Annotated in this window: 201 protein-coding genes, 1 tRNA gene, 3 pseudogenes and 3 riboswitches (1 of these 208 running past the window's edge); of the genes and pseudogenes, 132 read left to right on the top strand and 73 right to left on the bottom strand. The window is 73.0% G+C overall.

What is annotated here, in order from left to right; genetic code table 11:
• Positions 1 to 448 precede the first annotated feature (448 nt).
• The 4 genes from CK485_RS14270 (at position 449) to CK485_RS14285 (ending at position 5,687) form a co-directional block, all read left to right on the top strand.
• Positions 449 to 835: a winged helix-turn-helix domain-containing protein gene (locus CK485_RS14270; RefSeq protein WP_146214544.1), complete on the top strand. Its 387-nt coding sequence runs from the start codon at positions 449 to 451 to the stop codon at positions 833 to 835.
• A 158-nt stretch (positions 836 to 993) separates the two neighbouring features.
• Positions 994 to 2,241, top strand: a complete 1,248-nt coding sequence (locus CK485_RS14275) for a hypothetical protein (protein ID WP_109450501.1) — start codon at positions 994 to 996, stop codon at positions 2,239 to 2,241.
• A 124-nt stretch (positions 2,242 to 2,365) separates the two neighbouring features.
• Entirely contained in the window at positions 2,366 to 2,473 is a 108-nt protein-coding gene (locus tag CK485_RS14280) for a glutamine synthetase (RefSeq protein ID WP_109450503.1), read from the top strand.
• A gap of 187 nt (positions 2,474 to 2,660) precedes the next feature.
• Positions 2,661 to 5,687: a bifunctional [glutamine synthetase] adenylyltransferase/[glutamine synthetase]-adenylyl-L-tyrosine phosphorylase gene (locus CK485_RS14285; protein WP_109450508.1), complete on the top strand. Its 3,027-nt coding sequence runs from the start codon at positions 2,661 to 2,663 to the stop codon at positions 5,685 to 5,687.
• A gap of 19 nt (positions 5,688 to 5,706) precedes the next feature.
• On the opposite strand, the gene CK485_RS14290 is transcribed toward CK485_RS14285, so the two are convergent.
• The 3 genes from CK485_RS14290 to CK485_RS14300 form a co-directional block, all read right to left on the bottom strand.
• Entirely contained in the window at positions 5,707 to 6,618 is a 912-nt protein-coding gene (locus CK485_RS14290; protein ID WP_109450510.1) for a phosphatase PAP2 family protein, read from the bottom strand.
• 219 nt (positions 6,619 to 6,837) lie between these two features.
• Positions 6,838 to 8,535: a glycoside hydrolase family 13 protein gene (locus tag CK485_RS14295; RefSeq protein WP_109450512.1), complete on the bottom strand. Its 1,698-nt coding sequence runs from the start codon at positions 8,533 to 8,535 to the stop codon at positions 6,838 to 6,840.
• 167 nt (positions 8,536 to 8,702) lie between these two features.
• The gene (locus tag CK485_RS14300; protein ID WP_241968349.1) at positions 8,703 to 10,619 is read right to left on the bottom strand and encodes a hypothetical protein; all 1,917 of its coding nucleotides are present in this window, start codon (positions 10,617 to 10,619) and stop codon (positions 8,703 to 8,705) included.
• A 211-nt stretch (positions 10,620 to 10,830) separates the two neighbouring features.
• Between CK485_RS14300 and CK485_RS14305 the strand changes: the two genes are divergently transcribed.
• On the top strand, positions 10,831 to 11,931 hold the full coding sequence (locus CK485_RS14305) for a hypothetical protein (RefSeq protein ID WP_109450516.1): 1,101 nt from the start codon (positions 10,831 to 10,833) through the stop codon (positions 11,929 to 11,931).
• Positions 11,932 to 11,959: 28 nt separating this feature from the next.
• Positions 11,960 to 12,136, top strand: coding sequence for a hypothetical protein (locus CK485_RS28780; RefSeq protein ID WP_158288214.1), 177 nt, complete (start codon positions 11,960 to 11,962; stop codon positions 12,134 to 12,136).
• 50 nt (positions 12,137 to 12,186) lie between these two features.
• Here the strand turns inward: CK485_RS28780 and CK485_RS14310 are convergent, their stop codons facing one another.
• Positions 12,187 to 12,501: an antibiotic biosynthesis monooxygenase family protein gene (locus CK485_RS14310; protein WP_109450518.1), complete on the bottom strand. Its 315-nt coding sequence runs from the start codon at positions 12,499 to 12,501 to the stop codon at positions 12,187 to 12,189.
• Between the two features lie 268 nt (positions 12,502 to 12,769).
• On the opposite strand from CK485_RS14310, the gene CK485_RS14315 reads away from it, so the two are divergent.
• The 8 genes from CK485_RS14315 (at position 12,770) to CK485_RS14350 (ending at position 21,727) form a co-directional block, all read left to right on the top strand.
• Complete coding sequence (locus tag CK485_RS14315) at positions 12,770 to 13,219, top strand: SPW repeat protein (RefSeq protein ID WP_109450520.1); 450 nt, start codon at positions 12,770 to 12,772, stop codon at positions 13,217 to 13,219.
• Between the two features lie 418 nt (positions 13,220 to 13,637).
• Positions 13,638 to 14,060 carry a hydroxyphenylacetyl-CoA thioesterase PaaI gene (gene paaI, locus CK485_RS14320; protein ID WP_109450522.1) on the top strand — a complete coding sequence of 141 codons (423 nt, stop codon included), beginning with the start codon at positions 13,638 to 13,640 and terminating at the stop codon, positions 14,058 to 14,060.
• Positions 14,057 to 15,421 (top strand): phenylacetate--CoA ligase PaaK, encoded by a 1,365-nt coding sequence (gene paaK, locus CK485_RS14325; RefSeq protein ID WP_109450524.1) that lies wholly within the window; start codon positions 14,057 to 14,059, stop codon positions 15,419 to 15,421. Before paaI ends, paaK begins: the two co-directional genes overlap by 4 nt.
• A 309-nt stretch (positions 15,422 to 15,730) precedes the next feature.
• Entirely contained in the window at positions 15,731 to 17,206 is a 1,476-nt protein-coding gene (locus CK485_RS14330) for a sugar ABC transporter permease (protein ID WP_109450526.1), read from the top strand.
• A gap of 121 nt (positions 17,207 to 17,327) precedes the next feature.
• Positions 17,328 to 18,641 carry an extracellular solute-binding protein gene (locus CK485_RS14335; RefSeq protein WP_158288215.1) on the top strand — a complete coding sequence of 438 codons (1,314 nt, stop codon included), beginning with the start codon at positions 17,328 to 17,330 and terminating at the stop codon, positions 18,639 to 18,641.
• On the top strand, positions 18,638 to 19,591 hold the full coding sequence (locus tag CK485_RS14340) for a carbohydrate ABC transporter permease (protein WP_109450529.1): 954 nt from the start codon (positions 18,638 to 18,640) through the stop codon (positions 19,589 to 19,591). Before CK485_RS14335 ends, CK485_RS14340 begins: the two co-directional genes overlap by 4 nt.
• Positions 19,584 to 20,486 carry a haloacid dehalogenase-like hydrolase gene (locus tag CK485_RS14345; RefSeq protein WP_146214545.1) on the top strand — a complete coding sequence of 301 codons (903 nt, stop codon included), beginning with the start codon at positions 19,584 to 19,586 and terminating at the stop codon, positions 20,484 to 20,486. The genes CK485_RS14340 and CK485_RS14345 overlap by 8 nt, the downstream gene beginning before the upstream one ends.
• The gene (locus CK485_RS14350; protein ID WP_109450532.1) at positions 20,477 to 21,727 is read left to right on the top strand and encodes an MBL fold metallo-hydrolase; all 1,251 of its coding nucleotides are present in this window, start codon (positions 20,477 to 20,479) and stop codon (positions 21,725 to 21,727) included. Before CK485_RS14345 ends, CK485_RS14350 begins: the two co-directional genes overlap by 10 nt.
• Before the next feature lie 133 nt (positions 21,728 to 21,860).
• Here the strand turns inward: CK485_RS14350 and CK485_RS14355 are convergent, their stop codons facing one another.
• Positions 21,861 to 22,181 carry a type II toxin-antitoxin system prevent-host-death family antitoxin gene (locus CK485_RS14355; RefSeq protein ID WP_109450534.1) on the bottom strand — a complete coding sequence of 107 codons (321 nt, stop codon included), beginning with the start codon at positions 22,179 to 22,181 and terminating at the stop codon, positions 21,861 to 21,863.
• Between the two features lie 274 nt (positions 22,182 to 22,455).
• On the opposite strand from CK485_RS14355, the pseudogene CK485_RS14360 reads away from it, so the two are divergent.
• Positions 22,456 to 22,975, top strand: a pseudogene (locus CK485_RS14360) (DUF1062 domain-containing protein).
• A gap of 97 nt (positions 22,976 to 23,072) precedes the next feature.
• On the opposite strand, the gene glnA reads toward CK485_RS14360, so the two are convergent.
• A complete protein-coding gene (glnA, locus tag CK485_RS14365) occupies positions 23,073 to 24,482 on the bottom strand; it encodes a type I glutamate--ammonia ligase (protein ID WP_109450536.1) in 1,410 nt (469 codons plus the stop codon).
• Between the two features lie 212 nt (positions 24,483 to 24,694).
• Here glnA and CK485_RS14370 point away from each other — a divergent pair, with 212 nt between their 5' ends.
• On the top strand, positions 24,695 to 25,162 hold the full coding sequence (locus tag CK485_RS14370; protein ID WP_109450538.1) for an RDD family protein: 468 nt from the start codon (positions 24,695 to 24,697) through the stop codon (positions 25,160 to 25,162).
• A gap of 88 nt (positions 25,163 to 25,250) precedes the next feature.
• Here CK485_RS14370 and CK485_RS14375 read toward each other — a convergent pair whose 3' ends face one another.
• The 4 genes from CK485_RS14375 to lipB form a co-directional block, all read right to left on the bottom strand.
• Positions 25,251 to 25,937 (bottom strand): DUF4191 domain-containing protein, encoded by a 687-nt coding sequence (locus CK485_RS14375; RefSeq protein ID WP_109450540.1) that lies wholly within the window; start codon positions 25,935 to 25,937, stop codon positions 25,251 to 25,253.
• A 117-nt stretch (positions 25,938 to 26,054) separates the two neighbouring features.
• Positions 26,055 to 26,315: a hypothetical protein gene (locus CK485_RS14380; protein WP_109450542.1), complete on the bottom strand. Its 261-nt coding sequence runs from the start codon at positions 26,313 to 26,315 to the stop codon at positions 26,055 to 26,057.
• Positions 26,316 to 26,465: 150 nt separating this feature from the next.
• On the bottom strand, positions 26,466 to 27,434 hold the full coding sequence (lipA, locus tag CK485_RS14385; RefSeq protein ID WP_109450544.1) for a lipoyl synthase: 969 nt from the start codon (positions 27,432 to 27,434) through the stop codon (positions 26,466 to 26,468).
• 143 nt (positions 27,435 to 27,577) lie between these two features.
• A complete protein-coding gene (lipB, locus tag CK485_RS14390; RefSeq protein WP_109450546.1) occupies positions 27,578 to 28,390 on the bottom strand; it encodes a lipoyl(octanoyl) transferase LipB in 813 nt (270 codons plus the stop codon).
• Between the two features lie 344 nt (positions 28,391 to 28,734).
• Between lipB and CK485_RS14395 the strand changes: the two genes are divergently transcribed.
• The gene (locus tag CK485_RS14395) at positions 28,735 to 30,198 is read left to right on the top strand and encodes a regulator (protein WP_109450547.1); all 1,464 of its coding nucleotides are present in this window, start codon (positions 28,735 to 28,737) and stop codon (positions 30,196 to 30,198) included.
• Positions 30,199 to 30,205: 7 nt separating this feature from the next.
• Here the strand turns inward: CK485_RS14395 and CK485_RS14400 are convergent, their stop codons facing one another.
• From CK485_RS14400 to CK485_RS14450, 11 genes are all read right to left on the bottom strand, one after another.
• On the bottom strand, positions 30,206 to 31,507 hold the full coding sequence (locus tag CK485_RS14400; RefSeq protein ID WP_241968350.1) for an NAD(P)/FAD-dependent oxidoreductase: 1,302 nt from the start codon (positions 31,505 to 31,507) through the stop codon (positions 30,206 to 30,208).
• 183 nt (positions 31,508 to 31,690) lie between these two features.
• Positions 31,691 to 32,575, bottom strand: a complete 885-nt coding sequence (locus CK485_RS14405) for a TIGR01777 family oxidoreductase (RefSeq protein ID WP_109450549.1) — start codon at positions 32,573 to 32,575, stop codon at positions 31,691 to 31,693.
• A 66-nt stretch (positions 32,576 to 32,641) separates the two neighbouring features.
• Entirely contained in the window at positions 32,642 to 33,151 is a 510-nt protein-coding gene (locus tag CK485_RS14410) for a DUF4240 domain-containing protein (protein WP_109450551.1), read from the bottom strand.
• A 195-nt stretch (positions 33,152 to 33,346) separates the two neighbouring features.
• Positions 33,347 to 35,107, bottom strand: a complete 1,761-nt coding sequence (gene sucB / locus CK485_RS14415) for a 2-oxoglutarate dehydrogenase, E2 component, dihydrolipoamide succinyltransferase (RefSeq protein WP_109450553.1) — start codon at positions 35,105 to 35,107, stop codon at positions 33,347 to 33,349.
• Positions 35,108 to 35,158: 51 nt separating this feature from the next.
• On the bottom strand, positions 35,159 to 36,547 hold the full coding sequence (gene lpdA, locus CK485_RS14420) for a dihydrolipoyl dehydrogenase (RefSeq protein WP_109450555.1): 1,389 nt from the start codon (positions 36,545 to 36,547) through the stop codon (positions 35,159 to 35,161).
• A gap of 332 nt (positions 36,548 to 36,879) precedes the next feature.
• Positions 36,880 to 38,403 carry a leucyl aminopeptidase gene (locus CK485_RS14425; RefSeq protein ID WP_109450557.1) on the bottom strand — a complete coding sequence of 508 codons (1,524 nt, stop codon included), beginning with the start codon at positions 38,401 to 38,403 and terminating at the stop codon, positions 36,880 to 36,882.
• 187 nt (positions 38,404 to 38,590) lie between these two features.
• Positions 38,591 to 39,403, bottom strand: coding sequence for an adenosylcobinamide-GDP ribazoletransferase (locus CK485_RS14430; RefSeq protein WP_109450559.1), 813 nt, complete (start codon positions 39,401 to 39,403; stop codon positions 38,591 to 38,593).
• Between the two features lie 125 nt (positions 39,404 to 39,528).
• On the bottom strand, positions 39,529 to 40,251 hold the full coding sequence (locus tag CK485_RS14435) for a hypothetical protein (RefSeq protein WP_199239344.1): 723 nt from the start codon (positions 40,249 to 40,251) through the stop codon (positions 39,529 to 39,531).
• A complete protein-coding gene (locus CK485_RS14440; protein ID WP_109450561.1) occupies positions 40,248 to 42,140 on the bottom strand; it encodes a phosphatidylglycerol lysyltransferase domain-containing protein in 1,893 nt (630 codons plus the stop codon). The genes CK485_RS14435 and CK485_RS14440 overlap by 4 nt, the downstream gene beginning before the upstream one ends.
• Positions 42,141 to 42,239: 99 nt before the next feature.
• Positions 42,240 to 43,301 carry a nicotinate-nucleotide--dimethylbenzimidazole phosphoribosyltransferase gene (cobT, locus tag CK485_RS14445; RefSeq protein WP_109450563.1) on the bottom strand — a complete coding sequence of 354 codons (1,062 nt, stop codon included), beginning with the start codon at positions 43,299 to 43,301 and terminating at the stop codon, positions 42,240 to 42,242.
• Between the two features lie 78 nt (positions 43,302 to 43,379).
• Entirely contained in the window at positions 43,380 to 44,585 is a 1,206-nt protein-coding gene (locus tag CK485_RS14450; protein WP_109450565.1) for a bifunctional adenosylcobinamide kinase/adenosylcobinamide-phosphate guanylyltransferase, read from the bottom strand.
• Positions 44,586 to 44,778: 193 nt separating this feature from the next.
• Between CK485_RS14450 and CK485_RS14455 the strand changes: the two genes are divergently transcribed.
• Complete coding sequence (locus tag CK485_RS14455; protein ID WP_109450566.1) at positions 44,779 to 44,985, top strand: hypothetical protein; 207 nt, start codon at positions 44,779 to 44,781, stop codon at positions 44,983 to 44,985.
• Between the two features lie 76 nt (positions 44,986 to 45,061).
• Here the strand turns inward: CK485_RS14455 and CK485_RS14460 are convergent, their stop codons facing one another.
• The 3 genes from CK485_RS14460 to CK485_RS14470 form a co-directional block, all read right to left on the bottom strand.
• Complete coding sequence (locus tag CK485_RS14460; RefSeq protein ID WP_109450568.1) at positions 45,062 to 46,165, bottom strand: trypsin-like peptidase domain-containing protein; 1,104 nt, start codon at positions 46,163 to 46,165, stop codon at positions 45,062 to 45,064.
• Positions 46,166 to 46,260: 95 nt separating this feature from the next.
• Complete coding sequence (locus CK485_RS14465) at positions 46,261 to 47,013, bottom strand: methyltransferase domain-containing protein (RefSeq protein WP_109453008.1); 753 nt, start codon at positions 47,011 to 47,013, stop codon at positions 46,261 to 46,263.
• Positions 47,014 to 47,108: 95 nt separating this feature from the next.
• On the bottom strand, positions 47,109 to 47,702 hold the full coding sequence (locus CK485_RS14470) for a DUF3043 domain-containing protein (protein ID WP_109450570.1): 594 nt from the start codon (positions 47,700 to 47,702) through the stop codon (positions 47,109 to 47,111).
• A gap of 313 nt (positions 47,703 to 48,015) precedes the next feature.
• On the opposite strand from CK485_RS14470, the gene CK485_RS14475 reads away from it, so the two are divergent.
• From CK485_RS14475 to CK485_RS14490, 4 genes are all read left to right on the top strand, one after another.
• A complete protein-coding gene (locus CK485_RS14475; RefSeq protein ID WP_109450572.1) occupies positions 48,016 to 48,819 on the top strand; it encodes a PspA/IM30 family protein in 804 nt (267 codons plus the stop codon).
• Positions 48,820 to 48,881: 62 nt separating this feature from the next.
• On the top strand, positions 48,882 to 49,160 hold the full coding sequence (locus CK485_RS14480) for a hypothetical protein (protein WP_109450574.1): 279 nt from the start codon (positions 48,882 to 48,884) through the stop codon (positions 49,158 to 49,160).
• A gap of 147 nt (positions 49,161 to 49,307) precedes the next feature.
• Entirely contained in the window at positions 49,308 to 50,531 is a 1,224-nt protein-coding gene (locus CK485_RS14485) for a histidine kinase (protein ID WP_241968351.1), read from the top strand.
• A complete protein-coding gene (locus tag CK485_RS14490; RefSeq protein ID WP_241968352.1) occupies positions 50,528 to 51,232 on the top strand; it encodes a response regulator transcription factor in 705 nt (234 codons plus the stop codon). The genes CK485_RS14485 and CK485_RS14490 overlap by 4 nt, the downstream gene beginning before the upstream one ends.
• A gap of 15 nt (positions 51,233 to 51,247) precedes the next feature.
• Here the strand turns inward: CK485_RS14490 and CK485_RS14495 are convergent, their stop codons facing one another.
• Both CK485_RS14495 and nadA read right to left on the bottom strand, forming a co-directional pair.
• Entirely contained in the window at positions 51,248 to 52,126 is an 879-nt protein-coding gene (locus tag CK485_RS14495; RefSeq protein WP_109450578.1) for a GNAT family N-acetyltransferase, read from the bottom strand.
• 109 nt (positions 52,127 to 52,235) lie between these two features.
• Positions 52,236 to 53,408: a quinolinate synthase NadA gene (gene nadA, locus CK485_RS14500; RefSeq protein ID WP_109450579.1), complete on the bottom strand. Its 1,173-nt coding sequence runs from the start codon at positions 53,406 to 53,408 to the stop codon at positions 52,236 to 52,238.
• Between the two features lie 316 nt (positions 53,409 to 53,724).
• On the opposite strand from nadA, the gene CK485_RS14505 reads away from it, so the two are divergent.
• Complete coding sequence (locus CK485_RS14505; protein WP_109453012.1) at positions 53,725 to 54,090, top strand: iron-sulfur cluster assembly accessory protein; 366 nt, start codon at positions 53,725 to 53,727, stop codon at positions 54,088 to 54,090.
• Between the two features lie 101 nt (positions 54,091 to 54,191).
• On the opposite strand, the gene CK485_RS14510 is transcribed toward CK485_RS14505, so the two are convergent.
• On the bottom strand, positions 54,192 to 55,790 hold the full coding sequence (locus CK485_RS14510; protein ID WP_109450581.1) for a hypothetical protein: 1,599 nt from the start codon (positions 55,788 to 55,790) through the stop codon (positions 54,192 to 54,194).
• A gap of 168 nt (positions 55,791 to 55,958) precedes the next feature.
• Complete coding sequence (locus tag CK485_RS14515; protein ID WP_109450583.1) at positions 55,959 to 56,240, bottom strand: hypothetical protein; 282 nt, start codon at positions 56,238 to 56,240, stop codon at positions 55,959 to 55,961.
• 278 nt (positions 56,241 to 56,518) lie between these two features.
• On the opposite strand from CK485_RS14515, the gene CK485_RS14520 reads away from it, so the two are divergent.
• Positions 56,519 to 57,493: a carbohydrate kinase family protein gene (locus CK485_RS14520; RefSeq protein WP_109450585.1), complete on the top strand. Its 975-nt coding sequence runs from the start codon at positions 56,519 to 56,521 to the stop codon at positions 57,491 to 57,493.
• 71 nt (positions 57,494 to 57,564) lie between these two features.
• Here CK485_RS14520 and CK485_RS14525 read toward each other — a convergent pair whose 3' ends face one another.
• Positions 57,565 to 58,953, bottom strand: a complete 1,389-nt coding sequence (locus CK485_RS14525; protein WP_109450587.1) for a cysteine desulfurase/sulfurtransferase TusA family protein — start codon at positions 58,951 to 58,953, stop codon at positions 57,565 to 57,567.
• Between the two features lie 245 nt (positions 58,954 to 59,198).
• Between CK485_RS14525 and coxB the strand changes: the two genes are divergently transcribed.
• The 4 genes from coxB (at position 59,199) to CK485_RS14545 (ending at position 63,784) form a co-directional block, all read left to right on the top strand.
• Positions 59,199 to 60,197: a cytochrome c oxidase subunit II gene (coxB, locus tag CK485_RS14530; RefSeq protein ID WP_109450588.1), complete on the top strand. Its 999-nt coding sequence runs from the start codon at positions 59,199 to 59,201 to the stop codon at positions 60,195 to 60,197.
• Positions 60,194 to 61,924, top strand: a complete 1,731-nt coding sequence (gene ctaD / locus CK485_RS14535) for a cytochrome c oxidase subunit I (RefSeq protein WP_109450590.1) — start codon at positions 60,194 to 60,196, stop codon at positions 61,922 to 61,924. The genes coxB and ctaD overlap by 4 nt, the downstream gene beginning before the upstream one ends.
• A complete protein-coding gene (locus CK485_RS14540; protein WP_109450591.1) occupies positions 61,921 to 62,319 on the top strand; it encodes a cytochrome c oxidase subunit 4 in 399 nt (132 codons plus the stop codon). Before ctaD ends, CK485_RS14540 begins: the two co-directional genes overlap by 4 nt.
• A gap of 202 nt (positions 62,320 to 62,521) precedes the next feature.
• The gene (locus CK485_RS14545; RefSeq protein ID WP_109453014.1) at positions 62,522 to 63,784 is read left to right on the top strand and encodes an Ig-like domain-containing protein; all 1,263 of its coding nucleotides are present in this window, start codon (positions 62,522 to 62,524) and stop codon (positions 63,782 to 63,784) included.
• Positions 63,785 to 63,863: 79 nt separating this feature from the next.
• On the opposite strand, the gene CK485_RS14550 is transcribed toward CK485_RS14545, so the two are convergent.
• Entirely contained in the window at positions 63,864 to 64,271 is a 408-nt protein-coding gene (locus CK485_RS14550) for a hypothetical protein (RefSeq protein ID WP_109450593.1), read from the bottom strand.
• 304 nt (positions 64,272 to 64,575) lie between these two features.
• On the opposite strand from CK485_RS14550, the gene CK485_RS14555 reads away from it, so the two are divergent.
• The 6 genes from CK485_RS14555 (at position 64,576) to CK485_RS14580 (ending at position 71,882) form a co-directional block, all read left to right on the top strand.
• Positions 64,576 to 65,196: a heme-copper oxidase subunit III gene (locus CK485_RS14555; RefSeq protein WP_109450595.1), complete on the top strand. Its 621-nt coding sequence runs from the start codon at positions 64,576 to 64,578 to the stop codon at positions 65,194 to 65,196.
• Between the two features lie 80 nt (positions 65,197 to 65,276).
• Positions 65,277 to 66,083 carry a c-type cytochrome gene (locus tag CK485_RS14560; protein ID WP_109450597.1) on the top strand — a complete coding sequence of 269 codons (807 nt, stop codon included), beginning with the start codon at positions 65,277 to 65,279 and terminating at the stop codon, positions 66,081 to 66,083.
• Complete coding sequence (locus tag CK485_RS14565; protein WP_109450599.1) at positions 66,080 to 67,150, top strand: Rieske 2Fe-2S domain-containing protein; 1,071 nt, start codon at positions 66,080 to 66,082, stop codon at positions 67,148 to 67,150. Before CK485_RS14560 ends, CK485_RS14565 begins: the two co-directional genes overlap by 4 nt.
• Entirely contained in the window at positions 67,147 to 68,793 is a 1,647-nt protein-coding gene (locus CK485_RS14570) for a ubiquinol-cytochrome c reductase cytochrome b subunit (protein ID WP_109450601.1), read from the top strand. The genes CK485_RS14565 and CK485_RS14570 overlap by 4 nt, the downstream gene beginning before the upstream one ends.
• A gap of 162 nt (positions 68,794 to 68,955) precedes the next feature.
• Entirely contained in the window at positions 68,956 to 70,020 is a 1,065-nt protein-coding gene (trpD, locus tag CK485_RS14575; RefSeq protein WP_109450603.1) for an anthranilate phosphoribosyltransferase, read from the top strand.
• A 49-nt stretch (positions 70,021 to 70,069) separates the two neighbouring features.
• Positions 70,070 to 70,186, top strand: a riboswitch (SAM riboswitch).
• A gap of 298 nt (positions 70,187 to 70,484) precedes the next feature.
• Positions 70,485 to 71,882: an aminotransferase class V-fold PLP-dependent enzyme gene (locus CK485_RS14580; protein WP_109450604.1), complete on the top strand. Its 1,398-nt coding sequence runs from the start codon at positions 70,485 to 70,487 to the stop codon at positions 71,880 to 71,882.
• Between the two features lie 24 nt (positions 71,883 to 71,906).
• Here the strand turns inward: CK485_RS14580 and CK485_RS14585 are convergent, their stop codons facing one another.
• Together CK485_RS14585 and CK485_RS14590 are read right to left on the bottom strand one after the other, a co-directional pair.
• Positions 71,907 to 72,188, bottom strand: a complete 282-nt coding sequence (locus CK485_RS14585; RefSeq protein WP_109450606.1) for an Lrp/AsnC ligand binding domain-containing protein — start codon at positions 72,186 to 72,188, stop codon at positions 71,907 to 71,909.
• Positions 72,185 to 73,051: a rhomboid family intramembrane serine protease gene (locus tag CK485_RS14590; protein WP_109450608.1), complete on the bottom strand. Its 867-nt coding sequence runs from the start codon at positions 73,049 to 73,051 to the stop codon at positions 72,185 to 72,187. The genes CK485_RS14585 and CK485_RS14590 overlap by 4 nt, the downstream gene beginning before the upstream one ends.
• A 163-nt stretch (positions 73,052 to 73,214) precedes the next feature.
• Between CK485_RS14590 and CK485_RS14595 the strand changes: the two genes are divergently transcribed.
• From CK485_RS14595 to CK485_RS14620, 6 genes are all read left to right on the top strand, one after another.
• Positions 73,215 to 73,469 (top strand): hypothetical protein, encoded by a 255-nt coding sequence (locus tag CK485_RS14595; protein ID WP_109450609.1) that lies wholly within the window; start codon positions 73,215 to 73,217, stop codon positions 73,467 to 73,469.
• A gap of 242 nt (positions 73,470 to 73,711) precedes the next feature.
• Positions 73,712 to 75,013 carry an NYN domain-containing protein gene (locus CK485_RS14600; protein ID WP_109453016.1) on the top strand — a complete coding sequence of 434 codons (1,302 nt, stop codon included), beginning with the start codon at positions 73,712 to 73,714 and terminating at the stop codon, positions 75,011 to 75,013.
• 367 nt (positions 75,014 to 75,380) lie between these two features.
• A riboswitch (cyclic di-AMP (ydaO/yuaA leader) is annotated at positions 75,381 to 75,555 on the top strand.
• A gap of 11 nt (positions 75,556 to 75,566) precedes the next feature.
• Positions 75,567 to 76,574 carry an NlpC/P60 family protein gene (locus CK485_RS14605; protein ID WP_109450611.1) on the top strand — a complete coding sequence of 336 codons (1,008 nt, stop codon included), beginning with the start codon at positions 75,567 to 75,569 and terminating at the stop codon, positions 76,572 to 76,574.
• Between the two features lie 216 nt (positions 76,575 to 76,790).
• The gene (locus CK485_RS14610; RefSeq protein WP_109450613.1) at positions 76,791 to 77,831 is read left to right on the top strand and encodes an NlpC/P60 family protein; all 1,041 of its coding nucleotides are present in this window, start codon (positions 76,791 to 76,793) and stop codon (positions 77,829 to 77,831) included.
• A gap of 42 nt (positions 77,832 to 77,873) precedes the next feature.
• Positions 77,874 to 79,106: a hypothetical protein gene (locus CK485_RS14615; RefSeq protein ID WP_199239346.1), complete on the top strand. Its 1,233-nt coding sequence runs from the start codon at positions 77,874 to 77,876 to the stop codon at positions 79,104 to 79,106.
• The gene (locus CK485_RS14620) at positions 79,103 to 80,230 is read left to right on the top strand and encodes a M48 family metalloprotease (protein ID WP_109450615.1); all 1,128 of its coding nucleotides are present in this window, start codon (positions 79,103 to 79,105) and stop codon (positions 80,228 to 80,230) included. Before CK485_RS14615 ends, CK485_RS14620 begins: the two co-directional genes overlap by 4 nt.
• 18 nt (positions 80,231 to 80,248) lie before the next feature.
• On the opposite strand, the gene CK485_RS14625 is transcribed toward CK485_RS14620, so the two are convergent.
• Positions 80,249 to 81,307 carry a mannosyltransferase family protein gene (locus tag CK485_RS14625; protein WP_109450617.1) on the bottom strand — a complete coding sequence of 353 codons (1,059 nt, stop codon included), beginning with the start codon at positions 81,305 to 81,307 and terminating at the stop codon, positions 80,249 to 80,251.
• 414 nt (positions 81,308 to 81,721) lie between these two features.
• Here CK485_RS14625 and CK485_RS14630 point away from each other — a divergent pair, with 414 nt between their 5' ends.
• On the top strand, positions 81,722 to 82,852 hold the full coding sequence (locus tag CK485_RS14630) for a glycosyltransferase family 4 protein (protein WP_109450619.1): 1,131 nt from the start codon (positions 81,722 to 81,724) through the stop codon (positions 82,850 to 82,852).
• 58 nt (positions 82,853 to 82,910) lie between these two features.
• Here the strand turns inward: CK485_RS14630 and CK485_RS14635 are convergent, their stop codons facing one another.
• Entirely contained in the window at positions 82,911 to 84,707 is a 1,797-nt protein-coding gene (locus CK485_RS14635; RefSeq protein ID WP_109450621.1) for an AMP-dependent synthetase/ligase, read from the bottom strand.
• Positions 84,708 to 85,082: 375 nt separating this feature from the next.
• Between CK485_RS14635 and CK485_RS14640 the strand changes: the two genes are divergently transcribed.
• From CK485_RS14640 to CK485_RS14665, 6 genes are all read left to right on the top strand, one after another.
• Positions 85,083 to 85,844 (top strand): metallophosphoesterase, encoded by a 762-nt coding sequence (locus CK485_RS14640; protein ID WP_109453020.1) that lies wholly within the window; start codon positions 85,083 to 85,085, stop codon positions 85,842 to 85,844.
• Between the two features lie 151 nt (positions 85,845 to 85,995).
• Positions 85,996 to 86,451, top strand: coding sequence for an SRPBCC family protein (locus CK485_RS14645; RefSeq protein ID WP_109450623.1), 456 nt, complete (start codon positions 85,996 to 85,998; stop codon positions 86,449 to 86,451).
• Between the two features lie 5 nt (positions 86,452 to 86,456).
• Entirely contained in the window at positions 86,457 to 87,620 is a 1,164-nt protein-coding gene (locus CK485_RS14650) for an ArsA-related P-loop ATPase (protein WP_109450625.1), read from the top strand.
• Positions 87,621 to 88,126: 506 nt separating this feature from the next.
• Positions 88,127 to 88,543: a DUF5304 domain-containing protein gene (locus CK485_RS14655; protein ID WP_109450627.1), complete on the top strand. Its 417-nt coding sequence runs from the start codon at positions 88,127 to 88,129 to the stop codon at positions 88,541 to 88,543.
• A gap of 95 nt (positions 88,544 to 88,638) precedes the next feature.
• Positions 88,639 to 89,580 (top strand): ROK family glucokinase, encoded by a 942-nt coding sequence (locus CK485_RS14660; RefSeq protein WP_109450629.1) that lies wholly within the window; start codon positions 88,639 to 88,641, stop codon positions 89,578 to 89,580.
• Between the two features lie 51 nt (positions 89,581 to 89,631).
• Positions 89,632 to 90,393: an endonuclease/exonuclease/phosphatase family protein gene (locus CK485_RS14665; protein WP_109450631.1), complete on the top strand. Its 762-nt coding sequence runs from the start codon at positions 89,632 to 89,634 to the stop codon at positions 90,391 to 90,393.
• A 34-nt stretch (positions 90,394 to 90,427) separates the two neighbouring features.
• Here the strand turns inward: CK485_RS14665 and CK485_RS14670 are convergent, their stop codons facing one another.
• Both CK485_RS14670 and CK485_RS14675 read right to left on the bottom strand, forming a co-directional pair.
• Entirely contained in the window at positions 90,428 to 90,946 is a 519-nt protein-coding gene (locus CK485_RS14670; RefSeq protein ID WP_109450633.1) for a hypothetical protein, read from the bottom strand.
• Positions 90,933 to 91,727 (bottom strand): alpha/beta fold hydrolase, encoded by a 795-nt coding sequence (locus tag CK485_RS14675; protein ID WP_109450634.1) that lies wholly within the window; start codon positions 91,725 to 91,727, stop codon positions 90,933 to 90,935. Before CK485_RS14675 ends, CK485_RS14670 begins: the two co-directional genes overlap by 14 nt.
• Before the next feature lie 214 nt (positions 91,728 to 91,941).
• On the opposite strand from CK485_RS14675, the gene CK485_RS14680 reads away from it, so the two are divergent.
• From CK485_RS14680 to efeB, 6 genes are all read left to right on the top strand, one after another.
• The gene (locus CK485_RS14680; protein WP_199239347.1) at positions 91,942 to 92,679 is read left to right on the top strand and encodes a lysophospholipid acyltransferase family protein; all 738 of its coding nucleotides are present in this window, start codon (positions 91,942 to 91,944) and stop codon (positions 92,677 to 92,679) included.
• Complete coding sequence (locus CK485_RS14685) at positions 92,676 to 93,947, top strand: DUF5931 domain-containing protein (protein ID WP_241968353.1); 1,272 nt, start codon at positions 92,676 to 92,678, stop codon at positions 93,945 to 93,947. The genes CK485_RS14680 and CK485_RS14685 overlap by 4 nt, the downstream gene beginning before the upstream one ends.
• On the top strand, positions 93,944 to 94,627 hold the full coding sequence (locus CK485_RS14690) for a response regulator transcription factor (RefSeq protein WP_109450636.1): 684 nt from the start codon (positions 93,944 to 93,946) through the stop codon (positions 94,625 to 94,627). Before CK485_RS14685 ends, CK485_RS14690 begins: the two co-directional genes overlap by 4 nt.
• Positions 94,628 to 94,826: 199 nt before the next feature.
• Entirely contained in the window at positions 94,827 to 95,855 is a 1,029-nt protein-coding gene (locus CK485_RS14695; RefSeq protein WP_109450638.1) for a 6-phosphofructokinase, read from the top strand.
• A gap of 210 nt (positions 95,856 to 96,065) precedes the next feature.
• A complete protein-coding gene (gene efeU, locus CK485_RS14700) occupies positions 96,066 to 98,177 on the top strand; it encodes an iron uptake transporter permease EfeU (protein WP_241968354.1) in 2,112 nt (703 codons plus the stop codon).
• A gap of 74 nt (positions 98,178 to 98,251) precedes the next feature.
• Complete coding sequence (gene efeB, locus CK485_RS14705) at positions 98,252 to 99,493, top strand: iron uptake transporter deferrochelatase/peroxidase subunit (RefSeq protein WP_109450642.1); 1,242 nt, start codon at positions 98,252 to 98,254, stop codon at positions 99,491 to 99,493.
• A gap of 79 nt (positions 99,494 to 99,572) precedes the next feature.
• Here the strand turns inward: efeB and CK485_RS14710 are convergent, their stop codons facing one another.
• On the bottom strand, positions 99,573 to 101,561 hold the full coding sequence (locus CK485_RS14710) for an anthranilate synthase family protein (RefSeq protein WP_109450644.1): 1,989 nt from the start codon (positions 101,559 to 101,561) through the stop codon (positions 99,573 to 99,575).
• 679 nt (positions 101,562 to 102,240) lie between these two features.
• Here CK485_RS14710 and CK485_RS14720 point away from each other — a divergent pair.
• The 3 genes from CK485_RS14720 to CK485_RS28515 are packed head-to-tail and all read left to right on the top strand — an operon-like array spanning position 102,241 to position 107,927.
• A complete protein-coding gene (locus tag CK485_RS14720; RefSeq protein WP_109450646.1) occupies positions 102,241 to 102,870 on the top strand; it encodes a hypothetical protein in 630 nt (209 codons plus the stop codon).
• Positions 102,867 to 107,528, top strand: a complete 4,662-nt coding sequence (locus CK485_RS14725; RefSeq protein ID WP_109450648.1) for a putative T7SS-secreted protein — start codon at positions 102,867 to 102,869, stop codon at positions 107,526 to 107,528. Before CK485_RS14720 ends, CK485_RS14725 begins: the two co-directional genes overlap by 4 nt.
• A 42-nt stretch (positions 107,529 to 107,570) precedes the next feature.
• Positions 107,571 to 107,927, top strand: a complete 357-nt coding sequence (locus tag CK485_RS28515; protein WP_146214546.1) for a hypothetical protein — start codon at positions 107,571 to 107,573, stop codon at positions 107,925 to 107,927.
• 298 nt (positions 107,928 to 108,225) lie between these two features.
• On the opposite strand, the gene CK485_RS14730 is transcribed toward CK485_RS28515, so the two are convergent.
• The gene (locus CK485_RS14730) at positions 108,226 to 108,585 is read right to left on the bottom strand and encodes a DoxX family protein (protein WP_109450650.1); all 360 of its coding nucleotides are present in this window, start codon (positions 108,583 to 108,585) and stop codon (positions 108,226 to 108,228) included.
• A gap of 67 nt (positions 108,586 to 108,652) precedes the next feature.
• Entirely contained in the window at positions 108,653 to 109,135 is a 483-nt protein-coding gene (locus tag CK485_RS14735) for a cupin domain-containing protein (protein ID WP_109450652.1), read from the bottom strand.
• Positions 109,136 to 109,231: 96 nt separating this feature from the next.
• On the opposite strand from CK485_RS14735, the gene CK485_RS14740 reads away from it, so the two are divergent.
• The gene (locus CK485_RS14740) at positions 109,232 to 110,068 is read left to right on the top strand and encodes a LysR substrate-binding domain-containing protein (RefSeq protein WP_109450654.1); all 837 of its coding nucleotides are present in this window, start codon (positions 109,232 to 109,234) and stop codon (positions 110,066 to 110,068) included.
• A 70-nt stretch (positions 110,069 to 110,138) separates the two neighbouring features.
• Positions 110,139 to 110,606: a hypothetical protein gene (locus CK485_RS14745; protein ID WP_109450656.1), complete on the top strand. Its 468-nt coding sequence runs from the start codon at positions 110,139 to 110,141 to the stop codon at positions 110,604 to 110,606.
• Between the two features lie 223 nt (positions 110,607 to 110,829).
• On the opposite strand, the pseudogene CK485_RS14750 reads toward CK485_RS14745, so the two are convergent.
• Positions 110,830 to 111,637, bottom strand: a pseudogene (locus tag CK485_RS14750) (IS5 family transposase).
• Between the two features lie 182 nt (positions 111,638 to 111,819).
• Here CK485_RS14750 and CK485_RS14755 point away from each other — a divergent pair.
• The 3 genes from CK485_RS14755 (at position 111,820) to CK485_RS14765 (ending at position 113,461) form a co-directional block, all read left to right on the top strand.
• Positions 111,820 to 112,170: a hypothetical protein gene (locus CK485_RS14755; RefSeq protein WP_109450658.1), complete on the top strand. Its 351-nt coding sequence runs from the start codon at positions 111,820 to 111,822 to the stop codon at positions 112,168 to 112,170.
• A 264-nt stretch (positions 112,171 to 112,434) separates the two neighbouring features.
• Positions 112,435 to 112,965 carry a hypothetical protein gene (locus CK485_RS14760; protein WP_146214547.1) on the top strand — a complete coding sequence of 177 codons (531 nt, stop codon included), beginning with the start codon at positions 112,435 to 112,437 and terminating at the stop codon, positions 112,963 to 112,965.
• 100 nt (positions 112,966 to 113,065) lie between these two features.
• Positions 113,066 to 113,461 carry a hypothetical protein gene (locus CK485_RS14765; protein WP_109450662.1) on the top strand — a complete coding sequence of 132 codons (396 nt, stop codon included), beginning with the start codon at positions 113,066 to 113,068 and terminating at the stop codon, positions 113,459 to 113,461.
• On the opposite strand, the gene CK485_RS14770 is transcribed toward CK485_RS14765, so the two are convergent.
• Genes CK485_RS14770 through CK485_RS14780 form a run of 3 tightly spaced genes read right to left on the bottom strand, consistent with a single transcriptional unit; the run spans position 113,453 to position 115,201 of the window.
• Positions 113,453 to 114,064: a hypothetical protein gene (locus CK485_RS14770; RefSeq protein WP_109450664.1), complete on the bottom strand. Its 612-nt coding sequence runs from the start codon at positions 114,062 to 114,064 to the stop codon at positions 113,453 to 113,455. The two genes, CK485_RS14765 and CK485_RS14770, sit on opposite strands and share 9 nt — an antisense overlap.
• A 50-nt stretch (positions 114,065 to 114,114) precedes the next feature.
• Positions 114,115 to 114,396, bottom strand: a complete 282-nt coding sequence (locus CK485_RS14775; protein WP_109450666.1) for a DUF397 domain-containing protein — start codon at positions 114,394 to 114,396, stop codon at positions 114,115 to 114,117.
• Positions 114,356 to 115,201, bottom strand: coding sequence for a helix-turn-helix transcriptional regulator (locus CK485_RS14780; RefSeq protein ID WP_109450668.1), 846 nt, complete (start codon positions 115,199 to 115,201; stop codon positions 114,356 to 114,358). Before CK485_RS14780 ends, CK485_RS14775 begins: the two co-directional genes overlap by 41 nt.
• Positions 115,202 to 115,279: 78 nt before the next feature.
• Between CK485_RS14780 and CK485_RS14785 the strand changes: the two genes are divergently transcribed.
• The 3 genes from CK485_RS14785 to CK485_RS14795 all read left to right on the top strand — a co-directional run bounded on the left by CK485_RS14785 (position 115,280) and on the right by CK485_RS14795 (position 117,698).
• Positions 115,280 to 115,696, top strand: a complete 417-nt coding sequence (locus CK485_RS14785; RefSeq protein WP_241968355.1) for an ATP-binding protein — start codon at positions 115,280 to 115,282, stop codon at positions 115,694 to 115,696.
• A 105-nt stretch (positions 115,697 to 115,801) separates the two neighbouring features.
• Positions 115,802 to 117,151, top strand: coding sequence for a 3-deoxy-7-phosphoheptulonate synthase class II (locus tag CK485_RS14790; protein WP_109450672.1), 1,350 nt, complete (start codon positions 115,802 to 115,804; stop codon positions 117,149 to 117,151).
• Positions 117,152 to 117,335: 184 nt separating this feature from the next.
• A complete protein-coding gene (locus tag CK485_RS14795; protein WP_109450674.1) occupies positions 117,336 to 117,698 on the top strand; it encodes a (2Fe-2S)-binding protein in 363 nt (120 codons plus the stop codon).
• 27 nt (positions 117,699 to 117,725) lie between these two features.
• Here the strand turns inward: CK485_RS14795 and bfr are convergent, their stop codons facing one another.
• Entirely contained in the window at positions 117,726 to 118,208 is a 483-nt protein-coding gene (bfr, locus tag CK485_RS14800) for a bacterioferritin (RefSeq protein WP_109450676.1), read from the bottom strand.
• 174 nt (positions 118,209 to 118,382) lie between these two features.
• On the opposite strand from bfr, the gene CK485_RS14805 reads away from it, so the two are divergent.
• Positions 118,383 to 118,997, top strand: coding sequence for a sulfite oxidase-like oxidoreductase (locus tag CK485_RS14805; protein ID WP_109450678.1), 615 nt, complete (start codon positions 118,383 to 118,385; stop codon positions 118,995 to 118,997).
• Positions 118,998 to 119,055: 58 nt separating this feature from the next.
• On the opposite strand, the gene CK485_RS14810 is transcribed toward CK485_RS14805, so the two are convergent.
• The 6 genes from CK485_RS14810 to thiO form a co-directional block, all read right to left on the bottom strand.
• Positions 119,056 to 119,943 (bottom strand): deoxyribonuclease IV, encoded by an 888-nt coding sequence (locus tag CK485_RS14810; RefSeq protein ID WP_109450680.1) that lies wholly within the window; start codon positions 119,941 to 119,943, stop codon positions 119,056 to 119,058.
• A 12-nt stretch (positions 119,944 to 119,955) separates the two neighbouring features.
• Complete coding sequence (locus tag CK485_RS14815; protein ID WP_109450682.1) at positions 119,956 to 120,405, bottom strand: tautomerase family protein; 450 nt, start codon at positions 120,403 to 120,405, stop codon at positions 119,956 to 119,958.
• A gap of 139 nt (positions 120,406 to 120,544) precedes the next feature.
• Positions 120,545 to 122,521 carry a Stk1 family PASTA domain-containing Ser/Thr kinase gene (pknB, locus tag CK485_RS14820; protein WP_109450684.1) on the bottom strand — a complete coding sequence of 659 codons (1,977 nt, stop codon included), beginning with the start codon at positions 122,519 to 122,521 and terminating at the stop codon, positions 120,545 to 120,547.
• 176 nt (positions 122,522 to 122,697) lie between these two features.
• The gene (locus CK485_RS14825) at positions 122,698 to 123,534 is read right to left on the bottom strand and encodes a thiazole synthase (RefSeq protein WP_109450686.1); all 837 of its coding nucleotides are present in this window, start codon (positions 123,532 to 123,534) and stop codon (positions 122,698 to 122,700) included.
• A 1-nt stretch (position 123,535) separates the two neighbouring features.
• Positions 123,536 to 123,736 carry a sulfur carrier protein ThiS gene (gene thiS / locus CK485_RS14830; protein ID WP_109450688.1) on the bottom strand — a complete coding sequence of 67 codons (201 nt, stop codon included), beginning with the start codon at positions 123,734 to 123,736 and terminating at the stop codon, positions 123,536 to 123,538.
• On the bottom strand, positions 123,733 to 125,070 hold the full coding sequence (gene thiO, locus CK485_RS14835) for a glycine oxidase ThiO (protein WP_109450690.1): 1,338 nt from the start codon (positions 125,068 to 125,070) through the stop codon (positions 123,733 to 123,735). The genes thiS and thiO overlap by 4 nt, the downstream gene beginning before the upstream one ends.
• Positions 125,067 to 125,179, bottom strand: a riboswitch (TPP riboswitch). It overlaps the preceding gene by 4 nt.
• Positions 125,180 to 125,348: 169 nt before the next feature.
• Between thiO and CK485_RS14840 the strand changes: the two genes are divergently transcribed.
• The 5 genes from CK485_RS14840 (at position 125,349) to CK485_RS14860 (ending at position 130,338) form a co-directional block, all read left to right on the top strand.
• On the top strand, positions 125,349 to 126,521 hold the full coding sequence (locus CK485_RS14840; RefSeq protein WP_241968459.1) for an FAD-dependent oxidoreductase: 1,173 nt from the start codon (positions 125,349 to 125,351) through the stop codon (positions 126,519 to 126,521).
• 191 nt (positions 126,522 to 126,712) lie between these two features.
• The gene (locus CK485_RS14845; protein ID WP_109450694.1) at positions 126,713 to 127,078 is read left to right on the top strand and encodes an Rv2175c family DNA-binding protein; all 366 of its coding nucleotides are present in this window, start codon (positions 126,713 to 126,715) and stop codon (positions 127,076 to 127,078) included.
• A 210-nt stretch (positions 127,079 to 127,288) separates the two neighbouring features.
• Positions 127,289 to 128,035, top strand: a complete 747-nt coding sequence (gene thiE, locus CK485_RS14850; RefSeq protein ID WP_109453026.1) for a thiamine phosphate synthase — start codon at positions 127,289 to 127,291, stop codon at positions 128,033 to 128,035.
• A gap of 183 nt (positions 128,036 to 128,218) precedes the next feature.
• Positions 128,219 to 129,136: a methylenetetrahydrofolate reductase [NAD(P)H] gene (gene metF / locus CK485_RS14855; protein ID WP_109450696.1), complete on the top strand. Its 918-nt coding sequence runs from the start codon at positions 128,219 to 128,221 to the stop codon at positions 129,134 to 129,136.
• A gap of 74 nt (positions 129,137 to 129,210) precedes the next feature.
• Positions 129,211 to 130,338 carry a hypothetical protein gene (locus CK485_RS14860; protein WP_109450698.1) on the top strand — a complete coding sequence of 376 codons (1,128 nt, stop codon included), beginning with the start codon at positions 129,211 to 129,213 and terminating at the stop codon, positions 130,336 to 130,338.
• A gap of 109 nt (positions 130,339 to 130,447) precedes the next feature.
• On the opposite strand, the gene CK485_RS14865 is transcribed toward CK485_RS14860, so the two are convergent.
• The 4 genes from CK485_RS14865 to CK485_RS14880 all read right to left on the bottom strand — a co-directional run bounded on the left by CK485_RS14865 (position 130,448) and on the right by CK485_RS14880 (position 135,821).
• Positions 130,448 to 131,872, bottom strand: coding sequence for an NAD(P)/FAD-dependent oxidoreductase (locus CK485_RS14865; protein ID WP_109450700.1), 1,425 nt, complete (start codon positions 131,870 to 131,872; stop codon positions 130,448 to 130,450).
• A 315-nt stretch (positions 131,873 to 132,187) separates the two neighbouring features.
• On the bottom strand, positions 132,188 to 132,796 hold the full coding sequence (locus CK485_RS14870; protein WP_109450702.1) for a TetR/AcrR family transcriptional regulator: 609 nt from the start codon (positions 132,794 to 132,796) through the stop codon (positions 132,188 to 132,190).
• A 36-nt stretch (positions 132,797 to 132,832) separates the two neighbouring features.
• Positions 132,833 to 135,046, bottom strand: coding sequence for a YhgE/Pip domain-containing protein (locus tag CK485_RS14875; RefSeq protein ID WP_109450703.1), 2,214 nt, complete (start codon positions 135,044 to 135,046; stop codon positions 132,833 to 132,835).
• A complete protein-coding gene (locus CK485_RS14880) occupies positions 135,018 to 135,821 on the bottom strand; it encodes an ATP-binding cassette domain-containing protein (RefSeq protein ID WP_109450705.1) in 804 nt (267 codons plus the stop codon). Before CK485_RS14880 ends, CK485_RS14875 begins: the two co-directional genes overlap by 29 nt.
• Before the next feature lie 225 nt (positions 135,822 to 136,046).
• Here CK485_RS14880 and CK485_RS14885 point away from each other — a divergent pair, with 225 nt between their 5' ends.
• The 4 genes from CK485_RS14885 (at position 136,047) to CK485_RS14900 (ending at position 139,456) form a co-directional block, all read left to right on the top strand.
• Positions 136,047 to 136,826: a class I SAM-dependent methyltransferase gene (locus tag CK485_RS14885; RefSeq protein WP_109450707.1), complete on the top strand. Its 780-nt coding sequence runs from the start codon at positions 136,047 to 136,049 to the stop codon at positions 136,824 to 136,826.
• Between the two features lie 391 nt (positions 136,827 to 137,217).
• Entirely contained in the window at positions 137,218 to 137,703 is a 486-nt protein-coding gene (locus tag CK485_RS14890) for an SAV_6107 family HEPN domain-containing protein (RefSeq protein WP_109450709.1), read from the top strand.
• A 323-nt stretch (positions 137,704 to 138,026) separates the two neighbouring features.
• A complete protein-coding gene (locus tag CK485_RS14895; RefSeq protein WP_109450711.1) occupies positions 138,027 to 138,782 on the top strand; it encodes a methyltransferase in 756 nt (251 codons plus the stop codon).
• A 272-nt stretch (positions 138,783 to 139,054) separates the two neighbouring features.
• Positions 139,055 to 139,456: a DUF3040 domain-containing protein gene (locus tag CK485_RS14900; RefSeq protein WP_109450713.1), complete on the top strand. Its 402-nt coding sequence runs from the start codon at positions 139,055 to 139,057 to the stop codon at positions 139,454 to 139,456.
• Positions 139,457 to 139,618: 162 nt separating this feature from the next.
• Here CK485_RS14900 and CK485_RS14905 read toward each other — a convergent pair whose 3' ends face one another.
• From CK485_RS14905 to CK485_RS14920, 4 genes are all read right to left on the bottom strand, one after another.
• Complete coding sequence (locus CK485_RS14905) at positions 139,619 to 142,060, bottom strand: DUF3488 and transglutaminase-like domain-containing protein (protein WP_109450715.1); 2,442 nt, start codon at positions 142,058 to 142,060, stop codon at positions 139,619 to 139,621.
• Positions 142,061 to 142,121: 61 nt separating this feature from the next.
• Entirely contained in the window at positions 142,122 to 143,453 is a 1,332-nt protein-coding gene (locus CK485_RS14910) for a DUF58 domain-containing protein (RefSeq protein WP_109450717.1), read from the bottom strand.
• 11 nt (positions 143,454 to 143,464) lie between these two features.
• A complete protein-coding gene (locus CK485_RS14915; protein ID WP_109450719.1) occupies positions 143,465 to 144,448 on the bottom strand; it encodes a MoxR family ATPase in 984 nt (327 codons plus the stop codon).
• Between the two features lie 169 nt (positions 144,449 to 144,617).
• Positions 144,618 to 145,172 (bottom strand): carbonic anhydrase, encoded by a 555-nt coding sequence (locus CK485_RS14920; protein ID WP_109453028.1) that lies wholly within the window; start codon positions 145,170 to 145,172, stop codon positions 144,618 to 144,620.
• 327 nt (positions 145,173 to 145,499) lie between these two features.
• Here CK485_RS14920 and mraZ point away from each other — a divergent pair, with 327 nt between their 5' ends.
• From mraZ to CK485_RS15005, 17 genes are all read left to right on the top strand, one after another.
• Positions 145,500 to 145,931 carry a division/cell wall cluster transcriptional repressor MraZ gene (gene mraZ, locus CK485_RS14925; protein WP_109450721.1) on the top strand — a complete coding sequence of 144 codons (432 nt, stop codon included), beginning with the start codon at positions 145,500 to 145,502 and terminating at the stop codon, positions 145,929 to 145,931.
• A gap of 330 nt (positions 145,932 to 146,261) precedes the next feature.
• Positions 146,262 to 147,236: a 16S rRNA (cytosine(1402)-N(4))-methyltransferase RsmH gene (rsmH, locus tag CK485_RS14930; RefSeq protein WP_109450722.1), complete on the top strand. Its 975-nt coding sequence runs from the start codon at positions 146,262 to 146,264 to the stop codon at positions 147,234 to 147,236.
• On the top strand, positions 147,233 to 147,895 hold the full coding sequence (locus CK485_RS14935; RefSeq protein ID WP_199239350.1) for a hypothetical protein: 663 nt from the start codon (positions 147,233 to 147,235) through the stop codon (positions 147,893 to 147,895). The genes rsmH and CK485_RS14935 overlap by 4 nt, the downstream gene beginning before the upstream one ends.
• A gap of 4 nt (positions 147,896 to 147,899) precedes the next feature.
• Positions 147,900 to 149,882 (top strand): penicillin-binding protein 2, encoded by a 1,983-nt coding sequence (locus CK485_RS14940; RefSeq protein WP_109450724.1) that lies wholly within the window; start codon positions 147,900 to 147,902, stop codon positions 149,880 to 149,882.
• 6 nt (positions 149,883 to 149,888) lie between these two features.
• Entirely contained in the window at positions 149,889 to 151,607 is a 1,719-nt protein-coding gene (locus CK485_RS14945; RefSeq protein WP_199239351.1) for a UDP-N-acetylmuramoyl-L-alanyl-D-glutamate--2,6-diaminopimelate ligase, read from the top strand.
• A complete protein-coding gene (gene murF, locus CK485_RS14950) occupies positions 151,604 to 153,037 on the top strand; it encodes a UDP-N-acetylmuramoyl-tripeptide--D-alanyl-D-alanine ligase (RefSeq protein ID WP_109450728.1) in 1,434 nt (477 codons plus the stop codon). The genes CK485_RS14945 and murF overlap by 4 nt, the downstream gene beginning before the upstream one ends.
• Before the next feature lie 6 nt (positions 153,038 to 153,043).
• Positions 153,044 to 154,108 carry a phospho-N-acetylmuramoyl-pentapeptide-transferase gene (gene mraY / locus CK485_RS14955; protein WP_109450730.1) on the top strand — a complete coding sequence of 355 codons (1,065 nt, stop codon included), beginning with the start codon at positions 153,044 to 153,046 and terminating at the stop codon, positions 154,106 to 154,108.
• Between the two features lie 11 nt (positions 154,109 to 154,119).
• A complete protein-coding gene (gene murD / locus CK485_RS14960) occupies positions 154,120 to 155,544 on the top strand; it encodes a UDP-N-acetylmuramoyl-L-alanine--D-glutamate ligase (RefSeq protein WP_109450732.1) in 1,425 nt (474 codons plus the stop codon).
• 55 nt (positions 155,545 to 155,599) lie between these two features.
• Entirely contained in the window at positions 155,600 to 156,955 is a 1,356-nt protein-coding gene (ftsW, locus tag CK485_RS14965; protein ID WP_109450733.1) for a putative lipid II flippase FtsW, read from the top strand.
• 6 nt (positions 156,956 to 156,961) lie between these two features.
• The gene (gene murG / locus CK485_RS14970; RefSeq protein ID WP_109450735.1) at positions 156,962 to 158,056 is read left to right on the top strand and encodes an undecaprenyldiphospho-muramoylpentapeptide beta-N-acetylglucosaminyltransferase; all 1,095 of its coding nucleotides are present in this window, start codon (positions 156,962 to 156,964) and stop codon (positions 158,054 to 158,056) included.
• Positions 158,057 to 158,092: 36 nt separating this feature from the next.
• Positions 158,093 to 158,875 (top strand): FtsQ-type POTRA domain-containing protein, encoded by a 783-nt coding sequence (locus CK485_RS14975; protein WP_109450737.1) that lies wholly within the window; start codon positions 158,093 to 158,095, stop codon positions 158,873 to 158,875.
• A gap of 277 nt (positions 158,876 to 159,152) precedes the next feature.
• Positions 159,153 to 160,409 carry a cell division protein FtsZ gene (gene ftsZ / locus CK485_RS14980; RefSeq protein WP_109450739.1) on the top strand — a complete coding sequence of 419 codons (1,257 nt, stop codon included), beginning with the start codon at positions 159,153 to 159,155 and terminating at the stop codon, positions 160,407 to 160,409.
• Positions 160,406 to 161,179: a peptidoglycan editing factor PgeF gene (gene pgeF, locus CK485_RS14985; RefSeq protein WP_109450740.1), complete on the top strand. Its 774-nt coding sequence runs from the start codon at positions 160,406 to 160,408 to the stop codon at positions 161,177 to 161,179. Before ftsZ ends, pgeF begins: the two co-directional genes overlap by 4 nt.
• The gene (locus CK485_RS14990) at positions 161,176 to 161,910 is read left to right on the top strand and encodes a YggS family pyridoxal phosphate-dependent enzyme (RefSeq protein WP_109450742.1); all 735 of its coding nucleotides are present in this window, start codon (positions 161,176 to 161,178) and stop codon (positions 161,908 to 161,910) included. Before pgeF ends, CK485_RS14990 begins: the two co-directional genes overlap by 4 nt.
• A 125-nt stretch (positions 161,911 to 162,035) precedes the next feature.
• Positions 162,036 to 162,599: a cell division protein SepF gene (sepF, locus tag CK485_RS14995; protein WP_109450743.1), complete on the top strand. Its 564-nt coding sequence runs from the start codon at positions 162,036 to 162,038 to the stop codon at positions 162,597 to 162,599.
• Between the two features lie 62 nt (positions 162,600 to 162,661).
• The gene (locus CK485_RS15000) at positions 162,662 to 162,946 is read left to right on the top strand and encodes a YggT family protein (RefSeq protein WP_109450745.1); all 285 of its coding nucleotides are present in this window, start codon (positions 162,662 to 162,664) and stop codon (positions 162,944 to 162,946) included.
• A 46-nt stretch (positions 162,947 to 162,992) separates the two neighbouring features.
• On the top strand, positions 162,993 to 164,108 hold the full coding sequence (locus tag CK485_RS15005) for a DivIVA domain-containing protein (RefSeq protein ID WP_109450747.1): 1,116 nt from the start codon (positions 162,993 to 162,995) through the stop codon (positions 164,106 to 164,108).
• A gap of 648 nt (positions 164,109 to 164,756) precedes the next feature.
• Here the strand turns inward: CK485_RS15005 and ileS are convergent.
• Positions 164,757 to 167,885: an isoleucine--tRNA ligase gene (ileS, locus tag CK485_RS15010; RefSeq protein WP_109450749.1), complete on the bottom strand. Its 3,129-nt coding sequence runs from the start codon at positions 167,883 to 167,885 to the stop codon at positions 164,757 to 164,759.
• Between the two features lie 608 nt (positions 167,886 to 168,493).
• Here ileS and CK485_RS15015 point away from each other — a divergent pair.
• The 6 genes from CK485_RS15015 to CK485_RS15040 all read left to right on the top strand — a co-directional run bounded on the left by CK485_RS15015 (position 168,494) and on the right by CK485_RS15040 (position 174,283).
• Positions 168,494 to 169,633, top strand: coding sequence for a TraR/DksA family transcriptional regulator (locus CK485_RS15015; RefSeq protein WP_109450751.1), 1,140 nt, complete (start codon positions 168,494 to 168,496; stop codon positions 169,631 to 169,633).
• 77 nt (positions 169,634 to 169,710) lie between these two features.
• Positions 169,711 to 170,382 (top strand): signal peptidase II, encoded by a 672-nt coding sequence (gene lspA / locus CK485_RS15020; protein WP_109450753.1) that lies wholly within the window; start codon positions 169,711 to 169,713, stop codon positions 170,380 to 170,382.
• A 99-nt stretch (positions 170,383 to 170,481) separates the two neighbouring features.
• Positions 170,482 to 171,423, top strand: a complete 942-nt coding sequence (locus CK485_RS15025; protein WP_109450755.1) for an RluA family pseudouridine synthase — start codon at positions 170,482 to 170,484, stop codon at positions 171,421 to 171,423.
• A gap of 50 nt (positions 171,424 to 171,473) precedes the next feature.
• The gene (locus CK485_RS15030) at positions 171,474 to 171,917 is read left to right on the top strand and encodes a GNAT family N-acetyltransferase (protein WP_109453030.1); all 444 of its coding nucleotides are present in this window, start codon (positions 171,474 to 171,476) and stop codon (positions 171,915 to 171,917) included.
• Positions 171,918 to 171,988: 71 nt separating this feature from the next.
• The gene (locus CK485_RS15035) at positions 171,989 to 173,584 is read left to right on the top strand and encodes a Na+/H+ antiporter (RefSeq protein ID WP_109450757.1); all 1,596 of its coding nucleotides are present in this window, start codon (positions 171,989 to 171,991) and stop codon (positions 173,582 to 173,584) included.
• A 120-nt stretch (positions 173,585 to 173,704) separates the two neighbouring features.
• A complete protein-coding gene (locus CK485_RS15040) occupies positions 173,705 to 174,283 on the top strand; it encodes a dienelactone hydrolase family protein (protein WP_109450759.1) in 579 nt (192 codons plus the stop codon).
• Between the two features lie 106 nt (positions 174,284 to 174,389).
• Here the strand turns inward: CK485_RS15040 and CK485_RS15045 are convergent, their stop codons facing one another.
• Complete coding sequence (locus CK485_RS15045; RefSeq protein ID WP_109450760.1) at positions 174,390 to 175,196, bottom strand: thioredoxin domain-containing protein; 807 nt, start codon at positions 175,194 to 175,196, stop codon at positions 174,390 to 174,392.
• 77 nt (positions 175,197 to 175,273) lie between these two features.
• On the bottom strand, positions 175,274 to 175,945 hold the full coding sequence (locus CK485_RS15050; protein ID WP_109450762.1) for a hypothetical protein: 672 nt from the start codon (positions 175,943 to 175,945) through the stop codon (positions 175,274 to 175,276).
• A 209-nt stretch (positions 175,946 to 176,154) separates the two neighbouring features.
• Here CK485_RS15050 and dnaE point away from each other — a divergent pair, with 209 nt between their 5' ends.
• Positions 176,155 to 179,706, top strand: a complete 3,552-nt coding sequence (gene dnaE / locus CK485_RS15055; RefSeq protein WP_109450764.1) for a DNA polymerase III subunit alpha — start codon at positions 176,155 to 176,157, stop codon at positions 179,704 to 179,706.
• A 104-nt stretch (positions 179,707 to 179,810) separates the two neighbouring features.
• Here the strand turns inward: dnaE and CK485_RS15060 are convergent, their stop codons facing one another.
• Entirely contained in the window at positions 179,811 to 180,005 is a 195-nt protein-coding gene (locus CK485_RS15060; protein ID WP_109450766.1) for a hypothetical protein, read from the bottom strand.
• 275 nt (positions 180,006 to 180,280) lie between these two features.
• Here CK485_RS15060 and CK485_RS15065 point away from each other — a divergent pair, with 275 nt between their 5' ends.
• The 4 genes from CK485_RS15065 to CK485_RS15080 all read left to right on the top strand — a co-directional run bounded on the left by CK485_RS15065 (position 180,281) and on the right by CK485_RS15080 (position 184,324).
• Positions 180,281 to 181,546 (top strand): NYN domain-containing protein, encoded by a 1,266-nt coding sequence (locus CK485_RS15065; protein ID WP_109450768.1) that lies wholly within the window; start codon positions 180,281 to 180,283, stop codon positions 181,544 to 181,546.
• An 85-nt stretch (positions 181,547 to 181,631) separates the two neighbouring features.
• Positions 181,632 to 182,657 carry an ABC transporter ATP-binding protein gene (locus CK485_RS15070; protein WP_109453034.1) on the top strand — a complete coding sequence of 342 codons (1,026 nt, stop codon included), beginning with the start codon at positions 181,632 to 181,634 and terminating at the stop codon, positions 182,655 to 182,657.
• A gap of 68 nt (positions 182,658 to 182,725) precedes the next feature.
• Positions 182,726 to 183,514 (top strand): ABC transporter permease, encoded by a 789-nt coding sequence (locus CK485_RS15075; RefSeq protein WP_241968461.1) that lies wholly within the window; start codon positions 182,726 to 182,728, stop codon positions 183,512 to 183,514.
• Between the two features lie 111 nt (positions 183,515 to 183,625).
• On the top strand, positions 183,626 to 184,324 hold the full coding sequence (locus tag CK485_RS15080) for a DUF2567 domain-containing protein (protein ID WP_199239353.1): 699 nt from the start codon (positions 183,626 to 183,628) through the stop codon (positions 184,322 to 184,324).
• A 225-nt stretch (positions 184,325 to 184,549) separates the two neighbouring features.
• On the opposite strand, the gene ybaK is transcribed toward CK485_RS15080, so the two are convergent.
• The 3 genes from ybaK to CK485_RS15095 form a co-directional block, all read right to left on the bottom strand.
• The gene (gene ybaK, locus CK485_RS15085; RefSeq protein WP_109450770.1) at positions 184,550 to 185,059 is read right to left on the bottom strand and encodes a Cys-tRNA(Pro) deacylase; all 510 of its coding nucleotides are present in this window, start codon (positions 185,057 to 185,059) and stop codon (positions 184,550 to 184,552) included.
• Between the two features lie 17 nt (positions 185,060 to 185,076).
• Complete coding sequence (locus tag CK485_RS15090) at positions 185,077 to 185,796, bottom strand: LON peptidase substrate-binding domain-containing protein (protein ID WP_109450772.1); 720 nt, start codon at positions 185,794 to 185,796, stop codon at positions 185,077 to 185,079.
• 117 nt (positions 185,797 to 185,913) lie between these two features.
• The gene (locus CK485_RS15095) at positions 185,914 to 187,491 is read right to left on the bottom strand and encodes an oxidoreductase (protein ID WP_109450774.1); all 1,578 of its coding nucleotides are present in this window, start codon (positions 187,489 to 187,491) and stop codon (positions 185,914 to 185,916) included.
• 267 nt (positions 187,492 to 187,758) lie between these two features.
• Here CK485_RS15095 and hisD point away from each other — a divergent pair, with 267 nt between their 5' ends.
• From hisD to hisF, 8 genes are all read left to right on the top strand, one after another.
• Positions 187,759 to 189,090 (top strand): histidinol dehydrogenase, encoded by a 1,332-nt coding sequence (hisD, locus tag CK485_RS15100; RefSeq protein ID WP_109450776.1) that lies wholly within the window; start codon positions 187,759 to 187,761, stop codon positions 189,088 to 189,090.
• On the top strand, positions 189,087 to 190,187 hold the full coding sequence (locus CK485_RS15105; protein ID WP_109450778.1) for a histidinol-phosphate transaminase: 1,101 nt from the start codon (positions 189,087 to 189,089) through the stop codon (positions 190,185 to 190,187). The genes hisD and CK485_RS15105 overlap by 4 nt, the downstream gene beginning before the upstream one ends.
• A 5-nt stretch (positions 190,188 to 190,192) precedes the next feature.
• Positions 190,193 to 190,783: an imidazoleglycerol-phosphate dehydratase HisB gene (gene hisB / locus CK485_RS15110; protein ID WP_109453036.1), complete on the top strand. Its 591-nt coding sequence runs from the start codon at positions 190,193 to 190,195 to the stop codon at positions 190,781 to 190,783.
• Complete coding sequence (locus CK485_RS29070; RefSeq protein ID WP_199239354.1) at positions 190,784 to 190,936, top strand: hypothetical protein; 153 nt, start codon at positions 190,784 to 190,786, stop codon at positions 190,934 to 190,936.
• A 29-nt stretch (positions 190,937 to 190,965) separates the two neighbouring features.
• Positions 190,966 to 191,601, top strand: coding sequence for an imidazole glycerol phosphate synthase subunit HisH (gene hisH / locus CK485_RS15115; RefSeq protein ID WP_109450780.1), 636 nt, complete (start codon positions 190,966 to 190,968; stop codon positions 191,599 to 191,601).
• A 104-nt stretch (positions 191,602 to 191,705) separates the two neighbouring features.
• Complete coding sequence (gene priA, locus CK485_RS15120; protein WP_109450782.1) at positions 191,706 to 192,431, top strand: bifunctional 1-(5-phosphoribosyl)-5-((5-phosphoribosylamino)methylideneamino)imidazole-4-carboxamide isomerase/phosphoribosylanthranilate isomerase PriA; 726 nt, start codon at positions 191,706 to 191,708, stop codon at positions 192,429 to 192,431.
• The gene (locus CK485_RS15125) at positions 192,428 to 192,832 is read left to right on the top strand and encodes a RidA family protein (RefSeq protein WP_109450784.1); all 405 of its coding nucleotides are present in this window, start codon (positions 192,428 to 192,430) and stop codon (positions 192,830 to 192,832) included. The genes priA and CK485_RS15125 overlap by 4 nt, the downstream gene beginning before the upstream one ends.
• Entirely contained in the window at positions 192,829 to 193,593 is a 765-nt protein-coding gene (gene hisF / locus CK485_RS15130; RefSeq protein WP_109450786.1) for an imidazole glycerol phosphate synthase subunit HisF, read from the top strand. Before CK485_RS15125 ends, hisF begins: the two co-directional genes overlap by 4 nt.
• Positions 193,594 to 193,633: 40 nt before the next feature.
• Here the strand turns inward: hisF and CK485_RS15135 are convergent, their stop codons facing one another.
• Together CK485_RS15135 and CK485_RS28785 are read right to left on the bottom strand one after the other, a co-directional pair.
• The gene (locus tag CK485_RS15135; protein WP_109450788.1) at positions 193,634 to 194,269 is read right to left on the bottom strand and encodes a TIGR03085 family metal-binding protein; all 636 of its coding nucleotides are present in this window, start codon (positions 194,267 to 194,269) and stop codon (positions 193,634 to 193,636) included.
• Between the two features lie 51 nt (positions 194,270 to 194,320).
• Positions 194,321 to 195,202, bottom strand: coding sequence for a hypothetical protein (locus tag CK485_RS28785; protein WP_158288216.1), 882 nt, complete (start codon positions 195,200 to 195,202; stop codon positions 194,321 to 194,323).
• A 108-nt stretch (positions 195,203 to 195,310) separates the two neighbouring features.
• Between CK485_RS28785 and hisI the strand changes: the two genes are divergently transcribed.
• The gene (gene hisI / locus CK485_RS15145; RefSeq protein ID WP_109450792.1) at positions 195,311 to 195,664 is read left to right on the top strand and encodes a phosphoribosyl-AMP cyclohydrolase; all 354 of its coding nucleotides are present in this window, start codon (positions 195,311 to 195,313) and stop codon (positions 195,662 to 195,664) included.
• A gap of 77 nt (positions 195,665 to 195,741) precedes the next feature.
• Complete coding sequence (locus tag CK485_RS15150) at positions 195,742 to 197,250, top strand: anthranilate synthase component I (protein ID WP_109450794.1); 1,509 nt, start codon at positions 195,742 to 195,744, stop codon at positions 197,248 to 197,250.
• A gap of 107 nt (positions 197,251 to 197,357) precedes the next feature.
• Here CK485_RS15150 and CK485_RS15155 read toward each other — a convergent pair whose 3' ends face one another.
• A complete protein-coding gene (locus CK485_RS15155; protein ID WP_241968356.1) occupies positions 197,358 to 198,599 on the bottom strand; it encodes a S53 family peptidase in 1,242 nt (413 codons plus the stop codon).
• A 594-nt stretch (positions 198,600 to 199,193) separates the two neighbouring features.
• Between CK485_RS15155 and CK485_RS15160 the strand changes: the two genes are divergently transcribed.
• The 13 genes from CK485_RS15160 (at position 199,194) to CK485_RS15215 (ending at position 215,015) form a co-directional block, all read left to right on the top strand.
• The gene (locus CK485_RS15160; protein ID WP_241968462.1) at positions 199,194 to 199,811 is read left to right on the top strand and encodes a TIGR02234 family membrane protein; all 618 of its coding nucleotides are present in this window, start codon (positions 199,194 to 199,196) and stop codon (positions 199,809 to 199,811) included.
• Positions 199,812 to 199,989: 178 nt separating this feature from the next.
• Positions 199,990 to 200,211 (top strand): HGxxPAAW family protein, encoded by a 222-nt coding sequence (locus CK485_RS15165; protein WP_109450798.1) that lies wholly within the window; start codon positions 199,990 to 199,992, stop codon positions 200,209 to 200,211.
• Positions 200,212 to 200,387: 176 nt separating this feature from the next.
• Positions 200,388 to 200,774, top strand: a complete 387-nt coding sequence (locus tag CK485_RS15170; RefSeq protein ID WP_241968463.1) for a DUF2752 domain-containing protein — start codon at positions 200,388 to 200,390, stop codon at positions 200,772 to 200,774.
• Positions 200,775 to 200,940: 166 nt separating this feature from the next.
• Complete coding sequence (trpC, locus tag CK485_RS15175) at positions 200,941 to 201,750, top strand: indole-3-glycerol phosphate synthase TrpC (RefSeq protein WP_109450802.1); 810 nt, start codon at positions 200,941 to 200,943, stop codon at positions 201,748 to 201,750.
• A gap of 20 nt (positions 201,751 to 201,770) precedes the next feature.
• A complete protein-coding gene (locus CK485_RS29075) occupies positions 201,771 to 201,917 on the top strand; it encodes a hypothetical protein (protein ID WP_199239356.1) in 147 nt (48 codons plus the stop codon).
• Positions 201,918 to 202,172: 255 nt separating this feature from the next.
• On the top strand, positions 202,173 to 203,432 hold the full coding sequence (trpB, locus tag CK485_RS15180; protein WP_109450804.1) for a tryptophan synthase subunit beta: 1,260 nt from the start codon (positions 202,173 to 202,175) through the stop codon (positions 203,430 to 203,432).
• Positions 203,429 to 204,244 (top strand): tryptophan synthase subunit alpha, encoded by an 816-nt coding sequence (trpA, locus tag CK485_RS15185; RefSeq protein ID WP_109450805.1) that lies wholly within the window; start codon positions 203,429 to 203,431, stop codon positions 204,242 to 204,244. Before trpB ends, trpA begins: the two co-directional genes overlap by 4 nt.
• An 88-nt stretch (positions 204,245 to 204,332) precedes the next feature.
• On the top strand, positions 204,333 to 205,481 hold the full coding sequence (locus CK485_RS15190; RefSeq protein WP_109450807.1) for a thioredoxin domain-containing protein: 1,149 nt from the start codon (positions 204,333 to 204,335) through the stop codon (positions 205,479 to 205,481).
• Between the two features lie 75 nt (positions 205,482 to 205,556).
• The gene (gene lgt / locus CK485_RS15195) at positions 205,557 to 206,585 is read left to right on the top strand and encodes a prolipoprotein diacylglyceryl transferase (protein WP_109450809.1); all 1,029 of its coding nucleotides are present in this window, start codon (positions 205,557 to 205,559) and stop codon (positions 206,583 to 206,585) included.
• Between the two features lie 193 nt (positions 206,586 to 206,778).
• On the top strand, positions 206,779 to 207,513 hold the full coding sequence (locus CK485_RS15200; protein WP_109450811.1) for a VIT1/CCC1 transporter family protein: 735 nt from the start codon (positions 206,779 to 206,781) through the stop codon (positions 207,511 to 207,513).
• Between the two features lie 306 nt (positions 207,514 to 207,819).
• Complete coding sequence (gltB, locus tag CK485_RS15205) at positions 207,820 to 212,394, top strand: glutamate synthase large subunit (RefSeq protein ID WP_109450813.1); 4,575 nt, start codon at positions 207,820 to 207,822, stop codon at positions 212,392 to 212,394.
• A complete protein-coding gene (locus CK485_RS15210) occupies positions 212,387 to 213,847 on the top strand; it encodes a glutamate synthase subunit beta (RefSeq protein ID WP_109450815.1) in 1,461 nt (486 codons plus the stop codon). Before gltB ends, CK485_RS15210 begins: the two co-directional genes overlap by 8 nt.
• Before the next feature lie 205 nt (positions 213,848 to 214,052).
• Positions 214,053 to 215,015: an alpha/beta hydrolase gene (locus CK485_RS15215; protein ID WP_109450817.1), complete on the top strand. Its 963-nt coding sequence runs from the start codon at positions 214,053 to 214,055 to the stop codon at positions 215,013 to 215,015.
• A 39-nt stretch (positions 215,016 to 215,054) separates the two neighbouring features.
• Here the strand turns inward: CK485_RS15215 and CK485_RS15220 are convergent, their stop codons facing one another.
• A complete protein-coding gene (locus CK485_RS15220; RefSeq protein ID WP_109450819.1) occupies positions 215,055 to 216,026 on the bottom strand; it encodes a hypothetical protein in 972 nt (323 codons plus the stop codon).
• Between the two features lie 162 nt (positions 216,027 to 216,188).
• Between CK485_RS15220 and CK485_RS15225 the strand changes: the two genes are divergently transcribed.
• The 6 genes from CK485_RS15225 (at position 216,189) to pyk (ending at position 225,112) form a co-directional block, all read left to right on the top strand.
• Positions 216,189 to 216,881, top strand: a complete 693-nt coding sequence (locus CK485_RS15225; protein ID WP_199239357.1) for an MBL fold metallo-hydrolase — start codon at positions 216,189 to 216,191, stop codon at positions 216,879 to 216,881.
• A 170-nt stretch (positions 216,882 to 217,051) separates the two neighbouring features.
• Complete coding sequence (pepN, locus tag CK485_RS15230) at positions 217,052 to 219,547, top strand: aminopeptidase N (protein WP_109450823.1); 2,496 nt, start codon at positions 217,052 to 217,054, stop codon at positions 219,545 to 219,547.
• Positions 219,548 to 219,896: 349 nt separating this feature from the next.
• Positions 219,897 to 221,324, top strand: a complete 1,428-nt coding sequence (locus CK485_RS15235; RefSeq protein WP_109450825.1) for a pyridoxal-dependent decarboxylase — start codon at positions 219,897 to 219,899, stop codon at positions 221,322 to 221,324.
• Complete coding sequence (locus CK485_RS15240) at positions 221,324 to 222,775, top strand: SidA/IucD/PvdA family monooxygenase (RefSeq protein WP_109450827.1); 1,452 nt, start codon at positions 221,324 to 221,326, stop codon at positions 222,773 to 222,775. Before CK485_RS15235 ends, CK485_RS15240 begins: the two co-directional genes overlap by 1 nt.
• Positions 222,776 to 222,812: 37 nt before the next feature.
• Entirely contained in the window at positions 222,813 to 223,526 is a 714-nt protein-coding gene (locus CK485_RS15245) for an SIMPL domain-containing protein (RefSeq protein ID WP_109450843.1), read from the top strand.
• Between the two features lie 152 nt (positions 223,527 to 223,678).
• The gene (gene pyk / locus CK485_RS15250) at positions 223,679 to 225,112 is read left to right on the top strand and encodes a pyruvate kinase (protein WP_109450846.1); all 1,434 of its coding nucleotides are present in this window, start codon (positions 223,679 to 223,681) and stop codon (positions 225,110 to 225,112) included.
• 79 nt (positions 225,113 to 225,191) lie between these two features.
• Here pyk and CK485_RS15255 read toward each other — a convergent pair.
• A pseudogene (locus tag CK485_RS15255) lies at positions 225,192 to 225,946 on the bottom strand (helix-turn-helix domain-containing protein).
• A gap of 109 nt (positions 225,947 to 226,055) precedes the next feature.
• Positions 226,056 to 226,130 (bottom strand) — tRNA-Leu (locus tag CK485_RS15260).
• 64 nt (positions 226,131 to 226,194) lie between these two features.
• Between CK485_RS15260 and CK485_RS15265 the strand changes: the two genes are divergently transcribed.
• On the top strand, positions 226,195 to 226,893 hold the full coding sequence (locus tag CK485_RS15265; RefSeq protein ID WP_199239358.1) for a response regulator: 699 nt from the start codon (positions 226,195 to 226,197) through the stop codon (positions 226,891 to 226,893).
• A 92-nt stretch (positions 226,894 to 226,985) separates the two neighbouring features.
• Here CK485_RS15265 and CK485_RS15270 read toward each other — a convergent pair whose 3' ends face one another.
• Positions 226,986 to 227,459, bottom strand: coding sequence for a hotdog fold thioesterase (locus CK485_RS15270; RefSeq protein ID WP_109450852.1), 474 nt, complete (start codon positions 227,457 to 227,459; stop codon positions 226,986 to 226,988).
• Between the two features lie 176 nt (positions 227,460 to 227,635).
• Positions 227,636 to 229,210: the 3' portion of an FdhF/YdeP family oxidoreductase gene (locus tag CK485_RS15275; protein ID WP_109450855.1), read on the bottom strand. The gene runs 723 nt beyond the window's last position; 1,575 of the gene's 2,298 nt are visible here — the last part of the coding sequence; its start codon lies off the right edge, out of view; its stop codon occupies positions 227,636 to 227,638.

Consider the following 229,210-nt stretch of genomic DNA (forward strand, 5'->3'; position numbering starts at 1 on the left):
GCCGCTGCGATGGCAGGTCGAGAGGTGGACCGATCGGCTCCGGGCGCTGGATCTACCCGCAGGCTCAGGAAGGGGTCGGCGCCGCCGGCCGGTCCGTCCGGCGGCGCCCGTCGATGTCGTCGGTGCAACGCGGTCTCCTTCGTTCGTCGGGATCGGGATCAAGCACTGCAAAGGGGGCCTCGCCCCCACTCTCCGGCCGTTGCTCGCGGTCGCCGGGCCACCTCGCCAGTACGGGCCGAAGCCCTGTTCCACCTGGCCTTTAGCGGGATTGCAGCGTCCCCGCCCTTTGCGTTCTTGCAGGTCAAGCACTTGCGGACACAGTCGGCGAGAGGCCTTCCGGCCTTGCCGTGCTGTTGTGAAACAGCTTGCACTAGTGCGAGCTAGGGCGCAAGGGGCCGGTGCAAGCTCGTGCTAGGTCGTACTAGTGAGGGGTACGCTCGATGGCGTGATGAGCGCTGAAATCTCGAAAGACGACCCCAGGCCGGAGTCCGAGCAGGCGGCCGACATTCTGCGGCAAGAGATCCTTGGCGGGCGTCTCAAGCCCGGCGGCAAGCTGGGCTCCATCCGCGACCTGAGCACGCGCTTCAAGATTTCCGGGATGACCGTGCAGCGAGCCCTTGCGGTCCTGCGTGAAGACGGGCTCATCGTGACCACGTCCCGGGGAAGCTACGTCCGCGATCCGCAGAGTCCCGCCGACAGCGGAACGGTCGCGGGGGCCGATCCCTCCGAAGTCCTGCGCCAACTCGAACATCTCACCTCCCAGGTCTCCGACCTTCGCAGCAGGTTGGAACGGCTCGAAGCGCTCGAAAGCGGCTCCACGCCGAGTGGTGCGTGATCTGCAACCAGCATGCGAGTAACGGAGGGTGAGAAGTAAGTGACAGCACGGGGGCGAAGGAAAGGGGGTGGGGACATGTCCAGTGACACCCCCCTGTCCCCTTCCCTGTCCCCCTGGCTCGCGCGCGAGACTCGGTGTAAGCACTCGGAGGAGGGCGCATGACCGATGACAGGCCCGCATGGGCGCGGCGCATCGCTGCCGAACGAATGGCGCGCGACTGGTCGCAACGTGACGCAGTCAGGGCACTGCGCGCGCACGCCCCTACGGAGCTGCCGGCGGATGACAGCATGATTCGCCAGTGGAAGCGCTGGGAGTCAGGGCAGACACCGAACGACTTCTACCAACCGCTCATCGCGGCCGTCTTCGGCACGGTGACGCACGCCCTCTTCCCGGCGCCCTCGCGTCGGGACGGTGACAAGGAAATCTTGACGGCGAGCGGCATGGAGACCCTGGAGATCGTCAGCCGCCTCAACCGGTCTGATGTCGACGGGGCGACCCTTGATGCCTTGCGGATCACGATTGACCGGCTCTGCTCCGAGTACCCCTACATGCCGAGCGAACAGCTCCTCATCGAAGGGCGGCAGTGGCTACGCCGCGTCGTTGAGCTGCACTCGAAGAGCCTCACGCTCACACAGCACCGTGAGGTACTCGCCATGTCCGGCTGGCTCGCCCTGCTGGTCGGCTGCGTCGAGTACGACACCGGAGCTCGCCATGCTGCCGAGTCGACACGGCGGGCTGCGCTTTCCCTGGCGAACGAATCGGACCATGCGGAGGTGGCCGGGTGGGCTCATGAGATGCGAGCTTGGTTCGCCTTGACGACTGGCGACTACCGCGGCGTCATCGCGGCGGCACGAGCCGGAGCGGAGGTGGCGATGCACCACGGTGTTGCGGTGCAGCTCGCTGGGCAGGAAGCCAAGGCTTGGGCCCGACTCGGTGACCGTCGGCAGGTCGAGGTGGCCCTCGACAAGGGGCGGAGGCTGCTGGAAGGGATGGAGCACCCCGAGAACTTGGACAACCACTTTGTGGTGGATCCCGCGAAGTTCGACTTCTACGCGATGGACTGCTACCGCTTGGTGGGCGAGGACAGACTCGCTCGCACGCTTGCTGAAGAAGTTCTCAGGGCTGGCACTGACTTCGATGGACGCGAGCGCTCACCGATGCGCAACGCGGAAGCTCGCGTCACCTTGGGAGTGACGGCAGCCCGTGAGGGCGACTTGGAAGAAGCGCTGACGATGGGGGAACGCGCCCTCGAAGGTGACCGCCAGTCGGTTCCGTCGCTCATCATGACCAGCCGCGAACTCGCTGCTGAGATGCGGCGCCGGTACAGCTCGGAGCCAGGGGCGCAGGATTACCTGGCTCGGCTCCACGCCCTTGGACAGGAGAAGCCCGGCTTCCTGCCTCAGTGATGTCTTCCCAGGCCCCGAGCCGGGCCGTCTGTGGGCCGTGCGGGGCTGGCCAACGACGAGCAACAACGACAGACGGCGACAGCTCCGCCCCTGTTCACGGCTCGCCTCGGTAGAATTCCCCTGGGTGGCAAGGTGTCCTCATCAGTCCCTGCGCAACAAGAAGCAGGAGTGGGAGGAGTACCGCTCGGAGGTCACCAAGTTCGAGCTGACCAAGATGCTGCCGATCCTCTGAGGCATGGCCGGTCCCTGACAACGGATCACCCGCGGGCGGCGCGCGCCATCCGGCTCGCGCCGCGCGCGGCATACCGGCGCACGCCCGTCGCGGTTAGGCTCGCCGCAGGCGATCACGGGCGCGGCGGGCAGCGGAGGCCGACCGTGGGGGATCGCCCCGCGGCCGGGACCACGAGGAGGGCGGGCCCATGCTCGAAGGGCGGCGCAGCAGTACGTTCAGCAGGCTGCTGCGGCACGGGTTCACCGATCCGGCCGCGGCCGAACGACTGCTGGAGAGCCCGCAGCTGACGGGCGTGCGTAACGACCTCGTGCTGCTGGAGGCGCTCGGCGCCACCGCGGACCCCGACCTCGCCCTGCTCGGCCTGGTCCGGCTCGCGGAGGCGCTGGACGACGCCGAGCGGCACACCCTGCTGGACACCCTGATCACCGCCAAGCCGCTGCGCGACCGGCTGCTGGGCGTGCTGGGGGCCTCGGAGGCCCTCGGCGACCACCTCGCCCGGCACCCGCGCGACTGGCACTCCCTGGTCACCTACGAGTCCACCGACCTGCACCCGGGCGTCGCGGACTTCGAACTCGCGTTGCGCGACGGCATGGCCGCGGTGACGCGGCGCACCGGCGCCACCGCGCAGAACGCGCTGCGCGCCGCCTACCGCCGCTGCCTGCTGGCGATCGCCGCGCGCGACGTGTGCGGCACCAGCGGCCTGGCCGAGACCGCGGGCGAGCTGGCCGACCTGGCCACCGCCACCCTGCGCGCCGCGCTCGCCATCGCCATGGAGGAGGCGCCCGCCGACGCCGCCGCCTGTCGCCTCGCCGTCATCGCCATGGGCAAGGCCGGCGGCCACGAGCTGAACTACGTCTCCGACGTGGACGTCATCTTCGTGGCCGAGACCCCCGACGGCGTGGCCGAGCCCGCCTCGCTCCAGGCCGCCACCCGGCTGGCCGCACGCATGATGCGGGTCTGCTCGGAGACCACCGCCGAGGGCCGGATCTGGGACGTCGACGCCAACCTGCGCCCCGAGGGCAAGAACGGGCCACTGGTACGCACCCTGACCAGCCACCTCGCGTACTACAAGCGCTGGGCCAAGACCTGGGAGTTCCAGGCCCTGCTCAAGGCCCGCCCGGTCGCCGGCGACGACGAACTCGGCGCCGCCTACCTGGACGCGGTCACCCCGATGGTCTGGCAGGCAGCCGACCGCGAGCACTTCGTCACGGACGTGCAGGAGATGCGCCGCCGGGTCGTGGACAACATCCCCGCCGCCCACGTGGAGCGCGAACTGAAGCTGGGCCCCGGAGGCCTGCGCGACGTGGAGTTCGCGGTGCAACTGCTCCAGCTGGTGCACGGCCGCACCGACCCGTCGCTGCGCAGCGGCACCACGCTGACCGCGTTGCGGCAGCTCGCCGAGGGCGGCTACGTGGGACGCGCCGACGCGGCCTCGCTGGACGCCGCCTACCGCTTCCTGCGCTCGATGGAGCACCGCATCCAGCTGCACCGGCTGCGCCGCACCCACCTCGTGCCCGAGGACGAGGCCGACCTGCGGCGGCTCGGCCGCTCGCTGGCCCGGTTGTACGGCTGGGACCGCGCCGTGGACCCGGTCGAGCGGCTGGGCCGGGAGTGGCGCCGGCACGCGGTCGAGGTGAGGCGGCTGCACGAGAAGCTGTTCTACCGCCCCCTGCTGGACGCCGTGGCCCAGCTGGAGCCCGGCGAGGCGCGGCTCAGCCCCGACGCCGCCCGCCAGCGCCTGGAGGCCCTCGGCTACCAGGACCCGGCCGCCGCGCTGCGCCACCTGGAGGCGCTGGCGTCCGGCGTCAGCCGCAAGGCCGCCATCCAGCGCACGCTGCTGCCGGTGATGCTCGGCTGGTTCGCCGACTCCGCCGACCCCGACGCGGGTCTGCTGGGCTTCCGCAAGGTCTCCGACGCCCTCGGCCGCACCCCCTGGTACCTGCGCCTGCTGCGCGACGAGGGCGCCGCCGCGGAGAACCTCGCCCGGGTGCTGTCCGCCGGACGGCTCGCCCCCGACCTGCTGCTGCGCGCCCCGGAGGCGGTCGCTCTGCTCGGCGACCCGGAGGGCCTGCGCCCGCGCGGCCTGACCGCCCTGCTCCAGGAGGTCCGCGCCGCCGTCAGCCGCGCCGGTGACGCGCAGGGCGCGGTGACCGCGGTGCGCGGGGTGCGGCGCCGGGAGCTGTTCCGTACCGCCGCGGCCGACCTGACCGGCGCCTTCCACCCCGGCCAGGACCCCGGGGCGGCCGTGGACGCGGTCGGGACGGCGGTGTCCGACCTGACCACCGCCACCATCGCCGGAGCGCTCCAGGCGGCCGTGCGGGCGGTCGGCGAGGGCGAACCGCTGCCCACCCGGATCGCGGTCATCGGCATGGGCCGCTTCGGCGGGCACGAACTGGGCTACGGCTCCGACGCCGACGTGCTCTTCGTCCACGAACCGCTCGACGGCGTCGACGAGCCGGACGCCTCCCGCATCGCGCTGAAGGTCGTCAACGAACTGCGCAGGCTGTTGCAGATCCCGACCGCCGACCCGCCGCTGATCATCGACGCCGACCTGCGCCCCGAGGGCAAGAGCGGTCCCCTGGTGCGTTCCCTCGCCTCCTACGCGGCGTACTACCGGCGCTGGTCGCTGGGGTGGGAGAGCCAGGCGCTGCTGCGCGCGGAGCCCGCCGCGGGCGACGAGGAGCTGGCGGCGCGCTTCCTCCAGCTGGTCGACCCGCTGCGCTACCCGCGGGACGGCCTCACCGACGAGGCGGTGCGCGAGATCCGCCGCCTGAAGGCCCGCATGGAGGCCGAACGGCTGCCGCGCGGCGCCGACCCGACGACCCACACCAAGCTGGGCCGCGGCGGGCTGTCCGACGTCGAGTGGACGGTGCAGCTGCTCCAGATGCGGCACGGCCACGAGACCCCCGGCCTGCGCACCACCCGCACCCGCCAGGCGCTTGCCGCCGCACGCGAGGCCGAGCTGGTCGACGCCGAGGACGCGGCGACGCTGGACGAGGCGTGGGTGCTGGCCACCAGGGTGCGCAACGCGGTGATGCTGGTGCGCGGCCGCCCCGGCGACACCTTCCCCGGCGACGGCCGCGAACTGGCCGCGGTGGCCCGTCACCTCGGCTACGGCCCCGGCCGGGTCGGCGAGATGCTGGACGACTACCGCCGCACCACCCGCAGGGCGCGCGCGGTCATGGAGCGGCTGTTCTACGAGTACGAGGCTTAAGGCCCGGGCGGGACCCGCCCTACGCGGCCGTCCCGGCCCGTTCCCTGCGCGGGGGCGGGCCGTCCTGCGGCACCCGCTGGGGCAGCCCGTAGGTCAGCTTGCCGTAGACCAGGTAGGAGACCCCGAAGCCGACCGCGAGGCAGACGATGCCGCCGCAGGCGTCCAGCCAGAAGTGGTTGGCCGTGGAGATGATCACGACCAGGGTGGCCACCGGGTACAACAGGCCCAGCACCTTCGCCCACAGCGGCTTCGCCAGCATCGCGATGGTGATGCCGCACCACAGCGACCAGCCGATGTGCATCGACGGCATCGCCGCGTACTGGTTGGACACGTGGGACAAGTCGCCCGACGCCATCGACCCCCACGTGTGGTGGACGGCGACGGTGTCGATGAAGTCGCCGCCGGTCATCAGCCGCGGCGGGGCCAGTGGGAAGAAGTAGAAGCCGACCAGGGCGAATCCGGTGGTGACGAAGATGGTCAGGCGGGCCGACGCGTACCGGCCGGGATGCTTGCGGAACAGCCAGACCAGCACACCTATCGTCATGATGAAGTGCAAGGTGGCGTAGTAGTAGTTCATCCCCACGATCAACCAGGTCACCGAGTTCATCGCGTGGTTGATGCGGTCCTCGACGTTGATGCCGAGGTGGGTCTCCAGGTTCCACACCTGGTGGGCGTGGCGCATCGCGGCGGCGGCCTGCTCGGGGACGGCGTTGCGGACCAGGGAGTAGACCCAGTAGCTGACGCCGATCAGGAGGATCTCGAACCACAGGCGCGGTCTGCGCGGCCTGCGGACCCACGACATGAGGGCGCGTCCCAGCCCGGCGCGGCCGTCCTCGTGCTCGGTCTGATCGGTTCCATCGGCCTCGATGGAACCGGACGAACGAGGAGGGACGGTCGAGCGGCCTTCCAGGATCTTCGTCGGTTCCCCCATGGGAGAACAGTCTGCCAGATGGCCCCGCCGCCCCGATCATCCCCCGGTCGGGTCTTCGCCATCCCGAGTACTCCTCGAGGCCGACTCCAGGTAGGAATCGGCGGGGCCGGGGCACGGCGGTGACGGGCCGCGGGCGCCCGGGCAGCCCCCGGCCGCCCTACGCGGCGCACGGGAGACGAGCGTGACCACGAAGGTGGGCGGTACCGCTGAACGGGTGAATCAGGTCCACGTTTCGGGCGTGACGGACCACCACACCGTGGTGTCCGCCGGGAGCACGAACCCCTCCCCGGCGTCGCCCGCCTCGTCCAGGTAGGCACTGGCCAGCAGCACCTTCCCGTACGACGGCACCCGCAGCGGCGCCCCCGTCACGTTGACCGCGCAGACGAACGAGCCGTCCGCCGCGTCCCTGCGGAAGGCCAGCGCGCCCTGCGGGGCGTCCAGCCAGGTCACCGACGAGCCCGCGCCCAGCGCCGGGTGCGCGCGGCGCTGCGCCAGCGCGGAACGGTAGAACTCCAGGGTGGAGTCCGGGTCGCCGGTCTGCGCGGCCACGGTGAGCTTCGCCCAGCCCTCCGGCTGCGGCAGCCAGCTCGGCCCGCCCGGCCTCGGCCCGAAACCGTACGGCGCCCGCTCACCTGACCACGGCAGCGGCACCCGGCAGCCGTCCCGCAGGCCGTCCTGGCCCGTACCGCGGAAGAACGCCGGGTCCTGCCGTGCCTCGTCCGGCAGCTCGGTGACCTCGGGCAGCCCCAGCTCCTCGCCCTGGTAGAGGTACGCCGACCCCGGCAGCGCCAGCATCAGCAGCGTCGCCGCCCGCGCCCGCCGCAGGCCGAGCACCGGGTCCGCGCCGCCGAGCCGGGTGGTGTGCCGTACGACGTCGTGGTTGGACAGCACCCACGTCGCGGGCGCCCCCACCCCGGCCATCGCCCTGAGCGAGTGGTCGATCACCTCGCGCAGCGCGACGGCGTCCCAACCGGTGGTCAGATAGGCGAAGTTGAACGCCTGGTGCAGCTCGTCCGGGCGCAGGTACAGGGCGCTGCGCTCCACGGTCGGGGTCCAGGCCTCGGCGACCGCGATCCGCTCACCCTCGTAACCGTCGAGGATGCGCCGCCAGTCGCGGTAGATCTCGTGCACCCCGTCCTGGTCGAAGAACGGCAAGGGCTTGGTGCCCAGCAGCTTCAACTGCTCGCTGTGCCCGATGTCGGGCAGGCCCGCCGCCTTCACCAGGCCGTGCGCGACGTCGACGCGGAAGCCGTCCACCCCCAGGTCGAGCCAGAAGCGCAGGATCGCGCGGAACTCCTCGCGCACCGCCTCGTGCTCCCAGTCGAAGTCCGGCTGCTCGGCGGCGAACAGGTGCAGGTACCACTCGCCCGGCGAACCGTCCGGTTCGGTCACCCGGGTCCAGGCCGGGCCGCCGAAGAGCGACTCCCAGTCGTTGGGCGGCAGTTCGCCCCGGGCGCCCTTGCCGGGCCGGAAGTGGAAGCGCTCGCGCATCGGCGACCCCGGGCCCTCGGCGAGCGCCCGCCGGAACCACTCGTGCCGGTCGGAGCAGTGGTTCGGCACCAGGTCCACGATCACCCGCAGCCCCAGCGCGTGCGCCTCGCGGATCAGCTCGTCCGCGTCCGCGAGGGTGCCGAACATCGGGTCCACCGCGCGGTAGTCCGCCACGTCGTACCCCGCGTCGGCCTGCGGTGAGGCGTAGAACGGCGAGAGCCACACCGCGTCCACGCCCAGCCGCCGCAGGTACGGCAGGCGGTCCCGCACACCGGGCAGATCGCCCATGCCGTCGCCGTCGGAGTCGGCGAAGCTGCGCGGGTAGACCTGGTAGATCACCGCGTCGCGCCACCAGTCGGCGCGCTGCGCGGCACCGCGGGCCGGGCCGGCGGGGGAGGGGACGTGGGCGAGGTGGTGACCGGTCATGTCGTCCTGTCCGTCGTGGTCCGTCGTGGCCGCCCGGCTGTCGTGTCCTGGCGGTCAGTGGCGTGGCAGTACGAGGGCGGGCGCGCGTCACCGGGACGTGGCGCCGCCCGTGGGCGTCGTCGCCCGTCGCGTCGGCGGGCGGCGCGTGGACCGCGGCGCGCCGGGCGTCACTTCAGCGCGTCGAGCGTGCCGCCCGTCGCCAGCCGGCCGGTGAGGTCCGCGCGGGTGGTCTGCCCGGCCGGAACGACCAGGGTACGGGTCGGCGAGGTGTAGTGCGGGCCGCCGGTCGCGGTGAGCGAGGCGACCTCGGGGCTGCCGGCGCCCAGCAGGTACCAGCGCCCGTCCCGCGCCTTCCACAGCACGCCCGACAGCACGCCGGGCTCGACCGGGCCGCAGGCGGCGGTTGACCGCGCGCCGGCCGAGACCGCGGCGGGGGCGTTCGGCGCCGAGCCCGGCGGCAGGAACTGCACGAGCACGTGGTCGTCGCCCGACCAGTCGTCGGCCCGGGTGCACAGCCACTGCGCGGTGCCCGCGCCGTCCGGCAGCGGCTGGTCGGCGAACCGCCAGGTGTTCACCGTACGGACGCCCTCGCCGCGCACCGAGGCCAGACGGCACGCGGAGTGCGCCCAGGCGGCCAGCGCCTCGGGGCCGGTCGCCTCGGCCGGAACCGCGCCGGGGCCCGAGGCGTACGTGAGGTGGGCAGGGGCGAGGTCGCCGAGGTCGGTGAGGACGAACGGCGCGAGTCCCGGCACCCCGGCCCTCGGGGTGAGCCGGATCGCGGGCCAGCTCGCGCCCGCCGTACCGCAGTTGGCGTCGTTCGCCGCCTGCGCCGAGGGCACCGGGTCCGTCACCCCGTCCGCGGCGCGGTGGATCGCCTGGGGGGCGGCCGACGGGGACAGCAGATCGCGCAGGGACACCCCGGAGACCCAGGGGGCGGTCAGATAGCTGGCGTTGCCGTCGGAACGGGCGAGCACCACCGCCGCCGCGGAGGCACCCTGCGCGCCGTCCACCCGGGCGAAGTCCAGTGCCGTGCCGCTGCCGCCGTCCAGCGGCTCCGCGTACCGCACCAGCCGCGCCCCGTCGTAGAGCAGCACGATCGCGGCGCCGTCCACGTCGCCCGCGAACAGCAGCCGGGGCGGGCTCGTGGGCGGCGTGCTCGGGGTGCCGGCGGTCACCGAGACGTGCACCGACGCGCCCGGCCGCCCCCACGCGGACAGCGCGCGGCCGAGCAGCGCCCGGTCGCCGGTGCGGTCGCCGCGCGCGGGCCAGGAGGCGAAGTCCAGGCGGTCGGCGCGCTGCCAGGCGGTCGCGTCGGCGCGCAGCAGCGAGGACGGATCCAGCGCCTGCGCCAAGGCGGCCTGCGTGGCACCGGGCGGGCCGAAGGCCCCGGCGTCCCCGCCGCCCTCCGGCACCCCGAGCAGCGCGACCGCGACCACCACCGCCAACGCGGCCCCGGCGCCCACCCGCACGTGCTGCCGCCTGCGCACCAGATCGGTCGGCCGGGCCTGGAGCACGCAGGGGTCGAACTCGCCGGAGACCAGCAGCGAGGCGTTCACCCCGGACGTCGCCGCGGCGCGCACCGCCCTCCTGGGTGCCGCCACCCCGGCCGCCGCCAGCAGCCGCGCGGTGTCCTCCTCGTCCAGCCCCTCCACCCCGCGCAGGGCGAACGCGGCACGGGCGGGCGCGTCCAGCCGGGCCAGCGCGCGATCGAGCGCCAGCTCCTCCGCGCCGCCCGCCCTGGGGAACAGCCGCAGCCCGAGCACCTGCGGCGGCACCGGCGCGGCGCTGCCCGCCGAGCGGACCCACCGGCGCCAGCCGTCGACCCGCCCCGCGCGGGCCAGCGCGCCGCGCAGCGTCGCCAGCCGGACCACCGCGTACGCCGGGTCGGCGCCCGCCTCCACCGTCTCCGGCACGCGCCCCCCGCGGGGCAGGGAACGCTGCGCGACGCGGTGCGCCAGCAGGACACGACGGTGCCGACCGAGCCGCGCGGGCAGCGTCAGGTACGCGATCCGCACCAGCCGCGGATAGTGCTCGACGAGCGCCGCCTCGGCGTCGTCCACCTCCACCCGCGGAAGCGAGGTCACGTCGGCTGCGGGGGCAGGGGTCGCTTGCGTGTCCACACCGCGTCAAACGAGTTGTTCATGCGATGGTCACCCCGCGCCGGACGGCACCCGGGGGCGCGCGGAAGCACTCGAGGACTCGCCCCCCTGAGTCGGGTCCACGGGTCCCGCTGCCATACTCACCGGCGTCCCGGGCGCGACCGCGTCCGGTGCGGTACCACGGGGGAGTTGGCGGATGCCGGGTTCGAAGCACGGGACGGCCGCGGCCGTCATGGCGTCGCGACGGCACCGGCGGCGCCTGCTGCGCGCGCTGCCCAGGATCGTGCTCGTGGTGGCCGGAGCGGCGGTCTTCGCCCCGGGCACCGACGACAGCCTCGACGCCGACGTCGCCAACCTCTGGCTCGCGGCGGCGCTGCCCGTCTGGTGGCTGGCGCTCACCCTGCCGCTGTGGCGGGCGCCGGAACGCGGCCTGCCCGACGTACTGCGCCTCCGGCGCAGGCACCGCAGGGTGTGCTGGCGGCTGTCGGCGCTGATGCTGCTCGGCGCCTGCCTCGCGCTGCCGGCGAACGCGTACTGCACCTGGAAGGCGTACTCCGGCGTCCCGCTCACCGTCTGGGAGCAGTACGGGCGTTACGCCTCCGGTGCCGCGAGCACCGGCGTGTGGCTGCTGTGCCTGTCGCCGCTGCCCGGGCTGCTGGACCCGCTGGTGTGGCGGCTGTGGCCGGCGCCGCTGCGGCACGCGGTGCGCCGCGCCCGCGCCGCCGAGGCCCTGGCGTCCCCCGGCCGCTACCAGTGGCCGATGTCGTTCGACCCCGACCGGGGCGCGGTGGGCCGGCCGGAACCGCTCGGTGAGGACGTCGGCCGCCGAGGCCCGAGCCGCGTCCCGGTCTCGGTGCGGCTGAGTCGCGGCTCCTCCTCCCGGAGCGTCGAACTGCGCTGGGACGGGGCGGCGTTGACGCTCCACCAGAAGGGCCGCGACCCGGTCCGCCTGCCCGTCGCCTCCCGCGACAGCGTGCTGCCGGGCGAGCCGCTGACCCGGCCGGTCGCCGAGATCGTCTGGTACGACGAGCAGCACGACGCGGTCGCCACCCGCGCCCCGACGCCCTACCACTGGCAACGGCGCGACACGGAGGTCCTGTTCCTCGACGCCGACGGCCGCCGTCTGGGCTCGGTGAGCCGCGTCCTGGACGACTGGCAGGCGGTGGCCAGGGTGGCCGCCGCTGCTGCCGTCCCCTTCGCCGCCTACGACCTGGGCTACGCCGCCGAGAACGAACCCCGAGCCGCCCCCCGCCTGTTCCCCAGAGGCGGACGTCAGTTGAGGCTCTGGGCGGAGTGAGGGCCGCAAGGGCCGCGCCTACGGCAAGGTGACCGTCGCGGCGTGCTGCGCGGCGCTCGCGGGGTGGGCTGCGGCTCGGGTCCTGTCCGGCGGCGCCGTCGGCCGGTTGGCCGTCGGCGCCTGCGTGATGGGCGTGCTCTTCCTGCTGGTGGCGCGCGCCTTGCGGGTCGGTGAACTGCGCAGCCTGCGGACGGTTCTGCGCTGACCGCTCACGTTCCGGACGCCGGAAACGGCGATCGCGAGCCGGCCGACGTCTCAGAAACGTCTGCGGGACAGTACGGAGGTGGGCTCGTACTGTCCCACGTCCTCGATGTCGCCGAGGTACGGTCGCAGTTCCGCCAGGTACGCGCGGAAGTACGGGCCGCCCCTGAAGCCCTGTTCGTGGTCCTCCACCGACGCCCACCCGACGCGCAACGTGTAGCGGTCCGGTTCCTCGACGCCGCGCGTCAGCTCGTAGCCGAGGCACTGCGGTGCCAGGTCGAGCTGTTCGGCCGCCGCGTCGCAGGCCTTCTCGAAGGCGATGCGGCGCTCGTGGTCCGGTATGCGGTAGCGGATGTACTCGACGATCATCGAGAGCCCCTCTTCGGCTTCGGCCGTGCGCGGCGCTGGCTGCCTCCCACACCAGGACGTTACGGCCGATCCCGCCCCACGTCGCGGGTGGTGGCGCCCTCTTTCCCCTTCGGCGCGCCAATTGGGCCCGCACGCTCCGGCGTGCGCCGGGCAAAAAGGGGAGGATACATCTATTCCCGTAATGCCCGGATAAGCGCACAATGGGTGGTGCGGCCCCGCGTCCCCGCGACGCGGTCAACGAAGTGTGTATGTGAAGGAGATGAGTCGTATGGCCGGCGACGTCTCGCACCATGCAGGCGACATCACGAGCCATCCCGACGTGTCCGAGATGCGGGCACGGTACGCCCGCGTGGTCAGCAGCCGGGGCGAGGTGGCCGTCGACGGGCTGGTGGTCCTGGCCGGTCTGTACTGCGCCATATCGGCGTGGACGGTCCACTTCTCCAGCACCCGTCCCGACCTCATGATCAACAACCTCGTCATCGGCCTCGCGGTGGCCCTGATCGGCGTCGGCCTGAGCATGGCGCCCGATCGCATGCGGGGGCTGAGCTGGGCGACCGCCGCGATGGGGGTCTGGCTGGTCATCTCGCCGTGGACGGTCACCAGGTTCCCCGACAAGGGGATCATCTGGAACAACGTGGTGATCGGCGCGGTCGTCTGCCTGCTGGGCATGGCCGCCGCGGTGACGGTGATGCGCAACAGCCGCACGACCGGCACCTGACCGCCCCGAACCGCCCGCCCGCGCACATGCAGCCAGGGTGCGCGGGCGGCGCACGTCCGGGGCGGCCGTGCGCCGGTGGTGCGCGCTCACGGCGGCGGGGGCTGTGCAGGACCGACGTTTCCCGCGCGGGGCCGCCGGCCCCTCGGCCGGGGGCGCGTGCCGACGCACGAGGGCGTGAGTGCTCGTTCCGACGGGGGAGGGGCGCGGGTTGGGGGCGCGCGGGGCGGGGGCGTGCGGGGCGCGGTTCGACGGGGCCGGGGCCCGTGGCAAGTGAGCCGCCCCGGGTTCGGGGGCGGCTCACTCGCGTTGTCCACAGGTCTTGACAGCCGCTCGCGGGGCTGGATTACTTGATCTCGCGAAAGGCAGACCGAATGGTCGGTCGGTGTGCCGTGCACGCTGCGCGAGGGTGGTGAGACGCATGACGCGAGCCGTGGAGCCCGAAGCCGGGCCCGCCAGGGCGATGTTCGACGCCGACGAGGCGTCGCGCGGACTGGGGATCGAACTGCTGACCGCGGGGGACGGCGCGGCCACGCTGCGCATGACCGTCGGCCCCGCCATGGTGAACGGGCACGGCATCGCCCACGGTGGCTACCTCTTCCTCTTCGCGGACACCGCCTTCGCCTGCGCCTGCAACAGCCACGGGCCGGTCACCGTGGCCGCCGCGGCGGACATCGACTTCGTCGCCCCCGCGAAACTGGGCGACGAGCTGCTGGCCACCGCCCGGGAGCGCACCCGGTTCGGCCGCAGCGGCATCTACGACGTGAGCGTGACGCGCGGCGACGAGGTGATCGCCGAGTTCCGCGGCCGCAGCCGTGCGATCAGAGGTGGCGAACAACGATGACCAGCACCGGACCGGCGACCACGGCCCCCGAGGACGCGTCCGCTCCCCGGCCGCTCGGCGACCCCCTCCCCGCCGCGCTGCTCGACGAGGGTGAACGCCTCACTCGCGACGAGCTGCGCGCCCTCCAACTGGCGCGCCTGCGGGCCACGTTGCGCCACGCGTACGACAACGTGGAGATGTACCGGCGCAAGTTCGACGACGCCGGCGTCACCCCCGACGACCTGCGGACGACTGAGGACCTGGCCCGCTTCCCGTTCACCACCAAGGCGGACCTGCGCGACCACTACCCGTTCGGGACCTTCGCCGTGCCGATGGCCGACGTCCGCCGCATCCACGCGTCGTCCGGCACCACCGGCCGCCCCACCGTCGTCGGCTACACCGACGGCGACCTGTCGCGCTGGGCCGACCTGGTGGCCCGCAGCATCCGCGCGGCGGGCGGGCGCCCCGGCCACAAGGTCCACGTCGCCTACGGGTACGGCCTGTTCACCGGCGGCCTCGGCGCGCACTACGGCGCGGAGCGCGCGGGCTGCACGGTCATCCCGGCCTCCGGCGGCATGACCGCGCGCCAGGTGCAGCTCATCCGGGACTTCGAGCCCGAGATCATCATGGCCACGCCCTCCTACATGCTCACCCTGCTGGACGAGTTCGAGCGCCAGGGCGTGGACCCGCGCGACAGCTCGCTGCGGGTCGGCATCTTCGGCGCAGAACCGTGGACCGAGCGGATGCGGCGCGAACTGGAGGACCGCGTCGGCCTGCACGCGGTCGACATCTACGGGCTGTCCGAGGTGATGGGCCCGGGTGTCGCCCAGGAGTGCGTGGAGACCAAGGACGGCCTGCACATCTGGGAGGACCACTTCCTGCCCGAGGTGGTCGATCCGGTGACGGACCAGGTGCTGGCGGACGGCGACTCCGGCGAGCTGGTGCTCACCACGCTCACCAAGGAGGCGATGCCGGTCATCCGCTACCGCACTCGTGACCTGACGCGGCTGCTGCCCGGCACGGCGCGGCCCGCGTTCCGCCGGATGGAGAAGGTCACCGGGCGCAGCGACGACATGATCATCCTGCGCGGTGTCAACGTCTTCCCCAGCCAGATCGAGGAGATCGTGCTGCGCACCCCCGGAATCGCCCCGCACTTCCAGCTCCGGCTGACCCGCCACGGCCGGCTGGACCACCTGACCGTACGGGTCGAGGCGCGGCCCGGCTGCGCCGCGGACCGGCGCGCGGACGCGGCACGCGAGATAGCCAGGGCCGTCAAGGACGGCGTCGGGGTGAGCGTGGACGTCGCAGTGGAGGACCCGGAGTCCCTGGAACGCTCGGTCGGCAAGATCCGCCGCATCGTGGACCTGCGGGAGCGGGCCTAGGCGTTCGCCGTCGTACGGGGCCAAGTCCGCCTGCTCGTACGGGGGTTCGCAAGGCCGGATTCGCGCGGGCGTGGGGCTGGTCGTGGACCCTGCGCCGCGCGGCCGGGCCGCCGGCCGGCCCGACAGCCAGCAGAAGGGCGGGAGTTGGGCAGCCTTTCAGGATTTCATACGAGTCCACCGAATTTCCAGCGCGTCATGGAATGTTAGCTGGATGGTTGCCTCGCTGATATCTACGCGCGTTTAGCTACTCGCGACCGCCACGAGGCGCGGTCGTCCGCGAGCGCAGCCCAGCGTGTGGAGTGTCCAGGCATGTCACAGGAAGCGACGACGACCGGAGCCGGAGCGCCAACGCCCCCGGAACGGACGGATACCGGCCACGCGGCCGGACTTCCGGAGAAGACTTCGGCGCAGGCCCGCCAGGAGGCGGCTTCCGGCGAAGGCGGGGCGGCCGACCAGGCCGACGCCCCTGGCAAGGACCCGGCCCCCCGCGCCGGACACGCCGAAGCCGCAGGCCCCGCCGAGGACCCCTTCGGCCCCGACGCCGCGGGGCGTCCCACTTCGGCCGACGACTCCGCCAGCTCCGCCGCCGCGCACCGCCCTGCCTCCGCCGAGGACCCCGTCGGCCCCGACGCCGCGGGGCGTCCCACTTCGGCCGACGACTCCGCCAGCTCCGCCGCCGCGCACCGCCCTGCCTCCGCCGAGGACCCCGCCAGCCTCGACGCCGCGAGGCGTCCCGCTTCCATCGACGCCGGCCCCGCCGCCGCGCACCCCGCTACCCCCGCCGACGACCCCGCCCACCCCGACCGCCCGCGCTCCGGCAGCAACGACCGCCCGCACCCCGCGGGCGCCCACCCCGCGACCCCCCGGGCCCGCGGCAAGCGCGTACGCCGCGTGGGTCGCGTGCGCCGCGTGCGGGAGAGTCCGATGGGGTGGCTCTACACCGCCCCGGCGCTCGCGGTCTTCGCCGTCTTCACGGTCGGCCCCACCGCGTACACCTTCTACATCAGCTTCTTCCACTGGAACACGCTCAACGCGGCGATGTCCCGCTACATCGGCCTGGCCAACTACCGCAGCCTGCTGGGCCACAGCACGCCGAGCTTCCTGACCGGCGCCTGGCACTCGCTCTACTTCACCGCCGGCACGGTCGTCGGCGGCACCGCCCTGTCGCTGGCGCTCGCACTGCTGCTGCAACGCGGCGGGCGGCTGATGAGCGCCTCCCGGGTGGCGATCTTCGCACCCTACGCGACCCCCGTGGTGGCCACCTCGCTCGCCTGGGTCTGGATCTTCAACCCGCAGTTCGGCCTGGCGGACGCCGTGCTCAAGGCCGTACACCTGCCCCAGCCGCTGTGGCTCCAGTCGGCGTCCTGGGCGATGCCCTCGGTGATCGTCTACAGCCTGTGGCACGAAGTCGGCTTCACCGTCGTGCTGTTCCTCGGCGGCCTCGCCGTCATCTCGCCCGAACTCGGCGAGGCGGCCCGCGTCGACGGCGCCGGCGGGTGGCAGGAGTTCTGGCACGTCACCTGGCCCCAACTGCGCCCGGTCACCGCGTTCGTGGTGATCATCACGAGCATCACGTCGTTGCAGGCGTTCACCCAGTTCTACGAGATGAGCCAGGGCGGCCCGGTGTACGCCACGACCACCTTGAGTTACCTCGTCTACCAGGAGGCGTTCGTCTTCTTCGACACCGGGTACGGCGCCGCGCTGGCGCTGGTGCTGTTCGTGCTGATCGCCGGGTTCACGCTGCTGCAACGCCGTACCACCAGCCGCATCGCCGCGGCGGCCTGACCGCGCGGGCGGCCCCCCGTGCCGCCCCCCTGCCGCCCGCGCACCCTCGATGCCCGTACGGCGCCCACCCTTCGCGCCGTACGCCCGTCCCTCCGTACGCCCCCGTGAGAAAGGCCCACCCATGCGCTCCCACGCCTCACGTCGTCGCCGTACCACCACCACGTTGCTCGCCGCGGGGACCGCGCTGGCCGCCACGTTCACCGTGGCCGGCTGCGGTTCCTCCGGCCAGGGCGGCACCTCCGCCGACGGGACGACGACCATCACGTTCATGGAGACGATGGCCGCGAGTACCCAGAAGACCACCCTGGAGCAGCTCACCAGTGCCTTCGAGAAGGCCAACCCCAAGATCAGGGTGAAGCTGGAGGTCGAGCCGGACTACGCGACGCTCTACGCGAAGGAGACCGCCGCCGTCTCCGCCGGGAACGCGCCGACCATCGGGCAGGTCTACCCCGACTGGGCCGCCACGTTCGCCAAGAGCCAGGTCATCCTGCCGGTCAGCTCCTTCGCGGGTACCTCCACCCCGGCCCAGCTGTCCGGCTTCTACGCGGGCGTGAAGAACGAGCTGTACCTGCCGGACGGCAAGCTGTGGCTGTGGCCGTTCAACAAGAGCGTCGAGGTGATGTTCGACAACCCGGCGCTGCTGAAGGCCAAGGGGGTGTCGTACCCGGCGACGTGGGACGAGTTCGCCACCGCCGCGCGGAAGGTCTCCGGCGGGGGCGTCACCGCGATATCCGTCGACCCGGGCACCGCGGCAGGACCCGGCGCCGGCACCACGTGGCTGGAGACGCTCGACTACGCGTACGGCGGCGCGCCGTTCGCCAAGGACGGCTCGCCGCAGTTCACCGCCCCGACCATGGTCAAGGCGCTCGGCTACCTCGCGGGCCTGAAGAAGTCCGGCGCGCTGGCGCTGGGCACCAACTACCCGGGTGAGACCGCGCTCGCGGCGAAGAAGGGCGCGTTCGACGTGTCCACCAGCGCGGGCTACTACTACGAGGGGCAGGCGGTCGGCGGCAAGTTCACCCTCGGCACCCAGGACCTGCCGGCCGGCCCCGCTGGCAAGGCCAACATCCTCACCGGCACCGACCTGACGATGTTCGCGAGCGCGTCCAAGGCGCAGCAGGACGCGGCGTGGAAGTACATGCAGTACCTCACCGAGCCCGCCCAGCAGGCGACGTGGGCCGCGGGCACCGGCTACCTGCCCGTCACCGCGAAGGCCCTGCCGGACATGTCCGCGTACGTGGCCAGGAACCCGTGGGTGACCGGCGCGGTGGGCGCGCTGCAGTACGCCAAGTCCGAGCCGCCGTACGGCTGGATCGAGAAGTCGGAGGGCGCGCTGGCCGTCGCCGTCCAGGACGTGGTGGACAAGGGCGCCGACCCGGCGAGCGCGCTGGCCGACGCGCAGCGCACCGCGCAGGCCGCGAAGGCGGCGGGATGACGGCCCCGGCCGACGGCCGGTCCGGCGGCGCCGCGTCCACCGCGCGCGCCGCCGGGCGCCCCGGCCCGAACGCGGCCCGCGTCGTCCGCGCCGCCACCCGCGCCTCTCGCCTGCCCGTGCGCCCCGGTGACCGCCGAGGCCGTCGGGTCCTGCGGAACGCGCTCGTGGTGGTCGTCTCGCTGGTCTTCCTGCTGCCGTTCTACTACGTGGCCGTCGCCTCGCTGAACCGGGCCGGCGACAACGGCTCGCTCGCCGCGATCCTGCTCCCGCACTGGCACTTCGACAACTACCGCAGGGCCTGGGACGCGGCGCCGTGGGTGCGGCTGTTCCTCAACACGCTGCTGATCGCGAGCGCCACCGCGGCGCTGGCGCTCGCCACCTCGCTGCTGGCCGGCTTCGCCTTCGGGCTGATGCGGTTCCGGGGCAGGAACGTGCTGTTCGGACTGGTCATGGCGGTGCTGATGATCCCCGGTACGGTACTGATCATCCCCGACTACCTGATCGCCAAGGACATCCACTGGCTGGACACCTACTGGATCCAGATCGTCCCGTGGGGCGCGAGCGTCTTCGGGATCTTCCTGGTCCGGCAGTTCTTCGCCGGGCTGCCCGAGGAGATCTTCGACGCCGCCGAGCTGGACGGCGCCTCGCGACTGCGGATGTTCTGGTCGATCGGGGTGCCGCTGGTCCGCCCGGCGGTCGTGATCATCCTCATCAACGTCTTCCTCGCCACCTGGAACTCCTTCCTGTGGCCGTTCCTGATGACCAGCAGTCCCGGTGTGCAGCCGGTGGAGGTCGGCCTCGCGGCGTTCGCCGGGACCGACGGCACCGACTACACCGGTCTGTCGGCGGCCGTGGTCTTCACCACGGTGCCGGTGCTGGCCTTCTTCCTCGTCCTGCAGCGCCAGTTCATCACCGGCGCCATGTCCACCGCCGGAGGCGTCCGTGGCTGAACCCCGCCCAGAACCCGCGTCACGCGTCCTGGTGACCGACTTCGACGGCACCCTCTACCGCGGCGACGCGCCGATCCGCTGCTACGCGTCCCACGCCGCCCGCGCCCTGCCGCCGACCTCCCGCGCCGCCATGCTCGACGCGGTCGACCGCTACCTGGAGCTGGGTGCGCCGACCGCCGCGCTGCGCTCGTCGAACCCCGCCGAGGCGGACGTACTGCGCCGCGCCATCGACGGCTGGGACGTCGTCGCCCAACTCGGGCTGCACGTCAACGCGTTGACGCCGGACACGCTGAACGACGCGTTCGACGCCACCCGAGCCCACATGGCGACGGACGCGTGCGAGCTGGAAGTGCCCAGCGGCTACCGCGACCTGCTGACCGAGCTGCGCGGTGCGGGGGTGCGGGTGGTGCTGGCGACCAACAGCCCGGCCGCGGGCCTGGACACGCTGCTCGACCGGCTCGAACTGCGCCCGTTGCTGAGCATGGTCGTCTCCTCCACCGCCAAACCGGAGGGCCTGCGCAGGCTGCTGCGGGCCGAGCTGGGTCCCGGCGTCGACGGCGGCCCCGCGTCCGGCGCGGTCGGCGCGAACCACCCCACCCGGGAGGCCGGGGCGCTCTTCGCCGTCGGCGACCACTGGACCAACGACATCGAGCCCGCCGTCGAACTCGGCGTCCCCACCGGCTACATCGACCGCTTCGGCCGCGCGGACGGCCCGGCCACCGCGATCGCGCCCGACATCGAGGGCCTGCTGCCCGCACTGCGCGCCTGGGCGGGCCTGGACGCCACGTCCGCGCGGCAGCAGGACACGCTGCCGCAGGGCACGGCGCCGCAGGGCACGGCGCCGCAGGACACCGCGCCGCGGAACACCACGAAGGAGCTGACCCCATGGTCCTGATCGAGTTCTGGGGCGGACTCGGCGTCATCGGCGGAAGCAAGATCACCATCCGCGACGGCGGCCACCGGGTGATGCTCGACATCGGCATGGACATCCCGTCCGGCGCCGACCTGTTCCGGCTGCCCGTGCGGCCGCGCCCGGCACGGGAGTTGGCAGACCGGCTGCGGGTGGGGGCGGCGCCGCGCGTGCCGGGGCTGTTCGACCCCGCCGTGCTGGCGGAGGGCGACCCGCTGGCCGCGCCCGCCGAACCCACCTCCGTCTTCGTCAGCCACCCGCACATCGACCACGTCGGCCTCGCGGGCTGGGTGCGGCCCGAGGTCCCGGTGTACGCGCACACCGACGCCGTGGACGTGCTGCGCGCGCTGGACGCATCAGGCCAGGGGCTGCCCGGCGGCGACCCCGAGTGGCGGCGGCTGGCGTCGGGGGAGCAGGTCGCCGTGGGGCCGATGCGGGTGGAGTGCGTGCCCGTCGACCACGACGTGCCCGGCGCGTCCGGCTATCTGGTGCACACCAGCGGCGGCACGCTCGCGTTCACCGGCGACATCCGCTTCCACGGGCGGCACCCGGAGCGTTCCTGGGCGTTCGCCGACCGCGCCGCGGCGTGCGACGTGCTGGTGACCGAGGGGACCACGCTGGGCTGGGACATGTCCGGGGCGGTACGGACCGAGGACGACGTGGCACGCGACTTCGCCACGGCCCTGGCCGTAACGCCCGGGCTGGTCCTGCTGTCGCTCTACCCGCGCGACGTCGAACGGGTCCGCGAGTTCCTGGCGCTGGCGAAGGACGCGGGGCGCACGGTGCTGTGGCCCGCCCGAGTCGCCGCGTTCCTGCGGGAGTTGGGGGTGCCGGACGTGGCCGAGGGGCTGCCGCGGGGCGACCCCGGCGGTCACGTGGTCGTGCCCGACCCGGACGACCTGCCCGCGCTGCTCGACCTGCCGGTCGGCCCCGGCCACCCGGACAGCGTCTTCGTGCACGCCAACGGCGAACCGCTGGGCCCCTTCGAGCCGCGCTGGGCGCCGTTCACCGACTGGCTCGCGGCGCTGTCGGTCCCGTTGCGGCAGATCGGCTCCTCGGGCCACGCCACCCAGGACGACCTGCACGTCCTGCTGGAACGCACCCGCCCGCGCGTGCTGTTCCCCATCCACACCACGGCCCCCACCCGCCTGCACCCGCCGACCGGGACGACGCGGGTGATCGCGCGGTACGGGGTGGGTTACGACATGGAGGGGCGGGAGGTCTGAGGCGGACGAGGGAGCCGAAGCCCGGCGGGGAGCCGCGGCCCGCAGCACCAGCTGGAAGCCGCCTTCCGCGAAACGGTCGCGGCGCGCGGGGCGACCCTGGCGAGCCCGCTCCCAGCCGCCGCCCAGCGCCAACTCATCCCGGTCCTGGACGCGTTGCTGCCGATTCTTCAGGACGCCTGACCGAGTCGTCGCCGGTCCGGCGTTCCTCGGTCGTCAGCTTCCGCACGGTGCCACCGTCCTCCAACTCCTCGATGGACGCGAGCAGTCGGCGTGTGTTCGCGGGACTCCGCAGGAGGTAGGCCGTCTCCTTGAGGGACTCGGAGTCGGCCAGCGAGACGAAGACGACGGGATCGTGCCCGTCCCTGGTGATGACGACCTCTTCGCGGTCGTCACTGACTGAGGCGAGCAGCTCGGCGTACCGTGCACGGGACTCGGAGTAGCTCATCACCTTCATGGTCCGGCCTTCCTCTCTTGCAGAGGAACTGTACGCATGGGCCGACTGAGCCTGTGAGCGCTGCCGCCCTCGGCGAAAACCATTGGCGCGGCGCCGTCGTGCGCCCGTACCCTGCCGCCGCCGAGCCGCGTCGTCCAGTCGCAGGCATGCCGTTGTACACCGTATGAGACGCGAGAGCTGATTCGTCGCGTGTCGCTCCTGTGCGCCGCGCTGCTTCCTGTTGCGGACTTCTCACTGAAATCGGTGTACTTCTGTGCTCAACACCTGGGTGGCCATGTCCACCTGCCTCCCGCTCCTCTCGCGCCGTTGCCACACGTGCGCGTCCGAGCGCTTCCGGGCAAGCGGAAAGTTCCGCGTCAACGCCCACCACAAGCTCCTCGACGCGTGGCTGCTCGTGCTCTGCACCGGCTGTGCGGGGAAACGGTGAAACTCACGGTCCTGGAGCGGGTGCGCTGCGTACGACCGGAACTGCTGGAGCGGCTGCATGCCAACGACCTCGGCCTGGCAAATTGCTGCAAGACCCGGTCGTGCTGCGCCGCAACCGCGCCGCCCTCGACTGGGACGGCGCCTGGCGTCTGGACACCGGGGGAACGGATCACCTGGACCGCGAGGTGCTCGACGTAACGGTCCGCTTCGCGGCGCGGATACCCGTCCGGCCGGTACGGCTCGTGGCGGAAGGCTGCGGTCTTTCACGGGCCGAGGCCGAGAGGCTGATCACCGAGGGCGGACTCGTCTCGGCGGTACGGCTGACCGGAAGGCTCTCCGGCGACTTCACCTTCACGCTCAAGTGCTGAGACGGCCGTGGGCCGTGGCCTCCCTGTAGGAGGAGCACGGCCCACGGCTCATGAGGGCGGGGGGAGAGCGGATGTCCGCTCCGTCCCGCAACGCTCTTTAGATGTCGAAGTACAGCTCGAACTCGTGCGGGTGGGGGCGCAGCTGCATCGGGGCGATCTCGTTGACGCGCTTGTAGTCGACCCAGGTCTCGATCAGGTCCTGGGTGAAGACGCCGCCCTGGAGCAGGTACTCGTGGTCCGCCTCGAGGGCGTCGAGGACCGCGGGGAGGGAGGTCGGGACCTGCGGGACGCCCGCGTGCTCCTCGGGGGCCAGCTCGTAGAGGTCCTTGTCGACCGGCTCGGCGGGCTCGATCTTGTTCTTGATGCCGTCCAGGCCCGCCAGCAGCAGGGCCGAGAAGGCCAGGTACGGGTTGGAGGACGGGTCCGGGGCGCGGAACTCGATGCGCTTGGCCTTCGGGTTGGCGCCGGTGATCGGGATGCGGATCGCGGCCGAGCGGTTGCGCTGCGAGTAGACCAGGTTGACCGGGGCCTCGAAGCCGGGGACCAGGCGGTGGTAGGAGTTCACCGTCGGGTTGGTGAACGCCAGCAGCGACGGGGCGTGCTTGAGGATGCCGCCGATGTAGTAGCGGGCGGTGTCCGACAGGCCCGCGTAGCCCTGCTCGTCGTAGAAGAGCGGGGAGCCGCCCTGCCACAGCGACTGGTGGCAGTGCATGCCGGAGCCGTTGTCGCCGAAGATCGGCTTGGGCATGAAGGTGGCGGTCTTGCCGTTGCGCCAGGCGACGTTCTTCACGATGTACTTGAAGAGCATCAGGTCGTCGGCGGCGGCCAGCAGCGTGTTGAACTTGTAGTTGATCTCCGCCTGGCCCGCGGTGCCGACCTCGTGGTGCTGGCGCTCGACCTTCAGGCCGGCCTTGTCCAGCTCCAGGGAGATCTCCGCGCGCAGGTCGGCGAAGTGGTCGACCGGCGGGGCCGGGAAGTAGCCGCCCTTGTAGCGGACCTTGTAACCGCGGTTGTCCTCCAGCGCGCCGGTGTTCCAGGCACCCGCCTCGGAGTCGATGGCGTAGAACGACTCGTTGGACTTGGTGTCGAACCGCACGCTGTCGAAGACGTAGAACTCGGCCTCGGGGCCGAAGTACGCGGTGTCGGCGATGCCGGTGGAGGCGAGGTAGGCCTCCGCCTTCTTCGCCACGTTCCGCGGGTCGCGGCTGTACTGCTCGCCGGTGATCGGGTCGTGGATGAAGAAGTTGATGTTGACCGTCTTGTCCCTGCGGAACGGGTCCACCCGGGCGGTCGACAGGTCGGCGCGCAGAGCCATGTCGGACTCGTGGATGGCCTGGAAGCCGCGGATCGAGGAGCCGTCGAAGGCCAGGTCCTCGGTCGGGTCGAAGGCCTCGACCGGCACGGTGAAGTGCTGCATCACGCCCGGCAGGTCGCAGAAGCGGACGTCGACGAACTTCACGTCCTCGTCCCGCAGGAACTTGTTGGCCTCGTCGGCGTTCTGGAACATCCAACTCCTCCTCGCCCGGGCCGTGCGGCACGGGGTTGCTCGGCAGCGCGGCCAGTGCGGTGGCGCCCTGTGGTGCCGACCCTAGGAAGCGGGCATTTCCCAAGCATGACCCATTTGTTTCGCAGACGTTAACCGGGCACGCGGAAGGGGCTGCGAATGGTGACCCGGGGGCCCGGGGGAGCGCGCGGAAGCCGCCGCAGTACCGTTGTCCGGTGGACAAACGGGAAGCTTTGGGATCGTGGATCTCCGGACCGCGCGCGGCGGCCGAGCAGATGGGCGCCGACTTCGGTTACCGGGGTGAGCGCCTCGGCCTTCCGAAGGAGGGGCCGGGATCGGTCGCCCCGGTGGGGCGGCGGGTGGCCGCGCTCTTCATCGACTGGGCGCTGTGCCTGCTGATCGCCTACGGCCTGCTCTCGCACGGCAGCACGACCGCGGCGAACAACTGGACCTTCGTGATCTTCGGCGTGGTCAGCGTGCTGACTCTCGCCACGGTGGCGTGCACGCCCGGCAAGCGCCTCATGCGGCTGCGGCTGGTACGGGTGGACGGCCGGCGCCTCGGGCCGCTCGCCGTCGTCGTACGCACCGTCCTGCTGCTCCTGGTCGTCCCCGCCGCCGTGTGGGACCGCGACACCCGCGGCCTGCACGACAAGGCGGTGGGCGCGGTCCAGGTCCGGATGTGAGCACACCGCGGACCCGACGTGACAGGGGGTGGCGGGCCGCACGGCCCGCCACCCCCTGTCACGTCACGCGTCGTCGGACGCCGCGCGCCTAGCGCATCCGGCCGCCCTTGGGCATCCGGGCGCCGCGCGGCATCGGGCCCTTGGGGATCGGCATGTTGCTCATCAGGTCGCCCAGCGCCTTGAGGCGGTCGTTGACCTCGGTGACCTTCGGGCCCGCCAGCACGCGCGGCAGCTTCAGCAGCGTGGTGCGGATCTTGTTCAGCGGGACCTGGCCCTCGCCCGAACCCACGATGATGTCGGTGACCGGCGCGTCCACCGCGACCCGGGCCATCCGCTTCTTCTCCTGGGCCAGCAGGCCCTTGACCCGGTTCGGGTTGCCCTCGCCGACCAGCACGATGCCGGCCTTGCCGACCGCGCGGTGCACGACGTCCTGGTTGCGGGTCATCGCCACGGCCGGCGTCACCGTCCAGCCGCGTACGTTGTCCAGCACCGCCGCCGCGGCCCCCGGCTGGCCCTCCATCTGCCCGAACGCGGCCTTCTCGGCCCTGCGGCCGAAGATGATCGCCGCCGCCAGGAAGCCCAGCAGAAGGCCGAGGATGCCCGCGTAGACGGGGTGACCGATCAAGAAGCCGATGGCGAGGATCACACCGAAGGTGACGATGCCCACTGCCGCTACGACGAGGCCGACCTTGGGGTCGATCTGCCGGGTCATCTTGTACGTCTGGACGATCTGCTTGAGCCGTCCAGGATTCTCGGGTGTTTCCTTCCTCGCCATGCCGCACAGGATACGTGGCCCGGGCCGCCGGGGCTCCACCAGGCGGGGTACGCCGAACGCCACGGAGACGGGAGCTCGCGAGGGCGTGGCGAGGGGCTGCCCGGGCCCTCGGGGCGGTCAGGGCCGGGGGAGCCGCCAGGCCGGCGCCGGGGCGTCGCCCAGCGTCTCCAGGACGTGCTGCGCCGCGCGCCGGTCCTCCGCCCGCCGGCGGTCCTCCAGGACCGCGCTCCAGGCGTTGCGGCGGGCCGTGCGCTGGCCGCCGCGCATCAAGAACGCCTCGACCGCGCGCAGGGCGCCGCCGACCGAGACGGGCGCGGCGGCACCGGCGGGAGTGGTGGCGCGGGTGGCGGGGCGTGCGTAGGCGGGGTGCGCCTGCATGGCGGATCTCCCTCAGGCCGAATGGAACGCGTGAGCCGTGTTCGTACCCAGAATCACCACATTGTGTTACCAGTCGGTGACCGGCCGGTCAAACGCTGATGAAACGCTGACGCGATCCTGTCGGCCCCGCGCACGGCTCCGCGTTCGCCCTCAGACCGCCTGCGGCGTCGCCGCGGCCGCCTCGCGGGCCTCGACCGCCTGCTGGAAGAGCCGCCCCGCGCGGTACGAGGAGCGCACCAGCGGGCCCGACATGACGCCCGCGTAGCCGATCTCCTCGGCCTCTTCCTTCAGCTCGACGAACTCCCGCGGCTTCACCCAGCGCTCCACCGGGTGGTGCCGCACGCTCGGCCGCAGGTACTGCGTGATGGTGATCAGCTCGCAGCCCGCGTCGTGCAGGTCCTGCAGCGCCTCGCTGATCTCCTCGCGGGTCTCGCCCATGCCGAGGATCAGGTTGGACTTGGTGACCAGGCCTGCCTCGCGCGCCCGGGTGATGACCTCCAGGGAGCGCTCGTAGCGGAAGCCGGGGCGGATGCGCTTGAAGATGCGCGGGACCGTCTCGACGTTGTGCGCGAGCACCTCGGGGCGCGAGGAGAAGACCTCGGCCAGCTGCTCGGGCACCGCGTTGAAGTCCGGGATGAGCAGCTCGACCTTGGTGTGCCCGCCCTCGCGGCCCGCCGTCATCGCGTGGATCTGCCGCACCGTCTCCGCGTACAGCCAGGCGCCGCCGTCCTCCAGGTCGTCGCGGGCGACGCCGGTGATGGTGGCGTAGTTGAGGTCCATCGTGACGACGGACTCACCGACGCGGCGCGGCTCGTCGCGGTCGAGCGCGGCCGGCTTGCCGGTGTCGATCTGGCAGAAGTCGCACCGCCGGGTGCACTGGTCGCCGCCGATGAGGAACGTCGCCTCGCGGTCCTCCCAGCACTCGTAGATGTTGGGGCAGCCCGCCTCCTGGCAGACGGTGTGCAGGCCCTCGCGCTTGACGAGTCCGCTCAGCTCGCGGTACTCGGGCCCCATCTTCGCCCTGGTCTTGATCCACTCGGGCTTGCGCTCGATGGGGGTCTGGCTGTTCCGGACCTCAAGACGCAACAGCCTGCGGCCGTCGGGTGCGACAGCGGACACGTCCGGCACTCCTTGCTTGGCGGGGCATTCGATTCTTCGGCGTAGACCAGCGTACGCCCGATGTTTTGCGTGCTCTTCCTCCGAGCCAACCCGCCGGATCGCGGAGGCATTCCCCCGAACGGGTGAGCCAGGGCCCTGGAGCCTCAGACCGCGCGCGGGAGCGGTTCCGTGGACTCCAGGACCGCCCGCAGGTGCTTCTCCACCACCGGCAGCGCCTCCGTCACGCCGACGTCGCGGCCCAGCTCGTTCGAGAGCGAGGTGACGCCGGCGTCCCGGATGCCGCACGGCACGATGCGGTCGAACCAGGTGTTGTCCGGGTCGCAGTTGAGCGCGAAGCCGTGCATCGAGACGCCCTTGGCGATGCGGATGCCGATCGCCGCCAGCTTGCGGTCCTCGCGCCGCTGGCCCGCGTTGGACGGCGCGTACTCGGGACCGCTCAGGCGCGGGTCGAACTCGCCCTCCTCGTCCGCCTTCGGCGAGGAGGGGCCCGTGTGCAGGCGCGGGTCGAAGTCCAGGGTGAGGCCGGGGATCGCGGGGCGCCTGTCCACCGGGTCGCCCAGCACCCACACGCCGCTGCGGCCCTCGATCCGCGTCGTCTCCAGGCCGAACTCGGCGCAGGCCCGGATCAGCGCCTCCTCCAGCCGCCGCACGTGCGCGATCACGTCCACCGGGCGCGGCAGCTTCAGGATCGGGTAGCCGACCAGCTGGCCCGGGCCGTGCCAGGTGATCTTGCCGCCGCGGTCCACGTCGACGACCGGTGTGCCGTCGAGCGGGCGCTCGCTGTCCTCGGTGCGGCGGCCCGCGGTGTAGACCGGCGGGTGCTCCAGCATCAGGACGGTGTCCGGCACCTCGTCGGCGAAGCGCGCGGCGTGCACCCGGCGCTGCTCCTGCCAGGCCTCCGTGTACTCGACGGCGTCCGGCCCGAATCCGAGGTGGACGAAGCGCAGGTCACTCACGGCGGCTCCTTGGGTCTCAGCTCTCACGCCGGATCCACTGTACGGCGCGGACCGGCGCCTTCCGGAGGCGGCCGTCGCGTTACCACGCGCTCCTCGCCGGAAGGGGACGTTCCGTCGCCGCGTGGAAGGTGGTTCACCCGTTCCGGCGAATGCGCGTCTCACCGGATGATCGCGGCGGAGCTTACGACTACATTCGCGCCGTTCCCGGCCGCCTACCGGGCGCTACGCACTCCGCCGGACCACCGAGGCCGACCAGCCACCCCGAGCGGCCGACAGCCGCTCCCGAGCGACCCAGAGCCACCCGCACCGACCGCCACCCTCCCGGGGAGGGGACCGCACCACACATGACGGAACGAACCTCGCAGCGCACGCCCAACCGCCAACTCGCCTCGCTGATCGCCGAGGCCGGCTTCTCCAACGCAGGACTCGCCCGCCGCGTCGACCAGCTCGGCGTCGAACACGGCCTCGACCTGCGGTACGACAAGACCTCGGTCACCCGGTGGCTGCGCGGGCAGCAGCCACGCGGCACCACCCCCGCCCTGATCGCCGAGGTCTTCACCCGCCGCCTCGGCCGCAGGCTGTCCGCCCAGGACGTCGGCCTCGACGCCTGCGCCCCGGTCTACGCGGGCCTGGAGTTCGCGGCCACCCCGCAGGAGGCGGTGGACATCGTGGGCGGCCTGTGGCGCAAGGACACCGGCAGCACGGCGGAACTGCGCCGCATCGCCTTCACCCCGGCCGGGCTGGTCGTGCCGAGCCGCGACTGGCTCATCGGCCGCGCCGACGAACAGGTGGCCCGCGGCCCGGCCCCCGAGCCGCCACCGAGGGTGCCGCCGCAGAGCCGCGGCCGCAGCGGTGGGCAGCACGCCCCGGGGCAGCCGGGCGGCGAGCGGGGCCGCAGGGTCAGCGCCGGCGACGTGCACGCGCTGCGCTCGGTCGGGGAACTGTTCCGCTCGCTGGACAACGCGTACGGCGGCGGCCACGCCCGGCAGGCACTCGTGCGCTATCTGGAGCACGAGGCGGAACCGATGCTGCGCGGCTGCTACGGCGAGTCGCTGGGCCGCAAGCTCTTCGCCTCGGTGGCCGACCTGACCCGGCTGGCCGGCTGGACCTCCTACGACATCGGCGCGCACGGCCTGGCTCAGCGGTACTTCGTCCAGGCGCTGCGGCTGTCGCAGGCGGCGGCCGACCGGGTCTACGGTGGCTACGTCCTGGTCACCATGAGCCGTCAGGCGGTCTACCTGGGCCACGGCCGCGAGGCGGTGCAGCTGGCCAGGGTCGCGCAGCAGGGCGTGGGCCCGGGCGCCCCGCCGGTCGTCCAGGCGCTGCTGCACGCGGCGGAGGCCCGCGGCCACGGGGTGCTGGGGGAGGCCCGTCCGTGCGTGGCGGCGCTCGCCCGCGCCGAACGCGCCCTGGAGGCGGCCAGACCCGGCGACGAGACGCCGTACTGGGCGAAGTTCTTCGACGAGGGCCAGCTCGCCGACGAGTTCGGGCACTGCCACCGCGACCTCCAGCAGTACCGGGCCGCCGCCCAGCACGCCGAACGCTCGCTGGAGCTGCGCGGTCCGGCCTACGCCCGCAGCCGCCTGTTCTGCCGCGTCGTGCTGGCCACCGCCCGGCTGGGCCTGGGCGAGCTGGACCAGGCGTGCGCCCTGGCCTCCGACGCGGTCCAGCAGGCCTCCGAGATGCGGTCGCTGCGCGCGGTGGAGTACGTGCGGGACTTCGCCCGCCGCGTCGACCCCCACCGCGAGGCGCCCGCGGTGCGCGGCTTCTTCGAGAAGGCGGCGGCGGTGGGGGTGGCGCTGGGTTAGCACCGGGTCAGGCCACCGCGGGCAGCTCCCGCGCGGTGTCGCCGTACCCCGGGCGGATGCCGAAGTCCCGCATGACGTGATGGGCCGCCCGCCGCCCGGAGAACATCGCGCCCTGCACCGTGCTGGTGTCGCGGTGGTCGCCGCAGACGTACAGCCCCCACAGCACCCGCACCCGCCGCCTTACGTCGTGCGGCGGCGGCATCGCGGGGACCGCGTCCGGGTCGTGGTGGGCGGCCAGCAGCCGCCAGCGCGAGGTGTCGGTGCCGTACAGCTCGGCGAGGTGGGCGAGTACTCGGTGCTCCAGTCGGTCGGTGAGCGGCCCCAGCACCGTCGAGGTGACCAGCGCCCGTCCCGCGGGCGCGCGCGAGGGGTCGACGGCGCTGGCGACCATGGTGTGCGCCACCGGCCCGCCCTGGCCGCCTCCCGGGAACGCGTGGCCCCGCTCGCCCCGGTCGCCGCCGAGGATCAGCAGCGGCTCGCGCAGCGGTGGTTCGGGCGCGTCGTGGTGCAGGACGGTCACCGGGTGGAAGTCCGGCAGTCGCAGGCCCGGCAGCAGCGCGCAGGCGTCCCGGGCCCCGGTGGCCACCACCGCCGCGCGGCACGGGATCGGGCCGCCTCGGTCGGTGCCGACCGCGTTCGCCGCCACCGAGGTGGCCCGCACCCCGAGCCGTACCGTCCCCGGCGGCAGCGCCGCGGCCAGCAGTTCCGGCAGCACTCCGGCGCCGCCCGCGGGCACCGCGATCCGGCCCTTGGCATAGCCGCGCAGCACCAGGTCCGCGCAGAGGCTGGAGCTGCCCAGGCCCGGGTCGTGCAGCAGCGAGGCCAGCAGCGGGCGCAGCAGCGAGTCGACCGCGCGCGGCGGGAAGCTGCGGGTGGCGAGCGCCGCGGCCGTGGTGGTCTCCGGGCGGGCCAGCAGGCGCCCGGTGGGCGTGGACGCCAGCCTGCCGAGAGCGGCGCCGAGCCGGGCGCGGTCCCAGACCGCGCGTGGATCGACCCCCCGGTGGCCGCGCCGCGCGCCCGCCGGGACCGGGCCGCTCGGGGTGAGCGGCAGCAGCCGCAGCGCGGACAGCCCCGGGGTGCGGCCCAGCTCCGGGTAGGACGTGCACAGCAGCTGGCTGCCGCGGTCCAGGCGGAAGCCGTCGACGGTGTCGGTGACCATGCGGCCGCCGACCCGGGTCGCGGCCTCGACGACGGTGACCGTGACACCCGCGTTGATCAGATGGTGGGCCGCGGACAGTCCCGCCAGCCCCGCACCCACGATGACCACGTCGGTGTGACGCGGGTGCGCTTGTCGTGCCTGAGACGACACGGTGCCCCTCCCCGAGGTCCGTTCGTTTCCCCCGCTGACGAGTGCTCGTGCGCTGGAAGGGTCATGCCCGCATCGGCGCCCGCCGATACCGCCTGATTCACGCTGACTTGGCGGCCCCGTTACGCGGTGCGCGCGCTCCGTTATGCGGTGCGGAAAGGGTGCGCGGGGAGGGGTGACGAAGCGTCAGGCGGCGCGGATCGCCTCGTCGATGCCGGGGAACGCGAAGCGGAAGCCGGTCTCCAGCAGCCGTCGCGGCAGAACGCGCTGGGAGCCCAGTACGTTGCCCGCGAACTCACCGAGGGCCAGCCGCAGTACCGGCGCCGGCACCACGGCCAGCGCCGGGCGGCGCAGCACGCGGCCCATCGCCGCCGCGACCTCGCGGTTGCGGACCGGGTGCGGGCCGGTGAGGTTGACCGGGCCCGACAGGTCGGGGGTGTCGATGAGGTGGCGAAGCGCGGCGATCTCGTCGTGCAGTGAGATGAAGCTCCAGAACTGGCGCCCGTTGCCCATCCGGCCGCCGATGCCCGCGCTGAACACCGGGAAGAGCTTGGCCCACGCGCCACCCTCGCGGGCCACCACCAGGCCGGTCCTGGCGAAGACGGTGCGCACGCCCGCGTCGGCGGCGGGCGCGGCGGCGGCCTCCCAGTCCACGCAGACGCGCGCCAGGAAGTCGTCCGCCGGCGGCGCGCTCTCGTCGACCTCGCGTTCGCCGGTGTCGCCGTAGAAGCCGATCGCGGTGCCGCAGACCAGGACCTTGGGCGGCTGGGCCAGCGCGGCGACCGCCTCGGCGATGGTCGCGGTGGCGTTCACCCGGCTGTCGTGGATCTCGCGCTTGTACGCGTCGCTCCAGCGCTGGTCGCCGACCCCGGCGGCGGCCATGTTGACGACCGCGTCGCAGCCCTCCAGCGCGCCCGGGGCCACCTCGCGGCGCGCCGGGTCCCAGCGGGCCTCGTCCGGGGCGGTGGGCTCCCGGCGGACCAGCCGGGTCACCTGGTGGCCGTCCGCGGTCAGCGAGCGGACGAGTGCGGAGCCGATGAGACCGGCCGAGCCGGTGACCACGATGCGCATGGGGTCATCCTGCCCGCAGCGCGCTCGAATCACGGCGGAGGGACGGCGGGAAGGTCCCTCGGGCGGTCAGCCGTAGCGTTCCCACAGCGTCGGGTACCGCTCGCGCACCGCGTCGGCGTCGGTCAGGTCCAGCGGCTCGCCCGCGGGCTCCGAGGGGGGCCGCATGCCGAGGTCGGGCAGGCGTACGCCGGTCAGCTGCTCGTACGCCTCGTCGGCGGCGTATCCCAGCTCCTCGCCGTCGCCGTCCGTGCCGGTCTCGAAGTCCACCAGTGAGGCGAGGTCGTCCGGGTGGTGCACGGCGCCCTCGTAGACGTGCCGCCCCTGGCCGACCAGCCAGCAGCGGAAGTCCTCGAACGCGTCCTCGCCCGGGTCGCCGAGCAGCAGCGCGGCGGCGCCCCACAACTCCCAGGTGTAGGCGCGGTTGACGCGGGAGTCGAAGTGGCGGGCGAAGTCCAGCACGGCGTCCGGGTCGAGCTGGGTCAGCCGCTCGACCACCAGGTCGGCGTGCTCCTCCGGGTCGCCGTCCGCGTCCTGGCGCGCCCGGTCGACGATCTCCCAGAACTCCGTCTCGTCCATCACGCCACCAGGATCCTGGCTCGCGGGCCGCGCTGCACCCGGAGTGGACCGTCCGCGCCCGTGTCGTTACGCAGCCGGAACCCGCCGCCCGGCCTCCCGCGTTCCGGGGGGGGCGGTCCTTTCGGCGCGGAAACGGGCGTGGCCCCGGGTCCCTCACGGGGACACCGGGACCACGCCCGCGCGGCGACCGACCGCTTACAGGCCGAGGTCGCCCTCGAACTCGCCCGCCTCCAGGCGCGCCTTGACGTCACCCAGGTAACGGGCGGCGTCGGCGCCGTCGACCAGCTGGTGGTCGTAGGAGAGGGTCAGGTAGACCATGTCGCGGATCGCGATGGTCTCGCCCAGCTCCGGGTGGTCGATGACGACCGGGCGGCGCACGGTGGCGCCGATGCCCAGCTCGGCGACCTGCGGGTAGTTCACGATGATCGTGTCGAACAGCGCACCGCGCGAACCGGTGTTGCTGATCGTGAACGTGCCGCCGGACAGGTCGTCCGGGCTGATCTTCTTGTTGCGGACCTTGCCGGCCAGCTCGGCGGTCTTCTTGGCGATGCCGGCGATGTTGAGGTCGCCCGCGCCCTTGATGACCGGGACCATCAGGCCCTGCTCCGAGTCGACCGCGATGCCGATGTTCTCGACGTCGTGGTAGGTCACGGTGCCGTCGTCGTTGATCTTGGCGTTGACCGAGGGGTGCGCCTTGAGCGCCTCGGCGGCGGCCTTGACGAAGAACGGCATCGGGGAGAGCTTGACGCCCTCGCGGGCCGCGAAGGACTCCTTGGCCCGGGCGCGCAGCTTCATGATGCGGGTGACGTCCACCTCGACCACGGTGGACAGCTGCGCCTGGCTGTGCAGCGCCTTCATCATGTTCTCGGCGATGACCTTGCGGATGCGGGTCATCTTCACCGTCTGGCCGCGCAGCGGGGAGGCGGCGGCCGGGGTCTTGGACGCGGCGGCCGGGGCGGAGGCCGCCGGGGTCGCGGCCTTGGCGGCCTCGGCGGCGGCCAGGACGTCCTGCTTGCGGACGCGGCCACCGACGCCGGTGCCCTTGACCGCACCGAGGTCGACACCGTTCTCGGCGGCGAGCTTGCGCACCAGCGGCGTGACGTACGCGCCGTTGGCGTCGGCCCCACCGGCGGCCGGGGTGGCCGGAGCCGGAGCGGCGGGCGCCGGAGCCGGGGCGGCCGGGGCCTGCGGGGCGGCGGGCGCGGCCGGGGCGGGCGCGGGAGCCGGGGTCGCCGGAGCCGGGGCCGCCTGAGGCTGAGCCGGGGCCGGGGCCGGGGTCTCGGCGGCCGGGGCGGCCGGAGCCTCGGGGGCGGCCGGAGCCGGGGCGGCGGAGGCCGAGCCGATGACGGCGAGCTTGGCGCCCACCTCGGCGGTCTCGTCCTCGCCCACCAGGATCTCCAGCAGGGTGCCCGCCGCGGGCGACGGGATCTCGGTGTCGACCTTGTCGGTGGAGACCTCGAGCAGCGGCTCGTCGGCCTCGACGGTCTCGCCGACCGCCTTCAGCCAGCGGGTCACGGTGCCCTCGGTGACCGACTCGCCCAGCGCGGGCAGCACGACGTCGGTGCCCTGGGCGCCACCGGCCGGGGCGGCCTCGGCGGCCGGGGCCGCCTGAGCCGGGGCCGGGGCCTCGGCGGCGGGCGCGGCCTGCGCCGGGGCGGGCTCGGCCGGGGCGGCCTGGGCCTCGGCGGCGGGGGCCGGCGCGGCGGCCGGAGCGCCGCTGCCGTCGTCGATGACGGCCAGCTCGGCGCCGACCTCGACCGTCTCGTCCTCGGCCACCTTGATGGACGACAGGACGCCGGACGCGGGCGACGGGATCTCGGTGTCGACCTTGTCGGTCGACACCTCGAGCAGCGGCTCGTCGGCCTCGACGCGCTCACCCTCGGCCTTGAGCCAGCGGGTGACGGTGCCCTCGGACACGCTCTCGCCGAGCGCCGGCAGGGTTACGGAAACCGCCATGGTTTCGGTTGCTCCTAACGATCTTTGCGGATTACTGGCGTGTCTGAGGGGTCAGTCGTGCGAGTGCAGCGGCTTGCCCGCGAGGGCCAGGTGGGCCTCGCCGAGCGCCTCGTTCTGCGTCGGGTGCGCGTGGATCAGCTGTGCGACCTCGGCGGGCAGCGCCTCCCAGTTGTAGATCAGCTGGGCTTCGCCGACCTGCTCGCCCATCCGGTCACCGACCATGTGGACGCCGACGACGGCACCGTCGCGGACCTGGACGAGCTTGATCTCGCCCGCGGTCTTGAGGATCTTGCTCTTGCCGTTGCCACCGAGGTTGTACTTGAGGGTGACGACCTTGTCCGCGCCGTAGATCTCCTTGGCCTTGGCCTCGGAGATGCCGACCGAGGCGACCTCGGGGTGGCAGTACGTCACCCGGGGCACGCCGTCGTAGTCGATCGGCACGGGCTTCAGACCCGCGAGACGCTCCGCCACCAGGATGCCCTCGGCGAAGCCGACGTGCGCGAGCTGGAGGGTGGGGACCAGGTCGCCGACGGCCGAGACGGTCGGCACGTTGGTCTGCATGTACTCGTCGACCAGCACGTAGCCGCGGTCCATCGCGACGCCGGCCTCCTCGTAGCCCAGGCCCTGCGAGACCGGGCCGCGGCCGACGGCGACGAGCAGCAGCTCGGCCTCGAAGGTCTTGCCGTTCTCCAGCGAGACCTTCACGCCGTCCGCGGTGTGCTCGACACCGGAGAAGCGGGAGCCGAGGGAGAAGGCGATGCCGCGCTTGCGGAAGGCGCGCTCCAGCAGCTTGGAGCTGTTCTCGTCCTCGACCGGCACGAGGTGCGGCAGGGCCTCGACGATGGTGACGTCGGTGCCGAAGGACTTCCAGGCGGAGGCGAACTCGACGCCGATGACGCCGCCGCCCAGGACCACCGCGGACTTCGGCACGCGGTCCAGGACCAGCGCGTGGTCCGAGGAGATGACGCGGTCGCCGTCGATGGTCAGGCCCGGCAGCGACTTGGGCACCGAGCCGGTCGCCAGCAGCACGTGGCGGCCGGTGTAGCGCTCGCCGTTCACGTCGACGGTGGTGGGGGAGGACAGCCGGCCCTCGCCGGTGACGTAGGTGACCTTGCGGCTGGCCACCAGGCCCTGCAGGCCCTTGTACAGGCCCGAGATCACGTCGTCCTTGTACTTGTGCACCCCGGCGATGTCGATGCCCTCGAAGGAGGACTTGACGCCGAACTGGGCGCCCTCGCGCGCCTGGTCGGCGATCTCGCCCGCGTGCAGCAGAGCCTTCGTGGGGATGCAGCCGCGGTGCAGACAGGTGCCGCCGAGCTTGTCCTTCTCGATCAGGGCGACGTCCAGGCCCAGCTGAGCCGCGCGCAGGGCCGCGGCGTAGCCGCCACTGCCACCGCCGAGGATCACTAGGTCGAAAACGGTGCTGGCGTCGTTCGCCACGTCACGTCCTCCATGCATGGATACGCCGGAGCCGGTTCCGTAACCGGGCGGCGGCTTTAGGTTCGGCCGCTTTGTTCAAACGTTTGTTCAAAAAGGGGGCCCTGTCGTGCCGGTACAACATCTTCGCACTTGTTGACGGCTGCCGGGACGCGGGGCCGGTGTGTGAGACGTGGCGGCGGGGATTCCCGGGGGCTACTCATGGGTAGCTCGGGGGAATTTCGTCAAGGGCGAAATTCGTCACACCGTGCGGGGCGCGCTCGGCCGGACGGGGCCGGGAACGCGAACGGCCCCGGGCGGGGTGCGCCCGGGGCCGTTCGCGACGTGCGGGTGACTCAGAACAGCTCGCCCGCGGCGGCCAGCTCCGCCAGCCGGACCAGGGTGCGCACCGAGCTGCCGGTGCCGCCCTTGGGGGTGTAGCCGTAGGGCGCGCCCTCGTGGAAGGCCGGGCCCGCGATGTCCAGGTGGGCCCAGGTGATGCCCTCGGCCACGAACTCCTGGAGGAAGATGCCGGCGGTCAGGCCGCCGCCCATCCGCTCGCCCATGTTCGCCATGTCGGCGACCGGCGAGTCCAGGCCCTTGCGCAGCTCCGCCGGGAGCGGCATCGGCCAGGACGCCTCGCCGACCTCGCCCGCGGCCTCGTGGATCGCGGTGCGGAAGTCGTCGTCGTTGGCCATGACGCCGAACGTGCGGTCGCCCAGCGCCAGCACCATCGCGCCCGTCAGCGTGGCGACGTCGACGATGGCGTCCGGCTTCTCCTCACCGGCCCGGGTGATGGCGTCGGCCAGCACCAGACGGCCCTCGGCGTCGGTGTTGAGCACCTCGACGGTCTTGCCCGAGTACATGCGCAGCACGTCGCCGGGGCGGGTGGCGGTGCCCGACGGCATGTTCTCGGCGAGCGCCAGCCAGCCGGTGACGTTGGCGTCCAGGCCCAGGCGGGCGGCGGCGACCACGGCGGCGAAGACCGCGGCGGCACCGGACATGTCGCACTTCATGGTCTCGTTGTGACCGGCCGGCTTGAGCGAGATGCCGCCCGAGTCGTAGGTGATGCCCTTGCCGACGAAGGCCAGGTGCGGCTTGTTGCGGCCGGCCGTGTAGGCGACCTTGACCAGGCGCGGCGGGTTCGCCGAGCCCTGGCCGACGCCCATGATGCCGCCGTAGCCGCCCTTGGCCAGCGCCTTCTCGTCCAGCACCTCGACCTTCAGGCCGTGCTCCTTGGCGGCGGCCTGGACGGTCTCCGCGAAGGACTTCGGGAACAGGTCGTTGGACGGGATGTTGACCAGGTCGCGGGCCCGGTTGACCTCCTCGGCCACCGTGACCGCGCGCTCCGCCGCCGCCTTGAACGCCCTGTCGCGCGGCTTGCCGCCGAGCACCGCGATCTCGGCCAGCGGCTCCTTGACGGCGCCGGACGCCTTCTCCTTGCCGCCGCGGTACGAGGTGAAGGCGTACGCGCCCAGCAGCGCGCCGGTCGCCACCGCCTCGGTGTCGTGCGGGCCGGAGACCGGCAGGGCGAACGCGGCCTTCTTGGCGCCGGCCAGGGTGCGCGCCGCGACACCGGCGGCCCGGCGCAGCGTCTCGGCCGGGTGGCCTTCGCCGTCCGCCGGGACCTCGCCCAGGCCGACCGCCAGCACGACCGCGGCCTTGACCCCGGCCGGCGCCGGCAGCTTGGTCACCTCGCTCTCACCGCCGGCGGCGCCGAGTGTCTCCAGGGTGGCGGCCAGCTTGCCGTCGAAGGCCTGGTCCACCGCCTCCGCGCCGGACGCGACAACGAGGCCCTTGGGGCCCTTTGCCACGCCGACCACGACGGCGTCCGCACGCAACGATGCGGCGGAGGAAGTGCTGAGAGTCAGTGCAGTCACGGTTACGGAGTTCCTCTTCCGTCGAGGTCCTGTTGCGCTCGTCGGGCCGATGGGTGGGCCGCCCGCGCCCGCTGCATCGTATTGCCCGCGGTGCGGCGGATCCGCCACGCCCCCTGTCGGCCGTTCGCGAGCCTACGCCCGACCGCCACCGGGAGAGCGCACCGGTGGCGCCGGTGCGGGGACGCGCTCAGCCCAGCGCGAGCGCCAGCAGGGCCGCGGTGACGGCCGTTTCGCACAACGCGCCGAACACGTCACCGGTGACCCCGCCCAGCCGGGAGACGCAGCGGCGGCACAGGAGTTGAGCCGCCGTCAGGCCCAGCAGCACGGCCACCGCCTGGTGTACGCCCGCGCCCGGTGAGAAGGCCGCGCCCAGCGCGCCCGCGGCCACGACGACCAGCGCGGCCACCACCGCTGCCGCGCCCCGGGGCACCGCGTCGGCCACCACCGCGCCGAGCCCGTCGCGGCGCGCGGGCGGCACCCCGCGACGGCAGGCCAGCGTCATCGCGGCCCGCCCGGTGAGCGCGGCGACCACGGCGGCCGCCGCTCCGTGCGTCCACCCCCGCGCGTAACCGTCGGTGAGCGCGGCGACCTGAGCGAGCAGCGCGAGGACCAGCGTCAGCACCCCGAAAGGGCCGATGTCCGACTGCTTCATGACGCGCAGCGCGTCCTCGGCCGGTTTGCCGCTGCCGAGACCGTCGGCGGTGTCGGCGAGTCCGTCCAGGTGCAGGCCCCGGGTGAGGGCGGCCGGCACCGCGACGGTCGCCACCGCGGCCAGCAGCGGCCCGCCGCCGAGCCACGCCACCACCGCGCCCAGCGCCCCGGCGGCCGGCCCCACCACCGCGCCCGCCACCGGTGCGCACAGCATTCCGGCGGTCCCCGCGCCGCGGTCCCAGCGCTCCACCCGCACCGGCAGCACGGTCAGCGTCCCGAACGCGAACCGCAGCCCCTCGGCTGCGGTGGCCCGGGGCGGGACGTCGGCGGTCGCGGCGGGCGGTTCCACGCGGGGTCCTCACGTACGGCGTTCGGTGACGGCGGTCGATGACGGTCGCCGCGCCCGCACCCGGCAGGCGGCGGCGACCGCGCGAACGCTACCGCAGCGCCGCGGACACGATGGCCCGGGCGGCGCTAGAAGCGCGTCCGCGGTGCCAGGTGCCGCACCCGGTGGCCGGTCCGGCGCTTGCGGCGGCGTCGGACCGCGTCGTCCAGCAGGCACAGGCAGCACGCGGCGAGGATCGCGGCCAGGTGCTCCCAGCCCGCGAGGTTCGGCCACAGCAGCGCCTCCAGCGCCATCGAGCCCGCCACCAGCGCCGCCGTCCACCACGCCCGGTACCGCCAGGCGACGCAGATCGCCAGCGCCACCACCGCGGCCGAGGGCCCGGTGTCCCGGATGAACGCGTCGATCGGCGCCAGCCCCAGCACCGCGTGCGGGCCCCGGGCCACCCCCCAGCGCGCGTACAGCGTGCCGGCGAGCGTCGAGACGTAGGCCACGGTGAGCGTACGCACCCGGCCCAGGGTGATCTCGGCGATGCCGAAGACCAGCAGGACCTGGGCGAGCGCTCCCCACACCGGCAGGTCCAGCGCCGGGACGAACAGTGACAACGGTGTCCGCAACAGCGCCTTCCACCACAGCAGCGAGGCACTGACCACCCCGGCGCGGTTGACCAGCGCGTCACCCCAGGCGGTGTGCTGGACCGCCTGGAGCACCCCGATCAGGGTCACGCACACCAGCGTCAGCGGGACCGCGCGCCAGCCGTCGCGCAGCAGCGCGAGGCGCAGGTCGGCCAGGAGCGCGCCGTACTCGCGGAACGCGGCCCGGTACAGCCGCGCCCGCGGGCCGGGGCCGCTCACCGGACGGCGGCGGGCAGCGGCTCGCCCGCGTCCCGGGCGCCGGGACGGCTCGCGCGGCGCAGCGGCACCGGCAGCCGGGGCGTGCCGAGGAAACCCTCGGCGCGCGCCCCGGCCAGGCCGATCCGCGGCAGGTCGCTGCTCTTGCGGAAGCACAGGTAGCGCGGCTGCCACCGCGGCCGGTACTTGGCGTTGGCGCGGTAGAGCGACTCGATCTGCCACCAGCGGGAGAAGAAGGTCAGCAGCGAGCGCCACAGCCGCAGCACCGGCCCCGCCCCCAGCCGCGCCCCGCGCTCGAAGACCGAGCGGAACATGGCGAAGTTCAGCGAGAGCCGAGTGACCCCCAACTCTCCCGAGCGCAGGATCAGTTCGATGACGGCGCACTCGATCAGGCCGTTGTCGCAGGCCCGCTCACGCCGCATCAGGTCGAGCGAGAGGCCGTCGTCCCCCCAGGGCACGAAGCTCAGCAGCGCCCGCGCCGCGCCGTGCGCGTCCCGGCACTCGACCAGCACGCAGCGGCCGTCCGCCGGGTCGCCCAGCCGCCCGAGCGCCATGGAGAAGCCGCGTTCGCTCTCTCCGCCGCGCCAGCGGTCGGCCCGCTCCAGCACGGCCGCCATCTCGTCCTCGGTGATGTCCTCGTGACGCCGGATCGTGACGGTGTACCCGGACCTGCGCACCCGGTTGTACGCCTGGCGTACGGTGCGCATCGCCCGGCCGTCCAGGCGGAACGCGGCCGTCTCCACGACCGCCTCGTCCCCGATCTCCAACGCGTCGAGGCCGTGTCGCGCGTAGATCCTTCCCCCCTCCTCGCTCGCCCCCATCACGGCCGGAGTCCAGCCGTGCTCGCGAGCCTCCCGAAGCCACGACTCGATCGCGCCGGGCCACGCCTCAGGGTCCCCGATCGGATCGCCGGAGGCCAGAGTGACCCCGCCGACCACGCGGTACGCGATGGCCGCCTTGGCGGTCGGGGACCACACGACGCTCTTGTCGCGCCGCAGCGCGAAGTAGCCGAGCGAATCGCGCCCGCCGTGTCGCTCCAGCAGCGCCCGCAGCGCCGCCTCGTCGCGCGGCCCGAGCGACTCCCCGCCGCGCGGCGCGCGGAACGCCGCGTACAGCACCAGGAGGAACAGCGTCGCGCTCATGCCATTGATGACGACGTTCACCCAGCCGGGGGTTGTGACGCCGGGCGAACTGTCCTCGCCGCCGGACAGTGAGATGACTCGCATCAGGGTGTAGGCCACCCGGTCGTCCAGCGTCGTGCCTCGCCCGGCGCCGGTGGCGGTGACCAGGGCCGTGCCGACCGCCACGCACACCGCGGTGCCGGCCAGCGCGACGCCGCCGGCCAGCGCCGGGTTGGAGCGGTCGCCCCGGGCGCGGAAGGCGTCGCGCCCGGCGAGCAGCGCCAGCAGGAAGAGCGCCGAGACGGCGAGGGAGACCCAGTTCTGCCGGTGGCCGCGCACCTCGGGGATGGACATCGCCAGTCCGAGCGCCAGCACGAAGGCGCCGCTGAGCAGCAGGTTGAGGATCCACGCGGCCCGCTTGCCGCGCCGCATGGCGACCGCGAGGAAGGCGGCGAACAGCCCGGAGGCGAAGCCCGCGGTCAGCAGGCAGGGGGTGTAGAGCACCGCGGCGTCGTGCCGCCGCACGCTCTGGCCGAACGACGCCCACACCCCCGCCAGCAGGTTGAGGAAGGCGGCCGCCCGCAGGTACACGACCGCGAACACGGCACCGCCGCGCCGCACGCGGGCGGGCAGGCGGCGCTCCGGCGACGCGGTGGCGTCAGGGCATACGCCGTCCGCGCGGCGCGCCTCTTCATGGCAGACGTCCTCCCGGCACCCGTCCGCGCGGCGTACGTCGTCACGGCGCGCGGCGGGCGGTCCCAGCGGTCCCATGAAACGCGATCATATGATGTGAATCGGGCGTTTCGCGTGATACTGGATGCCTTACGGACTGGCGCGGCCGGATGCCCTGATCGGACGGACCGCCCCAGGTCAGGAGTCCGCCGAGGGCTCCGGAAGCTGCGGCAGCTGAGCCGACAGCGCCGCCGCCGCCTTCAGCAGCGGCAACGCGAGCAGCGCACCGGTCGCCTCGCCCAGCCGGACCCCGTGATCGAGCAGCGGTTCCATCGACAGCCGGTCCAGCGCCTTGGCCTGCCCCGGCTCGCCCGCCGTCTGCCCGGCCAGCCACCAGTCCGGCGCCCGGAACGCCACCCGCTGCGCGACCAGCGCGCACGCCGCCGAGACCACGCCGTCCAGCACGACCGGCAGCTTGCGCACCGCGCACCGCAGCAGGAATCCGGTCGCCGCCGCCAGGTCGGCGCCGCCGACCGCGGCCAGCAGCGCCAGCTGGTCACCCATCACCGGCCGGGCCCTGCGCAGCCCGTCACGGATCGCCGCGCACTTGCGCATCCACGCCAGGTCGTCGATGCCGGAGCCGCGCCCGGTCACCACGGAGGCGTCCGTGCCGCACAGCGCCGCGATCAGCACCCCGGCGGGCGTGGTACCGCCCACGCTCAGGTCGCCCAGCAGCACCAGGTCGGTCCCGGAGTCCGCCTCCTCGTCCGCGACGGCCATCCCGGCCAGGAACGCCCGCTCGGCCTCCTCGGCGCTCAGCGCGTCCTCCACGTCGATCAGCCCGGAGCCGCGCCGCACCCGGTGCCGTACGACGTCCTCCGGCAGCTCGGCCGGGTCGCAGTCCAGCGACATGTCGACGATCCGGATGCCCGCGCCGAACTGCTGGGCCAGCACGTTGACCGGGCCGGTGCCCGCCAGGACCGAGCGGACCAGGTCGGCCGCCGAACCGGCCGGGCGCCGCGAGACGTCCCGCCGCGCGATGCCGTGGTCGCCCGCGAACAGCACCACCCGGGCCCGCTCCAGGGGGCGCACCGGCACCTGCCCCTGCACCGAGGCCAGCCAGTCGCCCAGCTCCTCCAGCCTGCCGAGCGTCCCGGCCGGGGCGGCGGTGCGCTTGCGGCGCTCCTTGGCGTCGTGGCGCAGTCCCGGGTCCGGGCGGTCGATCAGGGCAGCGAACTCATCAAGGTCAACACCGGTCACGTGTCCGAACCCTACCGGTGCGCCGCCGGGCGCGGGACGCCCCGGGCGGCCTCGCGTCCGGCGCCCCCGGCCGCCGCCTCACCGCAGCGGCACCGCCAGCCCGGCCACGACCAGCAGGACGTGGTCGGACTCGGCCGCCAACGCCGCGTTGAGCGCGCCGAGTTCGTCGCGGAAGCGGCGCCCCGAGGCGGTCGCCGGGACCACGCCCGAGCCCACCTCGTTGCTGACGGCGACCACCGTGCGCCCGGTCGCCCGCCAGGCGGCCGTCAACTCCCTGACCCGCGCGGCAAGTTGACGCCTGCCGCCGTTCTCCCACGCCTCGTCGTCCCAGGCGTCCACCGCGTCCATCGCGTGGGTCAGCCACAGCGCCAGGCAGTCGATCAGCAACGGCGGCCCGTCCGCCGCGAGCAGTGGCACCAGGTCGCAAGTCTCCTCCGTCCGCCAGCTCGCCGGACGCCGCTCGCGGTGCGTGCGCACCCGGTGCGCCCACTCCTCGTCGCCGCCACGGCTGCCTGAGGTCGCCACGTAGACCACGCCGGGGAACGCGGCGAGCCGCCGCTCCGCCTCCACCGACTTGCCCGAGCGGGCCCCGCCGAGCACCAGCGTGCGACGCGGCACGTCCGGCACCGCCTCGTACGCGCCCACGGTCAGCGACCGGCCGTCCGGCACCGCCCGCGCCCCGGCCGCCGCCAGCCTGCGCGCGGTCTCCGCCGCGCCGGGCGCCTCGTGGCCCAGGTGGACCGCGATCACGTCGGTGGTCGGGCCGACCGCGCCCGCCGCCCGCAGCCGCGCCAGCGCGTCCGGGCGCCCCACCACGTCGAGCAGCACCATGTCGTAGGGTGCCGCGCGCTCGCCCGAACCGTTCAGTCCCGCCGGGCCGCAGCCCGCGGGCAGGTACAGCAGCCGGTCCCCGGCCGGGCCGGTGACCTCGTAGCCGGTGCCGGGGGAGTCGGCCGCCACCGCCAGCACCTTGTGGCCGGTCAGCAGCGCCAGCCGCTCGCCGTCCGGCACCCTGCCGGGCGCGGGCAGCCCCGGCGGCAGGTCGACGGCGGGGCCGGCCTGCGGGTGCGACAGCAGCACCTGCCGCACGCCGCTGAGCGAACGCCCCGCCCGGGCGGCGGCCAGCGCCAGACCCGGGGTGAGGTCGATCAGCAGCGTCCCGTCGACCAGCAACGAGGTCTGGCCGCGGGCGGCCGGCCCGACCGCGGCGGCGCAGGCCGCGCAGGGGCAGCCGGGGTGCGGCAGCCCCTGCGGCGCGCCGGTGCCGAGCAGGGTGATCTCCATGAGCCCATCGTGGCCTACCGCCCGCGGCCTCGCGTGTACCGCCCCGCTGGCCGGGAAATGATCCGCCTGAGCGCCTGCGAGCGCCTGCCCGCGGCCCGGTAGCCTGCGCACGGCAGGCAGGCGGCCGGCGCTTGCTCTCACCCGGCGGGCACGCGGCGAGCGGCGCCGACCAGACGACGTAAGGGGCTACGGCATGGCATGGACGTGGCGTTTCGAGAAGGCCGACGGCACCGAGACCGCCCCCGCGGTGGAGCCCGAGGAGTTCACCACGCAGGGCGACGCGGAGTCGTGGATCGGCGAGGTGTGGCGGCAGTTGCAGGAGGGCGGCGTCGAGCAGGTCACGCTCTTCGAGGACGACGCCCAGGTCTACGGGCCGATGAGCCTGAGCGCGGCGGAGTGACCGCGCCGGTGGCCTGACGTGGTGTTCGCGCGGGCCGCCCGGGCCGCTCCCGTACGGCCCGGGCGACCGCGCCGGCTCAGCCCTGCAACTGGCTCAGCGTCACGTTCACCGTCTTCGTCGAGCCGTCGCGTTCGTACGTCACCGTCGTCCTGTCGCCCGGCTTGAACGAGGCCAGGGCGGTGGACAGCGACGCGGTGTCGGTCACGTCGGTGCCGTCGAGCCTGGTGATGATGTCGCCCGGCTTCAGGCCCGCCTCGGCCGCCGCCTGACCCGGCGTCACCGCGACCACCGCGACGCCGGTGGGCTGGAAGTCGCTGCCCAGCACGGTGCGCACGGTCACCCCGAGGGCCGCGCGGTTGGACGAGGTCACCTTGCCGTTCTGGATGAGCTGGCCCGCGATGTCGGTCACCGTGGAGACCGGGATGGCGAAGCCGATGCCCGGCGCCGCGCTGTTGCCGAGGTCGGGGTCGGTCGCGGCGAGCGTGGGGATGCCGATGACCTGGCTGGAGAGGTTGACCAGCGCGCCACCGCTGTTGCCCGGGTTGATCGACGCCGAGGTCTGCACCATGTCGGAGATCGTGGCTCCGCCTCCGCCGCCCCCGCCGCCCCCGCCCTCGTTGACGGTGCGGCCGACCGCCGAGACGATGCCCTCGGTCACGCTGCTGGACAGGCCGAGCGGGTTGCCCATGGCCAGCGTGATCTGGCCGACCGCGACCTTCGAGGAGTCGCCGAAGGAGGCGGGCTTGAGGTGGGCCGGCGGGTTCTTGAGCCGGATGACCGCCAGGTCGTCGGCCGAGTAGGTGCCCACCAGGGACGCGTCCAGGGTCGACTTGCCGGTGGCCAGGGTGACCTTGAAGGTCGTGGAGTCGCCCACCACGTGCGCGTTGGTGACGATGTCGCCCTTGGTGTCGTAGACGATGCCCGAGCCCAGTCCTGAGTCGGTGGTGATCTGCACGACCGAGGGCAGGACGTTCTTGACCACCTGCTCGTAGTCGTCCTGGAGCTGGTTGCTCACCGTGGGTGCGGCGCCGGTCGTCACGCTCGTCGAACTCGGCGCGGGCGAGGGGGAGTCCTTGGAACCGGAGCCCGAGCAGCCGGCCAGCAGAGCCCCGGCACACACGACGACGACGGCCGGCAGCAGCGGCCCGGCCCGGAATCTGCGGTTACGTGTTCCGTCCATGCCCGGAGTGTCCCTTTTGGGAGGGGGTGCGGGAAGGACCCGTACCGCGATCCCCAGGCGTGTCGGCCGACCGGCCCCGGCGACGCCTGGCCGCCTCAGGCCTGCTGGCCCGCCCCGCGCACCCCGAACAGGTGGGTCAGCGCCGCCACCGCGCGGTACGGGTCGGTGCGCCCGGCGCGGTCCTCCGCGGACAGCAGCCGCTCCAGCGCTCCCGGCTCGTCCGGCACCGGAGCGTCGTCGGGCGCCGTGTCGGTGAAGACCCGCACCCCGTACCAGGCGTGCAGCGGGGTGCCGATCGCGGTCAGCGTCTCGGCGAGCACCTCGCGGCGGTCGGCGCGGGCGCGCAGGCCCAGCCGGTTGGTGTACGCGTCGGTGTCGAACGCCTCGAGGGCCCGGCCGAAGTCGCCGGCGAGACCGGGCCGCATCGCGAGTGCGTCCGCGTTGCGCACCAGCAGCGACAGCAGTCCGCCCGGCGCCAGCACCCGGGCCAGCCCGGCCAGCAGCGCGTCGGGGTCGGCCACGTACATCAGCACCCCGTGGCAGAGCACCACGTCGAAGCTGCCGGGCTCGAAGTGGCGGCCGGTCTCCCGCCCATCGCCCTCGATCAGGCGGACCCGCTCGCGTATGCCCTCGGGCTCCGCGGACAGCTCCTCGCGCACCGCGTCCAGCATCGCCGGATCGCTCTCCAGACCGGTGACCTGGTGGCCGCCGCGGGCCAGCCGCAGCGCCTGGGTGCCCTGGCCGAGTCCGACGTCCAGCACCCGCAGCCTGCGACCGACGGGGAAACGGGCCGCGATCTGCTCGTCGGTCTGGCGGGCGACCAGCTCCTGGCGGACCGCGTTCCGCAGGCCGCCGAGCTTCGCGAGCCAGGCGGCCGCCGCACCGGAGAAACCGGGGACGGTGGTCGCCGTTCGGCTCGCGGCCGTCTCCCCGAAGACCGTCGTCAAACCTTCTCCCCGCGCTTGACCTGCGGCTTCGGCAGCCGCATCCGGCGCATCTGGAGGGTTCGCATCAGCCCGTAGGCGACCGCGCCGCGGTGGTTGTCGTTCGGCAGCCGCTCGCGCAGCGTCTTCTTCAGCCGCAGCGCGGTGAAGAACGACTGTCCGACGATGAGCACGATCAGCAGCAGCCACAGGACGAGGGAGATGTCCTTGAAGCGCATGTTCGGGATCATGCTGAGCACCAGGATGATCACCGCGAGCGGCAGGAACAGCTCGGCGACGTGGCGGCGGGAGTCGACGTAGTTGCGGCACAGCTTGCGCACCGGGCCCTTGTCCCGCGGCGGCAGGTAGCGCTCGTCGCCGCTGGCCAGCGCCTCGCGCTGCTTGGCCATGTCCACCCGGCGCGCCTCGCGGGCCTGCTTGGCCGCCGCCTTGCGGTCGCGCGGCACGGTGGCCTGGGCCCGGCGCTGGGTCTGGGCCTCGTTGCGCTTGGGCGTGGGGCGGCCCTTGGGGGCCTGCGGGTCACGGGCGCGGTCGCGCTCCACGGTCACCGTGCGGGCCGCGGGCTGCTCATCCTGGGAACGACGTCGGAACACAAGGTCCAAGGGTACGTGCTGCGGCGACGGACCCGGCACCGCGGCGGCAGGCCGTTATGAGGCCGGTACGCGAGGCGGCGCCGCGGCGGGCCGCCGGGCCGGCCGCCGTACCGTGGAGGAGGGGGGAACCCGCTCGGTCCGCGATGCGGCCGTGACGATCACCTACTCCCTGGGCGGGAGCCCGCGCCGCGGTGATCGTCCCTCAGGATGAGCGCATCCGCCGCCGGACAGTGCGGTAATGGAACCTGGGCCCGTACTGTAGGGGTCAACGTCAGGTGCCGGAGCAAGTCGATGAAGGGGGCGCGCGAGGCCCATGAGCGGTGTCATGAAGCGGATGGGGATGATCTTCCGCGCGAAGGCCAACAAGGCCCTGGACCGGGCCGAGGACCCGCGCGAGACGCTCGACTACTCGTACCAGAAGCAGCTGGAGCTGCTGCAGAAGGTGCGACGCGGGGTCGCCGACGTGGCGACGTCCCGCAAGCGGCTGGAGCTCCAGCTGAGCGGGCTGCAGCAGCAGTCGGCCAAGCTGGAGGACCAGGGCCGCAAGGCGCTGTCGCTGGGCCGTGAGGACCTGGCCCGTGAGGCCCTGTCCCGCCGTGCCGCGCTCCAGCAGCAGGTCACCGACCTGGAGACCCAGCACCAGAACCTCCAGGGCGAGGAGGAGAAGCTCACCCTGGCGGCCCAGCGCCTGCAGGCCAAGGTGGACGCCTTCCGCACCAAGAAGGAGACCATCAAGGCCACCTACACCGCCGCCCAGGCGCAGACCCAGATCGGCGAGGCGTTCTCCGGCATCTCCGAGGAGATGGGCGACGTCGGCCTCGCGATCCAGCGGGCCGAGGACAAGACCCAGCAGATGCAGGCCCGGGCCGGCGCGATCGACGAGCTGCTCGCCTCCGGCGCGCTCGACGACCCGAGCGGTCTGGCCAAGGACGACATCGCGGCCGAGCTGGACCGGGTCGCCGGCGGCTCCGACGTCGAGCTGGAGCTGGAGCGGATGAAGGCGGAGCTGGCGGGCGGCGGCAGCGACTCCCGGCAGGCCATCGAGGGCGGCCAGGCGGGCGCGAACGGCAAGGCCCAGCAGCAGTCGCAGGACCAGCCGCGTTTCGACAAGAGCTGACCCGGCCACCGCAGCAGACTGCTCACATCCGCGCTTCGCACCCCGGAAGGGAGACCACCGTCATGATCGTACGGATCATGGGGGAGGGGCAGGTCAAGCTGGCGGACAGCCAGCTGCCCCGGCTGAACGAGCTGGACAACGAGTTGCTCGCAGCCATAGACAAGGGCGACGAGGCCGCCTTCAAGACCACGCTCGGCGTGCTGCTCGACGCCGTGCGCGAGCTGGGCGAGCCGCTGCCGGACGACTCCCTGGAGCCGTCCGAGCTGATCCTGCCGTCCCACGAGGCCTCCTTGGAGGAGGTCAAGGCGATGCTCAGGGACGACGGCCTGATTCCCGGCTGACCTGGCGCCCCCTGTCGGCGTCCGCAGGTACGGCACCACCGCGCACCGCGTCCATCGCTTGCGAAACGGCCCGCGAACCCCGCTCCCGGCACCTCGGGGGCGGGGTTCGGCGCTGTCCGGAGCGGAATGCCCGTACCGTGTCGTGCCGTGAACCCTCTTGCCGGACCGAGGCTGGCGCCGCGGGTGCCCCCGCTCGCCGTGGACTGCGCGATCGCCGCGGTCGTCCTGGTGTCGATCCTGCTCAGCGGCGCGCTGGGACCGGCCGGTGACGCCTTCCGGCTCACCGCGGTCAACGTCGCGCTGACGGTGGCGGCCTGTGCCGCGCTGGTGGGCCGCAGACGGGCGCCGCGGGCGGTGCTCGCGGTCACCTGCGCGCTGACGGTGACCGCCACCGTGCTCGACAGCGGCGCCCGGTCGGTGCCGGTGGTGGCGACCGCGGTGCTGGCGCTGTTCACCCTCGCCGCCTACACCGACCGGCCGACGACCTGGCGGGTCGGTGCGCTGACCTGCGCCGGGCTGACCGCGGTCAGCATGGGGTACGGCTCCGGGCCCTGGTACGCCCAGGAGCACCTGGCCGTCCTCGCCTGGACCGGCCTGGCCGCCGCCTGCGGTGACGCGGTGCGCAGCCGCCGGGCCTACGTGGCCGCCGTCGAGGAGCGCGCGGTGCGGGCGGAGCGCACCCGGGAGGAGGAGGCCAGGCGCCGGGTCGCCGAGGAACGCATGCGCATCGCCCGCGAACTGCACGACGTCGTCGCCCACCACATCGCGCTGGTCAACGTGCAGGCCGGGGTCGCCGCGCACGTGATGGAGCGCCGCCCCGACCAGGCCCGCCAGGCCCTCGCCCACGTACGCGAGGCCAGCCGCTCCGCCCTGGACGAACTGCGCGCCACCGTCGGCCTGCTGCGTCAGGCGGGCGACCCGGAGGCGCCGATGGAACCGGCGCCCAAGCTCGCCGACCTCGACCACCTCGTCGAGCGCTTCACCCACGCCGGACTCGCGGTCGAGGTGGTGCGCGACGAGAGCGGCGGTGCGCTGCCCGCCACCGTCGACCTGACCGCGTACCGGGTGATCCAGGAGTCGCTGACCAACGTCCACAAGCACGCCGGTGCCGGGGCGCGGGCCGAGGTGCGCATCGTGCGCGACGCGACGGGCCTGGAGGTCACCGTCGAGGACGACGGCACCGGCGAGGGCCGTACCGCCGACGCGGTCCCCGCGGGCGGCGGCCACGGCCTGATGGGCATGCGGGAGCGGGCCGCGGCGCTGGGCGGCATCTGCCACGCCGGGCCCCGCGCCGAGGGCGGCTTCCGGGTCTTCGTACGCTTGCCGTCGGCCGGGTACGCGGCCGCCGGACGCGAGGAGGAGACGGCGTGAACGGGGACGGCACGGGGGAGCGGGACACCGGCGGCGGTCAGATCAGGGTGGTGCTCGCCGACGACCAGGCCCTGCTGCGCAGCGCCTTCCGGGTGCTGGTGGAGTCCGAGCCGGACATGGCGGTGGTGGGTGAGGCGTCCGACGGCGCCGAGGCGGTCGCGGTGGCCCGGCGCGAGCGGGCCGACGTGGTGCTGATGGACATCCGCATGCCCGGCACCGACGGCCTGGCCGCGACCCGCGAGATCACCGGCGACCCGGACCTGACCGGCACCCACGTGCTGATCCTGACCACCTTCGAGGCGGACGAGTACGTCATCGAGGCGCTGCGCGCGGGAGCCGCCGGGTTCCTGGGCAAGGGCGCGGAGCCCGGCGCGCTGCTGGACGCGATCCGCACGGTGGCCGCGGGCGAGGCGCTGCTGTCACCGGCCGCCACCAAGTCCCTGATCACCCGCTTCCTCGGGACGGGCGGCGGGCCCGACCCGGTGGCGGCGCGCAGGCTCGACGTGCTGACCTCGCGCGAGCGGGAGGTGCTGGGCGAGGTGGCGGCGGGACTGTCCAACGAGGAGATCGCCGACCGCCTCGGCGTCAGCCCGCTCACCGTCAAGACCCACGTCAACCGCGCGATGGCGAAGCTGCGTGCCCGCGACCGCGCCCAGCTGGTGGTCATCGCCTACGAGACGGGCCTGGTCCGGCCGGGCTGAGGAGCGGGCCGCGGGTCACAGGAAGGTGCTGGACGCGACGTACGGGGCCGGCGGACGCATGCCGCGCAGGCACAGGTAGCCGGAGTTGGCCGGCGTCAGCCCGGCGGCCAGCCCGACGTCCACCGCCCACTGCTGATCCGCCGTCAGGAATCCGACGCGCGCGTCGGTCTCGCGCGGCACGGCCAGCAGCGCCGCCGTCAGCAGCCTGCTCGCCAGCCGCCGCGAGGTCGCGGCCAGCAACTCGACGGTGCCGGACTCGTGCAGGTAGACGTAGCCGCTGCCGGCCAGGTCGTCGACGACCAGCAGGCCGTGGTGGCGCAGCAGTTCGTCGTGGTCCGGGCCGTGCGCGCCACCGCGCAGCCGCCGGTCGACGGAGTCCATCAGGTCGCGGTGCTTGGCCGTCCCCTCGTGCACCGGGCCGTCCGGTGCGGGCAGCCGGTCGCGGTCGACCGGGCCCGACAGCCGCATCGCCGGGTGCAGGGTGAAGCCCGCCCTGCGGTACATCGCCGCCGGCCGCGGATCCGGCGGGGCGCAGACCATGCCGCGCAGGCACGACCGCCCGTACGCCATCGCCGCGGCCAGCAACTCCCGGCCCACGCCCTGCCGTTGGAGCCGGGGCGCGACCGCGAGCAGGGACAGCGACCAGGTTCCCTCGCGCCGGGTGGACAGCACCGCGCCGACCGGCGTCCCCTCGTCGTCCCAGGCGGTCCAGCAACCGCCGTTGTCCGTGCGGGCCAGGTGCCGGAAGAGGGCCCGGCCCATCGCCCGCTCCCGCTCGCAGGAGGGGCGCGGCGGTGCGCCGCGGGCGGTGCGGGACGCGGCGAACGCCTCGTCGGCGACCTGCGTCACGGCCTTCGCGTCGTCGAGGGTGTCGCGGAGCGGGCGCAGCAGCATGCCGCACATCCTGCCGCGCACGACGCCCCCGGCACCATGCCGGAGGCGTCGTGGAGGTCAACGGCCCACAGGGCCGGGGGCGTTGGACCACGGGCTGTCGCGGGCCGGACTACGGGAGCGCCAGCATGCGCTCCAGCGCCAGCTTCGCGTAGTGCTCGGTCTCCTTGTCGACCTCGATGCGGTTGACCACCGTGCCGTCGGCGAGCGACTCCAGCGCCCAGACCAGGTGCGGCAGGTCGATGCGGTTCATGGTCGAGCAGAAGCAGACGGTCTTGTCGAGGAAGACGATCTGCTTGTCGGGATGGGCCTTGGCCAGGCGGCGTACCAGGTTCAGCTCGGTGCCGATCGCCCAGGCCGAACCGGCGGGCGCGGCGTCCAGCGCCTTGATGATGTACTCCGTCGACCCGACCTGGTCGGCGGCGGCGACCACCTCGTGCCTGCACTCGGGGTGCACCAGCACGTTGACGCCGGGTATGCGGGCGCGCACGTCCTGCACCGACTCCAGCGAGAAGCGGCCGTGCACCGAGCAGTGCCCGCGCCACAGGATCATCCGCGCCGCCCGCAGCTGCTCGGGCGTGACGCCGCCACCGGGCTTGTGCGGGTTGTAGACCACGCAGTCGTCCAGCGACAAGCCCATGTCGCGTACCGCGGTGTTGCGCCCGAGGTGCTGATCGGGCAGGAACAGCACCTTCGTCCCCTGCTCGAACGCCCACTCCAGGGCACGCTTGGCGTTGCTGGAGGTGCAGATGGTGCCGCCGTGGCGCCCGGTGAACGCCTTGATGTCGGCCGAGGAGTTCATGTACGAGACGGGCACCGTCACGTCCGCGATCCTCGCGTCGGTCAGGACGTCCCAGCACTCGGCGACCTGCTCGGCGGTGGCCATGTCGGCCATCGAGCAGCCCGCGGCCAGGTCCGGCAGGATCACCTGCTGGTCGTCGCCGGTCAGGATGTCGGCGCTCTCCGCCATGAAGTGCACACCGCAGAAGACGATGTACTCCGCCTGCGGCCGGGCCGCCGCGTCCCGGGCCAGCTTGAAGGAGTCACCCGTGACGTCGGCGAACTCGATGACCTCGTCGCGCTGGTAGTGGTGACCGAGGACGAAGACCCGGTCGCCGAGCCGCGCCTTGGCCTTGCGGGCCCGGTCCACCAGGTCGGGGTCGGAGGGCGCGGGCAGGTCGCCGGGGCACTCCACCCCCCGCTCGCTGCGCGGGTCGGCCTCGCGACCGAGGAGCAGCAGGGCGAGCGGCGTGGGCTGTACGTCCAGCGGTTCTGTGGTGGTCACGGGCGTTGCGCCCTTTCTCTCTGCACACACTTCTCGTCTAATTGACGTTATTCATCATAGCTCGTTCGCGTCAGATTGACGATGGCCATCGTGTCGATGTGACGCATCCCGCTGCGACCGGCCCGGCCCGGCGGCGGGCGCGTGACCGCGGCGCGCCGGGTGTGCGAGCATGAACGTCAGACGGAAGCGGATAAGCCGGACCAGGCCCGCCGCCCGGCCCGGGAATATCTCCGGGGCGCCGACGGTTTTCAGTCGGCGGCACAAGGCAGAAGTCCTAGCGCAGACCCGAAGCGCGAAACCACCGGGAGTGAAGCAGATGACGGTTCAGGACGAGACCAACGCGAACACGACCGCGAGCGACGGCATCATCCTGTCCGACGCCGCCGCGTCCAAGGTCAAGTCGCTGCTCGACCAGGAAGGCCGCGACGACCTCGCGCTGCGTGTCGCCGTGCAGCCCGGTGGCTGCTCCGGTCTGCGGTACCAGCTCTTCTTCGACGAGCGCTCGCTCGACGGCGACGTCGTCAAGGACTTCGGCGGCGTCAAGGTCGTCACCGACCGGATGAGCGCCCCCTACCTCGGTGGCGCCTCCATCGACTTCGTCGACACCATCGAGAAGCAGGGCTTCACCATCGACAACCCGAACGCCACCGGCTCCTGCGCCTGCGGCGACTCCTTCCACTGAGCCCGAGGGCCCGCCCACGGCGGGCCCCAGCGCGTCAGCCCCGTGGCGGCGCGTCCCGGATCACCGGGGCGCGCCGCCACGGGCGTTTGCGGGAGCCCGCCTCAGCGGGCGGCGGCCACCGCGCGGCCGTCCGAGGAGTCGTAGACGGTGCGCGAACCCAGCGGCCGGGCGAGCGTCACCCGTACGGTCATCGACCTGGCCGGCATCGGGCAGATCCGGTGCGGCTCCTTCGGCGTCGCCGTGACGGCCACGTGCACCGCGCTGTCGCTCTGCCCGGTCACCTTCCCGGCGTAGTCGGCGCACATCCCGCCCCAGAAGCGCAGCACCAGCGCCCGCCCGTCCGCGGTGTACGAGGTCACCGGCGCCCGTGACGCGGACACCGCAGGGGCGCTCGGGCCGGAGGACGGCGACGGGGCGGGCGCGGGCGGCGGCGTGCCCCCGCCCTGCGCCAGCGCCGCCTGCGCGACCGTCCGCACCGGAGCCGCCCCGGACGCGGCCACCTGGAACAGCCACGACGGCACCAGCTCCTCGCCTCCCGAGCCCCCGGAGGCGAACCGCGCCGACAGGCCGAAGACCGCGCCACGCACCAGCAGCGGCGGCGTCGACGCGAGGCAGGGCGCGCTGCCCCGGACAGGCGCCGTGGACGCCGTGCCCCGGGCGGGCGGCGTGGACGAACGCAGCAGGGGGCCGCCCGGATCGACCGGGCCGGGCCCCGGCACCGCCGCCGTCCCGGAACGCGCGACGCCCGTACCGCCACCCGGGTGCTCCCGGCCGCACAGCCCCGGCCCGGCCGCCGCCGCGGCCCGCCGCAGCCGGCCCAGCGCGACCACCGCGCTCGTCACCGGGTACGCGGCCCCGCGCGTCAGCGGCGCCAGCCGCCCGGAACCGCTCACCACCCGGCCGTCAGGGCCGATCACCAGCGTCGTACGCCACCCGTACGTGGGCAGCCCGCCGACCACCGGGTCCGCCGTCACCGTGCGCAGCCCGTCGAAGGCCGCCGAGGTCCCGGAGGCGTCCCCCCGCGCCCCGCCGAGGCCCAGCGCCGCCAGCACCGCGGCGGCGTCCCGCCGCGCCACCCCCTGCGCGACCGCGGGACCGCCCGGCGTGGTCGTCCCACCGGTGCCCGCGGCGCCGTAGCAGACCCCGGCGCCCGAGGCGACGCGCTTGGCCGCCGCGCAGCCGGTCCCCGCGCCCGCGCGGGCGAACGCCCAGCCGCCGGGGGAGTCCTTCGCCACCTGGAGGGTGGGCCCCGCACCGCTGGAGCCCGCCTTCCACAAGCCGTCAGCCGACGTCACCGCGCCGGGCACGCCCAGCGCCGCCGCCAGCCGCGTCACCTGGTCGCGGGAGACCGCCCCGCCCGGCCGGTAGACGTGCGCCGAGGCGGGCCCCGCGGGCAGGCGTCCGGTGAGCCGGTAGGTCTGCCCGGCCTGTGTCGCCGGTGCGCCGTCGCCCAGCCCGCCGGCGCCCGCCGCGCCGGTGACGGACGCGGGGCCGGTGCGGGCGCGAGGCGCCGGATCTGCGGCCTGGCGGGCCGGGCCGTGCGACGAGGCCGCCGCCCAGTAACCGCCCCCGCCCGCCAGGACCACCCCGGTCACCAGCGCCATGGTCAGCGCCGCCCGGTGCCGGCGGCGCGGCGGCGCCCCGCCGTCCCGCTCGTCCCGCGCCGTGTCCTCAGCCGTCCGCTCGCGTTCGCCGTCCACGATCCGCTCCCTTGCCCGGCGTTCGTCCGATCGATCTTCGAACCGATGCTGACGCGCCTTGGACGGAACGAGGCGCATTGCGGTTCCGCACCGGCGCGCCGGGGGCGTGGAACGGCGACACCCCCGGCGCCGTGCGCCGGGGGTGGAGGGGGCGGGGGAGCGGCCGGGTCAGCCGCCGTAGTCCGGCATTCCGGCCACCGCGTGACGCGAGGACTCGGGGACCGTCGTGCCGTGGATGCGGGAGGGCGGCACCGGCTCGTGCGGGCGCGCGTGCGGCGCGGCCCAGCGCGGCGCGATCCGGCGGCAGTCGCTCAGCAGATCCCCCGCCGAGCCGGAGCCCGGGCCGTCGTGACCGGGATAGCCGGGGAAGTCGGGGAACTCCGGCGGCTCGGCGGTGGCGGACGGCGGGCGGGGCTGCGGGTGCTCGGGCCCTCGGTCTGAGGTGTTCATCATCGCTCCCGGTCGGGGGTGCGGGCCCGTGCGGCGGGCCCTGACACCGCCGACTCTAGGCACCCGGCGCGCCGGGTGATACCTGTACGTTCCGGTAATTTCGCGGTGTCGCGATCCGGCGGCTTCCGCCGCGCGGCGGAAGGCGGCGGGATGGCGTGCTCCGCTGTGTCGTGCCGCGCGGCGGTGCGGGTAGCGTGGGCTGGTCCGGCAGCGGTACCCGGTGCCGGACAAGCCAGCGCCACCGAACCGCCACCGACCCCGTAGGAAGCAGACTCCTCGTGCGTATCGCTGTCACCGGCTCCATCGCCACCGACCACCTGATGACCTTCCCCGGTCGTTTCGCCGACCAGCTGGTCGCCGACCAGTTGCACACCGTCTCGCTCTCCTTCCTCGTCGACAACCTCGACGTGCGCCGGGGCGGCGTGGCGGCCAACATCTGCTTCGGCATGGGCCAGCTGGGAGTCCGGCCGCTGCTGGTGGGCGCGGCCGGAGCCGACTTCGACGAGTACCGCGCCTGGCTCGACCGGCACGGCGTCGACACCTCGTCGGTGCGCATCTCCGAGGTCCTGCACACCGCCCGCTTCGTGTGCACCACGGACGCCGACCACAACCAGATCGGCTCCTTCTACACCGGTGCGATGAGCGAGGCCCGGCTCATCGAACTCCAGGCGGTGGCCCAGCGGGTGGGCGGCCTGGACCTGGTGCTGATCGGCGCCGACGACCCGGAGGCGATGCTGCGGCACACCGAGGAGTGCCGCTCGCGCTCCATCCCGTTCGCGGCGGACTTCTCCCAGCAGATCGCCCGGATGGACGGCGACAACATCCGGATACTGCTGGAGGACGCGGCCTACCTGTTCTCCAACGAGTACGAGAAGGGCCTGATCGAGTCCAAGACCGGCTGGACCGACGAGGAGATCCTCGCGCGCGTCGGCACCCGGGTGACCACCCTCGGCTCGCGCGGCGTGCGCATCGAGCGGACCGGCGAACCGCCGATCGAGGTCGGCTGCCCGGAGGAGGAGCGCAAGGCCGACCCCACCGGCGTCGGCGACGCCTTCCGGGCGGGCTTCCTGTCCGGCCTGGCGTGGGGCGTCGGCCACGAGCGGGCGGCGCAGGTCGGCTGCATGCTGGCGACGCTGGTCATCGAGACCGTCGGCACCCAGGAGTACCAGCTGCGCCGCAACCACTTCATGGACCGCTTCGCCAAGACCTACGGCGACGACGCGGCCGCCGAGGTCCGCGTCCACCTGTCGTAACCCCCGCGCGACGGCCGCCACATACGGCCGCCCGGGCCCCGCGGCACCCGGGCGGCCGCGCCCGCGTGCCGCTACGACAGCCGGCGCACCACGTAGGCCACACCGCGCGCGGCCTCCCGTTCGCCGACGTACTCCTGCCCGCGCATCCCGCACCACGCGGGGATGTCGAGCCGGGCCGCCTCGTCGTCCGACAGCACGGTCACCGTCGCGCCGACCGGCACGTCACCGATGACCTTGGCCAGTTCGATGACCGGGACCGGGCAGCGGCGGCCCAGCGCGTCCACGACGAGACCGCCGTCGTCGGCGGCGCGTCCCTCGCGCGCGGGCGCGGCCGGCAGGTCCAGCGAGCCGCGCACCCGCGTGACGACCTCGGGCAGCACCCGCAGGAACTCCTCGACGTCCCCCTCGCTCGTGCCGCGCGGCAGCGACACGCGGACGTTCCCCTCCGACAGCACGCCCATCGCCCGCAGCACGTGGCTGGGCGTCAGAGTGCTGGACGTACAGGACGATCCGGACGACACGGCGAACCCCGCCCGGTCCAACTCGCCCAGCAGCGCCTCCCCGTCCACGTACAGGCAGGAGAAGGTGACCAGGTGGGGCAGGCGGCGCACCGGGTCGCCGACCACCTCCACGTCGCCGAGCAGCGCCGGCACCCGCTCCCGGATCCGGTCCACCAGCGCGCTCAGCCGGGCCCGTTCCGCCTCCGCCTCGGCACGTACCGCGCGCAGCGAGGCCGCCGCCGCCACGATCGCGGGGAGGTTCTCGAAGCCCGGGGCCCGGCCGCGTTCCCGCTCGTCGGACGGGCCCGCGGGCGCGAACCGGACACCCTTCCTGACCACGAGCAGTCCGACTCCGGGCGGTCCGCCCCATTTGTGGGCGCTCGCGGCGAGCAGCGACCAGGCGCCGTCCACCGCGCCCCAGCCCAGCGACTGCGAGGCGTCCACCAGCAGCGGCACACCCGCCCGCGCGCAGCCGTCCGCCACCTCCGCGACCGGCTGCACGGTGCCGACTTCGTGGTTGGCCGACTGCAGGCACGCCAGCGCGGTGTCGGGCCGCAGGGCCGCCTGATACGCCTCGGCCGCCACCCTCCCCAGCCGGTCGACGCCCACCTCGGTGACCGTGCCCCCGGCGGCCTGATGGGTCTCGGCCGCGTGCAGCACGCTGGAGTGCTCGACCGCCGAGGCGACGAGATGACGGCCCGTCCGGCGCCGCCCGGCCAGCGCTCCGGCCACCGCCGAGTGGATGGCGTGGGTACCCGAAGGGGTGAAACTCAGTTCGTCAGGGCGGCAGCCGACCGCCTCGGCGGCCGCCTCCCGCGCGGCGTCGAGCAGCACTCGGGCGCGGCGGCCCTCGCGGTACAGGCGGGCGGGATCGGCCCATCCGTCGTCCAGCGCGGACAGCAGCGCCTGTCGCGTGACGGGATGCGGGGGAGCGCTCGAAGCGGCGTCGAAGTACGGCACCCGTGCACGCTATCCGGCGGGTTTCCACCCCTCGTCAAACCGGGGGCCATCCGGGGGTGTCCACCCCTTCGAGGGCCATACGCGGGCTCGCCCGGCGCGTTGGTACCCCTCCCCGCGTGGCCTGGAAAAGCGTCCAGTAGGGTTTGGTCCGCATAAACATCCACACCCTGCCCGCGCCAGGGCGCCGACCGACGCAAACGGCCGGGTTCCCGGACGCGCGGGCGAGACTCTCGGGAAGGCGCTACGTGAGTCCCAACGGCTCCGACCGCAAGTCGCGGCGCCCGATGCGGCGGCGGTTGCCGCAGGCGTTGGCCGCGGGCCTGGTCCTGGTGACCGCTACCGGTTGCTCCTACAAGGACTTCCCCCGCCTCGGCATGCCCAGCCCCGCCACGGAACAGGCACCGCGGATCCTTTCGCTCTGGCAGGGCTCCTGGGCCGCCGCGCTGGCGACCGGTGTGCTCGTCTGGGGCCTCATCCTGTGGAGCGTGATCTTCCACCGGCGCAGCCGGACGAAGGTCGAGGTTCCTCCGCAGACCCGTTACAACATGCCCATCGAGGCGCTGTACACGGTCGTCCCCCTCGTCATCGTCGCGGTGCTGTTCTACTTCACCGCCCGCGACGAGTCCGACCTGCTGAAGGTCTCCAAGAAGCCGGACCACATCGTCAACGTGGTCGGCTACCAGTGGAGCTGGGCCTTCAACTACGTCGAGCACGTGCCCGGCACGCCGACGACCCCGGTCGACCTCCAGAAGAACTCCGACCTCGCCTCCATTCCGGCGAGCGCCCTCGAGGGCGCCCCGGACGACGCCAACGGCGTCTACGAGACGGGCATCCCCGGCGAGTGGACCAAGGGCAACCCGAGCCCCGGCCCCACGCTGTGGCTGCCCGAGGGCCAGTCGGTGAAGTTCGTCCTCACCTCGCGTGACGTCATCCACGACTTCTGGGTGATTCCGTTCCTGATGAAGATGGACGTCATCCCGGGCCACACCAACGTCTTCCAGGTCACGCCGGACAAGCTGGGCACCTTCCGCGGCAAGTGCGCGGAGCTGTGCGGTGTCGACCACTCCCGGATGCTGTTCAACGTCAAGGTCGTCACCCCCGCGCAGTACCAGCAGCACCTGAAGGACCTCGCCAAGGCGGGCCAGACCGGCTACGTCCCGGCGGGTATCCCGACGACGGGTAACACCGAGAACGCCACCACGAACGGTCAGCCGGGTTCCAGCACGACCGGGAGTAACCAGTGAGTATCCTCAACGAACCCCAGGGCACGGCGGAAACGGACGACTCGTACGCGAACGAGGTCCCGGTCCGCAGCCGCAAGCCCGGCAGCGTGGTGGTCAGCTGGCTGAGCACCACCGACCACAAGACCATCGGCACGCTCTACCTGTCGACGTCGTTCGCGTTCTTCTGCATCGGCGGCATCATGGCGCTGCTCATGCGCGCCGAGCTGGCCCGCCCGGGCCTGCAGATCATGTCGAACGAGCAGTTCAACCAGGCGTTCACGATGCACGGCACGATCATGCTGCTGATGTTCGCGACGCCGTTGTTCGCCGGCTTCACCAACTGGATCATGCCGCTGCAGATCGGCGCGCCCGACGTGGCGTTCCCGCGGCTGAACATGTTCGCCTACTGGCTCTACCTGTTCGGCTCGCTGATCGCGGTCGGCGGCTTCCTCACCCCGCAGGGCGCGGCCGACTTCGGCTGGTTCGCGTACTCCCCGCTGTCCGACGCGGTCCGCTCGCCGGGCATCGGCTCGGACATGTGGATCATGGGTCTGGCGCTGTCCGGCTTCGGCACCATCCTCGGTGCGGTCAACTTCATCACCACGATCATCTGCATGCGCGCCCCCGGTATGACGATGTTCCGGATGCCGATCTTCGTCTGGAACGTGCTGCTGACCTCGGTGCTCGCCCTGCTGGCCTTCCCGGTCCTGGCCGCCGCGCTGCTGGCGCTGGAGGCGGACCGCAAGTTCGGCGCCCATGTGTTCGACGCGGCCAACGGCGGCGCGTTGCTGTGGCAACACCTGTTCTGGTTCTTCGGACACCCAGAGGTCTACATCATCGCGCTGCCGTTCTTCGGCATCATCAGTGAGGTCATCCCGGTCTTCTCCCGCAAGCCGATGTTCGGCTACCTGGGCCTGATCGCGGCGACCATCGCCATCGCGGGCCTGTCGGTCACCGTGTGGGCCCACCACATGTACGTCACCGGCGGCGTGCTGCTTCCGTTCTTCTCCTTCATGACGTTCCTGATCGCCGTGCCTACAGGCGTGAAGTTCTTCAACTGGATCGGAACGATGTGGAAGGGGTCACTGAGTTTCGAGACCCCGATGCTGTGGTCCATCGGCTTCCTGATCACCTTCACCTTCGGTGGTCTGACCGGTGTCATCCTGGCCTCGCCCCCGATGGACTTCCACGTCTCCGACTCGTACTTCGTGGTGGCGCACTTCCACTACGTGGTCTTCGGCACCGTGGTGTTCGCGATGTTCGCCGGCTTCCACTTCTGGTGGCCGAAGATGACCGGCAAGATGCTGGACGAGCGGCTCGGCAAGATCACCTTCTGGACGCTGTTCGTGGGCTTCCACGGCACGTTCCTGGTGCAGCACTGGCTGGGCGCCGAGGGCATGCCGCGTCGTTACGCGGACTACCTCGCGGCGGACGGCTTCACCACGCTGAACACCATCTCGTCGATCAGCTCGTTCCTGCTCGGCATGTCGATCCTGCCGTTCTTCTACAACGTGTGGAAGACCGCCAAGTACGGCAAGAAGGTCGAGGTCGACGACCCGTGGGGTTACGGCCGCTCGCTGGAGTGGGCGACCTCCTGCCCGCCGCCGCGGCACAACTTCCTCACCCTGCCGCGCATCCGCTCCGAATCCCCGGCGTTCGACCTCCACCACCCGGAGATCGTGGCCATGGAGCTGGCGGAGGCCGGTCACGGTGGTCAGCTGACCGGTGGCAAGGAGGCCGGCAAGTGAAGCTGCAGGGCAAGATGTTCCTCGGCCTGGCGGTGTTCCTGCTGGCCGTGGCCATCGTCTACGGACTGTGGGCCAAGGAGCCCGCGGGCACCACCGCGCTGTTCCTGGCCTTCGGCCTGAGCGTCATGATCGGCTACTACCTGTCGTTCACCGCCCGCCGGGCGGACAACGGCGCGCAGGACCGGGACGACGCCGACGTCGCCGACGACGCGGGCGAGCTGGGCTTCTTCAGCCCGCACAGCTGGCAGCCGCTGTTGCTGGCCTCCGGTGGCGCGCTGGCCTTCCTCGGCATCATCTTCGGCTGGTGGCTGCTGTACTTCGCCAGCCCGGTGATCCTGGTGGCCGTCTTCGGCTGGGTCTTCGAGTACTACCGGGGCGCCGACCAGCGCTACTGACCCGGGCACACGTTCCAGGGGCCGGGGCCCGGGCACCGCGCAGGTGTCCGGGCCCCGGCCCCTCGGCGTTCCCGCGCGGCACCGGCAGGCGTTCCCGCGCGGCACCCGGACGGACGGTCCGGCGAGGGCCGCTTATACCCGGCGGCCCCCATTTGCCGGAACGCAACGCGCCGAGCGGCGCGACTTTTCATACGTTGTGACCATGAGTCAGACATCTCCTCGCCGAACGGCGATATCCCGCCTCCCGTACCTCGCGCTGCTCGCGCCCCTGGCGGTCGCGCTCGCCGCCTGCGAGGGCTCGGGGAACCCGCTGGCCGCCGCGCCCTACGACGCCGCCAAGCAGGTCGCGTTCAGCGACACCGACGGCAGCAAGCAGGTGGACCCCAACAAGCCGCTGGAGGTGACCTCCAAGGGCGGCAGCCGGATCACCGACGTGACCGCCACGGACGGCACAGGACGCGTCGTACGGGGCGAACTCGACGCCAAAGGCACCAAGTGGCGCAGCACCGCCCCGCTGGCCGCAGGCGTCCACTACACGGTCCGGGTGAGCACCGAGAACGGGGACGGCGCGCCGGGGCTTCAGACCATCGGCTTCGACACCAAGCCCGCCAACAACCTCCTCGACGTCACCTTCGGCCCCGACTCCGGGACCTACGGCGTCGGCGAGCCGGTCACCGCGGCGCTCAGCAAGCCGGTGACCGACCCGGCCGCCCGCGCCGTCGTGGAGCGCTCGCTGCACGTCACCTCCACGCCCGCGGTCACCGGCTCCTGGTACTGGGTGGACAGCCGCACCCTGCACTACCGTCCCAAGGAGTACTGGCCCGCGCACGCCACCGTCAGCGTCACCAGCGGCCTGAACGGGGTGCAGGTCAGCAAGGGGCTGTACGGCGGCCCCGCCAAGTCGGTGACGATGGACATCGGCGACAAGGTCTTCGCCCTCACCGACGCCTCCTCCCACCAGCTGACGCTGTACCGCAACGGCGAGGCGGTGCGCACGGTCCCGGTGACCACCGGCAAGCCCGGGTACGCCACCCGCAACGGCATCAAGGTGGTGCTGGAGAAGCAGTCCTTCGTGCAGATGAAGTCCAGCACGGTGGGCATCGCCGACTTCTACGACCTGCCGGTCTACTGGGCCACCCGGGTGACGTGGAGCGGCGAGTACGTGCACGCGGCGCCCTGGTCGGTGGGGTCGCAGGGGGTGGCCAACACCAGCCACGGCTGCACGGGCATGAGCACCGAGAACGCGCACTGGTTCTTCGACCAGGTCGAGCCCGGTGACGTCGTCGAGGTCGTCAACAGCGAGGGCCACGACATGGAGCCGTTCGGCAACGGCTTCGGCGACTGGAACGTGCCGTGGGACAAGTGGCTCCAGGGCAGCGCGCTGGGCACCAAGGCCACCTCCGCCAGCCAGGCGGACGACACCACGCACCGCGGCGACCCGGCCCGCCTGGCGCCCCGCGTCTGACCCGCCGGGACGAGGGACGTCCCGGGGTGCGCCGTACGCGCCCCGGGACGCCGCCGCGCCGTCGTCCCGCGCTTCGTCGCTACGAGCCGGAGTTGACCGGCCTGCGCTCGCGCAGCAGGCCCGCCAGGGCCTCGGCCAGGGCCATCGGGTCCACCGGATGGGTGACGGTCGCGTCCGCCCGGCTCCAGGTGGCCAGCCACGCGTCCTGCGGGCGACCGATCAGCACCAGCACCGGCGGGCAGTGGAAGATCTCGTCCTTCAGCTGCCTGCACACGCCCATGCCGCCGGCCGGGACCGCCTCGCCGTCCAGCACGCACACGTCGATGCCCCCCTTGTCCAGCGCGGACAGGACGGCCGGCAAGGTGGCGCACTCCAGGTACTCCACCCGCGGCACGTCCGGCGCGGGCCTGCGTCCGGCGGCCAGACGTACCTGCTCGCGGGTGTTCGCGTCGTCGCTGTAGACGAGCACCGTGGCGGTCTGCTGCATGGTGCGGTGCCTCCTCGCTGAGGGTCGCCGCGCGGCCGGTGACCGCGGCGCGGACACGCGGATGCTACTCCCGCGACGCCACGCCCGAGGAGACCCCGGACGTCCCTTCGATCTTCCGCGCCGCCCGCGGCGGGCCGCCCCGACATGGCGTCAGCACCGGTCGGCGGCAAGGGCGACGGCACCGCGGCGACCTGGACTTCCCCCCTTCGAGGGACAGCCGCGCTACGCCACGCGGGGCCCCCGGAAGCCCTTGACACACCGAACGGCACCCCCCGGAGTGAGCGCGAGATAAGCGACCGACATAATGTCGGTCGTGGCGACAGCAACAGCAGTAGAAACCGGGCACGCGCACCCGTCGGTCAACCGGCCGAACCTCGTCAGCGTGGGAACCATCATCTGGTTGAGTTCCGAGCTGATGTTCTTCGCGGCCCTCTTCGCGATGTACTTCACCCTGCGATCGGTGACGGGGACGGCCTTCTGGCACAGCCAGAACCAGCATCTGGACGTGCCGTTCGCCTCGTGCAACACCACGATCCTGGTGCTCTCCTCGCTCACCTGCCAGCTCGGCGTCTTCGCCGCCGAGCGCGGTGACGTGAAGCGCCTGCGGATGTGGTTCATGATCACGTTCGTGATGGGTGCCATCTTCATCGGCGGTCAGATCTACGAGTACACCGACCTGGTGCGGGATGACGGGATCTCCCTGAAGTCCAGCCCCTTCGGTTCGGTGTTCTACCTGACCACGGGCTTCCACGGACTGCACGTGACGGGCGGTCTGATCGCCTTCCTGCTGGTCCTGGGCAGGACGTACGCGGCCAAGAAGTTCACCCACGAACAGGCCACCGCGGCCATCGTCGTGTCCTACTACTGGCACTTCGTCGATGTCGTGTGGATCGGCCTCTTCGCCACGATCTACCTGATCAAGTAACCCGGTTAGCACCGGACACCGGTTCCGCACCGGAACCACACCAAGCATCGACGCAGAAGATCCTGACACCGGGGTAATCCGTGAAAAAGCTCTCCGTACGACGGCGCCACCCGCTGGCGGCACTCGTCGTCCTACTCTTCGCGCTCGCGGCCACCGGGGGGCTGTACGCCGCGTTCGCGCCGGCTGAGAAGGCGCAGGCCGACTCATCCCAGTCCCTCGCCATCGAGGAGGGCAAGAAGCTCTACTCCGTGGGCTGCGCCACCTGCCACGGCACCTCCGGGGCGGGCACCAAGACCGGCCCCAGCCTCGTCGGCGTCGGCTCCGCGGCGGTGGACTTCCAGGTCGGCACGGGCCGGATGCCGGCCCAGCAGCCGGGAGCCCAGATCCCGAGCAAGAAGGTGGCCTACAGCCAGGCGCAGATCGACCAGCTCGCCGCCTACATCGCCTCGCTCGGCCCCGGTCCCAGCGTGCCGACCAAGGCGCAGTACAGCCCGGACGGGGCGGACATCGCCAACGGCGGTCAGCTCTTCCGCACCAACTGCTCGCAGTGCCACAACGCGTCCGGCAAGGGCGGTGCGCTGTCCAACGGCAAGTACGCCCCCACGCTTCAGGGCGTCACCCCCAAGCACATCTACGAGGCCATGCTGACCGGCCCGCAGAACATGCCGAACTTCCCCGACACGACCATGCCGGAGAAGGACAAGAAGGACATCATCGCCTACCTGGGCGAGGTGGACAGCGGTAAGACGCCGAGCGAGGGCGGTCTCGAACTCGGTGGCCTCGGCCCGGTGAGCGAGGGCCTGTTCGGCTGGATCTTCGGTCTCGGCACCCTGATCGCCGTCGCCGTCTGGGTCGCCGCTCACACCACGAAGGCCAGGAAGTCATGAGTAGCCACCCTGGATCCCACGAGGACATGTCAGAAGAGAACCTGCCGAGTGAGCGGTCGGACGCTCACGACGGCGCGGTGGCCGTAGCCGAGGACCCGTTCGCCGATCCCGGCCTGCCGCCCCACAAGCCCCGCCGTCAGGACATCGACGAGCGTGCCGCGCGGCGTTCCGAGCGTGCCGTCGCGTTCATGTTCACGCTGTCCATGGTGGCCACGCTCGGCTTCATCGCTGCGTACTCGCTGATCCCGCCGAGCAAGATCGTCTACATCTTCCCGTTCGGTCACGTCAGCGCGCTGAACTTCTCGCTGGGCTGGTCGCTCGGCGTGGCGCTGTTCTGCATCGGCGCGGGCGCGGTCCACTGGGCCCGCACCCTGATGTCGGACGTCGAGATGCCGCAGGAGCGGCACCCGATCGAGGCGGAGCCCGAGGTCAAGCAGAAGGTGCTGGCCGACTTCCGGCAGGGCGCCGCGGAGAGCCAGTTCGGCCGCCGCAAGCTGATCCGCAACACCATGTTCGGCGCGCTGGCCATGGTGCCGCTCTCCGGCGTCGTGCTGCTGCGCGACCTGGGCCCGATGCCGGGCACCTCGCTGCGGCACACCGCCTGGCGCAAGGGCATGCAGCTGATCAACATGAACACGAACCTGCCGCTGCGTCCCGAGGACGTCGGCGTCGGTTCGCTCACCTTCGCCCAGCCCCCTGGCCTGAACGAGAACTCCGACGACTACGACGACGTCATCGCCAAGGCGGCGCTGATGATCGTCCGTCTGAAGCCGGAGGACATCAAGGACAAGCGGGAGGCGGACTGGGGCCACGAGGGCATCGTGGCGTTCTCCAAGATCTGCACCCACGTCGGCTGCCCGATCAGCCTGTACGAGCAGCAGACGCACCACGTGCTGTGCCCGTGCCACCAGTCGACGTTCGACCTTTCCGACGGCGGCCGGGTCATCTTCGGTCCGGCCGGTCACGCTCTGCCGCAGCTGCGGATCAGCGTGAACGACAAGGGCTACCTCGAAGCACTCGGTGACTTCACCGAGCCGGTCGGCCCGAGCTTCTGGGAGCGCGGATGAGCACCACGAACCACGCCACCGACGACGCGAGCGCACCCCGGGGCAAGGCCCCGGCGGGCGAGCGGCTGGCGGACTGGGCCGACGGCAGGCTGGGCGTCTACAGCCTGGCCAAGGCCAACATGCGCAAGATCTTCCCGGACCACTGGTCCTTCATGCTGGGTGAGATCTGCCTGTACAGCTTCATGATCATCATCATGACGGGTGTCTACCTGACGCTGTTCTTCCACCCGAGCATGAACGAGGTGACCTACAGCGGCCCGTACGTGCCGCTGCAGGGCATCCGGATGTCCGAAGCGTTCAACTCGACCATGAACATCAGCTTCGAGGTGCGCGGCGGTCTGCTGATCCGCCAGATCCACCACTGGTCGGCGGTCGTCTTCATCGCGGGCATGTTCGTCCACATGATGCGGGTGTTCTTCACCGGCGCGTTCCGCAAGCCGCGTGAGGTCAACTGGGTCTTCGGCTTCCTGCTGTTCGTCCTGGGCATGTTCACCGGCTTCACCGGTTACTCGCTCCCGGACGACCTGCTGTCCGGCACCGGTGTCCGCTTCATGGAAGGCGCGATCCTGTCGGTGCCGATCGTCGGTACCTACCTGTCGTTCTTCCTGTTCGGCGGCCAGTTCCCGGGGCACGACTTCGTGGCCCGCTTCTACACCATCCACATCCTGCTGCTGCCGGGCATCATGGCCGGTCTGCTGGTGGCCCACCTGATCCTGGTCTTCTACCACAAGCACACCCAGTTCCCCGGCCCCGGCCGGACCGAGAAGAACGTCGTCGGCATGCCGCTCATGCCGGTGTACATGGCGAAGGCCGGCGGCTTCTTCTTCCTGGTGTTCGGTGTCATCGCGGCGGTCGCCGCGGTCGCCTCGATCAACCCGATCTGGGAGTTCGGCCCGTACCGTCCGGACCAGGTGTCCACCGGTGCGCAGCCCGACTGGTACATGGGCATGGCCGAGGGCCTGATCCGCGCGATGCCGGGCTGGGAGATCAACTTCTGGGGCCACACGCTCCAGTTGGGCGTCTTCATCCCGCTGGTGCTGTTCGGCGTGGTCCTGGCCGTCATGGCGCTGTGGCCGTTCATCGAGTCCTGGGTCACCGGTGACAAGAGCGAGCACCACCTCGCCGACCGTCCGCGCAACGCCCCGACGCGCACCGCGTTCGGCGCCGCGTGGGTGGCCTGGTACATGGTGCTGCTGCTCGGCGGTGGCAACGACATCGCCGCGACCCACTTCCACCTGTCGATCAACGCGGTGACCTGGTTCGTCCGCATCGGGTTCTTCGTGATCCCGGTCCTGACCTTCGTGGCCACCAAGCGGATCTGCATGGGTCTGCAGCGCCGCGACAGGGACAAGGTGCTGCACGGCCGGGAGACCGGTGTCATCAAGCGCCTGCCGCACGGCGAGTTCATCGAGGTGCACGCGCCGCTGGACCAGGGCCAGATGTACACCCTCACCCAGCACGTCCAGCACCAGCCGCTCGAACTCGGCGAAGAGGTCGACGAGAACGGCGTGCGCCGCAAGACCGGCCCGGTCACCAAGCTGCGGGCCAAGCTCTCCCAGGGCATGTACGGCGAGGGAAGCCAGATCCCGAAGCCGACCGCGGAGGAGCACGCGGAGGTCACCAGCGGCCACGGCCACCACTGATCCCCGCGGCGGGCTTCCCGGGGGCACCCCAGCCCCCGGGAAGCCGCCCGACGCGTCACCGAAGGCCCCGTACGGACCGCCACAGTCCGGACGGGGCCTTCGGCGTGCCCGCCGGCTCGATACGCTTGCGACGAGGCATGTCACGTACCCCAGGAGCGGCCCATGAACGCGCGGAACCCAGTCGGAGGCGACGGCGTGGCGACCCGCGGCTGGCCGCAGATCCTCACCCGGCTGCTGGAGGGCCGGGACCTGACGGGGGACGACACCGCCTGGGCGATGGACCGCGTCATGCGCGGCGAGGCCAGCGACCCGCAGATCGCGGGCTTCGCGGTGGCGCTGCGGGCCAAGGGCGAGACCGTGGAGGAACTGGCCGGGATCGTGCGCGCGATGTACGCGCACGCCAACCTCATCGAAGTGCCCGGCCCAAGCGTGGACATCGTGGGCACCGGCGGCGACATGGCCAGGACGGTGAACATCTCCACCATGTCCGCGATCGTGGTGGCGGGCACCGGCGCCCGGGTCGTCAAGCACGGCAACCGCGCCTCGTCCTCCGCGAGCGGCGCGTCCGACGTGCTGGAGAAGCTCGGGGTCAACCTGGAACTGTCGCCGCGCCGGGTCGCTGAGGTGGCCTCCGAGGCCGGGATCACGTTCTGCTTCGCGGTGAAGTTCCACCCCGCGCTGCGCCACGTGGCGAACGCCCGGGCGCAGTTGGGCATCCCCACGGTCTTCAACTTCCTCGGTCCGCTCACCAACCCGGCCCGGGTCACCGCGCAGGCCACCGGCGTGGCCAACGCGCGCATGGCGCCGCTGATGGCGGGCGTGCTGGCCGGACGCGGCTCGTCCGCGTTGGTGTTCCGCGGCGACGACGGCCTGGACGAGCTGACCACCACGGCGACCTCGCAGGTGTGGTGGGTGCGGGACGGCAAGGTCGAGCAGGTCCCGTTCGACCCGCGGGACATCGGCATCGGCCTGGTCCCGGTGGAGGCGCTGCGCGGTGGCGACGCGGCGCACAACGCCGAGGTGGCGCGGCGGCTGCTGGCCGGGGAGACCGGGCCGGTGCGCGAGGCGGTGCTGCTCAACTCCGCCGCCGCGCTGGTGGCCCTCGCCCCCGGTCACGGGACGCTCCAGGAGCAGCTGGCGGCCGGGGTGGCGAAGGCGGCCGAGTCCATCGACTCCGGCGCCGCGCGGGCGGTGCTGGACCGCTGGGTGGCTGCCAGCAACGCCTGAGACGGACGGTGCGGCAGGGGGCGGCGGTCCCCTGCTACACTCACCGGCAGGTCACGAGTGACAGCGCAAAGGCCCCGGCTCGCTGTCCGGCAACCCTCCGTCCGTGGCGGGGTGCCCCGGGTGATGACCAGGCCGTGAGCAGCGAGGCTCATGGCAAGCGCGGACCCCTCGCGAACCTGGGGTCCTGGTTGTCGCGGGAGACTCTCTTGAGCAAGCGAATGCGATAGGGCCGACCGGTCCTTCCCTTTTCCGGCTTTCCGGATCGCGGGCCTTTTCCGGCCCTTCGATCCGCCGGGTTCCGGTCAACGGCCCGTACGCCCCACGTCCGACGCCCGTCCGGCCTCTCTCCGGTACGCGCCGCCGTGCGTCGTTCCTGCGTATTTCACGTCATTCACGCTTTCCGCCCATTCGGCCTCGCCACGGCTCGAAGGCCGAATTCGCCTGCCTCTCCACGGGAGTTCGCCATGTCCGCCTCCGCCTCCGGCCCCGCCGCCTCCGCCGCCTGCCGCACCGCCCCGCTGCCCGTCCTCGGCCGCGACGTCCTCGTCCCGCTGGTCACCGGCGGCGAGGTCACCTACGCCGCACTGGACTACGCGGCCAGCGCGCCCGCCCTCCAGCGGGTCTGGGACGACGTGGCCGCGTACGCGCCGTACTACGGGAGCGTGCACCGGGGCGCGGGCTACCTCTCGCAGCTGTCCACCGACCTGTTCGAGGCCGCCCGCGCCGAGGTCGCCGCCTTCCTCGGCTGCCGCCCCGACGACCAGGTCGTCTTCACCCGATCCACCACCGACTCGCTGAACCTGCTGGCCGCGGCCGTGCCGGAGGGCACCGAGGTCTTCGTCTTCGAGACCGAGCACCACGCCTCGCTGCTGCCCTGGCGCCGCGCCCGGGTGACCTACCTGAGCGCCCCGCGCACCCCCGCCCAGGCCGTCGAGACGCTGGAGAAGGCGCTGGCCGGGCGGGAGGGGAACGCCGAGGCGCTGGTGTGCGTCACGGGCGCGTCCAACGTCACCGGTGAGCTGTGGCCGGTGCGCGAGCTGGCCGCCGCCGCCCACGCGCACGGCGCCCGCATCGTGCTGGACGCCGCCCAGCTCGCCCCGCACCACCCGGTGGATATCGCCGCCCTCGACGTGGACTACGTGGCGTTCTCCGGCCACAAGCTCTACGCGCCGTTCGGCTCCGGCGTGCTGGCCGGCCGGGCGGACTGGCTGCGCGAGGCCGAACCGTACCTGGCGGGCGGCGGTGCCAGCCGCACGGTGGCGCGCCGCGCGGACGGCGGCGTGGACGTCGAGTGGCACACCTCCGCCGCCCGCCACGAGGCCGGTTCCCCCAACGTCATCGGCGTCCACGCCATCGCCTCGGCCTGCCGGGCGCTGCGCGAGGCGGGCTTCGACGCGCTCGTGGCGCGGGAGCGTGTGCTGGTCGGCCGGGTGCTGACCGGACTGGCCGAGGTGCCGGGGGTCAGGGTGCTGTCGCTCTTCGGCGAGGGCGCCGAGCGGGTCGGCGTCATCTCGTTCGTCGTCGACGGCTGGAACAGCTCGCACTTCGCCGCCGCGCTGTCCGCCGAGTACGGGATCGGGGTGCGCGACGGGCTGTTCTGCGCGCACCCGCTGGTGCGCACGCTGCTCGGCGGCGAGCAGGACGCACCGGGGGAGTGCGGCGCGCCCGAGGCCGCGCCGGGCGAGCGGTCGCTCAACGCGATCCGGGTGAGCTTCGGCGCGGGCACCCCCGACGAGCACGTGGACCGCTTCCTGACCGCGGTCGGCGAGCTGGTGCGGGACGGCGCGGCGTGGAACTACCGCACGGAGGACGGCCGTTGCGTGCCGGACCGCTCGGGTCGCCCGGAGCGCCCGCGGGGCTGAGCGGACCGCGTGGCCCGCGGGGTCTCAGCCTTCCAGGCCGATGGAGAACGCCGCCTCCAGGTCGTGCTGCGAGTAGGTGCGGAACGCCACGTGCGTGTCGGTGCCCGCGACGCCGGGGATCTTGCTGATCCGGCCCGGGATGACGTCCGCGAGGTCGTCGTGCCGGGCCACCCGCACCAGGGCCACCAGGTCGTACGTCCCGGTGACCGAGTAGACCTCGCTGACGTGCTCCAGGGCCGCGATGGACTCGGCGATCTCGGGAATCCGGTCGACGTCGGTCTTGATGAGCACGATCGCGGTGATCACGGCTGGCCCTCTCCTCGGGTCGCGGCTTGCGGGGCCAGCTTAGACCGCGGCCGGAAGAGCGCCGCCGTCACCGCGAACCCGAACACGAAGCCGGTGACGTGGGCGAGGTACGCCACCGCGGGCCCGGCCTGCTCGGTACGGGCCGCGATCCACTGCAACCCGAACCAGAACGCCAGCACCACCCACGCCGGGAAGCGCAGCGGCAGGAAGAGCAGGAACGGGAAGAGACTGGTCACCCGGGCCGACGGGTGCAGGAACAGGTAGGCGCCCAGCACCCCCGAGATCGCCCCGGACGCGCCTACCAGGGTCTGCGCCGAGCCCTGGTGGCCCAGCGCGTAGCCGTAGGTGGCGACGTAGCCGGTCACCACGTAGAACACCGCGAAGCGGGCCCGGCCCATCCGCTCCTCCACGCCCGCGCCGAAGACGTACAGGAAGAGCATGTTGCCCAGCAGGTGCGCCCACCCTCCGTGCACGAACAGCGAGGTGAGCACCGACAGGAACGGCACCTTCACCATCCGGGCCGGCACCGGGCAGCCGGACGGCAGCCCCAGCGAGGCGGGCGCGAGCGTGCCGTGCCACAGCTCCACCGGGATCACCCCCCAGCGGTCGAAGTACCGGGCCTGGGCGCACAGTTGCGCGTGACCCGTGCCGTACGCCGGGTCCAGGCCGGACAGCGGCGAGACCAGGAAGACCAGGACGCACAGGCCGATCAGGCAGTACGTGACCAGGGGTGGACGGACTCCCGGACGCCGCGCCGGGACCAGGCCCCGGACGACGGCGCGCGCGGCCCGGGCGGTCGGCCCGCGGTACGAGCTGAACCGGGGCAGGAGCCCTGGCTCCCCCTGGCGGCGTGGCGGCGGCATGAGGCGATCATGGCGGACCGCGCGGGCCCGGCCGGGCCGCCTCGCCGGACACCCTCTGCACGCGGGGCGCGGCAGGCCGTAGGGTTGACCGAGCGCATGCGATTCCTTTCGGCCATGCGGCGTACACCGTCGCCGCCCCACCGCACAGGACGAGGACGACACGATGCCGGTGCCCGAGCCCACCGCCACCACCCGCTGGCGCTGCACACTGTGCGGCAACCTGACCCGGTTCGACGTGACGCGCTCGACGCGGGCCGTGGAGTACGTCCACCTCGATCTGGCGGGGGAGCCGAAGGTGGAGGAGCGCGAGGTGCTGAGCGAGGCGGTGGAGTCGGTGCGCTGCCGCTGGTGCAACGCGGTGGACCGGATCGAGCTGGTGGACCGGCCGGGTTCCGGCCAGGAGCCTGGGCGGGCCTGACCCGCGCACGGCGGGGACAATGGGGGGTGTACGGACGGCCAAGGGGAGAGCGACGGGAGTGACTGGTGGAGCGTACGGACGGCAATCCGCGGGCGGTACCGGAAGGCGCCGGCGGATCCGACGAGCCGCCGGTCGACCAGGGCCCCGACCATCCGACCGATCCACCGCCCGGCGGTGACACGCGCGGTGATGACGCGCGGGGCGGCGACGGGGCGCGGGGCGACGAGGAGCAGGGCGAGAGCCTGGACCGCCCGCTGCCCGAAGGGGTGCGGCACCGGGTCGTCGCCTTCGCGGCCGACGCCTTCGGCTCGCTGACGACCGCCGAACTGCCCGCCCAGTTGCGGCAGTACGCCCGGTTCACCCCCTCGCGCCGGGCGAAGTTCGCCGCCAACGCGCTGGCCGCCGCGCTGGAGACCGACCCCGTCTTCCGGCAGCGCATCGCCGGCCGGCTGCGCGAGACCCAGGGGGAGCTGGCCGCCGCGCTCGACGCGGGCACGCCGCCGCCCGCCGCCGATCCGCTCGACGTGGCCGCCGCCGCGTACCTGCTGCGCCCCGCCGGGTGGCCGAAGCTGGTGGCAGCCGCGGGCGAGGAGGCCCAGCGCGCCCACGCCGACCAGGTCGGCGAGGAGACCGCCCGCGAACTCGGCCGCCTGCGCGCGGAACTCGCCCAGGTGCGAGCCGCCGCCCAGCAGGAGGCGCAGGCCGCACGGGCCGAACTGGACGCGGCCCGCAAGGAGTCGGACTCCCTGCACCGCAAGCTGCGCAGCGCCACCAGCGACCTGCGGCGCGGCGAGGCGGCGGTGCGCAAGCTCCAGGCCGAGCTGGAGCGCGTACGGGCGGCGCACGGCACGGAGCTGGCCGCGGCCGAAGGGGAGACGCGCAGGCTGCGGGCCCGGCTCGCGGAGGCGGAGTCCGCCCTGGAGGCGGGGCGCCGCGCGGTGCGCGAGGGGCGCAGCCTGGAGGACATGCGGCTGCGGCTGCTGCTGGACACCGTGCTGGAGGCGGCTCAGGGGCTGCGCAGGGAGCTGGCGCTGCCGCCGGTCACCGAGCGGCCCGCCGACGCGGTCGAGGCGGTGGCACCGGGCGCCATCAACCCCAAGGACATCGCGCGCCGCGCCCTGTCGGAGGACGACCCGGCGCTGCTGGACCAGTTGCTGGCGCTGCCCCAGGCACACCTGGTGGTCGACGGCTACAACGTGACCAAGACCGGCTATCCCACGATGCCGTTGGAGAAGCAGCGTCTGCGGTTGCTCGGCGGGCTCGCGGTGCTGGCCGCGCAGTCCGGTGCCGAGGTCACCTGCGTCTTCGACGGCGCGGAACTGGCGGCGCCGGTGCTGCTGGCGCCGCCGCGCGGGGTGCGGGTGCTGTTCAGCAAGCCGGGGGAGACCGCGGACGAGCTGATCCGCCGGCTGGTGCGGGCCGAACCGCCGGGGCGCCCGGTGGTCGTGGTCTCCGCGGACCGCGAGGTCGCCGACGGCGTGGCCCGCGCGGGTGCCCGCCCGGTCGCCTCCACGCTGCTGCTGCGCCGGCTCTCGCGCGGCTGAACTCCGCCGCGCGCGGGGCGACTCCTCCATGATCACCCTGTAGCCGCCAATTGCGCCATGGAAGTCCGTTTTACGCCCCGGAATGATTCATCGCGCCTTTTCCGCCGCCGAGTTGGCCCATGAGTGGCGACCAATTCGGACTGTGATCCGCGACACACGGGCTTGTGGTATGTGGTCCCAGCAGGTGAGTTCGGTGGACGCAGCGTCAAATCACCGTCACGGGTGGTGCGGTGCGCGTAAAGAACTCGCATGCCCGCCAACTTTTTTCCCGCAAGGATTTGAACCGATCACAGCTTGGTTACTAGGGTCATCCCTCGAACCCCCGCGTAGTCGATCATCCGCCCGGATGACAGTGGGGGCTCCCGCCGAGTTCGACGCGCCGGTTCAGTAGCACGGGGGGCACCGACGCGCGGAGCCGGGGAACCAACGTTCCCGGGGTGAATCGGGGTCAGGACGCGCCGACCAGGGCGCGTGAGACCCCGTAGGGCTTCTTCCGGCCCGAATCCGACAGCTCACCCGGTAGGCGGCAGCAGGAAGAAGGAGCTTGCCTCCCGTGGCGTCCCACCGTCGTCCGAAGCCAGCCAGTCGTACCCGTGTGACCGTCCTGACCGCGACCGCCGCGGCGGCCGTCGCCCTGTCGTCCCAGGCTGCCAACGCCGATCCCAAGCCGAGCGTCAGCGACGTCAAGTCCCAGGTGGACAGCCTCAACCAGCAGGCCGAGCAGGCGACCGAGAAGTACGACGGCGCCCAGGAGAAGCAGAGCCAGCTCCAGCAGCAGGTCAACGACCTCCAGAACAAGGTGGCCCGCGAGCAGGCGAGCCTCAACAAGCTGGCCGACAACTTCGGCGAGCTCGCCAGCGCGCAGTACCGCACCGGCGGGATAGACCCGTCCCTCCAGCTGTTCCTGTCCTCGGACCCCAACAGCTACCTGGACAAGGCCACCATGCTCGACCAGCTCAGCGGCACCCAGGCCGACGAGCTGAAGCAGATCGAGGCGCAAAAGCGCGTGCTGGACCAGGAGCGCGCCGAGGCCTCCGCCAAGCTCGCGCAGCTCGACAGCACCCGCAAGGCGCTCCAGCAGAACAAGCAGGACGTCCAGAACAAGCTGTCCAAGGCGCAGAGCCTGCTCAACACGCTGACCGCCTCCCAGCGCGCCTCCATCGAGAACGGCGGCGCGCTCAACGACCCCAGCCTCGGCGACTCGAAGGCCGCCTCGGCCCGCGCCCAGGCCGCGCTCGACGCCGCGAAGACCCGCATCGGCGACCCGTACGTCTACGGCGCCACCGGCCCCAGCTCCTTCGACTGCTCCGGCCTGACCCAGTGGGCCTACGCGCAGGCCGGCATCTCGCTGCCGCGCACCTCGCAGGAGCAGGAGAACGTCGGCCAGCACCTGACCGAGAGCGAACTCCAGCCGGGTGACCTGGTCATCATGTACGGCGGCGACCACGTCGGTCTGTACGCGGGCAACGGCATCATCCTGCACGCCCCGCACACCGGCGCCACCGTGCGCTACGAGCCGCTCAGCGACATGCCGTTCGACTTCGGCGTGCGCGTGGGCTGACGCTTGCCCGACTTCACCCGACGGCCCGTGGCGTTCGCGCCGCGGGTCGTCGGCGTGTGTGCGCCGTGCGGGTGACGTGCGGCGGGGGGTGCTGACGTGCGGGGGCCGTGACCTGGGGATTGCCGGAACACGCCGATCACGGGTGGCTCGCGGGGTTTTGAACTCTGCGTGACCGTGCGGCTACTGTCGCCTCCGCACAGAAGGAGGTGCGCCCCCATGGCGTCCCATCGCCGTCCCACGCAGCCGGGTCTGGTCCGGGCCGGCCGTGTCACGGTGCTCTCCGCCGCCGCGGCCGCCGCCGCGGTCACCAGCGCGCTGCCGGCCGGCGCCGCGTCCCACGACAGCCCCGCCGACGTCAGGTCCAAGGTCGAGGGACTGTACGAGCAGGCCGAGCAGGCCACCCAGCAGTTCGACGCGGCCCGCGAGGCCGAGGCGCGGCTGCGTGGCGAACTGGACACCCTGCACGACGAGTTGGCGCGTGCCCAGCAGAAGGTCAACGACCTGCGCGACAGCCTCGGCCGGGTCGCCGGGGAGCAGTACCGCGACGGCGGCATCGATCCCACCCTCGCCCTGCTGCTCACCTCCGACCCCAGCGGTTACCTCGACCGCGCCGCCGACCTCGACCGCATCGCCTCCGAGCGCACCGGGCAACTGCGCCAACTGCGCGCCGCGCAGCGGGTGCTGGACCAGGAGCGCCGTCAGGCGGCGGGCAAGCTCGCCGAGCTGACCCGCACCCGGCTCGAACTCGGCAGCCACAAGCGGACCGTGCTGGGCAAGCTCGGCGAGGCCCGCCGCCTGCTGGGCACCCTGACCGCCGCCCAGCAGGCGGCGGTCGGCCTGGGCGGCGCCGACGACCGGCGCACCGCGTTCGGCGGCCCGGTGCCGGACCTGCCCGACCTGCCCGCCGCCTCGGGACGGGCCGCCGAGGCGGTCGCCGCCGTACGCGCGGCGCTGGGCATGCCGTACTCCTGGGGCAGCACCGGACCGACCGCGTTCGACTGCTCGGGCCTGATGTACTGGGCCTACCAGCACGCCGGGATCACCCTGCCGCGCACCTCCCAGGAGCAACTGCACGCCGGACAGCACGTCCCCCTCGCCGAGGCCCGCCCCGGCGACCTGGTGATCTACCGGGGCGACGCCTCGCACGTCGGCATGTACGTCGGCGGCGGCAAGGTCATCCACGCCCCCTACCCCGGCGCCCGGGTGCGCTACGACCCGGTGAACATGCTGCCCGTCGACGCCGTCGTGCGGCCCTGAGGCCGCGCCGGGGGCGATCCGCCCCGGCCGTACGATCGACGCATGGGCCCACGGATCCGGCGAGCGGGGGCCGCCGCGCTGGGCTGCGTGGCGGCCCTCGCCGTGCTGGTGTCGGGCTGCTCCGGGAGCGCGGGCGGCGGCGCGGCGCGGCGCACCGACCGCGCGGTGCGGGGGGTGCTGGACGCCCGGGCGCGGGCGGTGCTCCACCACGACCGCGGTGCCTTCCTCGGCACCGTCGACCCGGACGCGACCGGCTACCTCGCGAGCCAGCGCCGGGTCTTCGCCGACCTGGCCGCCGTCCCGTTCGCCACCTGGTCCTACCGGCTGCGCTCGACCGGCGCGTTCCCGCTCGCCGACAGCGCCCACCAGGTCGCCGCCCGGGTCGAGCTGGACTACGCGCTGCGCGGCTACGACCGCGCGCCGGTGGCCTCCACCGAGTACCTGACGTTCACCGAGCGCGCGGGCCGCTGGTACCTCGCCTCGCAGACCGACGGCGACGCCTCCGGCAAGCGCTCGGACGTCCAGCCGTGGGACCAGGGGCCGGTCACCGTCGTCCACGGTGCCCACAGCCTCGTGCTCGGCGCGGGCAGCGCCGCCTCGCTGAACGCCTACGCGCGGCTCGCGGACGCCGCCGTGCCCGTGGTGCGCCGTCAGTGGCCGGGCGACTGGCCGGGCCGGGCGATCGTCGAAGTGCCGGGCAGCGAGGCCGACATGGCGGCGCTGCTGGGCGCGCCGCCCGGCACCTACCAGGGCATCGCCGCCGTCACCACCGCCGAACTGCGCGGCACCGGCACCGCGCCCGCCGACCGCGTCATCGTCAACCCGCAGGCGTTCGGCGAACTGAGCGCGCTGGGCCGGTCGGTGGTACTCACCCACGAACTGACCCACGTCGCCACGCGCACCGCGACCACCTCGCGGACCCCGACCTGGCTGTCGGAGGGCTTCGCCGACCTCGTCGGCTACAGCGGCAGCGGGCTCACCGCGCGTCGCGTCGCCCCCGAACTCGCCACCGACGTCCGCGCGGGCCGCGCGCCCACCGCCCTGCCCACCACCGCCGGCTTCGCCCCCGGCTCCCCGGGCATCGCGCAGGCGTACGAGGGCGCGTGGCTGGCCTGCCGCATGATCGACGCGCAGTGGGGCCACGCCGATCTGGTGGCGTTCTACCAGGCGGCCGGGCGCGAGGGCGTCGAGCAGGCGACGCGCTCGGTGCTGGGCGTCAGCGGCGCCGGGTTCACCGCCCGCTGGAAGGCGTACGTGGCGAAGGAGTTGGGGTGACGGCAGCGGCGGGCGACTTCACCGCGGAGCAGATCGCCAGGGGGCGCGCGTTGCGCCGGGCGCAGTGGCCGTGGCTGCTGACGGAACGGGCGCTCGTGCTGGCCCTGCTGCTCGCCCTGGGCCTGACCCCGGCGGGCGCCGCGCTGGTGGCCGCGTTCGGCGGCGCGTGGTGGGCGAGGGTGCTGGGCGGCGCGGTGGCGCTGGTGCTGGCGCAGGAGGTGCTGAGCCTGCCGTTCGCCGCCCGGGTACGGGTGGTGCGCGCCCGGTTCGGACTGGTGAACGGGGGCTGGGTTGGCTGGGCCGCCGACCGGGCGCGCGGGCTCGCGGTGAGCCTGCCGCTGGTCACCGGCGCCCTGTTCGGCCTGTACGCGACCGCGTCCGCGACGCCGCGCTGGTGGGCGTGGGCGGCGCTCGCGGCGGCCCTGCTGGTCGTGGCGCTGTCCTGGGTGGCGCCGGTGGTCCTGGAGCCGCTCTTCAACCGCTTCACGCCGATGGAGCCGGGGCCGTTGCGCGCCGCGCTGCTGGAGCTGGCCGACCGCGACCGGATCGCGGTGCGCGACGTGCTGGTCGCCGACGCCTCGCGCCGCACCACCGCCCTGAACGCCTACGTCTCCGGCTTCGGCCGCACCCGCCGCGTCGTCGTCTACGACACCCTGCTCGCGGCGGCGCCGCGGCGCGAGATCGAGCTGATCACCGCGCACGAACTCGGCCACGTCAAGCACCGCGACGTCACCCGGGGCACCGCGCTGGCCGCCGTCGGCGCGGCGGCGGGCGTGCTGCTGCTGGCGGCCGTCTGCCAGTGGCACCCCCTGCTGGCGGCCTGCGGGGCGCCCCGCTTCGCCGATCCCCGCTCGATCCCGCTGCTGGCGGCGGTCGCGGCCCTGCTGTCGGCACTGGCGGGACCGTTCACCTGCGCGGTGAGCCGCCGGGTGGAGCGCCGGGCGGACCTGCACGCGCTGCGGCTGACCGGCGACGCGCCCGAGTTCATCGCGATGCAGCGGCGGCTGACGGTGGCCAACGTCGCCGACCCCGACCCGCCGCGCGCCCTGCACCTGCTGTTCGGCACCCACCCCACGGCGGTCCAGCGCATCGCCGCCGCGCGCCGGTTCGCGGCCGGGAGCTGACCGTGGCCCGGCGGCCGCCTAGATCGCGTACATCCAGTTGGTCAACATGTACGCGCCGAACCAGGTGCCGAACAGCGCGTACAGCGCCATCGCCGGGCCGGCCGAGCGCACCCCGGCCTTCCCGAACGCCCGGGCGAGCGGCAGCAGCGTGAGCAGCGCGGGCACCAGCAACCGCGGCTTGGAGTGGTAGTAGTTGGTCTGTCCGACGGTCAGGACGAAGACCAGCAGACCGTAGACGACCAGCGGCGGCCAGGTGCGCTGGAGCACGGCCGTCGCGCAGCCCACCGCGCCGAGCAGCAGCAGGACCGCGATCGACACCGGCACCCAGTCGCTGCCCCGCTGGAGGGTGGTCTCCAGGAACCGCCAGGTGGCCAGGCCCCAGTCCCACGCCGTGTTCCAGCCCGCGTTCTGTATGGTCAGCCACGCCGTGGGCCTCCCCACCCGCAGCCCGACCCAGGCCACGTAGCCCGGCACGCCCAGGCCGCCGATCACCACCGCGGCGAGCGCCCGCCGGTCGATCCGCCGGGCCCGCCACATCGCGGTGCCCGCCGCCACCGCGAGCGCCGCCGACAGTGCCACGCCGGTGGACCGGCTCAGCCCCGCCAGCAACGCGAACACACCCGCCGTCAGCCACCGTTCACGGTGCACGGCCAGCAGGCACACCGCCGCGAGCAGCAGGAACAGGCTCTCGCTGTACCCGATCCACAACGTGATCGCCATCGGCTGGGTGAAGACCACCAGCACCAGGCACAGGGCCGCCCTCGGCCCGTACAACCGCGAGCCCAGCCGGTGCGTGGCGACGGCCGCGCCCGCCGAGGCCAGCCAGCTCACCGCCACCGACGCGCTCTGCCCGCCGAGCCCGGTGACCGCGCCCGTCAGTTTGATCAGCGCCGGGTAGAGCGGGAAGAACGCCAGCGTGTTGCCGGTCAGGTGCCCCTGCGCGTCGTAGCTGAAGCCGTGCGGGTAGCCCTGCTGCGCGATCTGCACGTACCACTGGTTGTCCCACGGGGTGAGCGCCGCGTGCAGCCAGTCGGGCCGGTTGGCGAGCCAGGCCAGCATCAGCAGTTGCAGCGCCATCGCGCCCGCCCAGACCGCCAGCGGCGGCCAGGCCAGCTCGGCCCACTCCCTGACCCGGGAGCCGGGCGTGGCACCCGGTACGTCGCGCGGTGGGCTGTCGGGGCTGGTGAGGACCGGCAGCGCGGTCTCCTTCGCTCAGGGTTCGGTCAGGGGTTCGGCTCAGGCTACGCTACGGGGTCCTTCGGGGCGGGGGTGTGGGGCTCGGGTTGTCGCCCGTCTGCGGGTGGTCTGTGGCTGGTCGCGCAGTTCCCCGCGCCCCTTTTCGTGCTTGCGGTGCGCCGGTGTTTTTCAGGGGCGCGGGGAACTGCGCGACCCGCCCCCACCGGCCGTGGGGCCGACACGACCGTGCACCCCCCGGACTGAGGCATCCGCATCCTGCGCAGAAAAAACCCGCACCCGATAACGTCGGACCCGATGGACAAGACCCTGATCGTCACCAACGACTTCCCGCCCCGCCCCGGCGGCATCCAGGCGTTCGTGCACAGCATGGCGCTGCGGCTCGACCCCGGGAAGGTGGTGGTCTACGCCTCCACCTGGAAGGACGGCTCCGAGGTCGCCGCCTTCGACGCCGACCAGCCGTTCCCGGTCGTCCGCGACCGCACCTCGATGCTGCTGCCGACGCCGCGGGTGACCCGCCGGGCGGCACGGCTGCTGCGCGAGCACGGCTGCTCCTCGGTGTGGTTCGGCGCGGCGGCGCCGCTCGGGCTGATGGCCCCGGCGCTGCGCGCGGCCGGCGCCCGGCGGATCGTGGCGACGACCCACGGGCACGAGGCGGCCTGGGCCCAGCTGCCCGCCTCCCGGCGCCTGCTGCGCCGGATCGGCGAGGCCACCGACACGGTCACCTACCTCGGCGAGTACACCCGCTCCCGCATCGCCGGGGCGCTCACTCCCGCCGCCGCCTCCCGCATGGTCCAACTGCCGCCCGGCGTCGACGAGAAGGCCTTCCACCCCGGCTCCGGCGGCGCCGTGGTGCGCGGCAGGCTGGGCCTGTCCGACCGGCCGGTCGTGGTGTGCGTCTCCCGGCTGGTGCGCCGCAAGGGGCAGGACACCCTGATCCGGGCGATGCCCGACGTGCTGCGCCGGGTGCCGGACGCGGTCCTGCTGATCGTCGGCGACGGCCCGTACCGCGCCGAGCTGGAGAAGCTCGCCGCCGACACCGGTGTCGCCGAGGCGGTGCGCTTCACCGGCGCCGTCCCGTGGGAGCAACTGCCCGCGCACTACGGCGCGGGCGACGTCTTCGCGATGCCGTGCCGCACCCGCAGGGGCGGGCTGGACGTCGAGGGCCTGGGCATCGTCTACCTGGAGGCGTCGGCCACCGGACTGCCGGTCGTGGCGGGCGACTCCGGGGGCGCGCCGGACGCGGTGCTCGACGGCGAGACCGGGTGGGTGGTGCGCGGCGGCGAGCCCGACCAGGCGGCCGACCGCGTCGCGACCCTGCTGGAGGACCCCGAACTGCGCGCACGCCTCGGCTCGCGCGGGCGGCGCTGGGTGGAGGAGTCCTGGCGCTGGGACCTGCTGGCGGACCGCCTGCGCGGCCTGCTGTAGAGGCCCGGTTGCGGGGGCGGCGCGAGCCGCCCCCGCAACCGGGCCGCGACGGCCGCGCTCAGGAGCCGTACAGCGCCTCGACCTCGTCCGCGTAGTCGCGCAGCACCACGTTCCGCTTGAGCTTCAGCGACGGGGTGACGTGGCCGGACTCCTCGGTGAACTGGCCCGGCAGCACGCGGAACTTCTTGACCGCCTCGGCGTGGCTGACCGCCGCGTTGCCGTCGTCGACCGCCCGCTGCACCTCGGCCAGCAGGTCCGGGTCGTCCCTGAGGGTGGCCGCCGTGGAACCGGCGGGCTTGCCGTGCTGCTCGGCCCAGCGCGGCAGGAACTCCTCGTCCAGCGTCACCAGCGCGCCCACGAACGGCTTGGCGTCGCCGACCACCATGCACTCGGCGATCAGCGCGTGCGCACGGACGCGGTCCTCGATCACCGCGGGGGGCACGTTCTTGCCGGCCGCCGTGATGATGATCTCCTTCTTGCGGCCGGTGATGGTCAGATAACCGTCCTCGTCCAGCGTGCCGATGTCCCCGGTGTGGAACCAGCCGTCCGCCAGCGCCTCAGCGGTGGCCGCCTCGTTGTTCCAGTAGCCGGTGAACAGGTGCTCGCCGTGCAGCAGCACCTCGCCGTCGTCCGCGATCCGCACGACGCTGCCCGGCAGCGGCTGCCCGACGGTGCCGATCTTCGGCCGGTCCGCCGGGTTGAACGCGGTCGCGGCGCAGGACTCGGTGAGGCCGTAGCCCTCCAGCACGGTGAAGCCGATGCCACGGTAGAAGTGGCCCAGCCGCTCGCCCAGCGGTGCGCCGCCGGAGATGGCGTGCGTGGTGCGGCCGCCGAGCACGCCGCGCAGCTTGCTGTAGACCAGCCGGTCGAACGCCTTGTGCTTCAGCCGCAGCGCGAGACCGGGGCCGGCGGCGGTGTCCAGGGCACGGCTGTAGTCGATGGCCACCGCCACCGCCTTGTCCAGCACCTTCGCCTTGCCGCCCTCCTGGGCCTGCGCGCGCGCCGAGTTGTAGACCTTCTCGAAGACCCGCGGCACGCCCAGCACCAGCGTCGGGCGGTAGCCGGCGAGGTCGTCGGTGAGGTTCTTGATGTCGCTGACGTGCCCCAGCTTGATCGGGGCCATCAGCGCCGCGACCTGCACCAGCCGCCCCAGCACGTGCGCCAGCGGCAGGAAGAGCAGCACGGAGGAGTCGCCGGTGCGGAACAGCGGCTTGAGGCGGGCCACCACGTTGCCGCACTCCGCGAAGAACGCGCGGTGGGTGAGCACGCAGCCCTTGGGGCGGCCGGTGGTGCCGGAGGTGTAGACGATGGTCGCCGGGGTGTCCGCGTCGGCGATCGCGCTGCGCTCGTCGACCTGCGCGTCGGAGACGTCGCTGCCGGCCGCGCCCAGGGTCTCCACCGCGCCGGAGTCGATGCCCCACACGTGCTTCAGCCGCGGCAGCCGCTCGCGCACCGACTTCACGACCGCCTCGTGGCCGGCCGACTCCACCAGCACCGCGACCGCGCCGGAGTCGGACAGGATCCACTCCACCTGCTCGGCGGAGGAGGTCTCGTAGACCGGCACGGTGACCGCGCCCGCGCTCCAGATCGCGAAGTCCAGCAGCGTCCACTCGTAGCGGGTGCGCGACATCAGCGCCACGCGGTCGCCCGGCTCCACGCCGGAGGCGATCAGGCCCTTGGCGGCGGCGCGCACCTCGGCGAGGAAGGTGGTGGCGGTGACGTCCCGCCAGCTTCCGGCGACCTTTCTGGCCAGTACGGCGACCTGGGGGTGCTGAGCGGCGTTGCGGCGGATCAGATCCGTCAGGTTGCCGTCGGCGGGGACCTCGTACAGGGCCGGAAGGCTGAACTCGCGCAAGACTGCTGCTCCTCGTCGGCGCCGGCTTCGTCGTCGGCTGCGCCCGTGACCAGTGGCCGGAGCCGGCCGAGCCGTTGATCAAGAGCCATATTCGGACTGCCCGGACGTTACCCATCGGTAGACCGCGGGGATAGGGGGTCGGGCACAGATGTTCGGCGCGTCACACGGATGTCACATCGGTGTGTCATCCAGGTGGCACGTACGGTGTACGGCCCTGGCCCCGTCCTCGCGGCGCGTGCGGGGTGCCGCGCCGGCCGCGTCGGCGTCCGGCGACGCCCGCGCGGCATGTCGCGAACCCTAGTCGACATCATGCGCCCACCGCGCGTGACGGGTCCGCCCACCGCGGCACGAGGCGGTGACCGTATGGTGAGGGCCATGCGGGTGCATGTGGTGAGCGACGTCCACGGAGCGGTGGAAGCCCTGGCCGGGGCGGGGGAGGGCGCGGACGCGCTGGTGCTCCTCGGTGACCTGATCCTCTTCCTCGACTACGCGGACCACACCCGCGGCATCTTCCCCGACCTGTTCGGCGTCGAGGCCGCCGACCGCATCGTGGAACTGCGCACCGCCCGGCGCTTCGAGGAGGCCCGCGCGTTCGGCCGGAGTCTGTGGGAGGGCATCGACCGCGACAGCGCCATGGACGCCGCGGTGCGCAAGCAGTACGCCGAGCTGTTCGCCGTGCTGCCCACCCCGACCTACGCCACCTACGGCAACGTCGACGTGCCGTCGCTGTGGCCGGAATACGCCGGTGACGGCACCACCGTGCTGGACGGCGCGACCGTCGAACTCGGCGGCATGGTCTTCGGCTTCGTCGGCGGCGGCCTGCGCACCCCGATGCGCACCCCGTACGAGATCGACGACGAGACGTACGCCGCCAAGATCGCCGCGCTCGGCGAGGTCGACGTCCTGTGCTCGCACATCCCGCCCGCCGTACCGGAGTTGTGCTACGACACCGTGGCGCGCCGCTTCGAGCGCGGCAGCCAGGCGCTGCTGGACGCCATCCACGCGGTGCGCCCGAAGTACTCCTTCTTCGGCCACGTCCATCAGCCGCTCACCCGGCGGATGCGGATCGGTGCCACGGAATGCGTCAACGTCGGGCACTTCAACGCCACCCGCGTCCCCTACGTGCTGGAGTGGTAGCGCGGCGCCGAGCCGCCGCCACGCGCCCCGCGCCGCACGGGTGCGCGATAACCTGCACCATCACCACTGTCACCACCCGAGTGACACCCACCTTCACTCACCTTCATTGACACCCACAGACACGACGCGAAGTCCCGGAGGGGCCACGGCGATGGCGGAACACACCAGGTCGAGCATCACGATCGACGCGGCCCCGGCCGAGGTCATGGGGGTGATCTCGGACTTCGCCCGCTACCCGGAGTGGACCGGTGAGGTCAAGGAGGCCGAGATCCTGGCCACCGACGCGCAGGGCCGCGCCGAGAGGGTCCGCCTGGTCCTCGACGCGGGCGCCATCAAGGACGACCACACCCTCGCCTACACCTGGGGCGGCCCGGACCAGGTCAGCTGGTCGCTGGTGAAGTCCCAGATGCTGCGCACCCTCGACGGCTCCTACACCCTCGCCCCGCTGGAGGGCGGCAAGCGGACCGAGGTCACCTACCAGCTGACCGTGGACGTCAAGATCCCCATGCTCGGCATGATCAAGCGCAAGGCCGAGAAGGTGATCATCGACCGCGCGCTCGCCGGGCTGAAGAAGCGCGTCGAGGGCGGCGGCGCGGAATCCGCCTGACCGACATGCGCACCCTCCTTGTCACCGGCCCCGGCGGCGCCGGGACCACCACCGTCGCGGCCGCCGCCGCGCTCGCCGCCGCCCGCGAGGGCGAACGCGTCCTGCTGCTCGGCTGCGACGAGGCGCCCGCCGGCCTGGCCACCGGCGCCGCGCCCGGCCTCACCGTGGAACGCGTCGACGCGACGGCCGTCTTCCGCGAGCGCGCCCGCGAACTCCAGGGCCGCCTCGGCGTCGTCTTCGACCTGCTGGGCGCGGCCCCGCTGGACGACGAGGAGTTCACCGACCTGCCCGGCGCGCAGGAGTTCGCGCTGCTCCAGGCGCTGGGCGCGGCGGCGGAGGCGGGCCACGACACCGTGGTGGCCGACCTGCCGCCGGTGCCGGGCGCGCTGCGACTGCTGGCGCTGCCGGAGCAACTGCGCCGCTACCTCGACCGCCTGCTGCCCTCGGAACGGCAGGCGGCCAGGGCGCTGCGGCCGATGCTGGCGCAGCTCGCGGGGGTGCCGATGCCCGCGGAGTGGCTGTACGACGCCGCCGCCCGCTGGGACGCCGAACTCGCCGCCGTCCAGGCGGTGATCGCGGCGGCCTCCACCGGGGTACGGCTGGTCGTGGAGCCGGGGGCGCGGGCCGCGACGGCCCTGCGGACCGCGCGCACCGGGCTCGCGCTGTACGGGCTGCGCCTGGAGTCCGTCGCCGCCAACCGCCTTCTGCCGACCGGCTCGCCGGACCCGTTCCTGGCCCGGCTGACCGGGCAGCAGCGCGAGCATCTGAAGGGGCTGCGCGCGGAGTTCGGCGACCTGGCGGACGTCACGGTCGCCGAACTGCCGCACCTCGGGCGCGATCCGCACGGCGTACGGGACCTGGAGGAGCTGGGGGTCACCGCGCCCACGGGCGGCGGCCGCCCGGACGCCCCGGCGCCGGACCCCTGGTCGGTCGAGGACCGGCTGTCGGACGACGGACTGCTGCTGTGGCGGCTCCCGCTGCCCGGCGCGAGCCGCGACCGGCTCGACCTGGTCCGGCGGGGGGACGAACTCGTGGTGGACGCGGCCGGTTTCCGCCGCGTGCTGCCGCTGCCTTCGGCCCTTCGCCGTTGCAGGGTGGAGGGCGCGGCCCTCCGAGACGGAGCCCTGGAGGTCCGCTTCACGCCGGACCCGTCCTTGTGGCCCCGGTAAGCCTGCGTCGGTGAGGGACGCGGGGAAAGCTGCTCCGCAGGTCCGAAAAGTAGCCACTCGCCGTAGGTGTCTCGGTGGTTCTCCCGGCCACTGACCGGTAGTGGGCTGAGCGCGCAGTTCCCCGCGCCCCTTTGGGGCTTGCGGTGCGGCGGCGCTTTGCTTTGGGGGGCGCGGGGAACTGCGCGAACGGCCCCCATCGGCCGGTGGCCGGCGACACCGCCCTGCCACCCCGCCCAGTGGCTCCCCTCTCACCGTCATGGCTGGTCACGCCGTTCCCCGCGCCCCTTTCGAGGCTTGCGGTGCGGCGGTGCTTTCAGGGGCGCGGGGAACTGCGCGCCCAGGTCCTACCGGTCAGTGGCCGGGAGAACCACCGGGGCACCTACGGCGAGTGGCCATCCCACCCACCGTCGTGGCTGGTCGCGCCGTTCCCCGCGCCCCTTTTCGGACCTGCGGAGCAGCACGCGTCCGGTACCGTCGGTAGGACACACGTTGCGAGGGAGTCCCCCATGAGCGATGGCCTTGATCGTCCGCAGACCGACGCCGACGCGTGGTCGACGGCGTGCGCGGAGGACCTCGCGCGCGAGAAGGCCAGGCGCCGGGAGCAGGCCGGCTACCGCCCCGGCAGCGCCGCCGACGAGCTGCGCAAGCTCGCCGAGGCCGTCGCCGACAAGGTCGCGGAACTGCGCTCCCCCGCCGCCGAGATGGCCGCGCAGGCCGTGATCTCCCAGGTGAAGGCCGTCGTCACCCCGATCAGGGACCGCAATCCCGACGTCTTCGAGCACCTCGCCGGCGCGGGCTCCGAGCTGCTCGCCGCCTACCGTGCCGCCGTCACCGGCCAGGAGAGCCGCTGGACGCGGGCGACCCGGAGCACCGAGACCCCCGGCGACGACGGCCCCGGACCCGAGCGCATCGACCTCGACTGATCCCGTGCCGACGGTGATCGCCCGACGCCCCGTCCCCCGGCATCTCGCCTCGGGTACCGTTGCCTCAGCGGGGTTCGACGAAATCTGAGGGACATATGGGACTCACCATCGGCGTCGACATCGGCGGTACCAAGATCGCGGCCGGCGTGGTCGACGAAGAGGGCTCCATCCTGGAGACCTGCAAGGTGCCGACCCCGCTGACGCCCGAGGGCGTCATCGACGCCATCGCCGACGCGGTGCGCACCGTGAGCGCCGGCCACCCGGCGGAGGCCGTGGGCATCGGCGCGGCGGGCTACGTCGACAACAAGCGGGCGACCGTCCTGTTCGCGCCGAACATCAACTGGCGTCACGAAGCGCTCAAGGACAAGGTCGAGCAGCGCGTCGGCCTGCCGGTCGTGGTGGAGAACGACGCCAACGCCGCCGCCTGGGGCGAGTACCGCTTCGGCGCCGGCCAGGGCCATGACGACGTCGTGTGCATCACCCTCGGCACCGGCCTCGGCGGCGGCATCATCATCGGCGGGCGGCTGCACCGCGGGCGCTTCGGCGTGGCGGGCGAGTTCGGCCACATCCGGGTGGTGCCGGACGGCCTGCTGTGCGGCTGCGGCAGCCAGGGCTGCTGGGAGCAGTACGCCTCCGGCCGGGCTCTCGTTCGGTACGCCCGGCAGCGCGCCGCGGCCACCCCGGAGAACGCGGAGATCCTGCTCGGCCTCGGCGACGGCACCCCGGAGACCATCGAGGGCAGGCACATCAGCGAGGCCGCCCGGGCGGGCGACCCGGTCGCGGTCGACTCCTTCCGCGAGCTGGCCCGCTGGGCGGGCGCGGGCCTGGCCGACCTGGCCTCGCTCTTCGACCCGTCCGCGTTCATCGTCGGCGGCGGCGTCTCGGACGAGGGCGACCTCGTGCTCGACCCGATCCGCAAGTCCTTCCGGCGCTGGCTGGTCGGCAACCAGTGGCGACCGCACGCCCAGGTGCTCGCGGCCCAGCTGGGCGGCGAGGCGGGCCTGGTGGGCGCGGCGGACCTGGCCCGCCAGGGCTGAGCGGCCCAGCGGGTTCTGACACGTTCTGACGGATTCGGAGACGGTGACGCGGTGACAGCACTGGACGACCTGCCGGAGTCGGCGACGGGGGCGGACGGCTCGGCGGTCGTCCGGGTGCTCAGCTACAACGTTCGCTCCCTGCGCGACGACCACGACGCGCTGGTCCGGGTGATCCGGGCCTGCGCGCCGGACGTGGTCTGTGTGCAGGAGGCGCCGCGGTTCTTCCGCTGGCGCAAGAAGGCCGCCCGGCTGGCCCGGGAGAGCGGCCTGGTCACCGTCACCGGCGGCGCGACGGCGTCGGGGCCGATGATCCTGGCGTCGTTGCGGGCGCGGGTGCTGCGCACCGAGGACGTGCTGCTGCCGCGCACCCCCGGGCTGCACCAACGCGGCTTCGCGACCGCCGTGCTGGGCTTCGGCGCCGCCCGGCTCAACGTCGTCAGCTGCCACCTGAGCGTCAACGCGGCCGAGCGCTACGAGCAGGCCGGCCTGCTGCTCGAGCGCGTCGCCGCGTCGGACGACCCGGCGGCCACCGTGGTGGGCGGCGACTTCAACGCCCGCCCCGGCAGCCCCGCGTTCGACCGGATCGCGGCTCAGCTGAGGGACGCGTGGGCGGTACGGGGCTGGGGCGGGGAGTACACCTCGCGCCCCGGCGACCCGGCCCAGCGGATCGACGCGGTGTTCGTGGGCAAGGGGGTCGAGGTGCTGGGATGCGGGGTGCCCCGCGGGCTGCCCGGCGTCACGGAGTCCGACCTGCGGGCGGCCACCGACCACCTGCCCGTGCTCGCTGCCCTACGGCTCGCGCCGCCCGCGTAGGGCCGCGGCCCGGCTCACCCGGGAGACGGCGGCCTCAGACGACCGCCCCGCCGTGCGGGTCGTCGTCCTCCTCGTCGCGGTCGCGCATGCGGGCCACCAGGGTGCCGAAGCCGCCCAGGAAGCCGCCGACGCCGACGACCATCGCCCACCACGGCACCGGCTGCTGGAGCAGCACGTACAGCACCAGCAGCACCGGGCCGCCCACGACCGCCAGCCACGCGAACTTCGTCGTGACGTCCGCCTGCGGCAGCGGCGGCGGCTCCGGGGGCACGAAGTGGCCCTCGTCCTCGTCGTCCGCCTCGTAGTCCCGGGGGCCCGGTGCGGGCGCCCGCACGACGAACGCGCGCGGGATGACCGGGATGCCGTCGTTCAGCGGCGACCTGTCCTGGCCGGAGTCCTCCTCGTCCGGGACGTTCTCCGCCTCGGGCCACGACGCCTGCCCGTCCTCAGGACCGTCCTCGTACGCCGCGACGATCCGGGCCCACGCAGCCTCCTCGTCGAGCCCGTCGCCGCCCGTGCCGTCCTGCGGCGGTGTCCCGTCACGCTCCGCCACTGGCCACCTCGTCCTTGCCGGGCGCCTGGGAGGCCTCCGGCGCCAGCCGCCTGACGAACGCCAGGCTGCTCGCGAAGATCTCCTCCGCGTCGTGGTCCAGCGTGGCCACGTGGTAGCTGCGCTCCAGCACCCGCCGGGTCAGGTCGGCCGAGGAGACGCGGTCGGCGACCAGCTCCGCGTTGGAGGGGTGCACGACGTGGTCGGTGCGGCTGTTGATCAGCAGCAGCGGCTGGGTGACCCGGGGCAGTTCGGCCTGCACCGTCTTCCACAGCTTGGTCATCGAGTGCACGGCGTGCAGCGGGGTGCGCTCGTAGCCCAGCTCCTCGGTGCCGCCCATGGCGATGTCGCTGGCGATGCCCTTGACCGAGGGCACGAAGTGCCGGACCAGGCCGACCGCCCTCAGTTGCGCGCTGTCCGCCTTGACCGAGGGGTTGATCAGCACGATGCCGCTGATCGCGTCGCCGTGCTGGGCGGCCAGGTGCAGGGTGAGCGCGCCGCCCATGGACAGCCCGAAGACGAAGACCCGCGCACACCGCTCGCGCAGCGCCCGCAGTTCGCGGTCGACTTCCGCGTACCAGTCCTGCCAGCCGGTGACCTGCATGTCCTGCCACCGGGTGCCGTGTCCGGGCAGCAGCGGCACGGAGACGGTCAGGCCGTGCTCCGCCAGGTACTGTCCCCAGGGGCGCATGGACTGCGGGGAGCCGGTGAATCCGTGGCACAGCAGTACGCCGGTCTCGCCGCCGTCGTGGCGGTACGGCTCGGCTCCGGGCAGCAGCGGCACCGTGGTCTCCTAAAGGTGAGGTGCGGTGTGGTGTCACATGGGGCCGGGGCATGAAGCGTCGTCGCCCGATGTCGCCCGACAGGTACTTCCCCAACAGGTACTTCACAGTACGCGGAGGACCGGGCACCCGGTAGATCCGGCGGGCGGGCACCAGGAGGGGAGGGCGGGGCGTTGGCGGGATAAGGTCTTGCCGTCGCCTACAGGAGGTCCTGGGTTGTTCTACGGCATGATGAAGCTGTCGGTCGGCGGGGGGCTCCGGCTCGCCTTCCGGCCCTGGGTGGAGGGGCTGGAGAACATCCCCAAGGAGGGCCCGGCGATCCTGGCGAGCAACCACCTGTCCTTCTCGGACTCCTTCTTCCTGCCCGCCATGCTCGACCGCAAGGTGACCTTCATCGCCAAGGCCGAATATTTCACCTCCCCCGGAGTCAAGGGGAAGCTGACGGCGGCCTTCTTCAAGGGTGTCGGGCAGCTGCCGGTGGACCGCTCCGGCGCGCGCGGCGCGGGCGAGGCGGCGATCAGGAGCGGCCTGGAGGTGCTGGAGCGCGGCGAGCTGTTCGGCATCTACCCGGAGGGCACCCGCTCCCCGGACGGGCGGCTGTACCGGGGCAAGCCCGGCGGTCTGGCCCGGGTGGCGCTGGCCTCCGGCGCGCCGGTGATCCCGGTCGCCATGATCGACACCGAGAAGATCCAGCCCCCGGGCAAGATCGTGCCCAAGCTGATGCGCCCGGGCATCCGCATCGGCAAGCCGCTGGACTTCAGCCGCTACCACGGCATGGAGAACGACCGCTTCATCCTGCGCTCGGTGACCGACGAGGTCATGTACGAGATCATGAAGCTCTCCGGCCAGGAGTACGTGGACATCTACGCGACGGCCGCGAAAAGGCAGATCGCGGAGGCGAAGAAGAAGGCCGAGGCCGCCGAGGACCCGGCGGGCGGCCCCGGCAGCGAGTGAACGCCGCCGTCGGGAAGGGCGGCATCTCCCGGATATCCGTGGAGCGGCCGCTGTGGCGCGCCCTCACCGCGTTCCGCGTGCTCGCGCTGTGCTACGCCGTCGCCCGCTACTGCCACACGTGCGGGAAGTACGCGCATCCGCTCGGCGGCTGGCTCTATCTGGGCACCCTCGCCCTGTGGACACTGGCGACGCTGCGCAGGACCGGTTCCGCCCTGCGCTGCACCAAGGGCTTCCTGCTGGCGGAGCTGGCGGTCGCGCTGACCGGCATCCTGCTCACCGACGCCTTCGACACCCACGCCCGGGTCGTCGCGGGCGACAACACGCTGCCGTCGATCTGGACCGCGGGCGCCGTGCTGGCCTTCGCCATCAAGGGCGGCTGGCGCTGGGCGGCCGGCGCGTCGGCGGTGGTCGGCGTGTCCAACGTGGTGGAGCGCGGCGCGCTCACCGGCGGCAACGTGCACAGCATCGTGCTGCTGTTCTTCGTCAGTACCGGCATCGGCTACGTGGTCGAGGTGGCCCGGGGCAGCGAGGCCGCGCTCGCCCGGGCGCTGCGGGTGGACGCGGCCACCAGGGAACGCGAGCGGCTGGCCCGCGACATCCACGACAGCGTGCTCCAGGTGCTGGCGATGGTGCAGCGCAGGGGCGGCGAGATCGGTGGCGAGGCGGCCGAGTTGGGCAGGCTCGCGGGCGAACAGGAGGCGGCGCTGCGGGCGTTGGTGCTGGGTGCCGGAGCGCCGGGCCCGCCGGTCGCCGCGACGGACGCCGGGCTCGTCGGCGGCGCGGCGGACACCCCCGCCGGTGACCTGCTCCCGGACACCGGGCTCCAAGGGCCCTGCGATCTGCGGGAGTTGATCGGCCGCCACGCCGGGCCGGCGGTCACCGTGGCCGCGCCCGCCGACCCGGTGCCCCTGGAGCCGCGTACCGCCGCCGAGGTCGCCGCGGCGGTCGGTGCAGCGCTGGACAACGTCACCCGGCACGCCGGGCCCGGCGCCCGCGCCTGGATCCTCGTCGAGGACGAGCCGGACGCGGTGCTGGTGAGCGTGCGCGACGACGGCCCCGGCATTCCCCCGGGACGTCTCGCGGACGCCGCGGCCGAGGGCAGGCTCGGCGTCGCGCAGTCCATCCGCGGCCGCCTGCGCGACCTCGGCGGCGCCGCCGAGGTGGTCTCCGTACCCGGACAGGGCACGGAGGTCGAACTGCGGGTGCCGCGCCGCCCCGGTTCCCGCGACGCCGTACGCCGTCACGACCGGAGGGGACGTACGCCATGACCGAGCCGCGCACTGCCGGGTCCGTCAGGGTCATGGTGGTGGACGACCACCCGATGTGGCGCGACGCGGTCGCCCGGGACCTGGCCGAGGCCGGGTACGACGTGGTGGCGACCGCGGGGGACGGCCCAGAGGCGGTACGCAGGGCCGGCGCCGTGCGGCCCGGGGTGCTGGTGCTCGACCTCAACCTCCCCGGGCTGCCCGGCGCCGAGGTCTGCCGTCGACTGGTCGCCGCCGAGCCGTCGTTGCGGGTGCTGGTGCTGTCCGCGAGCGGGGAGCACGAGGACGTGCTGGAGGCGGTCAAGTCCGGCGCCACCGGCTACCTGCTGAAGTCGGCGGCGCGCGAGGAACTGGTCGAGGCGGTGCGGCGCACGGCGGCGGGGGACGCGGTGTTCACCCCGGGCCTCGCGGGGCTGGTGCTGGGGGAGTACCGGCGGCTGGCCGCCGGGCCCGGCGCCGCGGAGACGTCCGGCGTACGGGACGTGCCCCGGCTGACCGAGCGCGAGACGCAGGTGCTGCGCCTGGTGGCCAAGGGACTCAGCTACCGGCAGATCGCCGAGCGGCTGGTCATCTCGCACCGCACCGTGCAGAACCACGTCCAGAACACCCTGGGCAAGCTCCAGTTGCACAACCGCGTCGAACTCGTCCGCTACGCGATCGAACGCGGCCTGGACGGCGACTGACGCCGCTCACCCCGCCGTCCCGGCACGCCGGCCCCCGTCGGGACCTCTATCGGGTGATCATCGCCGCGCCCTTCCCCGTGGTTGACCGGAATCCGCGTTCCGGGCGATCCCGTGTGACCTGGATCACGGCTAGCGTGGGCCGTGTCGGCTGCCGGTGACACAGGCAGATCACGGGCGACCACAGCGGAAGGGAAGAGCCATGCGCGTAGGAGTACTGACCGGCGGCGGTGACTGCCCCGGGCTCAACGCGGTCATCCGGGCCATAGTGCGTAAGGGCACCCAGGAGTACGGCAACGAGTTCATCGGCTTCCGGGACGGCTGGCGCGGCCCGCTGGAAGGCGCCGTCCGCCCCCTCGACATCCCGTCCGTGCGCGGCATCCTCCCGCGTGGCGGCACCATCCTCGGCTCGTCGCGCACCAACCCGTTCAAGGTCGACGACGGCGTGCGGCGGGTGAAGGAGACGCTCACCGAGTACGAGGTGGACGCGCTGGTCGCGATCGGCGGCGAGGACACCCTCGGGGTCGCCGCCAAGCTCTACGCCGAGCACGACCTGCGGTGCGTCGGCGTGCCCAAGACCATCGACAACGACCTCAACGCCACCGACTACACCTTCGGCTTCGACACCGCCGTCAACATCGCCACCGAGGCCATCGACCGGCTGCACACCACCGCCGAGTCGCACATGCGGGTCCTGGTCGTCGAGGTGATGGGCCGCCACGCGGGCTGGATCGCGCTGCACGCCGGACTCGCGGGCGGCGCCAACGTCATCCTCATCCCCGAGCAGCGCTTCGACGTCGACCAGGTCTGCGAATGGGTGCGCACCCGCTTCCGGACGCACTACGCGCCCATCGTGGTCGTCGCCGAGGGCGCGATGCCCAAGGAGGGCGAACTCATCGTCAAGGAGGACGAGTTGGACGCCTTCGGCCACGTCCGGCTGTCCGGCGTCGGCGACTGGCTGGCCAAGGAGATCCAGAAGCGCACCGGCAAGGAGGCCCGCACCTCCGTGCTCGGTCACATCCAGCGCGGCGGCACGCCCTCCGCCTTCGACCGCTGGCTGGCCACCCGCTTCGGCCTGCACGCCATCGAGGCCGTCAACGAGGGCGACTTCGGCCAGATGGTGGCGCTGCGCGGTACGGACATCGTGCGCGTCCCGCTCAGCGAGGCGACGGCGAAGCTCAAGACGGTCGACCCGAAGCTGTACGCGGAGGCGTCGGTCTTCTTCGGCTGAGGCCCCGTCGTCCTCGGCTGAGACCCGCGGTCGGCATCCCCGCTGTGGGTTCCCTGTGGCGGTCCCGTGGACGCGCGAGCGGCCCGGGCCGCACAGGGCCGGCACTCGGAGTGACGTGATTCATGCGAAGTTGACGTGCGTGATGGGGGGACTTAGCTTAGGCACGCCTAAGAACGCTTGGGTCTGTCTTTTGAGTGCTGAGGAATGCCAATGTGGGCCGACGGAGTACCCAACCTGCTCATCGGTCTTCGTGAAGGGCTCGAAGCGGGCCTGATCGTCACGATCCTGCTCGCGGCCCTCCGCAAGAGCGGGGCCGCCGCCGCCGACACCGCCGGCACGGACGGTGAGCGCCGCGCCCCCTCCTCCGCCCCCATCTGGCTCGGCGTCATCGGCGCCGTCGCGCTGGCCGGCAGCTTCGCCGCCGTACTGACCTTCTCCACCAGCGTGCTGTCCTCCACCGGCCAGGAGGCCGTGGGCGGCGTCCTCAGCGTCCTGGCGGTCGGCCTGGTCACCGCGATGGTGTTCTGGATGCGCCGCACCGCCCGCACCCTCTCCGGCGAACTGCGCGGCAAGGTCGAGCACGCGCTGAAGTTCGGCTCCGGCGCGCTGGCCGTCACCGCGTTCCTCGCGGTCGGCCGGGAGGGCCTGGAGACCACCCTGTTCCTGTGGACCGCGGCGCGCACCGCGGGCGACACGGTCGCACCGCTGGTCGGCGCCGGCGTCGGCATCCTGGCCGCGGCCGTCCTGTGCCGCCTGCTCTACCAGCGCGCCATCCGCATCAACCTCGGCACCTTCTTCTCCCGCACCGCGCTCGCGCTGATCGTCATCGCCGCCGGCGTCCTCGCCTACGGCCTCGGCGACGTGCAGGACGCGGGCCTGCTGCCCGGCCAGAGCTGGATCGCCTTCGACCTGTCCTCGCACATCGACGCCAACTCCTGGTGGGTCACGCTGATCAGCGGCGTGACCGAGCTGTCGGTCAAGATGACGGTGCTCCAGGTCGCCGCCTGGCTGGCCTACCTGCTGGTGGTCATCCCCGCCTTCGTCCGCGCCGACCGCCCGGCGGTGCCGCGGGCCGAGGACGCGGACGGCCGGACCTCCGGCGCCCCGGCCTGGGTGCGGCGGCTGCGCTCCGGCGTCGGCGGCGCGCTCGACCAGCGCCCCTGGACGGTCGGTTCGGCCCTAGTGCTGGTCCCGGTGGTGGCCGCGACCGTCGCCATCACGCTGCTGCCCGGCTCCAAGGGCTCCGACGAGACCGACGTGACCGTCACCGGCAAGGACTGCGCGCCGGAGTTCAAGTCCGCGCACACCGGCAAGCAGACCTTCTCGGTCGAGAACAGGACCGGCAAGGCCGGCGAGATCAACCTCGACAACGCGGCCGGCGCGATCGTCGCCGAGATCGAGACCCTCGGCCCCGGCACCACCGCCGAGATGGCCGCGACCCTCGGCCCGGGCACGTACACCTTCACGTGCATGATGGGCTCCACCGGCGTCACGCGGTCGGCGACCGTGCAGGCCTCAGGGCACAGCGACGCCACCACGGTCGCCGCCGTCAAGCCGGTCACCGTCAAGGACCTGACCAGGCCCAACGACCAGTACCAGGCGTACGCGGCAGGCGTGCTGAAGACCCTCGCCTCCGACGTCGCCAAGGTCAGGGCCGACCTCGGCAGGAACGACGTCGGGGCCGCGAAGACCGACTGGCTCGCCGCCCAGCTCGACTGGGAGCGGGTCGGCGCCTCGTACAACAGCTTCGGCGACGACGGCCTCGCGGTGGACGGCCTGCCGGACGGCCTCCAGGACGGCGTGAACGACCCGGGCTTCACCGGTCTGCACCGCCTGGAGTACGGCCTCTACCACGGCCAGAGCGCCAAGGACCTGGTGCCGGTGACCGACACGCTCACCGCGGACATCGTCAAGATCCAGAAGAACCTGACCTCCGACGATCTCGCGGGCGACCCGACCAACCTGCCGATCCGGGCGCACGAGATCCTGGAGGACGCGCTGCGCGACCACCTGTCGGGCATCGACGACCAGGGCTCCGGCATGGCGTACGCGCAGACCGCCGCCGACGTGGACGTGACCCGGACCGTGCTGGGCGAGCTGGCCCCGCTGATCGACGCCCGCTCGCCCAAGCTGATGGGCACCGTCACCGCCCAGCTCGACACGCTGGACAAGGCGCTCCAGGCCACCCGCGACGGCAACACCTGGCAGTCGCCCGACAACGCGCCGCAGGCCCGGCGCGAGCAGGTCAACGCCGCCGTCAGCGCGGCCCTTGAGACCCTCTCGTCGGTGCCGGACCTGCTGGAAGTCCCGCCGAGCCACTGACGGCCCGCCCCGCCCCCGTACCCGAACGTGCCGAGCACGAACACCGAGCACAGACCAGGAATGAGCCAGAACCGATGAGCGTAAGTCGCCGCAGTTTCCTGAAGGGTGGCACCGCCGGCGCTGCCGGAACGGCTCTCGCCGGCGGCCTGATCGCCGGCGGGGCGCACGCCGACGCCCGCAACGGCGACGGCTCGGGCGACGCGGGCAAGCCCGCCTCCTACCCGTTCCACGGCGCCCACCAGTCCGGCATCCTCACCCCGGGCCCGGCCCAGAAGCAGGCGTTCGCCTGCCACGTCGCGATGGACGTGACCGCCGCGGACAAGGCCCAGCTGGTCGAGCTGATGAAGACGATCACCGACCGGGCGCGCTTCCTTACCGCCGGCGGCACGCCGCCGGACCTCGGCGTCAGCCAGCCGCCGTCGGACAGCGACGTGCTGGGCCCGGTCGTGCCCGCCGACGGGCTGACGGTGACGCTGGGCCTGGGCGCCAGCCTCTTCGACGACCGCTTCGGCCTCGGCGCGCACAAGCCGGCCAAGCTCACGCCGATGACGGTCTTCAAGAACGACTCGCCGGAAGCGGCCTGGATGCACGGCGACCTGATGGTGCAGCTGTGCGCCCACAACCCGGACACCGTCCACCACGCGCTGCGCGACATCGCCAAGCACACCCGCGGCGCGATGCAGATGCGCTGGCGGATGGACGGCTTCGCCGCGCCGCCCCGCCCGTCCGGCACCGGCCGCAACCTGCTGGGCTTCAAGGACGGCACCGCCAACCCGACCGGCCCGACCGCGCAGGACCTGGTGTGGGTGGAGGACTCCGCCGAGCCGTCGTGGACCCGGGGCGGCACGTACCAGGTGGTGCGGCTGATCCGGATGCTGGTCGAGTTCTGGGACCGGGTGTCGATCAACGAGCAGGAGGGCATGTTCGGCCGCCGCCGGGACAGCGGCGCACCGCTGGACGGCAACAACGAGTTCGACACGCCGGACTACAAGGCCGATCCGCACGGCAACGTGATCCCGCTGGACTCCCACATCCGGCTGGCCAACCCGCGCACCCACGCCACCGACAACCAGCGGCTGGTGCGGCGTTCGTACAACTACGACACCGGGATCGACGCCAACGGCAACATGGAGGTCGGACACACCTTCGTCTGCTTCCAGCAGGACATCCAGCGGCAGTTCGAGACCGTGCAGAAGCGGCTGGTGGACGAACCGCTCGTCGACTACGTGCAGCCGTTCGGCGGCGGGTACTTCTTCGTGCCGCCGGGCGTGAAGGACAGCTCGGACTACTTCGCGAGCGGGCTGATGAAGGCGTGACGGACGCCTGATCCGGAGGTGTCGGGTAAGGGGCGGTCACCATGGCGACCGCCCCTTACCGCGCCTTACCGCGCCGCGTTCACGGGCTGACGGTGACGGCCGCCAGCAGTTCCGTCACGATGCGGGTGCCGCGCAGCGTCAGCACGGACTCCGGGTGGAACTGCACGCCCGCGAAGCCCGGCCCGCGCAGCGCGTGGACGTCGCCGGTGACCGGGTCGCGGCTCAACTCGACGCCGTGCATGCCCAGTTCGTCAGCCGTACGCTCGTCGCAGCGGGCGGTGAAGGTGTTGTAGAAGCCGACCGTCTCGACGGTGCCGAAGAGATCGACGCGTTCCTGCGCGCCCTGGAACGGCACGTCCTTGCGCACGATGTCCAGCCCCATCTCGGCGGCCAGCAGCTCGTGCCCGAGGCACACCCCGAGCAGTCCGCCGCGGTCGCCGCCGCCGTGCCCGGCGATCAGTTCGGCGGCGAGCGGGCGCAGGGCGCGCATCCTCGGGTCGGCGCCGTCGCGCAAGTCGCCCGGGCCGGGACCCAGCACCACGGGCCCGCGGTGGGCGAGCACCGCCTCGCGCAGCCCCGGCGCGTCGTAGCGGCGCACGGTCACCTCCAGGCCGCAGGAGCGCAGGACGTGGGCGAGCATGGCGGTGAAGGTGTCCTCGGCGTCGACGACGAACGCGTGGCCGGCCAACGGCGCGTGTACTCCGAGTGAGGCCTCCCCGCCGAGTGGCGCGTGTCCGCCGAGGGGCGCGTGCTCGCGGTCGCGCATGCGCAGCCAGAACGGCGCGAGGTTCGCGCGGCGGGCGTCCAGCGCGGCCCGCACCCGGAAGTCGTCGGCGAGCCGGGGGCGTCGAGAGGCGTCCCGGTGCGGGACCGCCGGGGGCCGCACCCCCAGCGCCGCCAGCACGCCGGCCGCCTTGGCGTGCGTCTCGGCGACCTCGCCACGCGGGTCGGAGTGGCGTACCAGCGTCGCGCCGACCGCGACCCGCAGGGCGCCGTGGCGGTCGATGTCGGCGGTGCGGATCAGGATGGGGGAGTCCAGGGTGCGGGCGCCTCCGCCGTCGCGTCCGATGAGGGCGAGGGCGCCCGCGTAGTAGCCGCGGCCGTCCCGCTCGTGGCGTTCGATGACGCGGCAGGCGTTCTGCACGGGGGAGCCGGTGACGGTCGCCGCGAACATCGTCTCGCGCAGCACGTCGCGCACGTCCATCGAACTGCGGCCGCGCAGTTCGTACTCGGTGTGCGCGAGGTGGGCCATCTCCTTCAGGCGCGGGCCGACGACCTGGCCGCCGAGGTCGCCGACCGTGCACATCATCTTCAGTTCCTCGTCGACCACCATGGTCAGCTCCTCGACCTCCTTGGGGTCGTGGAGGAAGTCCAGCAGCCCTTGCGCGGTCGGCCCGGACGCCGGGTAGCGGTAGGTGCCGCTGATCGGGTTCATCACGACCGTGCCGCCCGCCATCCGCACGTGCACCTCGGGGCTCGCGCCGACGAGGGTGCGGTCGCCGGTGTGCACGACGAACGTCCAGTACGCGCCGCGTTCGCCGTCCAGCAGCCGCCGGAAGAGGGCGAGGGCGTCGCGCGCGGCGAAGCCCGGGACGTCACCGCGGAAGGTGCGGCGGACCACGAAGTTGGCGCCTTCGCCGCGCCCGATCTCGTCGCGCACGACACGTTCGACGACTTGCGCGTACGTGTCGTCGTCGAGGTCGAACGCGCCGCCCTCGACGCGCACCGGGTGCGCGGGCAGCGCGTCGAGCACGTCGGCGAGCGGCAGTTCGTGCTGTTCGTCCGGCCGCATGACGAGCAGCGGCGTCCCGTCGTCGCGCACGTCGAACCCGCGCTCGCGGATCTGCCGGAACGGCACGAGCGCGAGCGCGTCGGCCCGCCCCGGCACGGCGTCGTCCGGCAGCGGGATGTCGGCGAGCCGCTCGACCGGGCCGACCGGCCCGAGCAGCACTTCGACCCGATCCTCCGGCCGCCCCGGCGTACGGCGCCGCAGCAGGGCGAACGGCGGCGCCCCGGGCTCCAGTAGCCGTCGTACGAGGTCGCAGGCAGGGATGTCGATGGTCGTCATCGTGGGGTTTCCTTCCGGTGAGGAGGACGCCCCGCGCAAACGCCGAGGACCGCCCTCGGGCGGCCTTCGCGAAGTGTGGTTGCGTACGCGCGATCAGTGGGCCGCCGGATGAGCGGTCCACCACCACATGGAGTGCGTCTGCGTCACGTACACGGGCCCCACGATAACGCACGCGCGGCGCCGAGAACGCCCGGAAAGCACCGCGCGGGCGGCGGGCCCCGCGTGAGACCATGATCGCCATGAACGGCTCCGGGGGAAGCACGCCTGCCGGTGAACCCACGCCGGAGTCCACCGCCCGCCGCGCCTTCGCCGTGCGACTCGGCCGCTTCCGGCGCGGTGTCGTGCTGGTCCCCACGGCGGCCGACGGCGACCTGTGGTCCGGACACCGGGGCGGCGTCGGCTGGATCTACGCCTTCACCGACGAGCGCGCCATGGCGTCGTTCGCGGCGCGCCTGGAGCGCACACCGTGGCACGAGCGGTCCACGTACCTGGCCCTCACCGGTGCCCGGCTGCTCGACGCGGTGGTCCCGGCGGCGCCGGAACCGACGGGCGTCGTGGTGGACGTGGCGGGGCCCGCGCCGCTTCTGCTGCCGCCCCTGAGGGGGATCGTGCCGGACGCGGCGGCGATGGACGGATGGACCGTGCGCGGGGACGTACGCGCACAGGGGGAGGAACCACGATGGCGAAGGACCTGGGCGTCAGCCCGGACGACCTCAAGGACGCCGCCGACGGGATCAACGGAGTCATCCACGAACTGCAGTCGGTCGGCGGCGCGGCCGACGGCACCCTCGGGCGCGGCTTCGAGGAGCTGGCCCTGGACGGGCTCCAACTCGGCCACGCGGGCCTGACCGCGTCCCTCGGCGGGTTCTGCGACCGCTGGGAGTGGGGGGTGCGCACGCTGGTGAACGACGGGACCGGGTTCGCCGACCGCCTCAGGCTGTCCGCGGGGACGTACTACGAGATGGACAAGTACGCGAGCGACACCTTCAAGGTGGACGTGAACGCGGCGGCGGGGGACCCCTACCTGACGCACGACCAGGTCGGGAACTCCTCCTGGCACACCGTCCTGTCCCGCAACACGGTCACCGACCTCCAGCACCCCGACTACAGCGCCGCCTCGGTCGAGCAGGCCCAGCAGCACGACCGGAAGACCCTGGACGCCGCCGCGCAGGACATGGCACGCAACTCGCCCGCAGGGCGCCTCGCCGGGCTGGCCGCCGGTGACGGCCGACTCGGCGGCGCGGTCGAGGGCCTGACGCCTCCGCCCGGGCGGCCGGGCGGTACTCCGGCCCAGGACGGTGACCAGTGACCGGGTGGGGCTGGGTCGGGCATGAGGCCGACAAGGCCGGAGACGCGCTGGGGCGGGACTGGTCGAGCCTGAAGAAGACCGTCGGCACCGGCGTGGACGAGGCCGCCCACGACCTCGGCGGATACCTGGACCACGTGGGACTGCACGACGCGGCGCAGTGGGTGGAGGACAAGGGGGACGGCCTCGCCTCAAGCATGGGCGCGTCGGTCGCCGAGTGCGAACTGGGCGGCAGCGACGATCCCACGAAGCTGATCCACGGCGATCCGGCGGCGATACGCAAGGTGGCGGGACACCTCGGGACGTTCCGTTCGGCCTTCGAGACCGCCCACAAAGGCATGGCGGGACTCAGTCCGCAGGACTGGACGGGACAGGGCGCCGACGCCTTCCGGGAGAAGTTCGCCGCCCACCCCAAGCAGTGGCTGAACGCGGCCGACGCCTGCTCCGGCGCCGGCGAGGCCCTGGACCGCTACGCGGACACGGTGGAGTGGGCCCAGCAGCAGGCGCAGCGGGCGATCGAGCACTACGAGGCGGGGCGCCGCGACAACCAGGCGGCGGTGGACGACTACAACGAGCGGGTACGCCGCTACAACGACGCCGCCGACGCCTACAACGCGACGCTGCGCGACGGCCGCGACCCCGGGCCCCCACCCGTCAAGCCGTCACAGCCCGGCCGGCCCGGCGACGAGGCGATCAGCCTGGCGAAGGAGACCCTGGCCGCCGCCCGTGGGCAGCGCGACGAAGCGGCCCGAGAGGCCCGGAAGGCCGTGGACGCGGGCACCCGACTCGCGCCGAGGACACCGGCGTTCACCGAACGTCTCCGGCTCGACGCGATCGACCTGGCCAGCCCGGTCCACGCGGAACACGTGCTCGGCGGCGCGGCCCTGAGCGCCGGGGACATGATGGACTTCCTGCGCGGCCTGTCACCCACGGACCCCTACAACCTCACGCACCCCGCCGAGTACCAGCAGCACACGACCGACACGCTGGCCGGGCTCATGCTGGCCGCCAACCACCCGCAGACGCTGGCGAAGGCGCTCGTCGGCACGGGCTGGACGTCCGACCCCGACCAGGCCGGCGGGTACTTCGTCACCAACCTCCTCGGCGCGCTGGCGGGCGACGGAGGGGACGCCCCCGCGATCGCCGCCGACCGGGCCGCCGCCGACGCGGGTGACACGGCCGCCGGCGCCGCGCGCGACCAACTGGCGCAGGACGGGCCCCGGACCTCGGCCCGTCCTCAGGACGCCGTCACGGACTGCGGCGACCCGGTCGACGTGGCGAGCGGCCGGATGTATTTGACGCAGACGGACGTGGCGCTGGACGGCCTGCTCCCGCTGGTCTTCACCCGCAGGACCGACTCCGGCTACCGCGCCGGGCGCTGGTTCGGGCCCTCCTGGTCCAGCACCGCCGACCAGCGGCTGGAGATCGACGACGAGGGCGTGATCCTCGTCGCGCAGGACGGGCTCCTGCTGTCCTACCCGCACCCGGCGGTGGGCGTGCCCACGCTGCCCGCCGAAGGGCCGCGCCTGCCACTGGAGCTGGGCGCCGACGGCGGGTACACGCTCACCGATCCCGACACGGGACGACGGTCGTACTTCACGCCGTACGGCGAGACCGCCGCGCTCCTCACCGAGGTGTCGGACCGCAACGGCCTGCGGATCTGCTTCGACTACACGGAGGACGGCACCCCGACCGGCATCCTTCACGACGGGGGGTACCGGCTGCGGATCACCACGGAAGACGGCCGCATCACCGCGCTCGCGCTCGCCGGCCGCGGCGGCGAGCCGGACACCGAACTGCTGCGGTACGGCTATCGCGACGGCTGCCTGACCGAGGTGGTCAACTCCTGTGGGACGCCGCTGCGTTTCACGTACGACGCGGCGGGCCGCGTCACCTCCTGGACCGACCGCAACGGTCACGGCTACACCTACGAGTACGACGAACGCGGGCGATGCGTCAGGGAGTCGGGCGACGCGGGCCACCTGCGGTACGCCTTCGACCACGGCGAACGGGACGAGGCGACGGGCGAACGCGTCACCTGCGTGACCGACTCCCTCGGCCACACGACGCGTTACGTGATCAACGGCGCGTTGCAGGTGGTCGCCCGTGTCGACCCGTTGGGGGCCGTCGAGCGCTACGCCTGGGACCGCTACGACCGGCTGCTTTCGTACACGGACGCGCTGGGGCGGACGACCGCCCTCGGCTACGACGTGAACGGTCGCCCGACGACGGTCACGCGTCCTGACGGGCGGGTCCGTTCGACCGAGTACACCGCTGAGGGGCTGCCCCGTACGGTGACCACCGAGGACGGATCGGTGTGGCGCCGGGAGTACGACGAGCGCGGCAACGTGGTGGCGACCGTCGACCCGCGCGGGGCGACCACCCGGTACTCCTACGACGCCCGCGGCCGCCTCACCGCCGTGACCGACGCGCTGGGGCACACCACCCGGGTGCGGTGCGACGCCGCCGGCCTCCCCGTCGAGGTCACCGACGCGCTGGGTACCGTCACCGGGTGCGAACGCGACGCCTTCGGCCGCGTCGTGGCGGTCACCGACCCGCTGGGCGCGGTCACCCGTTCGGCGTGGACCGTCGAGGGGCTGCTCGCGGCACGCACCGCACCGGACGGCGCGACGCAGCGCTGGACCTACGACGGCGAGGGCAACTGCCTGACCCACGCCGACGCGATGGGCGCCGTCACGCGCTTCGAGTACACCCACTTCGACCAGCTCGCCGCCCGCATCGACCCGGACGGCGCTCGCCACGAGTTCACGCACGACACGGAACTGCGACTGCGCGCGGTCCGCAACCCGCTGGGTCTGACCTGGACCTACGACTACGACGCGGCCGGCCGGCTGGTCGCCGAGACCGACTTCGACGGCCGGCGCACCGCGTACTCCCACGATCCGGCCGGGCAACTGGTGCGGCGCGTCAACGCGCTGGGGCAGAGCGTCCGTTACGCGTACGACGAGCTGGGCCGGATGACGTCGAAGGACGCCGACGGGCGGCTGACGAGCTTCGAGTACGACGTCGCGGGCGACCTGGTCCGGGCCGTCACTGACGGCGTCACCCTGATCCAGCGCCGTGACCGCCTGGGACGGGTCACCTCCGAGACGTGCGACGGCCGGACCATCACCTTCACCCACGACGCGCTGGGGCGGCGCGTGCGGCGGGTGACCCCTTCGGGGGCGGTGAGCGTCTGGGCCCACGACGCGGCGGGCCGGCGGACACGGCTCACCACGTCGGGCCGAGTGGTCGATTTCGCCTACGACGAGGCCGGCCGTGAAGTGGGGTGGTGTGTCGGTGAGTTACTCGCCTTCGGACAGACCTGGGACGCCGGCGGCCGGCTGACCGGGCAGACCGTGTCGCGTCGTGAGCGAGTGCTGCGCAGCCGGGCCTACACCTACCGCGCGGACGGCAATTTGACGGCCGTCGAGGACAGCGCCGAAGGCCACCGCGCCTTCGACCTCGACGCCGCGGGCCGTGTGACCGCGGTACGGGCCGAGGGCTGGGTGGAGCGGTACGCGTACGACGCCATCGGCGGTCAGACGACCGGGGAGTGGCCGCAGGGGCACCCGTCGAACGAGGCGACGGGCGAGCGGGCCTACCGGGGGACGCTGCTGACGCGGGCGGGCCGCACACGGTACGAGTACGACGCGCAGGGGCGGATGGTCCTGCGGCAGCGCACGCGGCTCTCGCGCAAGCCGGAGACCTGGCGGTACGAGTGGGACGCGGAGGACCGGCTGGTCGCGCTGACCACGCCGGACGGGCAGGTGTGGCGGTACGTCTACGACCCGCTGGGCCGGCGAATCGCGAAGGAGCGGGTGGCCCCGGACGGGGTCGCGGTCCTGGAGCGGACCGCGTTCACCTGGGACGGCGCCACGCTCGCGGAGGAGACGACCGAGGGCGGCGCCCTGCCCAGGCCGGTCAGCCTGACCTGGGACCACGACGGCCTGCGCCCGCTGACGCAGACGGAACGCGCGGGTTTGCCCCAGGAGGAAACCGACTCCCGTTTCTTCGCCATCGTCAGCGATCTGGTGGGCACGCCGACGGAACTCCTCAGCGAGGACGGGGAGTCGGCGTGGCGCACGCGCGCGACCCTGTGGGGCACGACGGCGTGGGCCTCCGGCAACACCGCGTACACGCCGCTGCGCTTCCCCGGCCAGTACTACGACCCGGAATCCGGCCTCCACTACAACGTCTTCCGCTACTACGACCCCGAAACAGCCCGCTACACCACCCAGGACCCCTTGGGCCTCGCCCCAGCCCCGAACCCGGCCACGTATGTCCCGAACCCGCATGCGTGGGTGGATCCGCTAGGGCTCGCGCCTTGTCCCGAGGTGGATCCCCGAAAGCTGGACTACCTTTTCAATAAGGACATAAAGCCGGATCCTCATAATTCGCCACGTGCTCTGCAGAACAAAATGCAGCTGAGGCGTATAGGGATCAATGACACCCCCGCGTCGCGCCAGTACGTTTCCGAGCAGCTCCAGGCAGCGGTAGGAAACGGTTGGGCCAGTACGTTCACCAACGAGTGGGGTACATATGGGGTGACCAAGTCTGTGCTGTATGGTCCGATCGGGGGCCTTTCCGTGGAAAGTACGTGGCAGATAATGCCGGAGAGGGGCGCTCGCCTTTCTACGGTAATCTTCCGTGGCGGCTGATGTTGTCAGTGCAGTGATCAGATTCTATGTCCTGGAGGGCTGATGATTTATCGACAATTCTGTGTACCGGCCGATGAAGAAATTCTTGCCGAAGTCGGCGAGTTGCCGAAGGCGTTGGAAGGAGAGGATGATGCGCGGATTCTGCGAGTAGAAAGCACTGGTGGGGAGTCTCTGGGAATCTCCTACAGTGCCGTTGGGCGATCGATCCGGGTGTGGTGGACGCGCGAGGGGCGAGAGCTTGTCGACTTGTATCGGGAGGGCGCCGTCCGTATGGACGTAAGTTCTGAAGGAAAGCGAACCCGGATCGTTGTGGAGTCGGATTACGGAGAGTGTAAAGGTAGCCTTGAAATTCAGATCTACCCGGAGATCTCTGTCGTGGAGAAAGTTATTTTCTCTTGAGTCTTCCATGTCGGATTGCATGGGCTTCGACGCACAGAAAAACACGCATCGGTGTTGAGAGATAGACCACGCGGGAGCGGTTCCGCGGTGCGGGAGTCGACCCGTCCGACGCCCTTCGAGCGCTGCCGCTTGGGTGGGAGGGGCGGGGTGCCGACTGCGGACGCGGCGCGGAGGGCCCATCCGTCGGGAGCGCTGGTGAGCTTCCACGACGGCGCCCGTGTTCGACGCGTGTAATAACTAGCAGCGGCTGGGGCGACCGGTCCTGTAGCCGCATCCACCGGTCGGGGATGGTGCCCGATCACAGTCGGGTGGCCAGCCAGACGGCCACGGCTGCGGTGGTGGTGAGTGCGGCGTTGAGGGCTATGCGGCGGTCTTCGATTGTCAAGTGGACGGCTACCGCTCCGATTTGCAGGAGTACGAAGCCTATGGCGGCGGCTGACGCCAGTGTGGGGGCTATGCCGGTCAGGGGTGGCAGGGTCAGGCCTGCCGCGCCGAGTATTTCGACTGCTCCCAGCGTTCTGACGGCAGGCAGGGGCACGCGGTCCACCCAGGCCATCATCGGGCGGAGTTGGTCGCGGGTGCGGGTCACCTTCAGCGTGCCTGCGTAGGCGTAGAAGAGCGCTAGCAGGCTCGCGACGATCCAGTAGGCGATGTTCATGGTTCCCGTTCATGGGCCGCCGTTCCCGGGGCCGGTCGATTGCGGTGATCGTGTGGTGCGGCCGGCTTCAGGCCGGGTCGGTCGCGTAGCGGCTCATCGCTTCGATGTTGGCCTGTGGCGTCATCGGGCGGCCGCCCGCGAGTACGTCCTGGAGGTCCCGGAAGTACTGCACGTACAGGTCGGGGGTGAACGTGCTGAGCATGACGGCGGGTTCGTCGGTCGGGTTGGCGAACGTGTGCGGGGTGCCGGGCGGCACCATCACCAGCGTGCCCGCGGTGGCGTCGTGCTCCTCGTCCCCGACGGTGAAGCGGATCGTGCCGGAGAGGACGTAGAAGCCCTCGTCGTGCTGGGCGTGGCGGTGCTGCGGCGGGCCCTGGGTGTGCGGGGCGAGGACGGATTCGGCGATCGCGAGGCGGTGGCCGGTGTGGCTGCCGTCCTCCAGGACCCGCATGCGCGTGGTGCCCAGGACGATCACCTCGCCCTCGTCGGGGCCCACCACCGATACGGCGGGATGGATCTGCGGCTCGTCGGCCTTCGCTTCTCCGGTCATGTTCACGAGTTCACCGCCGGGTCCCCGGGGCTGTCCAAGACCTGTCCTGCGACGCCGATACCTTGTGGGTATCGTTGCAGCGTGGAGCTACGGACCTTGCGCTACTTCGTGGCGGTCGCCGAGGAACGTCACTTCGGCCGGGCCGCTGCCCGGCTGCACATCAGCCAGCCGCCGCTGAGCCGGGCGATCAAGCGGTTGGAGGCCGATGTCGGGGCCCTGCTCCTCACCCGTTCCCCGGCCGGGGTCACGCTCACGCCGGTGGGCTCGGTGCTGCTCGACGAGGCGCGGGGCCTGCTCGACCATGCCGACCGTGTCCGCGAACGCGTGAGCATGGCGGCTGGCGTCGCGAGCATCACCGTCGGCATCCTGGGCGACGGCACCGACCCGGGCGTGGCCAGGCTGGCCGCAGCCTTCCGCCGACACCACCCCGGCGTCGACATCCGTGTCCGCGACACCGACCTGACCGACCCGACCTGCGGGCTGCGCGCCGGACTGGTCGACGTCGCGCTGACCCGGGCGCCGTTCGACGAGACCGCCCTGACGGTGCGTACGTTGCGGAGCGATCCGGTCGGCGTGGTCCTGCGCGCCGACGACCCGCTGGCCCGCCGCGATGGACTGCGGCTGGCCGAACTGAGCGACCGCCGCTGGTTCCAGTTCCCGCCGGAGACCGACCCCGTCTGGCAGTCGTACTGGAACGGCGGCAGCCCGCGCGAGGGCCCGGTGGTGCGCGCCGTCCAGGAGTGCCTTCAGGCCGTGTTGTGGAACGGCACGGTCGGCCTGGCCCCGCTCGGACACGACCTGCCCGCGGAACTGGCCCTGGTGCCGCTGACCGACATGCCGCCGAGCCGCGTGGTGGCGGTGTGGAACGAGGGCGACACCAACCCGTTGATCCGCTCCTTCATCGAGATCGCGACATCCGCGTACCGCCACTGAGCACCGGCGGCCACGGCTGCCGCGACGCGTGGACCATTGGAAGCGGCGAAGCTTGACAGGGGAGGAAGTCGTGGACGGGATCGTGTCTGTTCGTGTGCTGGAGGCGGACGGCCGCCTGGAGTGGTGGGACGTCTTCTGCGGGACGGACGGGGAGGCGTCCACCGTCGAGGTCGTGAGCCCGAGCCCTGGGCGGCAGCGCTTCCACGGAGAAGGGGCTGATCTGTTCGACGCGCTTCGGGCCCTGCGGCTTGAGCTGGAGGAACGGGGCGCTTTCCTGCTCTGCGCGGGTGCGGCGCGGAACGCGCATCAGTCGGGGGCGCTGGCGAGCTTCCACGACGGCGCCGTGGTCTACCTGTTGGAGGCCGGCTGGAGACCGAAGCGACAGGCGTGGATCTTCGATCCGGCCGAACCGGAGGATGCCGGTACGGTGGCCGAACAGGTTGAGTTCTTCGAGCGGTGGGTGCGAGGCCGTCAGACGCGTGGGCCATTCTCCAATGTGCTGGACTGGCTCTACGATCTGTGGCACAAGGTCAAGTGAGGGAACGGTCGCAGGCGGGCACTGCCGGCTGCGGACGGAGGACGCGACTGCGGCACCGCCGCCCGGCTCCGAGGGTTCGGACCCGAGAGCCCGTTCACGTTGCGGTGGGACGTCGATCACGTGGCGCGGTCCAGCTTGGGAGGGTACTTCGGGCAGCTCGTCGAGCCGCTACGCGAGGAGGCTTCAGGATTCTGTGGGGCGCGAAATCCTGAGTGAACCTCTTTCATCCTGAATAGTTGCAGGCCAGTAGCACGTGGATGGCTTGGACGGTCCGGCTGACGCGGCGGGGTGGAGGAGCGTGCTCTGCGCATGATGCGCCAGGACTTGAGTCGGGCGAAGGCGCGTTCACCGGGGGCTCGGAGTCGAGCGTGGTCGTGGTTGAACTGCTGGTAGTGCTCGGGCTGTTCGCTGTGGTGGTAGTACGGGGTGCGGAACGTGGCGCCGGCGCCCTGGTAGGCGCGGTCTGCCAGCACAAGGATCTGTCGGGTCAGGCAGGCCTGGACGATGCCGTGGGCGCGGGCCGAGGTCAGGTCATGTGTGCGGCCGGGTGTCGCGCGGGAGAACCACAGGGGTGTGCCGTCCGGGCGTGCGATGACCTGCACGTTCATGCCGTGCTTCTTGTGTTTCTGCGAGTAGTACGGCTGATCGGCGCGGACGCGGTCGGTGGGGATCAGTGTGCCGTCAACGATGACGTGGTCGCCCTCACCGAGGCCGGTGAGGGCTTCGTGGAGGCCTGGCGCCCAGGAAGCCAGCACCTCCAAGGCCTCGTCCACGTAGCGCCAGGCGGTGGCCTGCGATATCGCGAACCCGGCGCCGAGCTGGGCGAACGTCTCGTTCTTGCGTAGGTGGACCAGCGTGAGCAGTGCCTGGTCGAAGCAGCCGAGCTTCCGCCAGCGGGTGTTGCGTGCGCGACGGTGCTCGTACAGCAGCCAGGCAACATGCTCGACGAGCTCATGCGGGACGTCGAGCGTGGCAGGATACGGAACCAACAGGGCCCCTTCGGTCGCCGGTGTGCTGAGTGGAATCACCACGCCAACGACGAGGGGCCCTGCCTCGTCACCACGCTCGCTGACCAGCACATTTCACCCGCCAGCACAGGATGAAAGAGGTTCAGTGAGGAATGTGATTCAGAACGGCTGACGGCTGCTTCGTATCGTAAGCGGTGCCGGATGGAGCCCCCGTGGGCCTGGACCTCCTGTGACGGGAACTGAGCATGGCGGAACTGCTGTCGAGCGATGATCTTCCGGAGGGGTTCTCATATCCCCCGGAGTTCGTTCGTGTCGTGGAGTTGGGGCTGACCGCCCTGGAGCCCTGGTGGATCTTCGATGGCGAGCCGCTGCGGCAGAGGTACAGGGGCTTGAAGGACCGTTATCCGCAGCGCTCTCTGGTTCCTTTCGCTCGCCGCGAGGACAACGACGACGTGGCCTGCTGGGACCTGCGGGTGGGGGACGTGGTAATCGTGCACGACTTCGCGGGCTCGGGCTGGGAGCAACGCGGCCGGTTCGCCGACTTCGACTCCTGGCTCCGGCAGGCGGTCGAGGACCTGATCGAGCATGGGGCGTGACCCCGCGGGGGGGGCGACGATGGCGTCCGCGACCTGCGAGTGTGCCGATGCCCCGACACCGCGGGCGGTCGACCGGTTGTCAGGGGCGGAACTGATGACCGACCCGGGCCACGGGCGGAGGAAAATCGCGCCTGGCTGCGCGAGTTCGAAGACGGTCTGGGAGCAGGCCCGCGCTGAGCTTTTATCGGTGCGATCTTCTCCGTGGGGGAGGCATGATGCACACGCTCAAGCCGTCCTCCGGCAACGGTCTCCCAAGGGGTACGCGTGCACTACGAGTCGGGGCATCACCGCAGACGTCCGCGTGTCACCGAGCGGGAGATGGTCGAGGAGTTCGGACGGCCCGTGGCGGACATCGCGACCAGTGATCCCGCTTGGACGCGGACCGTGGAGAGGTCGGAGTCGAACGGCGTGCCCTGGTCGGTGAAGGTGAGCTACAGCGGCTCGCGACAGCTGTACGTCACCGTCGAGACGATTCGCCGCCCGGAGCCGGGGACGCCGTCGGTCTCGGAGGTGAGTCTGGAAGGCGCCGTTGCCGTCTTCGTCGCGACAGCCATGTCCGGCCGGCGTTCGGGTCGGGAGAACGCGCCGGCTCTCATGGAGCGGGTCCAGCAGGACATCACCGGGAAAGCGTCTGCCTCTTCCGAACTGATCGTGGCAGGACGAGAGCTGCCCGCCGAGGAACTGTCCTGCGACAGTTGTACGTCGCGACTGTGCGCGGTGGGGGACCGAGTCGTCATCTGTTCGTGGACGCGGAACGTGCCACAGGCGCCGGTCTTGACCTGGCTGACGAACTGACGCCTTCAGGGCCACGGAAGGGCGTGGCTCCCCGCCATCGCGGCAACCGCTCCGATTCCCGACGTAGGGCGCTGTCAGTGGGGGCCGGCAGGGTGGTGGCGTGACTACCTTGCTGCTTACCGACGTCGAGGCGGCCATTCGCGACGGGTGGGGGTCCGACACCTTTCCCTCCGACGCGGCGACCTCGTTCGATTCCCGCAACCCGGCCCGCGGGCAATGCGGCGTCACCGCTCTCGTTCTGCACGACCTGCTCGGCGGCGACCTTCTGCGCGGCGAGGTCCGCGTCGACGACCAACGCACCGACTACCACTGGTGGAACCGGCTCGGCGCGGGCGTCGAGATCGACCTCACCCGCGAGCAGTTCCGGCCCGAGGAAACCGTCACCCCCGGCGTCGTCGTGCCGCGTCCGCCCGGCCCGCCTCGCCGGCTCAACGCGGAGTACCAACTCCTGCGGGCCCGCGTCCTGCTCCGCCTCTCCGTGCCTTCGTCACGATGACACCTTCACCTCGCCCCGTACCTCGGCCGTCAGGTCTGCCATCTTCCGCAACGGCACCGCTGCCCGGGACCCTGGCGTCGTCTCCAGCACGGTCCCCCACGCGTCCGCGTCCGCCCACGCGCACTCCGGGAACGTGGTCCTCCGCCCGCCCTTGCTGAACGCCACCACCTGGCACGTGAACGTGGTGTCCGCGCCCACCACCGTGAAATCGCTCGGCTTCACCGTGACCGCCGTGCCCGGCGCGTTCGCCGAACCACTCAGCAACTGCGCCCGGTCGCGTGCCGGGTCCTCGTTCACCTCGCCGTACGCGCCGGTCACCTGGAGCACGCCCCCGTCACGCGACGTGTACTCGCCGCTCCGCCACGTGCGTCCGCTCTCTCCGACCGCCTTCGTCAACTGCGCACTGTCGTCCCGCGCCAACGTGTACCGGCCGCCGTCCAGCGCCTTCGGCAACGTGATCTCGTACCGGGGTCGGCTCGCCGACGAGGCCTCGACCGACGGCGACACGTGCCGCGCGCTCGCCGACACCGTGTGCCGTCCGCCCGCCGTCGCCACGGCCGTCGCCCCCGCGACCACCACCGCCCCCACGACCGCGGCCACCACGATCCACGCTCTTCGCCGCTTCGGGGGCGGCGCTACCTCCGGCGGTACGCTTACGCGCCCAACTCGCCCCCGACCACGGCCCCGACGAACGCACGGAACGCCTCCGGCGAGAACGCGAGCGCTGGCCCGGTGGGGTTCTTGGAGTCCCGGACCGCGATGAGGTCGGGGAGTTCGGCTACCTCGACACAGTCCCCGCCGTGATCTGCGCTGTAAGTCGACTTGCGCCACTGGACGGTGCCCAGCGCGGCCACCTCCACGCAGTCCCCGCCATGGTCGCCGCTGTAGCTGGACTTACGCCACGACGCTCCGATCAGCTTCGTGCTGTTCTCCATAGCGCTCCTCCATCACCCGGCCGATCAACTCCGCCGACTTCTCCACGGACAGCGCGGCGGCTTGCAGGTGATCGTAACGGAGCGAACGCATGCGCAACTCCTCCGGATTCGCGGTCATCCTGGGCTCGTAGCTCTCGTCGTAGACGATCTCGGGGTCGTCCTCGAAGCGCAGGATGTTGAACGACCCGTTTACACCTGCGTGCGCTCCCGCCGAGAACGGGAGGATCTGGATGTTGATCCACGGGTTGTCGAGGAAGGACAACAGATGCGTCAGTTGGCCTCGCATCGCCTCCTTACCGCCGATCTCCTGATAGAGGACTGCTTCGCTCATGATCGCCCAGAACAGCGGCGGGTCTTCGCGTTCCAGGATGTGATGGCGTTCCATCCGGGCCGCCACGCGCTCGTCCAGCTTGTCGTGCTCCAGGACGCCCAGCACGGCGCGTGCGTACTCCTCCGTCTGCAACAAGCCGTGGACCAGGTGCAGCTGAAAGCTGTGGATGTGCGTCGCCTTCGCTTCCAGGTCCGCGTACGGCTGAAACCAGGCCGGCAGTTGGCTTCGCATCACCAACCGCCAGATGCGCATCAGCGCGCCCTCCGTGTCGAGCGCGGTGTCCACCCGCACGGTGAAGTCCTTCGTCGCGACCTTGCGTGCCGTCTCGATCTGGCCGATCAGGCTGCCCGTGCAGAAGACGCACGCGCCCAGCTGCTTCAGCGTGAGTCCGGCCGCCTCGCGGAAGCGGCGCAGTTCCGCCCCGTAGTAGTCCAGCGGCGACGCGCTCGGATCGAGTTCGCGGACGTTCGTCATGGCGTGGCCTCCCCAACTCCGTGACGGGTTGTCTCCGTTCCGTAGCCGAGCGTAGCGATGGTCGAGCAACCTCGTCCCGTGAACGAACTCATCCACTCGCCGCGCACCCACTACCGCCTGCACCTCGTCGTGGGCGCCCACTCCGCGCGGCACATCCGGCGCATCGTCCGCGCGCACCTGCGGCTGTGGGGTCTGCGCGAGCTGGCGGACGCCGCCGGGCTGGCGGTGACGGAACTGGTCGCCAACGTGGTGCGGCACGTGCCGGGGCGCCGGTGCACGATCGTGCTGCGCAGGTGCGGGGACGCGTTGCGGATCGAGGTGTCCGACGACTTCGCCGGCCTGCCGCGCGTACGGGACGCGGACGTGCTGGACGAGGGTGGTCGCGGGCTGGCGCTGGTCCAGCTGGTCTCGCGGGCCTGGGGCGTCGAGCAGGACGCGCACGCGCCGGGGAAGACGGTGTGGTGTGAGATCGGGGGAAAGGAGGGGGAGTGCTGACGGCGCGCGCCAGGATGACCCGCGCGCCCCGGCGTGCGTGAGAGCGACCGTCTCATCTGCTGAGCGCCGACCGGGGGCGGCGCGGGGACACCGTAGGCTGGGTTCGTGACCGTGAACGCTGAAACCACTGCCAGGCGTGACACCTGGCGCGACCTTCCCGCGGCGCAGCAGCCCGAGTGGCCCAACCCCGAGGCTCTGCGCGACGTCGTCGCGGAGCTGGAGTCGTATCCGCCGCTCGTGTTCGCCGGTGAGTGCGACCAGCTGCGCGCCCGCATGGGAGCCGTCGCCCGTGGTGAGGCGTTCCTGCTCCAGGGCGGCGACTGCGCCGAGGCGTTCGACGCCGTCTCCGCCGACCAGATCCGCAACAAGCTCAAGACCCTGCTCCAGATGGGCGCGGTCCTGACGTACGCGGCCTCCGTGCCGGTCGTCAAGGTCGGCCGGATCGCCGGGCAGTACTCCAAGCCGCGCTCCAAGCCGACCGAGACGCGCGACGGCGTGACGCTGCCGACGTACCGCGGCGACAGTGTCAACGGCTTCGAGTTCACCCCCGAGGCCCGCACGCCGGACCCGGAGCGGCTGAAGCGGATGTACCACGCGTCCGCCGCGACGCTGAACCTGGTGCGCGCCTTCACCACCGGCGGTTACGCGGACCTGCGGCAGGTGCACGCCTGGAACCAGGACTTCGTGAAGTCGTCCCCGTCCGGCCAGCGCTACGAGGCGCTCGCCCGCGAGATCGACAACGCGCTGAACTTCATGGAGGCGTGCGGCACCGACCCGGCCGAGTTCCGCACCGTCGAGTTCTTCTCGTCGCACGAGGCGCTGATCCTGGACTACGAGTCGGCGCTGACCCGCGTCGACTCGCGCACCGGTCAGCTGTACGACGTCTCCGGCCACATGGTGTGGATCGGCGAGCGCACCCGGCAGCTGGACGGCGCCCACCTGGAGTTCGCCTCCCGCATCCGCAACCCGCTCGGGGTCAAGCTCGGCCCGACCTCGACCGCCGAGGACGCGCTGACCCTGATCGAGCGCCTCGACCCGGAGCGCGAGCCGGGACGGCTGACGTTCATCACCCGCATGGGAGCGGACAAGGTCCGCGACCGGCTCCCCGAGCTGGTCGAGAAGGTCACCGCGTCCGGCGCCCAGGTCGCCTGGGTCTGCGACCCGATGCACGGCAACACCTTCGAGGCGGCCTCCGGCCACAAGACCCGGCGCTTCGACGACGTGCTGGACGAGGTCAAGGGCTTCTTCGAGGTGCACAAGGGTCTTGGCACCCACCCCGGCGGCATCCACGTCGAGCTGACCGGCGACGACGTGACCGAGTGCGTGGGCGGCGGCGACGAGATCTTCGTCGACGACCTCCACCAGCGCTACGAGACCGCCTGCGACCCGCGGCTCAACCGCAGCCAGTCGCTGGACCTGGCGTTCCTGGTCGCGGAGATGTACCGGGGGCAGTGAGCCCGCCCGCGGCGCGATCGCGCCCGCGGCGGCCGGCACGTACGTGATGGCGGAGGGGTGCGGATCACATCGATCCGCACCCCTTCGGTGTTCCTCTGGTCTGGCGGACTGAGTAAGGTTAGGTTAACCTCATCAGCAGATCGGGCGACTGCCCGACGATCCATGCCCGACCCGGGAGTCCCAGGTGTACGTATGCCACTGCTTCGGCATCACCGAGGCTCAGGTGCACGCGCACAAGGAGGCCGGGGCCTGCACGCCGCGTGAGGTCGCGTCCGCGTGCAAGGCGGGGACGGACTGCGGGTCCTGCGTCCGCCGGATACAGGCGCTGCTCGGGCGCGAGCCCGCCGCCCGGTGCCGGCCGTCCCATGAGGAACTCCAGACCCGGCTGACCCCGGCCGCGAAGCCCGCGCCGCCGGTCACCGAGCCGGCTCCGGTCACCAAGCCCGCGCCGGTCACCAGGCCGGCTCCGGCCGCCAGGCCCGCGCCGGCTGCCGCCGCGGTCGTCGGCAGGGCCGTCGGCACGGTGTCCGCGTCCGTGGCCGCCTGACCGATCCTGTAAGGGCGGCCGCCGGGCTCAGCTCTGCGACGGCTGCTCGATCAGCTGCGCGATGTAGAGCGGCTCACCGAGCTTCTGCACCAGCTCCAGCTGTGTGTCCAGGTAGTCGATGTGCTCCTCCTCGTCGGCGAGGATCGACTCGAAGATGTTGGCCGACGTGATGTCGCCCTTGCTGCGCATGACCTCGATGCCGCGCCGCAGGCGGTCGATCGCCTCGACCTCCACCTGCTTGTCCGCCTCGAACATCTCCGTGACCGTCTGCCCGACGCGCACGTGGAAGAGCCGCTGGTAGTTGGGCAGGCCCTCAAGGAAGATGATCCGGTCGGTGAGGACCTCCGCGTGCCGCATCTCGTCGAAGGACTCGGCCCGGGTGTGCCTCGCCAGTTTCAGCCAGCCGTAGTTCTCCTGGAGCTTCGCGTGCAGGAAGTACTGGTTGATCGCGGTCAGTTCGCCGGTCAGCTGCTCGTTCAGGAACTCGATGATCTCGGGATCGCCCTGCATGACGCGGCCGTCCTTCCTCAGTCCGGGGGCACGTGCGCCTGCTGCGGCGCCACGTCCGCGCATCCTCGCACCGGTGGCCCCGCGTGATCCAGTAAGCACACACTTAACCTGGCTTGTCCGTGATGCCCGCGGGCTGGTGGCAGGGCATGCCGCCCGGTCTGTCACCATGGAGGCATGGGCCAGTCGATACGCCGCGAAGGGGAGCTTCCTCCCGGTCAGCGGCTTCAGCGCGGCTGGCCGGTTCTGCACTACGGCCCCGTGCCGCGGTTCAAGCCGGACCGCTGGGAGTTCCGCGTCTTCGGTGCCACCAAGGACGGTGACAAGCACTGCTGGGACCACGAGGGCTTCTCGTCGCTGCCGTTCTCCATGGTGACCGGGGACTTCCACTGCGTCACCAAGTTCTCGATGCTCGGCGTGGAATGGGGCGGGGTCGCCGCCGCCACGCTGCTCGAACTCGCGCCTCCCGCGCCCGAGGTCACCCACGTCATGGTGTGGGCGGAGTACGGCTTCAGCTCCAACCTGCGCATCGAGGACTTCGCCGACGACAAGTCGATATTCGCCACGCATCGCGGGGGCGAGCCGCTCACCGCGGAACACGGCTTCCCGGTGCGGTTGGTCGTCCCGCACCTGTACGCCTGGAAGGGCCCGAAGTGGGTGCGCGGCGTGGAGTACATGGTCGCCGACCGCCGCGGCTTCTGGGAGGAACGCGGCTACCACAACCTCGGTGACCCATGGCGCGAGCAGCGGTACTCCTACCAGGAGGAGCCGGGCGACGGCCCGGAGCTGTAGCCCTCAGGCCCGTTGAGGCCCACGCGCCGCCGTCCCGCGACGCCTTGCCCCTTCGGGCCTACGCGTCGCCGTCCCGCAGCGCCTTCAGCCGCGCCACGTCCATCGCGTGCTGCTCCTTCGGACCCGGGGTCTCGATGACCAGCGGGACGCCCTCGGTCGCCGGGTGGGTGAACAGGTCGCCGAACGGGCCCGAGCCGATGTGGCCGGCGCCGATGTTCTCGTGGCGGTCCTTGTGCGCGCCCGCGACGTCCTTGGAGTCGTTGGCGTGGATCAGCCGCAGCCGCCCGGGACCGCAGACGTCCACCAGCTCGTCCAGCAGTGCCTTCGTGCCGCCCGGGGCGGCCATGTCGTGGCCGGCGGCGAAGGCGTGGCAGGTGTCCAGGCAGACGCCGAGCCTCGGGTGCCGGTCGAGGGCGTCGAAGTACGGGCCGAGGTCCTCGGCGAGCGCGCAGAGCGAGGCGCCCTGTCCGGCGGTCGGCTCCAGCAGCAGCCAGGGGTCGTCGTCGTGCGTCAGCTCGTCCAGCAGGGGGCGCACCCGCTCGCGTACCTGCGCGAGCGCGACCTCACGGGTGCGGCCGCCGGTCGCCGAACCGGTGTGCACGACCACGCCCAGCGCGCCGATCGCCCGGCCCCGGCGCAACGAGTGCCGCAGCGACTCGACCGACTTGTCGACGGTGGCCTCGGTGTGCGAGCCGAAGTTGATCAGGTAGGGCGCGTGCACGTAGGCCGGAACGCCCTCGGCCGCGCACCCCTCACGGAACGCGGCGTCCTCACGGGGGTTGCCCTGCGGGGTGGCCCATCCGCGCGGATTGGCGACGAAGACCTGCACGGCCTCCGCGCCCATCTCCCGCCCGTACGCCAGCCCGTTGGCGGCCAGCCCACCGGCGACGGGCACGTGCCCACCGATGGGGTTACGGGACGGGGGGCGGGGGATGTCGCTGCTCACGGGTCCAGGATGTCATGGGGCGGAGGTGTCCGGTCCGGGCGGCCCCTGCTGGGTCTCTCCGCCCCCGGCGTACGTCGGGCCTTCGGCGTACTGGGCGACGCCGTTGCCGAGCGACCAGTCGGCGGACGCGTTCTCGGTCAGCGTGACGAAGACGTTGCGGGGCTCGGTGCCCGCGTAGGCGTGGACGAGTTCGGCGATGCGGCGGTACAGGGCCCGCTTGCGCTCGGGAGGCCGTCCGGCGCGCAGCGTGATGGCGACGTAGACGATGCCTTCGTCCCGGCGCACGCCGAGGTAGCCGCCGTACCTCAGCGTGCTGCGCACCCCGTCGTGCCCGGTCAGCACCTGGAACCGGTCGTCGGGCGGTATGCCGATCGTCTCGACCAGAGCCTCGTGCACGGCCCGGCCCAACGCGTCCAGGCGGACGGGGTCGGTTCCCAGGGCGTCGATGCGGACGAAGGGCATGGCGAGTCCTCCCGGGCGAGGGCGATGTGGTGGCGCGACCTCGATCGATACATACTAGTAGGTACAGTCGTGACGGTGGCAAGGCGACAGCCCCGTCCCGGGCAACCGGAACGGGGCCGCTACGAGGTACGGGGCCGCGTCAGCGGGCCCAGAGGGTGATCGTCGTGTTCTTCGGCTGCATCGTGCCGCCTGCGGGGTCCTCGTTGAAGACCTTGCCGGTGAAGAACAGCTGGATCACGCTGACCTTGAAGCCCGCCGCCTGGAGGGTCTTCTTCGCCGTATCGACGTCCTGGCCGGTGACGTCCGGGACCTTGAACAGCTGCTGGCCCTTGGAGATCGTCAGGGTGATCGTGTCGCCCTCGGCCACCTGGCCGTTCGCCGGGGACTGCTGGGCGACCGCGTTCTTCGGCACGTCGTCGGAGAAGACCGGGGCGCCGGTGATCCGCACCTTCAGCCCGAGCCCCTGGAGCTTGCTCTGCGCGTCGCTGACCGACGATCCGACCACGCTGGGCACGGAGACCGCCCTGCCCTTGCTGACCGTGAACGCGATCGCGTCACCGGTGCTGCGCGGGGTGCCGCCGGGCGGGTCCGTCGAGACGACCGAGCCCGCCGGGACCGTGTCGCTGAACGCCTTCGCCACCGTCCCCGGCGTCAGCCCGGCCGCCTTCACGCTCTTGCGCGCCTGGTCCAGCGGCTCACCGGCGACCTTCGGCACGTCCACGTGGCGAACGCCGCGCGAGACCACGACGTGCACCGTGCCGTTGCCCCGGATGCGGCCGCCCGGGCCGGGGTCGGTGGAGATCACGTCGCCCTTGGCCACCGTCGCGCTGTAGTCCTCGCTCACGCTCACGCCCAGGCCCGCCGCGCGCAGCTTCTGCTCGGCCTGCGCCTTCGGGATCGCCAGGACCGCGGGGACGTTGGTGAACTGCCCCGCGCCCACGTACCAGACCACCGCGCCGCCGCACAGCAGCACCGCCAGCGCCACCAGCACCGCGATCACCCCGCGCCGGGGCATCCCGCGGCGGCGCCCGGCGGGCGGGACGGCGGCGGCGTCGGTGTCGTCCGGCCTGACGAGGTCGGGCGGGAGCTGGTAGCGGCTGGTGCGGTTCAGCTCGCCGGCGCCGTTCGGCTCCAGGCGGTCGGTCGCCTCGGCGCCGGCGGACGAGCCACGCCGCAGGACCGTCGTGCGGTCGTCGGAACCGGAGCCTGAGCCGGAGCCGGAGACCTTTGCGGGCGCCGCGCCCGGCGGGGCCGCGTCGAGCTGGGCGGGGGTGAGCGCGGCACGCACTGTGCGCAGCAGGCCGAGCAGTTCGACCGCGTCGGCCGGGCGGGCCTTCGGGTCGCGGGCCGCGGCGCCCTCCACGAGTGCGTCCAGTTCCTCGGCCATCCCCGGCACGGCGGCCGACGGGGGCGCGACATCCTCGTGCAGGTGCTGGTAGAGCACGGCCGCGGGGGTGGCGCCGTCGTACGGCTTGGCACCGGTCAGCATCTCGTACAGCAGCACCCCGCACGCGTAGACGTCGGTGCGCTGGTCGGCCGTGCCGTCCTGGATCTGCTCGGGGGCGAGGTAGGAGACCGTGCCCAGGACCGATCCGGTGGAGCTGGTGGTCTCGGTGCCCACCGCCCGCACCAGGCCGAAGTCGGCGACCTTGACCCGGCCGTCGTCGCCGATCAGCACGTTCTCCGGCTTCATGTCCCGGTGCACCAGGCCCGCCCGGTGCGCGGCGCCCAGCGCGGCCAGCACCGGCTCCAGGATGTCGAGCGCGGCCCGGGGCGGCAGCGCGCCCTGCTCGCGCAGCACGTCGCGCAGCGTGCAGCCGGCCACGTACTCCATCGCGAGGTAGACGTAACCGCCGTCCGCGCCCTGGTCGAAGACCCCGACGACGTTGGTGTGGTCCAGCCGGGCCACCGACTTCGCCTCGCGGATGAAGCGCTCGACGAAGACCGCGTCGGCGGCGAGCGCCGGGTGCATCACTTTCAGCGCCAGCACACGGTCCAGACGGGTGTCCACGGCCCGGTAGACCGTGGCCATCCCGCCCACGGCGATCCGCTCCTCGATCCGGTACCGGCCGTCCAGCACCAGGCCGATGAGGGGGTCATGCAAGGTCGTGTCCACGGAACGTGAGTGTACGAGGGCCGAAGCGGCGCGCCGCGCCCCTGGCTGCCCCCGCGCCGGGCCGATGCGCGACTGCGACAGAACTGTGACGAGGGGGCGGGGCAGGTTCCGCCCCGGTCCCGCCCCCGCTTCCGTCCCGCTTCCGCCCTCGGTTCCCGCCACGGTCCCGGTCCGGCTCAGAACGCCGGCCGCTCCGGGTCGTACGACACGGGCGCGGCCAGGTCGGCGACCCCTTCGGCGGGGGAGGAGGCGAGGGCGTGCAGCCTGCGCGGGATGCGGCCCGCGCGGTGTGCCAGACGGCCCGCCTCGACCGCGTGCCGCATCGCCTGCGCCATCAGCACCGGCTCCCGCGCCCGGGTGACCGCGGACGCCAGCATGACCGCGGCGCAGCCCAGTTCCATGGCGAGCGCCACGTCGGAGGCGGTGCCCGCGCCCGCGTCCAGGATCACCGGGACGCCGGAACGCTCCACGATCAGCTGGAAGTTGTGCGGATTGCGGATGCCCAGACCCGAACCGATCGGCGAGCCGAGCGGCATGATCGCCGCGCACCCGACGTCCTCCAGCTTCCGCGCCAGCACCGGGTCGTCGTTGGTGTACGGCAGCACGGTGAAACCGTCGTCCACCAACGTCTCGGCAGCATCCAGCAGTTCGACCGGATCGGGCAGCAACGTGCGCTCGTCGGCGACCACTTCGAGCTTGACCCAGTCGGTGCCCAGCGCCTCCCGGGCCAGCCGCGCGGTCAGCACGGCCTCGCCCGCCGTGAAGCAGCCCGCGGTGTTCGGCAGCGGACGGATACCGTGCGCGGACAGCACACTCAGCACCGAACCCTGGACCGAGGGGTCCAGCCGGCGCATCGCCACCGTCGTCAGCTCGGTGCCGGACGCCAGCAGCGCCCGTTCCAGCACGTCCAGACCGGTCGCTCCGCCGGTCCCCATGATCAGTCGGGAGCCGAACGCCGTCCCCGCGATCACCAGCGGATCGCCACCGGCCGTCTCCCGCGCCACGACCGCCACGTCAGCCTCCCTGCACCGCGGTCAGGACCTCCACCCGGTCGCCGTCGCCCAGCGGCGTACGGGACCACGCGCCACGCGGCACCACCGCCTCGTTGACGGCGGCGGCGACCCCGGAAGGCGCCGTGGTGAGTGTCGCGACCAGGCCGTCGAGCGTCAGCCCGTCCGCCACCTCGCGCGGTTCGCCGTTCACGGAGACGTTCATGCGGTCTGCTCCTGGGGTGAGGGCCGCTCGTGGGGCACGGGGGCATGCGGGAGTGGGGTGTCGGGGGCGCCCGGGGCGTCGGCGAACCGCCCGGCCGCGAACGGTTCCGCGTACGGCGGCAGCCCGCCGTGGGTGAGCGCGTGCGCCATCACGTCCCCGGTGACCGGCGTCAGCAGCACCCCGTTGCGGTGGTGGCCGGTGGCCAGCAGCAGCCCCGGCAGCTCGGTCGGCCCGAGCAGCGGCGCGTTGTCGGGCGAGCCGGGACGCAGCCCGGCCAGCGTCTCCACGAGCGGCAGTTCGGTGATCCCGGGCACGAGCTCGTGCGCGTCCCGCAGCAGCTCGTACACCCCGCCGGCGGTGACGGTGGTGTCCCAGCCCAGTTCCTCGCTGGTCGCGCCGACCACCAGCTCGCCGTTCTCCCGGGGCACCAGGTAGACGTGCCCGCCGCGCACCACCGCGCGCACGGTGCGCGAGAGGAACGGCGCGTACGCGGGCGGTATCCGCAGCCGCAGCACCTGCCCCTTGACCGGCCGCACCGGGGGCACGACGCGCGGCGGCAGCCCGGCGATCCGTCCGCTGAGGCTGCCCGCGGCCAGCACGACCCGCCCGGCGGCGGGCGCGGCGCCGTCCCGCAGCACCACGCCCTCGGCACGATCGCGCGCCACCGTGATCCGCTCCACCGGCTCGCGCAGGAAGGCCACCCCGGCACGCTCGGCGGCCTTCAGCAGGGCGCAGGCCAGGCGGCGCGGGTCGATCTGGTGGTCGCCGTCCACCCGGAGGCCGCCGCGCACCCCGGGCGCAAGCATCGGTTCGAGACGGCGGCACTCGCGACCCGTCAGCCACTGCGCCTCCAGCCCCAACGAGCGCTGGAACGTGTGCAGTTCGCGCAGCTCCGCGCGGTCGTCGGAGTCGAGGGCGACGGCCAGCGTGCCGCACGGGCGGTACCCGAGGCCGAGCCCGGTCGCCTCCGTCAGCTCCTCGGCGAAGGACGGATAGCGGCGGGCCGAGGCCAGGTTGAGCTCCAGCAGGGTCTGCTCGCCGTACTGCAACTCGGTCACCGCGGCGAGCATCCCGGCCGCCACCCGCGCCGCGCCGCCGCCCGGATCAGGGTCGGCCACCGCCGTGCTCAGGCCCTGCTGGGCCGCCCGCCAGGCGGTGACCAGGCCGATGATCCCCCCGCCGACGACCACGACGTCGTAGGCGCGGGGCCGCCCGGACGGCGGTGCGGTCGCCCTGGGCGCCGCCTTCGCCGTCGCGGCAGGCGGGGCCGTCGGGGGCGTCGTCGTCACAGGCGGCGCCGTCGCGGGCGCCGTCGTCGTTCCGGAAGCACGCATGACCGGTCCGCTCCTCCCTTCGCCGGCATGACCCGGATCAGGTTCCTACGGTCGGCGGCCGCCCAGCCGCCCTCTCAGCCCGGTCGTCCGGGCTCCCGCGAGTGCACTACGGCGGCCACTGTAGTACGCGTCCCCGAGCGCCCTGAAGAGTGAGGCCACGGTGACGGTGTGTCAGAGATCTCGCCGCACGCTGCTGCGGCATCCGGCCCGCGCGGCGTTACGGTGATCGCGTGAGTGACGAGCGGAGCGTGCGACGAGTCGTGGTGGTCGGCGCCGGCATGGCCGGGGTGCGGACCGCGGTGTCCCTGCGCGAACTGGGCTTCTCCGGCTCCGTGACCCTGATCGGCGAGGAACCCCATCCGCCCTACGACCGGCCACCGCTGTCGAAGTCGGTGCTGCTCGGCGCCGCCGACGGCTCCGCGTTCGACGTGGACTTCGACGGCCTCGGCATCGAACTGCGGCTCGGTGTCCACGCCGACGCGCTGCGACCGGCCGAGCACGAGGTCGTCACCACCGCGGGAGCGCTGCCGTACGACAAGCTGGTGATCGCCACGGGGGCCGCGCCGATCACCCTGCCGGGCGCCGCCGGTCTCACCGGGGTGCACGTGCTGCGCACGCTGGACGACGCCAACGCGCTGCGGCCGGTGCTGGCCGCCCGGCGCGAGGTCGTCGTGGTCGGCGCGGGCTGGATCGGCGCCGAGTTCGCCACCGCCGCCCGCGAGGCCGGCTGCCCGGTCACCGTCGTGGAGGCCGCGACGCGCCCGCTCGCCTCGGTCCTGCCCGCCTCCGTCGCCGAACCCATGCGGCAGTGGTACGCCGACGCGGGCGTCACGCTGCTGACCGGCCACCGAGTGGCACAGGTCGAGCCGGGTGCCGTGGTGCTGGACTCCGGCGCGCGGCTGACCGCGCACGCCACGGTGGTCGGCGTGGGCGCCCGGCCCGACACCGGCTGGCTGGCGGGCTCCGGCGTCACGCTCGGTCCCGACCGCGCGGTGCTCGTCGACGACCGGCTGCGCGCCGACGTGCCCGACGTCCACGCGGTCGGCGACTGCGCCTCCTTCCCCTCCGCGCGCTACGGCCGCCGCCTCCTCGTCCACCACTGGGACAACGCGGTGCAGGGCCCGCGCACCGCCGCCGCCAACCTGCTGGGGGCGGACGAGCCCTACGACCCGGTGCCGTACTTCTGGTCGGAGCAGTTCGGCCGCTTCGTCCAGTACGCGGGGTGGCACGCGCAGGACGACCTGATGGTGGTGCGCGGCGACATGGCGGGCCCGGCGTGGTCGGTGTGCTGGCTGCGGGACGGCGCGCTCGCGGCGCTGCTGGCCGTCGGACGCCCGCGCGACCTGGCGCAGGGCCGCAAGCTGATCGAACGCAGCGCGCTGCTGGACCCGGAGGCGGCGGCGGACCCGTCGGTGCCGCTGAAGACGGCGGTGCGCAGCGCGGTGCCGTGATCGCGGGAGCGCGGGAGCGCCGGAGCGCGGCGGGAGTGGGCCCGGGGCGCGGTGTCGAGATCCCAGGCGCGGGGGCGCTGCGCGAATGGGCGCGGGGGCGGGGGACTGTTCCGTAACCCTGGTGGGCGGCGTGTCGCCCGCTGGGACCCGTCCGGGTTCCGGTTGTCCGTGGCGGATGGCACGCTTGTCCTGTGACCGAGATCGACACCAAGACTGACTCCCTCGTACCTTCCTGGCTCACCCTGCCCGACGTCGCCGAGCGACTCGGCCTCGAAGTGACCCGCATCCGCCCGCTCATCAAGGAAGGCCAGCTCATCGCGGTGCGCCGCGGTGAGAACCGGGTGCTGATGGTCCCCGCCGACTTCATCGGCGACGGCAAGGTGATCAAGGGGCTGGCCGGGACGCTGACGCTCCTGAAGGACGACGGCTTCACCGACGAGGAGGCGCTGGAGTGGCTCTTCACGCCTGACCCCACCCTGCCCGGCACCCCCGTCCAGGCCCTGCGCGAGAATCGCGGGACCGAGGTGAAGCGCAGGGCCCAGGCGCTCGCCGTGTGACCGTTCTCCTTAGACCACGACGGGGGCGGTCGGGTGGCCGTCCCCGTCCGGGGGCGGACCGGCCGCCTCCGGCGACGGGGGCCCGACCAGGGCCAGGGGAGCGCCGCAGCCATGACCTCATCCGGGACCACGGGGAGCACGGGGACCACGCCGGCCGGCCCGGCCTCGAGGACGACGCCCGATGTCCCGGCGCCGATGCCCGGCGCCCCGATGTCGACTGCCGGTGCGTCGACGGCCGCACCCGGCGCCACGGCGCCGGCCCCCGGTGCGACCGCCGTGGGGGCCGCGCGCCGCGCCCGTCTCGCCGACGCCCGGCTCTACCTGTGCACCGACGCCCGTCGCGACCGCGGTGACCTGCCGGAATTCCTCGACGCGGTGCTGTCGGCCGGCGTGGACGTCGTGCAGTTGCGCGACAAGGGCATGGAGGCCGCGGAGGAACTCGACCACCTCGCGGTGTTCCGTGACGCCTGCCGCCGGCACGGCAGGCTGCTCGCCGTCAACGACCGCGCCGACGTCGCCCACGCCGCCGGGGCCGACGTGCTGCACCTCGGGCAGGGCGACCTGCCGGTGACCGCCGCCCGCGCCATCCTGGGCGACGATGTGATCATCGGACGGTCGTGCCACGCGGAGGCGGAGGCCGCCGCGGCGTCCGTCCAGCCGGGCGCCGACTACTTCTGCACCGGGCCGTGCTGGCCCACCCCGACCAAGCCCGGCCGCCCCGCGCCCGGGCTGCCGCTGGTCGAGTACGCCGCCGGACTCGGCACCGACCGGCCCTGGTTCGCCATCGGCGGCATCGACCTGACCACCGTCGACCAGGTGCTGGCCGCCGGGGCCCGCCGCGTCGTCGTGGTCCGCGCCATCACCGAAGCCGACGACCCCGCCGACGCCACCGCACGCCTGGCCGCGGCCGTACGGGACGCGGCCGTACGGGACGCGGCCGTACGGGACGCCGGCTGACCGGCGGGGCCCTGGAGGCCACGAGCGGCTTCCGGGAAGCGGGCGGCATCGGGCCCGGCCGCCCCCGCCGCCCGGCGTCCGTCCACCGGGCGGATTCCGGGCGTCCGTCCACCGGACGGCCGGAAGCTGTCCATATGGTGAATCGCGCCCACGAAGCGTCCGCGACGCCTATAACCTGCGTATATGGCCCTTGGAACACCTTCCACCAGGACCGATCGCGCGGTCACCATCCGCGAGCTGCTGGCCTCCGGTGAGCGTTCGTACTCGTTCGAGTTCGCCGCGCCCAAGACCGAGAAGGGCGAGCGGACGCTCTGGAACGCCATCCGGCGCATCGAGATGGTCGGGCCCACCTTCGTCTCGGTCACCTACGGCGCCGGCGGCTCGTCCCGCGAGGGCACCGTCCGTGCGACCGACCGCATCGTCTCCGACACCACGCTGACCCCCTGCGCCCACCTGACCGCCGTCAACCACTCGGTGGCCGAACTGCGCAACATCATCGGCCAGTACGCGGACGCGGGCATCCGCAACATGCTCGCGGTGCGCGGCGACCCGCCCGGCGACCCGATGGGGGAGTGGATCCCGCACCCGCAGGGCCTCACCTACGCCGCGGAACTCGTCCGGCTGATCAAGGAGTCCGGTGACTTCTGCGTCGGCGTGGCGGCGTTCACCGAGACCCACCCGCGCTCCACCGACCCGGCCACCGACGCCCGGCACTTCGTCGACAAGTGCCGCGCGGGCGCGGACTTCGCCATCACCCAGATGTTCTTCGACCCCGAGGCCTACCTGCGGCTGCGGGACCGGGTGGCCGCGGCGGGCTGCGACACGCCGATCATCCCCGAGATCATGCCGGTCACCAACGTCCGCCAGATCGAACGCTTCTCGCAACTCGGCAACGCGCCCTTCCCACCCGAACTGGCCGAGCGCATCCTGGCGGTGCGCGACGACCCGGTCGCGGTGCGCGAGATCGGCGTGGAGTTCGCCACCGAGATGTGCCGCAGACTGATGGCGGAGGACATTCCCGGGCTCCACTTCATTACGCTGAACCACTCCACGGCGTCCCTCGAGATCTACGAGAATCTCGGTCTGCACCAGAGGTCGTGAGAGGCTCGCGTGGGTGAGCCCGTCGTCCCGGAGAACCCGGCGGCGACGACGGTGATCGGTGAGGAAGTGCGGACATGGGCTACGCAGTGCTCTACGTCGCGTTCGGTGTCGTCGCGCTGTGGCTGCTGGGTGAGGTGCTCTTCCAGCACAAGGCGCGCCTGCGCTGGCGGCTGGTGGCCTTCACCGGGTTCCTCTGCGTCGCCGTCGGCGTCGCGGCGCACGAGGTCGTGGTCATCGCCCTCGGAGCCGCCGCGTTCGGCACCGGCCAGACGTTCGTCACGCTCTCGCACCGCCGCGGGTTCTCCGCCGGCTGGGCGGTCGGCGGGCGGCCGGGCACCAGCCGCCGCCGCAAGACCGGCGGCAGGAGCGCGGCGCAGGCCGGGCCCGCCCTTGAGGTGTCGGACGTCGAGGCCGCCACGGCCGACGGCGTGACGCCGACCGCTGAAGCCGGCGCCGACGACCTCGCCGCCACCGGCGTCATGGACCCGGTCGCCGACGAGACGGCCTTCGCGACCTTCGGCGCCTACGGCCCCGGCACCGCCCCCGGCGGGGACGGCGACGACTCCACGCAGGTCTACTCGCCGGTGCCGATGTCCGACGACAGCGGCGAGTACCCGGCGTACACCGACCGCTCCGGCTACGGCTCCGACCCGTACGGCACCGGCGGCTACGACGGTTACGGCACCGGCGCGCCGCAGGAGCAGCCCGCCACGGCCTACGGGTACGACACCTTCGGCGGCCAGGAAGGGCTGGAGGACGTCTTCGCGGCGGGCGCCGCCCCCGGTTACGGCGGCTTCGCGGGGGCCGCGCAGGGCTACGACGATCAGGCGTACGCGCAGCACGGCTACGCTCAGCAGGGCTACGCGGAGCAGCTCTACGCCCAACAGCCCTACGCGCAGGACCCGTTCGCCCAGCAGCCGTACGGCGCCGCCCCGTTCGGAACCGGTCAGCCGGGCGGGGACCCGCTGGGGCAGTACCCGCAGCAGTCCTACGACCAGCAGCCGGGCTACGACCCCTACGGCGCGCCGTACGGGTCGTACGCGCCCCAGCAGGACGGCGGCCAGGGCCAACAGCAGCAGCCGTACGGCCACGACACGCCGCCCGAGGGCGTCTGGACGCCCGGCGGCCACCCGGGCGAGCAGGCCCACATCCCGCAGCAGGCACCGCCCGCCCACGACCACGAGCCGTATCCGTACGGGTAGTCCGGCGGGGCCGCGTCCCGCGGTCTCACCGGTGGCATGGGCGGCGTCGCTTCCCGCGATCTCACCGGTGGCATGGGCGGTACCGCTTCCTGCGCTCGCGCCGCACCGCTCAGCGGCTGCCGCCCGGGCCGCCCGCGATCAGGTCGGCCACCATCGCGCCCGACATGCCCGCGTGCGCCAGCCCGCCGCCGGGATGGGCCCAGCCGCCCACCCGGTAAAGGCCTCGCGGACCACCGCGGTTGGCGGTGCGCAGCCAGGCGCCGTCCGCGCCCGCCAGCGCCGGGGCGGGCACCGCGCCGCCGGGCGCGCCCGTCTCGCGTTCGGTGTCGGCCGGGGTGCGCACCTCGCGCCACAGCAGGCGCTCCGCCAGCCCCGGTATCGCGGCGCCCGCGGCGGCGACGACCCGGTCGGCGAAGGCGTCGGCGCGTCCGGCGGCCCGCCAGTCCACCGCACCCTGCGGCGGCACCGTGACGCTCAGCACGACCGCCTCGTGGTCCGGGCCGGGGACCAGGCGGGCGTCGTCAGGACGCAGCACCCGCACCGTGGGCGCCGGGCCGTCCGGCGAGCCGTCGTGCGGCGCGTCGGTGCCGTGCACGACGGTGCGGTGAGCGGTGCCGACCGGCCGGGCCCCGCGCAGCGCCAGCAGCACCACGAAGCGGCCCAGGTCGCCGGGGAGCGGCTCGCCGGGGGTGCCGCGCACCACGACGTCCGCCTCCTGCCGCGTACCGTCGGCGAGTTCCACGCCCGTGGCGCGGCCGCCCCCCTCGACGACGCCGGTCACCTCGGTGCCGAAGCGGAACTCGACCCCGCGCTCCTCGCACCGCTCGTACACCGCGTCGGCGAGCGCGCGCAGGCCGCCGCGCACGTACCAGCTGCCGAAGGTCTGCTCCATGTACGGCAGGACGGCGGCGCTCGGCGGCGCCTGGCGCGGATCGAGCCCGTAGGACAGCACGCACTCCGACAGCAGCGCGGCCAGGCCGGGATGGCGCAACTCCCGCTCGCCGACGGCGGCCACGGTCGCCGGGGCACGGCGCAGAAGACCGCGCTTCAGGCCCGGGTACGGGTCGCGGCCCAGCGGGGCGGTGTCCTCGCGGAGGGTGTCCTCCAGCAGCGGACGGCGGGTGCGCTCCCACACGACGCGGGCGCGGCCCAGGAACTCGCCCCAGCGCTCCCCGATCCCGGCGCCGAACGCCGCGTCCAGGGCGGAGACCACGCCCGCGCGCGAGGCGTTGGGCAGGGCGAGGTCCGTGCCGTCGGGGAAGAGGTGGCGGCTCGCGGGATCGACCTGGACCAGCTCGACGCACTCCTCCAGCGGGCGCTTGCCGGTCTTGACGAACAGGTCGCGGTAGACGGCCGGCAGATGCAGCAGGGCCGGACCGGTGTCGAACGCGAAGCCGTCCCTGCGGAAGGCGCCCACCGCGCCCCCGTAGGTCTCCGCGCGCTCGAGGACCGCCACCCGGTGGCCCTGAGTGGCCAGCCGGGCGGCCGTCGCCAGCGAGCCCATACCCGCGCCGATCACCGCAATCCGTGCCATGCCGAGGACTGTAGCGGCACCCACTGACAGCGCCGCGCGGCAGGGCCACGGGGGCGGGTGAGTACCCGTACTCAGGCGCCGGGATGAGTAGCAGCGCGGATGGGCGGGACGGGTGTGACAGGAGAGGGTGGAGCCGACGGGCGGGACACGCAGCGGGACCGCGGGCACGGGGCCGCGGAACGAGGCGGCCGGTCCGCGACCGGGGGAGACGGGGGAAGCGCCGGTCCGGTGCGGCTCGAAGGGGGATGGAGCCGCACCGGACCGGCGCGCGCCGTTTCAGGCCCCCGGGCCGTACCACGCGAACCGCGCGCCGTTTCAGGCCCCCGGGCCCGAGACCCGTCCCTGGAGCAGCCGGGACAGCGCCGCGTGGACGTCGTCGATGCTGCGGGCGGGCTGGAACGCCTGCCAGTCGAGCGCCGCGACCAGGACCATGCCGAACAACGCCGACGCGGTCAGCGGCACGTCGATCTCGTCGCTCAGCTCGCCCGCGTCCACCGCCGCGCCGAGCACCTTCTCGACCACGGCGACCGCCTCCTGGCGGACCATCATCAGCGTGGACTGCCAGGCCCGGTTGGTGCGCCACAGCTCCGCCACGTACAGCTGCGTGAACGACGGGTAGCGGGCGATGAACTCCAGCCCGGCCCTGATCATCGCGTCGAGCGCGTCGACGTTGCTGCCGCCGGACGCCACCGCGCCCTCGGACGCCTCGCGCAGCGACGCGGTGAGCAGCCCCACGCCGTGCCGCAGCAACTCCTCGAACAGATCGTTCTTGCTGGCGAAGTTGTAGTACACGGTGCCCTTGGCGACCCCCGCCCGCTCGGCGATCTCGTCCACCGTGGTGGAGGAGAACCCCTGCTCCGCGATGAGGGTGACCGCGGCCTCGTACAGCTTCTGCCGGGTGGCCTCACGTCTCGCGCTGTTCATGCCCCTGATTCTCCTCCCCCTGCCGCCCGAGTCCGCTCACAGGCTGATCTCCGGGTGCAGCCGGTCCACCGTCCACACCTGCTTGCGGCGTGCCGTCCAGGCGGTGAGCACCAACGAGCCCGCGGTAAACGCCAGCAGCACCAGGCACGCGCGCCACACCGGCCACATCTCGCCCCCGGTGATCAGGTGCCGCAAACCGTCGACGATGTAACTCATGGGCAGGAACGGGTGGATGGCGTTGAAGAAACCGGGCGATGTCTGCACCGGGTACGTGCCGCCCGCGGAGGTGAGCTGGAGCATCAGCAGCGCCAGCACCAGCACGCGTCCGGCCGGTCCGAAGCGGGCGTTGAGCCACTGCACGATCGCCGCGAAGCAGGAGGTGACCAGTAGCAGGAACGCCACCGTACCGGCCGTGCGCACCATGTCGAGACCGATCGCCCAGTGCAGCACCGACAGCAGGGCCGCCACCTGGAGCACCCCGACCGCCGCCACCGGCAGCCATCCGGCGAACGCGATCCGCCACGCCGGAGCGCCGGCCGCGAGCGCACGCCGGTTGAGCGGCTGCATCAGCATGTACGCCACCATGGCGCCGACCCACAGCGACAGCGGGATGAAGTAGGGCGCGAAGCCGGTGCCGTAGTTGCCCGCCTTGTGGGTCGCCTTCGCCGCCAGCTGCACGGGATCCGCCATCACGGAGGTGCGCGCGTCGCGCTGCTGCGTGTCGTAGTCCGGGATCTGCCCGACCCCGTCGCGCAGGCCGGTGGCCAGCTGGTCGGAGCCGTCCGCCAGCTTGTACAGGCCGCCGTCCAGCGTCTGCGCGCCGTTGCGCAAGGTGCCCAGGCCGCCGGCGAGGGTGTCGCCGCCCTCCTTCAGCGTGCCGAGGCCGCTGTCGAGTTGCCCCGCGCCCGAGTCGAGCCGCCCGGCGCCCTGCTTGGCCGAGGTCAGACCGGTGTGCAGGGAGTCGGCGCCCTGGGCGAGCGCGTGCACCCCGGAGTTCAGTTCGTTGACCTTGCTGACGGCCGTTCGGATGTCGTCCGGCAGGTGCGGCGCCTCGTCCGCGAGCTGCTGGGCGAGGGTGTGCAACTGGCCCAGCTGCGTGCCGAGATCGCTCAGCGTCCCGGAGTTGTCGTGCACCAGGGTGTCGAGTTGCGAGGCGACCGAAGCGACCACCTTGGCGGCGGCCACCTCCTGCTTGAGCGCCGGGCACGTCGGGTCCGGCGTCGCCGCGCCCTCGCACCGGGTGGTGTACGAGGTGCGCAGTTCCCCGTACGCGGACTTCGCCTGGCTGTCCGCCTGGTCGACCGCCTTCGGCAGCTGCCCGAGATTGTCCTCGATGGTCTTCGACGCGTCGGCGACCAGTTGCGCGGCGGCGCCGATCTCCCGGTAGTGGTCCTTGACGAACGGCTCCACCTGCCCGGCGACCGCGTTCACCTTGTCGGCGAGCTGCTGCGTGCCGTCGGCGGCGGTCCTGGCGCCACCGGCCAGGGTGGACGAACCGCTCTCCAGCTTGCCCAGGCCGCTGTTCAGGGCGCCTGCGCCGCCCGCGAGCGCGTCACTGCCCTGCTTGGCCGTGCCCAGGCCGGCGGCCAGCTTGTCGCCGCCCTTCTTGGCGGTGCCCAGGCCGCCGGCGAGCTTGTCGCCGCCCTGCTTGGCCTGGCCCAGCCCATTGTCGAGCTTTCCGGCGCCGTCGGCGGCCTGCTGCGTCTTGTCGTGCAGGTCGGCGAAGGACACGAAGATCTTGTCGTAGAAGCCGCGCGACGCCTTCGCCGACGCCGCCGCCCGGATCTCCGAGAAGACGGTGCGCGAAATCTGCCCGACGATGTAGTTGTTCGCGTCGTTGGTGCGCACCTGGAGCGCGCCGGTCTGGGGGTCGTTCCCCGAACTCGACGCGATCCTGCGGCTGAAGTCGGCGGGAATCGTCAACGACAGGTAGTACGTGCCGTTTTCGACACCCTTGGCGGCGTGGGCGGCGTCGGTGGTCCGCCAGTCGAAGCTCTCGCTGTTGCCGTTCAGACCGCGCACCAGGTCGGCGCCCGCGTCGATCCGCTTGCCGTCCACCGTGGCGCCCCGGTCGGCGTTGACGAGCGCCACCGGAACCTTGTCCAGGCGCCCGTACGGGTCCCAGAACGACCACAGGTACAGCGCGCCGTACAGCAGCGGAAGCAGCAGCAGGGCCGCCATCGCCGCCCTGGGCAGCCGCCCCCTGCCGAACTTGCGCAGCTCAAGCGCGGCCAGCCTCGGCGTACGCATCCGCCGCCCCCTCCTCGGTCTCTCCGGTCTCCTGCGGGTGTTCTTCCGCGTCTTCCTGCGCGGTGCCCAGCCGTACGGTCAGCGCCTCCACGGACTCCGGCGCCTCGGCGCAGGCGGCGACGACCGTGATCCCCGAGTCGGCGACCGAACGCAGCAGAGCCCACGCCGCCGCGCGGTCGGCGGACGACAGCTTGTGGTCGGCGTCGTCCACCGCGAGCAGGCGGGGCCTCTGGATGAGCGCGAGGGCGACCCCGAGACGCAGCGCCTCCAGCCGCTCCAGATCGCGCACGGAGGTGCGCGGGCCCTTCGGCAACGTGTCCAGGTCGAGCCCGGCACCGGCCAGCGCCTCGTCGATACGGGCCCGGGCCCGCGCCGCACGCTCCTTGCGGGGCCGCAGCAGGGCGAGCGGCGAGGTGTCGAACCGCCGTTGCAGCAGCGCGCGTTCCCGCAGGTGCTCGGCGACGGTGAGCGCGGGGTCCAGCTCCGCCACGCCCTCCACCGGCCCGGTCGCGGTGAACCGCCGCACCGCCGCGAGGTGCCTGGGCAATGTCACGCCGCCGACCTCGGCACGGCCTTGGGTGGCCCGCATGCGGCCGGTCAGCGACAGCAGCAGGCAGGTGCGGCCCGATCCGGACGGGCCCTCGACCGCGACCAGGGCTCCCGGCGGCGCGTCCAGCGTGACCCCTTGGAACACCCAACCCCGTGGCCCCTTGAGCCCGAACCCCTCGGCCTTCACGGCCGCCCCGCGTGGGGCGCCGGTGTCGCGGTCGGTCATCTGCCCCTCCCTGGCTGTCTGCCCCGGTCGGCTTCCCCGGGCCTGACCCTTCGAACTTCTTTGAACTGACTGGTCAGTCTAAAAGTACCATGACCGGCCAGGGGCCGAGGTGCCGAACGAGCCGGGGGAGGCTGTGCGGTTGGCCACGGGCGCCCGGGAGCTCGGGGATGATGGGGGCGGCCCGGGTTGAGGGACCGGGCGCGAAGCCGCGGGAGGAGGGAGGCCGTGACGTCGCGGGAGACGTTCGACGAGGTGGCCGAGGATTACGACAGGCTCAGGCCCCGCTATCCGTCCGCCCTGGTCACCGCGCTCGTCCGCCGCGCCCGCCTGGGGCCCTCCAGCCGTGTCCTCGAAGTGGGCCCCGGCACCGGGCAGTTGAGCGTCCCGCTGGCCCGGCTCGGCGGCACGCTCGTCGCCGTCGAACTCGGCGCCGCCCTCGCCCGCGTCGCCCGCCGCAACCTGGCCCCCCACCCCGGGGCTCGTGTCGAGGTGGCCGCGTTCGAGAACTGGCCGCTGCCGTCCGAGCCGTTCGACGCCGTGGTCAGCGCGACCGCCTTCCACTGGATCAACCCCGCCGTGCGGCTCGTCAAGGCCGCCGACGCGCTCGCTCCCGGCGGCACACTGGCCCTGGTCACCACGCACCACGTGGCGGGCGGCACGGAGCCGTTCTTCGAGCGCGTCCAGCGCTGCTACGAGCGCTGGATGCCGGGCACGCCGGCAGGGCTGCGGCTGACGGACGAACGCGAGGCGGCCACGGACACCGGCGAGCTGGAGCGCTCCGGGCGGTTCCGCGACGTCGAAGTGACCGCGTACGCGCAGGAGATCGCGTACTCCACCCGCGAGTACCTCGACCTGCTGCTGACCTACTCCAACCACCGCGCCCTGCCGTCCGGCGCGCGGCGCGGGCTGCTGGAGTGCGTGGGCGGGCTGATCGAGAGGGAGTTCGGCGGCCGGGTCACCAAGCGGTACCTGCACGAGCTGATCACGGCACGCCGCTCGGCGTGAGGGTGTGCAGGCCGGGGGCCACGTCGGGGAGGTCCACGTCGGCGAGGTCCACGTTGGCGGGGCCCCGGGCCGAGCGGGGCCCCGTGCAGAGCGGGCTTCGCGCCGAGCGGCTTCGCCGGTGTGGCTTCACACCGAGCGGCGGGGCCTGACGTGCGGGCCCGGTACGCGCACTCCCGGCGAGGCGCCGACCTCCGCGAGGCGCCGACCTCCGCGAGGCGGCAGCCGGACGTCCCCTCGCGCGCCGAAATGCCCGCCCGTTTCAGGGCTTTGCGCAGGTCAGGGTCGATTGTCAGTGGTGTGCCCCACTATGACGGTGAGCAAGCTAACCGTCGTTGGAAGCGGAAGACCAGCAGCGGGGCCCGGCGACGGGTGCCGCAGACAGGAGGTCGTCATGGCCGCCACCGCAGCAGCGCGCCACCGTCACGCCGCGACGCCCCCGGCGTCCGGCCCGCCGAGCGATGTCCACCCCGTCCTGCGCAGGATGGCGGCCCCGCCCGCCGCGCTCGACCTGCTGGCCCAGGCTCGCGCCGGCCTCGACGAGGCGCTGACGCTGACCACGCCCAACGAGCGCTACGCCATCGCGCATCTGGCCGCGCTGCGCACCGCCGCCGCCGTGCTCGCCGTCAAGGGACGCCCGGATCCCGCCCCGCGCAGGCGGCAGCGGATACGGAGCGCGTGGGAGGTGCTGCCCGAGGTCGCTCCCGAACTGGCCGAGTGGAGCGCGCTGTTCGCCTCCGGCGCCGAGCGCAGGGCCAGGGCCGAGGCGGGCATACCCGGGGCGGTCGACGCCCGCGAGGCGGACGACCTGATACGCGTGACCGGCATGTTCGTCCGCATCGTCGAGCGGCTCCTGGGCCTGCAGGCACCGTTGGCCTAGCGCGGCCACGCACCGAAGACGCCGGAGACCGCGAGGACTCCCGGACCCCCAGGACCCCGAAGACACAGAAGACGCCCGAGGGAGGCGGGCGGGGCCGGGGGCGACGTCGGCCGCGGGGCCCTGGCCGGACCGCCGCGCGAGCCGGCCCGGCGGCGGACGCGTGACTGCCGCCGGTGGCGACCGCGTTGCCGCCGCTGGTGACGGTCGTGACGCGGGGGCGGGCGGCGCGCCGTCGGGGGAGGCCGGAGGCAATCCGGAGGCAATAAGGTGGACGCACTCGACCACCGGTCGACCCCAGCCCCCTCGCGAGGAGCCGTTCCGCCGTGTCAGACCCGCTGCGCCCCCGAGCGTCCCTGCGTACCGCCGTGGTCTGGGAGGTGCTCAAGGACGCCCTGGACCGGCAGGCCAAGGCCGCGCCCGATGGCACGCTGGACGTCCTGGACACCGGCGGCGGCACCGGCAACTTCGCCGTGCCGGTGGCCCGCCTCGGCCACCGGGTGACGGTCGTCGACCCCAGCCCCGACGCGTTGTTCGCCCTGGAGCGGCGGGCCGCCGAGGCCGGGGTGACCGACCGCGTCCGCGGGGTGCAGGGCGACGCGCACGGGCTGCTGGACGTGGTGCCGACCGGCTCGTACGACGTGGTGCTCTGCCACGGGGTCCTGGAGTACGTGGACGACCCCGCCGAGGGCGTGCGCAACGTGGTCGGCGCCCTGCGGGCGGCCGGCACCCTCAGCCTGCTCGCCGCCGGGCGCAACGGCGCCGTGCTCGCCCGCGCCATCGCCGGGCACTTCGGGGAGGCGCGGCGCGGGCTGTCCGACACCGAGGGGCGCTGGGGCGAGAGCGACCCGCTGCCGCGCCGGTTCACCGCCGAGGGCCTGACCGAGCTGGTCTCCGCCGCCGGACTCGAGGTGGCCTCGGTGCACGGCGTGCGGGTCTTCGCCGACCTCGTGCCGGGCGCGCTGGTGGACACCGAGCCCGGCGCGCTGGAGGCGCTGCTGAAGCTGGAGCTGGCCGCGGCCGGGCTCCCCGCGTTCCACGCGATCGCCACCCAGCTGCACGTCCTCGCTCGCCGGGGCTGAGCAGCTCTCCCGGCCCGCGCCGGACGGAGTGGCTCAGCGCCCCCCGCCGGGCCGCCCCGGACCGTATGATCTGGGTAAAGCATTCGCAGCATGATGAAACGACGGTCGGGGAAGAAGTTCCCTCGTCCGTCGCACGCGACTCCGCAGGTACGCGACACGCGGATCTGCGGCTGATTGGCGTAGAGGGGCGGGTTTCACGGGGGCGAATCCCTGCCTATCCTGAAAGGGTCGTACCGGTCGCGCCCCCTGCGACCGACGAGTAGGAGGACTCCGTGCCGCTCTCGGAGCACGAGCAGCGCATGCTCGAGCAGATGGAGCGAGCGCTGTACGCCGAAGATCCCAAGTTCGCGTCGGCGCTTGAGGGAAGCGGGCTGCGCACGTTCACCCGGCGGCGCGTCTACCAGGCGGTGGCCGGCTTTCTGGTGGGCGTCGCCCTGCTGATGGCCGGGATGGTGGCACAGCAGATCTGGATCAGCGTCGTGGGCTTCCTGGTGATGCTCGGATGCGCCGCGCTCGCGATCGCAACGCGGCGGCGGGCCGTGCGCCCGCTGGACCCGCGGCCGGGGCCCGGGACGAACCCGGGGCAGTTCGGGCGGCACCCGCGCCGCAAGGGCCGGGTCATGGACCGCATCGAGGAGCGCTGGCAGCGCCGCCGCGACGAGCAGGGCCACTGAGCGCGCCCGGCGTCACCGTGCGGGCGGCCTCCGCCGCGTGACCGCGCGGACGTACGGATCTCCTTCGCGACCTCGTCCTCGTACCAGGTGAGGGGGCGGTTCCCATCGGGAACCGCCCCCTCACTCGTGCGCGCCACCCGGAGCCGGGGCGGTCCGCCGCCCTCAGGCCGTCCGGTCGCCCGTCTTCCCGCGGCGCAGCGCGTCCACCGCCCGCGGCAAGGCCGCACGCCACCGGGCCGTCACCGCGTTCCAGCGCTCCGTCATGCGCCACAGCAGCCGCACCGCCGAGCGCGGAGCGAAGCGGGCCCGCAGCCTGGCGCGTCGGTCGGCGGCGTCGTACAGCGCGCGCCGCACCAGGCGCACGTCGTCGGCGAGGCCGGAGGCGGGCAGGGGGCGGGGCGCGTACAGCACCTGTTCGACCGCGCCGGCCACCCGCTCGACGGCCCCGGCGGCCCCCGTCCCGGTCAGCCGCGCGGACGCGATCAGACGGGCGGCGGCGCGGCGCGGGGTCTCGGAGTCGTCGGGCGGCACGCCGTAGTCCCAGGCGGTGTCCACCAGCTCGCGCCAGGCCGCCAGCGTGCGCGGCGCCGCGGTGTCGTCGCGCGGTCCCTCGGCCCCGAGGGTGGCGGTGCCCGCCGCTCTCGTCCCGCCCAGCCGCTGCCCGCGCACCCGTGTCCGCCACGTCATCGGCAGCAGCCCGAGCAGCAGGGCCAGACCCGCCAGGACCAGTACGGCGAGCGTGCCGGCGCCCGGCCCGTCGCCGCCCGACGGGGGCCCCAGCGGCAGCTGGGAACCGCTGTCGCAGCCGCCCAGTCGCCGCTGGGCGTGGCCGCAGCCCGCCGGGGCGGAGGCGGTCACGGTCGGCGCGGAGGTGTCGCCCAGGTGCGGGGCGGGCACGTCGCCGCCGGAGCCCGAAGGCGTGGGCCCCCGGGTGTAGTCGGGCGCGGAGCCGCGGCTCGGGGTGGGTTCGAAGCGGGTCCAGCCGACCCCCTGGAAGTACAGCTCGGGCCAGGCGTGGGCGTCCTTCAGGCCGACCGACCAGGTGTTGTCCGACTGGAGCGTCCCCGGTACGAAGCCGACGTCGACGCGGGCCGGGATGCCCAGGGTGCGGGCCATCGCCGCCATGGCGAAGGCGAAGTGCACGCAGAAGCCCTTCTTGTCCCGCAGGAAGCGCGCTATGGCGTCGGGCCCGCTGCCCTCGGCGACGCGGGTGTCGTAGATGAAGCCGCCGGTGACGGTGAACCAGTCCTGGAGCTTGACGGCCCGCTCGTAGGCGTTGGTGGCGCCCCGGGTGACCTGCCGCGCGGTCTGCTTCACCACGGCCGGCAGGTCGGACGGCACCTGGGTGTACTCCCGTTCGAGTGACGCCGGGGGCGGCGGCGCGTCCGCGAGCTGCTGCGCGGTCGGGTCCACCTCCAGACTCGCCACCTGGTACTGCACCCCCGACGTGGTCTGTCCCTGGTCGCCGACGAGGGTGCGGCCCTCCGGTTCGTAGCGCCACTCGCCGTTGACCCGCACCCTGGTCGCCGGGTAGGGGAGCGGCAGGTAGTTCTGCGCGTAGCCGGGGGCCGCGGCGATCGAGGTGGACACCGGTGTGGTGTGCACCGCGGAGCTGAGGCCCTGCGGTGTCGGCAGGGTGTCGGGCACGTCGGTGACCCGCCGCTCCGACGCCTTCCACGTCGTGCCGTCGAACTGGTCGAGGGTCAGGATGCGCAGGTACATGTCGCCCGCGTCGGGGGCGGTGGTGCGGTAGCGCAGCACCTCCGCGTCGCTGGGCTGGTTGAGGCTGTCCTGCAACGACACCAGCGGGTTGACCGCCGAGATGGTGTCGCCGTGGCCCAGCGCGCCCGCACCGCCCGGCCCCAGCAGCCCGCCGCCCATCGCGGGCAGTACCACCGGGGCGATCAGCGCGATGCCCAGCGCCATCGCGCCGATCCGACGGCCGGTGCGGGCCGGGGCGAGCGCGGGCTCCCAGGCGTCGGCGGCGGGAGCGCCCGAAGCACGGCGTGGCCCACCGAACACCCGCCCCCAGCGCGACAGCCGGTCCCGCCCCTCCGCCAGCAGCAGCGCCAGGTACCCGGCCGCCGCCAGCAGGAACCACAGCCACCGCGCCCCGCCCTGCGCGAGACCCGACGCCACCGAGTACAGGGCCAGCAGCGGAAGTCCGGCCGGGGCGGCGCTGCGGTAGGTCACCGCGAGCGCGTCCACGATCAGCGCGACCAGCACCACCCCGCCGACCAGCATCAGCCGGATACCGGGCGTCACCGGCGCCGGGATCGCGTACTGGCTGACGTCCTGCGCGCCGTCGGAGACCAGTTGCCCCAGCCGTGCCACCGCCTGCGGCCCCGGCACGACGCCCAGCAGCGCCTGCCCGCGCGCGAACGCGAAGGTGAACAGCAGCAGCGTCACCAGGGCCTGCGCCGCGACCGTCAACGGGCGGGCCAGCGGCACCCGCCGGGCCGCCGCGCCCACCGCCGCCTGCACGACCACCACCAGCAGCGCCTGCACGTACCAGCCGCTCGGCGACGCCAGCGGCAGCAGCGACAGCGCCGTCAGCAGCGACGCCAGCGCGGCGCACACCGTCAGCCTTCCCCGCCCGCTCACCGCACGCCCCCGCGCCGTGTGCTCGCGGCCCCTGCCTCAGCCCCGGCCCCGGTCAGCGTCCTCACCGTCCCGCCCCCTCGCGCTGGTGGTAGCGGTCCGCCTGCCGCCACAGGTCCGCGAGGTGGTCACCGGGCAGCACATGGATCGCGGTCCACCCCGCCTCGCGCAGGGTCCGCAGCGGCTCCTGCGCGCCCGCGCCCTCGTCCCGCCCGTCCAGGACGAACGCGACCGCGCCGCCGGTGCGCTGCCGCATGCGCGCGGCCAGCCGGGCCTGTTCGTCGTCCAGTTCGCCCAGGAACGCCACCGTCAGCCCCTCCTGCCCGCCGCGCAGCACGTCGTACGCGGCCGAAAGGCCCTCGTTGCCGGAGTGGTCCACCACGGCGAGCGCCTCCAGCAGCAGCCCGGCCGCCTCCGAGGAGTCGTCGCCGAAGCCGCCCGAGCCACCAGGTCCGTCCGGCCCCGGCACGCAGCTGCCGGTGTCGGTCAGCAGCCGGCAGGCGTAACCGCGCTCCAGCATGTGCGAGGCGACGGACGCCGCGCCCGAGACCGCCCATTCGAACGCGGAGTCGGGGCCGGCGCCGTGGTAGGCGGCCTGCCGGGTGTCCAGCAGTACCGTGCAGCGCGCCCGGTGCGGCTGCTCCTCCCGGCGCACCATCAGCTCCCCGTAGCGGGCGGTCGAGCGCCAGTGCACCCGGCGCAGGTCGTCGCCGTGGCGGTAGCCGCGCGGGATCACGTCGTCCTCACCGGCCAGCGCGAGCGCCCGGGTGCGGCTGTCGCCGTAGCCCGCGCTCTCCCCGACGAGCCGCACCATCGGCAGCGGGTCGACCCGGGGCACCACGGTGAGCGTGTCGGACGCCTCGAAGGAGCGCGTCAGCTCGCACATCCCGAACGGATCGGTCAGCCGCAGCTGCAACGGACCCAGCGGATAGTGCCCGCGCAGGTCGGAGCGTACCCGGTAGGACACCTCGCGGTGGCCGCCCGGCTCCACCCGGTCCAGCACGAACCGGGGCCTCGGCCCCAGCACGTACGGCACCCGGTCCTGGAGCATCAGCAGCCCGGTCGGCAACCGCGAGACGTTCTCCACCCGCAGGTGCACCCGGGCCTGCGACATCGCGGGCACCCGCGACGGGGTCAGCCTGCGGGTGGACGCCACCCGGTAGCGGGTGCGGTGGACGACCAGGACGCAGGCGAGCGGCAGCACCGCGAGCAGCAGTCCGACCCGCAGCAGGTCCGGCTGCCCGAGCACGTAGGCGCAGGCCCCGGCGGCGATGCCGGCGGCCAGGAACGACCGCCCCCGCGTGGTCAGCCCGCCCAGGGCCCGCCAGACCCCGCCCGCGCGGACCGGCCCCGGGCCCTCGTCGTCGTACGGGTCGCTCCGGCGCACGCCGCTCATCGGAGCTGCGCTCACGGGTTCCTCGGGCCGTGCGGATCGGGCACCGGCGTACGCTGCACGATCTCGGCGACCATCTGCTCCGGGGTGCGGCGGTTCAACTGCGCCTGCGCGGTGGGCAGCAGACGGTGCGCCAGCACGGCGGGCGCCAGCGTCTGCACGTCGTCCGGGAGCACGAAGTCCCGCCCGTCCAGCGCCGCCGCCGCCCGCGCGGCCCGCACCAGGTGCAGCGTGGCGCGCGGTGAGGCGCCGAGCCGCAGGTCGGGGTGGCGGCGAGTGGCGTCGACGAGCTCGACCGCGTACCGCCGCACGGGCGCCGCGACGTGCACCGTGCGCACCGCCTCGACCAGCTTCTCGATGTCGTGCGCGTGCGCCACCGGCTCCAGGTCGTCCAGCGGATCGGGACCGCCGTGCACGTCCAGCATCCGCAGCTCGGCCTCCTGGCTGGGGTAGCCGATGGAGACCCGGGCCATGAAGCGGTCGCGCTGTGCCTCGGGCAGCGGGTAGGTGCCCTCCATCTCCACCGGGTTCTGGGTGGCGATGACCATGAAGGGCCTGGGCAGTTCGTAGGTGTTGCCGTCGATGGTGACCTGCCGCTCCTCCATCGACTCCAGCAGCGCCGACTGGGTCTTCGGGGACGCCCGGTTGATCTCGTCGCCGACCACGATCTGGGCGAAGATCGCGCCCGGCTTGAACTCGAAGTCCCGCCGCTGCTGGTCGAAGACGCTCACCCCGGTGATGTCGGAGGGCAGCAGGTCGGGGGTGAACTGGATGCGGCGCACCGAGCAGTCGATGGACTTCGCCAGTGCCTTGGCGAGCATCGTCTTGCCCACCCCCGGCACGTCCTCGATCAGCAGGTGCCCCTCGGCGAGCAGCACGGTCAGCGCGAGCCGTACGACCTCGGGCTTGCCCTCGATCACGTTCTCCACCGAACCGCGCACCCGCGCGGCGGTGGTGGTCAGATCGCTGAGCCCAGCTCGTGATTCATAGGTCGTCACCCGGCCCTCCTAGGCCCCGCGAGCCCCCGGCCGACGGCGCCGGGGGCTGTAGTCCGTGAGGCGGCGACCGCGGCGGCGGCCGGTCCTCCCCGATGGCGTGCACCGGGGAAGCCGGTGCCACGTCCCGCATTCTTCCCTTTCGCGGCCCGCCGCGTCACCGGAAGGTCCGTTACTCGGCCGTGATTTCCCGCAGCAGACCGGTGTGGACGTCGAAGACGAAGCCGCGCACCTCCTCGGTGAGCGTGAGGAACGGGGAGGTGCGCACCCGTGCCATGGACTGGCGCACGTCCTGGTCCACGTCGGTGAACGACTCCACCGCCCAGGTGGGGCGCTGGCCGACCTCGTGCTCCAGGTCGGTGCGGAAGCCCTCGGTCAGCGACTCAAGACCGCAGTTGGTGTGGTGGATCAGCACGACCGAACGGGTGCCCAGGGCGCGCTGACTGATCGCCAGCGAACGGATGGTGTCGTCGGTGACCACACCGCCCGCGTTGCGGATGGTGTGGCAGTCGCCCAGCCGCAGGCCGAGCGCCGCGTGCAGGTCGATCCGGGCGTCCATGCAGGCGACCACGGCCACCTCGCGCACCGGGCGGGCACCCATGCCCGGGTCGGTGAAGCCCTCGGCGTAGCGGCGGTTGGCCTCGACGAGGCTGTCGATCACCGACCCTTCGGCGGACGCGGACGAAGCGGCGGGTGACGCGGAGGACGCGGAGGCTGATATCGACATGACACGACCGTAGACGGCGCGCGGCACGGCGTCTCGTCCTGGTGGGGGACGAAAACGGAAACCCAGGCGTCAATCGAGCGAGCCGTGAGCTAGCCCACAGGCGTGAGCCGTGCTGAGGCGTCCGGGTGAACCACGGGCCGCGGCGCGCGGACCGGCCCCCGTCACGCCCGTACTCGGCCGGATAATCCCCCGTCGCCTCTCCTGCCTGCGGTTTCGCCCCGGTGAAGGAGACCCGTACGGGTCTCGTCCGCGATTGACCGTGGTGGGCTGTGGAGTAAAGTGGCGCGAAGTGGGAGGCTGACGGCTGCGAGCGTGCGGGAGGTGCGGATGTTCCTCGGGACGTACGCGCCGCGCCTGGACGACAAGAGCAGGCTCGTCCTGCCGGCCCGGTTCCGCGACCAGCTCGCCGACGGCCTGGTCGTCACCAAGGGGCAGGAGCGCTGCCTGTGCGTGTGGCCGCTGGCCGAGTTCCGCTCGGTGACCGAGCGGCTGCGGCAGGCGCCGGTGACCTCCAAGGCCGCCCGGGACTACATGCGGGTGCTGTTCGCCGGGGCCACCGACGAGGTGCCGGACAAGCAGGGCCGCATCACCATCCCCCAGCCGCTGCGCGACTACGCGGGGCTGACCAGGGACTGCACGGTCGTCGGCGCCAACAACCGGCTCGAGGTCTGGGACGCGGCCGCCTGGGACCACTACCTGGCCGGCCAGGAGGAGAGCTTCTCGGCCCTGTCGCAGGAGGTGCTCCCCGGCATAGTGTGACGGCGTCCCCGGCACGCCACCGCATCGAGACCGCCGCGGCGCCGACCGCCCGCGCTCCCTTGTACGTGACGCCAGGCCTCCTCCCGCTCCCGGCTCGCTGGTGCTACTTCCCCGGTGCCAGCCGGCTCCTTCCCTACGAGCGGGCGGGGACCCGGCGGTACGTCCAGGCCCTCCACCCCGTACAAAGGGGACCGTGAAGGGCACAGTTCGATCAGAGGGCCAGATGAGCACCACCTGCCACGCGTCGTCCCCGTCCCGAGGGCTCGGGCCGCGTTCCGGCGCCGCCGCACGCCGGCCGCGCCGCGGCGCCGCCGCGAGGGGGTGCCGACGATGACCGAACCACGTCATGTCCCGGTCATGCTCCAGCGGTGCCTCGACCTGCTCGCCCCGGCGCTCGCCGAGCCCGGCGCGGTCGTCGTGGACGCCACGCTCGGCCTCGGCGGCCACAGCGAGGCACTGCTGTCCACCTTCCCGGCCGCCCGCCTGGTCGCCCTCGACCGCGACCCGGCCGCCCTCAAGCTCGCCGGCGAGCGGCTCGCCCCGTTCGGCGAGCGGGCCACCCTGGTGCACGCGGTCTACGACGAACTGCCCGAGGTCCTCGACCGGCTGGGTGTGCCCCGGGTCCAGGGTGTCCTGTTCGACCTGGGCGTCTCCTCCATGCAACTGGACGAGGCCGAGCGCGGCTTCGCCTACGCGCAGGACGCGCCGCTGGACATGCGCATGGACCAGAACACCGGCATCAGCGCGGCGGAGGTCCTCAACACCTACCCGCCAGGCGAGCTGGTCCGGGTGCTGCGCGCCTACGGCGAGGAGAAGTTCGCCCGCAAGATCGTCGAGGCGGTCGTCAGGGAACGGGAGAAGGAACCGTTCACCAACAGCGCCCGGCTGGTCGAGCTGATCCGCGACGCGCTGCCGCAGGCCGCCAAGCGCACCGGGGGCAACCCCGCCAAGCGCACCTTCCAGGCCCTGCGCATCGAGGTCAACGGCGAACTCGCGGTGCTGGAGCGGGCGATCCCGGCGGCCGTCTCGGCGCTCGCGGTGGGCGGCAGGATCGCCGTGCTGTCGTACCACTCGCTGGAGGACCGCCTGGTCAAGCAGGTCTTCACGGCGGGCGCGAGCCACACCGCGCCGCCCGGCCTGCCGGTCGTCCCGGAGCGCTACCAGCCCCGGCTGAAGCTGCTGACGCGCGGCGCCGAGCTGCCCACGGAAGAAGAGATCGCCGACAACCGCAGGGCCGCCCCGGCCCGGCTGCGCGGTGCGGAACGCGTCCGGGAGGACGTCGCGGACGACGGGGGCCGCCGGTGAGCGGCGCGCCGCCGCGCCCGCCCCGCCCGGCGCGTGCCCGGGTCCTGGGCGGCGGACGCGGCGCCCGCGCGGCCCGCACCCCGTTCGTGCTGCTGGTCGTCGCCCTGCTGGCCACCGGCCTGATCTCGCTGCTGCTGCTCAACGCCTCCGTCAACCAGGGCGCTTTCCAGCTGTCGAACTACAAGAAGCAGACCAAGCAGCTCACCGACGAGGAGCAGGCGCTCCAGCAGCAGGTCGACCAGGAGTCGGCGCCCGGTTCGCTGGCCGCCCAGGCCCGCAGGCTCGGCATGGTGCCCGGCGGCAACCCGGCCTTCCTGATGCCCGGCGGCGCGGTGCGCGGCGTGCCCGGCGAGGCCGGCGCCCCGCCGGTCCCGCCGCCCGCCACCGCGCCCGCCGCGCCGCCGTCCCCCTCCCAGGCCCCGTCGGGGTCGCCCGCGCCCGCGCAGTCCATCGGCCCGTCGTCGCGGGCGGCGGCCTCGGCCCCGGCGCCCGCCCTGCCCCCCGCCCCGCCCGCCCCGTCATCGGCCTCCGGCGCCTCCGGGCCCACGGCGTCCCCGGCGTCCGTGACCGGCGCCGGCCCGAACGGCACGGGTGGCCCGGACAGCACGGGCGGCACCGGTGGCACGGGCGGCACCGACTCCCCGGCTCCGGCAAGGTGATCGCGTGACCCAGCAGAAACGCCCCCGGCCCGGCGGGCACCTGCCCCGCCCGGCCCGTCCCGCCCGTCCGGCGCCCCGGCAGGCGTCGGTGGGGCGTCCGCGCAGGCCCGCGGGACCGCCGCGCCGCCCGCCCGGCCCGCCGCGCAGGCCCGCAGGCCCGGCCCGGCTGCGGCTCGGACGGCCCAAGCCCCGGCTGCGGCTGGTCAGCGTGCTGCTGGCACTGGTGCTCGTGACCTTCGGCGTGCGGCTCTTCCAGGTCCAGGTGGTGGACTCCGCGGGCTACGACGCCAAGGCCGACATCAACCGCTACCAGCCGGTGCAGCTCGCGGCCACCCGCGGCGACATCACCGACCGCGACGGTGCGGAGCTGGCGGCCAGCGTCGACGCGTACGACATCACCGCCGACCCCTACCTGTTCACCCCCGACCAGGCGAAGATCTCCGACGCGCCGCAGAAGGCCGCCGTCGCGCTCGCCCCGGTCATCGGCGGCGACGAGCAGACCATCGCCGGCCTGCTGGCCACCCCCAGGTCGCGTTACGTGGTGCTCGCCCGCGGCGTCACCCCGCAGGTGTGGAACCAGGTCAAGGCCCTCCAGGCGAAGCTCGCCGCTCAGGCCGCGAAGCAGGGCGACCCGGGACTGCTGGCGGGCGTGCTGTCGGAGCCCACCAGCAAGCGCGTCTACCCCAACGGCGACCTCGCCGCCGGTGTCCTCGGCTTCGTCAACGGGCAGCAGCAGGGCGCGGGCGGCCTGGAAGCCCAGTACAACAGCGAACTCGCCGGTAGACCCGGCAAGATGACGGTCGCCACCTCCGGCGGCCAGGTCATCCCCACCGCCGGCATCCAGGAGCAGGCCCCGGTGCCCGGCACCGACATAAGGCTCACCCTCGACCGGAACATCCAGTGGGCCGCCCAGAGCGCCATCGCCGCCCAGGTGAAGAAGTCCAAGGCGGACCGCGGCTACGTGGTCGTCCAGGACTCCCGCAGCGGCCAGATCCTCGCGATGGCCGACGCGCCCGGCTTCAACCCCAACGACCTCGGCGACGCCAGCCCCGCCTCGCTGGGCAACCCCGCCCTGCAGGACGCGTACGAACCGGGCAGCGTCAGCAAGCTGATGTCCATGTCCGCGATCATCAACGAGGGCGTGGCGACCCCGCTCACCCACGTGGTGGTCCCCGGCACCCTGCAACGCGGCGACCGGGTCTTCCACGACGACGAACCGCACCCCACCGAGTACCTCACCCTCAGCGGCGTCCTCGCGCAGTCCAGCAACATCGGCACCATCGAGGCGACCGGCCAGCTGGGCAGGACCCAGCAGCAGTCCGACCAGATCCTCTACTCCTACCTGCGCAAGTTCGGCATCGGCGAGCCGACCGGGCTGGACTTCCCCGGCGAGACGCCCGGCATCCTGGCGCCGCCGGGCAAGTGGAGCACCTCGCAGCAGTACACGATCCCGTTCGGCCAGGGCCTGTCCGTCAACGCGCTGCAGGCCACCTCCATCTACTCCACCATCGCCAACGGCGGCGTACGGGTGCAGCCGACCCTGGTCGAGGGCACCACGGGACCGGACGGCCAGTACACGCCCGCGCCCGCGCCCAAGCGCACCCGGGTGGTGAGCACCAGCACCGCCAAACAGGTGACCGAGATGCTGGAGACCGTCGTCGGCAGCGAGAACGGCACCGGCACCATGGCGCAGATCCCCGGCTACCAGGTGGCGGGCAAGACCGGCACGGCCAACCGGGTGGATCCGGCCACCGGCCGCTACCACGGTTACACCTCGTCCTTCATGGGCTTCGCGCCCGCCGACGACCCCCGCGTCACCGTCTCCTGCGTCATCCAGAACCCCACCGTCGGCAGCTACTTCGGCGGCAGCATCTGCGGCCCGGTCTTCAAGCAGGTCATGGAGTTCGCACTGAAAACGCTCCAGGTGCCGCCGTCCGGCAAGCCGGCGCCGAGGATCCCCGTCGAGTTCCAGCCGGGAAAGCAGTGAGCCGCCGTGACAACCATCACAAATCCACCCGGACCGGGAACCGGCGGCGAGTCCGCGGGCCCGGCCCCTTTTCGCCCGGACCCCTCCATGCCCGGTAACCTCACCGCCGTGCCACAAGCTGATCAGTCCCCCCGTTCGCAGCGAGAGCCCGAGAAGGTGCCGGGTCCGCCCCGGCCCGCCGGGGTCCGCCCCAAACCGCTCGCGGAACTGGCCGAACGGCTCGGCCTGAAGCCCCCCGCGGACGGCGCGCCGGTCACCGGCATCACCCACGACTCCCGCGCGGTACGCCCCGGTGACGTCTACGCGGCGCTGCCCGGCGCCCGCTTCCACGGCGCCGACTTCGCCTCCCAGGCGGCCGAACGCGGCGCCGTCGCCGTGCTCACCGACCCGGCCGGCCGCGACCGTGCCGCCGCGGCCGGACTGCCGGTCCTGGTGGTGGACGACCCGCGCTCCCGGATGGGCGCGCTGGCCGCCGCCGTCTACGACGAGCCCGGTGCCGACCTCCTCCAGATCGGCATCACCGGCACCTCCGGCAAGACCACCACCGCGTACCTCGTCGAAGGCGGCCTGCGCGCCGCGTACGGCCCGGCGACCGGGCTGATCGGGACCGTCGAGTCCCGCATCGGCGACGAACGCCTCAAGAGCGAGCGCACCACGCCCGAGGCCACCGACCTCCAGGCGCTGTTCGCGGTGATGCGCGAGCGCGAGGTGCGGGCGGTCGCGATGGAGGTCTCCAGCCACGCCCTGGTGCTCGGCCGGGTCGACGGCGCCGTCTTCGACGTGGGCGTCTTCCTCAACCTCAGCCCGGAGCACATGGAGTTCCACCGGGACATGGAGGACTACTACCAGGCGAAGGCGCAGCTGTTCACCCCGCGCCGCAGCCGCCTCGGAGTGGTCAACATCGACGACGTGTGGGGCCAGCGGCTGCTGAAGGAGGCGTCGGTCCCCGTCGTCAGCTTCTCCGCCGAGGGCCACCCGGACGCCGACTGGCGCGCCGAGGACGTCGAGGTCGGCCCGCTGGGCAGCACCTTCACCGTCGTCGGCCCCAGCGGCGAACGGGTGCCCGCCAGGTCCCCGCTGCCCGGCCCGTTCAACGTGGCCAACTCCCTCGCCGCGATCACCGCTCTGGTCGCCGCCGGGATCGACCCGCGTACCGCCGCCGACGGCGTCGCCGCCGTGCCCGGCGTCCCGGGCCGCCTGGAGCGCGTCGACGCCGGGCAGGACTACCTCGCCGTCGTCGACTACGCGCACAAGACCGACGCGGTCGAGTCCGTGCTGCGGGCGCTGCGCAAGGTCACCGAGGGCCGCATCCACATCGTGCTCGGCTGCGGCGGCGACCGCGACCAGCAAAAGCGCGGCCCGATGGGCGCCGCCTGCGCCCGCCTCGCCGACACCGCGGTACTGACCTCCGACAACCCGCGCTCGGAGGACCCGCTGGCGATCCTGGCCACCATGCTGGCCGGAGCCGCCGAGGTGCCCGCCCACGAACGCGGGCGCGTCACGGTGGAGCCCGACCGGGCCGCCGCCATCGCCGCCGCCGTCTCCGTCGCACAACCCGGCGACACCGTGCTGGTGGCGGGCAAGGGCCACGAGCAGGGCCAGGACGTCGCCGGGGTCGTGCGCCCCTTCGACGACCGCGAGGTGCTGCGCGCCGCCATCGAACGCGCGGAACCCCGCGTCGCCGTCCGTCCCCCCGCCCGAACGAAGGACACCGACCAGCAGTGATCGCACTCACCCTCGCCGAGGTCGCGCAGGCGGTCGGCGGGAGCACGCACGACATACCCGACCCGTCGCTCCCCGTCAGCGGGCCGGTGCTGACCGACTCGCGCCTGGTCGTCCCCGGCAGCCTCTTCGTCGCCTTCGACGGAGAGCGCGTGGACGGCCACGACTTCGCCGGGCAGGCGGTCGCCGCCGGAGCGGTCGCCGTGCTGGCCGCCCGGCCGGTCGGCGTGCCCGCGATCGTGGTGGACGACGTCCGGGGGGCGCTGGGCGCGCTCGCCCGGGAGGTCATCCGGCGCCTCGGCGTGGACGTCGTCGCCCTGACCGGCTCCTCCGGCAAGACCAGCACCAAGGACCTCATCGCGCAGTTGCTGACGCGCCTGGGGCCCACGGTCTACCCGGAGGGCAGCCTCAACAACGAGATCGGGCTGCCGCTGACCGCGCTGCGCGCCGAGGCCGGCACCCGCAACCTCGTGCTGGAGATGGGCGCCAGGGGCATCGGCCACATCAGGTACCTGACCGAGCTGACCCCGCCGCGCATCGGCGTCGTCCTCAACGTCGGCACCGCGCACATCGGCGAGTTCGGCGGCCGGGAGCAGATCGCCCAGGCCAAGGGCGAACTGGTCGAGGCGCTGCCCGGCGAGGCCGAGGGCGGCATCGCCGTGCTCAACGCCGACGACCCCTACGTGCGCGCCATGGCGAACCGCACGAAGGCCCGCTGCGTCTTCTTCGGCGAGTCGCAGGAGGCGAGTGTGCGCGCGCAGGACGTCCGGCTCGACCCGAAGGGCCGTGGAGTCTTCACGCTCCGCACACCCACCGGGTGCGCCCCGGTGACCCTGCGGCTGTACGGTGAGCACCACGTGTCGAACGCGCTGGCCGCGGCCGCCGTCGCCGGTGAACTGGGCATGCCCGTCGAGGAGATCGCCTCCGCGCTCTCCGAGGCCGGATCGCTCTCCCGCTGGCGCATGGAGGTCACCGAGCGGCCGGACGGCGTGACGGTCGTCAACGACGCCTACAACGCGAATCCCGACTCCATGAGGGCCGCCCTGCGCGCGCTCGTCGCCATGGGCCGGGGCTCGGGGGCCGAGGGGGGCCGCACCTTCGCGGTGCTGGGCGAGATGGCCGAGCTCGGCGAGGACTCGCTCGCCGAACACGACGCGATCGGACGGCTCGCCGTCCGGCTCAACGTCAGCAAGCTCGTGGCCGTGGGCGGCGAGGCCGCCGCCTGGCTGGACATGGGCGCCAAGAACGAGGGTTCGTGGGGTGAGGAGTCGGTGCACGTGTCCGACGCGGAGACGGCGATCGACCTGTTGCGCAGTCAACTGCGCCCGGGGGACGTCGTGCTGGTGAAGGCATCGCGGTCGGTGGGGCTCGAGCGCGTCGCGCAGGCACTGGCCGACGCGGACGGTGGCGCCGGCGCGCGGGGCGAGGTCTGACGGACGATGAAGCAGATCCTCATCTCGGGCGTCATCGGCCTGTTCCTCTCCCTGATCGGCACCCCGGCGCTGATCAAGCTGCTGGCCCGCAAGGGCTACGGCCAGTTCATCCGGGACGACGGCCCGCGCGGCCACCACAGCAAGCGCGGCACCCCCACCATGGGCGGTATCGCCTTCATCATCGCCACGGTGATCGCGTATGCGGCGACCAAGCTGATCGTCGGTGAACGGCCCACCATCTCCGGGCTGTTGGTGCTCTTCCTCTTCGTCGGCATGGGCCTGGTCGGCTTCCTCGACGACTACATCAAGATCGTCAAGCAGCGCAGTCTGGGCCTGCGGGCCAAGGCCAAGATGGCCGGCCAGCTGATCGTCGGCATCGCCTTCGCCGTCCTGGCCCTGAACTTCCCCAACCAGCGCCACTCCACCCCGGCCTCCACCAAGCTGTCCTTCACCCAGGACTTCGGCTGGTCGATCGGCCCGGTGATCTTCGTGATCTGGGCGCTGTTCATGATCCTGGCGATGTCCAACGGCGTGAACCTCACCGACGGCCTCGACGGCCTGGCCACCGGCGCCTCGGTGATGGTCTTCGCCGCCTACACCGTCATCGGCGTCTGGCAGTACGGCCAGTCCTGCGCCAACGCCCTCACCGCGGGCCCGGGTTGCTACGACGTACGCGACCCGCTCGACCTCGCGGTGGTGGCCGCCGCGCTGATGGGCGCCTGCTTCGGCTTCCTGTGGTGGAACACCTCGCCGGCGAAGATCTTCATGGGTGACACCGGGTCGCTGGCGCTCGGCGGCGCGCTCGCGGGCCTGGCGATCTGCTCGCGCACCGAACTGCTGATGGCCATCCTCGGCGGCCTGTTCGTGCTCATCACCCTGTCCGTGGTCATCCAGGTCGGCTCCTTCCGGCTCACCGGCAAGCGGGTCTTCCGGATGGCGCCGCTCCAGCACCACTTCGAACTCAAGGGGTGGAGCGAGGTCCTGGTGGTCGTCCGCTTCTGGATCATCCAGGGCATGTGCATGGCGGTCGGCCTGGGCCTGTTCTACGCGGGCTTCGTGGCCGCGAAGTGAGGAAGGCGCGCATGGACGTATCGGGAATCGACGGCGCGCACGTCACCGTCGCCGGGCTCGGCGTCTCCGGCCTGCCGGCCGCCAGGGCGCTGCACGGCCTCGGCGCCCGCGTCACCGTGGTCAACGGCGGCGACGGGCCGCGCGAGAGGGCCGAGGCCGCCGAGCTGGAGGCACTCGGCATCGAGGTGCGGCTCGGCCCGGTCGAACTGCCCGAGGGCACCGACCTGGTCGTCACCACGCCGGGCTGGAAGCCGGCCGGCCCGCTGTTCGCCGCGGCCGCCCGCGCGGGCGTCGAGGTGTGGGGCGACGTGGAGCTGGCCTGGCGGCTGCGGCGCCCGGACAGCGCCCCCTGGCTGGCGGTCACCGGGACCAACGGCAAGACCACCACCGTCCAGATGCTCGCCTCGATCCTGAAGGCGGCGGGCCTGCGCACGGCCGCCGTCGGCAACATCGGCGTCTCCCTGCTGGACGTCGTCCTCGGCGACGAGGAGTACGACGTGCTCGCCGTGGAGCTGTCCAGCTACCAGCTGCACTGGGCCCCCTCGGTACGCGCCCACTCCGCCGCGGTGCTCAATCTCGCTCCCGACCACCTCGACTGGCACGGCTCCATGGAGGCGTACGCGGCCGACAAGGGCCGGATCTACGAGGGCAACCGCGTCGCCTGCGTCTACAACGTGGCCGACCCCGCCACCGAGGCGCTGGTGCGCGAGGCCGACGTCGAGGAGGGCTGCCGGGCCATCGGCTTCACCCTCGGCGCGCCGAGGCCCTCGCAGTTCGGCGTGGTGGACGGCATCCTCGTCGACCGCGCCTTCGTCCCCGACCGCCACAAGAACGCCCAGGAACTGGCCGAGGTCTGCGACGTCTCCCCGCCCGCCCCGCACAACGTCGCCAACGCGCTCGCCGCCGCCGCCCTCGCGCGGGCCTACGGTGTCGAGCCGCGCGCGGTGCGCGAGGGCCTGCGCGCCTTCCGCCCGGACGCCCACCGCATCGCGACGGTGGCGACCGTGGAGGGGGTGACCTGGGTCAACGACTCCAAGGCCACCAACACCCATGCCGCCGCCGCCTCGTTGGCCACCTACGAGCACGTGGTGTGGATCGCGGGCGGGCTCGCCAAGGGCGCGGCCTTCGAGGAGCTGGTCCGGGACGCCGCGCCCCGGCTGCGCGGCGCGGTGCTGATCGGCGCCGACCGGGCGCTGATCGCGCAAGCGCTGGCCCGACACGCACCCGAGGTCCCGGTGGTCGACCTGGAACGGACCGACACTGGGGCGATGGCGGCCGCGGTCGAGGCCGCACGGGAGCTGGCCCGGCCGGGCGACACCGTGCTGCTGGCCCCGGCCTGCGCCTCGATGGACATGTTCGTCAACTACGGCAAGCGCGGCGACGCCTTCGCCGAGGCGGTCTCGGCCCTCGCGCCGGACGCGCCGCACCAGCGATAGCCACCGGATCCGTGACGCCGCGGCCCCGGCCCGGCACCCGGCACACGGAGGGGACATGACGCCGCAGCAGCGGTCAGGGGTACGCGACCCGCGCCGGCCGGGCGCGGCCCGGCCCACCGCCCGCCCCGCGCCCGCGCCGCGCGGCCCGGGCGGCTCCCGCGCGGGCCGCGGTCCCGGCGCGGCGCTGCGCAGGATCAGGCGGGCCTGGGACCGCCCGCTCACCGCGTACTACCTGATCGTCGGAGCGGGCTCGCTGATCCTGGTGCTCGGCCTGGTGATGGTCTTCTCAGCCTCCCAGGTCGAGGCCCTGCAGATGGGCGAGCCCGGCACGTACTTCTTCCGCAAGCAGCTGTTCGCCGCCGTCATCGGCGCCGTGCTGCTGCTGGTCGCCGCCCGGATGCCGGTCGCCGGCTTCCGCAGGCTCGCCTACCCGCTGCTGGCCGGGGCGCTCTTCCTCACCGCGCTGGTGCAGGTGCCCGGCATCGGCATGCGGGTCAACGGCAACCAGAACTGGCTGGCCATCGGCGGCTCGTTCCAGATCCAGCCCAGCGAGTTCGCGAAGCTGGCGCTGGCGCTCTGGGGCGCCGACCTGCTGGCCCGCAAGTACGACAAGAAGCTGCTGACCCAGTGGAAGCACCTGCTCGTCCCGCTGGTCCCTGCCGCCATGCTCATCCTGGGCCTGGTCCTGCTCGGCGGCGACATGGGCACCGCGATGGTGCTCGCCGCGATGCTCTTCGGACTGCTGTGGCTGGCCGGAGCGCCGACCCGGCTCTTCGTGGGCGTGCTCGGGGTGGCGGGGGCGCTGGGGCTGCTGCTGATCGAGACCAGCGCGCACCGCCTGTCGCGCTTCGACTGCATCCTCGCCACGGAACCGGGTACGAACGACCAGTGCTGGCAGGCCGTGCACGGACTGTACGCGCTCGCCTCCGGAGGCCTGTTCGGTTCCGGCCTGGGCGCGAGTGTGGAAAAATGGGGCCAACTGCCCGAACCGCACACCGACTTCATCTTCGCCGTGACCGGGGAGGAACTCGGCCTGGCGGGGACGCTGTCGGTACTGGGTCTGTTCGCGGCTCTAGGCTATGCGGGTATCCGCGTGGCCGGACGCACGGAGGATCCCTTCGTCAGGTTCGCCGCGGGAAGCGTGACCACCTGGATCACGGCGCAGGCCGTGGTCAACATCGGGTCGGTGCTCGGCCTGCTGCCGATCGCCGGGGTCCCGCTCCCGCTGTTCTCCTACGGGGGCTCGGCCCTGCTGCCGGCCATGTTCGCCGTGGGACTGCTGATCTCCTTCGCGAGGAGCGAGCCGGCGGCGAGGGCGGCACTGGCCGCGCGGGGGGCCGGCCCCGTGACAAGGGCAATGACACGTAGCATGCGACGTCTCGCCAGACGGCGATCGTCCGGGAAGCGGTGAATTTCGGTGCATGTCGTTCTCGCCGGCGGGGGGACCGCCGGCCACATCGAGCCCGCGCTCGCCCTCGCGGACGCCCTGCGACGGCAGGACCCGACCGTGGGGATCACGGCGCTCGGTACGGAACGGGGCCTGGAGACCAGGCTCGTCCCGGAACGCGGCTACGAACTGGCCCTGATCCCCGCCGTCCCGCTGCCCCGCAGGCCCACCCCGGAGCTGATCACGGTCCCGGGCCGGCTGCGCGGCACCATCAAGGCCGCCGAGCAGATCCTGGAGCGCACCAAGGCGTCCTGCGTGGTCGGCTTCGGCGGCTACGTGGCGCTGCCCGGCTACCTGGCCGCCAAGCGCCTCGGCGTACCGATCGTGGTCCACGAGGCCAACGCCCGCCCGGGTCTGGCCAACAAGATCGGCTCCCGGTACGCGCACGCCGTCGCGGTCTCCACCCCCGACAGCAAGCTGCGCGACGCCCGGTACATCGGCATCCCGCTGCGCCGCTCCATCGCCACCCTGGACCGCGCCGCCGTCCGCGCCGAGGCCCGAGCCGCGTTCGGCCTCGACCAGAACCTGCCGACGCTGCTGGTCTCCGGCGGCTCGCAGGGCGCCCGCAGGCTGAACGAGACCATCGAGGCGGTCGCCCCCCGCCTCCAGCAGTCCGGCGTCCAGATCCTGCACGCGGTCGGCCCGAAGAACGAACTGCCGCAGTCCGGCAACATGCCCGGCATGCCGCCGTACGTCCCGGTGCCCTACGTGGACCGGATGGACCTGGCCTACGCCGCCGCCGACATGATGCTGTGCCGGGCCGGCGCGATGACCGTCGCCGAGCTGTCCGCGGTCGGCCTGCCCGCCGCGTACGTGCCGCTGCCGATCGGCAACGGCGAACAGCGGCTCAACGCCCAGCCGGTGGTCAAGGCGGGCGGCGGTCTGCTGGTCGACGACGCCGAGCTGACCGGCGAGTGGGTGCTCGGCAACGTGCTGCCGGTGCTCACCGATCCGCACCGGCTCTACGAGATGTCCCGCGCCGCCGCCGAGTTCGGCCGCCGCGACGCCGACGACCTGCTGGTCGGCATGGTGTACGACGCGGTGGCGTCCGGCCGGGCACGATAGGACCGGACCATCCGGTCGGTTCGAGGAGGCGGCAGCGTGGCGGGACCGACGACCGCGCGGGCGAGGGAAGACGGCGCGTCGCAGGCCCGCCCCGCGTCCGCCCCACGGCGGCGGGGCCCGTCGCGGCGCGGCGTGCTGGTGGTGCTGGTCGCCCTCACCCTGCTGGTGGGCGGCGGCACGTACCTGCTGTACGGCTCGCCGTGGCTGAGGGTGCGCCAGGTACGGGTCACCGGCACCCGGGTGCTGAGCGCGGCCGAGGTGCGGGACGCGGCCGGGATCGGAGTCGGCGAGGCGCTGGTCTCGGTGGACACCGGCGCGGTCGCCTCCCGGCTGCGCGCCGCTGTGCCGAGGATCGCCTCGGTCACCGTCGACCGTTCCTGGCCCGACACCGTCGCCCTGAAGGTCACCGAGCGCACCCCCAAGGCCCTGCTGGAACAGGGCGGCAAGTACGTCGAGGTGGACGGCGACGGCGTCCGGTACGCCACCGACACCACCGCGCCCGCCGGGGTCCCGGTGGTCGAACTCACCGGTGGCTCCTCGGGCGGGAACCGCTATTTCGGTACGGCTGTCCTGCTGCACGCGGCCGTGCAAGTCGCGGCCGATCTTCCCGAATCGGTCCGCAAGCAGACGAAGACGATCGCGGTGAAGTCGTTCGACGGGATCTCGCTCGAACTGACCGGCGGGCGCGGCGTCCTGTGGGGTGGCCCGGACAACGGCTCCCAGAAGGCGGTGGCGCTGACCGCCCTGCTGAAGGCGGCCCCCGGCGCCACCCATTACGACGTCAGTGCCCCCACCGACCCGGCGTCATCAGGGAGTTGACGGAAGGGATCGCCGGTTGCCACCCTGGTTCGCCCGCATCAGGCGTGATCACATAGGGTCAAAAGAAAAGCGGGAGGTTCGGCGTGTTCGTTGAACCGGTACCGCTTGTCGACTTAGTGTCCTGCTACAGGTGGACACAAGGAACAGACATACTGGTAACCCTAAACCTCAGGGTTAGGGTTCGGGTCGGCGTCCGGACCGTCCCATCGGCATCCGCCGTCGCCCCGCGGTCCCCGCGGAAGCGCCGGCACGTAAATCGAGGCGAGAGGCCTTCGACGTGGCAGCACCGCAGAACTACCTCGCAGTCATCAAGGTCGTCGGCATCGGCGGCGGTGGTGTCAACGCCATCAACCGGATGATCGAGGTCGGTCTCAAGGGCGTCGAGTTCATCGCGATCAACACCGATGCGCAGGCCCTGCTGATGAGCGACGCCGACGTCAAGCTGGACGTCGGCCGGGAGCTGACGCGCGGTCTGGGCGCGGGCGCCAACCCCGACGTCGGCCGCAAGGCCGCCGAGGACCACCGCGAGGAGATCGAGGAGGTCCTCAAGGGGGCCGACATGGTCTTCGTGACCGCCGGCGAGGGCGGCGGCACCGGCACGGGAGGCGCCCCCGTCGTCGCCAACATCGCCCGTTCACTGGGCGCGTTGACGATCGGCGTGGTCACCCGTCCGTTCACCTTCGAGGGCCGGCGCCGCGCCAACCAGGCCGAGGACGGCATCGCGGGCCTGCGCGACGAGGTCGACACCCTCATCGTCATCCCCAACGACCGGCTGCTGTCGATCTCCGACCGCCAGGTCAGCGTGCTGGACGCCTTCAAGTCCGCCGACCAGGTGCTGCTCTCCGGTGTGCAGGGCATCACCGACCTGATCACCACCCCGGGCCTGATCAACCTGGACTTCGCCGACGTCAAGTCCGTGATGTCCGAGGCCGGTTCGGCCCTGATGGGCATCGGTTCGGCGCGCGGCGACGACCGCGCGGTGGCCGCCGCCGAGATGGCGATCTCCTCGCCGCTGCTGGAGGCGTCCATCGACGGCGCCCGCGGTGTGCTGCTGTCCATCTCCGGCGGCTCCGACCTCGGCCTGTTCGAGATCAACGAGTCCGCCCAGCTGGTCAGCGAGGCCGCCCACCCCGAGGCCAACATCATCTTCGGCGCCGTCATCGACGACGCGCTCGGCGACGAGGTCCGGGTCACCGTCATCGCGGCCGGGTTCGACGGCGGCCAGCCGCCCACCAAGAACCGCGACAAGGCGCTCGGTTCGTACGGCTCACGGGACGAGAACGCGGGGTCGTCCGCCGCGTCGGGCGCGCCGCGGGTCGGCAGCCAGCCCACCGAGTCGCCGCGTCCGGCCTTCAGCGGCCTGGGCAGCGTCGCCCCCCGCGAGTCCGCCGAGACGCGCGAGGAGCAGCCGGAGCCCGCGGCCAACGCGACCGAGACGCCGAGCAGCACACCGCTCACGCCCCAGGTCCCCCCGGCCCGGCCGTACACCGACACCCAGGCCGAAGAGCTGGACGTCCCCGACTTCCTGAAGTGATAGGCCTCCACACGTACACGGGCGGCGCCCACTTCGCCTTCACCGACCGGTGGGGCGGGGTGAGCGCCGTTCCGTACGAGCAGCTGAACCTCGGCGGCGCGGTCGGCGACGACCCGAAGGCCGTGCTGGCCAACCGCGCGCTCGCCGCCCGCGCGCTCGGGCTCGACCCGGCCGCCGTCGTCTGGATGAACCAGGTGCACGGCAACGACGTCGCCGTGATCGACGCCCCCTGGGGGGACGACCCGGTCCCCGCGGTCGACGCGATCGTCACCGCCCGCCGCGGCCTGGCTCTCGCCGTCCTCACCGCGGACTGCGTACCGGTCCTGCTCGCCGACCCGCACGCCGGGGTGGTCGCCGCCGCACACGCGGGCCGCCCCGGCATGGTCGCCGGCGTCGTCCCCGCCGCGGTCGCGCAGATGATCCGGCTTGGGGCGAGCCCGGAGCGGATCACCGCGTTCACCGGCCCGTCCGTCTGCGGCTCCTGCTACGAGGTGCCGGCCGCGATGCGCGACGAGGTCGCGGGCGTCGAGCCGGCCGCGCGGGCTCAGACCTCCTGGGGCACCCCCGCGGTGGACGTCGCCGCCGGAGTCCACGCCCAACTCGCCCGCCTCGGGGTGGGGATGCGTGAGAAATCCCATATCTGCACCCTCGAATCGCCCGACCACTTCTCGTACCGGAGGGACCGCGCCACCGGCCGCCTCGCCTCCTACGTCTGGCTGGACGACGAGCAGCCGGAGCCGACCACGCCGACCGACGGTGAGCGACCATGAACGACAGTGACATCACGGACAGAAAGGCCCAACTGGCCGCGAACCTGGCACGCGTCGAGGACCGCATCGCCGCCGCCTGCGCCGCCGCCGGACGTTCCCGGGACGAAGTGACCCTCATCGTGGTCACCAAGACCTACCCGGCGAGCGATGTGAGGTTTCTCGCGGAACTCGGCGTCACCCAGGTCGCGGAGAACCGCGACCAGGAGGCGTCGCAAAAGGCCGCGGACTGTGCGGACGCGGGGTTGACCTGGCACTTCGTGGGCCAGTTGCAGACCAACAAGGCGCGTTCCGTGGTGCGTTACGCGGACTTCGTCCACTCCGTCGACCGTATGCGCCTCGTGTCCGCTCTGTCCGATGCTGCTGCGCGGACCGGCCGGGAGGTCGGCTGCCTGGTGCAGGTCGCGCTCGACGCCCCGTCAGGATCCGTGGGCAGCCGGGGAGGCGCCGCGCCGGAGGACGTGGCCGCGCTGGCCGACGCGGTCGCCGCCGCCGACGGCCTGCGGATCGAGGGGGTGATGACCGTGGCCCCGCTGACCGGCCGGTATGCGGGGCAACCGCGGGCTGCATTCGATCGGATGAGGGAAATCGCGTCCGCCCTGCGCGAGACGCATCCGGCTGCCACGATGGTGTCGGCGGGGATGAGTTCGGACCTCGAGCACGCCGTGGCCGCCGGTGCGACACATGTACGCGTCGGTACTGCGGTACTCGGAGTCCGTCCCGGGCTCCGGTAACGTCACCAAGAAGTCGGACCACAGCAGAAAATATGGTCATGCTCCGTCAGTTCGCGGAGCTGGCCCAGTGGATCCCCCTCACCTGGTGACGGTGCCGATCCACCACAGAGCGGAGGACGTAGAGCATGGCCGGCGCGATGCGCAAGATGGCGGTCTACCTCGGCCTCGTGGAGGACGATGGGTACGACGGCCCGGGGTTCGACCCCGACGACGAGTTCGAGCCCGAGCCGGAACCGGAGCGGCCCGTCCGGCAGCAACACCAGCCGCCGCAGGAGGAACCGCCCCGCGTCGTGCACGCGCCGGCACCCCGGGAACCACGGATCGCCCCAGTGGCATCCATCACACCTGAACGCCGCACTCTGGAGAAGAACGCACCGGTGATCATGCCCAAGGTCGTGTCGGAGCGGGAGCCGTACCGGATCACGACGCTCCACCCCCGCACGTACAACGAAGCCCGTACGATCGGGGAACACTTCCGGGAGAGCACCCCGGTGATCATGAACTTGACGGAGATGGACGACACCGACGCCAAGCGCCTGGTCGACTTCGCCGCCGGCCTGGTCTTCGGTCTGCACGGCAGCATCGAGCGGGTGACCCAGAAGGTGTTCCTGCTGTCTCCTGCTAACGTCGATGTCACGGCGGAGGACAAAGCCCGGATCGCCGAGGGTGGATTCTTCAACCAGAGCTGAGACGACGAGCACGAGGAACCGGACCGACAGGGCCGGCGGAGACCAGGGGAGAGGGAAGCGCGGTGAACATCGCACTACAGGTGCTCTACATCGCGTTGATGTGCTTCCTGATCGTGCTGATCTTCCGGCTGGTGATGGACTACGTCTTCCAGTTCGCCCGATCGTGGCGTCCTGGCAAGGCCATGGTGGTCGTACTGGAAGCCACCTACACTGTCACCGATCCGCCACTCAAGCTTCTGCGGCGGTTCATCCCGCCGCTGCGTCTCGGGGGCGTGGCGCTCGACCTGTCCTTCTTCGTACTGATGATCATCGTCTACATCCTGATCTCCGTCGTGGCCAGGCTGTGAACGATACGGTCTTGCCGAATGCCGACGATCACGTTGAGGTGAAGAGATGCCGCTGACCCCCGAGGACGTTCGTAACAAGCAGTTCACGACCGTCCGCCTCCGAGAAGGCTATGACGAGGATGAGGTCGACGCCTTCCTCGACGAGGTCGAAGGAGAGCTGACCCGGCTCCTGCGGGAGAACGAGGACCTGCGGGCGAAACTCGCCGCGGCCACCCGAGCCGCCGCGCAGAACCAGCAGCAGGGCATGCGCAAGCCCGAGCAGCAGGAGCGGCCCGGGGCCCCCGTGCCCGCCGCCATATCCGGACCGCAGCCGGTGCCGCCGGGCCAGCAGCACCAGCAGCAGATGGGCGGACCGCCCCAGCTGCCCGGCGCACCCCAGCTGCCGGCCGGGCCGAGCGGCCAGCACGGCCCGCAGGGTCCCATGGGCCCCGGGCCGATGGGACAGGGCCCGATGGGCCCGGGTCCGATGGGGCAGGGGCACCCGATGCAGCAGCCCGGTGGCCACCCCATGCAGCAGCAGGGCCCCGGCGGCGACAGCGCCGCCCGCGTCCTGTCGCTCGCGCAGCAGACCGCCGACCAGGCGATCGCGGAGGCCCGTTCCGAGGCCAACAAGATCGTCGGCGAGGCCCGCAGCCGCGCCGAGGGCCTGGAGCGGGACGCCCGCGCCAAGGCCGACGCGCTGGAGCGGGACGCGCAGGAGAAGCACCGCGTGGCGATGGGCTCCCTGGAGTCCGCGCGCGCCACGCTGGAGCGCAAGGTCGAGGACCTGCGCGGCTTCGAGCGCGAGTACCGCACCCGCCTGAAGTCCTACCTGGAGAGCCAGCTGCGTCAGCTGGAGAACCAGGCGGACGACTCGCTCGCCCCGCCGCGCACCCCGGCGGCCGCGTCGCTCCCGTCCTCGTCCTCCATGGGCGGCGGCACGATGGGCGGCTCGATGGGCAGCGGCATGGCGGCGGCCGGCGCGATGGGCCACTCCACGGGCGGCAACCAGACGTACGGCGGCCAGCAGATGGGCGGCGGCAACCAGACGTACGGCGGCCAGCAGCAGATGTCCCCCGCGATGACCCAGCCGATGGCACCGGTCCGCCCGCAGGGCCCGCAGCCCCTGCAGCAGGCGCCGACCCCGATGCGCGGTTTCCTCATCGACGAGGACGACAACTGAACGCCTGCGCAGGCAGGTAGGCACGTAGGGCCGGGCCCCTGGGAGATCCTCCCCGGGGCCCGGCCCTTTTGTACGCGGAGGGTGGTCGGAGTGGGGGCGGGGGCGGGTTCGGCACCGCCGGATCCCGCTGACGGGGTTGCTCGCCGTCGCGGCGGAGAGATGGGGTGCGGTAAGGGCAAGGATTGAGGCTGAGCGCGGAGGCCGGGGCGAGGTCGGCACCGCCGGGTCCCGCTGATGGGGTTGCTCGCCGTCGCGGCGGAGAAAAGACGACGGATGCGGTGACAGCGGCGAGAGCTGTCCGTGCTGCTGCCGGTGTCGAGAACCGGCCGAGCTACTGCCCCGAGAACGCGAGAACGAGGGAGCTGCTGCCGCAACCGGCATCTTTCCGCCGCGACGGCGAGCAACCACAGCGGGGGTGACCGGCGGTGCCGTGCCGTGCGAGGCCGGGGCCCGTGTTCGTCGCAGGCGTGAGTGCGGGGGCGGTGCGAGCGGCGTTCGCCTATGACCGCCGCAGCGGTGAGCAACCACAGCCGTGCTGATCGGCGCCGCCCGGCCCACCCCAGGCCCCCGCACTCAGGTGCCAAAGGGCCGTACGCCCTGCGGGGGCGGTCCGTCCGCCCCCGCAGCACCCTCGGACCAGCGACAGCGTCACTGCTTGCGGAGGCGGAACGTCAGGCCCAGGGGCTCGTCGACGAAGGCCTCGCCGTACGTGGCGTCGCCCTCGCCGGAGGCGAAGTCCGTCGCCAGGACCTCCTCCGCCACCAGCCCGCCGTGCTCCGTGAGCGCGGCGGCCAGCTCGTCGCCGGAGGCGACCCACCGCACCGCGATCCGGTCCGCCACGTCCAGCCCGCTGTTCTTGCGCGCCTCCTGGATGAGCCGGATCGCGTCCCGGGCCAGGCCCGCCCGCCGCAGCTCCGGCGTGACGTGCAGGTCGAGCGCGACCGTCGCACCCGCGTCGGACGCCACCGACCAGCCCTCACGCGGGGTCTCGGTGATGATGACCTCCTCCGCGGACAACGGCACCGTCTCGCCGTCGACCACCACGGACGCCGTGCCCTCGCGCAGCGCCAGCGACAGCGCCGCCGCGTCCGTTTCCGCGATCGCCTTGGCGACCGGCTGCGTGCCCTTGCCGAAGCGGCGGCCCAGCGCGCGGAAGTTGGCCTTGGCCGTGGTGTCCACCAGCGAACCGCCGACCTCGGACAGCGACGCGAGCGCGGAGACGTTCAGCTCCTCCGTGATCTGCGCGCGCAGGTCCTCCTCCAGCGCCTCGAAGCCCGCCGCCGCGACCAGCGCCCGCGACAGCGGCTGCCGGGTCTTGACCCCCGACTCCGCCCGCGTCGCCCGGCCCAGCTCGACCAGCCGCCGCACCAGGGCCATCCGCTGCGACAGGCCCGCGTCGATCGCCGCCTCGTCCGCCTCCGGCCAGGACGCCAGGTGCACCGACTCCGGCGCGTCCGGCGTCGTCGGCACGACCAGGTCCTGCCAGACGCGTTCGGTGATGAACGGCACCAGCGGCGCCATCAGCCGGGTCACCGTCTCGATGACCTCGTGCAGGGTGCGCAGCGCCGCCGCGTCGCCCTGCCAGAAGCGGCGCCGGGAGCGGCGCACGTACCAGTTGGACAGGTCGTCCACGAACGACGACAGCAGCTTGCCCGCGCGCTGGGTGTCGAACGACTCCAGAGCGTCGGTGACGTCCCGCACCAGCGTGCCCAGTTCACCGAGGAGCCAGCGGTCCAGCAGCGGCCGTTGCCCCGGCGCCGGGTCCGCCCCGCTCGGCGCCCAGCCGGAGGTGCGCGCGTACAGCGCCTGGAAGGCGACGGTGTTCCAGTAGGTCAGCAGCGTCTTGCGCACGACCTCCTGGATGGTGCCGTGCCCGACCCGCCGGGCGGCCCACGGCGAGCCGCCCGCGGCCATGAACCACCGCACCGCGTCCGCGCCGTGCTGGTCCATCAGCGGGATCGGCTCCAGGATGTTGCCCAGGTGCTTGGACATCTTGCGGCCGTCCTCGGCGAGGATGTGGCCCAGGCACACCACGTTCTCGTACGACGACCGGTCGAAGACCAGCGTGCCGACGGCCATCAGCGTGTAGAACCAGCCGCGGGTCTGGTCGATGGCCTCGGAGATGAACTGCGCCGGGTAGGTGCGCTCGAACACCTCCTTGTTGCGGTACGGGTAGCCCCACTGCGCGAACGGCATCGAGCCGGAGTCGTACCAGGCGTCGATCACCTCGTCGACCCGCGTCGCGGTCTCGCCGCACTGCGGGCAGCCGAAGGTGACCTCGTCGATGTACGGGCGGTGCGGGTCGAGGCCCGACAGGTCGCGGCCGGACAGCTGCGACAGCTCGGTCAGCGAGCCGACGCAGGTGAGGTGCTCCTGCTCGCAGCGCCAGATCGGCAGCGGCGTGCCCCAGTAGCGCTTGCGGGACAGCGCCCAGTCGATGTTGTTGTTCAGCCAGTCGCCGAAGCGGCCGTGCTTGACCGACTCCGGGAACCAGTTGGTGCGCTCGTTCTCCCGAAGCAGCTTGTCCTTGATCTGCGTGGTGCGGATGTACCAGGACGGCTGCGCGTAGTAGAGCAGCGCGGTGTGGCAGCGCCAGCAGTGCGGGTAGCTGTGCTCGTACGGCACGTGGCGCAAGAGCAGGCCGCGCGCGTCGAGGTCGGCGACCAGCGTCTCGTCGGCCTTCTTGAAGAACTGCCCGCCGACCAGCGGCAGCACGGCGTCGAACGTGCCGTCCGGGCGCACCGGGTTGACCACCGGCAGGCCGTAGCCGCGGCAGGTCTTCAGGTCGTCCTCACCGAACGCGGGCGCCTGGTGGACCAGGCCGGTGCCGTCCTCGGTGGTGACGTACTCGGCGTTGACGACGAAGTGCGCGCCGTCGATCTCCACCAGGTCGAACGGACGGCGGTAGGCCCAGCGCTCCATCTCGCGGCCGGTGAACGACTGCCCGGTCGCCGTCCATCCCTCGCCGAGCGCCTTGTCCAGCAGCGGCTCGGCGACCACCAGCTTCTCGGAGCCGTCGGTGGCGACCACGTAGGTCACGTCCGGGTGGGCGGCGACGGCGGTGTTGGACACCAGCGTCCACGGCGTGGTCGTCCACACCAGCAGGGACGCCTCGCCGGCCAGCGGTCCCGACGCGAGCGGCAGCCGCACGTAGACCGAGGGGTCGACCACGGTCTCGTAGCCCTGCGCCAGCTCGTGGTCGGACAGGCCGGTCTCGTCACGCGGGCACCAGGGCGCCACGCGGTAGTCCTGGACCAGCAGGCCCTTGTCGAAGATCTGCTTGAGCGACCACCACACCGACTCCACGTACTGCGGGTCCATCGTGCGGTACGCGTTGTCGAGGTCCACCCAGTAGCCCATGCGCCGGGTCAGTTCGGCGAAGGCGTCGGTGTGCCGGGTCACCGACTCGCGGCACTTGGCGTTGAACTCGGCGATGCCGTACTTCTCGATGTCCTGCTTGCCGGTGAAGCCCAGCTCCTTCTCCACCGCCAGCTCGACCGGCAGCCCGTGGCAGTCCCAGCCGGCCTTGCGGGGCACGTGGTGGCCGCGCATGGTCTTGAAGCGCGGGAAGACGTCCTTGAAGACGCGGGCCTCGATGTGGTGGGCGCCCGGCATGCCGTTGGCGGTCGGCGGGCCCTCGTAGAAGACCCACTCCGGCCGGCCCTCGCTCTGCTCCAGCGAACGGGTGAAGACCTTGTTCTCCTGCCAGAACGCGAGCACCTCGTGCTCCAGCGCGGGCAGGTCTACCTGGGCGGGGACCTGGCGGTACTGCGTCATCGGATCCATCCTCCGGCGGACACGTCGTCATCACGTCTTCCGTCGGAGGGACGAGAGCCGCCGCCTCGCGGCCGTGCTCCCGCGGTACCACCCTCCTTGGCCGCCGGGCGCGCCACACGCTCGCTCCCTTCGGCCCTCTCGTTGGGCCGCGACGCCGGTTCTACTCGCCCGCCGCACGTCCTGCGGGCTTTCTTCCGACGGCTCCGGGGTGATCTTCACACCGCGCACGCCTCCGGGCTCGCACCGTCCCCGGCTCGCTCATGGCTGCGTGCGGCGCTACTCGTCCCCATCCACGCCTTTCGCTGCGCCCAGTGTACGGGGAGCGGAGGCGCGGATTCGCCCGGTTACCGCCGCGGGCGGCCGGGCGGCGGGCCCGGAGGACGGGTTCCGGGCCGGGCGCGGGGTGCGGTGCGTGCGGCGCTATGGGGTGTTACCTGGCCGTACCGGCATACCTGCCGGGCAGATGGGCACAACGGATGCAGACGTGCCTGCCGAGCGGGCTACTCGGGCGGCGTGCCCCGTTGCTGCGGGTCAGGAGTCGATTTATCGTTCCGGCACGATTCGCGAGCAAGATCACACAATGTGCCAAATACGAAGGGGCCGCGTCCATGGTGGTGAAGAGGACCGCCGAGAAGAGGTCGTCATCCGCCGCCAGGACGACCGCCAAGGCGAAGAAGACGGCTCCGGCCGGCAAGGCCCCGGCCAAGAAGAAGGCCTCGGCCAAGAAGGCCGCTGATTCCCGCACGACGAAGAAGACGGCGGGCAAGAAGACGGCGAAGGCTGCGACGACGGCGAAGGCGGCGGAGGCCGCCACCAAGAAGGCTCCGGCGAAGAAGACGGCGGCCGCGACGAAGACGGCCGCCAAGGAGCCCGCGAAGAAGACGGCGGCCAAGAGGACCACCGCGAAGAAGACGGCCACGAAGAAGACGGCCACCACGGCGACGGCCGCCAAGAAGGCCACCGCGAAGAAGGCCCCCGCCGACAAGACGGCGGCCAGGAAACAGGTGGCCAGGAAACAGGCGGCCAAGAAGACCGCAGGCACCAAGGCGACCACGGCCGGGAAGGCGGCCGCCGGGAAGGCGACTGCCGGGAAGGCCGCGGGCAGGAAGGCGACGGCGGCGGGTGGGAAGGCCGCGGCGGCGAAGAGGGCCGCCCCGGCGAAGAAGACCGCCGCCGCGCCCGGGACCAGTACGAAAACGACCAAGAAGGCGTCCGCGAAGAAGTCCGCGTCCGCGAAGAAGACGGGAGCCACGACGGTGGTTGCGAAGAAGACAGTGACCGAGACGGCGGCGCCCGAGGCGTCCCAGCTCCCCGCCGCACGACTGGCCGCGGAGGCGGCCGGCATCGTGGAACCCGGGGCGCTCGCCGTCCGTCCGGGGGAGGAGCCCTGGTCGCCGGAGGAGGTCGACGAGGCCCGCACCGATCTGCTGGCCGAGTCGGTCCGGCTGCGCGCCGAGATCCACGCCTCCGAGGAGGCGATCTCCGGCCTGATGCGCGACTCCGGCGACGGCGCGGGCGACGACCAGGCCGACGTCGGCACCAAGAACATCTCCCGCGAGCACGAGATGGCGCTCGCCAACAACGCCCGCGAGATGCTCAGCCAGACCGAGCACGCACTCGAACGGCTGGACAACGGCACGTACGGCCTGTGCGAGTCGTGCGGCAACCCCATCGGCAAGGCCAGGATGCAGGCCTTCCCGCGCGCCACGCTGTGCGTCGAGTGCAAGCAGCGCACCGAACGCCGCTGACCGAGCGCAAGCCCGTGCCGTACGCTCGTGCGTGTCAGGCACGCCCCTGACGCGGGATTCGAGGCTGAGGGACTCACGTGACGAAGGCGGAGCGCACCATCGGTACGCCAGGGTTCGAACAGGCGCCGGACGGCGAGGGCGAGCGGAGCGCGGACGCCTCCCGGGAGGCCGGGAAGGCGTCCGCGCAGACGCCCGAGGCCGTCGCGGACGGTTCGGACGCGCCCGCCCCCGGCGCAGGCGACGGCGGTACGGCCGTGCCGCGGGGCAGGCGGCGGGTCCTCGTGCTGTTCTGCGTCGCCGCCCTGGCGTACGCGCTGGACCTGGTCAGCAAGACGCTGGTGGTGCAGCACCTGGAGGGCCACTCCGCGATCCGGATCCTCGGCCAGTACCTCCAGCTGGAGGCGATCCGCAACTCCGGTGCCGCCTTCGGCATCGGCCAGGGCATGACGATCGTCTTCACGCTGATCGCGCTCATCGTCATCGTGGTGATCACCCGGCTCTCGCGCAGGCTCTACAGCGTGCCGTGGGCGATCGCGCTCGGCCTGCTGCTCGGCGGCGCGCTGGGCAACCTCACCGACCGGGTCTTCCGCTCCCCGGGCGTCTTCCGGGGCGCGGTGGTCGACTTCATCGCCCCGAAGGACTTCGCGGTCTTCAACCTCGCCGACTCCGCGATCGTCTGCGGCGGCATCCTGATCGTGCTGCTGTCCTTCCGCGGCCTCGACCCGGACGGCACCGTCCACCGCGACTGACCGGGAGCCGGCGCGCCCGGGTCCGCCGCCCGCCCGGGCGAAGCCCGCCCGCCCGCACCGGCGGACATTCGTGCCGCGGGTTCCGGCATACTCGTCCTGGTGAGCACCCTTCCCGAGATCCGTACCCTTCCCGTGCCCGACGGTCTGGAGGGCGAGCGCCTGGACGCCGCCCTCGCCCGCATGTTCGGCTTCTCCCGCACCAAGGCGGCCGAGCTCGCCGCGGACGGCAAGGTCCGGGTGGACGGCGCCGAGGCCGGGAAGTCCGACCGGGTGCACGGCGGCGCGTGGCTGGAGGTCGAGATGCCCGCGCCCGCCGAGCCGGTGCGGATCGTCGCGGAGCCGGTGGAGGGCATGGAGATCGTCCACGACGACGAGGACGTCGTGGTCGTCGTCAAGCCGGTGGGCGTGGCCGCGCACCCCAGCCCCGGCTGGAACGGCCCCACGGTGATCGGCGGCCTGGCCGCGGCCGGGTACCGCATCTCCACCTCGGGCGCCGCCGAGCGTCAGGGCATCGTGCACCGGCTGGACGTGGGCACCTCGGGCCTGATGGTGGTCGCCAAGTCGGAGCGCGCGTACACCCTGCTCAAGCAGCAGTTCCGGGAGCGCACCGTCGACAAGCGCTACCACGCCCTCGTGCAGGGCCACCCCGACCCGCTCAGCGGCACCATCGACGCGCCCATCGGCCGCCACCCGAACCACGACTACAAGTGGGCGGTCATCGCCGACGGCAAGCCCAGCGTCACGCACTACGACCTGATCGAGGCGTTCCGGGCCGCTTCGCTGCTTGACATCAAGCTGGAGACCGGCCGCACCCACCAGATCCGCGTGCACATGTCGGCACACCGGCACCCGTGCGTCGGCGACACCACGTACGGCGCCGACCCGACGCTGGCCAAGCGGCTGCGGCTGACCCGGCAGTGGCTGCACGCGGTGCGGCTGGGCTTCGAACACCCGGCGGACGGGCGCTGGGTGGAGTTCGCCAGCCGCTACCCGGACGACCTGGCCCACGCGCTGGAAACCGTCCGGGCGGAGAGCGCGTGAGCGGCGGGGCCGCCCGCGGGCACGCCATCCGGGTCGCCGGCGAGGCCGACATGCCGGGCTGCTTCGCCGTGCGCCGCGAGGTCTTCGTCGTCGAGCAGCGCATCCCCGAGGACGAGGAGTGGGACGCCTACGACGCCCACGCCGTCCACCTGCTGGCCACCGGCCCCGGCGGAGCGCCGCTGGGCACGGTGCGCTTCCTGCACGGCGCCCCGGCGCGCCGCAAGTACGCGGGCGTGGTGGACGACGACGCCACGGCCGTGCTCGGCCGCCTCGCCGTCGGCCGCCGGGCGCGCGGCACCGGGCTCGGCGCCGCGCTGGTGCGGGCGGTCGAGCAGGAGGCGCGGCGGCTCGGCCTCGACCACGTCTACCTGGAGGCGCAGACCCACGCCCTCGGCTTCTACGAGCGCCTCGGCTACGCCGCCCACGGGCCCGAGTTCGACGAGGGCAGCGGCATCCCGCACCGCGCCATGCGCCGCGCGCTGCGCGGGCTGTGACTGATTGTCAGTGCTGCGTGGCAGGCTGATCAGCACCTGAAGCAAGATCCTCCTGTCCGGGAGCGTGCGCCGTGGACCAGTTCGCCCTGCTGCTCGTCCTCCTGCTCGGGGCCATCGTGATGGTCCCGGTGGGGGACCGGCTGGGCCTGCCGTCACCGGTGCTGATGACGCTGTTCGGCGGCGTGCTGGCGCTGCTGCCGTTCGTGCCCAACGTGCACATCCCGCCCGGGCTGATCCTGCCGCTGGTGCTGCCCCCGCTGCTGTACGCCTCCGTGCAGCGCACGTCCTGGCGGCAGTTCGCGGCCAACGTCAGGCCGATCCTGCTGCTGGCGGTGGCCCTGGTCTTCGTCACCACGGCCGCCGTCGCCGCCGTCGCCCACGCCGTGGTCCCAGGCCTGCCGATGGCGTCCGCCGTGGTGCTCGGCGCTCTGGTCGCACCGCCCGACCCGGTGGCCGCCACGGCGGTCGCGGGCCGGCTGGGGCTGCCCCGCCGCATGGTGTCGATCCTGGAGGGCGAGGGGCTGTTCAACGACGTGACCGCCATCGTGCTCTACCACGTCGCCGTGGCCGCCGCCGTGACCGGCTCGTTCTCGCTGCCGCACGCGGCGCTGGCGCTGGTGCTGTCCGCCGTCGTCGCCACGGTCATCGGAGTGGCGCTGGGATGGCTGGCCAACAAGCTGATGCGGCTGGTCGGCGACGCCACCTTGCAGGTCGGCCTGTCGCTGCTGGTGCCGTTCGCCAGTTACGCGCTCGCCGAGGAGCTGGACGGCTCAGGGGTACTGGCCGTGCTCACCACCGCGCTGTACCTGTCGGAGTACATGGGCGACGCCGACGACGTGACCGGGCGCCTGGCGGGCAGCACCTTCTGGACCATCGTCGACACCCTGGTGACCGGCGCCGCATTCGGCCTGATCGGACTGGAGCTGCACACCGTCTTCGGCACCGCGGCGGGCGCGGCGGGGGAGCTGCTGGGCGGGGCGGCGATCGTGGTCGGCGTGGTCGTCGGCGTCCGGCTGATGTGGCTGCTGCCCGCCGCGTGGCTGGCCCGCAGGCTCCACCGAAGACGGGACCTGGACGAGGACATCCCGACCACCTGGCGTGAGACCGTCGTCATGTGGTGGGCCGGGATGCGCGGCGTGGCGTCGGTCGCGCTGGCGCTCGCCGTCCCGCTCACCGTGGACGGCGGCGCGGACTTCCCCGGTCGCGAGGCGATCCTGTTCGTCGCGTTCTGCGTGGTGCTGGCCACCCTGGTGCTCCAGGGGCTCACCCTGCCGTGGCTGGTCGGGGTGCTCGGCGTGCAGGGCGACTCGGCGGCGGAACGCGACCTGGAGCGGCGGCTCGCCCTGCGCGCGGCGAAGGCGGCCAAGCGGCGGCTGCGGGAGATCGAGGAGAGCGAGGACCTGCCGGAGGAGATGTCCGAGGCGCTGCTGCGCCGGGCCTACGACCTGGGCCTGCGCATCAGCCCCGACATGGAGGCGGGCAGCCGCCCCGAGCGGCACGAGGCTGCCCGGCGCAGGGCCGCGAGGTTGCACCACGTGCGGCGCGTGCAGGCGGAGATGATGTCCGCCGCCCGCCACGCGGTGCTGGGCGCGCGCAACGAGCCGGGCTTCGACCCGGAGGTCGTCGACCGGGTGCTGCGCCATCTCGACGTGCGCAGCCTGCGGTGAGCCCCCGGCGGGGCGTCGGGGCGCGCGCCCGGCAGAGCGTTGCGGGGCGCCCGCCTGGCACGATGGGAGGCTGGTGCGGGGCGGCTGCCGCCCCGGTGACGTGGGAAGGCGTGAGAAACGGTGGCTGACGCGGAGACGATCCTGCTGCTGCACTCCTGGTACGGGCTGCGGCCCGCGGTGCACGCGGCGGCGGACCGGCTGCGGGCGGCCGGGCACGAGGTGGTGGTGCCCGACCTGTACGAGGGCAGGACGGCTCAGGACGCCATCGAGGCCGCCGCGCTCAAGGACGAGATCGGCCGTGAGGAACTGCTGCGGCGGGCGGTGGCCGCGGCGGCGCCGCTGTCCGCTCGCGGGGTGGTCTACGCGGGCTTCTCGCTCGGCGGCTCCATCGCCCAGAACCTCGCCCTCGGCGACGAGCACGCCCGTGGCCTGCTGCTCCTGCACGGCACGTCGGACATCGCCGACGACGCGGCCACCGACCTCGCCGTCCAGCTGCACGTCGCCGAGCCCGACCCGTTCGAGCCCGACGACTGGCTGAACGCCTGGTATCTGCGGATGCGCAAGGCAGGGGCCGACGTCGAGGTGCACCGCTACCGCGGCGCGGGACACCTGTACACCGACCCCGACCTGCCCGACTGGGACGAGGAGGCCGCGGAGCGCACCTGGGCCACGGCGCTGGCCTTCCTCGCCGACCTGTAGCCCGCGCGTCCCAAGGGCCCGCCGGAGCGCCCGCCCCGGCGGGCCCGGACGTCCTGCCGGGACCGCGCGGTTCCGGCGGACCGTCGCCCGCCGGAACCGCGGACGGTCACTTGATGCCGAACGCCTTGTCGAGCTGCTGCGTCAGCTGGGAGACCGGGATGATCCCGGTGGGGGCGAAGCTGTTGCCCGCCACCGTGAAGTCCTTGCCGTCCAGCTTGGCGCTCGGGGTGCCCTGCACGCCGCTGCTGTTGAACGAGTCGGACATCTTCTTCGCCCAGGCGTCGTACGTGCCGTCCTTGACGTTCTTCTGGAACGTGGCGTTGTTCTTCAGCGCCGGGACCTCGTTCGCGATCTTGAACAGGTAGCTGTTGTCGCTGAACTTGTCGGTCGTCTCGTCCGGGTGGTTCGCCTTGGAGTACAGCGCGGTGTGGAACTGGATGAACGCCTGCGGGCTCACGTTCAGCGCCGCACCCAGCGCGCTGAGGGCGTGCATCGAGCCGGTGCCGCCGTCGTTGTTGTCCAGGAACGTGCCGAAGGTGTACTGGATCTTGTACTGCCCGGCGTCGGCGCCCTTGAGGTAGGTCTGGCCGTCCTGCTGCTCAAACTCCGCGCAGATCGGGCAGCGCGGGTCCTCGTACAGGTGCAGGGTGTGCTGGGCCGAGGCGTTGCCGTAGATCACGGTGGTGCCGTTGGTGCCCGAGGTGTTGGCCGGCTGGACGAACGGCTTGGACGTGCCGCCGCCGGAGCTGGAGACGGCGACCGCGACGCCCGCCGCGATGGCCAGCACCGCGACCACGCCGACGCCCGCGAAGACCTGGCGGCGGACCTTGGCCCGCTTCGCCTCCCGCGCGCGCTCCGCCTTCAGCCGCTCACGGGCCGAGGACTTGTTCTCCCAGCTGTTCTTCTTGCTCATGGTGGACTGCTCTCTCCGTCAAGGATGCCGTCAAGGTGGTGGTCCGGTTGCCCGGTGGGGCGGCCCGGCGGCAGGCGTCAGGCCGCGAGGGCGAACGGCGGACCACGCCGGACGACGGAGTGCAGCAGCAGTGGCAGGACCGGCTCGCACGCCCGGCCGGCCCGCCGTGCGGTGCGGGGACGGACCGCGGGCGGCAGGGCGGCGCACAGCACCGCGACCGCGGCGGCGAGCGGCCGGAACGCGAACGAGGCGGTGGCGCGCAGCAGTTGCTGCAACGCGGCCTCCCCGCGCCGCAGCCACCATGACGCCAGCAGCCCCACCGCGACGTGCGCCGCGAGCAGCAGCCACGGCACCGCCGGGTCGGCGAGCGCCGTGCCACCGGACAGCGGGGTGCCGCCGGCCAGCGGCGTGCCGATCCTGCCGCCGTCGCAGAGCAGGTCGGCGCCGAACGAGCGCAGGGGGCCGGTGACCGGGCCGCCCGCCGGGCCGTAGCAGGTGCGCTGGCCGGTGGTGAACAAGGTGTCGGCGGCCAGTTCCAGCGGTACCAGCAGCGCCGCGATCGGCCAGAAGCCGCGTTCCCGCCCGGCCAGCGCGTACGCGATGGCGAAGACGGCGGCGAAGACCAGGCCCACCGTGGTCCACGGCAGCGGCAGCCGGGAGAGCAGCACGTGGGAGGTGGAGGACAGCGTGGTGCACAGCGCGGCGAACAGCACGGCACGCGCCGTCCTGAACTGTGCTCTCGCCTCCATGCGGGCCCTCATGCGGCAGAGTGTGCCACGAGCGGCTGTAGGCGTCGCCTAAAGGTCCGGCAACGACCGCAAAACCAGGCCCGCGGGCGTGCCTCGCGGGCCCGGCGGGAAAGCCCGCGTTCTCCGTCCGGCGGGGCATCCGCTGTCACACCCCGGGCATAGACTTTCCAGCCTCAGTAGACGACTGCCGTCCCGGAGGTTCGCGCACCGTGACCAAGCCCTTCACGCACCTGCACGTCCACACCCAGTACTCCCTGCTGGACGGGGCGGCGCGGTTGAAGGACATGTTCAAGGCGTGCCAGGAGATGGGCATGACGCACATCGCCATGACCGACCACGGCAACCTCCACGGCGCCTACGACTTCTACCACCAGGCCAAGGCCGCCGACGTCACACCGATCATCGGCATCGAGGCGTACGTCGCCCCCGAGTCCCGGCGCAACAAGCGCAAGGTCCTGTGGGGCCAGCCGCACCAGAAGCGCGACGACGTCTCCGGCTCCGGCGGCTACACCCACAAGACCATCTGGGCGGCCGACAAGACCGGCCTGCACAACCTCTTCCGGCTCTCCTCGGACGCCTACAAGGAGGGCTGGCTGCAGAAGTGGCCCCGGATGGACAAGGAGACCATCGCCCAGTGGTCCGAGGGGCTGATCGCCTCCACCGGCTGCCCGTCCGGCGAGGTGCAGACCCGCCTGCGGCTCGGCCACTTCGACGAGGCGATCAAGGCGGCCTCCGAGTACCAGGACATCTTCGGCAAGGACCGCTACTTCCTGGAGCTGATGGACCACGGCATCGAGATCGAGCGCCGGGTCCGCGACGGCCTGCTGGAGATCGGCAGGAAGCTCGGCATCAAGCCGCTGGTCACCAACGACTCGCACTACACCTACGCCCACGAGGCCGACGCGCACGACGCGCTGCTGTGCATCCAGACCGGCAAGAACCTCACCGACCCCGACCGCTTCAAGTTCGACGGCACCGGCTACTACCTGAAGTCCGCCGACGAGATGTACGCCGTCGACTCCTCCGACGCCTGGCAGGAGGGATGCGCCAACACCCGGCTGGTCGCCGAGCAGATCAACACCGACGGCTGGTTCGAGTCGAAGAACCTGATGCCGCGCTTCGACGTGCCCGAGGGGTACACCGAGGTCACCTGGTTCCGCGAGGAGGTCAAGCGCGGCATGGCCCGCCGCTACCCGGGCGGTGTCCCGGAGGACCGTCAGCGGCAGGCGGACTACGAGATGGACATCATCATCCAGATGGGGTTCCCGGGCTACTTCCTCGTGGTCGCCGACTTCATCATGTGGGCCAAGAACAACGGCATCGCGGTGGGCCCGGGCCGGGGCTCGGCGGCCGGCTCGATCGTCGCCTACGCGATGGGCATCACCGACCTCGACCCGATCGACCACGGCCTGATCTTCGAGCGGTTCCTCAACCCCGAGCGCGTCTCCATGCCCGACGTCGACATCGACTTCGACGAACGCAGGCGCTCCGAGGTGATCCGCTACGTGACCGAGAAGTACGGCGCCGACAAGGTCGCCATGATCGGCACGTACGGCACCATCAAGGCGAAGAACGCCATCAAGGACTCCGCCCGCGTGCTGGGCTACCCGTACGCCATGGGCGACCGCATCACCAAGGCCATGCCCGCCGACGTCCTCGGCAAGGGCATCCCGCTGTCCGGCATCCTCGACCCGCAGCACCCGCGCTACGGCGAGGCCGGCGAGGTCCGCGGGATGTACGAGAACGAGCCGGACGTGAAGAAGGTCATCGACACCGCGCGCGGCGTCGAGGGACTGGTGCGGCAGATGGGCGTGCACGCGGCCGGCGTGATCATGTCCAGCGAGACCATCACCGACCACGTCCCGGTCTGGGTCCGCGCCTCCGACGGCGTTACCATCACGCAGTGGGACTACCCCAGTTGCGAGTCGCTCGGCCTGCTGAAGATGGACTTCCTGGGCCTGCGCAACCTGACGATCATGGACGACGCCGTCAAGCTGGTGAAGGCCAACAAGGGCATCGACCTGGAGCTGCTCTCGCTGCCGCTGGACGACCCCAAGACCTTCGAACTGCTGGGCCGCGGTGACACGCTGGGTGTCTTCCAGTTCGACGGCGGCCCGATGCGCTCGCTGCTGCGCATGATGAAGCCCGACAACTTCGAGGACATCTCCGCGGTCTCGGCCCTGTACCGTCCGGGCCCGATGGGCATGAACTCGCACATCAACTACGCGCTGCGCAAGAACGGCCAGCAGGAGATCACCCCGATTCACCCGGAGCTCGAGGAGCCGCTCAAGGACGTCCTCGGCATCACCTACGGCCTGATCGTCTACCAGGAGCAGGTGCAGAAGGCCGCCCAGGTGCTCGCCGGGTACTCGCTCGGCCAGGCCGACCTGCTGCGCCGCGCCATGGGCAAGAAGAAGCAGGAGGTCCTCGACAAGGAGTTCGTCCCCTTCCAGAAGGGCGCCCGCGAGAAGGGCTACTCCGACGAGGCGATCCAGGCGGTGTGGGACGTGCTGGTCCCGTTCGCCGGCTACGCGTTCAACAAGGCGCACTCCTCCGCGTACGGCCTGGTCTCGTACTGGACGGCCTACCTGAAGGCCAACTACCCGGCCGAGTACATGGCGGCGCTGCTGACCTCGGTGCGCGACGACAAGGACAAGTCGGCGATCTACCTCAACGAGTGCCGCCGCATGGGCATCAAGGTGCTGCCGCCGAACGTGAACGAGTCGGACGCCAACTTCACGGCCCAGGGCGACGACGTGATCCTCTTCGGCCTGACCGCCGTGCGCAACGTCGGCCAGAACGTGGTGGACTCGATCATCCGATGCCGCAAGTCCAAGGGGAAGTACAGCTCGTTCCCCGACTTCCTCGACAAGGTCGAGGCGGTCGTCTGCAACAAGCGCACCGTCGAATCGCTCATCAAGGCGGGCGCGTTCGACGAGATGGGCCACACCCGGCGCGGCCTGACCGAGCACTACGAGTCGATGATCGACAACGTGGTGCAGGTCAAGCGCAAGGAGGCGGAGGGCCAGTTCGACCTGTTCGGCGGCATGGGCGAGGACGACGCCAAGGACGAGCCGGGCTTCGGCCTCGACGTCACGTTCTCCGACGTCGAGTGGGAGAAGTCCTACCTGCTCGCCCAGGAGCGGGAGATGCTCGGCCTCTACGTCTCCGACCACCCGTTGTTCGGCATCGAGCACGTGCTGTCCGACAGGACGGACGCGGCCATCGCCTCGCTCAACGGCGGTGACTACCCGGACGGCGCGATCGTCACCATCGGCGGCATCATCTCCGGCCTGCAGCGGAAGATGACCAAGCAGGGCAACGCGTGGGCCATCGCCACGGTGGAGGACCTGGGCGGCTCGATCGACTGCATGTTCTTCCCCGCCACCTACCAACTGGTCTCCACCCAGCTGATCGAGGACGCGGTGGTGCTGGTCAAGGGACGCCTCGACAAGCGCGAGGACGTGCCCCGGCTGGTCGCGATGGAGCTGATGGTCCCCGACCTCACCGACGCGGGCACCAACGCCCCGGTCACCATCTCCATCCCCACCGTCAAGGTCACCCCGCCGCTGGTCGCCCGCCTCGGCGAGGTCCTCGACAGCCACCGCGGCAGCACGGAGGTCCGCGTCCGGCTCCAGGGCGCCCGCAAGACCACCGTCCTGCGCCTGGACCGCCACCGGGTGGCCCCCGACCCGGCGCTCTTCGGCGACCTCAAGGCCCTGCTGGGCCCGGCCTGCCTGGGCACGAGCCAGGCGAGCTGACGCCGCGAGCCGGTCCGGCCGAGGGGCGGCGGCGCGGATGGCCACATGCGCGAGGGGCGCGCCCGAACGTGGGCGCGCCCCTCGCGACTGCCGTGCGGGTCCGGTCAGTTGTGGCCGAACTTCTTCTTCCGCTTGTGGGACATCTCCTGGTTCATGCCGCTGCTCAGCGGCGTCCTGCGCTCCGGGTCCATGGTGGCCGTGGCCGACTCGTGCGGCGTGGACGCGTCGGGAGCGGTGCCGCGCGCGGGGGCGTTGTTCTCGCGGGAGCGGTTGGGGTTCTGGTTCTTGTTCTTGCCCATGATCGTTCCTCCAGTGGGGATCTCGGACGATGGGCCGTGAGGCGTTCCAGGACGTGGTGTCCGGACGCGATGATCAGACTGGCATGCCGGAACCAAACGCGCATTTCGGTCGTTCACAGGGCGTAACGAAGCGCGGGTTCGCGGCGGTCGCTGCCGGGCCTCTTGCGAATCCGCCACGCCGATGATCGAGTTCGGGCTCATATCCCCCACGCGGTCGGGCAGACTCAGGACAACCCGCTCCGGGGGGCGACCGGACGTAGAAAAGAGGGTGGAACGTGGACCGCTGCGTCGTCCTCGTGGACGCCGGCTATCTGCTCGGCGCCGCCGCGAGCCTGCTGGCCGGAGAGCCCTCCCGGTCCCGGATCACCGTGGACCACGCCGCCGTCGTCCGCGGCCTGCGCGAGCGCGCCGAACGCGAGACCGGCCGCCCGCTGCTGCGGATCTACTGGTTCGACGGCGCGCCCGACCGGGTGCCGCAGCCGGAGCACCGGCGCCTGCGCGTGATGCCCCGGGTCACCGTCCGGCTGGGCGCCCTGACCCGTACGGACGGCCGCTGGGCGCAGAAGGGCGTGGACGCCGCGATGCACGCCGAGCTGTCCGAGCTGGCCCGCAACCGCGCCTGCTCCGACGTCGTCCTGGTCACCGGCGACGGCGACCTGCTGCCCGGCATGATGTCCGCCAAGGAGCACGGCGTCGCCGTCCACCTGTGGGCCGTCCAGGCCGCCGACGGCGACTACAACCAGTCCGAGGACCTGGTCGCCGAGGCCGACGAACGCCGGGTGCTCGACCGCGAGTGGATCACCCGGGCGGTCCAGCCCCGCGACGCGGCCGGGCCCTGCGCGCCGCAGCCGCCGCGCCCGGAGATCGCCGCGATCCTGTCCGCCCCGCTGCCGGAGTCCGCGCTGCCCACCGCCGCGCCCAAGCCCGCCACCGGCGACGAGGCGGCGCCCGCCAAGAACGGGCACGCGCCCGCCCCGGCGGAAGGCGCCCCGGCCCGCTCGGGCGTGCCCACCCCGAAGGACCTCGCCGGACTCGTCGGCGGCCGGGGCCCGGCGGGCGGGCACCCCGCACATCCGGGCCCGCCCGCGCCGCCGCCCGCCGCCACCCTGCGCTGGTCCTCCGAACGCGGCTGGGTCGAGCGCCCGGCCGCGGAGGCGCCCGACCCAGGGCTGCCCACGCTGGCCCAGCTGACCACCGCGGAGCAGCGCTGGGCCGACCGCGAGGAGGACATCACCACGGTCAGCGGCGACCCCTTCGAGGTCGGCCAGGTCTTCGCCCGCCGCTGGATCGAGCGGCTCAGCGACGCCTCCGCGCTGCGCACGCTGACCGGCGAGTACCCCCGCGTCCCGCACCGCATCGACGGCGAGCTGCTGCGGTACGCGGCCCGCTTCGGCCTGCTCGCCCACAAGGACGACCAGATCGACGAACACGACCGTTACGCCATCCGGGCGGGCTTCTGGCGCGAGGTGGACGCCCGGTCGGTGGCCGAGCACGCTCCGAGCACCGCCGGCCCCTCGTCGGCGCCCGGCTCGTCCGGCTGAGTCCGCCGCACCCCCGCCGCCCGGCCCGGGAAACCGGGGCCGAGGCACGCGTTCCGGCCAACGGCGCGTACCCTCAGTGCTCGTGGTGAGTACGGGCACGCGACAGGCGGAGGGCGAGACGGCCGCCGGCACCGCCCGCGCGGCGGTGTGGACCGTGCGCGGGCTGGTCAAGACCTACCCCGGCAGGCGGGGCCGCGGCTCCGCGACGCCCGAGGTCCGTGCCAACGACCGCATCGACCTCGACGTGCGCCAAGGCGAGATCTTCGGCCTCCTCGGCCCCAACGGCGCCGGCAAGTCCACCCTGGTGCGGCAGCTGACCGGCCTGCTGCGCCCGGACGCCGGACGCGTCGAGCTGTACGGGCACGACCTGGTCGCCCACCCCGAGCGCGCCGCCCGGCTGATCGGCTACCTCGGCCAGGAGTCGACCGCGCTCGACGAGCTGACCGTCGCCCTGGCCGCCGAGACCACCGGACGCCTGCGCGGCCTGCCCGCCCGTGCCGCGCGCGCCGAGCGCGACGCGGTGCTCGACGAACTCGGCCTCACCGAGATCGCCGGACGTCCGCTCAAGAGGCTCTCCGGCGGGCAGCGCAGGCTGGCCTGCTTCGCCGCCGCGCTGGTGGGGGAGCGGCCGATGCTGGTGCTCGACGAGCCGACGACCGGCATGGACCCGGTGGCCCGGCGCGCCGTCTGGGCGGCCGTCGACCGCCGCCGCGCCGAGCGCGGCACCACCGTGCTGCTGGTCACCCACAACGTCATCGAGGCCGAGACCGTGCTCGACCGGGTCGCGGTGCTCGACCGGGGCCGGATCATCGCCTGCGACACGCCGTCCGGGCTGAAGGCCACCGTCTCCGACGAGGTCAGGCTGGACCTGGTCTGGCGCGACGAGGCCCCGCTCGACCTGCCCGGCATCCGCGAACTGAGCGCCGCCGCCGAGACCTCCGGGCGGCGCTGGACGCTGCGGCTGCCGCAGGAACGCGCCCGCGCGGTGGTCGCCTCGGTCACCTCGGGTCCCGCCTTCGCGGCACTCGACGACTTCACGCTCGCCACGCCGAGCCTGGAGGACGTCTACCTGGCACTCGGCGGACGCCAGAAAGGACTGGTCAAGGCGTGAGCGCACTGTCAGCGGCGACCAGCGCGGACGACCACGGGGCCACCCCGTCGGCCGAGCCGCCCCGGCCCGTGGAGGCGGCCCGCCCGCGCCCCGGCGGCCCGCCGCTCGCGCCGTCCGCCCGGCTGCTGCCGGCCCTCGCGGCGGTCTACCGCGCCCAGCTCTCCCGCGCCCGGGTGGCACGCATCCCGCTGCTGTTCGTGGCCACCTTCCAGTCCGTCGGCATCATGATCCTCATGCGCGGCGTGGTGGACGCCGGGTCACCGGCCGCGCGCGCCGTGGTGTCCGGCTCCAGCGTGCTGGTGGTGGCCTTCGTCGCGCTCAACCTGCTCGCCCAGTACTTCGGCCAGTTGCGCGCCTCCGGCGGCCTCGACCACTACGCGACGCTGCCCGTGCCGCCCGCCTCGGTGGTGCTCGGAGCGGCGGCCGCCTACGCGTCGTTCACCCTGCCGGGGACGCTGGTGACGGCCGTCTTCGGCTGCGTGCTGTTCGGGCTGCCGCTGACCAACCTGTGGGTGCTGCTCGCGGTCGTGCCGCTGGCGGGCGCCGCCCTGTCCGGGCTCGGCGCGGCCCTCGGGCTGCTCGCGCCCCGGCAGGAACTCGCCACGCTCTTCGGCCAGTTGGGCATGTCGGCGGCTCTGCTGCTGGGCGTGCTGCCGCCGAGCCATCTGGCCGGGCCGCTGGGCTGGGCCCGCGACGCGCTGCCGTCGACGTACGGCGTCGAGGCGTTCGCCCGCACCTTCGGCGGGGCCACGGACTGGGCGGCGGTGCTGGGCGACCTCGCGGTGTGCGGGGCCGTCGGCGTCGTCTCGCTGGCCGTGGCCACCTGGGCGTACCGCAGGGCCGCGTACCGGCGCTGAGCCGGACCGCCCGCGTCACGGGTGCGCCCGTACGGCCGTGGTCGCACCCGGGGACACCCCCACGGCCGCCCCTGCCGCCTCCCGCACAGAGGGACCTGGCACCATGTCCGGGTGACCGCACCGCTGACGCCGTCGTACGAGCCGCAGAACCCGCCCTCCCCGGAAGCCGGGCCCGTCAGGATCTGGCGGGAGCTGCTGCGCGGAGTACTCACCGCCGTCGCGGTCGGCGTGTGCGGGGTCGTGCTCGGGCTGCTGTGGCTGTGGCTGGCGCCGCGGGTGCCGGTCTTCTTCGACGGCAGCAACGTCTACCTCAAGGACTCCGAGGGCGAGCAGGCCGTGGGCGCGGACGGCTGGTTCACGCTGCTGGGCCTGGGCATGGGCGCGCTGACCGCGCTCGGCGTCTTCCTGTGGCGGCGCACCGGCGGCGTCGCCGTGGTGATCGGTCTGGCCGCGGGCGGTGTGCTGGGCTCGCTGCTGGCCTGGCGGATGGGCGTGACGTTCGGTCCGCCGAAGATCAGCCTCGCGCACGCCAGGGCGGTGGGCGTGAACCGGACGTTCTACGCGCCGCTGGAACTGCGGGCGAAGGGCGCGCTGCTGGCCTGGCCCGCCGCGTCGATGGCCGTCTTCCTGGCTTTGACCTCGGCGTTCGCCCCCAATGACCCGCAGCCGGTGCCGCGCTGGGAGGAGTGGGGCGCGCCGCAGGGCCCGCAGCCGCACGACCCCGGCGCCCCGGCGGACCACGGCCCGCAGGACACCGGCCCGCACAGTCCTCAGGGCCCCGGCACCCCGCAGGGTCCGGCCCGGCACTGACCGCCGGGGGCGCGTGCCGCCCTACGCGGGACGGCTCCCGTGGTTGGCGTGGTGGCGGTGCTTCTTCACGCGCCACTTGCGCTTACGCGTGCGTTTCGACATGGCGTCGTCGCCTCCTCCAGCCGGCGCCAGGCGTCCGCCGCGGCGCCTACTGCCAGGGTGCGCTCCGAAGACCCGGGCCGCCAGCCCCCGCCGCCGCGCGCCGGACCCGCCGCCGGCCCGGCGTCAGCCCCGGCCGACCGGGGCGACCACCGCGCCGGTGAGGCCGACGAGGTCGGCACCGGGCAGTTCGACCTCCAGGCCGCGCCGTCCGGCGGAGACGAAGACGGTCGGGTGGTCGAGCGCCGAGGCGTCGACCACGGTGGGCAGCCGCTTGCGCTGGCCCAGCGGGGAGATGCCGCCGCGTACGTAGCCGGTGGCGCGCTCGGCCGCGGCCGGGTCGGCCATCGCGGCGCGCTTGCCGCCGACCGCCGCCGCGAGCGCCTTGAGGTCCAGCGATCCGGCGACCGGTACCACGGCCACCGTCAGCGCGCCGTCCACCTCGGCCACCAGCGTCTTGAAGACGCGTTCCGCCCCGACGCCCAGCGCCTCGGCGGCCTCCTCGCCGTAGGAGGCCGCGGCCGGGTCGTGCTCGTAGGCGTGCGTGCTGAAGCCGATCCCGGCGGCGGCCAGGGCCACGGTCGCCGGGGTGCCCCCGGCTCCTGGACCGCCGCCCTCCTTGCGCTTCCTGGCCATCGCGCCTGCCTCCGCGGTCAGTTGTGGCTGGTCGGCTGCCGGGTCAGCTCGGTGGCCGGCAGCGACGGGAGCTTACCGATCACCGCGGTCTCCAGCCGCAGCAGCCTCAGCTCCTCGCGCAGCCTGGTCGCGGCGTCGGCGGCCTCCAGCAGCCGCTGCCTGACCGGCACTTCGACGACCGTGGCGGCGGCGACCAGGTAGGACAGGACCGCGGGGTCGTCGGGCAGTTCCTGCGCGGCGGACAGGGTCCGCTCGCGGGCCCCGGCCAACTGCTTCTGGTAGGTGCGGAACGCCCGCTCCACCTCCGCGCCGAGCGGCCCCGCGCCCGGCCCCGCGGTCTCCTCCAGGAACTCGACCTCGCCCACCAGGTACGGCCCCGTGGCGTCCACCGACAGCAGACGGAAGCGGGTGGCGCCGGTGGCCATCAGCTCGTAGCCGCCGTCCTCCTTCTCGCGCAGCGACGCGGTGTCGGCGACACAGCCCACCTCGTAGAACGCCCGGCCCGGGTCGGGGCCGAAGCCTGCCGCGGCGCCGCCATCAGGTATGCCGGGGCCGGTCGGCGCGACCTCCTGGCCGTCCCGGATCGCGACCACGCCGAAGCGCCGCGGGGCGTCCTCGGGCAGCGCGAGCAGGTCCCGGGCGAGGGCGCGGTACCGCTCCTCGAAGATGGTCAGCGGCAGCACGAGGCCCGGGAACAGCACCGAGCCGAGCGGGAAGAGCGGAAGGCGGCTGGTCACAGCACGCAAGCCTATGCGCAGGCCGCGCGCCTCATGACCGTTCCCGGGCAGAAAGCGACCGTCCGGTACGGCGCCCGCGCGGCTGACGGGCAGTCAGGTACGGGTGACGGGCGCGCGTCAGCCCCGGCGCAGCAGCCGTGACACGCCGGTCACCACGGTGGACGCCAGCACCCAGCCCAGCAGCGTCAGCACCGCCGCCACCCACTGCCCGGTGCCGGTCAGCCGCCACGCGTTGCTCTGGCCGAGGTCCACCACGGGCAGCAGCAGGTCCAGGGTGAACAGCAGCGGGTTCCAGTGCGGCCAGGCCTGCTCGTCCACCGGCGTCGGGATCGGGTGCGCCGCGAAGTACACCGTGCCCAGCGCCCACAGCACCGCCATCCACAGCGCCGCCCGCCCGGGCCGGTAGCCGTAGCCGACGGTGACGTCCTGCAACCAGCCCCAGACCGTCCCGGCCAGCGGCAGCGTCTCGCGGCGTCTGCGCTGCTTGGCCAGTAGCACCTCGCGGGCCTCGGAGTCCTCGCCGCCGGCCCGCAACGACTGCGCCAGCGTCTCGTACGGGCCGGGGCTGTACTCGGGCGTGGCGTCGGCGAGCCAGGCCAGGCGCGCCGCCAGCGGGAAGGGGCCGCGCGCCGACAGCGTCTCGTAGACGCACCCGGTCAGGTCGATGCCGCCCGCGCCCGGCCAGCTGTCCGGGGTGTCGGTGAGGGTGCCGATGCGCGCCCCGGCCAGCGAGACCCGGCCGGTCGGCGGCTCCTGGAGGGTCAGCCGCAGCTCCGGGGTCTGGACGCGGCGCAGCGACAGCTGCTGGTCCCCGGCCAGCAGGAAGCTCGCGCGGTCGGCGATGATCCCGTTGCCGAACCGCCCGTCGTCCAGCCGCAGCCCGCCCTCGCACACGAACCGCCGGGTGCGCACCCCGGCCGGAGGAGTGCCCCCGCCGGCCGGACCGCTGAGGTGGCCGGAGCTGAGGTAGAGGGTGTGCTCCACGGTGACCCGGGCGGCGTTGAGCGCGTAGCGGCCGTGCGGATTGCGCAACGTGCTGCCGCGCAGCGAGAGCCGTCCGCCTATGCGGGCGCTGCGCAGGCTGAACTCGCCGTCCGCGCACAGCAGTTCGGCCTCCACGTCCTGCGCGACGGTCAGCCCGTCGGCGGCGACGCAGTGGCCGCTGCGGCCCCGGCCGACGACCAGACCGCTGATCAGCAGGTCGGTGCCGACCTTCGCGTCGGTCAGCCGGATGCCGCCGGGCACCTCGCAGTGCGCCAGGCACAGGTCGCCGGAGGTGGCCACCCGGGCCGCCTCGACCCGGGGGACGGCGCAGCGGATCATCCGCAGGGTGGTGAACCGGCACTCCGGCAGCAGCACCTGGGCCTCGAAGCGGCAGTCGCGCAGCTCCACGTAGGGCAGGACCCTCCCGCCGGAGAGGTTCAGCTGCCCGGTGACGAGGGCGCCGGAGAGCTTGAGCGCGGCGACCCGGCCCGGCTCGGCGGGCGGCCCGTCCAGCAGCAGCCGGGCGATCACCTCGGCACGCACCGCCCGCGCCGGATCGGCCGCCGCGCCAGGACCACAACCCGCGGCCTGACCGCCCGTCCCGCCCGCCTCGCGCAGGTCGTGGCCGTCGCCGCGCCGGAACGCCGTCCACACGGCGGTCTCGGTGGGCGTGAGGTCCTCCGGTGTCGCGGCTCGCGCTGCCTGGGTCATGGCTGCGTCCCCTCCGCCAGCCGCCCCCTGGCCCGGCTCCCGGCGCTCCACGAGGATCTGGCGATCGCTTCATCAGCTGATCGTTCCGTACGGTGATCACATGGTCTGGGTGATCACCGGGATCGCACGCTAGACCGCGCGAGGAGTCCGCGCTGCCCCGGATGGCCGAAACCGGCCACCCCCGGACAGGCCGTACGGATCACACGCCGCGTCTCACCCAGTGGAGGCCGGCCCCGGTCGCGGCGCGGCATCTCTACACTTGAGACCGTGATCTCCCGAATCGACCTGCGCGGCGACGCCTTCGCGAGCAGCCTTCGCGACGGCGCGTTCGACCGTGACCTGCTGCCCCGTGCCGAACTCGACGTCGAGGCCGCCCTGGAGAAGGTGCGGCCGATCTGCGACGACGTGAAGCATCGCGGCACCGCGGCGCTGATCGAGTACGCGGAGAGGTTCGACGGCGTGCGGATCGACCGGGTCCGGGTGCCCGAGACGGCGCTGAAGGAGGCGCTGGACGGGCTGGATCCGGCCGTACGCGCAGCCCTGGAGGAGTCCGTCCGCCGGGCCCGGCTGGTCCACGGCGAGCAGCGCCGCACCGACCACACCACCCACGTCGTCCCCGGCGGCACGGTGACCGAGCGCTGGGTGCCGGTCGAGCGGGTCGGGCTGTACGTGCCCGGCGGCCGCGCGGTCTACCCGTCGTCCGTCGTGATGAACGTCGTGCCCGCGCAGGAGGCGGGCGTCGGCTCGCTGGCCGTCTCCTCCCCGCCGCAGGCCGAGCACGGCGGTCTGCCGCACCCCACGATCCTCGCCGCCTGCGCCCTGCTCGGCGTGGACGAGGTGTACGCGGCCGGTGGCGCGCAGGCGGTCGCGATGTTCGCGTACGGCACCGCCGAGTGCCGTCCCGTCCAGTTGGTCACCGGACCCGGCAACATCTGGGTGGCGGCGGCCAAGCGCCTGCTCAAGGGCCGCATCGGCATCGACGCCGAGGCCGGACCCACCGAGATCGCGATCCTCGCCGACGCCACCGCCGACCCCGCGCACGTCGCCGCCGACCTGATCAGCCAGGCCGAGCACGACACGCTGGCCGCCGCCGTCCTGGTCACCACCTCCGTCGAACTGGCCGAGCAGGTCGAGACCGAGCTTGCGCGGCAGACCGCCGCCACCAAGCACACCGAGCGGATCACCGAGGCGCTGTCCGGACGGCAGTCCGCGATCGTGCTGGTCGACACCCTCGACCAGGGCCTGACCGTGGTCGACGCCTACGCGGCGGAACACCTGGAGATCCAGACCGAGGACGCCGCCGCCGTCGCCGCCCGGGTGCGCAACGCCGGCGCCGTCTTCGTCGGCGCGTACGCGCCGGTCTCGCTCGGCGACTACTGCGCGGGCTCCAACCACGTGCTGCCCACCGGCGGCTGCGCCTGCCACTCCTCCGGCCTGTCCGTCCAGTCCTTCCTGCGCGGCATCCACGTCGTGGACTACACCCGCGACGCGCTCGCCGAGGTCGCCCACCACGTGGTCACGCTCGCCGAGGCCGAGGACCTGCCCGCACACGGTGCGGCCCTCAAGGCACGGTTCGGGTGGAAGGTGCCCACTTCGTGACCCGGATCGACGACCTGCCCATCCGGGACGAACTGCGCGGCCAGTCACCGTACGGCGCCCCGCAGCTCGACGTGCCGGTGCGGCTCAACACCAACGAGAACCCCTACCCGCTGCCCGAGGCACTGGTCCAGCGGATCGCCGAGCGCGTCACGGACGCCGCCCGGCAGCTCAACCGCTACCCGGACCGCGACGCGGTCGAGCTGCGCACCGCGCTCGCCGCCTACCTCACCCGCACCGCGGGCCACCCGGTCACCACCGCGCAGGTGTGGGCCGCCAACGGGTCCAACGAGGTCATCCAGCAGTTGCTGCAAGCCTTCGGCGGGCCCGGGCGCACCGCGATCGGCTTCGAGCCCTCGTACTCGATGCACGCCCTGATCTCGCGCGGCACCGGCACCGGCTGGATCGCGGGCCCGCGCCGCGAGGACTTCACCATCGACCTGGCGGCCGCCACCGACGCCATCGCGAAGCTGCGGCCCGAGGTGGTCTTCGTCTGCTCGCCCAACAACCCCACCGGCACCGCCGTCGACGCCGAAGCGGTCCTCGCGCTGTACGAGGCCGCGCAGGCCGCCCGGCCGTCCCTGGTCGTGGTGGACGAGGCGTACGGCGAGTTCTCGCACCGCCCCTCGCTGCTGCCGCTGATCGAGGGCCGCCCCAACCTGGTGGTCTCCCGCACCATGTCCAAGGCGTTCGGCGCCGCGGGCCTGCGCCTGGGCTACCTGGCCGCCGACCCGGCCGTGGTGGACGCCGTCCAGCTGGTGCGGCTGCCGTACCACCTGTCGGCGGTCACCCAGGCCACCGCGCTCGCCGCGCTGGAGCACACCGATACCCTGCTGGGGTACGTCGAGCAGCTCAAGGCCGAACGCGACCGCATCGTGGCCGAGCTGCGCGCGCTGGGCTGCGAGGTGACCGACTCGGACGCCAACTTCGTGCAGTTCGGCCGCTTCGAGGACGCGCACGCCGCCTGGCAGGGCCTGCTGGAGCGCGGTGTGCTGGTGCGGGACAACGGCGTACCGGGCCGCCTGCGGGTCACCGCGGGCACTCCGGCGGAGAACGACGCGTTCCTGGAAGCGGTGCGCGAACTCAAGAAGGGGCAGTGAGCACGATGAGCCGCGTCGGACGCGTGGAGCGCAGCACCAAGGAGACCTCGGTCGTCGTCGAGATCAACCTCGACGGCACCGGCATGGTCGACGTCTCGACCGGCGTCGGCTTCTACGACCACATGCTCGACCAGCTCGGCCGCCACGGTCTGTTCGACCTGACCGTCAAGACCGACGGCGACCTGCACATCGACAGCCACCACACCATCGAGGACACCGCCCTCGCGCTCGGCGCCGCCTTCCGGCAGGCGCTCGGCGACAAGCGCGGCATCGTCCGCTTCGGAGATGCCTCCGTCCCGCTGGACGAGTCGCTGGCCCAGGTGACCGTCGACCTGTCCGGCCGCCCCTACCTGGTGCACACCGAGCCCGAGGGCATGGCCCCGATGATCGGCTCCTACGACACCACCATGACCCGGCACATCCTGGAGTCCTTCGTGGCCCAGGCACAGATCGCCCTGCACGTCCACGTACCGTATGGACGCAACGCCCACCACATCGTCGAGTGCCAGTTCAAGGCGCTCGCCCGGGCGCTGCGGTACGCCTCGGAGATCGATCCGCGGCAGACCGGGATTCCTTCGACCAAGGGTGCGCTGTAAATGAGCAAGGGAGCCACGCTCTTCATCCTGCTGGGACTCTTCCTGGCCGGTGGCGTCTACTCCTTCTGGAAGCAGAAGATGTCCAAGAGCATGATCACACTGGTCGCCATCGGCTCCGTGATGTCACTGGCCGCCGGCCTCATGCGGCTGTAGCGCCACCCGGGACACCGAAGGGACCCCAGATGAGCAAGCGCGTGGTCGTCTTCGACTACGGCTTCGGCAACATCCGCTCCGCGCAGCGGGCCCTGGCCCGGGCCGGCGCGGACGTCGAGATCACCTCGGACTACGACACCGCCATGGCCGCGGACGGGCTGCTGGTGCCCGGGGTCGGCGCGTTCGCGGCCTGCATGACCGGGCTGCGGGCCGCGCGCGGCGACTGGATCATCGACCGCAGGCTGTCCGGCGGGCGCCCGGTGATGGGCATCTGCGTCGGCATGCAGATCCTCTTCGCCCGCGGCGTGGAACACGGCGTGGAGACGGAAGGCTGCGACGAGTGGCCCGGCACCGTCGAACCGCTGCGCGCCCCCGTCGTGCCGCACATGGGCTGGAACACCGTCCAGGCACCGGACGACTCGGTGCTGTTCGCCGGGACCGACCCCGAGGAGCACTACTACTTCGTGCACTCCTACGGGGTGCGCGAGTGGGAGCTGCGGGTCACCAGCGACAAGATCCGCGCCCCCCGCGTCACCTGGGCCACGCACGGCGAGCCGTTCGTCGCCGCCGTGGAGAACGGGCCGCTGTGGGCCACCCAGTTCCATCCCGAGAAGTCCGGCGACGCGGGCGCGCGGCTGCTGGCCAACTGGCTCGGCACGCTCTGAAGCCCGTCGCCCGCCCCGCCGGCCCGCCCGGCAGTCCCGCCTCCGGCTCCGGCCCGGCACCCCCGTCCGGCACCCCGTTCGACACCCCTAGGACATCCGCAGACATGACCCGCCTCGAACTCCTCCCCGCCGTCGACGTCCGGGACGGCCAGGCCGTACGGCTGGTGCACGGCGAATCCGGCTCCGAGACCTCCTACGGCGACCCGCTGAGCGCGGCGCTGGCCTGGCAGCGGGCGGGCGCCGAGTGGCTGCACCTGGTCGACCTGGACGCCGCCTTCGGCACCGGCGACAACCGCGAGCGCATCGCCGAGGTCGCCCGCACGATGGACATCAAGGTCGAGCTGTCCGGCGGCATCCGCGACGACGACAGCCTCGCGGCGGCGCTGGCCACCGGCTGCACCCGGGTGAACCTCGGCACCGCCGCCCTGGAGGCCCCCGAGTGGGTCGCCAAGGTCATCGCCACCCACGGCGACAAGATCGCGGTGGGCCTCGACGTGCGCGGCACCACGCTGCGCGGCCGCGGCTGGACCCGTGACGGCGGCGACCTCTACGAGACGCTGGCCCGCCTGGACTCCGAGGGCTGCGCCCGCTACGTGGTCACCGACATCGCCAAGGACGGCACGCTGGCCGGGCCCAACCTGGAACTGCTGCGCGACGTCTGCGCCGCCACCGACAAGCCGGTCGTCGCGTCCGGCGGCGTCTCGTCCCTGGACGACCTGCGGGCCATCGCCGGTCTCGTGCCGCAGGGTGTGGAGGGCGCCATCGTGGGCAAAGCCCTCTACGCCAGGGCGTTCACCCTCGAAGAGGCGTTGGAGGCAGTGTCCCGATGACCGACACCCCCGCAGTGCGGCGCGTGCAGAGCGACAGTCCGTGGGAGGAACGGATCGGCTTCGCCCGCGCCGTCGAGATCGGCGACCGGGTCCTGGTGGCCGGCACGATGCCGCTCACCGACGGGGTGCTCCAGGGCGAGGGCGACCCGTACCTCCAGACCAAGATCGCCTTCGGCAACGCGCTGGAGTCGCTGAGGCAGTTCGGCCTGGACGCCGGCCATGTCGTCAGGACCCGCATGTACCTCACCCACGCCCGGGACGTGGAGGACGTCGGCCGCGCCCACAAGGAGCTGTTCGACACCGTCCGGCCGGTCGCGACCCTGGTCGTGGTCTCCGGCTTCGTCGACTCCCGGGTGCTGGTCGAGGTGGAGATCGAAGCCTTCCGAGGAGACACCCCGTGAGCCTGGCCGTCCGGGTCATCCCCTGCCTCGACGTGGCCGGCGGCCGCGTCGTCAAGGGCGTCAACTTCAAGAACCTGCGGGACGCCGGCGACCCCGTCGAGATGGCCAGGGTCTACGACGCCGAGGGCGCCGACGAGCTGACCTTCCTGGACATCACCGCCTCCTCCGCCGACCGCGAGACCACCTACGACGTGGTCCGGCGCACCGCCGAGCAGGTCTTCATCCCGCTCACCGTGGGCGGCGGGGTGCGCACCGCGGAGGACGTCGACCGGCTGCTGCGGGCGGGCGCCGACAAGGTGGGCGTCAACACCGCGGCCATCGCCCGGCCCGAGCTGATCCGGGAGATCGCCGAACGGTTCGGCAGCCAGGTGCTGGTGCTGTCGGTGGACGCCCGGCGCACCGAGGCCGGCACGCCCTCCGGCTACGAGGTCACCACGCACGGCGGGCGGCGCGGCACCGGGATCGACGCGGTCGAGTGGGCGCACCGCGCCGCCGAGCTGGGTGCCGGGGAGATCCTGCTCAACTCGATGGACGCGGACGGCACCAAGGACGGCTACGACGTCGAGATGATCGCGGCGGTGCGCAAGCACGTCACCGTGCCCGTCATCGCCAGCGGCGGCGCCGGCGCCCTGGCGCACTTCCCGCCCGCGATCGACGCGGGCGCCGACGCGGTGCTCGCGGCCTCCGTCTTCCACTTCGGGGACCTGCGGATCGGCGAGGTCAAGCGCACCCTGCGGGAGGCGGGCCACCCGGTGCGGTGACCCGGCCCTTCCGTGGGCCGTGCCGCGTTGGCCGTGCCACTCAGATGCCGAGCTGCTTGGCGGTCTCCAGCTTGCCGATGGCCTCCTGCTCGCCGTCCAGCTCGACCCGGGCGGCGCTCAGACGGCCGAAGGCGAACAGCGTCAGCTCCGCGGGCTCGCCGGTCGCCGTCACCACCGGCGTGCCCCGGTGGGCGACCGCGGTCTGCCCGTCGGGCCGCCGCAGCACCAGGCCGACCGGGGCCTTGCGCCCCAGCACCCGGGCCGCCTTCTCCAGCCGCTTCCACAGCAGGTCGGAGAAGACCGGGTCGATCTCGCGGGCCGTCCAGTCGGGCTGGGCGCGGCGGACGTCCTCGGTGTGCACGAAGAACTCGACGCTGTTGGCCGCCTCGTCGATCTGCTTGAGCGCGAACGGCGACAGCTTCGGCGGGCCGGTGCGGATGAGCCGGATCAGCTCCTCGTAGGGGCGCTCCGCGAACTCCTGCCGGATCCGCTCCAGCCGGGCCGCCAGCTGCGGGATGACGAGCCCGGCCGCGGCGTCGCCGCGCCGTTCGCGTACCACCACGTGGGCGGCGAGGTCGCGTGCCGTCCACCCCTCGCAGAGCGTCGGGGCGCCGGGACCGACGCTCTCCAGCAGATCGGCGAGGAGCAGGCGTTCACGGCGCGCATGAGTCGACATGGCACGAGCCTACGACGGCGCCGCCGCGGGCGGCCACGGCGGCGCGGCGGCTCACGGCAGCGGCGCGGTCAGCTGCTTGCCGTCCCTGCCGTGGCTCTTCGTCAGCGAGCAGGACACCATGTCCTGGTCACCCATCTGATACGTCGCCAGGTCCGGGAAGAGCACGTAGGTGTAGTAGTCGTCGCCGTCCTCGGGTATGGACTCCATGCGCCGGCCGATGTCCGATTTGCACACGGCGAACGCCTTGTCCCGCAGGTCGGTCTCGCTGGCGACGACCCCCGTCAGCTTCTCCTCGGAGACCACCTCCGCGTAGTGCGGCGTGTCGCAGGAGCGCCTGGTGATCACGGTGACCTTGCTGTCGAGCCCGGGCGAGTCGAAGCAGTCGCCCGCCGAGAGCTTCACGTGCGGGACGACCGGCCGCGAGGACGCGGGCGCCGGGCCGGTGTCGCCGGAGGACGAGCCGCCCGGGTCTGCGCCCGCACCGTCCGCGGGCCCGGCGGCCGACGGGCTCGTCACCGGGGCGGGCGAGTCCCCGGCGCTCGCCTGATCGCCGCCGGAGCCGCTGCCCAGCCAGGCGAGGGCGCCGCCGACGATCGCCAGCACCACGACCGCGCCGACCACCGCCCCGGCGATCTTCGGGCCCCTGCCACCGCCCGGCGGGGGCGGGGGCGGGGGCGGGGGCGGGGGCGGCGGGGGGTAGCCGCCATATCCGTATCCGCCCGGCCCGTAGCCACCGGGCACGCCGCCACCGGGGCCGCCCGGCGGGTATCCGCCCGGCCCGTAGCCACCCGGCGGGCCTGCGTAACCGCCCGGCGGGGGCGGCTGCTGACCATGGCCACCCGGGTCGCCTGGCGGGGGCGGGCCGAAGCCCTGCGGCGGGCCGAAGCCGCCGGGAGAGGGCGGCGGCGCGTCGTTCGGCGGAGGGAAACTCATGTGCGAAGCATGCCGTACGCCACTGACGACGGGGCACCCGGGACGGTCCAACTCCGGCCACCGCACGGCGCTTTCCCGTACCGCCCCGGAACCGGTCACAATGGGGGCATGTCAGCAGCCACTCCGCTCGACCCGGCCGTCGCCGCCCGCCTCAAGCGCGACCGCGACGGCCTGGTGCCCGCCATCGCCCAGCAGTACGACACCGGGGAGGTGCTGATGCTCGGCTGGATGGACGACGAGGCACTGCACCGCACGCTGACCACCGGCCGCTGCACGTACTGGAGCCGCAGCCGCCAGGAGTACTGGGTCAAGGGCGACACCTCAGGGCACGCGCAGTACGTCAAGTCCGTGGCGCTGGACTGCGACGGGGACACCCTGCTGGTCAAGGTGGACCAGGTGGGCGCCGCCTGCCACACCGGCGACCGCACCTGCTTCGACGCCGCGCCGCTGCCGCTGGGCTGAGCCGCGCGGAGCCGGACGGCCCGCGCCGCCGTGTGAGCCGGACGGCGCGGGCGCCGGGACGCACTACGCTGCCTCGCATGACGACGGGCACTGTCACCCCTGATCTTGAGACGTTTCGGGCGCTGGCGCGCGACCGCCGGGTCATCCCGGTCACCCGGCGGCTGCTCGCCGACGGCGACACCCCGGTCGGGCTGTACCGCAAGCTGGCGGGGGAGCGGCCCGGTACCTTCCTGCTGGAGTCCGCCGAGCACGGCCGCTCCTGGTCGCGCTACTCCTTCGTCGGGGTGCGCAGCGACGCCACCTTGACCGAACGCGAGGGCCGGGCGCACTGGCTGGGCACCCCGCCGGTGGGCGTGCCCGTCGACGGTGACCCGCTGGCCGCGCTGCGGGCCACCGTCGAGGCCCTGCACACCCCGCGCGACCTGCACTCCGACGGCACGCTGCCGCCGTTCACCGGCGGCATGGTCGGCTACCTCGGCTACGACGTGGTACGCCGTCTGGAGAAGCACGTCGGCGACCACGCCAAGGACGACCTGGGCCTGCCCGAGCTGACGATGCTGCTCACCTCCGACCTCGCGGTGCTCGACCACTGGGACGGCACGGTGCTGCTGATCGCCAACGCGATCAACCACAACGACCTGTCGACCGGCGTCGACGAGGCCTACGCGGACGCGGTGGCCCGGCTGGACATCATGACCGCCGACCTGGCCCGCCCGGTGCCCGCCTCGGCCTGCGAACTGCCCCCCTCGAGGCTGCCGGAGTACACCGCGCTGTGGGGCGGGGAGGCCTACCAGCAGGCCGTCGAGGACATCAAGGAGCGCATCCGGGCGGGCGAGGCGTTCCAGGTGGTGCCCTCGCAGCGGTTCGAGACGCCCTGCCCGGCGAGCGCGCTCGACGTCTACCGGGTGCTGCGCGCGACCAACCCCAGCCCGTACATGTACCTGCTGTGCTTCGACGGCTTCGAGGTGGTCGGATCGTCGCCCGAGGCGCTGGTGAAGGTCGAGGACGGGCACGCCATGGTGCACCCGATCGCCGGGACCCGGCCGCGCGGGGCCACCCCGCAGGAGGACACCGCGCTCGCCGACGAACTGCTCGCCGACCCCAAGGAGCGCGCCGAGCACCTGATGCTGGTCGACCTCGGCCGCAACGACCTGGGCCGGGTGTGCGAGCCGGGCAGCGTGGAGGTCGTCGACTTCATGTCCGTCGAGCGCTACAGCCACGTCATGCACATCGTCTCCACCGTCACCGGCAAGGTGGCCGAGGGGCGCACCGCGTTCGACGTGCTCACCGCCTGCTTCCCGGCGGGGACGCTGTCGGGCGCGCCCAAGCCGCGCGCGTTGCAGATCATCGACGAGTTGGAGCCGACCCGGCGCGGGCTGTACGGAGGCTGCGTGGGCTACCTGGACTTCGCCGGCGACTCCGACACCGCGATCGCCATCAGGACCGCCCTGCTGCGCGACGGCACCGCCTACGTCCAGGCGGGCGCGGGCGTGGTCGCCGACTCCGACCCGGTCGCGGAGGACACCGAGTGCCGCAACAAGGCCGCCGCGGTGCTGCGCGCGGTGGCCACGGCGGCGGGTCTGTGACCGGCCGTGGGTGAACGCCCCGCGCCGGGAACGCGGCCGTGCCGCTCCCCGGGGGTCGGGAGCGGCACGGCGCGGCGCCCGGGCCCGGGCGGGCCCTGGACCTTCGGTCAGCCCTTGAAGGCGGTCAGGCCGTTGGGGGTGCCCAGGCCGGTCGGGCCGTCGTAGCCGGTCTTGGCGGTGCACAGATAGCTGCCGCCGCACGAACCGTTGGAGCCGGAGGTCACGTCGTTGAGCGACGAGGTGTGGCTGTACGGGAACGACGCCGGGGTCGAGCCGGAGGACGGGGTGCCCGCGTCCGCGTAGACCGAGGCGATGATCGGCGAGGAGGCGCTGGTGCCGCCGAAGACCTCCCAGCCCGGGTCGCCGCCGTAGGTGTCGTACACCGCGACACCGGTCGCCGGGTCGGCGACCGCGGAGACGTCCGCGATGGTCCGCTTGGAGCAGCCGGTGTCCTTCTGCCAGGACGGCTTGGCGTCGTACGCCGAGCAGCCGGAGCCGGTGCCCTCGCCGGGGGAGGTGTTCCACACCGACTCGCTCCAGCCGCGGGTGTTGGACGCCTTGCTCAGCGCCGTGCCGCCGACCGAGGTGACGTAGCGGGACGCGGCCGGGTACTCCGCGCCGTAGCCGCCGTCGCCCGCGCTCGCGGTGACCGCGACGCCCGGGTGGTCGAAGTAGCTGCTGTCGTAGGAGGTGTCGGAGGACGACTCGCCGCCGCCGTAGGAGTTGGAGACGTACTTCGCGCCCAGCTTGACGGCCTCGTTCACCGCCGCGCCGAGGTTGGCCATCGACGCCGACTTCGCCTCGACGAGGATGATGTGGGCGTTCGGCGCGACCGCGGAGACCATGTCGACGTCGAGCGACTCCTCCTCCGCCCAGCCCGCGTCCGCGCTCGGCACCGAACCGCCGGTCTGGCCCACCTTCTTGAAGCAGCCGCTGGCGCTGGTGCAGGCGGGCAGCCCGAACTGCGAGCGGTAGGCCGCCATGTCCTTCTCGGCGTTGGGGTTGTCGTACGCGTCGACGATGGCGACGGTCTGGCCGGAGCCGCCGTTCGACGGGAGGTTGTAGGCGCTGCGCAGGTCGGAGGGGCCGTAGCCGGAGGGCGCGGAGGCGAACGGGGAGACGCCGGAGGCGTGGGCGGCCACCGCGCCGCCGGTCACCTTCAGCGCGTCGCACGCCGCCCAGCCGGCCTGACGCGGCACGGCACAGGAGCGGACGGTGGACACGCCGTGCGTGGTTCTGGCGGCGTTGGCGGGCTGGGCGCCGGCCTGCGGAGCGGCGGCGAGGCCGGCGAGCGCGAGGCCCGCCACGGCGGTCAGGGAGAGCGTGGAGCGACGGAGCGTCTTGGGCACGGAACTGCGCAACGTACTTCCTCCTGTGGCTGATCAGACCGGGAGTACATGGGGTTGACGGCCCAAGGCCGGGTCAGGGGTGGCCCGGGGCCGCTGTGCGCTGTGGTGCGGACGTGCGGAGGTGCAGAGTGCGGACGGGCGGATGGCGCTGTGCGGTCGCGGTGCGTGTGAAGCGACGTGGTGTCGCCGTGCGTGTCTCGCGGTGCGTGTCCAGCGGTGCGCTTTCGCGGTGCGTGTCCAGCCGTGCGTGGCGCTGTGCGGGTCCGCCTCCGCGGGGCCGGTGCGGGTCCGGGCAGGCCCGGGGCCGGGTCCGATATGCGGAAGTGGATCGCCGGAGAACGTATTATGACGAGCACACGTCAACAAGGCGCCGTTGGGATTCCTTGCGCGCGCTTTACCAGTGCATGACATTCCGTTGGGGTTCGGCCGCCCCCGGCTGCCGGGTCCGCGCGGGCAGGGGCGATAGTGGAAGGCGTGAGTCCCGCCGCCGTACCCCCGCCCCGCCCGTCCGCCGTCGCGCAGCCGTCCGCGGGCGGCGCGCCCGCCGAGACCGCCAAGCCGTCCCCGGGCGGCGCGCCCGCCGGGACCGGCTCCGTGTCCGACGCCGCGCCGCCTCGCCGCGTCCCCGGACGCCGCAGCCTCGCCGTCGCGCTGCTCTGCGGCGCCGCCGGGGCCTCGGTCGTCCTGATCGCGGTGGGCAAGACGTGGGCCACCGGGTCGACCCTGGCCGCCGGGAGCCGGATCGCCATCCACGCCTCGGGCAAGGACGTCACCGGCCTGCCGGACGCCCTCGCGCTGGTGGCCCTCGCCGCGCTGGTCGCGGTCTTCGCGGTCCGCGGCGCCGGACGCGTCGTGGTCTCCGCGCTCCTCACGCTCTGCGGCGCGGGCGCGGTGGCGGCTTGCGCCGCGGGCGTGACGGCCACCGGCGCGCTCGACGCCGCGGCCACCCGGGCCTCCGGCCTGAGCGACAGCACCGTGCGCAACGCCGCGCACACCGGCTGGCCGTGGGTCGCGGCCCTGGGCGGACTGCTGCTGCTGGCCGCCGGGGTACTGGCGCTGGCGCGCGGCGCGTCCTGGCCCGCCATGGGGAGCCGATACGAACGCGCCGGAGGCCCGCGTACCGGTCGCCCGGGACGCGCCGCGCCCGACCCGGAGAACCCCGGCGAGATCTGGAAGGCGCTGGACCGCGGCGAGGACCCGACCGCGGACTGACGCGGACCGGCCGAGAGCCGACCCGGGCCCGGCGGCGGCCCGCCGCGTACCGGCACGGGAGTCCGGCGCGACACCCGCCCGCGCGGTGCCACCCCCGCGCACGGCGGAGCCCACCCGCAGGGGACAATGGGGGCGAGCGCGCGGAGCACGGCGCCGGAGCACACATCGAGGAGCATTGATGGCGGGCAACAGCCACGATCACGGACACACCCTGGCCGCTTGGACCGGCGTGACCATCGCCTTCATCGGTTTCTGCGTCTCGGCCGTCTTCACGGTCGCCGCCAAGCCGGTCGGTTTCTGGGCGGGTCTCGTCGTCGTCGTCCTCGGCGGCGTCGTCGGCCTGATCATGCGCGGCATGGGCCTGGGCGCCACTCCGAAGGCGCAGAAGGCCGGGCACTGACCCTTCCGGCCGACGCCGCTTCCCGCGCGGTCGCCGCCCTCCCCGTGCCGTCCGGCCCGGCGCGGGGGAGAATCGGCCCCGTGCCGTCGACCGAGAAGCAGCGTCCGCCGCTCGCGCGGGCGGGGACCACGCCGGTCCCCGCCCCGCGCGCCGCCGCCCCCACGACCGCCCGCCGGGTGGCCGTCCCGCTGGCCACGCTCGCGGGCGCCGGGGCGGCTTTCGCGTACGTGGGCGCGGTCAACCCCAACCAGCCCGGCCACTACCCCGGGTGCCCCTTCCTCGCCGTCACCGGGCTGTACTGCCCGGCGTGCGGCGGAACGCGCTGCGCGTGGGCCCTGGTCCACGGCGACCTCGGCACCGCACTGCGCGACAACGCGCTGGCCGTCGTCGGCTTCGGGGTGTGCGCGGTGCTGTGGGTGCTGTGGCTGCGTCGCGAGGCACTCGGACGGAGCGCGCCCGGGCGGCTGCGGATGCCGCGCGCCGGGTGGTGGGCGCTGGGCGCCGTGGTGCTGGCCTTCACCGTCGTGCGCAACCTGCCGTTCGGCCACGCCCTCGCGCCCTGAGCGGACCCGCGCCGTCGGGCGGCCCGCCCCGCGCCGTTCGCCCGGTCCACGGAGCGAGACCCGTGGTCACCGGATGACGGACTGCCGCCGTCTGGCGGTTACCATCGCATTACCCGCGCACGATCGCGCTGGTGAACCGTAACGCCACCGGAAGGGGGCCGCTCGCGTGAGTGTGCTCGACGAGATCATCGAGGGGGTCCGCGCCGACCTCGCCGAGCGGCAGGCCCGCGTTTCCCTCGACGAGCTCAAGGAGCGGGCCGCCAGGGCGCGCGCGGCCAAGGACGGCGTCACCGCGCTGCGCGGCGAGGGCGTCACGGTGATCTGCGAGGTCAAGCGGTCCAGCCCCAGCAAGGGCGCGCTCGCCGCGATCGCCGACCCCGCTGGACTCGCCGCCGACTACGAGGCCGGCGGCGCCGCCGTCATCAGCGTCCTCACCGAGCAGCGCCGGTTCGGCGGTTCGCTCGCCGACCTGGAGGCGGTCCGCGCCAAGGTCGACATCCCCGTGCTGCGCAAGGACTTCATCGTCACCTCGTACCAGCTGTGGGAGGCCCGCGCGTACGGCGCCGACCTCGCCCTGCTGATCGTCGCCGCGCTGGACCAGCCCGCGCTGGTCTCCCTGATCGAGCGCGCCGAGTCCATCGGGCTGACCCCGCTGGTCGAGGTGCACGACGAGGACGAGGTCGACCGCGCGCTGGACGCCGGCGCCCGGGTCATCGGCGTCAACGCCCGCGACCTCAAGACCCTCCAGGTCGACCGGGGCACCTTCGCCCGCCTCGCGCCGGAGATCCCCGACCACGTCGTCAAGGTCGCCGAGTCCGGCGTGCGCGGGCCGCACGACCTGATCGCCTACGCCAACGACGGCGCCGACGCGGTGCTCGTCGGCGAGTCCCTGGTCACCGGCCGCGCCCCCAAGGCGGCCGTCGCCGACCTGGTCGCCGCCGGCGCCCACCCCGCGCTGCGGCACGGCAGGGACTGAGCGGGGAGAGGGAACCGGACATGCGTATCGCCGCCCGACTGGCCAAGGGGTGCAAGCCCCGTGGCTGCCGCGCGCCCGCCCGCCGGGTGCTCGGCCGGCGCGTGCGCTACGTGATCGGCGGCGAACCGGGCCAGGTCAACGGCATGCGATGGCGACGCGCCCGATAGGGGCGCGAGTTGTGCGCGGCGGGCCGCGAAGGACCCGGCAGGATGCCACTGTCCGAGAGGCTCACGGTCGCTTTTGGACCCACCGGCCGGTCAGTGGCCGAGCGCGCAGTTCCTCGCGCCCCTGACGGGGCCCGCCCGCCCCGAAAGGGGCGTGGGGAACTTGCGCGACCAGCTACAACGCAGTCGCGGCCGCGCGACGACCCCGAGCCCCACGGCGCCCGGTCTTCCTTCCGACACGCACCGCGAGGTATTCGCATGTCCACCGAGAACGACTTCTTCATCCCAGACCCGGAGGGTCTGATCCCAAGCCCCGCCGGTTACTTCGGCGCGTACGGCGGCAAGTTCATCCCCGAGGCGCTGGTCGCCGCCGTGGACGAGGTCGCCGCCGAGTACGAGAAGGCCAAGGCCGACCCGGCGTTCGCCGCGGAACTCACCGACCTGCTGGTCAACTACACCGGTCGGCCCAGCGCGCTGACCGAGGTCCCGCGCTTCGCCGAACACGCGGGCGGCGCCCGGATCTTCCTCAAGCGCGAGGACCTGAACCACACCGGCTCGCACAAGATCAACAATGTGCTGGGCCAGGCGCTGCTCACCCGCCGCATGGGCAAGACCCGGGTGATCGCCGAGACCGGCGCCGGCCAGCACGGCGTGGCCACCGCCACCGCCTGCGCCCTGTTCGGCCTGGAGTGCACCGTCTACATGGGCGAGATCGACACCGAGCGCCAGGCGCTCAACGTCGCCCGCATGCGGATGCTCGGCGCCGAGGTCGTCGCCGTGAAGTCCGGCAGCCGCACCCTCAAGGACGCCATCAACGAGGCGTTCCGCGACTGGGTCGCCAATGTCGAGACCACCCACTACCTGTTCGGCACCGTCGCCGGACCGCACCCCTTCCCGGCGCTGGTCCGCGACTTCCACCGGGTCATCGGCGTGGAGGCCCGCCGCCAGCTGCTGGAGCGCGCCGGTCGCCTGCCGGACGCGGTCGGCGCCTGCGTCGGCGGCGGCTCCAACGCCATCGGCATCTTCCACGCGTTCCTGCCCGACGAGGGGGTGCGGCTGGTCGGCCTCGAGGCGGCCGGGCACGGCGTGGCCTCCGGCGAGCACGCGGCGACCCTGACCGCGGGCGACCCGGGCATCCTGCACGGCTCCCGCTCCTACGTCCTGCAGGACGAGGACGGCCAGATCACCGAGCCCTACTCCATCTCGGCGGGCCTGGACTACCCGGGCATCGGCCCGGAGCACTCCTACCTCAAGGACGCCGGCCGCGCCGAGTACCGGCCGGTCACCGACGACGAGGCGATGCAGGCGCTGCGGCTGCTGTCGCGCACCGAGGGCATCATCCCGGCCATCGAGAGCGCCCACGCGCTCGCCGGGGCGCTCCAGCTGGGCGAGGAGCTGGGTCCCGAGGGCCTGATCCTGATCAACCTCTCCGGTCGCGGTGACAAGGACATGGACACCGCCGCCCGCTACTTCGGGCTGTACGAGCCCAACGCCGTGGTCGAGGAGGACGCCAAGTGAGCGGCACCGTCGAGCTGTTGAACCGTACGCTGGCCGCCGCCCGCGCCGAGGACCGCGCCGCCCTCGTCGGCTACCTGCCGGCCGGCTTCCCGACCGTCGCCGACGGTGTCGCGGCCGCCGTCGCGATGATCGAGGGCGGCTGCGACATCGTGGAGATCGGGCTGCCGCACTCCGACCCGGTGCTGGACGGCCCGGTCATCCAGACCGCGGACGACATCGCGCTGCGCGGCGGCGTGAGGATCGTGGACGTGCTGCGCACGGTCGGCGAGGTGCACGCCGCCACCGGCGCGCCGGTGCTGTGCATGACGTACTGGAACCCGGTCGACCGCTACGGCGCCGAGCGTTTCGCCGCCGACCTCGCCGAGGCGGGCGGCGCCGGGTGCATCCTGCCCGACCTGCCGGTCGAGGAGTCCGCCGTGTGGCGGGCGGCCGCCGAACGGCACGGGCTCGCCACGGTCTTCGTGGTCGCGCCCAGCAGCCGGGACGAGCGGCTGGCGACCATCACCGCGGCGGGCTCCGGCTTCGTCTACGCGGCCTCGCTGATGGGCGTCACCGGCACCCGCGAGTCGGTCGGCGCGTCGGCCGAGGACCTGGTGCGGCGCACCCGGGCCACCACGGACCTGCCGGTCTGCGTGGGCCTCGGGGTCTCCAACGCCACCCAGGCCGCCGAGGTCGCAGCCTTCGCGGACGGCGTCATCGTCGGCTCCGCCTTCGTCAAGCGGCTGCTGGACGCGCCGGACACCGCCTCCGGTATCGAGGCGGCCCGCCACCTCGCCGGAGAGCTGGCCGCCGGGGTGCGCAAGCGCGGCTGACGCCTCCCGCACGGGAGCCATCCCTCGTTCGGGCGAATTGAGTGCCGGGGACGCGCGATCGCGCGTCCCCGGCGCGTTGTGCACGGGTGTGACTGAGAACAACCGTGACGGAAAGCGCAGCGCCCGCGAGCGGATGCAGCAGGAGCGCGAGCGGGAGAGGGCCCGGGCCAAGCGCAAACGCGCCGCGCTGGTCGGCGGGTCGATCGTCGCCGTGCTGGTGGTCGCCGCCGTGATCGGCGTCGTCGTGGCGAACAGCAAGTCGGGCTCCAGCGGCGGTCCGGTCGCCGCCCCGCCCGGCGCCACCGGCAAGAACGACCTGGCGATCCCCGTCGGAGCCGCCAACGCGCCCTCCACCCTCACGGTGTACGAGGACTTCCGCTGCCCGGCCTGCGACGCCTTCGAGAAGACCTACCGCACCACCGTGCACCAGCTGATGGACAGCGGCCGGCTGCGCGGCGAGTACCACCTCGTCCGCCTCATCGACGGCAACCTCGGCGGCACCGGTTCCCTCAACGCGGGCAACGCGGCGGCCTGCGCGCAGGCGGAGGGCAGGTTCCGCGCGTACCACGACGTGCTGTACGACAACCAGCCGAACGAGGAGGACGACAAGTTCGCCGACAAGAGCTACCTGATCCAGCTCGCCGGCAAGGTCCCCGGGCTGAAGACCCCGGCCTTCACCTCCTGCGTCGACAAGGGCACGTACAACGCCTGGGTCAACAGGTCCAACGCCGACTTCAACAGCGCGGGCTACGGCTCGACGCCGACCATCCTGCTCAACGGCAAGAACATCTACAACAACCAGAGCAACCCGCTCACCCCGGACAAGCTGAAGGCGATGGTGGCCGCCGCGGACAAGGGCAAGCCGCTGGGCTCGGTCAGCCCGTCGCCCGCCTCCGCCCCGCAGCCCGGCGCCGCCTCACCCACCCGCACGGGCGCCGTCTCCCGGAGCACCGGCGCGACCACCGGAGCGGGCACGGCCGGTACCCGGAGCGGAGCCGTCACGGGGGCCGGACCCGGCACCGGGACGGGCGAGCGGCCCGGGGCAGGCGAGCGGCCCGGGACCGGGGCAGGGCCCGGGACCGGCGCGGCGGACGGAGCCGGGGGCGGGCCCGGGACCGGCCCGGACGCCGGGGGAGCCGGGACCGCCGGACCCGCGCGCGCCGCGGGCGGAGCAGCCCGGGAGGGCACCGGCGCGGGCGGCGCCGCGGTGCCGCCGAGCGGCGCGGGCACCGGCTGATCCCGTACGTGTTACGCAGCCGTAGCCGGGTGGGCTGCCCCCGCGCCCGCCCGGCACGGTAGCGTCTAAGTCGCCATGGACCTCGCATACATTCCCAGCCCCTCCCGGGGCGTCATCTACCTCGGCCCGATCCCGCTGCGCGGGTACGCCTTCTGCATCATCATCGGCGTCTTCGTCGCCGTCTGGCTGGGCGGACGCCGCTGGGTGGCGCGCGGCGGGGTCAAGACCACCGTCGCCGACATCGCTGTCTGGGCGGTGCCCTTCGGCCTGCTCGGCGGTCGCCTCTACCACGTCATCACCGACTACGAGCTGTACTTCGGCAAGGGCAAGGACTGGGTCGGCGCGTTCAAGGTCTGGGACGGCGGTCTCGGCATCTGGGGTGCGGTCGCGCTGGGCGCGGTCGGCGCCTGGATCGGCTGCCGCCGCCGCGGCATTCCGCTGCCCGCCTACGCCGACGCGGTGGCCCCCGGGATCGCCATCGCGCAGGGCATCGGGCGCTGGGGCAACTGGTTCAACCAGGAGCTGTACGGAGGCCCGACCAAGCTGCCGTGGGCGCTGAAGATCGACCCGGCGCACCGGCCGCCCGCCACCCCCGACATCGGGCTGTACCACCCGACGTTCCTGTACGAGTCGCTGTGGGACATCCTCATCGTCGCGACCCTGGTGATCTGGGCCGACAAGCGCTTCAAGCTCGGCCACGGCCGCGCCTTCGCGCTGTACGTCGCGCTGTACTGCGTGGGCCGCGGCTGGATCGAGCACATGCGGGTCGACTACGCCCACCACATCCTGGGCCTGCGGCTCAACGACTGGACCGCGATCATCGTCTTCCTGCTCGCCGTCACCTACATGGTGGTCTCGGCCCGCCGCCACCCGGGCCGCGAGGCGGTCGTGGAACCCGCGGCGCAGGCCGAGCGGAGCGAGGGCGAGGCCGGGACGGACGGCGAGGCCGCCGCCGCGACCGACGAGGCCACCGGCGACGAGGGCGCGTCCCGGGACCGGGGCCAGGACCAGGGCCCCGCACCCGTACGGGACGACGGTGAGCCGCACGAGGGCACCGCGCACTCCGTGGCGGACGCCGACGCCGGCGCGTCCAAGCGCACCTGAGCGCTGCCGCACCCACGCGCCCGAGGCCGCCGCGACCACCCGTCGCGGCGGCCTCGTCGTCGGTCACGACCCGCGTGAGCAGGCCCTTTGGGCAGCCTTTCCTTGCTGGCAGCGGACCCTTGACATGCGTATCTTCAAGGTCGGGGAGGGGGCCGCGCGGGCACCGCCCCGGCCGGAAGGAGAACGCGGGAGCATGACCACGACCGTCGAGAACGAGACCGGGAGCGCCGGCTACCACGTCTCGCACCACACCCACCGCGACGTCAACGGCGGCTGGCTGCGACCGGCCGTCTTCGGCGCGATGGACGGCCTGGTCTCCAACTTCGCGCTGATGACGGGCGTGGCGGGCGGTGACGTCGCCACCAAGACGATCATCATCACGGGACTCGCGGGTCTCGCCGCGGGCGCCTTCTCCATGGCGGCGGGGGAGTACACCTCGGTCGCCTCGCAGCGCGACCTGGTCCAGGCCGAGCTGGACATCGAGCGCCGCGAGCTGCGCCGCAACCCGCACGACGAGCTGCGGGAGCTGGCCAAGCTCTACGAGTCCCGTGGCGTCGAGCCGCAGCTCGCCGCCGAGGTGGCCCGCCAGCTGTCCGCCGACCCTGAGCAGGCGCTGGAGATACACGCCCGCGAGGAACTGGGCATCGACCCCACCGACCTGCCGTCGCCGCTGGTCGCGGCGGTCTCCTCGTTCGGCTCCTTCGCGTTGGGCGCGCTGCTGCCGGTACTGCCGTACCTGCTGGGGGCCACCAGGCTGTGGCCCGCGCTGGTGCTGGCGCTGCTGGGGCTGTTCGCCTGCGGCGCGGTGGTGGCCCGGGTGACCGCTCGCTCCTGGTGGTTCAGCGGTCTGCGGCAGCTGGTGCTGGGCGGGGCCGCCGCGGGCATCACGTTCCTGCTGGGCACCCTCTTCGGCACCGCGGTCGGCTGAGCCGGGCCCCGCGGCGGGGTGTGGGCGGGACCACAGGGTTCTTGTTGTTACCCGCTCGTTTCGGCAGGCTTGCGGCGGGGCATCAGACACAAGCGCTGGGGCAATGCCGCCCTCTTCGCACCCCCGGAGCCATCGAGCCCGGAACCCCGCCCGAAACCCTTCCTTGTCCACATGGTGGAAGTCGGTATCCGCTTTTCGAGATCCCGGCCATCATGTAACCTGCACGAACTCGCAGAGGGCCAGCGTCGTCCCTGTTGCGCCGTGACATATCCGGCGGCACTACATGCCACGACGACGGGAGAGCCGATGCGTTCCGCGTCCACGCACTCCGGGCCCGGCACCAGCCGGTCCTTCATGGACGGGCGTCCCGCCCCGCAGGGGATGTACGACCCCCGCAACGAGCACGACGCGTGCGGCGTCGGCTTCGTGGCCACCCTCACCGGCGAGGCGGACCACGCGCTGGTCGAGCAGGCCCTGACCGTCCTGCGTAACCTGGAGCACCGCGGAGCGACCGGTTCTGAGCCCGACTCGGGCGACGGCGCCGGAATCCTCGTCCAGATCCCGGACACCTTCCTGCGCGAGACGGTGGAGTTCGCCCTGCCGGCCCCCGGCGGCTACGCGGCCGGCATCGGGTTCCTCCCGGTGGACGACCAGGCGCGGGCCAAGGCCGTGGACTCCATCGCCCGGATCGCCGCCGAGGAGGGCCTGGAGGTCCTGGGCTGGCGCGAGGTCCCGGTCGCTCCCGAACTGCTGGGCGCGACGGCCCGCTCCACCATGCCGTACTTCTCCCAGCTCTTCGTCGCCGACGCCACCGGCGGCCGCACCGGCCTGGAACTGGACCGGCTCGCGTTCGCGCTGCGCAAGCGCGCCGAGCGCGAGGCGGACGTCTACTTCCCCTCGCTGTCCGCGCGCACGATCGTCTACAAGGGCATGCTGACCACCGGGCAGCTGGAGCCGTTCTTCCCCGACCTGTCCGACCGCCGCTTCGCCACCGCCATCGCGCTGGTCCACTCGCGGTTCTCCACCAACACCTTCCCGAGCTGGCCGCTGGCCCACCCGTACCGCTTCGTCGCGCACAACGGCGAGATCAACACGGTGCAGGGCAACCGCAACTGGATGCGGGCCCGCGAGTCGCAGCTCGCCTCCGAACTGATCAAGGGCGACCTGGAGCGGCTCTTCCCGGTCTGCACCCCCGGCGCCTCCGACTCGGCCTCCTTCGACGAGGTGCTGGAACTGCTGCACCTCGGCGGCCGGTCGCTGCCGCACAGCGTGCTGATGATGATCCCCGAGGCGTGGGAGAACCACGGCTCGATGGACCCGGCCCGCCGCGCCTTCTACCAGTACCACTCCACGATGATGGAGCCCTGGGACGGCCCCGCCTGCGTCACCTTCACCGACGGCACCCTGGTCGGCGCCGTGCTCGACCGCAACGGACTGCGCCCCGGCCGCTACTGGGTCACCGACGACGGCCTGGTCGTGCTCTCCTCCGAGGTCGGCGTCCTGGACATCGCCCCCGAGAAGGTCGTGCGCAAGGGCCGCCTCCAGCCGGGCCGGATGTTCCTGGTCGACACCCGCGAGCACCGGATCATCGAGGACGACGAGATCAAGGCGTCCCTGGCCGCCGAGAAGCCGTACGCCGAGTGGCTGGAAGCCGGGCTGATCCACCTGACGGAGCTGCCGGAGCGCGAGCACATCGTGCACACCCACGCCTCCGTCACCCGCCGCCAGCAGACCTTCGGCTACACCGAGGAGGAGCTGCGGGTCATCCTGGCGCCGATGGCCAGGACCGGCGCCGAGCCGATCGGCTCGATGGGCACCGACTCGCCGATCGCCGCCCTCTCCTCCCGCCCCCGGCTGCTGTTCGACTACTTCACCCAGCTGTTCGCGCAGGTCACCAACCCGCCGCTGGACGCCATCCGCGAGGAGCTGGTCACCTCGCTGATCTCCGCGGTCGGCCCGCAGGGCAACCTGCTGGAGCCCACCCCGGCGGCCTGCCGCAACGTCACCCTGCCGTTCCCGGTGATCGACAACGACGAGCTGGCCAAGCTCATCCACATCAACGCCGACGGCGACCTGCCGGGGCTCGGCGCCGCCACCCTCTCCGGCCTGTACCGGGTCGCGGGCGGCGGCGAGGCGCTGGCCGCCCGGCTCGCCGAGATCTGCGCCGAGGCGGACGCCGCGATAGAGGACGGCGCCCGGCTGATCGTGCTGTCCGACCGGCACTCCGACGCCGAGCACGCGCCGATCCCGTCGCTGCTGCTGACCTCGGCCGTCCACCACCACCTGATCCGCACCAAGAAGCGCACCCACGTCGGCCTGCTCGTCGAGGCCGGTGACGTGCGCGAGGTGCACCACGTCGCGCTGCTCGTCGGCTACGGCGCCGCCGCGGTGAACCCGTACCTGGCCATGGAGTCGGTCGAGGACCTGGTGCGCGCCGGGACCTTCCTGGGCGGGACCGAGCCCGAGGCGGCCATCCGCAACCTCATCAAGGCACTGGGCAAGGGCGTGCTGAAGGTGATGTCCAAGATGGGCATCTCCACCGTCGCCTCCTACCGCGGCGCCCAGGTCTTCGAAGCCGTCGGCCTGGACGAGGCGTTCGTCGACACCTACTTCCACGGCACCGCCACCAAGATCGGCGGCGCGGACATCGACGTCGTCGCCAAGGAGGTCGCCGCCCGGCACGCCAAGGCCTACCCGGCCTCCGGCATCGCGCCCGCCCACCGCCGCCTGGAGATCGGCGGCGAGTACCAGTGGCGGCGCGAGGGCGAACCGCACCTGTTCGACCCCGAGACCGTCTTCCGGCTCCAGCACGCCACCCGCTCGCGGCGCTACGACATCTTCAAGAAGTACACCGAGCGGGTCAACGAGCAGTCGGCGCGGCTGATGACGCTGCGCGGCCTGTTCCACCTCAAGGCGGGCGAGCGGCCGCCGGTGCCGATCGAGGAGGTCGAGCCGGTCTCGGAGATCGTCAAGCGCTTCTCCACCGGCGCGATGTCGTACGGCTCCATCTCGCTGGAGGCGCACCAGACGCTGGCCATCGCGATGAACCAGCTCGGCGGCAAGTCCAACACCGGGGAGGGCGGCGAGGACCCCGAGCGCCTCTACGACCCGGCGCGGCGCAGCGCCATCAAGCAGGTCGCCTCCGGCCGCTTCGGCGTGACCAGCGAGTACCTGGTCAACGCCGACGACATCCAGATCAAGATGGCCCAGGGCGCCAAGCCCGGCGAGGGCGGCCAGCTGCCCGGCCACAAGGTCTACCCGTGGGTCGCCAGGACCCGCCACTCCACGCCGGGCGTCGGCCTGATCTCGCCGCCGCCGCACCACGACATCTACTCGATCGAGGACCTCGCCCAGCTCATCCACGACCTGAAGAACGCCAACCCGGCCGCCCGCATCCACGTGAAGCTGGTCTCCGAGGTCGGCGTCGGCACGGTCGCGGCGGGCGTGTCCAAGGCGCACGCGGACGTGGTGCTGATCTCCGGCCACGACGGCGGCACCGGCGCCTCCCCGCTGACCAGCCTCAAGCACGCCGGCGGCCCCTGGGAGCTGGGCCTGGCCGAGACCCAGCAGACCCTGCTGCTCAACGGGCTGCGCGACCGCATCGTGGTGCAGACCGACGGCCAGCTCAAGACCGGCCGCGACGTGGTCGTCGCCGCGCTGCTGGGCGCCGAGGAGTTCGGCTTCGCGACCGCGCCGCTGGTGGTGTCCGGCTGCGTGATGATGAGGGTGTGCCACCTGGACACCTGCCCGGTCGGCATCGCCACCCAGAACCCGGTGCTGCGCGAACGGTTCACCGGCAAGCCGGAGTTCGTCGTCAACTTCTTCGAGTTCATCGCCGAGGAGGTCCGCGAACTCCTCGCCGAGCTGGGCTTCCGTTCGATCGAGGAGGCCGTCGGTCACGCGGAGTTGATCGACACCGGCCGCGCGGTGGACCACTGGAAGGCCCAGGGCCTCGACCTCGCCCCGCTGCTGCACGTGCCCGACCTGCCCGAGGGCGCCGCCCGCCACCAGGTCGCCGTCCAGGACCACGGGCTGGAGAAGGCGCTCGACAAGGAGCTGATCCGGCTCGCCGCCGACGCCCTCGAAGGCGGCGTCCCGGTCCGCGCCCAGGTCGCCATCCGCAACATCAACCGCACCGTCGGCACCATGCTGGGCCACGAGGTGACCCGGCGGTACGGCGGCGCGGGCCTGCCCGACGACACCATCGACATCACCTTCACCGGCTCCGCCGGGCAGTCCTTCGGCGCCTTCCTGCCCAAGGGCATCACCCTGCGGCTGGAGGGCGACGCCAACGACTACGTCGGCAAGGGCCTGTCGGGCGGGCGCGTCATCGTCCGCCCCGACCGCGGCGCCGACCACCTCGCCGAGTACTCCACCATCGCGGGCAACACCCTCGCCTACGGCGCCACCGGCGGCGAGCTGTTCCTGCGCGGCCGGGTCGGCGAACGCTTCTGCGTCCGCAACTCCGGCGCCACCGTGGTCTCCGAAGGCGTCGGCGACCACGGCTGCGAGTACATGACCGGCGGCCGGGCGGTCGTGCTGGGCGAGACGGGGCGCAACTTCGCGGCCGGCATGTCCGGCGGCATCGCCTACGTGCTCGACCTGGACCCCGACAAGGTCAACACCGGCCTGGTCGGCGTCGAGGAACTGGACGCCGACGACATCAAGTGGCTGCACGACGTGGTGCGCCGCCACCAGGAGGAGACCGGGTCCACCGTCGCCGAGACACTGCTCGCCGACTGGGGGACGACCCTCACCCGCTTCGGCAAGGTCATGCCGAGGGACTACAAGGCAGTGCTCGCCGCCAAGGTCGCCGCCGAGCAAGCGGGACTCAACGAGTCCGAGACGACGGCCAAGATGATGGAGGCGGCACATGGCTGACCCGAAGGGCTTCCTGACCACCGAGCGGCAGATCGCCGCCACCCGCCCGGTCGAGGAGCGCGTCAAGGACTGGAACGAGGTCCACGTCCCCGGCTCCCTGCTGCCGATCATCTCGAAGCAGGCCGGCCGCTGCATGGACTGCGGCATCCCGTTCTGCCACAACGGCTGCCCGCTGGGGAACCTCATCCCCGAGTGGAACGAGTACGCCTACCGCGACGACTGGCGGGCCGCGTCCGAGCGGCTGCACGCGACCAACAACTTCCCGGAGTTCACCGGCCGCCTGTGCCCCGCGCCGTGCGAGGCCGCCTGCGTGCTGGGCATCAACCAGCCGCCGGTGACCATCAAGAACGTCGAGGTCACCATCGTCGACAAGGCCTGGGAGAACGGCGGCGTCACCCCGCAGCCGCCGGACCGCCTGTCGGGCAAGACCGTCGCCGTCATCGGCTCGGGCCCCGCCGGACTCGCCGCCGCCCAGCAGCTCACCCGGGCCGGCCACACCGTGGCCGTCTTCGAGCGGGCCGACCGCATCGGGGGACTGCTGCGCTACGGCATCCCCGAGTTCAAGATGGAGAAGCGGCACATCAACCGCCGCATCGAGCAGATGCGGGCGGAGGGGACCAAGTTCCGCACCGGCGTCGAGATCGGCCGCGACATCGACGCCGCCGGGCTGCGCAGGCGGTACGACGCCGTGGTGATCGCCGCGGGCGCCACCACCGCCCGCGACCTGCCGGTCCCGGGACGTGAACTGAACGGGGTCCACCAGGCGATGGAGTACCTGCCGCTGTCGAACAAGGTCCAGGAGGGCGACTACGTCACCTCCCCGATCTCCGCCGAGGGCAAGCACGTCGTGGTCATCGGCGGCGGCGACACCGGCGCGGACTGCGTGGGCACCGCCCACCGGCAGGGCGCGGCCTCCGTCACCCAGCTGGAGATCATGCCCCGCCCGTCGGACGAGCGCCCCGCGCACCAGCCGTGGCCGACCTTCCCGATGACGTACAAGGTCACCTCGGCGCACGAGGAGGGCGGCGAGCGGGTGTACGCCGTCAACACCGTGCGGTTCGAGGGCGACGAGGACGGCAACGTGCAGTGGCTGCACCTCGTCGAGGTCGAGTTCGTCGACGGCAAGTTCGAGCCGAAGCCCGGCAGCGAGCGGAGGATCCCCGCGCAACTGGTCACCCTCGCCATGGGGTTCACCGGCACCGACGCCAAGAACGGCCTGGTCGAGCAGCTCGGGCTTGAACTGGACGCGCGCGGCAACATCGCCCGCGACGAGCACTTCGCCACCAACCTCGACGGCGTCTTCACCGCCGGTGACGCGGGCCGCGGCCAGTCGCTGATCGTCTGGGCGATCGCCGAGGGCCGCTCCGCCGCCCGCGCCGTCGACCGCTACCTCACCGGGGCCAGCACCCTGCCCGCCCCGATCCGCCCCACCGACCGGGCCCTGACGGTCTGACCGAAGCGGTCCACCCGTCACCCCGTCACGAAGACGGCCGTACAACGACGTACGGAACCGATACGGCGCCTGCCCTTCCCCGACCTGGGCAGGCGCCGTCCCGAACCGGGCCGGTTCCCCGGCCTGTTCGGCACCCCCGGCCCGGGCCGCGTCGGCGTCACGCCGTAGCCTGGCGAGGCTGACGACAACACACCGGGGAGGGGCCGTGGTCGAGCACCGCGACATCGAAGTGGGCGGAATCCGGCTGCACATCGCGGAGGAGGGCGAGGGCCCGCTCGTCCTGCTGCTGCACGGTTTCCCCGAGTGCTGGTACTCCTGGCGCCACCAGTTCGCCCCGCTGGCCGCCGCCGGTTACCGCGTCGTCGCCCCCGACCAGCGCGGCTACGCCCGCAGCGACCGCCCCGCCGACGTCGGCTCGTACACCATGCTGCACCTGGTCGGCGACGTCATCGGCCTGATCCACGCGCTCGGCGAGGAGCAGGCCGTGGTCGTCGGCCACGACTGGGGCGCACCCGTCGCCTGGACCAGCGCCCAGCTGCGGCCCGACGTGGTCACCGCCGTCGCGGGCCTGAGCGTCGCGCCCACCCCGCGCGGCGCGGTGCCACCGCTGCGGGCGATGGACGAGCGGTTCGGCGGCCGGTTCTACTGGAACTACTTCGCCGAGCCCGGCGTCGCCGACGCCGAACTCGGCCGCGACCCGCGCACCACGTTCCGCACCACGCTGTGGGCCGCCTGCGGCGACAACCCGCACAACGACCCGCCCGCCCAGCCGCTGGTCACGCCGGGCCAGGGCTTCCTGAGCGTACGGGCGCCCGAGAAGCTGCCGCCGTGGATCAGCGAGGACGACATCGACGTCTTCACCGCCGAGTACGAGGGGGCGGGCTTCACCGGCGGCCTCAACTGGTACCGCAACCTCGACCGCAACTGGGAGCTGACCGCCGCCTGGGACCGCGCCCCCATCCGGCAGCCCGCGCTCTACGTCACCGGCGACCGAGACCTGGTGTACTCCTTCCCCGGCATGGACCAACTGCTGCCCCGGCTCACGACGCTCCACCCCGGGCTGCGCGAGCCGGTCGTGCTGCCCGGCTGCGGCCACTGGACCCAGCAGGAACGCCCCGCCGAGGTCAACGCGCTGCTGCTGGAGTTCCTCGACTCCGTCCACGCCTGAGCGTCGGCCCGCGCCGCGGCGCGCCCAGGTGTCGCACTCTCAGGTGTCGCACTCCAGCTCGGTACGGCACAGCCCGCACCGCGCCGTCAGCCGCCCCCGCACCGGCACCCGGATGCGCTGGTGGCAGGTCGGACAGGGGAACGACACCCGCAGCACGCCGCCGGTGCGCTCGAACGCGTAACCCGGGCCGCCCGGCCGGGTCTCCGCCAGCCGCATCCCCGGCGCGCGCAGCACCTGCTCGGCGTGGCGCCGGTCGGCCGCGTACCGGCGACGGCTCGCCCACCCCGCCCCCAGCAGCGGCGGGCGCCGCAGGTCGTCCCTGGCCCGCGCCAGGCCCGCCCGGTAGGCGTCGCGGGCCTGCGGGCCGGAGAACCACGGCTCGATGTCGTCGCCCAGCGCCAGCGCCCGCTTCGCCAGCACGTAGCCGAACTCCTCCGGCGTCAGATAGCCCAGCTTCAGCGCCTGCCGCACCAGCCGGTCGCCCCGCACGTTGCTCTCCTCCCGGTACGCGTCCAGCAGCAGCCAGCCCGCGCCCAGGTAGGCGCTCGCGGTGTCGGTGAGGATCTCGTTGTCCCGCACACCCGGGTACTCCAGCCCCAGGCGGTGCAGGTACACGTGCGTCACCTCGTGCGCCAGGCACGCGCCGATGTCCCTGCGGTCGTCCTTGAAGCGGGAGTTGAGCTCCACGAAGTACTCCGGGCCCGCCGTCAGCTCCACGCTGCCCGCGTGCACCATGTCGCGGAACGCCACGATCACCCGCGCCCGCGGCAGCCGCAGATGGGCCACGATCGCCGACGCCACCCGCTGCGCCCCGAGGTGCACGTCCTCCTCGGGCCCGACCCACACCTGCTCCGGCAGCACGCTCGCCGGGAACGCGCTGATCGTGTCGTACGACAGCCTCTTGTACAGGGCGGTCAGGCTGGAGCGGACGGTCTCCAGGTGCGGGAACCCGTGCACGATCGGCCCGGCACCCGGCCCCGACGCCCCCGGATCCTCGGATCGACGGGTCACGCACACCTCCCCGCTGTACCCGGCGCCCGGCTTCCCTGCCACCCGCGCCGACCCCGACGAGCCTACGCGCCGCGCCCCGCCCGCCGCGCCGTTCGCCCGGCGCGGATCCGCCGAAGGCGTACGACCCGGCCACGCACCGCGGCGCCCGCCTACCGTCGGCGTGTGGAGACCCTACGACTGACCCCGGACATCGTGATGCTGCGCTTCGCCGTCGGACAGGCCTACCTGATCCGCGGCGGCGACGGCTTCGCACTCGTCGACAGCGGCCCGGCCGGTTGCGCCGACGCCGTCCTGGACGCGCTGCGGGCCTGCGGCGCACGCCCCGGCGACCTGCGCGAGATCGTCCTCACCCACTCCCACGCCGACCACACCGGCTCCGCAGCCCACCTCGCCGCCGCCACCGGGGCCACCATCGCCGCGGGCGCCGCCGACGCCCCCGTCATCCGCGGCGAGGCGCCCGAGCCGCCGCCCGTGCTGCGCGACCGGGAACATCCGCTGTTCGAGGCGGTCGCCCCCACCGTGCCGCCCGCGCCGCCCACCCCCGTCCACCGCGAACTGGCCGACGGCGACGTGCTGGAGTGGGGCATCGCGGCGCACGTGCTGCACGTCCCCGGGCACACCGCGGGCAGCGTCGCCGTCCATCTCCCGCACGCGCGCGCGGTGTTCACCGGGGACACCGTCGCCGAACACGGCGGCCGCGTCATCCCGAACGTCTTCAACACCGACCGCGCCGGGGTCCTCGCCGCGGTGCGCCGCCTCGCCGCGCTGGGGGTGGAGACCGCCTGCTTCGGGCACGGCTACCCGGCCCTGACCGGAGCGGCCGAGGCGCTGCGCCGGGCGGCGCGGGACGGCTGACGCGGGCGTCGGCGCCGGGCGACGGGGACGGACTGACCTCGACCCCGACGCCGACCCCGGCGCCGGGCAGCGGACGGCGGACGGCTTTCGCGGGGGTGTTCGCGGTGGGAGAACCCAGCGGAGCGGGAAAGGGCGTTGGCCGGGCCGCGGGTGTGGGGCAGCATGAGCGCATGTCGCCACTCACCCGCGCCGAGGCCGAGACCCGGGCCCGCCTGCTGACCGTCCACCGCTACGCGATCGACCTCGACCTCACCGGGGGCGACGAAACGTTCCGTTCCACCACCCGCGTCACCTTCTCCGCCGCGGAGCCGGGCGCGGCGACGTTCGTCCAGGTCAAGCCCGCCGCCCTGCTGCGCGTCGTGCTCAACGGCCGCGAACTCGACCCCGCCGCGCTCGACGGCAACCGCCTGCCGCTCACCGGCCTCGCCGCGGACAACGAACTGCTCGTCGAGGCCGACATGCGCTACTCGCGCACCGGCGAGGGCGCCCACCGCTTCACCGACCCGGCCGACGGCGAGACCTACGTCTACTCCCAGTGCTTCCTGGAGGACACCCAGCGCATCTTCGCCTGCTTCGACCAGCCCGACCTCAAGGCGGTCTTCGACCTCACCGTCACCGTCCCGCCCGGCTGGAGCGCGCTCGGCAACGGCGTCGCCCACCGCGACCCGGAACACGAGGGCCGCTTCACCTTCGCCACCACCCCGCCGCTCAGCACCTACCTGATCGCCTTCGCCGCCGGGCCGTACCACAGCGTGCACACCGAACACGCCGGACTCCCCTTCGGCCTGCACTGCCGCCGCTCCCTCGCCGAACACCTCGACCGCGACGCCGAGGAACTCTTCGACATCACCCGCCGCTCCTACGACCACTACGCCCGCGTCTTCGACGAGCCCTACCCGTTCGACTCCTACGACCAGGCGTTCGTCCCCGAGTTCAACGCCGGCGCGATGGAGAACCCCGGACTGGTCACCTTCCGCGACGAGTTCGTCTTCCGCTCCGCCGTCACCGACGCCGAACGCCAGTCGCGCGCCATGGTCGTCGCCCACGAGATGGCCCACATGTGGTTCGGCGACCTGGTCACCCTGCGCTGGTGGGACGACATCTGGCTCAACGAGTCCTTCGCCGAGTACATGGGCTTCCAGGTGATCAGCGAGGTCACCCGCTTCACCGGGTCCTGGACCGCGTTCGCCGTCACCCGCAAGAGCTGGGGCTACGACGCCGACCAGCGGCCCAGCACCCACCCCGTCGCCCCCCGCGCCGAGGACGTGGGCGACACCGCCTCCGCGCTCGGCAACTTCGACGGCATCTCCTACGCCAAGGGCGCCTCCGCGATCCGCCAACTCGTCGCCTGGCTCGGCGAGAAGACCTTCCTCGCCGGCGTCAACGACCACATCACCCGCCACCGCTTCGGCAACGCCACCCTCGCCGACTTCACCGAATCCCTCGCCCGCGCCGCCACCGACCGCGACGTCCGCGACTGGGCGGAACGCTGGCTGCGCACCACCGGCGTCGACACCCTCACCGCCCACGTCGAGGAGACAGGCGGCGACGGCTGGCGGCTGCGACTGGAGCGGGACGGCTCCCGGCCGCACCACCTGGCCGTCGCCCTGCACGACCGCGCCGAGGACGGCACCCTCGTACCGCGCGGGACGGACGGGCTCGACCTGCCCGGCGCCCCCGTCCTCACCGGCTCCGGCCCCCGTCCGGCGCTCGTGCTGCCCAACGCGGGTGACCTCACGTACGCCAAGGTCCGCCTCGACCCCGGCTCGTGGACCACCGTCACCGAGTCGCTGTCCGCCGTCCCCGACCCGCTCGACCGCGCCCTGCTGTGGACCACCGCCCGCGACCTCGTGCGCGACGCCGAACTCCCGCCCGCCGCCTACCTCGACCTGGTCGACGCCCACCTGCCCCTGGAGACGGACGTCTCCGTCGTCAGCGGCGTCCTGACCTTCGCCCGCACCGTCCTCGCCGACACCTACCTCGCCCCCGCACGACGCGACGACGCCCTGGACCTCATCGCCCGCGTCGCCCGCCGCCTGCTGGGAACGGCCGGCGACCCGGGCCTTCGGCTCACCGCCCTGCGCTCCCTCATCACCAGCGCCACCCCCGGCGAACGCGCAGCCGAACTCGACGACTGGCTGCGCACCGGCCGAGCCCCCGGCGGCCTCACCCTCGACCCCGAACTGCGCTGGCGGGCCCTGGCACGGCTGAGCGCGCTGGGCCTCGCCGACGAGGCGCGCATCGCCGCCGAACTCGACCGCGACCCCAGCTCCACCGGACACGAGTCCGCCGCCACCTGCCGCGCCGCGCTCCCCGACGAACAGGCCAAACTCGCCGCCTGGCACGCCCTGTTCGAGGACGACACCACCACCAACAACCTCACCGTCGCCCTCGCCACCGGAGTGTGGCAGCCCGAACAGCACGCGCTGCTGGAGGAGTTCGTCCCCCGCTGGTTCGACGCCGCCGCCGCGAGCGCCACCCGGCGCGGCCCCGCCATCGCGGCCGCCCTCACCCGCCACGGCTTCCCCGGCCACGCCGCGGAGCCCGCCGTGCTCGCCACCGGCCGCGCCCACCTCGACCGCGACGACCTCACCCCCGCGTTCCGCCGCGGCCTCACCGACTGCCTGGACGACCTGGCCCGGGCGATCCGCGTACGGGAGGCGTGAGGGGGCCTTCGTCGAGGGGGCGCGCGGCGGCTTGCGTCGAGGGGCGCGCGGCGGTTCCGGTCGTCGAGGGGGGTGGGCGCGCGGCGGCTCCTGCCGTTGTGGAGAGGGCGCGCGTCGGCCCCGGCGTTCGAGCCGCCGCGCGCCCCAACACCCCCGATACGCCAAGATTCCTGGCCCAATCGGTAGCTTCCGCGCGATCCAGGCGATACCCCTACCGGCCCGGCGTCGTTGTGCCCTGCGGACCAGCACGCGCCCAGGCCAGGAGGAGCCCATGACACCAGCGGGCACCCCCGGCAGGGCTCCGTCGCCGCACCGCGGCGTTCGGCGGGACGAAGGGCGGCCGTGACCCATGCCGACGACGCACGACGACGGTCCGCCCGACCTGCCCGCGCTCGCCGGAGGAGCCGACGGCGCCCAGGCACTCGGCCCGCTGCTCGACACCGTCCTGGCCGCCCTCACCGACGGCGCCACCGCCCGGCGCGGCCCCCTCCCGCCCGGCGGCCCCGAGCGCGTCGCCGACCGGCTGCGCCAGGCCGTGCCCCCGGGCATCCCCGCCCTCGGCGCCGGCCCCCACGAAGCACTGCGCACCGTCGTACGCGCCGTCGCCGAAGGCGCCGCAGACCCCGCGGAACCCCTGTGCGCCGCCCACCTGCACTGCCCGCCACTGGCCGTCGCCGTCGCCGCCGATCTCGCCGCGAGCGCCCTCAACGCCTCCCTCGACTCCTGGGACCAGGCCCCCGCCGCCACCACCCTCGAAGCCGACACCACCGCCGCGCTCGCCGCCCTGGTCTACCCCGACCTGCCGCAACCCGACGCCCTCGTCACCACCGGCGGCACCGAGGCCAACCAACTCGCCCTGCTGCTCGCCAGGGAACGCGCCCGCGCCGCCGGAGCCCGCAGCGTCCACGTCGTCTGCGGCGCCGCCGCCCACCACAGCGTGCACCGCGCCACCTGGCTGCTCGGCCTGCCGGAACCCACCGTGCTGCCCACCCCCACCGGCACCCTCGACCCCGTCGACGCCCACGTCGCCCTCGGCACGCTGCGCGGACCCGCCCTGCTCGTCGCCACCGCCGGCACCACCGACACCGGCGCCATCGACCCGCTGACCGCCCTCGCCGAGACCGCCGCGGCCCACCACGCCGAACTGCACATCGACGCCGCCTACGCCGGACCCCTGCTGTTCAGTCGCCACCGCCGCGCCCTGCTCACCGGAGTGCAGTCCGCCAGCTCCGTCAGCCTCGATCTGCACAAACTCGGCTGGCAACCGATCGCCGCCGGCCTGCTCGCCGTCCCCGACACCACCGCGCTGCGCCCCCTGCACCACGAAGCCCACTACCTCAACGCCGCCGACGACACCGACGCCGGCCTTCCCGACCTGCTCGGCCGCTCCCTGCGCACCACCCGCCGCGCCGACGTCCTCAAGATCGCCGTCACCCTGCGCGCCCTCGGCCGCGAAGGACTCGGGCGGCTCGTGGACCGCGTCTGCGACCACGCCCAGCGCCTCGCCGAACTCGTCGACGCCCACCCCGCGCTGACCCTGTACGCCCACCCCGTCACCAGCACCGTGCTGTTCCGCCCCAAGGACGCCGACAACGCCGCCGTCGCCGCGACCCGGCGACGGCTGATGACCGAGGGCACCGCCGTCCTGGGCCGCGCCCACGCCGCGGGACGCCTGTGGCTCAAGGCCACCCTGCTCAACCCCGCCACCACCGACGCCGACCTGACCGCCCTCCTCGACCGCGTCGCCGGTGCCACCCCGGAAGGACACACCCCCTGATGAGCACGGACCGCGACGCGACACCCGACACCGCCGAACCGTTCGACCTGCTCGGCGTCGGCATCGGCCCGTTCAACCTCAGCCTCGCCGCACTCGCCGACGGTGTCCCCGCCCTGCGCACGGCCTTCCTCGACCAGCGGCCCGCCTTCCACTGGCACCCCGGACTCCTCATCCCCGGCGCCACCCTCCAAGTCCCCTTCCTCGCCGACCTGGTGACCCTCGTCGAACCCGCCAGCCCCTGGTCGTTCCTGTCCTACCTCAAGAGCCGCGAACGCCTCTTCCCCTTCTACTTCGCCGAGCGCTTCCACATCCCGCGCACCGAGTACGACGCCTACTGCCGCTGGGCCGCCGACGCCCTGCCCGGCTGCCACTTCGGCCACCGCGTCGACGCCGTGCGCTGGAACCCCGAACGCGCCGAGTTCGACGTCGACTTCACCCGGCTCACCGCCGACGGCACCGGTAGGGCGGGCCGCGCGAGAGCCCGCAACCTCGCCATCGGCATCGGCACCGTCCCCCACGTCCCCGAACGCCTGCGCCCCCTCGCCGAGACCCCCGGCGTCGCCGTACTCCACTCCGCCGACTACCTCGGCCACCGCGACCGGCTGCTGGCCGCACCCCACGTCACCGTCGTCGGCGCGGGGCAGTCCGGCGCAGAGGTCTTCCTCGACCTGCTGCGCAACCGCCCCGCGGGACACGAAGGACTCGCCTGGATCGCCCGCACCGAGTCCATCGCCCCCATGGAATACAGCAAACTCGGCCTCGAACACTTCACCCCCGACTACACCCGCTACTTCCACCACCTCCCCGAACCCGTCCGCGACCGCCTCCTGCCCCAGCAGTGGCAGCTGTACAAGGGCATCGACGCCGACACCATCGCCGCCATCCAGGAAGAGCTCTACCAGCGCGCCCTGACCGCCGACCCGGCCGGCGCGCCCCACTGGCCCGACGTCACCATCACCCCCGGCGTCGCCGTCCGCACCGCCGGACGCCTCGGCGCCGCCCGCGTCGAACTCCACCTGGAGCACACCCAGCAGGGCACCCGCACCCGCCTCACCACCGACGCCGTCGTCCTCGCCACCGGCTACCGCGAACGCCCCATGGAACCCCTGCTCGCCGCCCTCGACCCCTACCTGCGCCGCGACTCGCGCGGCCGCCCCCGCGTCGACGCCGACCACCGCCTCGTCCTCGACCCCTCGGTGCGCGGCGCCGTCCACGTGCACAACGCCGCCTCCCACACCCACGGCGTCGGCACCCCCGACCTCGGCCTGGGCGCCTGGCGCTCCGCCGTCATCCTCAACTCCCTGCTGGACCACGACACCTACCCGCTCCCACGCCGCACCGCCTTCACCACCTTCGGCCTGAGCCCCGACCGCGACCCCGGCCACCGCCCGGTCCGGCTCGGCGCCCAACGCGGCCCCGCGGGCAGCCCGCCCTGCCACCAACCCGCGTGACACACCAGGGCGTTGCCGGGCCTGGCACAGTGAGCGCATGACCACCGAGCCGCCCACCGCAGCGACCGCCACCCCGCACGGCACTCCCGCCGCCCCCCACGTCTCCGTGCGCGGCGAGGCCCGCCTGGAGACCGCCCCCGAAATCGCCCGCCTCGACATCACCGTCACCGCCCGCGGCACCGACCGCCAGGCCACCCTGGACGACCTGACCCGCCGCCACAACGCCGTCCTCGACCTGCTGCGCACCCACGAGCCCGCCGTGGAGAAGACCGAGAGCGGCGCCCTGGTCGTCGCCCCCGAACTCGCCAAGGGCCGCGGCGAACGCGTCCGCGCCCACCACGGCCACGCCCGGCTCACCGCCACCCTCACCGACTTCACCGACCTCGGCCGGCTCGCCGCCCGGCTCGCCGCCCTCGACCTCACCCGGCTCGACGGGCCCTGGTGGTCGCTGCGCCCCGACTCGCCCGCGCACCGCGACGCGCGCACCCAGGCGGTCCGCGACGCCGTGCGACGCGCCCGGGAGTACGCCGACGCCCTCGGCGCCCAGCTCGTCGCCCTGCTGGAACTCGCCGACGAAGGGCTCGACACCGGCGTCGTCCATCGCGCCCGTGCCTTCGGCGCCGCGGCGCCCGCACCGGGCGGCGCCCCTTCCGGCGAACCGGCCGAACTCGACCTCGTACCGCGGACGCAGACCGTTCACGCGCAGGTCACCGCGGTGTTCACCATGACGCCACCCGACCTTCGCGGATGAGCGCCCTCCGGCTCACCTGAGATCACGGGTCACCGGAGCGGCGTGTCGTCGGAAGATGTACGTATGCCGGTCAACAACCTTTAACGCAGCGGTCGTTCGCCCTTCCCCGGCAACCGGCTCCCTACCCGGCGGTAGGTCGTAGGCTCGACAGTATGCGCCGAGCGAAGATCGTCTGCACCCTTGGGCCCGCAACCGACTCGTACGACCAGATCAAGGCCCTGGTCGAGTCGGGCATGGACGTGGCGAGACTCAACCTCAGCCACGGTTCGCACGCCGACCACGAGGAACGCTACCGACGCGTGCGCAAGGCCGCCGAGGAGACCGGGCGCAGCGTCGGCGTCCTCGTCGACCTTCAAGGCCCGAAGATCCGGCTGGGCCGCTTCGCCGGAGGACCGGTACTCCTTGAACGCGGCGACGAGTTCACCATCACCATGGACGACGTCGACGGCGACCACCTGATGTGCGGCACCACCTACAAGGGCCTCGCCACCGACGTCAGCCGCGGCGAGCGCATCCTCGTCGACGACGGCCGGGTCACCCTGGAGGTCACCGACGTCGAGGGCCCCCGCGTCCACACCATGGTCATCGAGGGCGGCCTCGTCTCCGACAACAAGGGCCTCAACCTCCCCGGCGTCGCCGTCTCCGTGCCCGCGCTGTCCACCAAGGACGTCGAGGACCTGCGCTGGGGCCTGCGCGCCGGAGCCGACATCATCGCGCTCTCCTTCGTGCGCTCCGGCCAGGACATGGACGACGTGCTGCGGATCATGGAGGAGGAGGGCCGCCGCGTCCCGGTCATCGCCAAGATCGAGAAGCCGCAGGCGGTCGAACGCATCGAGGAGATCGTCGCCGCGTTCGACGGCATCATGGTCGCGCGCGGCGACCTGGGCGTCGAAATGCCCCTGGAGACCGTGCCGTTGGTGCAGAAGCGCGCCGTCAAGCTCGCCAGGCGCAACGCCAAGCCCGCCATCGTCGCCACCCAGATGCTCGACTCGATGATCGAGACCTCGCGCCCCACCCGCGCCGAGGCGTCCGACGTCGCCAACGCGGTCATGGACGGCGCCGACGCGGTCATGCTGTCGGGGGAGACCAGCGTCGGCAAGTACCCCGTCGAGACCGTCAAGACGATGGGACGGATCGTCGCGGCCGCCGAGGAGGACATGCTCGCCGGCGGGCTGCCGCCGCTCACCGAACGCAGCAAGCCGCGCACCCAGGGGGGCGCGGTGGCCCGCGCGGCGGCCGAGATGGGCGACTTCCTCGGCGCGAAGTTCCTCGTCGCCTTCACCCAGAGCGGCGACACCGCCCGGCGCCTGTCCCGCTACCGCTCGCCCATCCCGGTCCTCGCGTTCACCCCCGAGGAGGCGACCCGCTCGCAACTGAGCCTGACGTGGGGCGTCGAGACGTTCCTCGGGCCGGTCGTGCAGACCACGGACGAGATGGTCGACCAGGTCGACGAGCATCTGCTGCGCATCGGCCGCTGCAAGCGGGGCGACGTCGTCGTCATCACGGCGGGCTCCCCGCCCGGCATCCCCGGCACGACGAACATGGTCCGAGTCCACCACATCGGCGAGGACGACGCGCCCAAGTAGGCGGCGCGGGCGAGGCGTTGAGCGGACGGGGGTCGGTTGGGCGCGGTGGCTGGCGGGCGTGGCGCGCGTTGTGCGCGCCTCACCACTTGGCCCCGACGCGCGCGTCCATCAACGCGACGGAGGAACGACGGGCGACGGATATGTTGTACGGTCCGGCCCGCCGCCACCGCACACCCACCGCGTCCATGGTGTCGGTGCACAACCGCCGGATGTCCGCCGACTTGTTGGTGAAGAAGTAGCGCGGGTATTCATATCGCCTGCGCTCGCCGCCCACCACACGCTCCGTCCAGTTGGTGGTGCGGCAGCCGTCGGAGTGGATGAGGCCGCGCAGGAATTCCCACGGGTGGGCGGCCACGATTTCCCGCTGCCACGATTCGAGGGTGATCGGCCGCTCGTGCTTCATTCCCGGGCCGTGCTGGGGGAACAGGCAGGGCCGGTGCCGGTCGTGGCTGACGACGCTCACATGGCCGGTGCACGGCACGCGGCTCACGGACACCCCGGGGCGCACCGCGCGAGCCGCGCGCTCACAAGCGTCGATCAGGCCCGGCCAGGCGTCGGCGCAGGCGATGCGCAGATAGTGGCCGCCGGTCGTGGATGGGCGCTCAGGCATCCGTCACCGAGGTAGAGCCCCAGCAAGTAGGCGTACTCGGGACCGAGTCGACGCGGTCGGCCCGCGCACGGATCGCACTCGCGCAGCCGTCGCAGTGGCTCGACGCGGGCCCGCCAGGCGCGCACCGCGGATCGCGAGACCCCGGTCTCCCGGCTGACGGAACTGAGGCTGCGGCCCTGGGAGAGGAGGGACAGCGCATGCCGTCGCAGCGCGATGTCGTACATGTGATCGACTCTGTCGGGCGTGACGGACCGTGTACAGAGATCGAAGGATTGTTCACCCTGATCGGTGAAAACCACTTAAAGCGAGTGAACCTTGGAAATAAAGGTAAAGTGCCCCGGGTCGGATTCGAACCGACACTGTATGGGTTTTGAATCCATTGCCTGCTGCCAGTTGGGCTACCGGGGCTCCTTCGAAATGAAGGATAGCGGATACCCGCCGTGACTCAAACCTACAGGACGTAGGTAGGCTCATGCATGCACCCCACCCCGAAACGAGGAGCCCAGTGAGCGCCGCTGACGCCCCCGACGAGTTCGCTACCGCCGCTGCGGAGGAGACGGCCGCCGCCGGAGGCGACCACGTGCCGCCGCACACCACCCGCGTCGTCATCGCCGAGGACGAGGCCCTGATCCGGCTCGACCTGAAGGAGATGCTGGAGGAGGAGGGCTACTCGGTCGTGGGCGAGGCGGGCGACGGGCAGCGGGCTGTCGAGCTCGCCGAGGAGCACCGCCCCGACCTGGTCATCCTGGATGTGAAGATGCCCGTCCTCGACGGCATCTCCGCCGCCGAGCGCATCGCCAACGACCGCATCGCGCCCGTCCTGATGCTGACCGCCTTCTCCCAGCGCGAGCTGGTCGACCGCGCCCGCGAGGCCGGGGCGATGGCCTACCTGGTCAAGCCGTTCAGCAAGAGCGACCTGGTCCCGGCCATCGAGATGGCCGTCTCCCGCTTCACCGAACTGCGCGCCCTGGAAGCCGAGATCGCCGACCTCTCGCTGCGCCTGGAGACCCGCAAGCTGGTGGACCGCGCCAAGAGCGCGCTGCAGACCAAGTACGGGCTGAGCGAGCCGGCCGCGTTCCGCTGGATCCAGAAGACCTCGATGGACCGCCGGATGTCGATGCAGGCCGTGGCCCAGGCCGTGATCGACGAGGTCGGCGGCGCCGCCGGCTGACCCGCCCGCCGGGACCCCGGAAACCACGAACGCCCGCGTCGGGATCGGCGCGGGCGTTCGGCGTGCGGGCCCGGAGACGGCGGCCCCCTGGCTCAGGCGGTCTGACCTCCGGGCGCGACCGGGCGCAGCATGCAGGTCAGCCGGGCCGAACACACCCTGCGGTCCTGCTCGTCGGAGATCACGATCTCGTAGGTGGCGCTGGAGCGGCCCCGGTGGACCGGCGTGGCGACGCCGGTGACCAGGCCGGAGCGCAGGCCCCGGTGGTGGGTGCAGTTGAGGTCGACGCCGACCGCGATCTTGTGCGGTCCGCCGTGCAGCATCGCGCCGACCGAGCCGAGGGTCTCGGCGAGCACGGCGGAGGCCCCGCCGTGCAGCAGGCCGTACGGCTGGGTGTTGCCCTCGACCGGCATGGTGCCCACGACGCGCTCGGCGGAGGCCTCGGTGACCTTCACGCCCATCCGCTCGCCGAGGTCGCCCGCCGAGAAGAGCGCGGGCAGGTCGATGCCGAGTCCGGCGTACTCCTCGACGACGTCCGGCGGGAACTTGGTTGTGGCCTGCTCGCCCATGGGGGTCGGCTCCGATCCTCCTCGCCCGGTCATCCTCGGCCGGGAACTGCCACCGTCCTATCAGGAGTCGGCCGTCGCCAGACGATCACCACCCGGTGTTCTGCGTCACGTGCGTGTAGCCGTCACGTACCAGGCCGCGCAGCCGTCGCGTACCCGCCGCCGGGAGCCGGGGGCGGCTACGCCTCGCGCGCCGGCTCCAGGCGTATCACCACCGACTTCGACGCCGGCGTGTTGCTGGTGTCGGCGGTGTGGTCGAGGGGGACCAGCACGTTGGTCTCCGGGTAGTAGGCGGCGGCGCAGCCCCGGGGGGTCGGGTAGTGCACGACGCGGAAGCCCTCGGCGCGTCGTTCCACGCCGTCCGCCCACTCGCCCACCAGGTCGGTGTACGCGCCGTCCGCGAGGCCGTGGGCGGCTGCGTCGTCGGGGTGGAGCAGAACGACCCGGCGGCCGCCCTTGACCCCGCGATAGCGGTCGTCGAGGCCGTAGATGGTGGTGTTGTACTGGTCGTGCGAGCGCAGCGTCTGGAGCAGCAGACGGCCTTCCGGCACCTCGGGGTACTCGACGGGCGCAGCGGTGAAGTTGGCCTTGCCGGTGGCGGTGGGGAAGGTGCGGTTGTCGCGCGGGCCGTGCGGAAGGGCGAAGCCGCCGGGGGCGCGCACCCGGGTGTTGAAGTCGTCGAAGCCGGGGACGACCCGCTCGATGCGGTCGCGCACCCGGTCGTAGTCGGCCTCGAACTCCTCCCAGGGCACGACGCTGTCCGGTCCCAGGACTGCGCGGGCCAGGCGGCAGATGATGGCGGGCTCGGACAGCAGGTGCGGGCTCGCGGGCTCGAGGCCGCCGCGCGAGGCGTGCACCATGCCCATGGAGTCCTCGACGGTGACGAACTGCTCGCCGCCCGCCTGCTGGTCCCTTTCGGTGCGGCCGAGGGTGGGCAGGATCAGCGCGCGGGCGCCGGTGACCACGTGGGAGCGGTTGAGCTTGGTGGAGACGTGGACGGTGAGCCGGGCGCGGCGCATCGCGGCCTCGGTGACGTCGGTGTCGGGGGAGGCGGAGACGAAGTTGCCGCCCATGGCGAAGAACACCTTGGCGTCGCCGTCGCGCATCGCCTCGATGGCGCGGACCACGTCGTAGCCGTGCTCGCGGGGTGGTGCGAAGCCGAACTCCTTCTCCAGCGCGTCGAGGAAGGCGGCCGCGGGCCGTTCGAAGATGCCCATGGTGCGGTCGCCCTGGACGTTGCTGTGGCCGCGGACGGGGCAGACGCCGGCGCCGGGGCGGCCCACGTTGCCGCGCAGCAGCAGGAAGTTGACGACCTCGCGGATGGTGGGCACGGAGTGCTTGTGCTGGGTGAGGCCCATCGCCCAGCAGACCACGACGCTGCGCGCCTGGAGCACCATGGCGAGCAGCCGCTCGATGTCGCGGCGGTCCAGGCCGGTGGCGCGCAGCGTCTCGTCCCAGTCGGCGGCCCGCGCGGCGGCGGCGAACTCCTCGTATCCGTGGGTGTGTTCGTCGATGAACGCGGTGTCGAGCACGGTGCCGGGGGCGCGGTCCTCGGCTTCGAGCAGCAGCCGGTTGAGCAGGCGGAAGAGTGCCTGGTCGCCGCCGAGGCGGATCTGGAGGAACAGGTCGGTCAGCGGGGTGCCGCCGCCCGCGAGGCCCTTGGGGGTCTGGGGGTTCTTGAACCGTTCGAGTCCTGCTTCGGGCAGCGGGTTGACGCTGACGATGCGGGCGCCGCCGGCTTTGGCCTTCTCCAG

It is taken from the genome of Streptomyces sp. ICBB 8177 (assembly GCF_003144095.1).
Classification (GTDB): domain Bacteria; phylum Actinomycetota; class Actinomycetes; order Streptomycetales; family Streptomycetaceae; genus Streptantibioticus_D.

What these genes read in the sequence shown, in the direction of transcription:
- CK485_RS14270 (WP_146214544.1), top strand. Translation starts at nt 449, where the DNA reads ATGAGCGCTGAAATCTCGAAAGACGACCCCAGGCCGGAGTCCGAGCAG.
- CK485_RS14275 (WP_109450501.1), top strand. Translation starts at nt 994, where the DNA reads ATGACCGATGACAGGCCCGCATGGGCGCGGCGCATCGCTGCCGAACGA.
- CK485_RS14285 (WP_109450508.1), top strand. Translation starts at nt 2,661, where the DNA reads ATGCTCGAAGGGCGGCGCAGCAGTACGTTCAGCAGGCTGCTGCGGCAC.
- CK485_RS14290 (WP_109450510.1), bottom strand. Translation starts at nt 6,618, where the DNA reads ATGGGGGAACCGACGAAGATCCTGGAAGGCCGCTCGACCGTCCCTCCT.
- CK485_RS14295 (WP_109450512.1), bottom strand. Translation starts at nt 8,535, where the DNA reads ATGACCGGTCACCACCTCGCCCACGTCCCCTCCCCCGCCGGCCCGGCC.
- CK485_RS14305 (WP_109450516.1), top strand. Translation starts at nt 10,831, where the DNA reads ATGCCGGGTTCGAAGCACGGGACGGCCGCGGCCGTCATGGCGTCGCGA.
- CK485_RS14310 (WP_109450518.1), bottom strand. Translation starts at nt 12,501, where the DNA reads ATGATCGTCGAGTACATCCGCTACCGCATACCGGACCACGAGCGCCGC.
- CK485_RS14315 (WP_109450520.1), top strand. Translation starts at nt 12,770, where the DNA reads ATGGCCGGCGACGTCTCGCACCATGCAGGCGACATCACGAGCCATCCC.
- paaI (WP_109450522.1), top strand. Translation starts at nt 13,638, where the DNA reads ATGACGCGAGCCGTGGAGCCCGAAGCCGGGCCCGCCAGGGCGATGTTC.
- paaK (WP_109450524.1), top strand. Translation starts at nt 14,057, where the DNA reads ATGACCAGCACCGGACCGGCGACCACGGCCCCCGAGGACGCGTCCGCT.
- CK485_RS14330 (WP_109450526.1), top strand. Translation starts at nt 15,731, where the DNA reads ATGTCACAGGAAGCGACGACGACCGGAGCCGGAGCGCCAACGCCCCCG.
- CK485_RS14335 (WP_158288215.1), top strand. Translation starts at nt 17,328, where the DNA reads ATGCGCTCCCACGCCTCACGTCGTCGCCGTACCACCACCACGTTGCTC.
- CK485_RS14340 (WP_109450529.1), top strand. Translation starts at nt 18,638, where the DNA reads ATGACGGCCCCGGCCGACGGCCGGTCCGGCGGCGCCGCGTCCACCGCG.
- CK485_RS14350 (WP_109450532.1), top strand. Translation starts at nt 20,477, where the DNA reads ATGGTCCTGATCGAGTTCTGGGGCGGACTCGGCGTCATCGGCGGAAGC.
- CK485_RS14355 (WP_109450534.1), bottom strand. Translation starts at nt 22,181, where the DNA reads ATGAAGGTGATGAGCTACTCCGAGTCCCGTGCACGGTACGCCGAGCTG.
- glnA (WP_109450536.1), bottom strand. Translation starts at nt 24,482, where the DNA reads ATGTTCCAGAACGCCGACGAGGCCAACAAGTTCCTGCGGGACGAGGAC.
- CK485_RS14375 (WP_109450540.1), bottom strand. Translation starts at nt 25,937, where the DNA reads ATGGCGAGGAAGGAAACACCCGAGAATCCTGGACGGCTCAAGCAGATC.
- CK485_RS14380 (WP_109450542.1), bottom strand. Translation starts at nt 26,315, where the DNA reads ATGCAGGCGCACCCCGCCTACGCACGCCCCGCCACCCGCGCCACCACT.
- CK485_RS14395 (WP_109450547.1), top strand. Translation starts at nt 28,735, where the DNA reads ATGACGGAACGAACCTCGCAGCGCACGCCCAACCGCCAACTCGCCTCG.
- CK485_RS14405 (WP_109450549.1), bottom strand. Translation starts at nt 32,575, where the DNA reads ATGCGCATCGTGGTCACCGGCTCGGCCGGTCTCATCGGCTCCGCACTC.
- CK485_RS14410 (WP_109450551.1), bottom strand. Translation starts at nt 33,151, where the DNA reads ATGGACGAGACGGAGTTCTGGGAGATCGTCGACCGGGCGCGCCAGGAC.
- sucB (WP_109450553.1), bottom strand. Translation starts at nt 35,107, where the DNA reads ATGGCGGTTTCCGTAACCCTGCCGGCGCTCGGCGAGAGCGTGTCCGAG.
- CK485_RS14440 (WP_109450561.1), bottom strand. Translation starts at nt 42,140, where the DNA reads ATGGGACCGCTGGGACCGCCCGCCGCGCGCCGTGACGACGTACGCCGC.
- CK485_RS14450 (WP_109450565.1), bottom strand. Translation starts at nt 44,585, where the DNA reads ATGGAGATCACCCTGCTCGGCACCGGCGCGCCGCAGGGGCTGCCGCAC.
- CK485_RS14455 (WP_109450566.1), top strand. Translation starts at nt 44,779, where the DNA reads ATGGCATGGACGTGGCGTTTCGAGAAGGCCGACGGCACCGAGACCGCC.
- CK485_RS14460 (WP_109450568.1), bottom strand. Translation starts at nt 46,165, where the DNA reads ATGGACGGAACACGTAACCGCAGATTCCGGGCCGGGCCGCTGCTGCCG.
- CK485_RS14475 (WP_109450572.1), top strand. Translation starts at nt 48,016, where the DNA reads ATGAGCGGTGTCATGAAGCGGATGGGGATGATCTTCCGCGCGAAGGCC.
- CK485_RS14480 (WP_109450574.1), top strand. Translation starts at nt 48,882, where the DNA reads ATGATCGTACGGATCATGGGGGAGGGGCAGGTCAAGCTGGCGGACAGC.
- CK485_RS14495 (WP_109450578.1), bottom strand. Translation starts at nt 52,126, where the DNA reads ATGCTGCTGCGCCCGCTCCGCGACACCCTCGACGACGCGAAGGCCGTG.
- CK485_RS14505 (WP_109453012.1), top strand. Translation starts at nt 53,725, where the DNA reads ATGACGGTTCAGGACGAGACCAACGCGAACACGACCGCGAGCGACGGC.
- CK485_RS14515 (WP_109450583.1), bottom strand. Translation starts at nt 56,240, where the DNA reads ATGAACACCTCAGACCGAGGGCCCGAGCACCCGCAGCCCCGCCCGCCG.
- CK485_RS14545 (WP_109453014.1), top strand. Translation starts at nt 62,522, where the DNA reads ATGAGTCAGACATCTCCTCGCCGAACGGCGATATCCCGCCTCCCGTAC.
- CK485_RS14550 (WP_109450593.1), bottom strand. Translation starts at nt 64,271, where the DNA reads ATGCAGCAGACCGCCACGGTGCTCGTCTACAGCGACGACGCGAACACC.
- CK485_RS14555 (WP_109450595.1), top strand. Translation starts at nt 64,576, where the DNA reads ATGTCGGTCGTGGCGACAGCAACAGCAGTAGAAACCGGGCACGCGCAC.
- CK485_RS14565 (WP_109450599.1), top strand. Translation starts at nt 66,080, where the DNA reads ATGAGTAGCCACCCTGGATCCCACGAGGACATGTCAGAAGAGAACCTG.
- CK485_RS14570 (WP_109450601.1), top strand. Translation starts at nt 67,147, where the DNA reads ATGAGCACCACGAACCACGCCACCGACGACGCGAGCGCACCCCGGGGC.
- trpD (WP_109450603.1), top strand. Translation starts at nt 68,956, where the DNA reads ATGAACGCGCGGAACCCAGTCGGAGGCGACGGCGTGGCGACCCGCGGC.
- CK485_RS14580 (WP_109450604.1), top strand. Translation starts at nt 70,485, where the DNA reads ATGTCCGCCTCCGCCTCCGGCCCCGCCGCCTCCGCCGCCTGCCGCACC.
- CK485_RS14590 (WP_109450608.1), bottom strand. Translation starts at nt 73,051, where the DNA reads ATGCCGCCGCCACGCCGCCAGGGGGAGCCAGGGCTCCTGCCCCGGTTC.
- CK485_RS14595 (WP_109450609.1), top strand. Translation starts at nt 73,215, where the DNA reads ATGCCGGTGCCCGAGCCCACCGCCACCACCCGCTGGCGCTGCACACTG.
- CK485_RS14610 (WP_109450613.1), top strand. Translation starts at nt 76,791, where the DNA reads ATGGCGTCCCATCGCCGTCCCACGCAGCCGGGTCTGGTCCGGGCCGGC.
- CK485_RS14615 (WP_199239346.1), top strand. Translation starts at nt 77,874, where the DNA reads ATGGGCCCACGGATCCGGCGAGCGGGGGCCGCCGCGCTGGGCTGCGTG.
- CK485_RS14625 (WP_109450617.1), bottom strand. Translation starts at nt 81,307, where the DNA reads ATGGCGCTGCAACTGCTGATGCTGGCCTGGCTCGCCAACCGGCCCGAC.
- CK485_RS14630 (WP_109450619.1), top strand. Translation starts at nt 81,722, where the DNA reads ATGGACAAGACCCTGATCGTCACCAACGACTTCCCGCCCCGCCCCGGC.
- CK485_RS14640 (WP_109453020.1), top strand. Translation starts at nt 85,083, where the DNA reads ATGCGGGTGCATGTGGTGAGCGACGTCCACGGAGCGGTGGAAGCCCTG.
- CK485_RS14645 (WP_109450623.1), top strand. Translation starts at nt 85,996, where the DNA reads ATGGCGGAACACACCAGGTCGAGCATCACGATCGACGCGGCCCCGGCC.
- CK485_RS14650 (WP_109450625.1), top strand. Translation starts at nt 86,457, where the DNA reads ATGCGCACCCTCCTTGTCACCGGCCCCGGCGGCGCCGGGACCACCACC.
- CK485_RS14655 (WP_109450627.1), top strand. Translation starts at nt 88,127, where the DNA reads ATGAGCGATGGCCTTGATCGTCCGCAGACCGACGCCGACGCGTGGTCG.
- CK485_RS14660 (WP_109450629.1), top strand. Translation starts at nt 88,639, where the DNA reads ATGGGACTCACCATCGGCGTCGACATCGGCGGTACCAAGATCGCGGCC.
- CK485_RS14690 (WP_109450636.1), top strand. Translation starts at nt 93,944, where the DNA reads ATGACCGAGCCGCGCACTGCCGGGTCCGTCAGGGTCATGGTGGTGGAC.
- CK485_RS14695 (WP_109450638.1), top strand. Translation starts at nt 94,827, where the DNA reads ATGCGCGTAGGAGTACTGACCGGCGGCGGTGACTGCCCCGGGCTCAAC.
- efeU (WP_241968354.1), top strand. Translation starts at nt 96,066, where the DNA reads ATGTGGGCCGACGGAGTACCCAACCTGCTCATCGGTCTTCGTGAAGGG.
- efeB (WP_109450642.1), top strand. Translation starts at nt 98,252, where the DNA reads ATGAGCGTAAGTCGCCGCAGTTTCCTGAAGGGTGGCACCGCCGGCGCT.
- CK485_RS14710 (WP_109450644.1), bottom strand. Translation starts at nt 101,561, where the DNA reads ATGACGACCATCGACATCCCTGCCTGCGACCTCGTACGACGGCTACTG.
- CK485_RS14720 (WP_109450646.1), top strand. Translation starts at nt 102,241, where the DNA reads ATGGCGAAGGACCTGGGCGTCAGCCCGGACGACCTCAAGGACGCCGCC.
- CK485_RS28515 (WP_146214546.1), top strand. Translation starts at nt 107,571, where the DNA reads ATGATTTATCGACAATTCTGTGTACCGGCCGATGAAGAAATTCTTGCC.
- CK485_RS14730 (WP_109450650.1), bottom strand. Translation starts at nt 108,585, where the DNA reads ATGAACATCGCCTACTGGATCGTCGCGAGCCTGCTAGCGCTCTTCTAC.
- CK485_RS14735 (WP_109450652.1), bottom strand. Translation starts at nt 109,135, where the DNA reads ATGACCGGAGAAGCGAAGGCCGACGAGCCGCAGATCCATCCCGCCGTA.
- CK485_RS14755 (WP_109450658.1), top strand. Translation starts at nt 111,820, where the DNA reads ATGGCGGAACTGCTGTCGAGCGATGATCTTCCGGAGGGGTTCTCATAT.
- CK485_RS14775 (WP_109450666.1), bottom strand. Translation starts at nt 114,396, where the DNA reads ATGGAGAACAGCACGAAGCTGATCGGAGCGTCGTGGCGTAAGTCCAGC.
- CK485_RS14780 (WP_109450668.1), bottom strand. Translation starts at nt 115,201, where the DNA reads ATGACGAACGTCCGCGAACTCGATCCGAGCGCGTCGCCGCTGGACTAC.
- bfr (WP_109450676.1), bottom strand. Translation starts at nt 118,208, where the DNA reads ATGCAGGGCGATCCCGAGATCATCGAGTTCCTGAACGAGCAGCTGACC.
- CK485_RS14805 (WP_109450678.1), top strand. Translation starts at nt 118,383, where the DNA reads ATGGGCCAGTCGATACGCCGCGAAGGGGAGCTTCCTCCCGGTCAGCGG.
- CK485_RS14815 (WP_109450682.1), bottom strand. Translation starts at nt 120,405, where the DNA reads ATGCCCTTCGTCCGCATCGACGCCCTGGGAACCGACCCCGTCCGCCTG.
- thiS (WP_109450688.1), bottom strand. Translation starts at nt 123,736, where the DNA reads ATGAACGTCTCCGTGAACGGCGAACCGCGCGAGGTGGCGGACGGGCTG.
- thiO (WP_109450690.1), bottom strand. Translation starts at nt 125,070, where the DNA reads ATGCGTGCTTCCGGAACGACGACGGCGCCCGCGACGGCGCCGCCTGTG.
- CK485_RS14840 (WP_241968459.1), top strand. Translation starts at nt 125,349, where the DNA reads ATGGCCGGGGTGCGGACCGCGGTGTCCCTGCGCGAACTGGGCTTCTCC.
- thiE (WP_109453026.1), top strand. Translation starts at nt 127,289, where the DNA reads ATGTCGACTGCCGGTGCGTCGACGGCCGCACCCGGCGCCACGGCGCCG.
- metF (WP_109450696.1), top strand. Translation starts at nt 128,219, where the DNA reads ATGGCCCTTGGAACACCTTCCACCAGGACCGATCGCGCGGTCACCATC.
- CK485_RS14860 (WP_109450698.1), top strand. Translation starts at nt 129,211, where the DNA reads ATGGGCTACGCAGTGCTCTACGTCGCGTTCGGTGTCGTCGCGCTGTGG.
- CK485_RS14865 (WP_109450700.1), bottom strand. Translation starts at nt 131,872, where the DNA reads ATGGCACGGATTGCGGTGATCGGCGCGGGTATGGGCTCGCTGGCGACG.
- CK485_RS14870 (WP_109450702.1), bottom strand. Translation starts at nt 132,796, where the DNA reads ATGAACAGCGCGAGACGTGAGGCCACCCGGCAGAAGCTGTACGAGGCC.
- CK485_RS14875 (WP_109450703.1), bottom strand. Translation starts at nt 135,046, where the DNA reads ATGCGTACGCCGAGGCTGGCCGCGCTTGAGCTGCGCAAGTTCGGCAGG.
- CK485_RS14880 (WP_109450705.1), bottom strand. Translation starts at nt 135,821, where the DNA reads ATGACCGACCGCGACACCGGCGCCCCACGCGGGGCGGCCGTGAAGGCC.
- CK485_RS14890 (WP_109450709.1), top strand. Translation starts at nt 137,218, where the DNA reads ATGGCCGCCACCGCAGCAGCGCGCCACCGTCACGCCGCGACGCCCCCG.
- CK485_RS14910 (WP_109450717.1), bottom strand. Translation starts at nt 143,453, where the DNA reads ATGAGCGGCGTGCGCCGGAGCGACCCGTACGACGACGAGGGCCCGGGG.
- CK485_RS14920 (WP_109453028.1), bottom strand. Translation starts at nt 145,172, where the DNA reads ATGTCGATATCAGCCTCCGCGTCCTCCGCGTCACCCGCCGCTTCGTCC.
- mraZ (WP_109450721.1), top strand. Translation starts at nt 145,500, where the DNA reads ATGTTCCTCGGGACGTACGCGCCGCGCCTGGACGACAAGAGCAGGCTC.
- rsmH (WP_109450722.1), top strand. Translation starts at nt 146,262, where the DNA reads ATGACCGAACCACGTCATGTCCCGGTCATGCTCCAGCGGTGCCTCGAC.
- mraY (WP_109450730.1), top strand. Translation starts at nt 153,044, where the DNA reads ATGAAGCAGATCCTCATCTCGGGCGTCATCGGCCTGTTCCTCTCCCTG.
- murD (WP_109450732.1), top strand. Translation starts at nt 154,120, where the DNA reads ATGGACGTATCGGGAATCGACGGCGCGCACGTCACCGTCGCCGGGCTC.
- ftsW (WP_109450733.1), top strand. Translation starts at nt 155,600, where the DNA reads ATGACGCCGCAGCAGCGGTCAGGGGTACGCGACCCGCGCCGGCCGGGC.
- CK485_RS14990 (WP_109450742.1), top strand. Translation starts at nt 161,176, where the DNA reads ATGAACGACAGTGACATCACGGACAGAAAGGCCCAACTGGCCGCGAAC.
- sepF (WP_109450743.1), top strand. Translation starts at nt 162,036, where the DNA reads ATGGCCGGCGCGATGCGCAAGATGGCGGTCTACCTCGGCCTCGTGGAG.
- CK485_RS15005 (WP_109450747.1), top strand. Translation starts at nt 162,993, where the DNA reads ATGCCGCTGACCCCCGAGGACGTTCGTAACAAGCAGTTCACGACCGTC.
- ileS (WP_109450749.1), bottom strand. Translation starts at nt 167,885, where the DNA reads ATGACGCAGTACCGCCAGGTCCCCGCCCAGGTAGACCTGCCCGCGCTG.
- CK485_RS15015 (WP_109450751.1), top strand. Translation starts at nt 168,494, where the DNA reads ATGGTGGTGAAGAGGACCGCCGAGAAGAGGTCGTCATCCGCCGCCAGG.
- CK485_RS15030 (WP_109453030.1), top strand. Translation starts at nt 171,474, where the DNA reads ATGCCGGGCTGCTTCGCCGTGCGCCGCGAGGTCTTCGTCGTCGAGCAG.
- CK485_RS15045 (WP_109450760.1), bottom strand. Translation starts at nt 175,196, where the DNA reads ATGAGCAAGAAGAACAGCTGGGAGAACAAGTCCTCGGCCCGTGAGCGG.
- CK485_RS15050 (WP_109450762.1), bottom strand. Translation starts at nt 175,945, where the DNA reads ATGGAGGCGAGAGCACAGTTCAGGACGGCGCGTGCCGTGCTGTTCGCC.
- CK485_RS15060 (WP_109450766.1), bottom strand. Translation starts at nt 180,005, where the DNA reads ATGGGCAAGAACAAGAACCAGAACCCCAACCGCTCCCGCGAGAACAAC.
- ybaK (WP_109450770.1), bottom strand. Translation starts at nt 185,059, where the DNA reads ATGGCCAGGAAGCGCAAGGAGGGCGGCGGTCCAGGAGCCGGGGGCACC.
- CK485_RS15095 (WP_109450774.1), bottom strand. Translation starts at nt 187,491, where the DNA reads ATGACCCAGGCAGCGCGAGCCGCGACACCGGAGGACCTCACGCCCACC.
- hisB (WP_109453036.1), top strand. Translation starts at nt 190,193, where the DNA reads ATGAGCCGCGTCGGACGCGTGGAGCGCAGCACCAAGGAGACCTCGGTC.
- CK485_RS29070 (WP_199239354.1), top strand. Translation starts at nt 190,784, where the DNA reads ATGAGCAAGGGAGCCACGCTCTTCATCCTGCTGGGACTCTTCCTGGCC.
- hisH (WP_109450780.1), top strand. Translation starts at nt 190,966, where the DNA reads ATGAGCAAGCGCGTGGTCGTCTTCGACTACGGCTTCGGCAACATCCGC.
- priA (WP_109450782.1), top strand. Translation starts at nt 191,706, where the DNA reads ATGACCCGCCTCGAACTCCTCCCCGCCGTCGACGTCCGGGACGGCCAG.
- CK485_RS15125 (WP_109450784.1), top strand. Translation starts at nt 192,428, where the DNA reads ATGACCGACACCCCCGCAGTGCGGCGCGTGCAGAGCGACAGTCCGTGG.
- CK485_RS15135 (WP_109450788.1), bottom strand. Translation starts at nt 194,269, where the DNA reads ATGTCGACTCATGCGCGCCGTGAACGCCTGCTCCTCGCCGATCTGCTG.
- CK485_RS28785 (WP_158288216.1), bottom strand. Translation starts at nt 195,202, where the DNA reads ATGAGTTTCCCTCCGCCGAACGACGCGCCGCCGCCCTCTCCCGGCGGC.
- hisI (WP_109450792.1), top strand. Translation starts at nt 195,311, where the DNA reads ATGTCAGCAGCCACTCCGCTCGACCCGGCCGTCGCCGCCCGCCTCAAG.
- CK485_RS15150 (WP_109450794.1), top strand. Translation starts at nt 195,742, where the DNA reads ATGACGACGGGCACTGTCACCCCTGATCTTGAGACGTTTCGGGCGCTG.
- CK485_RS15165 (WP_109450798.1), top strand. Translation starts at nt 199,990, where the DNA reads ATGGCGGGCAACAGCCACGATCACGGACACACCCTGGCCGCTTGGACC.
- CK485_RS29075 (WP_199239356.1), top strand. Translation starts at nt 201,771, where the DNA reads ATGCGTATCGCCGCCCGACTGGCCAAGGGGTGCAAGCCCCGTGGCTGC.
- trpB (WP_109450804.1), top strand. Translation starts at nt 202,173, where the DNA reads ATGTCCACCGAGAACGACTTCTTCATCCCAGACCCGGAGGGTCTGATC.
- lgt (WP_109450809.1), top strand. Translation starts at nt 205,557, where the DNA reads ATGGACCTCGCATACATTCCCAGCCCCTCCCGGGGCGTCATCTACCTC.
- CK485_RS15200 (WP_109450811.1), top strand. Translation starts at nt 206,779, where the DNA reads ATGACCACGACCGTCGAGAACGAGACCGGGAGCGCCGGCTACCACGTC.
- gltB (WP_109450813.1), top strand. Translation starts at nt 207,820, where the DNA reads ATGCGTTCCGCGTCCACGCACTCCGGGCCCGGCACCAGCCGGTCCTTC.
- CK485_RS15210 (WP_109450815.1), top strand. Translation starts at nt 212,387, where the DNA reads ATGGCTGACCCGAAGGGCTTCCTGACCACCGAGCGGCAGATCGCCGCC.
- pepN (WP_109450823.1), top strand. Translation starts at nt 217,052, where the DNA reads ATGTCGCCACTCACCCGCGCCGAGGCCGAGACCCGGGCCCGCCTGCTG.
- CK485_RS15235 (WP_109450825.1), top strand. Translation starts at nt 219,897, where the DNA reads ATGCCGACGACGCACGACGACGGTCCGCCCGACCTGCCCGCGCTCGCC.
- CK485_RS15240 (WP_109450827.1), top strand. Translation starts at nt 221,324, where the DNA reads ATGAGCACGGACCGCGACGCGACACCCGACACCGCCGAACCGTTCGAC.
- CK485_RS15245 (WP_109450843.1), top strand. Translation starts at nt 222,813, where the DNA reads ATGACCACCGAGCCGCCCACCGCAGCGACCGCCACCCCGCACGGCACT.
- pyk (WP_109450846.1), top strand. Translation starts at nt 223,679, where the DNA reads ATGCGCCGAGCGAAGATCGTCTGCACCCTTGGGCCCGCAACCGACTCG.
- CK485_RS15265 (WP_199239358.1), top strand. Translation starts at nt 226,195, where the DNA reads ATGCATGCACCCCACCCCGAAACGAGGAGCCCAGTGAGCGCCGCTGAC.
- CK485_RS15270 (WP_109450852.1), bottom strand. Translation starts at nt 227,459, where the DNA reads ATGGGCGAGCAGGCCACAACCAAGTTCCCGCCGGACGTCGTCGAGGAG.